Raw genomic sequence first — 223,649 nt, forward strand, 5'->3', positions numbered from 1 at the left:
CCTTCCGCCCTTCGGCTTCCTGCGCAGTCCAAAAACATAACCCACTAACTCCCCTTCGCGCAACCTCAGGGGCGTAGTAGCGCTGTTCCCCAGGGCATCAGACGGTCCAACTGCTCCTGAGAGGTCGCAGCCAACACCGGGAAATCCGCTTCAGCAAGGTCCATTCCAGGCTGAAGACAGGCAGGGTCGGCCGCGAGCCAGTACAAGGGGCACTCCAATTCGGAGAGCACCAACCAAGCCGCAGCCAGATCCCAGATTTTCGGAGTGGCCTCCAAGGCAGCCATGGTCTGCCCCATCGCCACGCTGAGCAAATTCAAACTCGCCACCCCAAGAAGCCGGATCTTCCCGGGGAACGGCTGATCGGGGCGGCGCTGGAGCACGCGGATCGCGCGGCTGCATAAAGACACACAGGCACTGTCAGCGGCAAGGCGGGTCTGGGGTGTCAAGGGCTTGCCATTTCGCCAAGCTCCCTTGCCACGAATCGCCACAATCCGCTGATGAAGGGATGGAATCTCCAGAAAAGCCTCAACCGGACGGCCATCGATGCAACGGGCCACTGAGATGGCCCAGTAAGGAATACCAGCAGCGAAATTGGTGGTGCCATCGAGGGGATCCACCACCCAATAAGCCTCCGTTTTTGGAAGTTGCTTGGAACCTTCCTCACTCAAGACCCCCTCACCTGGGGCTAGGGAAGCCAAGCCGTCAACGATCGCACTGTCACTCCACCGATCACAGGCGGTGATCAGAGTGCCGTCAGGTTTCACATCAGAAACGATGTGGCCGAAATCACGCCGCTGTCGCTCCGCCACCTGATCCAGCAACTGATGAACGCCGGTCAATTGATGGGACGTGAGCAGTTCAGCCACAGATCCCGATCAGCCCTTGGCAGCGGAGGCCATGGCCTGGCAAGCCGGACGATTCGGAGAAGGTTCGATCGGCACCACATAGGCATCGTCCTCAGCTGGCTTAGTGGCTGGGAGGTTCTGAGGCTGACAGGCCTTCACCTGATCAAGACCGGTGCGACGACGCAGCTGGGCAATGCTCTTGTTGTAGGTGTTGATCGCATCGGCATAGCGAACCTCGGCCTGGGTGAGATCCCGCTGGGTATCCACCACTTCCCTTTGGGTGGTCACACCCGCCTGGAAACGCAGGCGAGCCAAACGCAGCGACTCCCTGGCTGACAACACTTCCCGGGAGGTTGTGAAGATGTCCTGATTGGCCGTGCGGAGGTTGTAAAAGCTTTCCTCCACCTGAACGCGGATGCGATCACGGGTGGAGGCGAAGTTGAAGGCACTCTCCTCAGCCCGCTGCTTGTTGCGGCGGTATTCAGCGCGGGCACGCCCGCCGTCAAAGATGTTCCAGGTGGCATTCAGGCCCACCGTGTTGTTGGCATTCCAGCCGTAGTCGTCCATATCCACGGGCGAAATCACGTTGGTTTGGCCCTGGAAGCGAGCCGTGCTGAAGGTATTCACCAGACTGAGCACAGGCTGCACAGCAGCGAGAGCCGCATTGGCATTGCTGTTGTTGATCGAGATATCGAGGATCAGCTGATCAAGTTCCTCGCGGAAGGCATAGGCGGCCACGATGCTCTCCTGCAAAGAGGGTTGCCAGACGCCGATCACCTGCGATGGGCTTGCAGCGGTAGGGGTCACGTCCTGGGGGAGATCCAACAATCCGGCCAGGGATCGGCGGGTCTTGTTTTGGAAGCCGATGCCGTTGGTGAGCACCTGCTGATCTCGGGCAAGCTGAGTTTCAGCCTCCAGCACTTCAAGCTTGGTGGCGACACCAGCCTGAAAGCGGGCGCGGGCGTCTTTCAGGCTCACCAGGGAAGCCCGCACCGACTGCTGACCGATCCGCACCTGCTCATCGGCGCGTTGAAGATCGAAATAGGACTCTGCTGTTTCCAGCCGTCGGTCCCGAAGAGCGATCAGGTAGGCATCACGAGCGCGTTCAAAATTGTCGCGAGCTGCAGCAATCCTTGGCACTCGCTTGGGGTCGATGAGATTCCACTGAACCTGGGCCGCAAAGTTGGCCGTCCACTGGCTGCTGGTGGTGTAAGGAGACGAGGTCGGTACTCCGGTCGAGGGATTGAACGTGGATGAGAAATCAGGATTGCGATATTGATCAGCGGCGAGGTATTGCGGCAAACCGTTAGCAGAGAGATTGACCGTGGGATACCAGAGGGAAATCTCGGCAAGCAGAGCCGACTTGGCTTGCTCCACCTGACTGGCCGCTGCCTTGAGACTGGGGTTGTTGACCTCCATCAGCTGCTCAGATTCCGCAAGGGTCAGAGGACGGAGTTCACGGATCCGCACCTGAGACGGTTTGTCTGGGAGCGCAAGACTTGGAGGCGCCTGCAGGGGGCTTAGCGCTTCAGGGAGCGTGGTAGCAGCAGGGGGCAGGACGGACGGATCGGCTTTCGGACGCGGTCCCTTGAGCTCAATGGCGGTCGGGAGAGTCTTCTGATCAATCAAGGCTCCAGAACTAGCTGCCTCAGAGGCCACAGGAGCCTGAACAGGTGCATCTTGGGCCTGCAGTCCCGCAGGGACAGTCGCGGCCAGAGCACCTGCAATGAGAAGAAAACTGGCAGCAGTCCTGGCCACGACAGATTGCAATCTGCCGGGAGCTTAGGGGCTTTAAGGCTCCTGACCGAGTACTGCGGCCACGATGTCAGCTGCTCCATGCACGATCCGGATCGTGACCGGCAATCGAGCCTGCACCTCGTCCAGGGTCATGTCATCGAGAAACACCGGTGCCCCCTGTCGGAGCATCACCGAGGGCAATAAGAGCTGATCTCCGAGGTCGACCCCCTCAAGACCCACCAGTAGATCCTCTCCAGTGAGCAAGCCCGTCACCACCTGATCCTGTCCCCAGTACGGACTCGGTAGACCGTGGAGAGAAAGCGACACGCCTTCAATGCCATTGAGGCGGTCACGCACGGGTCTCAAGGCGTGGTCGACCAAACGACCCACCACCCAGCTGCTGCGCATCGGCTTTTCACTCCGAGGGGGCAGGGTCTCGGTGGCCTGATCTAAGTCCTCCAAAAAGGCTCGGATGCTTCCGACTCCATTCTCCTGCTGGGGCAGATCCTCGTAGTTGGCCCTTGGCGGGAGGGCACGGCCTGCGATCAAGTACCACTCATCTGAGAGCCAGGCAAACCGACTGCCCAGAGTCTCCTGAAAGTGGCTCTGTAGGGCCTCGACCTGGGTGATGACCTCCTTGGCATGGTCAGGATCGACAGGGACCAGTCCATCGCCGGAAGGCCGAAAGCGAGTCAGGCCCACGGGCACCACAGCGGCCGAAAGCACGGCAGGCCAAGCACCGCTCGCAAACGCAGCAAGGTCTTCCAATGTGCGCTGCAGCGCTGCTCCGTCATTGAGGCCTGGGCAGACCACCACCTGGGCGTGAATCTGCAAATCGCGTTCCGCAAACCAGCGCAGCTGATCCAGCAACAGTGCGGCGCGCGGATTCTCCAGCAACCTGGAGCGCAGGTCTGGATCCGTGGCATGCACGGACACGAACAGGGGAGACAGGCGCTGGGCCTCGATGCGCTGCCAATCCGCCTCGGTGAGGTTCGTGAGGGTGAGATAGGAGCCGTAAAGAAAGCTCAGCCGGTAGTCATCGTCCTTGAGGTAGAGGCTGCTGCGATGCCCAGGCGGCTGCTGATCGATGAAACAGAAGGGGCAGTGGTTATTGCACTGACGCAGTCCATCAAAGAGTGCCTCGGTGAACTGGAGACCAAGGCCGTCATCCGCATCCTTTTCAAGGTCCACCTGATGAATCTCGCCCGCTGCATCCATCACCTCGAGATGGAGCTCTTCCTCCACCACCAGATAGCGGTAATCGATCAGATCCCTCGGTCGGATGCCGTTGATACTGAGCAGTTGGTCTCCTGGTTCAAAACCCAACTCTTCACCGATGGACCCAGGCTCAACGGCGGCCACGACGGCTGGTGCGGGCTGACGCGAGGCCGATTCCGGATCCAGGGCCGCCAGAGCGACGCCGGCGGATGGTTCATTCCACACCGCGATGGAGGCAGCTGATCTCAGTTTGATCCTGAGCCGGCCCACCAGACCAGGAGCAGCACCCCAAAGAGCAAGCGATAGATCACGAAGATCCAGGTGCTGTGCCTTTGGAGGAACTTAAGCAGCCAATCAATGGCCAGCCAAGACACCACGGCGGCCGACACGATGCCCACCAGCAGAGGCAGCACACCCCCGCCGCTCGGCTCGGTGAAGGCACCCTTGAGTTCCACCAGTCCAGCGATCGTGATCGCCGGAATTCCCAGCAGGAAGGAGAAGCGGGCCGCATCCTGCCGTTGCCAGCCATCGAGAAGAGAGGCTGTCAACGTGCTGCCCGAACGCGAAACGCCGGGAATCAACGCCAGCACCTGGGCAAGGCCAACCACCAACCCGTCACGCCCCTCCACCTGAACAAGCTGCTTGATCCGGGGACCAATCCTCTCGGCGAGGGCCAGCAGCAAGGCCATCACAATCGAGACCACGGCAATGGCAGGCACGCTGCGCAGGGGCGATGACTCATAACCAGGCCAGAACAGCTTGATTGCCAGACCTGCGATCAGGATCGGGACCGTTCCCACCGCCATGGCGATACCGAGACGAGCCTCGGGTTCACGCCACTGGCCACGGGAAACAGCTACGGAGATGCCCTTCAGCACGCTCTGAAGGTCCTGACGGAAATAAGCAATCACCGCCACGATGCTTCCAAGCTGAATAACGGCTGTCACCGAGACGCCGGGGTCACCCCAACCAGCCAGGACGGGAACCACCTTGAGGTGAGCAGTGCTGCTGATTGGCAGAAATTCCGTCAGCCCTTGCACCACGCCAAGCACAAAATCCCGCCAGCAGGCTTCGAGCAACCCAGGGGCGGTGGCGACGTCGGTCATGAATCGGTTCGAAGCAGCCGCACGCTATGACCACCAAGCCACCTACGCCAGCGCAGTGGGCGGGGTCGAATCTTCTAAGGTTTCGGGACTTTCTTCACAATCAGGAGTCGTCCGTTGTCCAGCGGCCTGATCAAAGCGGCTGCCCTGGACCCTCCAAGGCTCAATGGCGCCGAGCTGCTGCTTCCGATTCCGAAGGCTGGGGAGGAGGTCATCCTTTCCCGTGGAGCAGCGGCACTTGTCGTGCTGCCCGTTTTTCTTCAGGCCCCCTGGGTGCGCCTCCATCCTTTCAGTGCCGGCCTGTTCAGCTTCCTGCTCCTGGGTGTCGGGATCCTGCTGGGAATGAGAGTTGAGCCAGCGAAAGCCCGCTGGGGTGCTCTGTTGGTTGGTTTCAGTGGAAGCTGGCTCGCGGGAACTCTCTTCTGGGGCTGGCTGCGGGCCCATCCGCTCCTACATCTCCCCATCGAAGCCCTTGCCCTTCCCCTTGCGCTCACAGGTCTGCAAGGGCGTTGGCGCTTGGGTTGCAGTTTTTATTTAGCTTCTTTGGTTGGCACAACACTGACTGACTTGGCGATGGCGCTCACCGGCGTGATGCGCCTCTGGCCAGCAGTGGTTGAGGCACCGATCGAGGAAGCTCAGCCGCTTCTCCAGCAGGCTGCCTTGACCCTGAGCCGCCCAACCTCGCTAGCCATCCTTCTCGCCTTCACGGGCCTGATCCTGCTTATCGCCAGAACCCTCCGCCGCCGTGGACGTCTCTGCCCATCAGGTGATGCCAGCTGGGGAGTGGCCTCTGCCGTTCTGATCACGACCCTGATGATCGACGGCCTGTTCCTTCTGACCGCCCTGATCCAACCGCGCTTCAGTGGACTGATCTGAAACGAACTGCAAAAGCTCACGCCGCAACGGGGGGTTTGTCCGTGACGCACTTGTAAGGTTTGCTCACCGGCGTCGCCGGCAGTCCCGTTCCGATCCCTGACGGAGTGTTCCGATGAAGCGGCTGGTCTCCTGGCTGACTGGTGTGATGCTGATGGCAGGCCTGGTGCTTGGCCTCGTCATGCCCCCAGCCGTGCACGCTGACGACCTTCGCAACGTCGCTGACGAGAAACTGGCCGAGCGAGGTAACAAGGTCGACCTCAACAATTCTTCTGTGCGCCGGTTCCAGCAATTCCCTGGGATGTATCCCACCCTCGCCGGCAAGATCGTGCTCGGCGGTCCTTACGAAAGTGTTGACGATGTGCTCAACCTCGACCTGAGTGATCGTCAGAAGGAACTGTTCGCCAAATATCGCGACAACTTTGTGGTGACTGCTCCCTCGATCGCCTTGAACGAAGGTTTCGACCGCATCAACGATGGTCAGTACCGCTGAGTGCCGATCTTGAGACCGGCTTCGGTCAAACTATGTTGCATCCCGAACCGCCGGTGACCCCGGCGGTTTTTTTGCTGATGCCATGACGCAGCACCAGCCATCGAGCGAACCGATTCCCCCAGGGCCATGGGATGTGATCGTGATCGGTGCAGGAGCTGCCGGTCTGATGACCTGCCTGGAGCTCCCCGAAGGACTGCGCATCCTGCTGCTCAATCGCAACACCAGCAGGCGCTCTTCTAGTCGATGGGCCCAGGGCGGTATTGCCTCCGTGACTCGACCGGAAGACAGTGCCAGCAGTCATGCCAGCGACACACTCATCGCCGGGGCAGGGCTCTGCGACAGGAATGCTGTTGAACTGCTGGTCAATCAGGCCCCCGCTTGCGTCGAAAGGCTTCAGCAACTGGGCATGGCCTTCGATCGCAACAGCAGCGGCAAGCTAGCCACCACCCTTGAGGCAGCCCACAGCCATCACCGGGTGCTGCACGTACAAGACCAGACCGGAAGGGCGCTGGTCGATGTGCTGCGCGAACGCGTCGAACAACGTCATGACCTTCTGCATCGCCGGGGGATCCGCGTGACCCGACTTTGGGTGGAGCACGGTCGCTGCTGCGGAGTTCAAGTGCTCGATGGCCCAAGTCTGCACTGGATCTCAGCCCGGGCTGTGGTGCTCGCCACAGGGGGAGGAGGCCATCTCTATGCGAACACCACCAATCCCCCCCAGGCCTGCGGAGAAGGCGTCGCCCTCGCCTGGCAGGCGGGGGCTGCAGTGGAAGATCTGGAATTCATGCAGTTTCACCCCACGGCTCTGCGCCTTCCAGGCGCCCCCTGTTTCCTGATTTCAGAAGCGGTGCGTGGCGAAGGGGCTGTCCTGCGGGACGACCAAGGGCAAAGCCCCGTCGCAGATCTTGCGGGTGCTGATCTGGCACCGCGCGACCAGGTCAGCCGGGCGCTCGTGCGCTCCATGCGCGACCGGGGCACGGATCACATCGACCTGGACCTCTCACCGATCCCTCGAGAGCGCGCAGTCCAGCGCTTTCCCACCATCCTGGAACGCTGCCGCAGTTTTGGGCTTCAACCTCTGGAGCGGCCGATTCCCGTGGCCCCCGCAGCCCACTATTGGATGGGAGGAGTGGCCACTGATCTCCATGCCTCAACCAACCTTCCTGGTCTCTACGCGGTGGGGGAAGTGGCCTGCACAGGGCTGCATGGTGCCAACCGCCTAGCCAGCAATTCCCTGATGGAATGTCTGGTTTTTGCCCGACAGCTACGAACGATCGACCTTCCAAACGCTCCAGCCAAGGCAATCGTCCATCACCCAGGCACCGATCTCCGGGCAGGCGCACCCCTGCAGAGCCGCAGCCGGATAAGCGCCGAAAAGCTGATGGCAACCATCGACATCTGGCGACTGCGTTGCTGGCAGGTGGCGGGAGTGGACCGGGACAGCCGCGGAATGGCGCATGCTCTGAATCAGGTTCAAGTGACGCTGGACCAACTGGAAGCGGAGCCATCCCTGGAACTGATCAGATCACAGCCTGTGGACGCGCTGCACCGACTGAATGAGGAGAGCCGGCGGGAGCTGAACCTGCTGCTTGACCTTCAGCATCGACTGCGGGCCAGTGCCCTGCTGCTGGAGGCCTGTCTGTTCAGGAAGGAGAGTCGCGGAGGCCATTTCCGTCATGACGCTCCCTGGCCCATGCCCCAGTGGGAATGTCATTCCAGACAACAGCTGGGCCAGGCGATCGGAACCCGACCCGTTGTGCGCTGACTCACGGGAGTGAAGGCGATCGAAATCAGTCGATGCTTGGGCCCTGGTAATTGGAAAGCTTGGCGAGATCCGCCAGTGGCTTCACACCGGAATCGAGCTTTCCATCAATCTCCCAGGTGGGGAAGCCTTCCACGCCTTTTTGCTGGCAGAGCTTGGTCTGACTGTTCTGACCATCCGGGGCACACTCCACGACCTTGAGCTTGGCGGCGGCCTCTTTGCCGAACAACTCCTTTTGCTCATGGCAGTGCGGGCACCAGTAGGCCGAGTACATGACGGCACCGGAAGCGGTGAGATGCTCAGCAAGCTCAATCTTGGCTGGATTGCTCGAGGTGGTGACAGAGGGAGGCGCTCCAGGCCCGGTGACCGCAGCGTCAGGGCGATTGGGGTCGACCACCGAAGCCCAGATCAAGCTGCCCAACAAAACGGCAAGAGCCAGCAACACCCCTCGAAACAGAAGCGGCGCTGGATCATCCCAGCCACCGCCGGCGACCGAAAGAATCAGCAAAGCGATCGAGATCAGTGCCGACAGAACACAGAAGAAGCAGAAGGCCTGGATCTTGAACAGCATCAGGCCCACCAGCACAAGGCTGAACATCGCCATGCCAACGGACACGACGAATAAGCCCCACCAGGTGCGACGAGACAGATTCGCCTTGTTCTCCGCTAACCCAGGCAGCAGAGGCACAATCGCCATCACCAGCACAGCCAAATAAGCAATCAGGCCGGCGAAGGAGAGCGGAATACTGAAGCCATCCCCCTGAAGCAGGGTGCCCCAGGCGCTGTTCAGGACCTTGTCACAGCCATCAGCCCCCAGCGGGCAGCTGAGATCCCCCAGGATTCCCCAGCGCTTGAGAGTGATTGAGCCGGTGTCGATCACCCCAACCGTGGCCAGAACCGCCATGGCGATTCGGACCCATTTCGAACCGGAATCCTGGCGGCGACGACTGGTGAGGCGGGTGGTCGACATCAGCTGCGTCCAGAGCGCGTCAAGTCTGACAGCAACCGCCGGCCAGAACCGTGCTGAACACAAAGGAATAGGGCCGCAACCCTATGGTGAGAGATTGCCGAATCGGTCGGGGCATGAGCAAAGATCCAGGCACTGAGGCTCAGACAACCCGTCGACCGACCGTTGCCTTTGCCCATCTTGGCTGCGAAAAAAACCGGGTCGACACGGAGCACATGCTTGGGCTCCTGGCCCAAGCGGGTTATGGCGTCAGCAGCGATGAAAACGACGCCAGCGTGGTGGTGGTGAACACCTGTAGTTTCATCCAGGACGCCCGTGAGGAATCGGTGCGCACCCTGGTGGGCCTGGCAGAACAGGGAAAGGAGCTGATCATCGCCGGCTGTCTGGCGCAGCATTTTCAGGAGGAACTGCTCGACTCTTTACCGGAAGCAAAAGCGATCGTGGGCACCGGCGATTACCAGCACATTGTTGAGGTGCTGCAGAGGGTGGAAGCCGGGGAGCGAGTGAACCGAGTCAGCCTGACCCCGACCTTCGTGGGTGATGAGCACCTGCCCCGATACCGAACCACCGGCGAGGCCGTGGCTTATCTGAAGGTTGCCGAGGGCTGCGACTACCGCTGCGCGTTCTGCATCATTCCCCATCTTCGAGGCGATCAACGCTCTAGGCCGATCGAATCCATCGTGGCCGAAGCCCATCAGCTCGCAGCCCAGGGTGTGCAGGAGTTGATCCTGATCAGCCAGATCACCACGAACTACGGACTGGACCTCTATGGAAAGCCCCGCCTAGCTGATCTGCTGCGCGCCCTTGGCGAGGTTGAGATCCCCTGGATCCGGGTGCATTACGCCTATCCAACCGGCCTAACCCCCGAGGTGCTCAGTGCTTACCGGGAGGTGCCCAACGTCTTGCCTTATCTGGATCTGCCCCTGCAGCACAGTCACCCCGATGTGCTGCGAGCCATGAACCGTCCTTGGCAGGCAGAGGTGAATGAACGACTGCTGGACCGCATCCGCGAACAGCTCCCCGATGCGGTGCTACGCACCACGCTGATCGTCGGCTTCCCAGGGGAGACCGAGGCCCAGTTCGAGCATCTGGCTCGCTTCCTGGAGAGCCAGCGCTTCGATCATGTGGGCGTGTTCACGTTCTCCCCCGAAGAGGGGACCCCGGCAGCCGCATTGCCTGACCGAGTCCCGGAGAACCTTGCCATCGCCCGCAAGGACAGGCTGATGACCCTTCAGCAACCGATCTCCGCCGCAGCGAATGCCTCTTGGGTGGGTCGCACAGTGGATGTGTTGATCGAGCAGCACAACCCCTCCACTGGCGCCATGATCGGACGGTGCGGACGCTTTGCGCCTGAGGTGGATGGCGAGGTGCTCGTTCAGCCAGGGGAGAACGGTCTGCAGGCCGGTCCTGGCACGATGGTGCCCGTCAAAATCACCGGCTCCGACGTCTATGACCTGAGCGGGCAGATCGTGGGAGCCGCGGCCATGGTGGCGGCCGCCCGCTCCTCATCGTGACCGCCACACGGTTCTCCCAGGCCAGACAGCGCAGCATTTTTCTTGTGGCGTCAGGAATGAGCACCGCAGGGTCCTTCGCAGGGCTCACGGCGAAAGGCTGGATCCTGATGAACGGCACGGAAAATCCGATGCTGCTGGCCCTTCATTTCGCAGCCCTGTCCCTTCCCACCCTGCTGGTGAGTGGGCCGGCGGGCGTGAGGACCGACAGGGTCGGCTGCGAAACAGTGCTCATTCAGGCCCAGTGGGCACTGCTGGCCGCTGGACTGCTAGGCGCTTTGTCGATCCCGCTCCTAGAAGGCACTGCCCAGGTCGGCGCACTGCTGGGCAGCACGCTGCTGGTGGGAATCGCCAGCGCCTACGAGCTCACAGCACGCAACAAATACTGCGCACTGCTGGTGGATGAACCCACCCAACTCGCCCCCTACCTCACCAGCTTTTCCGTGGTCTTCAACGTCGGAAAGCTCGTGGGTCCCCCAATTGGGGGATGGCTGGTGGCCCTCACGGGAGCGGCAACAGCCCTCAGCCTCGATGCCCTCACCTATCTGCTGCCCATTGCCAGCGTGATCTGGCTGCTCAAACCGAATCTCGAACAGGAACAGCGCAGTGGCAATCAAGCACACGCGTCCCTGCTGCATGCCTGGCGCGACTGCGGGCCCATCCTGCGCCATGTGCTGCGCTTCACCGCAGTCATCTGCCTGGTGGGCTTCTTCCACCCCGGCCTGGCACCACTGATCGCCGCCGACACGATCGGACCTGATCCGAGGGACCTTGGCTTGTTCACCAGCGTGCTGGCCGCAGGGAGCATTACCGGCGGCCTAGTGCTGCAGAGAAATAGTCACCGCTTCTGTCAGCGTCCATGCCTGACCTTGGGTTGCTTCGCTCTGATCACGGCCTTGGCCCAGCTGGGAATGGCCAGGGGGGAGACGCGAGGCCTGGTGCTGATGATGGCCTTTCTGATCGGAGCCGGAACAGCCGGGCTTCTGAGCAGCACCAACTTGATCACCCAAGTTGGATCCAAACAGGTGATGCGAGGAAGGATGGCAGGTCTCAGTCAGATCGCCTTCCTTGGGGGCGGAGGACTGAGCGGGATCCTGGCCGCAGCCATCACACTCACCCTCGGTCTCAAGAGCGCATTCGCCATTGCCGGAGGCATTGGCCTTGCGCTGGCCGTCGTTGAAATCAGCCAGCGCGGTCAAACCGTGCTGGACGAGACAACCAAGCTCAGATCAGTTTGATGCCACGCAGCACGCCGCTGATCACTGCAGCGGTAACGAGACCGGCACCGACCAAACCCAGATAGATGACAACGCCCACGACAGACACAGCAAGTCGCAACTATTAGACCAGAAACAGGGACGCCTTCGTGGGCACACCCCCTAAGGTTGACGCAATCCGCGCCAAGGGTCAGCGGCAAGCCTCAGCTCAGCGCCATCAGCCCAAGCACCGTCAAGCCAGCGTCCGCCAGCAAGATCCATGCGCACCCTCTTCATCTATCCCCAGTTCCCCAAGACCTTCTGGAGCTACGAAAAAATCCTCGAGCTCGTCAACCGCAAGGTTCTGCTTCCACCCCTAGGACTGGCGACCGTTGCAGCCCTGCTTCCTCAGGACTGGGAGATGAAGTTGGTTGACCGCAATGTGCGGGAGCTCACCGAAGCGGAATGGAACTGGGCGGAATTGGTGGTGATTTCGGGAATGATCGTCCAGAAGGACGACATGCAGCGACAGATCGCCGAAGCGAAACGGAGAGGCCTCCTGGTTGCCGTTGGTGGCCCCTACGCCAGCTCCACCCCTGATGCACCGGAGATCGCCGACGCGGATTTCAAGGTGCTGGACGAGGGTGAGATCACCCTGCCGATGTTCGTGGAAGCGATTCAACGCGGTGATCGGAGCGGTCGGTTCAGCGCTGAGGGTGACAAACCGGATGTGACCTCGACTCCGATTCCCCGATTCGACCTTCTGGAATTGGATGCCTACGACTCCATGAGCGTGCAGTTCTCCCGTGGCTGTCCGTTCAACTGCGAGTTCTGCGACATCATCGTGCTGTACGGCCGCAAGCCCCGCACCAAAACCCCCGAACAGCTGATCGCCGAGCTACAGCGGCTCTACGACCTGGGCTGGAGACGCTCCATCTTTCTGGTGGACGACAACTTCATCGGCAACAAACGGAACGCCAAGCTGTTGCTCCCTGAAATCAGGCGCTGGCAGGAGGAGCGGGGCTATCCGTTCAGTTTCGCCACCGAGGCCTCCGTCGATCTCGCCGACGACGAGGAGATGATGCAGATGATGCACGACGCCCGTTTTGAGAGCGTTTTTCTCGGGATCGAAACGCCTGACGAGGCGAGCCTAGAAACAGCCCGGAAGGTGCAGAACACGCGCAACCCTCTCGATGCCGCTGTCGACAGGATCACCGCCAACGGCATCCGGGTGATGGCGGGCTTCATCATCGGTTTCGATGGCGAAAAAGATGGAGCCGGTCGCAGGATCGTCGACTTTGTGACCCGCACTGGCATCCCGGCCGCAATGATGGGCATGTTGCAAGCTCTCCCCAACACGGCGCTCTGGTATCGCCTGGAGAAGGAAGGACGCCTCATTCAGGAGAAAGCCGCCGCCAAGGGGGTGAACCAGACGAATCTTCTGAACTTCAAACCAACCCGCCCGATCCGGGACATTGCGAACGAATACGTGGAGGCCTTCTGCGCTCTCTACGAACCCAATGCCTACATGGATCGGGTCTATACCTACTACCTCAAGATGGGGGCACCCCGTTGGAAGGCTGCTGCCAAGCTGCCCACCTGGACGGATCTCCGAGCGCTGTCGATCGTGATCTGGCGCCAGGGAATCAAGCGAAGCACCCGGACCCGCTTCTGGCGCTACATGCTCGGCATGGCCCGCCACAACCCGGCCCTGCTGGAGCAGTTCCTCGTGGTGCTCGCGCACAACGAACATTTCCTGGAATATCGGTCCATCGTGCAGCAGGAGATTCGAGAACAACTCGAATCACTGCCCCCCGAGGAACCCAGCAATCCGCGCGAACTTCAACCGGCCTGATCGACACGCTCTCAGTCCTGCACGTAGGGGCGCCCCTCCAGGAGGCACTGTTCGGCCTTCTGGAGTTCACGGCCTAGATACAGGGCGTGGTCGAGCCTGCTGATAGGAAGGGGCTCATCCCCCTCGCTGAGCTCGATTCCCAGCTGTTTTGCCGTCTTGCCGCGGTACACACGATCAGGGGAGCGGGGTCTACCGCCCCGACAACCCAGCACCTCACCGGTGTCGGGATCCGTCGCACGCCCTCGGTCATCCACATCATTTCGGTAGTGCTCAGCCACCAGCTCTGCAGAGGCAGCATCGACCCGGATCAAGAAATACCCGGCCGGGTCGAGGGCAATGAAACGCTGGGACAATCGATCATCGAGTGCCCGGCCCTCACCCGGATCTCGAGGAGGAGCCACCGGCTCGGATGCGGAGGGGTGGGACGACGCCGAAGAGCTGCTGCTTGCCATCCCGACACCCTACAAATCAGCCGCGGACGCTCCCAACTGAGGAGCTTCTGCCCGGAAGGGCAGTTCAGCATTCACCGCATCAATCTCCTCGACCATGAGGGCATTGGCCTTGGGTAGCCAGGTCCTGATCAAGCGATCCATGCCCTCGTCGTACCAGCGGTGAAGGCTGTGCTGAGGCCTGGCGACGAATCCGCGGCGGCGTTTGTGGCTGCCCCCGGCACCGGGATCAAAGTGCTGCAGCCCCTGCTCCAGAGCCCAGGCGATTGGTGCGTAGTAGCAGACCTCGAAATGCAGGCAGTCGATCTCCTCGTCACTGCCCCAGTAACGGCCCCATAGCTGCTGCTGATCCTGAATACACAGCGACATGGCCACTGGCTCCTGGGGGTCGCCCCGATGGGCACTGAACAGCACCACATGCGGACGCAGGGCTTCGCCCGCAAGGGCATCAAAAAAGGAGGCCTCCAGATATTTGCTTCCCCACATCCCCCAGCGAGCGCAATGCTGCTCGTAGAACCGATGCATGCGTGTCAACAACCCAGGGGTCAGCGTCTCACCCCTGAGGGCCGTCACCTCAAGACCCGCCTCGCGAACGGCCTTGCGTTCCCGTTTGATATTGCGGCGCTGGTTGGCATTGAAGCCCCTCAAGTAATCGTTGAAATCCCGCTGCCCCTCGGCTGACCAGAGACTCTGCTGATTCAGCCAAGTCGCACAGCCCGCCGCCTCGGCGAGGGGCCGCCAAGCGGGATCGACATAGAGAAAATTGCAGCTGAGGATGCCGTTTCGTCGCGCAAAATCATCGATCAGCTCGAACATCAGCGCGGTCAAGACCGCAGGATCCTCCGCAGAATCGATATGGAAGCGATAACCCTCGACAGGGCTGACCGGACTCATGCCCAGAAGTTTGGGGTAGTAGCGAAGCCCCAAATCAGCGGCGAGCCTTGCGAAAGCCTGATCGAAGACGAACTCGCCATAGCTGTGCCCCTTGAGATAGAGAGGCGCGACAGCCACCAGCCTGTCTGCGCCACGCCAGAGGGAGAGATGCAGGGGCTGCCATCCCTGCTCCGGCACGATGCTCCCGGACTCCTCCAGGGCCGTGAGCCACGACCAGCGATAGAAGGGAATGGCCTGCGAGCCGACCAGTTGCACCCAGGCGGCCTCTGGAATCTCGCGAAGGGAGCGGTGCCACCGGGCGGAGAGGGATGCCATCACCGCCAAAGGGCGAAGTCGCAGTGACCCTAACCATGGCGGCGGGCAGGGATCAGAATTCAATCCCGCCCGTGATGCGCCTTGCTCGGTTCATCCCTTCTCCAGCGCCAGATGCCAACAGCGCTACTGAGCATCGCCTGCCTGGCGCTGGCTAGCCCAGCAGCCTCGGCCGGCTGGCTGGCCCCCGTGCTGCAGATGATGCAACCCCGGATTGAATCGCGTTTGACCGATCAATGCCGGCAACTGATCGGCAGGCAAGGGGAAGCACCTCTGGAATCAGAGCTGAGCAAGCTGGCGGAACAGCCCTGCCGCTCGCTCGCCAAGCCAGTGAGCACCTGCCTGATCCGTGAAACCAGTCGCACGGGCCGAGAGCTGGGGGTGATCAGTGAACTGTTGACCGGCAGAGTCGGCGACGATGCCGAAGTGGTGATCAAGCGCTGTCTGGCCTCCCTGCTGGGCCTCCAGGAGAGCAACCTTCGTGACCTCCCCCTTCAGGATCTTCTTCAGCGCTGGCGGCAGTAATGCAACAGCACTTCATCGGCCTCGAGACGATCGCAACGTTCGAGGCACCAAGCGCCTGGTTCCGTGAGCAGGTCAGGCAGCCCCTTGGGACCGGTCGGCAGCCAGTGGTGAGAACCCCCTAGCAGCTTCGGAGTCAGCGTGAGTTGCAACTCATCCACAACATCCTCGGCCAGCAGAGATCCACAAAGCTGAGCACCACCGAGCAGCAGGACGCGCTGGAGCCCCGCTTTGGCTAGGGAGCGGAGTGTCTCCTGCCAGGACTGACCGAGCGTCAGCCGCTGGTCGAACCCTGAGGGCACTGGAGTGGCCACAGGTGGGGTAAGCAACCAACGTTGCAGGGGCTGTCTGAAGAACGGCCATTCACTTGGAAAGCTCTGCTGACGAGACACCACCAGGGCCACCGGCTGCGGAGGCCTGCCGTCCTGAACCCGTTGCGCCTGACGCTCCCCATCGCGAATCAAGCAGGTCGTGCGATGGGCCCGCAGCGTGCCTGCGCCAATCAGGGCGCCATCAGCCCAGGCCAGGGCCTCCTCCAAAGCGCGACGATCCCCTGTTCCACCGAGCTGAGCAGCTCCGCCAGCAGCAGGGGCGAGACGGCCGTCCAGGCTGATGGCGAGCACCAGCCGAAGCGTCGGTGCTTCGGTGAGCTTCAGGAGGCCAACACCGCCTCAAGGGCGGTTGGACTCGCATTCAGCTGAGGCGTCTCCGCATAAACCTCAGCTGCGTTGTTTGGACTTTCCTGCAGGCGCACCTTGTGCAGCACCGCTCCGATGGCCCGGATGGGAGTGGCCAGACGATCGGCAATATGAAGCGCAATGTTCTCCGCCGTGGGAACACAGCTGGCGAAATGGGGCACGTCCTTATTGAGGAAGGTGTGATCGAAAGGCTCGACCACGAGGTCATCCAGAAGGCTCTGAAGCGCCGCTAAGTCACAGACCATCCCGGTCCGTGGGTCGATCGTGCCTCGCACGGTCACGTCAACCAAATAGTTATGGCCATGGCCGTGGGGCCTTGCACACTTCCCGTAGATCCGCTCGTTCTCCTCCTGGGAGAGCTCAGGGCGGGCCAGGCGGTGTGCAGCCGCAAAGTGGGTGCGAAGCGTGAGGAAAGCGTCCATGCCGTGTCCGAGATAGTCGGCCCAGAGGCCTGGTGATTCGTAAAGCCGCAAAGCGACCAGAGGAAGGTGGGGAACAAGACGCGTCCAGATCACGCGGACGAGTGCTTCCGTGGTGGGAAGACAGCCCTCGGGCTTGGAGACGTCGAACTCATCCCAAGCGTCGTTCAGACAGCGAAAGTCCAGGGATCCGGTCACCTCTTCACGGATCGCGTGCTTGACCTCCGAGAGGTTGAGCACCATGCCGTCCGCATCAAGGGGACCCGCCATCGAGACGATGAGTTCGTAGTTATGCCCATGGCCAGGCGCCAGGGCGCAAGCACCGAATCGGGCATTGTTGTCATCGGAACTGAGCTCTGGGAGCCAGTAACGATGCGACGAACTGAAGCAGGCCCGCCGTGTAATCACACAGCGTCGACCCTGACCATGGGGAGCAAGGGCCATTGCGGAAATGTCAGCCATGGCATGCCCAGACCAGGAGGCATCCTAGGGAGTTCCTGTCTTCCACCGTCCGACCCCGCGGTTCCCTCGCCATGACCGAGCCTTCCCCCACAGCTGTTCACCCTCTGAAGACAAGGCTCGGGGGCCGCAACCTCTACCTGGTGGGGATGATGGGCAGCGGCAAGACGAGCAGCGGCAGGCCCCTGGCCCAGGCCCTGGGATACGGATTTGTGGATGCCGATGCAGTGATTGAGCAGTTGGCTGGCCGATCGATTCCACGTCTGTTCAAAGAAGAGGGCGAGGAAGGTTTCCGCGCCCTCGAAGCCCAGGTGCTGCAGGCGATCGGACAACGACACTCCCTGGTGGTGGCCACAGGCGGTGGCGTCGTGACGCGACCAGAGAACTGGGGGGTCCTGCATCAGGGGCTGGTGATCTGGCTCGACCCCGACCGGGAGCAGCTACTGGAGCGTCTGCAGCGGGATCCTGGAGAGCGTCCACTCCTGCAGAACGGGGATCCCGAAGCGAGCCTCGATGCGCTGCTCGCAGCCCGACGCCCGCTCTACGCCGAGGCTGATCTGCATCTACGGATCCAGTCGCAATCACCAGACGCCGTCGCCGCCATGGCACTGGAGGCCATCCCAGGGGTGCTCAGTCCCGTCCAGGGGGCTCCAGGCGCACCGCAAACCACTGGAGTGTGACCCCGGGAGCCACCTCCAGATCACAGGCGGTGTCGAGCAGCCGGATGGCGGCCGCCGCAACGGAACCGGCAGCCTGCAGGTCGGAAGGAAGCGCATCCAGCGCCCGCAAGTGCGCTTCCAGCCATGTCAGGGTGTCGGCAGCGCTGAGCAGTTGCTCCGGGCGACCAGGCTCCAGCACCACGTAGTGATCACAGGCACGAATCAGGGGGTCAGACAAGGTGCAAGGACTGCTGCCACTGATCATCGGACTGCTTCTGCTGAGCGGGGCCGGACCAGCCTGGTCTGCGGACGAGCCCACGCTGGGCCAGCGCCTTCAGCTCTGGCCGGAATGGCAGCTGCCAGCCCCCCTCCCCCGTCCTGGCCGCCACAGTGATCTCGTCTACCCCAGCTGGTTTGAAGGCGAATGGACGGTCAGCAGCATGGCCTTGGACAGGCTGGACGATGACTCCTCGCCCCTGGAACACAAGGCTCGCTTCATCCGCCGGGGGGGTGCTGTGGTCGGCGACAGAGCCTTCAATGCCATTGCCGTTGGCCAGGCAGTTCTCGGATCGACTCTGCTGACAGTCGAGCAACCAGAGCGCGAACCCAACCGTCAACTCGCGAGGCTGCGCGGCGATCGCCTGCTGGAAACCACCGTGATCGGACGACGACAGAGTGATCCGAACCGCAGCGATTTCGTCAGCGAGTTCCTCAGTGACGAACTGGTCCTACAGATCCTCCACGGTCCTGAGGCTCCAAGGATCAGCAGAGTTGAAACCTTGAGCCGTTATCAACCATGCGCCCCAGCGTCCCGCGAACGCATCTGCGCCGATCAATGGCAGGCCCGCTACAGCGGACCCGACACAGGGCTGAATCGCAGCCCTGAATCAGTCCATCGCTACCGGCTCGAACTCACACGACTGCAGGATCGCTCTGCATCAGCTGGGCCTCCAACTGATCCCTCCAACGGAACAAACCTTGGAGGCGGGGATGGTCACTGAGCCCAGCCACACCGCGACCTGCCAAGGCGGCTCCCGAGGAGGAAGGAAAGCGCAACAGTGAGAGCTGAGCGGCAACAGCAAGATCAGCAATCGACAAGCGATCGCCCACGATCCAAGGAGCCTGCTCCAACGCCTGGGCCAACTCGGTCAGGCTGGTCAGCAAAGATGCACGCTCCCCCTGAGCCACGATCTCCCCCACCCCCTGCAGGAGTCCGGTCGGAATCCCTGCAACGGTGCTGCGCAGGGGCTCCGGGAGGTCATCGGGCAGCAGGGCAACCCGAAGCTCCGAATCAATGGTTGCGGCCTGAGCCAAGGCCACCCTGGCGGCGTGGGCCAGGGTGGTATCCGCCCAGTCCTCAATCAGATGAACCTGCGCTGCAGCCCGCGGGTCTTCGGGCCAGAGAGGCGGCTCTGGGGCAAGGGTTTCGAGATAGGCGGCAATGGAACTGGAATCGGCAATCACCGTCTCGTCGTCGACCAGCATTGGCACCTGTCGCTGACCAGAGCGGCGAAAGACGTCGACCTGACCCAAGCCCGGCGTCACCTCCACCTCGCGATAGCTGAGCCCCTTGGCCTGAAGCACCATCCGCACCTTCAGACAAAAGGCAGAATGACGAAATTGATGCAGCTCCAGCACGGTCAACACCCGCCTGCGGCTTCCAGGCTAGCCATCCAGGATCAGTGCTGAGATCGGGAGGATTGAGGAGTGGACTGTGTGCAATCCAAGGGCACCACATGCTGACAAAGCAGTGACGAACTGAGCGCAAATCGTCTTGACAGATCCATATCTTGAAGAGAGAAACCTGCTCCATGGCCCACACCACACTGTTGGAACGCATGATCGATTTCATGCGCAGCATCAGTACGGAAACTCCATCTCCTCTCCAGATGGAAGTGTTCACAGGGCCGCATGGCGGTCGTTATGTGCTGACTGCCGATGGACGCAAGCGTTACCTCAAACGCTCCTGAGCTTCAGGGTCTCGGCGATGATGGGGAGCCGCTTCAGCTGTAGCTCCCGGCCATGAAGGACTTCTTCATCAATGTGACGCGGTATCCCCGCTATCTGATCGCCTTCAGCCTGGGGGTTCTCAACTCGGTTGCGGAGCCCTTGGCCCAGCGGCGCAGCAATCCTGTGACCGCTGTGGCGCTGATTGGCGCCCTGGTGAGCGGCCTCATCAGTGTGGGATTGGTGCTCCGTGCCATGGTGACGCCATCCCCCCTGATCTGAAGAAGGCGATGGCACCGGGACGGCGTGTCGAACGAGTTGCGGCCTTGATCCGACGCGAAACAAGCGAATTACTGATCAACGGCATCCGCGATGAGCGGGTGCATCAGGGCATGGTGAGCATCACCGAAGTGGAGGTCAGCGGAGACCTGCAGCACTGCAAGATCTTCGTGAGCATCTATGGCGATGACAGCCAGAAACAAGAAGTGCTCGCAGGACTGCAGGCTGCCAGCGGCTTCCTGCGTGGTGAACTCGGGCGTCGGTTGCAGATGCGTCGAGCACCTGAGGTGGTGTTCCAGCAGGATCGCGGGATTGAGAAGGGCACCTCCGTGTTGAGCCTGCTCAACCGCCTGGAGGAGGAGCGTCAAGAGCGGGGAGACATCCCCGAAGGCTCCGACGCGGATGATGAGCGGCCATGAGCCCCGAGGCCGAACTGCGACGACAGGTGGCCTCGCTGCTGGTGGTGCGCGGCAGCGGCCATGCTGAAGACCGACAACGCCGCTACCCCCGCTGGGAACTCCCGAATCAGGAGCTGCGTCGTCTGATCGGTGAGGGGATTGGTGGTGTCATTCTGCTCGGCGGCAGCAGCACCGAGCTGCAGCAGCGCTGCCAAACCCTGCAGAGCTGGGCCCGAGAGCCGTTGCTTCTGTGTGCCGATGTGGAGGAAGGGGTCGGCCAACGCTTCGAGGGGAGCACCTGGCTGGTGCCTCCGATGGCCCTCGGCCGACTGCATGCCCGCGATCCCGAACGAGCGATTGCGCTGGCGGAGCGCTACGGACGCTGCACCGGACGTCAGGCCAGACGCTGCGGACTGAACTGGGTGCTCGCTCCGGTTGCTGATGTGAATAACAACCCGGGAAATCCGGTCATCAACGTTCGGGCCTGGGGCGACTCTCCAGACTGTGTGAAGGCCCTCGCCTGTGCCTTCCAGCGGGGACTGGCCAGCACAGGAGTGCTCGGCTGCGCCAAACATTTCCCTGGCCACGGGGACACCGGCGTGGACTCCCACCTGCAGCTGCCGGTGCTGCGCCACGACAAAGCTCGCCTGGAGCGCGTGGAACTGCCCCCTTTTGCGCAGCTGATCCAAACTGGAGTCGACAGCGTGATGACGGCCCACCTCCTGATCCCGGCCCTCGATCCCGAGCTTCCAGCCACCCTCTCCCGGGCAGTACTCACCAATCTGTTGCGAGACGATCTGGGCTTCCAGGGGCTTGTCGTGACCGACGCACTGGTGATGGAGGCGATCAGCAAGCGCTGGGGTGCCGGCGAGGCAGCGCGGCTGGCCTTCGCCGCTGGGGCGGATCTGATCCTGATGCCGGCGGATGCCGATGCCGCCATCGAGGCGATCGTGGCTGCTCTCCAGAGCGGCGTCATCCCCCGGGAGCACCTAGAGACGGCTCTCGCCCGCCGGCAGCAGGCGCTCCAGAAGGTCGCGGCAGCTGCCGCCTCCGGAGCGACGGGCGAGGGGTTTCAAGACGAGCCCCTTGAACTCGATGGGGAGAGGAGCCTGGCTTTGGAGCTGATTCAACTCAGCCTCGAGACCCAGGGACCACTGCCCCTGCCACCTCTCAACGCTGAAGGGATCAACCTGCTGCGAGTCGACACTGTTCTGCCATCGCCCCTGCTGCGAGCCGATGCACCGTCGCTGGCGCTAGCGGAGGCAGCTGGCTATCGAAGCCTGATCTGCCACCCCCAAGGCATCTCGCCATGGCAACCAGGAGCGGACGAGAACCCCCTCGCTCTTGAGCGCCTCGGCGATGGGAATGTGCTGCTGCAACTGTTCCTGCGGGGCAACCCCTTCCGGGGCGAGCGGGATCGAGCCGAACCCTGGAGCGCAGCCCTGCGGCAACTCCAGAAACAGCAGCGACTGGCGGGTCTTGTGGTGTATGGATGCCCATACACCTGGGCCAATCTGCGCAGGGAGCTCGAGCCGCAGATCCCAGCGGTCTATGCCCCAGGACAGATGGCTGAGGCTCAGCAGGCAGCACTTTCGCTGCTGCTGGGATCATCGGAACCGAGCGCCATGGCCGTCGAGGGCTTCACGGACTGAGCAGCAGCCGTAACCTCCCACCAGTTCCGGGCCCGATCCGATGCTCAGTCTTTCGATGATCGTGCGCGATGAAGCGCAGCGTCTGGAGGCCTGCCTGGGATCCGTCAAGGACCTGGTGGACGAGATGGTGGTGGTAGACACGGGCTCCACCGACAACACCATTGCGCTGGCGGAACAAGCGGGTGCGCGGGTGGAGCGCATCGACTGGCCAGGCGACTTCGCCCCAGCCCGCAACGCAGCCCTCGAGCATGTGAAGGGCGACTGGGTGCTGGTGCTGGATGCCGATGAGCAACTGCGCCCAGAAGCCATCCCCCCCCTCAAGGCATTGATGGCCCAGCCGGATGTGCTCGTGGTCAACCTGCTCCGCTACGAGCAGGGGGCAGCCATGGCGCCCTATTCCAGCGTGAGCCGACTGTTTCGCCGACATCCCGACATTGCTTGGAGCCGGCCCTATCACTCCATGATTGACGACAGCGTGCAGGGGATCCTGGAGCGCGAACCCCATTGGCGCATCGTCAACTGCAGTGAGCCGGCCCTGCTGCATGACGGCTACCGCCCTGAGCTGTTGCAAGGGAGTGACAAAGCCGAACGCTTGCGCCAGGCCATGGAAGCCACCCTTGCGGAGCACCCCGACGACCCCTATGCCTGCGCGAAGCTCGGCGCCCTCGAGGTTTCCGAAGGCAACAAGGAGCGGGGCATCAGCCTGCTTCAGCAGGGACTCGCGGCCCTGGAAGCAACCCAGGGAGAACAACGACCTGCCGAGCACTACGAACTGTTGTTGCACCTGGCGATCGCCCAAGCAGAAACGGATCCAGACACGGCCATCCGCACGTACCGCAAGGCGCTGGAGCTGCCGATCGGCACCCGACTGGGCCTGGGCGCTCGCTTGAACCTGGCGGCCCTGCTGCTTCAGCAGGGGGCACTCGAGGAGGCCTTGCAGCTCACTGGCACTGCCACCCAGAGGGCACCGGAGGTGGCCCTTGCTTGGTACAACCTTGGCCTGATGCAACGCCGTAAGGGCGACATCGCCGCATCCCTCCAGGCCTATGAACGGGCCCTGACCCTGAACCCTCAGCATGCGGAAAGCCACCAAAACCTGGCGGTCGCTCGGCTGCTCGGGGGCGACATCGATGGGGCCAGGAGCAGCTTCCGTCTGGCCATTGAGCTGCTGCATCAACAGGCACGCCCACAGGATGCCCAGGCGCTGCGGGCCCAGGTGGAGGGCCTCGTGAAACTGGACGAGGCACGCTGATGAGCAACGCAGCGCAGCCCCTGCTCGGGCGCACCGTCGTGGTCACCAGGGCTCAGGAGCAGCAAGGGGAAGCCAGGAAGCAGCTCGAGCAGCTCGGTGCGGCGGTGCTCGACCTACCGGCTTTGGTGATCGGCCCGCCCGATGAATGGGGGCCGTTGGATGACGCGTTGTCGGAACTGGATGAATTCCATTGGCTGGTGGTCTCCAGTGCCAATGGGGTGAACGCGGTGGAGGAGCGCCTGCAACTGACGGGCCGCAGCCTCAGCCGTCGCCCCGCGAGCCTGAAGATTGCCGCCGTTGGCCGCAAAACTGCAGCGGCCCTGGAGGCGCTTGGCGCTCCCGCGGATTTCGTGCCGCCCACCTTCGTGGCAGACAGCCTGATCGAGCATTTCCCCGTGTCGGGGTGGGGCCTTCGCCTGCTGCTGCCACGCGTGCAGAGCGGCGGTCGCACCGTGCTGGCGGAAGCCTTCGGGGAAGCAGGGGCCAGGGTGGTGGAAGTGGCCGCCTATGAATCACGCTGCCCTGCAGACATGCCGGCTGTCACCGCAGAGGCCCTGAAGAACCAGCAGGTGGATGCGATCACGTTCAGTAGCGGGAAGACCGTGTCGCATACCGCATCCCTGCTAAGCGAATGCTTTGGCGCTGATTGGCAGGCACTCCTGCGGGAGGTGAAGCTGATCTCGATTGGTCCCCAAACCAGCATGCGTTGCCGCGAACTGCTGGGCCGGGTGGATGGCGAAGCCGACCCCCACGACCTGGAGGGGTTGGTGCAATGCTGCGTTCAGGTCATGCAGACGGGCGGCTGAAGCTTGGCACCGACGGCATAGGTGAGACAGCCCCTGCGCAGATCGATCGCCCGCACGCTCCAGTCGGGAGGAAGGAGAGGTGCCGACTCAGCAAAACAACGGCCGCGCGTTCCGACGCAGACGGCACCGGAGCCTGCATCCGTCGTGATCAGCGCCTGGAGCTGACCGCCCACGGCGAGCACCCCCTGCAGGCTGAGGATCGGTGCAGATCCGGAGGTCGCTGGCTCGGCCTGCGCACCTCCAGCCGTTGCAGAAGCGGCAGGGAGGGGAAGGGCCGCGAATGGATCAGGACGGCCGCGCGGCACAGCCGCCTCCACTTGAGCGCTACTGGGCAGAGCCACCAGCCCTGGAGCCTGAAGAGTGGGTGCTGCCGACTCGGCACCCTCAGCTCGTTTCTCCGGAGCAGAAGGCTGAACAGATGGCGCTGGGCTCTGCATGCGCGCAACTGGAGTGCCACAGGCCGCCAACAGGGTGCAGAGCAACAGCTCAGCTCGAAACGGCGTAATCGCTTTCCACCAGGTCACGGAAACGGTCAAGGTTGGCCTGCAACTCGCGGGTGACAATCCCACCCAGGATGGTCGGTTCCATCAGGGGTGCCAAGACTCCAGGCAGCTCATAGGTGACACTCAGCTTCACCACCGTCCGATCATCCGCCTCGGGATAGAAGCGGACGGCCCCCTTGGTGGGCAGCCCGCCTACGGACTCCCAATGCAGCTGCTGTGCTTCCACGCGGGTGGTGATCCGGGCCTTCCACTGAAATCGGAATCCTTGAGCGGCAAGGGTCCAATCGGTGAGATCAGGATCCTCGAGGGTCTTCACTGACTCAATCCAGCGCATCCACCGCGGCATCGCCTCGAGGTCACTCCACACCGCCCAGACGCGGTCCACCGGCGCTTTGACCTCCGTGGTGACGGTGTGTTCGAGCCAACGTCCCATGGTTTAAGCCACTGCCGTGTTGGTGGCCAGTGCCGCAGGTCTGTCGAGAATCGCAGCAGCGGCAAGATGTCCGCTCATCGTCGCCCCCTCCATCGAGTCGATGTAGTCCTGCCGTGTGTAGCTCCCTGCCAGGAAGAAGTTGCTCACGGGTGTGCGCTGCTCAGGGCGGTAGGGCTCCATCCCTGGTGCCTCCCTATAGAGCGACTGGGCCAGCTTCACCACGTTGCTCCAGGTGAGTGTGAGCTCCTTGGCAGAGGGGAACAGAGCGCGCACCTGCGCATCGGTATGGGCGACGATCTCATCCACTGACTTCGGAATCCAGGGATCGCCAGGCGTCAGCACGCACTGCAGCAGTGAGCCCTGGCCCTCTTTGCGGTAGTCCTCTGGACTGGCCAGGGCCAGATCCGCAAAGCAACTGAAATCTGCATCAGCGGTATAGAGCAGGTTGTCGAGTCCAGCAGGCTTCGAGCAATCACGGCGACGCTGGTCCTGACCCTGCTGATCCCCGAGTTCGGTCACCCAGCCGTCGTAGCGGAGCTGGACAGTCGCCACCGGAACGGCCTCCAGCCGGTGGATCGCGTCGAATTGCGGGAACCGACGCCAGTCTTCAGGCAACAGACGCTGAATGCCAGGCACGTCGCATGCGGCCAGATAAGCATCGGCTTCCACATGGATGTCTCCTTCAGGGGTGCCAAGGGTTAGGCCACTCACCTCCGGCTGATCGGCAGCGTTGCAATGCACCTGCTTCACCCGGTGGCGCAGATGCAGCTGCCCCCCACGGGCCTTGATGTAATCCAAGATTGGCCCTGTGAGCCAGCGATGGGGGGATCCTTTGAGCAGATTGAGCTTCGAGGCTTCCGTCTTCGCCGCAAACATCATGAAGATGGTGAGCATGCAGCGCGCAGAGATCGCCTCACAATCGATAAATCCGAGGGCATAGGCAATCGGATTCCACATCCTGCGGATGCTCTCGGGGCTGCCACCGTGGCCGACGAACCAGTCCTGAAAACTGACGGAATCCAGGGCCCGGATCGTCCGCATGGCCCCCTCGTAATCCACCAGCCCCCTCACGATCGGACTGGTGCCCAGGGCAAGGGCATTGCGCAACTTATCGATCCAACTGAGCTGGGGGGTGGTGAAAAAGGCCTTTAAGCCGTTGAAGGGGGCACCAATCGGAAAACGAAAGTCGAGCTCGCGCAGGTCACCACCCAAGTTCACGAACAAGTGGGTGTGATCCTTGGGCAACAGATTCTCGATCGCTCCAACCTTGCGCATGAGCGCAAACAGGTTGGCGTAGTTGAAGAAAAACACATGCAACCCCATCTCGATGTGGTTGCCCTGGTCGTCTTCCCAGCTGCCCACCTTGCCGCCAAAAAATGGCCGCGCCTCATAGAGGTTCACCTCGTGCCCGGCATCCACCAGATCCACGGCGGCGGCCAGACCGGCCAACCCAGCGCCCACGATCGCGACCCGCACCGGCAGCATCCGCCAACAACAGGACGACTCTATGAATCGGCAGGACGCAGCGGGGATCCATACAGTGAGGGCAGGTCTGAACCCATGCCCGTGACCGCATCCCCTCTCAACGCTGCCACGACCAACACGGCTGACGGCAAGGCTGACGGCACGGCGCCCCACACCGGGAAGGACGGCAAGGGGATCCTGATCACAGCCACGGCCATGCAGCAGCTCGCCAAGCTCTGCCGCGAACAGGGAGAGGATCGTGTCCTGCGGGTCGGGGTGCGTTCCGGTGGCTGCAGCGGCATGAGCTACACGATGGATTTCGTGCCGGCGAGCGAGATCGAGGAGGGCGATGAGATCTACGACTACAGCTCCCCAGATGGCGCCAACTTCCAAGTGATCTGTGATCCCAAGAGCCTGCTCTACATCTATGGAATGCAGCTGGATTTCAGTACCGCCCTCATCGGTGGTGGCTTCAACTTCACCAACCCCAATGCCACTCAGACCTGTGGCTGTGGCAGCTCCTTCGCCGTTTGAGTCCGCTGCATGGGAATCTGAGAGCACTGCAGGAACAACCTGAACGGTGAACGCGATCAACGAGGAAAGCCTGTTTGAACAGGCGATGGGCCGTTATCAGAGCGGCGCAGAGGCCTCAGAACTGCTGGATGACTTCATCGCGATCACGAACGCGGCCCCCAGGCAATCGGCAGGCTGGACCTGCCTGGCCTGGCTCCAACTGCTCTGTGATCAGGGGGAAGAAGCCCTGCGTTCGGCCCGCACAGCGGTGAAACTCAACCCCCAAGACCCTCAAGCCAGGATCAACCTTTCTCTCGCCATGCTGGAAACCGAAGCCAAAGGGGTGCGCGATCACATCCAGATGGTGCAACAGGTGCTGGCGATGGCTCCGGAGGTGGGAGACGAGCTCAAAGCCTCGATCGCCGATGGCCTGGCCCGCAAGCCCGGCTGGCCCGCCCTCACCAAGGTGAAGGCCTGGTTGGAGCTCTGAGGTGTCGCGCCTGCTGCTGCTGAGCAATGGCCATGGCGAAGATCTCTCTGGCGCCCTGCTTGGCCTTGCCCTCCAGCAACTCGGCCATCAGGTGGATGCCCTGCCTCTGGTGGGGAACGGCCACCCCTACCGAGAGGCAGGACTGCCACTGATCCTGCGCACCCGAGAATTCAGTACAGGTGGACTGGGCTACACGAGCCTGCGCGGCAGGCTGACGGAACTCGTGCAGGGTCAGGTGCTCCACCTGCTCGGTGGCCTGGTGAGGCTCCTGAAGGTCGCCCATCGCTACGACCTGGTGGTGGTGGTGGGTGATGTGATTCCGGTGATGGCGGCCTGGCTCTGCCGAAGGCCGGTCGCCACCTACCTCGTGGCCTACTCCAGTCACTATGAGGGGGTGCTGCGCCTGCCCTGGCCCTGCGGCAGCTGCCTCTCAGGCCGTCAGTCACGCCTGGTCTTCAGCCGGGACCAACGCAGCGCCGATGATCTGAGCAGGCAGCTGGGACGGCCGGTGCGCTTCCTTGGCAACCCCTTCATGGATCCTGTCCTGCAGCGCCAGGAACCGCTTCCCTCCTGCAGGCGGCGTCTTGGCCTACTCCCAGGAAGCCGGCGCCCGGAATTGGAACAGAACCTCCTGCTGCTGCTTCAAGTGGTGGAGAGGCTGCCGGAGCCGCTGATCAGCAGCGGCGAACTGGCCCTTGACCTGGCCCTGGTCAACAGCTTTCCCGACCCTGAATTGGCCGCGTTGGTGAGCCAACGGGGCTGGCAGATGAACGTCAGCGGACAGCTGGTGCAAGGAGGCCGCAGGATCACCCTGCGGCGCGGCTGTTTCGGTTCCGTCTTGCAGAGCTCAAATCTGCTTCTTTGCATGGCTGGAACCGCCGCAGAGCAGGCGGTGGGCCTGGCCAAACCTGTGCTGCAGCTGGCAGGGCAAGGCCCCCAGTTCACGGCCAGCTTTGCCGAGGCCCAGCGGCGCTTGCTTGGCCCCACCGTCTTCTGCGCTGAGGGTCCCATCGGCAGCCCTGAGACCCTGAGCGCGACAGCGCAGCTCGCTCTAGAGCTACTGGAGCGCAGTGCCTCGGATCCTCAGCTGCAGGAGCAGTGCCGAACCGAAGCCCGCATCCGCCTTGGCACGATTGGCGGCGGCACCAGGATCGCCCAGGCGATCGATGATCAGCTCCACCTCTGCCAAGGCCCCCTTACGACATGAACGCGAATCCGCAGGAACCGCTCTGGAAGCGCTGGCTCGACCGGCTGCTGGTGCTGAATGTGTTTCTCGTTCTTGCAGGCGCGTTCTGGTTTGCAGCGGCCGTTCTGGCAAGCAGTCAGGGGGTTGAACAACCCCTGCGACTGTTTCAGGAACTCTGGGAGCCCTTGTTTACTCCGGCCATCGGCCTGCTGATCAGCGCAGCCCTCATCAGCGGCGGCTGGTCTTGGTGGCAGAGGCGAGGGCCTCGATCAGATCAGGATGGCTGAAGCGGAAGCCCAGTGGCTCAAGCCGCTCGGAACGCACCTGCTGGCCGTCCAACACCACACGAGCCCCATCACCCAGCAGCAGATGGAGCACCGGTCCAGGAACTGGCAGCAGGCTGGGACGCCCCAAACAGCGACCAAGCGTGGAGGCGAACTCCGCCATGCTCACTGGGTTAGGAGCGACGCCATTCACCACCCCTGACCAGGCCGGCGTCTCCAGGGCGGTCTGAATCAGACGACAGAGGTCAGTGCGATGAATCCAGCTCATCCACTGACGGCCGGTGCCGATCGGACCACCGAAGCCAGCCCGGAACACCGGCAGCATCTTGCCCAGTGCTCCGCCATCGCCGGCCAATACGATGCCGATCCGCACCACCACCAGTCTTGTGGCCAAGGGCTTTTGCGCTGCGGCGGCCTCCCAGGCCTGACAGAGCCGACCAAGGACATCATCTCCACCTGCACTGGATTCCACGAAGGAGGCGGTTTCACTGGTGCCGTAAAAACCGACGGCCGAGGCATTCACCAAGACGGAGGGAGGCTGCTCCAGGCCCGCCATCGCCTGCACCAGATGCTCCGTGGTGGCGATGCGGCTATCGAAGAGCCGCTTCAGATGCTCGGGAGTCCAACGTTGCTCGGCAATCGGCTCCCCAGCCAGATTCACAACGCCTTCAGCTGCTACCAACGCTGCATGCAACGCTCCAGCCTTCTCCCAGCTGGATGACTGGGCCGGATCCACCCCCACCCAGGTGACCTCAGCCGCCCCAAGCTCCATCCTGACCGCCTCCGGACGACGGCTGACGACCGTGAGCTCGTGCCCCTGCTGGAGAAGCATGGGGATCAATTCACGGCCCACCAGACCGGTGCAACCGAGCAGCAGCAGGCGCATGGGGCTTGATTGGCGAGGCTCTGAAGGCTAAGGGCCTAGGGACCGCTAACGGGAAGCGTGATCTTCATGCGACGGGCGAGGGGCACTAACGCGAACCCCTGAATGAACAATCCGAACAGAACCACCGCCAGGGCAAGCGGTGGCATCTCGCGTCCCCAGGGCACTCCGGAAGCCCAGGCATCAATCGCTAGAGCAATCGGCACCGCCCCCCGCAAGCCTGCCCAACAGACGAACATTCGCTCAGGAGGGCGAAATGGCGTACGCAGGAGCAGGGCCTGAACGATCACCAGTCGCACCAGCTGCATCACGAGGAAGAGGAGCAATCCCCAACCCGCTGCAAAAACGACATTTTGAGGTTCCACCACAAGGCCCATGCAAAGAAACAGCACGAGCTCGGCCATCTTGGCGAAACTGGCATGGGCCTCCTCAAGGACGGCCTGATCGAGGCTGGGGCCATTGCCGAGCACCAGACCGGCCACATAAGCCGCGAGCAGGGGGCTTCCGCCCATCAACGCCGCACCGCCACTGAGCACCATCAAGAGAGCCAGGCTCACCAGCGGAAGCATCGTGTTGTGGTTCAGGCTGGTGCGACTGCCCAGCAGCTGCACGGTGACGCTGCCGCCAAGAAAGCCCAGCAGGATGCCGAGGAGGAACTGGCGAACCACATCGATCACCAGATCAGCAGCGGCGACCCCCTCGCCACCGGCAAGGGCAAGTGCCACCCCTGCCAGAACAACAGCCATCGGGTCATTGAACCCGGATTCGGTTTCAATCAGATCCATCAAAGGCTGGGGCAGCTGACCCGCCAGGGGGCGGAGCAGTGCCAGCACGGCCGAAGCGTCGGTACTCCCGACCATGGCGCCCACGAACAGGGCCTTGGGCAACAGAGCTGCCATGGAGCCATCGGGGTCAAGGGACCCGAAACCAAGGATCACCAGTGCGATCAGCACTGAGGTCAGGAGAACCCCCAACGTGGCAAGCCTCGCCGCAGGGCGAATCACAGCCCTGACCTCAGCCCAGTTGGTGGTCAGCCCCCCAAAGAACAGCACTAGCACCAGAGCCATCTGAGTGATCTGCGCGGCGTGACTCAGGCTGAGCAGGGAAGCTGTGCCTGAGGAGACTTCCAGCTTGTTGTCGATCAACAGCCCAAGTAGAAGCACCATCAAGATGCCCGGCACTCGGATCCGAGCTGCCAGATCATCGAGAAGCACCGCCACCAGCAGCAAGCCACCGAAAGCAAGCAGATACACCGCCAGTTGATGGGCCAAGCGGGAGACAACGCGACGATCGGATGGTTCTAGCCTGCTTCACAGCACAATTCCCGTGATGGCCGAGACAGCCCCCGCCCTCAAGAAAGGCACCCTGGTGCGGGTCAACCGCCAGGCCTACGCCGGCAGCACCGAAGCTGCAGCCAGCGATCCATTGCCCCCTGCCTACATCTTCGAGGGCCCGGGCGAAATCCTTCTCGTGAAAGGCGACTACGCCCAAGTGCGCTGGCGTCGTCCAGTGCCGGATGTGTGGCTAAAGCTGGATCAGCTCGAAGCCTGCGGCTGAAGCTGCTGCTCAACCTCCTGCACAGCGCGGGGGACCGAGAGAGCGGCAGAGGGCAAGCGCCAGAAGGCCCCAGACAGCACGGCCCCAAGGTCATCCAGAGCCACCAACAACGGCTGGGAGCCATGCCGATGTCGAGCCTCGGCCGCCACTGCGCTCGCCCTCCAAGGGGCCCAATCCGCCAGGAGCACCACAGACCGATAGGCCGCAGGCCAGGGGTTCCCTGGCAGCCGCACCTGAAGAGCGGCAAACTCTCGTTCTGCTTCGCCTGGTCGATTCCCCAGCAGGGCGAGCAGGGCAAGGCTCCAATGGGACTGAACCGCCTGGGGATCGCGTCGGCGTTCTTGCTCCGCCTGTCGACGGACCCGGTCGCGATAGAGCCTATGGCCATCGAGCATGTGCTCCAGAGCTACTGCCTGAAACAGGGGATCCAAGCCGGCAGGCCCTTGCGCCAAGCCCGCAGCAAGCGTGGGAAAACGCTCTTCAAATCCTGGGAGCGGCCGTGATTGAGGCCGCCGCCGCCAGAGGGAATAACTGCCGCCCTGAGGTCTTGGGAAGCGCTCCACCCGCTCGAACAGACCACTGCGGCGCACCGCCTGATCAAGACGTCTGGCGCTCTCGCGAACAGACCCCTGGTCGCCCTCAGCGAGCAGCACCAAGCTGGCGCGATCGAGCACTGGCTGCAGGTCACTGCGACGGCCTCCGAGCTGGCGGCCGACCAGCTGACCGCCGTGGCGCCGGCCGTAGTAGCTCACGTTGTGCTGATTGAGATCAGGGGTACTCGGCACGACGATCAGCGTGGAAGGTGCAGCCTGGGGATCACCTCCACCAGCCCGGCGGACGATGGCCTCCAAAGGGCCCTGCGGCTGCTGGCGCAAACGAGACGCCTGGGCACTCCAGCCAGCCGGAAGGCACGCCAGCAGGCCCGAGACCAGAGCCAACGGCGCCAACCATGGCAACGATCCAGGCCAGCGCGAACGCCACCAGAGTCCCCACTGCCACCAGCCTCGCGTCAGCAGAAGGATCAAGGGAGCCAAGAGCGGTGCGATGTAACGGTCGTCCTTGTTGGGACTGAGGCTTGTGACGATCCACCCCGCCAACAGGGTGACGAGCAGAAACCTCCAGCCCAGGGAGTCATCCCCGTTGGTACGGGTGCGCTGCAACCACCAGAGCAGCAGTCCTCCCAGTCCGACGGCCAGCAGAACGACACCGATCTGCCCAGGCAGAAGCTTGGGATACCAGAGCCATCCCGCCAGGGTCAGCGGGCCTGGATCCCCCTCTCGGGATGCCGACTCCAACACCGCCCGGTTGGTGCCACCGAGGGTGGTGATCCAGTTGTGATGCAACCAGGGCAGCACTCCCGCCAACACCAGGATCAGGCCCGTCAACAGCTGCCAACGGCGACCATGACCGCGACGAAGCGAGCCCCAGGCAACCCAGGCGAGAGCGGGTATCAGCACGAGCAGCGCACTCTGTTTCACCAGCAGCGCCACGGTGCAGGCCAGCGCCGCCGCGATCGCTTGGCTCCAGCGGCCTCCGCGCTGGGGATGCCACCAACAGCTCAGACGCCAGAGCGCCAACACCACCGTGGCACTGAGAGCCATTTCCAACACGTAGTCGCTGCGTAACTCCAGCAGCGCTGGAGCGACAGCCACCAGCAAGCTGGCCAAGAGCGCGAAGCCTCTGGCCTCACGGCGCTCTTGCCGCAACGTCAAGGCCCAGGAGGCGACGCCCAGCAACAACAGGCCGTGCCAAAGGCTGAGGCTCCAGGCCGCTTGAGCCGGGGCATCACCGGCTGCCGCCATCACCGTGCCGTTAACCAGCGATGCCAGGGGCGGAATCTTTGGGGAGAGATCCAGCAGGGCCTGCCAACCCCGCCAACCACCACCGGGGAGCAACCCAAGGGCTCGACCATGCTCAAGGGCACTATTGAGATAGTCGGCTTGATCCCAAGCGGGGAGCCCGCTCTGCAGCATCCACCAAAGCCGGTCGATTCCGGTGGCAAGCAACCAGATCAGCAGGACAAGCGCACGGAACAGCCACGGGCCCATCAGATGATCTCCAGCCGACGGCGCTCCTCTTGCAAACGCTGACGCCGACGTTTCGCCTCTCGCAACATCTCGCGCCCGTCGTGGAGATAGTTATCCACATAACCCATCGTGTAGCGATCCAACTCGTTGAGGGCATCCTCCACCTGAGACAGACAGTGATAGACGCTCAAACCGAAACCACGGGCCGTCGCTGGCGTCGGGAGGGATTGATACAGCGTCTTGACTTTGTCGATGCGCTGGCGACTCTGCTGGAGATAGATGCAGAACGCCTCCATCAGTGTGTCGTCGTACGGGTCGGCGGCTAAAGCACGGAGTTGAGCAGGAAAGGCATTGATGACCTGACCCAACTGCCGATCGATTGGGGCATACACGGTCTGCAGCCACTGCACCAGGGCGTCATCGGCATGGGCCCCCTGGCCGCTGGAGCGGCGGGCCGCCTGGGCAGCCCTGGCATTGCGAGCCCCCCGCCGGCTCGCCTCATCGCTCCCCCCTGCCATGGCCGAAAACGTCCGGTCAAACGAACGACGTTTGTCGGCATCCCCCAGCAGTTCCCAGGCGGCATTCAGAGCCAGAATCCGCTCGGGATCACCTCCAGCATCGGGATGATGCTGTTTCACCAGGCGCCTGTAAGCAGCCTTGATCTCGGCATCACTGGCGGTGCGCCCGACCCCCAGCACGCCATAGGGATCACCACCATGGGCATCAAGCTGGGGGGCACGACTCATAGGTGCCCATCCCGCCGGGCAGGCATCACGGCCGTTGCACTGAACATCGGCGTAGACAAGTAGCGCTCACCGAAACTGGCCAGGATGACCACGATGCGGCGACCAGCCATCTCCTGACGTGCACCGATCCGCAGAGCGGCTGCCACCGCAGCCCCGCTACTGACACCGCTGAGCAAACCCTCCTCCCGGGCGAGACGGCGACCCATCGCCATCGCCTCCTCATCACTGACCGCGAGCACCTCATCAATCAGGTCCTGTTCCAAGACAGGCGGCACAAAGCCAGCACCGATGCCCTGGATCCGGTGGGGGCCTGGCTCACCTCCCGTGAGCACAGGGCTTCCAGCAGGTTCCACCGCCACCACCTGCAGCTGAGGAAGCCGCTCACGCAGCACTCGGGCACAGCCGGTGAGGGTGCCGCCGGTGCCAACGCCAGCCACAAACACATCCAAGGCACCGTCGGTGTCGGCCCAGATCTCCTCCGCGGTAGTGGCGGCATGAACCGCAGGGTTGGCCGGATTGTCAAACTGCTGCAGCAAATAAGCCTCGGGAATCTCCTCCACCAGCTCACGCGCCAAGGCGATCGCCCCCTGCATCCCTTCGCTACCTGGTGTGAGCTGCAACTCTGCGCCGTAGGCCCGGAGCATGGCGCGCCGCTCCGTGCTCATCGTGTCGGGCATGGTGAGGATCAGGCGGTAACCGCGGGCCGCCGCCACCATCGCCAAGGCAATACCTGTGTTACCGCTGGTGGGTTCCACCAGCACCGTGCGGCCAGGATGAATGGTGCCGCTTGCCTCAGCCGCCTGCACCATCGCGCCAGCAATGCGGTCTTTCACCGAAGCCGTGGGGTTGAAGCTCTCCAGCTTGGCGAGGATCTCCGCGTGGCATCCATGGGCAGCAGGGAGCCGATTGAGGCGCACCAGAGGGGTGCGACCCACCAGCGCTGTGATGTCAGGCGCAATCGGCATAGACGGTGGGAGCGGTACTGAACACCAACACTCCACCCATCCAATCAAACCCCCGCAGCAGACGACAGGGCGCTGACTGGAATGCCCTCAAGATGCACAAAAAAGCCCCCGGGGTTCCGGGGGCTGATCGCAAGGCAATGTGAGGAGTGCCTCACGCTTGGCTGTGCAAGAAGTGATGGATCAGAGCCCCGCCAAAGCAGGGCTCCCATCGTCCGTTCTGATTGCGATCAGAACTTGAAGGTGGTCTGGATCAGACCGCCGAAGACGTTGAAGGTACCGTCGTAGCCGTTGCCATCCTGCACCAGATTGCTGGTGTACTGACCCATGGGGCGGGACAGATAGAACACAGCCGGGGTGATGGCGATGTTGTCGGTCACCTGGAAGTTGTAGTAGAGCTCGAAGACATAGTTGCCATCGTAGGGAGTATCACCACCTTCCAGGCCGGTGGCGAAGGTGGGCTGACCGAAGGCGAAGCCCAGGTCGTTGCCCTTCAGGAACACGTCATCCCACTTCAGGCCAGCCATCCAGCTCTGGGATGTGACGGCAGAACCGTCTTTCTTGTTGTCGGTGGTGGTTTGGTTGATGCCCCAGCCCAGGGAGACGGATGGGATGAAACCGGCGTTCTTGGGCTGCCAGTAGGCGTTCAGGGCGTAGCTGTTGGAGCTGCTGCCAGAACGCACGGTGTCACCGTTGGTGTTGGTGTAGGTGCAGGGGTTGTTCCAGTCGCCGTTCTTGGCGAACTCGGTGCCGCGGCGATAGCCGTTGCCGGAGTCGCACTGGCCGTAGCGGTAAGCGAAGGCAAGACCCCACTGAGGGCCGCCGTAACCCAGCTGAGCCAGGAAGCTGGCCTCAGAATTGGAGGTCATAAAACCTCCACTTGCAGAGTTGGAGGTGTTGCCATTCTTGTCATCAGCCACGTAGTTGACCGACACACTGAAGGCGTTGGAGCCCTTCTTAACCTTCTGCTTCCAGTAAGCACCGATCAGCTGACCGGTCTCCTTGTTGTACACACCGCTGGTGCCCATCAGAGCAGTCCAGTCGAGGATCTTGGCGCCACCCTTGTTGTACACAGAGGGCCACAACGCCAGCGACTCGGTGTTACGAGCAATCGCACCGGCAATCACGGTGAACTCTTTGCCGACGGGGAACTTGTAGTACAGACGGTCGAGACCGACAACGTTGTTCTCGGTCACACCATCACCGGAATCAGTCGCGACATCCAGAGCCGTCAGGTTCACACCTTCGCCACCGAAGGCATTCTTTTTCTTGGTGAAATTACCGGCGCGCAGACGGGCGTACAGCTTGTCCTTACCAGTGAAGCTGGTGTTGAAAGCCAGACGCTGGTCGTAGTTAAAGCTGAAGGCGCCGAAAGCTTGGTTGTAAGCGTCGGCTCCGCCAGCTCCCGTCTTTTTAAAGGCAGTGTTGTCCTGGCTATCGCCGCCAGCAGTCGTGGCACCCATGACGAAGGTGGTTTGACCCTTCAGCTTGGTGGTGGTGGAGAACTGGGTCGCTTCCAGCTCACCCACACGAGCCTCGAGACCGTCCACGCGGCCCTTGAGGATGGCGAGTTCCTTCTCGAACTCGGCCATCAGGCGCTTGAGCTCGTCGGTCACTTCAGTGACGCGGTCGAGACAGGCGTTCAGCAGAGCAGCCGCCTCGAAGCGGGTCATGGCGCGGTTGCCGCGGTAAGTGCCGTTGGGGTAACCGGCGACGCAGCCGTAGCGCTCGATCAGATTGTTCAGAGCTTGATAAGCCCAGTCGGTCGGGTAGACGTCAGAGAACTGGGAGATGCTGGTGACCTGCTCGCTAGAAGCGGCGTAGTCAGACACACCGTTGATGTTCAGCTCAGCGGCAGACGCAGCCACAGGAGCCAGAAGGCCCAGGGCAGCAGGTGCCACCAGCAGTTGCTGGAAGAGTTTCATGGAGTTCCTCACACCAATTTGAGGGAAATGGAGCTCGCGGTAGCAGTGCGCACAAAAATGCACGCCAGACCACGAACGAACCGAGCGTACAGAGGACATCTGATCGCCGGCCAGCTGGTCAGTGAAAAATCTGTCTACCAACAAAAAACCCCGGCCAATGGCCGGGGTGCTGATCAGCTCCGCTTTTGCGCAAGCTGATGGATCGATCCGAACGATCAGAACTTGAAGGTGGTCTTCACAAGACCGCCGAACTGATTGAAGGTCTCGCCCTGGGTGGCCGCACCAAGAGGACGGCTCAGGTAGAAGATCGCAGGAGTGACCGAGATGTTGTCGGTGACCTGGAACATGTACCACCATTCCCAGGCGTACTGGCCGTCGCGGACCAGGGTGTCCTCAGCTTGCGAGGCTGTTCCCAGGCCTGTTCCGCTGCCGGAGAGGTCCAGGGCGGTCACGAAGCCCTGCTGACCCACAGCCATACCGGCCGCGTTGCCCTTCAGGAACACATCGGCCCACTGCAGACCCACATACCAGGACTGGGTCGTAGCTGAGTCGAACTCATAACCGGAGAGCGTTTTGCCATCAGCACCACTGGTGGAGTTCAGACCCCAACCAAGAGAAACGGAGGGAACCCAACCGGAGTTCTCGGGAGTCCACCAGGCGCTGATACCCACGGAATTGGTGTTGCCGAGGGTTCCCACCTGAGTGGCCAGGGGCGTTGCCGTTCCCTGGTACATGTTGCCCTTGTTCAGAGAGCTGTAGTTGTAGGCAGCTGCCAGGCCCCAGCTGTCCTTGGCATAGGCGATCTGAACGGTTCCAGTGCCTGAGGCAGAATCCGTTGCGATGCCACCCGCGGTGGAATTACTGGTATTGCCGTTGGCCGACACGTAGTTAGCACTGACGCTGAAGGCATCTTTCTGCCACCAGATGCCAGCACCGGAACCGAGGTTCAGATTGTAGGCACCAGGAGCACCGGCATAGGTGAAGAAGTCGAGAACGGTGTCAGTCGGGTAAGCGCTCGGCCACACCGCCAACATGTCGTCCTGACGGACAACACCACCAGCGGTGACGGTGAAATCACTGCCGAGGGGGAACTGATAGAAGAGTCGATCGATCGAAATGCCATTACGCCCGGTCGGCTCTTCAAAGGCTGCTTCCATGCCAGAGGCGGTGGTGTAAGTACCACCGAAGGGGCTAGCAATACCAGTGGAAGCGTTAAAGCCGAAGGCGCTGTTCTGGAAGTTGCCTGTGCGCAGGCGAGCTTTCAGCAGATCCTTACCGGTGAAGCTGGTGAGCAGTTCCAGTTGCTGGTCATAGTTGAAGACAGCAGCGCCAAGGTTTTGATTGGCGGTGTTGGCCATCTTTTGGTTCTCAGGGATTCCGAAGAACGGTGAGAAGGGGCTGGAGTCGCCCGCGGTGCCGATACCAAACTGACCAACCACAGTGGCGTCACCGCCGAAGCTATTGGCACCGATCACGAAGGTGGTCTTGCCCTTCAGCTTGGTGGTGGTGGAGAACTGGGTCGCTTCCAGCTCACCCACACGAGCCTCGAGACCGTCCACGCGGCCCTTGAGGATGGCGAGTTCCTTCTCGAACTCGGCCATCAGGCGCTTGAGCTCGTCGGTCACTTCAGTGACGCGGTCGAGACAGGCGTTCAGCAGAGCAGCCGCCTCGAAGCGGGTCATGGCGCGGTTGCCGCGGTAAGTGCCGTTGGGGTAACCGGCGACGCAGCCGTAGCGCTCGATCAGATTGTTCAGAGCTTGATAAGCCCAGTCGGTCGGGTAGACGTCAGAGAACTGGGAGATGCTGGTGACCTGCTCGCTAGAAGCGGCGTAGTCAGACACACCGTTGATGTTCAGCTCAGCGGCAGACGCAGCCACAGGAGCCAGAAGGCCCAGGGCAGCAGGTGCCACCAGCAGTTGCTGGAAGAGTTTCATGGAGTTCCTCACACAGGAAAAGCGCAGTGCGCCAATCAATAAGGTCGTTCTTTACCTGCCAATAACCAACCTGACCTGTGCCAGCTTGCACAACGACTGGTAACAGCCGTAACTAAAACAAGGGAAAAGCGTTATTGCTGTTACCAAATTCCCGCCCCGCGGCAACACTCCAGAATCGGTGTTAACTCCGCCCAGGGACCTGTCCGTGCGTTCAGACCAGCGCTCGCCGAGAACGTTCATGGGCTTTTCGCGCGAAGCGCTGATCGCTGCTCTTCTCTTTTGGGTCATCGGCCTTGGGCTTCAAGCCTGGCGCTCCCACGTGCTGTTGGCCAGCTACGACCAGGGAATCTTCCAACAGGTGCTCTGGAACAGCCTCCGGGGCCATCCCTTCGAAAGCACCCTTTCCTCACAGCTCTCCACCAACGTGATCCATGGCGGCGAAGCGCCAGCTCTTGGCTATGCCCGCCTCGGACAACACTTCACCCCCACACTCCTGCTCTGGGCCCCCCTGCTGGCACTGATTGGCGCTGCAGCTCTACCCCTGGTTCAGGTGACGCTAATCGCCGCTGCCGGTCTGCTGCTGCACAGGCTCGCCAGCAGCGGCCTCCCCATCCGCACCGCCAACTGGATCACTTACGGCTTTTTCTGCGGCAATGCCCTAGTGGGACCAACTCTGGGGAATTTCACTGATCTCTGCCAGCTTCCCTTCGCGGTGTTCGCACTGATGCTCGGCCTGCTCGAGCGACGGTCCTGGCTGATCCTCACGGCGGCGCTGCTGATCCCACTGATCCGGGAAGACACCGGCATCCTCCTGGTGGCCGTAGGGCTCTGGATGCTGCTGCGAGAAAGGGTCCGCTGGCCACTGGCCATTGCGCTCATCGCCTGGGGCGGCGGCTGGATGCTGCTGGTGACCAGTCAGATCATGCCCCTGTTTTCCGACGACAACAGCAAGCGCTTCATGGTCGAGAACTTTGGCCAATACCTCACGGCAGACAAAGCCGATGGGGCGAGCAGCCTGAGCATGGTGCGACAGGCCCTCGGTCAGCCTTTGACCCTTCTCAAGGAGCTGATCGACCCTCCTGGGCAGACGATTCTTTATCTCCTCGGCCACGCCCTCCCCTTTTTGTTTGTGCCCCTGATCAGCCTCGATGCCTGGGTGTTAGCGGGGCCGAGCCTGCTTGGGCTTTTCCTAGCCCAGGGCAGCAACGACCCTCTGTCGATCACGATCCGCTACACACTCCTTGTGGTGCCGGGATTCAGCCTGGGCACGGTGTTCTGGTGGCAGCGCAGGTCCGTCGCCCCACCCGGCCCGCGGACGCGCCTGGCCTGGGGAGCAGCTCTTGCCCTCTCGCTCGTGCTCACCATCAGCAGCAATCCCCATCGCAGCCTGTCCTTTCTGATCCCCGACAGCGTTCAGCCTTGGGTGTACAGCACTCCGCTGGCGCAATGGCGACACGGACAAGCAGCCAGGGAGGTCTTGAGCATGATCCCGGCGGATGCAAGCGTGAGCGCCAACACCAATCTGGTGCCCCTGCTAGCACGCAGGGAAGTTGCGGTGCGTTACCCCTACAACACCAGCTATATCGACAGACATCAAGTGGAGCGCTCCGTTGACTGGATCGCCATCGATCTCGACTGGCTAGAGCGCTACGCGGTTGCCTTCCGGGGGGACTGGAAAGCTCTTCAACGCATCCGAGAAGACCTGCCCCAGCAACTCGACACCTTCAAAGTGCAAGCCCTCAAGGATGGTGTTGTTGTGCTGCAACGCGATGGAGCCATCCAATCAAACCTGCATAAAGCCGTGAGTGATCGTCTCCAAAGGCCCTTACCGAGAGATCCCCGCAACCGGTGATGCCTTTCTAAAACGATGCCCCCGACCGGAAGACCGGCCGGGGGCTCTCGCCGGGTCCGCTCTGTCGCGGAACCGATTGATCAGTCAGAAGGTGCCGTCAGTCGGCGTTCTCCGCGATCAGCAGACCCTGAATCAAAGAACTGGGAATCATGGACACCTCCTCCTGAATGGATTGATGAACGCCGGTGTTGCTTTCGAAGCCAACATCGCCTCGGAAGGTCGAGGATGGCCTCACATCACTGCGATCTTGACGTTTGAACCATAACGGAACTGGTGTCGTTCCGGGACGCAGGGCTGCCTTCACACCGCTCTTGCTGTGGACCCTCACCCTGCTGCTCTGGCTTCCCTGGCTTGGGAATCTGCCCCTCCGAGACTGGGATGAGGGCCTGGTGGCCACTGTGGCCCGATCCACTTGGCATCAAGTGGTTGAAGGACATCATCCTCTTGATGGATTGATTGCCTACAAGTGGGGTGGGGCGTACCTCAACAAACCACCGGGCTTGCATTGGCTGATCGGCGGGGCTGTCGACAACTTCGGAGAGGCCGACTGGGTGGTGCGACTGGTGCCATGCCTGCTCTCAAGCCTCGCCGTGCCCCTGATCTACTGGCTGCGCTGCGGCCTGAATCCGACACCTGCAACCCCGGACGCACGCCGCCAGCGAGATCGCCGAGCCCTGATGGCGGCGCTGATCCTGATGACCCTGCTGCCGATGGCGCGCCACGGTCGGCTGGCGATGCTGGATGGCACCCTCGTGAGTTGCTCCCTGCTGCTATGGAGCGGCTGGGTCACCAGCAGAACAACCCATTGGCATGCCCTGCTGGCGGGGCTGGGAGGCAGCGGCATTCTGCTGCTCAAGCCGCCGGCGCTGCTGGGATTTCTCCTGATCGCGCTGGCGATCAGCCTCTGGGAACGGTGGCCCTGGCGCACCCCGGCACTCAGCTGGTTCGGCCTTGGTCTGCTGCCAGGGATCGGATGGCATGGCTGGCATCTGCACCAGCGGGGTGCCGATGCTCTGGTGATGTGGGGCGGCCAGGGTCTGGGACGGATCACCGAGGTGGTAGGAGAGAACCAAGGCGCCTGGGTGATGCCGATCACCGAAGTGCTCGAGGGTGGCTGGCCCTGGTTGCTGCTGCTGCCCACCGGATTGGCATGGGCCTGGCGCCACCGGCAGCAGAGCAGCGGTCGCTGGGAACTGGGACTGCTGATCGGCAGTGCCGCCGTTGTGCTCCCCCTGCGCACCCAGCTGCCTTGGTACAGCCATCTTCTCTGGCCTCCGATCGCCCTGCTCTGCGGCGAGGGCCTGGCCCAGCTGCTGCAGACGGGCAAGCCACGCTGGCTGAGCTGGGGGTTCCAACTTCTCGGTGTAGTCAGCCTTGTGCTGGCTGGGTTGACCAGCTTGTTTGCTGCAACCAACCAGCTGCCGATCGCCGCCCTCCTGCTTGCCGGGCTCGGGCTGCTGATCGGTGGCACTGGCCTGCGCGGCACCTCACTCCGCTCGCGTCATCGCGGCCTGGTGGCCGTGCTGGTGGGCTGGGGGCTGGCCCTGCTGATGCTCTGGCAGAGCCAGCTCTGGCTCTGGGAGCTGAACGAAAGCTGGGACCCCAGGCCCATCGCTGGTCTGATCCGCCAGCTCCCCGAGGATGCCGTGGTCATTCTCAAAGGCCCAACCCGACCTTCGCTGGGCTGGTATGCCGGCCAGGAATTGCTTCATTCCAACGACACAGACGCCAATGAGCACTGGCGGGTGAGTCGGCAGCAGGAACATGAGTGCGAGAAGGTCAGCGCCGCTCAGGAGAGAGACTGGGCCCTCTGGCATTGCCCCGCAACACCTTGAAAAGCCACAGCCATGAACCAACCACCGCCGTATCGCGCTCCGGCGCCGCCTCCCGCCGCGCTCTGGCTCTGGTCTGTGCTGCTCGGCCTGCTCGCCTGGGGAGCTTCAGCCCTGCGCCACTGGCTGCTGCAAAGCAACGCCTACGACCTCGGCCTTTTTGATCAATGGGCCTGGCTGATCGGCACAGGGCACGCCCCAATCTCGTCGATGGAAGACGTGCATGTGCTGGCCGACCACGGCGCCTGGCTGCTCTATGCCGCCGGCGCCGCCTATGCCCTGCTGCCCTCGGTTCATTGGCTGCTGGCCAGCCAGGCCCTGGCGTTGGGGCTGACGGCGGTGCCGATCTGGATGCTCGCGAATCAGGCAGCATTGTCGCGGCAACGCTGCTGGCTCGCCTGCGGCCTCTGGTGGCTGCAGCCGGTGGTATTCAACGCCAGCTTGTTTGATATGCATCCGGAAACCTGGGTGATGCCGGCCTTTGCCCTCGCCCTCTGGGCGGAACGCGCTGAACGGCCCCGACTCTGGCTGGCGCTGCTGCTGCTAATGCTGGGCGCTCGCGATGGCCTAGTGCTGATCACGGCGGGGATGGCGCTAGACCTGGCCTGGCGCCGGCGCTGGCGGTGGAGTGCGAGCGCGGCAGCACTGTCAGGCCTCTGGTTGCTGATGTTGAGCCGCTGGCTGTACCCCCTGCTTCGCGATGGCGAGGGGCCAAAAGCAACCAAAAACTTTGCTTACTTAACCGATTCGTTGGGGAATGTGCTGCAGAGCATCGACTGGAGCGGCGGAGCCCTCTATCTGCTGCTGCTGACTTTGCCCTGTCTCTGGCTCTGGCGACGGCGCTCCCTGCCCACCCTGCTGATCGCCGTGCCGCTGTTGCTCACTAACCTGCTGTCGGCATCGCCCAGTTACCGCACCCTGATCCACCACTACAGCCTTCCCCTCGCGGTGGTGGCGGTGGTGGCCGCCATCGATGGCCTCAAGTCCAGGAAAGCCGAAGCGTCCCACCCCTTTCCCTGGGCCCTTACCTGGGCCGTGATCTGCTGGTTGGCGCTGGCCAAACCCTGGTTTTTCACCGGTCCTTACCTGGAACGGCTCAACGTTTTGCAGGACGCCCGAGCGGCAATCGCGCAAGTGAAAGCCGACGATGCCGTGTTGACCACCAGCTACCTGGTGCCGCACGTCAGCCAGCGCCGCCGGATCGCCTTCCCAAGAGCCTCCCTCAACCGTGAGCTCAACGACCAAGCCTGGACGGTGCTGCTGCTGAACCCGACCGACCCTGGCTGGGGCTCCACAAGAAAGGTGCAACAACGGCTGATCGATCAGGCTGGCCTCGATGCATGGCGCTGCCGGGATTGGCCCTCGGGCCTGACCCTCTGCAGATCATCGGAACCTGAGCACGCTGAACAACTCCATGACCACGCTTCAGACCTCACCCCCCCGCACAGCTGAGTCTGCGAAGCGGCGCGTACGTCTGGCTGCAGCACTGTTCCTACTGATCGGATGCGCGTTGCAGTGGTGGCGAATGCAGACCCTCACAGCGTCCATGGACCAGGGCATCTTGATGCAAGTGCTCTGGAACGGCCTGCGGGGGCACCCCTTCGAGAGCACGCTCTCGTCACAGCTGTCCACCAACGTGATCCACAGCAGTGAGCTGCCCGCCCTCGGTTACCACCGGCTCGGGCAGCACTTCACCCCAATCCTGGCGTTGTGGATTCCGCTGGTGGGGCTGCTAGGCAAATGGGCCCTGCCGATGCTGCAGGTGGTGCTGATCACCGCAGCTGGGCTGGTGCTGCACCGGTTGGCGCAACGGCAGCTCAAGCCCGACCTGGCGGCCATGGTCACGATCGCGTTCTACGGCGCCAATGCAGTGATCGCGCCCTGCATGCTCAGCAACTTCACCGATCTCAGTCAGCTGCCGTTATGTGTATTTCTGCTGCTCCTGGGGCTGGAGCGCCAGCAGCGCTGGCTCATATGGGCAGCCGCTCTGGCCATTCCCCTGATTCGGGAGGACACCGGCGTTGTACTGATGGGAATTGGGATCTGGCTGGGTCTGCGCCGTAGGGGGCGCTGGCCGATGGCGGTGACATTGATTCTGTTCGGTGGCGGATGGGTAGCCCTGTCCACCAACGTTCTGATGCCGTTGTTCAGCGCAGACAACGCCCAGCGGTTCATGGTGGAAAACTTCGGGCAATACCTCGAAGGCCGTGACCAGGCCAGCAGCCTGGAGGTGCTTGGGCAGGTGCTGCGCCAGCCCCTGGTTCTGCTGCGCGAAGTGGTGTCACCACCGGGCAACACCATCACCTACTTACTGGCCCAGGGCCTACCGCTGATCCTGGTGCCCTTCATCTCGATCGACAGCTGGCTGCTGATGGGGCTTCCCCTGCTGGGGTTGCTCCTGGCTCAGGGCTTTAACAATCCGCTTTCTATCAGCATCCGTTACACCTATCTGGTGGTGCCGGGGCTGTTTGCTGGAGCCGTGCTCTGGTGGCGTAGCCGTCAGGCGCTTTTCGAATCTCGCCGCCTCCGACGGATCTGGGCTGGAGCCATCGCCCTGTCCTGTTTCTTCACCGTGACGGCCAATCCCAACCAAAGCCTGTCCTGGATGATTCCAGACAGCATCCAACCTTGGATCTACCGGGATCCAATAGCCCAGTTTCGCCATGGGCAAAGAGCCCTTGCGCTGATCCAGACCATCCCAGACAGCAGCAGTGTTGCGGCCACCACAGGCCTGATCCCTCACTTGGCCAATCGAGAGGTGCTGATCCGCTTTCCTTACCACAACCGTTATCAGAATCGGGTCGGCCAACAAGTTCAGGTGGAGTGGGTTGCGGCTGATCTCCACAACCAATACCTGTTTCAGACGTTTCGCAAACAGCGCAACGGACTGAAGCGCAATCTCCGAAAGCTCAATGAGCTTTCAGAACAGGGGTATGGCGTTGTTGCCTTCGAAGACAACGTTGTTCTGTTGCAACGCCAGAACCAAGGGAATTCATCAGCACAAAGGGATTTCGAACAGTTCTCTCAATCGCTGAATCCCTGACATTGATAAGCCAAAAAAAGCCTCCCCTTTCGGGGAGACTTTCTGAAAGACAACGTGCTTTGAATCAGAGAGCGTTGCCGCGGGGCAGAACCTCTTCAGGGAAGACGAAGTTTTCGTGCGGCTGGTCAGCCGGTGCCATCCAGGCACGCAGACCTTCATTGAGAAGGATGTTCTTGGTGTAGAAGGTCTCGAATTCGGGATCTTCTGCAGCGCGGATCTCCTGCGACACGAAGTCGTAGGCGCGCAGGTTGAGGGCCAGGCCGATGATGCCGATGGAGCTGGTCCACAGGCCCATCACAGGCACAAACAGCATGAAGAAGTGCAGCCAGCGCTTGTTGGAGAAAGCGATCCCGAAGATCTGGCTCCAGAAGCGGTTGGCAGTGACCATCGAATAGGTCTCTTCTTCCTGGGTCGGTTCGAACGCCTTGAAGGTGTTCGACTGCTCGCCGTCCTCAAACAGGGTGTTCTCCACGGTGGCGCCGTGGATGGCACAGAGCAGAGCACCGCCGAGGATGCCAGCCACGCCCATCATGTGGAAGGGGTTCAGGGTCCAGTTGTGGAAGCCCTGAAGGAAGAGCAGGAAGCGGAAGATCGCTGCCACACCGAAGGAGGGAGCGAAGAACCAGCTGCTCTGGCCGAGGGGGTACATCAGGAAGACGCTGACGAACACCGCAATCGGGCCGGAGAAGGCGATGGCGTTGTAAGGGCGGATGCCAACGAGACGAGCGATCTCGAACTGACGGAGCATGAAGCCGATCAGCGCGAAGGCACCGTGGAGAGCCACGAAGGCCCAAAGGCCGCCGAGCTGACACCAGCGCACGAAGTCACCCTGGGCCTCAGGGCCCCAGAGCAGCAGGAGGCTGTGACCCATCGCATCAGCGGGGGTGGACACAGCAGCGGTGAGGAAGTTGCAACCTTCCAGGTACGAGGAGGCGATGCCGTGGGTGTACCAGGAGGTGACAAAGGTGGTGCCGGTGAGCCAACCACCGATGGCCAGATAGGCCGTGGGGAAGAGCAGGATGCCGGACCAGCCGACAAAAACGAAGCGGTCGCGCTTGAGCCAGTCATCGAGGACGTCGAACCATCCCCGCTGTGGCGCGCGTCCTACAGCGATCGTCATGAGGAGAGCTTCATGAAGCTTTACGAAGCGAGCCTAGGGGGCGCAGCGGTTTTTGTGGGCCGAACCCAGAGGGCGTCGTTCACAGATGAGTAGAAATGCCCACGCGTCCGGGCGAGCGCCTGATTCGCAAGAATGCGATCACTAAGTTTCTGCCGCCGTGTACGTCGTTGAACTGGCCCTCCGAATGAGCCCGATGCCGGTCTCGGTGCAGCGCAAGGAGCACGGCGATGCCGAAACCCTCTATCAACAGATCCGACAAAGCCTGGAGCAGGGGCAACCGAGAATGCTCGAACTGACCTGCGAGAAAGTGGAAGGCAAGCGCATCAGCGTGCTGATCAGCGACGTCCTGGCCGTGCAGATCTATGAGAAGGCTGCTGCCACCGGTGGCAGCAAGCGTCCAGGCTTCGCCTTTGATGGCTGAGCCCGGAGGGCTGAAGCTCGAGAGGGTCAGTTTCGGCTGGCCCTGCGGTAGCAAGGCTCTGGATCACTGCAATCTCAACCTGCCAGGCCCCGGCCTTTGGATGCTTGTGGGCAGCAATGGCAGCGGCAAGAGCACGCTGTTCCGACTGATTGCAGGCCTCATCCATCCCCAGCAGGGCACGCTGGTCAACCGGCTGCGCCCGGCCCTGGTTTTCCAGAATCCAGACCATCAGCTGTTACTTCCCAGCTGCGGCAGCGAACTGCGCCTCAGTCTCCCCGAGTCCCTTGCCCCTGAGCAGCGCCAGCAGCGCGTCAACCAAGTGCTTGAGCAAGTCGGGCTGGCCGGGATGGCCTCGAGGCCGATCCACACCCTCAGCGGCGGCCAGAAGCAACGGCTAGCGATTGCGGGCGCCCTGGCCAGCGAAGCCAGCCTTTTGCTGCTTGATGAGCCCACGGCCCTCCTAGACCCGGCCAGCCAGCAAACGGTGTTGGCGACAGTGCAGCAGCTGTGCCATCGCTCCACCAACCCCCTAACCGCCCTCTGGGTGACGCATCGCCTTGACGAACTGGACCACGCCGATGGAGCCGCACGGATGGAGAAAGGCCGAATCGGAGCCTGGTGCCCGGGGCCGCAACTACGCCGCAAACTTCAACCTCTTGCCGGCCGGCGGGGCTGAGAGGTAGGTTCTTCGGGTCCCATTCCTCGGTAGCTCAGCGGTAGAGCGGTCGACTGTTAATCGATTGGTCGCAGGTTCGAATCCCGCCCGGGGAGCTTCAATTCACAAAACCGCAGTTTCACGCTGCGGTTTTTTTATGGCCGCCGCCGCCGCCGATTTTCCTCTCAAACCGGAAAATCCCGTTACAAACGCCGTGAAATTTGGAAGACTTCCTGAAGAGGGAAGGGGATTGTCGCCCAGGCAACCGCGAAAAAACCTTGACAGCACTGGATATCTAGCCATTTCACACCAATAGGGAGGTTCGACGACAAGGCCTGCAACCCCCTACAAATCTTGGGAGAATCCGCACAGAGATTGTTTCAACTCCTGCTATTCCCCTCGCCTGAGTACCGATGAAGCCCTGCATCCTGCTGATCGAAGACGACAGGGACATGCGCGAGCTGGTGGGTGGCCACCTGGAGCACAGCGGCTTTGACGTGCAACGCGCCGAGGACGGCATCAAAGGCCAGGCCCTCGCCCTGCAGTACACCCCCGACTTGATCCTCCTGGATCTGATGCTCCCGAAGGTCGATGGTCTCACTCTCTGCCAAAGGCTGCGCCGAGATGAGCGCACAGCTGGCATCCCGATCCTGATGCTCACCGCCCTAGGCGGCACCAAAGACAAGGTCAGCGGTTTCAATTCCGGTGCAGACGACTACCTGACCAAGCCCTTTGACCTCGAAGAACTGCAGGTGCGAATCAAAGCGCTGCTGCGTCGAAGCGACCGGGCACCCGTGGGCACTGGATCCCATCAAGAAATTCTTAGTTACGGTCCGCTCACCTTGGTGCCGGAGCGTTTCGAAGCGATTTGGTTCGACACTCCGGTGCGTCTCACCCACCTCGAATTCGAGCTTCTGCACTGCCTGCTTCAGCGCCATGGCCAAACCGTGGCCCCCTCGCTGATTCTCAAAGAAGTCTGGGGCTACGAGCCCGATGACGACATCGAGACGATCCGGGTGCACGTGCGTCACCTGCGCACGAAACTCGAACCCGATCCCCGCAAGCCCCGCTTCATCAAAACCGTCTACGGCGCTGGTTACTGCCTCGAGTTACCGACTGGGGCCCAGCTCGACGACCTCGGCGACGTGCTCTCCCAGGCGCGGCAAGAGCGCGACCAACTCGATCAGTCCAAACGCGCCAGCGCCTGATCGCTTCAGGCCCCGTCCACCAAAAGATCCAACAGCGCCACCTCCCAGGCCAACCGGGGTTGCACAAAAGCGAGCAGATGCTGGCGCAGTCGCTGCAACCGCTGCAGCTCCCTTTCGCAGTGCTGCTGGCGCCAACGATGTTGCTCCCACCAGCTCAACAGCCACAGTTGCTGCTCTCCACTCAACGACTCGCTGAGATCCCGGGCGAGGGCGAGGGCTTCCGCTGGAGTTTGAGGAGGCTGCTCCAAGCGGGTACGCAGTTCTTCAGGCAGGGCCTGCCATTGGCTCTCATGCTGGAGTAAGGCGCCAGGTGATCCCGCTGCGAGCGCCAACAGATCTGGTTCCTGCAACGCAGCGCTGCCCCGATGCGGCCCATCCCCTTCCAGCCCTTGCAAGACCGTTCGCATGTCGTCACTGCCCAGACGGATGAAACGGATCTGCTGGCAACGGGAGCGGATCGTGCTCAAGAGGCGCTCAGGAGCCGACGACAGCAGGATGAGCAGTCCATGCCCCGGTTCCTCCAGGGTTTTGAGCAGAGCATTCGCCGCCGACTCCGCCATAGCCTCCGGCTCCTCGATCACCACCAGCCCGCGACGGGCTTCCAGAGGCTGGCGGGCCAGAAAGCGACTGACCGCACGAATCTGCTCCAAGCGTAACTGGGGCGGCGTGCGCCGACTCACACCCGCCTCTTCCGCCTCGGAACGGGGCACCAAACGACCCTGGTGGGAGTAAGTCGGCTCAACCCAGAGCAGATCGGGATGATTGCGGGCTTCCAGCCGACGACGCTGGCGCTGATCGCTCCGGCCATCGGCCAGGACCCCCTCTAAAAAACGCAGCGCCGCCAGTTTCCGGCCGACCCCTTCCGGTCCACTAAAGAGATAAGCCGGAGCCACGCGATCACGCTCGAGAGCGGCCTGGAGCAGGGCCACGGCTAAGGGCTGCCCCACCAGGTCGCTGAACAGCGATGGCGTCTGCTGGAGCGCGACCATCAGAGCCAAGCCCTCGCCTGATCGCGGAGGGTCGATTCCAAATCAAGGCTGACCTGAGCTGCAGGTTGGCTGGCATCGATCGTGACCCATCCCTGCGCGACCGCCTCAGCAGCAAATCCGGCGGCCACCCGTTCCAAAAAAGCGCCTCCAGCGGCCTCCATGCGATCGTCCTGACGCTCGCCACGGCGCTGCAAGCTGATCGCTACCGGCAGTGACAGCCAGAGGGTGAGATCGGCGGTCAGCCCACCGGTGGCGATGGTGGCCAACTGACGGATCAGATCCTGATCCAACTGCCTGCCATACCCCTGATAAGCCAGGGTCGAGCCGGTGAATCGATCGCTGAGCACCCAGTCGCCTCGATCCAACGCCGGTTGGATGCACTGGGCCACGTGCTGAGCCCGATCAGCGGCGTAAAGAAGCAATTCGGCCAGCGGCTGTGGCTCACACGCCTCCGGCGGATGCAACAACAGTTCGCGCAGAGCTCGCCCCAAGGCTGTTCCCCCTGGCTCCCGGGTCTGCACAAGCTGGGCACCAGGGGGCATCAGTCCACTGGTGGGAAGCCAGGCGGCAAGGTGCTGCCACTGGGTTGTTTTGCCGCATCCATCGATGCCCTCGAGCACAAGCAGTCGCCCACGGGTGCTGGTCATGGCAAACGAAGGCTGAGGGCATTCAGCACCACAGTGATCGAACTCAAGGCCATCAGCAGAGCCGCGAGGGGGGGAGAGAGCAGGATGCCGAAACCCGGCAGCAAGACCCCAGCGGCCACGGGCAACACGATCAGGTTGTAACCAAAGGCCCAGCCAAGGTTCTGACGGATTTTGGTCATGGTGCGACGCGCCAAAGCCAGTGCCTCGGGAATCGCTTCGAGCCGATCACCCAGCAACACCAGATCAGCCGTGTCCTGAGCGATCTGAGTTCCCGTACCAATGGCAATGCCCAGATCTGCCGCAGCCAGCGCCGGGGCGTCATTGATGCCATCGCCGACCATCGCCACCGCCCCCAGGGCACGCAGCTGCTCAAGGTGCTGCAATTTCTGCTCAGGCAGCAGCTGCCAACCGAGCTGATCGGATTGGAAGCCAAGCTGATGACCAAGCCGTTCCACCGCTCCGCGACGATCTCCGCTGAGCATCGCCAGCTTGAGCCCCTGATCCCGCAGGCGCCCCAGGGCGAGCAGCGCATCCTGGCGGGGGCGATCATCGATCCCAACCAAGCCCAGGGGTTCCTGATCCAGAGCCACCGCGACCACCGACTGGCCCGCCTGCATCGCCTGATCCAGAGCCCCCTGCATCCGCTCCGACCAGCCAACCCCTTCAGCCTGCAGCCATTCCGGAGCACCAACCCGCAGCACACCACTGACCCCTTCGAGTTCCCCCAAGACCCCCGCACCGGAGATGGTGCGGCTGGAGTTAGCCGCCAGCAAGGACAGCTGACGACGCTGGGCCTCCTGCAGCAGCGCATGGGCCAGAGGATGACGGCTGGACTGCTCAAGGCTTGCGGCGAGCTGGAGCGTCCGGGATGGATCCTCACAGGCGAGCACCGATGCCACCAACGGGCGGCCGAGGGTGAGCGTGCCGGTCTTGTCAAACACCAGCTGCTGGAGAGAGGCCGCGAGCTCGATCACATCCCCTCCCCGAAACAGCCAGCCCTGCCGCGCGGCTAAGCCTGAGGAGACGGTGATCACCGTGGGGGTGGCGAGACCGAGGGCGCAGGGGCAAGCGACGACAAGCACGGCGATGGTGAGCTGAAGCGCCAAACCCAAGGGCGTTTCAGCGCCCGCCCCCAGGGGTGCATGGGCGCCATGGCTATGCACAGCACTGGCCTCGGTCATCAAGGCCATCGGCATGGCGAGCACCTGGGGCCAGAGGCGTGCTCCCAGCTGCCACCAGAACAGGAAGGTCAAGAGAGCCAGGGCGACGACGCCGTAGCAGAACCAGCCCGCCACCCGATCCGCCAGACCCTGGATCGGGGCTTTGCGCGCCTGCGCCTGTTCCACCAGCGCAATGATCCGAGCGAGGGCCGTTTCGGCGCCAACCCGACGGACCTCCAGCACCAACGTGGCCTCCAGATTGAGGCATCCGGAAGCGAGCTCACAACCAGGGGTCGCCTCAAGGGGCAGAGGCTCACCGGTGAGGCTGGAGACATCCACGGCCGAGTGACCCTCCAGCACGACACCATCGACAGGGATGCGATCCCCGGCGAGCAGTTGCACCCGCTCACCCGGACGCAGGTCAGCAACGGGAACCTCCCGAACGGCACCGTCCTCCATCAGCAGGCGGGCCCCTGCGGGCTGCAGAGCCGCCAGTTGCCTCAGAGCCCGTCCGGTCCGCAGGCGTGCTCTCTCCTCGAGGAAGCGTCCCAACAAGACGAATCCCAGGAGCATCACCGGCTCGTTAAAGAAACAGGGCCAGCCAACCTGAGGCCAAACCAGTGCCACGGCACTGGCGAGATAGGCACTGCCCACCCCAAGACCCACCAGCGTGTCCATGCTGGGGGCGCCTGCACGGGCAGCACCCCAACCGCTCACAAGGATCGAGCGTCCGGGACCGAACACAGCCACCGTGGCTAGTGCGGCATGAAAAGGCAGGGCACCGAGCAGGGGCAAGGGCAGCTGTCCACCCTCCGCCAGATGCCCCAGCACTGACAGCAGCAACAAAATCAACGCCACCATCAGCTGACGCCACTGGCGCCACCAACCCCAAGTCCGTTCAGGGTCCTGCTCCGCAGGGCCTGGAAGGGTCTGAGATCGGGAGCGCGCCGGAAAACCACGGGTCTCCAGGGCGGCCAGCACCGACTCGAGCCCCCCTTCATCCTCCCTGAGGCGCACCCAGGCACTGCGGGTTACCAGGTTGACACTGGCCTCCTCCACGGCGGGCTGGTCAAGCAGGGTGCGCTCCACAGCTCGCACACAGCCACCGCACTTCATGCCCTCCACATCCAGGACCAGCGCAGTCGTCACAGCAGAAGGACGAGACGGATTCACGGCGACTCTTGGCTTGGTTGCAGGCTAGGCAGGACCGATTCCGGTCAGGATGGTGACACTTTCCTGCCCGCCGTGCCCCGCAGCAACCGCAACGACAACTTCATCGACAAGAGTTTCACGGTCATGGCCGATCTGATCGTGAAGCTGTTGCCGATCAATGCTCGGGCCAAAGAGGCCTACGTGTATTACCGCGATGGGCTTTCCGCTCAAAACGATGGGGATTACGCCGAAGCTCTGGAGAACTACGAGGAGAGTCTGAAGCTTGAGGAGAACCCGATCGACCGGGGCGAAACCCTCAAGAACATGGCGATCATCTACATGAGCAACGGCGAGGAGGATCGGGCGCTGGAGACCTATCAGAAGGCTCTGGATGAAAACCCCAAACAACCCTCCTGCCTCAAGAACATGGGGTTGATCTACGAAAAACGTGGACGCATGGCGGAGGAAGAGGGCCGGCGCGATGAAGCCGATGGCTGGTTTGACCGCGCCGCGGACGTTTGGACCCAGGCGGTTCGCCTCAATCCCGGTGGCTATCTCGACATCGAAAACTGGCTGAAATCGAGCGGCCGAAGCAACGTCGACGTGTATTTCTGATCCAGTTCCTCAGGCGTTCAAGCCCGATCGTCTGCCGGATCGACACCGAGGGCCATGACGAGGGCCTCGGTGATCCGTGCTGCCTCGAGCAGCTCCAGATCAAGCGCTGAAGCCAAGCGCCCGAGGCCACTGCCCCTTGGCACAACAGCCCGGCGGAATCCGAGGCGGACCGCTTCTTGAAGGCGTAGTTCCAGCTGGCTCACGGGGCGCAATTGCCCTCCCAACCCCAGCTCGCCCAGCAGCACAGTGCCGTCCGGCAGGGTTAAGTCGCGATAGCTGGCGACCACCGCTGCAGCCACCCCCAGATCCGCCGCCGGCTCTTCCACCTCAAGCCCGCCTGCCACAGCGAGATAGCAGTCGTAGCGCGAGAGAGGCAGGCCCATGTGCTTCTCAAGAACCGCCAGGATCTGATGCAGTCGATTCACAGCAATGCCCGTGGCGGTCCGCCTTGGACTCGAATAACTGGTCGTGCTCACAAGGGCCTGCAAATCGACCACGAGCGGGCGCGTTCCTTCACAGGCCACGATCGTGGACACACCACTGGCTTGATCCCCACTCAGAAATAGAGCGCTGGGATTGCCCACCTCCGCCAGGCCCTGGCCACGCATCTCGAAGACACCGAGTTCATGGGTGGCCCCGAAGCGATTCTTCACGGCCCGCAGCAAGCGATGGCTCGCAAAACGATCCCCTTCAAAGGTGAGCACGGCGTCCACCAAGTGCTCAAGCACCTTGGGACCAGCAAGCACCCCTTCCTTGGTGACGTGACCCACCAGCAACAGCGCAGTGTTCTGACGTTTCGCAAGCCGTTGCAGGGCAGCGGCGCACTCCCGCACCTGGGCCACCGACCCTGGGGCGCTGGACAGATCGGCGTCATGGAGGGCCTGGATGCTGTCAATGATCGCCACCTCCGGCTGCAGAGCCTCCAGCTCCTCCAGCACCAGTTCCAGGTCCGTCTCCGCGAGCAGCTGAAGCTCAGCACTCTTGTCCTGACTTGCTCCCTCCTGGCTTGATGCTTCCTGAAGGCGCTGCCAGCGCAACCTCACTTGAGCCGCAGACTCCTCGGCACTGACATAAAGCACCGAGCGCCGACCCGCCATCCAGGCCGCGCTTTGAAGCAGCAGGGTGCTTTTACCAATGCCGGGATCTCCACCCACCAGCACCAACGATCCCGGCACAAGTCCCCCGCCAAGCACGCGGTCCAGCTCCCCATAACCGCTAGCGAGGCGCTGAAGCGGTTGATCGCCCAGCTCTGCAATCGCTTTCGAGAGGCGGGCCGATGGAGCGGTGGACGGATCCGCACCGGCCCGGCGACGTCGACCATCCTCCCGGGGGGCCGCCTGCTCGACCAACGAATTCCAGCTGCCGCAGCTGTTGCAACGGCCAAAGAACTGACGAGTCTGGGCGCCACAGCTCTGGCAAACGAAGAGGGAAACCGGCCTGGGCACGTCGAATGATGAAGAAACTTGGCGCTGAGTGAATGATGGGCACCCTCATCCACTTATGTGTGACGAGATCTTGTAAAGGCTGCTGGCCTTATGACAGCCACCGGTTCTGGGAAGGAAACCATCCTCGTCGTCGATGACGAGGCAAGCATCCGGCGGATCCTCGAGACCCGCCTCTCAATGATCGGCTACAACGTCGTGACGGCCTGCGATGGCAACGAGGCACTGGAGTGCTTCCGCGATTGCGAGCCAGATCTGGTGGTGCTCGACGTGATGATGCCGAAGCTGGATGGCTATGGCGTCTGCCAGGAGCTGCGCAAGGAATCCGACGTTCCGATCGTGATGCTCACGGCCCTGGGAGATGTGGCCGACCGGATCACAGGCCTTGAGCTCGGTGCTGACGACTACGTGGTCAAGCCGTTCAGCCCCAAGGAACTGGAGGCTCGGATCCGCTGCGTTCTGCGCCGGGTTGACAAGGACCAGGTGGCCGGCATCCCCAACTCCGGCGTCATTCAGGTGGCTGATCTGCGCATCGACACCAACAAGCGACAGGTGTTTCGCGCTGATGAGCGGATCCGCCTCACCGGGATGGAGTTCAGCCTTCTGGAGCTCCTGGTGAGTCGCTCCGGCGAACCCTTCAGCCGAGGAGAAATTCTCAAGGACGTGTGGGGCTACACCCCTGAGCGACATGTCGATACTCGGGTGGTGGATGTTCATATCTCCCGGCTTCGCTCCAAACTGGAAGACGATCCGGCAAATCCCGAGCTGATCCTTACGGCCCGGGGAACCGGCTATCTGTTCCAGCGCATCGTCGATTCAGTTGCCTCCGAAGGACCCTGACTCCGCCGCGACTCCGTCGCCCCGGACCAAACCACGTCGTTCTCGTGCCGTTCGTCGGCTCGTGATCTGGTATCGACGCAACGCAGCGGTGACCAGCCTCGTGGACACCGCTACCACCTCGGCCAGCGCCGCCGGTACCGCCGCGGGCAACGTGGCTGGATCCGTCGGATCCATGGCCGGCAGCATGCTGCAGCCTTTGGTCTTCGATCCTCTGCGCCGGCTGCAAGGTGGTGGTGAGGGTTCCGATCAAACGATTGACGACCGCGATCGGCTCTGGGTGGCCGTTGACGGCATGGGTGGTGACCACGCACCAGGCCCGATCCTCGAAGGATGCCTCGAGGCGATCGAGCGGCTCCCCCTCCGCATTCGTTTCGTCGGAGAAACCGATCGGGTGCTGCAAGCTGCTGCTGCCATGGAGCTCAGCAGCGCCCTGGAGAGGGCCATCGCGGCAGGCACGCTCGAACTGGTGCCCAGCGGGGCCTCCATCGGCATGGATGACGAGGCCACAGCCGTGCGTCGCAAACGCGACGCCAGCATCAACGTGGCCATGGATCTGGTGAAAAAAGGTGAGGCCCTAGCCGTGTACTCGGCAGGAAATTCAGGCGCGGTGATGGCCTCCGCGATCTTCAGACTGGGTCGCCTCGCCGGCATCGACCGACCCGCCATCGGAGCCCTGTTCCCCACCAAGGATCCCGGCCAGCCGGTGCTGGTGCTGGATGTGGGGGCGAACATGGATTGCAAGCCTGCCTATCTGCATCAATTCGCCCTCTTGGGCAACATCTACAGCCGCGATGTGCTGCAAGTGAGCAGCCCTCGCATTGGACTTCTGAACATCGGCGAAGAGGAGTGCAAGGGAAACGAGCTCTCCCTGCGCACCCATGAACTGCTGAGCAAGGAAACCCGCCTGAACTTCGCCGGCAACTGCGAAGGCCGCGATGTGCTGTCCGGAGAATTTGATGTGGTGGTCTGCGATGGCTTTACGGGCAACGTGCTGCTCAAATTCCTGGAATCGGTCGGCAGCGTGCTTTTGGATGTCTTGCGAGCCGAGCTGCCGCGAGGACGCCGGGGCAAGGTGGGATCGGCCTTCCTGCGCAGCAACCTCAGGCGCATCAAGAAACGACTCGACCATGCCGAACACGGGGGCGCCCTGCTCCTGGGGGTCAATGGCATCTGTGTCATCGGTCATGGCAGCAGCCGTGCCCTCTCAGTGCTCAGCGCCCTACGCCTCGCGCATTCGGCGGCCAGTCACGGCGTCATGGACGATCTGAACGCGCTGGGCGAGAGTCAGGCCATGATCGAGGCCTGAAACACCTGGACTGTGGTTGACTGACGCCGAATCTGCGGCCGACTGTCTTGACTGGATCACCTCCACTCTCCGGTGCAACCGGTGGCGTGGCCCTGGTGGCCAGCGGCAGTGCCCGTGGTGCCCAACAGATCAGCAACTCCCAGCTGGGCCAACGGGTTGACACCAGCGACGAATGGATTCGCACCCGCACTGGGATTGGCAACCGCTGCATTTGCGGCCCCGATCAGAGCCTTGCTGACCTGAGCCATCAGGCCGGCACGCAGGCCCTCTCGATGGCGGGATGGGACGCCGACAGCCTCGACCTGGTGCTGCTGGCCACATCCACCCCCGATGACCTGTTCGGCACAGCACCGAAGGTGCAGGCCCTGCTCGGAGCCCGCAACGCTGTTGCCTTCGATCTCACAGCTGCCTGCAGCGGCTTTCTGTTCGCATTGGTCACCGCTGCACAATTTCTGCGCACAGGTGCCATGCGCAGGGTCCTGGTCATCGGCGCTGACCAGCTCAGCCGCTGGGTCGATTGGGACGACCGGCGCACCTGCGTTTTGTTTGGAGACGGGGCCGGTGCGGTCGCGCTTGAGGCCACGAGCGCCGACCGGGATGGACTGGTGGGTTTCGCGCTTCGAAGCGATGGTGCCAGGGGAAACTGCCTGAATCTCGCCCAGCACAACGAGCGTCAGACGCTGGTGGACAGCGCCTCGCACCAGGTCGGTGGGTATCAGCCGATCAGCATGAACGGCCAGGAGGTCTACAAATTCGCGGTCCGCGAAGTGCCAGCCATCCTCAAGCAGCTCCTCGAGGCGACTGACACCGCTCCAGAGACCCTCGACTGGCTGCTCCTTCACCAGGCCAACCAGCGGATCCTCGATGCCGTTGCCGATCGTTTCAACCTTCCCCACGCGAAGGTCCTCAGCAACCTGGCCCACTACGGCAACACCTCCGCCGCCACGATCCCACTGATGCTGGATGAAGCCGTCCGTGACGGGCGTGTACAGCCTGGCCACCGCATTGCAAGCAGCGGATTCGGAGCCGGTCTTAGCTGGGGGGCTGCGCTGTTCCACTGGCAAGGCCCCTCGTAGGCTCGCCGCACTGCTGCTCGCGAGTGATGTCGATCGCCTGGGTGTTTCCTGGTCAAGGGTCTCAGAAACTAGGCATGGCCGATCCGGTGCTCGCTCTTCCCGGAGCAGAGGAACGTTTCGCGCTGGCCGAAAAGATCCTGGGCAGGAATCTGCTGGCCATCTGCCAGGGGGACACAGACATTGCCGGTGATCCAAGCGACCTGAATGACACTCGCAATACCCAGCCAGCTCTCTTTGTCGTGGAGACGCTGCTCATCGATGAGCTGCGGCGGCAGGGTCGGGAACCGGCGCTGGTGGCCGGCCATAGCCTCGGAGAACTGGTAGCGCTCTATGCCGCAGACGTCTTTGATGCCGCAACCGGCCTGGAGCTGATGCAACGCCGCTCCACCCTGATGGCCGCAGCAGGTGGTGGCGCAATGACGGCCGTGATCGGCTTCGATCGCAGTCAGCTGGACGAACTGGTGGCGGCCCATGAGGCCGTGGTCATTGCCAATGACAACAGCGCTGCCCAGGTCGTGATCTCAGGGACGCCCGATGCTGTGAAAAGCGTCAGCGAGCAACTCACCTGCAAACGGGCGATTCCGCTGCCGGTTTCAGGAGCCTTCCACTCCCCGTTCATGGCCGAGGCCGCCGAAGCCTTCGCCACCCATCTCGATGCCATCGCTTTTGAGGATGCGCGCTTCCCGGTCTTGAGCAACACCGACCCAAGCCCCAGTTGTGATGCAGCTGTCCTGAAGCAGCGCCTCCGGAACCAGATGACCCATGGGGTTCGTTGGCGGGAAACGATGGACGCAATGGTGTCAGCCGGCGTTGACACCCTCGTGGAGATCGGCCCAGGCAATGTTTTGGGTGGTCTGGCGAAGCGCTCCATGGAGGGCATCAGCATCAGCCAGCTGGCCAGCGCCGCTGACCTTGGACTCTGAGCGCAGATCCAGCACCAGGATTCAAAACCTTGACCTCCTCTCTCACCCCTTCTGACGCTGGCGCCCTCCCGGCGCTACTAAGCCCCAAGCCCAGCCTCACCTACAGATTGGTGAGCAATCTTCTGGTGTTTCCAGTCTTCCGGGGCTTGTTCCGCGGACGCACGGAGGGGAACCATCACGTTCCGATGCAGGGTCCCGTTGTGGTGGTCGCCAACCATGGCTCCCATCTCGACCCCCCTCTGCTCGGGCACGCGCTTGGACGCCCCGTGGCCTTCATGGCCAAGGCGGAACTCTTTGCGATTCCGCTGCTGGGACCCATCATTCGAGCCTGTGGCGCCTACCCCGTCAAACGAGGTGCCAGTGACCGCGAAGCGATCCGCACCGCCACGGCTCGCCTCGACGAGGGATGGGCTACAGGCGTGTTCCTCGATGGCACACGCCAGCGAGACGGCCGGGTCAACCAGCCGATGCCAGGGGCGGCCTTGCTGGCGGCCCGCAGCGGCGCCCCCTTGCTACCCGTCGCCATCATCAACAGTCACAGGGCCCTGGGCCCTGGACAGAACCGCTTCAGGCCGGTCCCGATCGTGCTGCGCATCGGAGCTCCGATCCCCGCACCAGCCAGCCGGCGCAAACCGGATCTGGAGGCCACCACCCTCGAGCTGCAGCGCCGGATCAACGCACTCCTTGATCAGGGTTGCTGAGCAGCCGCCCGAGATGATCACGGGCCCAGGGCTTGAGGTCTTGTCCCGTGAGCACCCAGGCCAGGGCTCTGAGACCATCCCCAAACGTTTTGCTGAAGCCCTCCTGCTGACAGTGGGGAGAGCAGGCCACCGGCACTCCCGTGAGACGAATGCCCCGGCTACCCGCCACCAGGGCACCCACGGCCATGGCCCGAGGCAGATGGTCCTCACTTGTGACCAAAAGGAGATGCTGCACCCCCTCTCGCTTCAACTCATCCACCAGCGACGTGAAATTGCCGAGAGTGTCTTCCGCCCGATAGTCGAGGCGTACACGCCCAGCCGAGAGGCCCTCCCGGTGCATGAGCCAATGGGCATACTCCGGATTACTACCGCCGCTCACGAGCAGGGGCAGCTGCAACCTCCTGGCTAGCTGCAAGCCCGCCCTTTCACGGTCGACATCTCCTCCCAGCACAAGGATTCGCTGGGGGGGAGTGCGGGTGAACCAGGCCTGCCGGAAAGGCCGCAGTGGCCAGGCGGCGGCGGCACCCATCAGTGCCGCCAGCAGAAGCATGACTCCACGACGACCGTTCACCGTCAGACCACCCCCACCGGTGACGTGGGATAAACGGGCAGCACCGTGCTCCAGGCAGCGGGACGTTGCAGACGATGGGCGTGGTGGCAGAGATCGAGCAGATGACCCACGTCCGCTTCCACCTGCTCCTCCATCACGAGGGCCGGAGTTGGTTGCAGCTCATCGGCCAAGAGTGCTGGAGGCTCCAGCTCCTCAGCCCCTAGTTGACCTGGGTTCAGGCGATAGCAACCAGCGACCCGGCCGCGGCGGGGCAGGGTCTGCACGATCCAGAACGGAGAGGTCGGGTCCAGAGAAGGCGCAGCGGCGGCTAGCCGGGGTGCCATCAAGGCAAAACTGCTGACACCGTCAAGGGCGCAATCCAGCTGCTGGGCCAGGGTGCGGGCCATCACCACGGTGAGTCGCGTGCCAGTGAAGCCACCGGGGCCGATAGCCACCGCCAACCTGGCAATGTCATCCCACTGATCGCTGGGCAAAAGACGCTGCACAGCCTCGATCAGCTCATTGGTCAGGCCCCGTCCACAGGGGAGAACCAACTGCTGCCTGGAGTGTTGGGGATTCTCGAGATCTAGAACCGCCACACCCAGGGCAGGGGTAGAGCTGTGCAGTGCCAGGAGCCAGCGGGTCATGAGGGGAGCTTCGCACCCGGCCTCAGGCGCTGCCAACGGCCTGGATCCGCATCAAAACTGTCGCAGGCGCGCACATCCCACTCCACACCGACCTCACCACCCTCGAGTTCCAGAACACTCACATGAATGCGAGGGGCATCCGGCTTCCAATCTGGAGCAGCAGTCAGGTGTGGAACACCATGCTGGCGTTCCACCGCGTGATAGGCCTTACAGCGATCCACCCAGCGGCAATCCACACAGATGCACATGGCTCACGACGCCGCTGAGGCCTCCATTCTGGAGCTAGAGCCCGAGCAGCAGGCCCGTGAGGTTTGGCGCAGACTCACCCCAGAACGCTGGCCTGTATCCCCAAAGGATCTCCCTGCGGGTTCAGCCCTTGTCGGGGGCTCGATCCGAGATGCCCTAATCGGACGCCAACGTCGAGCGCCGGATCTTGATCTGGTGGTCCCGGAGGGGGCCCTCAAGCTGACGCAACGACTGGCTCGCGACTATGGAGGGGCCTGTGTCGTACTGGATGAAGCGCGAGATATGGCCCGCCTGGTGCTGGGCGGCTGGACCCTCGATCTGGCCCGTCGAGATGGCGATGACCTGGAAACGGACCTCGGGCGCCGCGATTTCCGCCTGAATGCAATCGCACTGGTGTTGGGGGATGCACCGATGCTGCTCGATCCCACCGACGGCATCGCCGACCTTCGCTGCTCGCGGCTTCAAGCCGTGCAGGAGCAAAACCTGATCGACGACCCCCTGCGCCTACTTCGGGCCCTGCGCCTGATCGCAGAGCTGCCCCTGACGATCGAAGCGGAAACACGCGTGATGCTGCATCGACATCGGCATCGGTTGCCCCTCGCAGCTCCTGAACGAATCCAGGCCGAGCTCACGCGTCTCGTGGAAAGCCCGGGTGCTGCTCTCGCCCTGCAGGAGCTGAAGGCCCTGGACCTGCTGGCCCCCTGGCAGGAACTCCCGGCACCGGGGTTCGGAGGTGTTCTTGCGGGAGCCGATCCGGAGACCACAGCGAGCTGCCTAACCACCCAGGAACGAGACCAGGCCCTACCCCTTCTCCGGCTGACGACCTGCCTGAGCGACGAAGGCCTGCAAGCTCTGCGCTTCAGCCGTCGCCAGCAACAACGCTGCGCAAGGCTGCGCCAGTGGCTGCACCGCGATGACGGCAAAGCCTTCGGTTCACTGCCAGAAGCGGAGCGCCTGACACTGCATCGCACGCTCGAGGATGACCTTCCTGCCCTGATCCTGACTCTTCCGCTCCCTGAGCGAGAGGAATGGCTGCAACGCTGGCGGAACGACGACGATCCGCTCTTTCACCCCCGCCCCCCCGTGGATGGACGCACCCTTCAAGAGAGCCTCTCCATCCCCCAGGGACCCAGGCTGGGGGAACTGCTGCAGCACCTCAGCCTGGAGAGGGCCTTCGGACGCCTCCATCACCGTGAGGAGGCTCTGGAGGCAGCACGGCTCTGGCTCTCTGGGCGCTGTGGTTGACTGGCCCTGCAACGATGAACCCGATCGGACTGACCGGATCTTCAGCTTTTTCCCTCCCTTCATGAGCGTTCGCCTTTACGTCGGCAACCTGCCGCAGGACTTTGATACCAAGGAGCTGGAATCCCAGCTCACCAGCGTTGGGGAGGGGATTCGCTTCAAGGCGGTGCTTGACCGTGAAACTGGCGCCTGCCGTGGCTTCGGCTTTGCCAATGTCAACGATGACAAGGTCGCCGATGCACTAATCGAACAGTTCAACGGCAAGGAATTCGGCGGCAACGCCCTGCGGGTGGAGCGTTCAGAGCGCCGTGATAACAACGCTGGCGCAGCCGGTGGCCGTCGTGGTGGCCGCGACCAGGGTCATGCACCCGGTTCAGCCCACAAGGCAGTGAACAAGGTGGTCCACAGCGATGCCAAGGCCGAGGAAGCTCCGGATCCCCGCTGGGCGGGTGAACTGTCCAAATTGAAGGACCTGCTCGCCAATCAAAAAACAGCCGTCTGAGGCGATTCACACCTTGCCCTGAGGTCCAAATCAATGGACTCTCAGGGCCACAAGTCACAGCAACCAGCCGATCAAGGCAACAGGGCAGCGATAGCGATCACGCCAATAAAGATGCCTAGAAACATGAATCCCATCTTCGTCATATTGGATTCATGGTCATCGATGCCATCGGCGACAGCATCATCAAGATCCGAGCGGAACTGATCGAATGCCTGCTGCTTTTCTGATTCTGAGACGTTTTTAGTCATCGCATTTCGTTAGTGGTGGGATCAGGCGCGGTGGAAGAACCAATACGAGGCCCCAGCCAATACAAACAGAAGAATAATCGGAACAGCTATAGCCATCATGCCGTTATGACTTTTAAGGACACGGCCTTCATGGGCGACCACAGCGTCACGAATGCTTTCCCTCATCTCCTCGCGCAGCCGGGCCAGGTCAGAATCCAGGGTTGAGTCGTCGAATAATTTTTTCAAACGCTCATAAGAACCCTTCCCAAGCACAAGGCTTTTTTCTGGCTTGACGTAAAGGATTTCAAGCAACTCTTCCTTCGGAATTCTGATCAGCTGCACAGAAGTAGCAGCACGGGCATTCGACGTCCGCGTTCGACCGTCAATGACCTCCACTTCACCAAACACGTGGCCTGGACCATGGGTCTCATCGACACCTTCTCCTGTCTCTGGGTAGAGCGTCGTCAGCTCAACACGTCCTGACTTGACCACATAAACAGAATCGCCAGGCTCATCCTGTCTGTAAACGTAGTCACCTTCTTGAGCACTAAGCCGATCCACAACTCTGAATCAACAGATTGGAGCGATCGTATCGCGGCTTCGTTTAATCTGCTGCAACAATGACAGCGTCCTGACAGCACTCAGCATGCCTAGCCCGTCAGGACCGAAGAGTCGCATCAAACCCATCGCCCTTGCGGCACTTGTTGCGGGACTGGGAGTTCTCGGCTGGACCGCACTGAAGCCCAAGCCAGCACCCGAGGTGCAGCGCCCTCTCAAGCGTGAGGTCACGGCCCTTGGTCGGCTCATGCCAGACGGTGGGCTCGTGCCCCTCTCCCCTCCATCGGGAACCGCCGGTGGAAACGAAGTGGTTGAACGATGGTTTGTCGGGGAGGGGGATCCAATCCGTAAGGGGCAGACCCTGGCGCGCCTGAGCAGCTACGACGAGCTGGCTGCCGCCGTGACCCGTGCCCAATCAAAACTCAGTGCCACCAGCGCCCTGCTCCCCTTCCTGGAGATCAGCCAGACCCGGGGAAAAGAACTCTTTGCTGGGGGCGCCATCTCCGAGGAGGAGCTAGCCAAGACCACCGCCAGCATTCTCGAGAAACGTGCTGACATTCAGGCCGCTAGCGCCGACCTTTCGCAAGCCCGTAGTCAACTCAGAAGCGCCGAGATCACCTCACCCCTCGACGGTCGACTGATCAGGATCTACAGCTGGCCAGGGATGAAATCCACCGACGAAGGCCTTGCTTTGATCGGTCGTACAGAAACGATGCAGGTCTGGGCCCAGGTCTTTCAGACCGACATCAACCGTCTGCGCATCGGCCAAGGAGCCACGATCCAGGCAGAGACCGGCGGCTTCCAAGGCAACCTGCGCGCCAAGCTCAGCGCCATCATCGGCAAGGTCTCCGACCGTGACCTCTTCGCGATCGCGTCCAACAACGATGTCAATGCTCGTGTGGTGTTGGTGAAACTCGACCTTGAACCTGCGCGGCAAACGGAACTGGAACGACTCAGCGGACTGAATGTCACCGTCCGTTTTGATCCATGAGTCGCTGGAATCGCCTCTGGGGTCGACTCAGCCTCAACGACCTGCCCCTGGCCTGGTTGCAGCTCAAGCGTCAGCCGGTTCGCTACTTGGTGGCGGTCACCGGAATTGGCTTCGCAGCGCTGCTGATGTACATGCAGCTGGGGTTTCAATCAGGTCTGCTGACCAGCGCCACCACCTTCTACGAGGCCTTAGAAACTGATCTTGTGCTGATTAGCCCCGCAACGGTAGACAGCGGCAACTTCCAGCAATTCCCCCAGTCACTGCTCTATCAAGCACTGGGAGTCAAAGGAATCGAGAAAACGATCCCTCTTTATGTAGCCAATATCAGCGCCCAGAAACTTGGCGGCGTGAAGCCCACCAGCTTGCGTGTGATCGGTTACGACCCAGACGAGCGTGTGCTCAATGTACCGGCCATCAATGCCCAGAGCGATTTGCTCAAGACACCCAATTTCGTTTTGTTTGACACGTTGGGCAATCCAGCCAAGACAGGCCCCGTGCCGCAAACCTTTGACAAGGATGGCCCACTGGATCTGATCCTCTCCGATTTCACAAAATCCTTCCGGATCATGGGCCTGTTTCGACTTGGCTCCACCTTTGCCGCTGACAGCAACTTGATCAGCAGTGATGCGACTGCCATCCAGCTGGCATTTCGACAGATTAACCTCGGCGAGATCTCACTCGGCTTGATACGACTGGATGGCACGGTTGATTCTCTTCGCGTGCAGAAAGACCTTCAGAGAATGTATGGCGCACAGGTTCAGGTGCTGACCAAGCCTCAACTCATTCAGCAGGAGCGGGATTACTGGAACAACGTGTCTTCTTTTGGGGTCATTTTTGGCTTTGGCACAATCATGGGCCTGTTGGTTGGCGGCGTGGTGGTTTACCAGGTTCTCTACACCGATGTGAGCGATCACCTACAGGAATATGCAACCTTGAAAGCGATGGGCTTTTCCAACGGTTTCATCCTCGTGATCGTCATTCAGGAAGCACTATTGCTTGGGGTTTCTGCATTCATCCCCGCCACCCTCATCAGTGCAGGGATGTACGCATTCCTGACAGCCGTCTCTGGGATCCGGATTGATATGACGACTGACAAAACTGTGCTGGTAGGCACGCTCACACTCTCGGTCTGCGCCGCCGCTTCGGCGATTGCCATCCGGAGACTGCGCGATGCTGACCCAGCCTCAGTCTTCTGAGCGGCCCTCCATGACTCGCTCCCCATCCACCGATGTGATTGTGGCCCGCTCGCTTTGCCACAGTTATGGCAGCGGTGAACTGCGCACCCAAATCCTCCACGGACTGGATTTCCAAGTCCGCTCTGGTGAAGTCACCTTGCTTGTTGGCCCATCTGGAAGCGGCAAAAGCACCCTGCTGACCTTGATCGGAGCCCTTCGCTCTGTGGAGGAGGGATCGCTGGAGGTGCTCGGTCGCCAGCTGCACGGCGCCAGTGAACGGGAACTCATGCAGGTACGCCGCCGCATCGGGTTCATCTTCCAGAGCCACAACCTGGTGGCGTCTCTCACCGTTCTGCAGAACGTGCAGTTGCTCCTGCAGCTGGCAGAACCAGACCCAGCGCGCCGCCTTCAACGCGCTGAGGCCCTGCTGGATGCGGTGGGCCTCAGCGAACGCCTCCACCATTACCCGGATGAACTCTCAGGTGGCCAGCGTCAACGTGTCGCGATTGCCCGGGCGCTCGCTCCTGAACCGGACCTCGTGCTGGCAGACGAACCGACCGCCTCCCTCGACAGCCGATCTGGGCAGGACGTGGTGGAGTTACTCGGAGACCTCTGCCGGCGCCGAGGTAGCGCTGTGCTGCTGGTCACCCATGACCTGCGCCTGCTCAAGGATGCTGATCGGATCTGGGGCATCGAGGATGGACGCATCCAGCCCTGGGAAGAGGCGGAAGCCAACCAGAAACTCACCCATTGATTGCGATGCAAGCTGCCCCTCTCCCCGCCGCCAGCTTCCCTGAGGCCTGGGTCCACACATGGACCTGGAATTCGCAGGACATCAGTTTTGCATCACCGAGTTTGAGAACCGGCAAAGACGTGGTGCTGCTGATCCACGGTTTCGGAGCCTGCAAAGAACACTGGCGCTTCAACTTGGGTGTGCTGAACGAACGGTTCGAGGCGATCGCGATTGATCTGATCGGATTCGGAATGAGCGCGAAACCGAACTCCCGACTGGCGGACGAACCAGCTAGCGAAGGCTCTCTCCTCTACTGCATTGACACCTGGGCCAGCCAGATCTGTGACTTCATCGCCGCCACGATCGACGCCCCTGTGCACCTGGTTGGGAATTCGATCGGGGGGGTGGTGGCCTTGGCCGCAGCCAGGCGTCTGGAACAAAGCGGTCATCCAGCCCGCAGTGTGGTGCTGATCGACTGTGCACAGCGAGCGATCGACGACAAGCGGGTGGCCGAACAGCCCCTCACTCGAAGCTTCGGACGCCCCCTCCTGAAGACACTGGTGAAACAACGCTGGCTGACCACAGCCTTGTTTCGCTCCCTGGCCCGGCCTGGTGTCATCAAGGCCGTTCTGCGACAGGCTTATCCCAGCGGCGCCAACGTTGACGACTCGTTGGTGCAGCGCCTGCAGGCCGGAGCCGACGCCTCAGGGGCCACAGAATCGTTTCGGGGATTCATCAATCTCTTCAACGATCGATTAGCACCGGAGCTTCTGGCGGAGCTGAGCACTCCAGTGCGATTGATCTGGGGACAGGCGGATCCCTGGGAGCCCGTCGCTGAGGCACGCCGTTGGAGCCAGATGGACTGCGTTCAAGAGCTGGTCGAGCTGGAGTCGCTTGGACACTGCCCCCATGACGAAGCTCCAGAGCAGGTCAATCCTTTACTTCTGAAGATGCTGACGGCAGCTGCTGATGACTCGGCGCCTGCAGTGAATGGTGGGGGCAGCACGTCATGAAGAAGCAATCGCTGATCGTTCTTTGTTTGGTGGTTGCAGTGGATGCCGCCAGCTTTGGCTTGCTGCTTCCTGTGGTGCCCTTTTTCGTGCATCAGCTGACCGGGACCTTCAATCCCGTGGCAGTCACCAGCGTGACCGCCACCTATTCCGGCCTGCAATTTCTTGGTGCGCCTCTGATCGGTCGCCTGTCAGACCGTTACGGCCGTCGCCAGGTGCTCACGATCACTGTGGCAGTCAGTGCCCTAGCCCTGCTCGGTTCAGCCCTCGCCAAGTCGCTGGTTGTTCTTCTGCTGTTCCAGGCCCTGAACGGGGCCTCCTCTGGCGTGTTTGCGATTGCCCAGGCCGTCGTAGCCGACTCCGTGGATGATCCTGATCAACGCACGATTCATTTTGGTGCAATCGGCGCGGCTCTGGGGCTGGGATTCATCTTCGGCCCTGGGATCGGCGGGGCTCTCGGGGCCATCGATCCCCGTCTCCCCTTCGCCGTCGCTGCGGCGTTCTGCATGCTCAATGTGCTGCTCATCCGGTTGAGACTTCCCGACTCCAGGCCCTCCCAGTCGAGTGCGGCAGCGGTGCCGGCCAAGGCCGAAGGTTCTTTGCTATGGAACCCCGGGCAAGGAGAGCTGCGACGCCTGCTTTCCGTGTATTTCCTCTTTTATCTGGGATTCAGTGCATTCACAGGCATTTTCGTTCTTGCCGCCAAGGATCGCTTCGATTGGGGCCCCCAACCGGCCTCCTGGATCCTGATGTATGTCGGTGTGGTGGCCGCAGTGGTGCAGGGCGGCCTGCTGCCACGTCTGCTGAAAAAATTTCGCGCCGATCGCCTGTCCCTCGCAGGTCTCACCATGGTTGCTGCCGCGATGTTGGCGGTCTCGGCCATCGAACGGGGCGGTGAGCTCTACCTGACCCAGCTGCTGTTCGCCTCCGGGGTTGGGCTCAGCACCCCAGGGCTGCGTTCAGCGATGTCACAGTGCGTTCCGGACGATCAGCAGGGTGTGCTTGGAGGGTTGACCCAGTCCGTGGTGAGCCTGACATCCTTGCTAGGCCCGCTGCTTGCAGGCCAAACCTATGCACTGACCGGTTACGCCCTGAGCTTCCAGATTCAGGCCATCCTGGTGTTCGCAGCTGTAGCCCTACTCGGCCTCAGCCCGCTACGCCGACAACCGATTCAGGCGGTGAACACCCCATCGGCGTAACCGATGAGTTCGAGCTGATGACCATCAGGATCACTGATGAAGAGGGCCCGGCAGCGGGGGCCGTAGTCGAAACCGGTCACCGCTTCGCCAAGGTTGCGCAAATAGCTCTCCACTTCAGCAAGAGCTCCATAACTCACTCGAAAAGCCACATGGCGCATGGCAATCGAGTTGTGGTCTGGAACGCCTGAGGGATCAGCACTGTCAGCAGGGAAAAGATTCAGATAGTTGCCAGGAGAGACCCGAAGCAGAAACGGTGGTCCCTGCTGGAGGCCTTCCATGCGGGCTTCAGCGAAGCCGAGAACGCGCTGATACCAGGCCATGGAAAGCTCTGGATCACGCACGGTAAGAGCCACGTGATCGAGGGCCTCAATCGGGAGAGACGGTCGCTGCATGTCAGCCATCACAACACTGAACAAACGTTGATGGGAAGTCTCACACCAACAGGCCCTCGCTGCGTTTGCTTCGAAGGATCTTGCGCAGGCTGAGGGTGGAAACATCACTACCAAGCAACAGATCAGCCCGTCCGTCGAGATCGGGAACTAGGGGCGTAAGGGTTTCAACCATGCGCTGATCTTCGGCCATGAAACGATCAACACGGCCCCGGGCATTGGAATCGGCCAGTGGTGTGCGCAGGAACGAACGGTAATGACGCCAAAGATTGAGCGTCACCCCTGGCGAGACGGGCACGTGGGCTGTCATCAGTGAAATGCGGAAATCACCGAACACCACACGCACCAATGAAACGTTGGCCAGCCAGAGCTGGATGTGCTGCACACCAGCATCGGAAGCCTGATCGGCTTCACCGTCCTGGCCAAGGTTGAACCATGCCCGAAGGCCACGGCCCTGATCAGCCCGGTAATGACGATCGCGCGGGGCGAGCACACGTTCATAGACGGAGTCATCACGAGCCCACTGCTCTTCTGGCATCAACTGATCGGGAGCCATCGCCCCGAAACTGCCGCTATGGACAAAAGGCGCATGGGTGAGATCCATAAACGCCTCCAGCACCCGCAGCCAGTTGGCCTGCCAATGGACGGAGCCCTCGAGGATCCGCCAGCCGGAATCATCGTTTGACGGGAGGGGGCCTACATCCGGCAACGACGGCAACGCATCCAGCTCCGTAGGGGCTTCAGGGTTGCGATCCCACCAGACCCAGACCAGTCCGCAGGACTCACGGCAGGGCAGCGTGCGAACGCGTGCACGATGGGGAATCGTTCCATCCGCTGCATTGGCCGGAATCGCAACACAAGCCCCATCAGCGCCAAAACACCATCCGTGATATCCGCAGGCGAGCCCCTTTGGAGTGACCTTCCCCGCGCTCAGGGATGCTCCTTTATGAGGACAACGGTCATGCGCGGCAACAACGGAGCCGTCATCCAGTCGCCAGAGAGCCAACTGCACACCATGAAGCTGAACCGGATGAGGCGTATCCGAGCTCACCGCTGATGCCAGGGCTACGGCGTACCAACTGTTCAACAACTGCATGATTTCAGATGGCGTAGGGATGTTCAGGAGCCAAGGTGGGTTTTCCAGTGGTCCCCAGAGGAGGAGCTACGGAACCAGCCACGCTCATCGAGAACATGGAGAAGAGTAAGCGCGTCTTGAGAGTCAAGTTGCAACCCCCATTCCTCAGCAAGAAAACAGCAAAGCTGATCGTCACTCAGACCACGACGCAAACCCAACTTCAGCAATCGACGCAATGATGGCGGCTCGAGAGCCACCATCAGCGACATCGTGAGGGGCTTCTGAGGTAAAGACTGGGGATCAAAACCAAGCATCAACCCATCAGGTCATCAATCAGGGACTGAGTCAAGGATCTGACCTGTTCCGTCCAGGGATGGTTAGGAAAGCTGAGCACTGCCAAGCCAGAACTGGCCAGCGTGAGCAGATCTTCACTAAGCGGCAACAAAGCAGCCAGAGGGACTCCATAGGTCGATGCAACCTTCTCTCGCGTAGAGGCAGGATCAAAATGATCGGGGAACTTATTCATGACGAGACGTATGTCCGCAGCGTCCAGACGCTGAGCGACTTCAATTGCAACAGCAGTACCCAAATAATCCTGCGTATCGGGACGCATGACCATCAGCAAGGAATCAGCAATCGCAGTCGAAAGAAGCGTTTCTTCATTGATACCCGGATGGGTGTCAACAATCACACAATCGAGCTTAAGTTCATCAGCCAGTGAAAACATCGCATCATTAAGCTTCTCGACTTCATACCCTTCACGAAGCAAGCGTGCAATGCGATCACTTTGCATCGATCCAGGCAGAAGATAGATCGCGCCATGGGCATGACGAACAGGATCAGGCGTCACTTCATGGGCACAACGACGAATCGGTGCATCCGATTGAAGGAAATCATTGAGGACGAGATCGTCTGCTGCAGCCTCATAGCCAAACAGAACATGCACTCCGGGAGAGGCAAGATCAGTGTCGAACACTGCAACCCGCTTACCAGCTAAACCAAGACAAGTCGCCAGATTCGCCGAGAGATTGGACTTACCAGTACCACCTCGGAATGAATGGACAGCAATGATGTGACTCATAACAAGCTCCAGCGTCAGCGGTATTCAAAAGCAGGCACGACACTCATCTGAAAACAGATGAGATGTTGACTTGAGAGAGGGGATTACCGACCTGTTGCATGAGATCAGGATCAGCAGCGAAGCTAAGCCCGCTGGAACGCGAGAGGTTGACCAAAGCAAGGTTGTAATCAGAGAGCTGGGTGATGTAGGAGCCAACAGCCTGGGTGAGGTCCTGCTGAGACTGAACCACATCAGTAATCGTGCCGTATCCAGCGCGAAAACGCATCGACTGCAATTTAAGCGAGTCAGAAGCAGCCCGCACCCGTTTTGAAGCCGCCAACACAGCTTCTCGTCCTTGCTGAGCGCGAGAAAAATATTCACGAACTTCGGCAATCACTGAATTAATCGTCTGATTAACCTTGGCAGCAGCGGCGCGCGCCCGACTCTTAGAGGCTTCGGCCTCCATGCGGGCCCGACCTCCATCAAAACCGGTGAAGGTGACCTGCAAGAGAGACTGGGCGTTCCAAAGATCACTACGAGCAGACTCAATGATCCATGGTGGGCCAAGATTGTTATATCCCAGCCCCTTGGTCCAATACAGCGAATTAACCAACTCGATGGTTGGACGATAAATGGCGAGGTCAATCTGAACCTGCGACTCATTTTGCTGGACAATCGCCAGCTGCTTCTCAATCACCTTGCGGTAACCAAGAGCTGACTGAACCGTTGCATCAAGAGATGCACTCCAAGCTCCCAGTGGCTTCAGAGGGGTGGACGGAGAAACCCCCTTCTGCAGCGGCGCATTCAATAATTCAACTAATTTCGCCTCATCGATCAGAGCATCTTGCTTTGCATTGACAAGATTGACTTGATCAGAACGCAACACAGTCAACTGCTTTGCGATATCAAGGTCTGAAGCGACACCCAAGCGCTTACGCGCTTGCGCAAGGCTCAGAAGGAATTGATCATTATCTACTAACTGCTGGCTTGTTTTGATCCCCGCGATCGAAGCCTGGAGACGAACAAATGCCTCCTGAGTCCTGAGAGCATTATCACGACGGGAGATAATGTAATCGCTCGAAGACTCGCGAACTATATACTTATTTTTCCAAATCTGAGGGCCACGCTCAGGGTCATAAAGCTTCCAATTGATGTCAAGGGTTGAAACCCCCTGCCAATAACTACTCGTAAAGGAACGATCAAAAAGATAGGAGGGCAATACGGCCGCTGAGTCACCGCCCCCATAAATCGATTGGTCAATACCCGATGTAGCTCCCGCGTAGTTGTAAAAAGCATTCTCGCCATACCAACCGAAATTCAAGTTGGCATCGACAGTCGGCCACCAGGTGGCATAGGCACTCCCGAGCTGATTCTGACTTGCAATAAGCCTCTGATAGTTCTCGCGGATCGTCGGATTACGCTCCTCGGCCAACCGAACAGCTGTCTCCATATCGAGGTTGGCAAGCACCGCCTCGGGCAGATCGGGAAACGACTCAATCGGCAGAGGCATACCCGCCGGCCAACCTGCTCCAAGCGCTTGAACCTTCTCAGCAGGGGGGAGGGTTTCAGGAGCCAAAGCGGAGTTTGCCTCATCAGCCAGAGCTCCACGATCAACAAAGGCACACTCGGCTATAAGCGATATCAGCAGCGGCAGATAGAAGCAACGCCTGAACACAAATGTCATCATCGTGACTGCGCCAGAAGGAAGGAAAAAGGCAGATCCATCAACTTTTTCATTCGTGGCACATACGCCCGATTGCGAAAGACATCATATCGATTACGCTCAATTGAATTCAGGATCCCTCGATACAAACGCAAGGATGTCCAAACAGGCCAACGCGCGTCAGCGGATAAAAAGCGAACACCCTCTTCCGAACGCCGAAACCAATCACGCGCACGTTGAATCTGGAAACGCATGAGAGCCACCCAGTTTTCATTCACAACTCCAGACATCAAGTCAGATTCACTGTAAGCAAATCGATGAAGATCTTCCTGGGGAAGGTAGATACGACCACGCTGCCGGTCTTCGCCGACATCTCGCAAAATATTCGTCAGTTGATTCGCTATACCCAGGGCCACTGCCGACTCAGTGGTATCACAGTCTTGCGTCCATGGAGCCGACGTATAGCTGGGGTCAATTCCCATGACACGCTGAGACATAACGCCAACCGTCCCAGCCACTCGATAACAATAAAGCTTGAGGTCTGAGAAATCCTTATATCGGGTCTGATTAAGATCCATACGCATGCCCTCAATCATGTCTAAATAAGGCTGCATGGGTTGGTCAAAGCGATGAATCGTGTCGTTCATGACAAGATCCAGATCGCTTTGAACAGAACCAGAAAATAAGGCACGGGTCTTCTCTTCCCAAAGATCAAGCTCTTCATTCAATTCCTCGCGAGGGCGCTTTAAAGCGTCCGGGCTATCCATGATTTCATCCGTACGTCGACACCACACGTAGATCGCCCAAATTGCGCGACGCTTCTCTGGTGGCATCAAAAGAGTGCCTAGGTAAAAGGTTTTCGCCCACTCTGCCGTTTCGGCGCGGCAAGCCTCATAGGCCGCTTCCAGGTTGTCCTGCACCGATACGGCCCCAATGGCGCAACCATCGTCGCAGATCATCGCACGCATCAGCCTCCTCCTTGCTTCAGAGATCGCCGTCGCCTCATCGCGGCAGCACGCTCAGATAGTGAGGTGAAACTGGGGTCCGAGGTAATTGACTTCACTTGAGCACCAACAACCTTCTTATTAAGCTCTAGTTCAAGGTCCTGAAGAGTTTCACCGATAGCGCGACGCTGCTGAACCAACGCCAAAGTCATACGTTCCATTGCCTTAACAAGAGAGTTCCTCTCGTCATCACTGGCATCATTGACCTGAATCCCCTCAAGCCTGCTCCGAGCCTCTGCCAGTTCACGATCCAAGGTGCGCTGGCTAGCCTGAAAGCGATCAATCAGCTTGAGATTCTGATCAATCCAACTCTTTCTCTCCAGGCTGATACCAATCCGTGCACGCAACATCGTCAAATTGCAAGGTTTGGGCAAGTAATCAATTGCCCCATTCTCAATGCAACCAATGACAGTCTCAAGATCTTCAACGCCAGAAACCATAATCACGGGGATTAAGGAAAGACTCTGATCCTGATTGATATGCCAAAGCGTGGTCGGTCCATCCATAACCGGCATCTGCACATCAAGGAGCACAAGGTCATAGCGGCTTTCACGCAACAGCCTCAATGCCTCCTCACCATCTGAGGCCGACAAGGCAATATGACCATCACGAATCAAAACAGAAACAAGAAGATCGCGATTGTTAGCCTCATCATCAACGACAAGAATGCGTCCGTGTTGCCGAGTTGATGCCGGATGACTACGCTTGGGGATCTCCGGTCGAACGCCTTTAAGTGGAGAGGGCAGAGATCGCGGGGAGCCTTGCTGATCCGTAGCTTCCTGCTCATTCAGAGACGATTGATCAGCAAGTCTGGAGCGAATCATGTCGAGCAGCTGTGAGGCAGCAGCACGAATTTTTAGAAGATCATCTCCATCAATGGATTCACCTTCGAGAAGCTCTTCGCTTAAAAGCTCGCTGTAGCCAATAATCTGATTGATCGGATTATACAAATCATGGCGCAATGACTTGAGTTCCTGCGATCCATCGTCAAGAGAAGACATCTCAACCATGATCTCCAATTAAACCGCTAATTGCTTTCAACAATTGGGGGAAGTCAATTGGTTTGGTCTGGTAGTCGTTACAGCCAGCGGCAAGGCAGCGTTCTCTGTCACTATCCATTGCATGTGCAGTCAACGCGATCACGGGGATAGAAAGCGTCTGTTCATCCTGACGAATCAAACGAGTCGCTTCTAAGCCATCCATACCAGGTAGGCTGACATCCATCAAAATCAGATCGGGTTTTTGTTCCTTCGCCTGAGATACAGCCTCTTCTCCATCGACGGCAAATACAAGCTCATAGCCCTTACGCAGAAGCCGTCTCGACAACATATCGCGATTCATCTCGTTGTCTTCGACCAGAAGAATCTTGCTCATGCGTTTTTCTTCTGGTTGGTTGGCAACAATTCCTTTATTTTCTCATAAAAATCCAAGCTTGTCGACTCAGTAGCAGACACTACAGTCGTAAAGCGGCCCGCCAATCGAGAGTGCTGATTGGGCGAAAGTGGCTCCGATGCAATCACGAGAATAGGAATCTGACTGGCCAAGGGATTACGGTGCAATTGTTCAACGAATTCAATTCCATCCATACATTCAATCGACAAATCAAGAATAATAACCGCCGGTCGCTTAACTTCTAACGTGGAGAAAATCGTTGGCTGATTATGCAAATGCAAAACATCCAAGCCAGCAGGTGCGAGCGCTTCGTCAATCATCTTGGCAATATCAGGTGAATCCTCAACAACAAAGACGCTTTGTTGTTGAGCAACAGATCCATCAAGTGCTCGCTCAAGCAGAGACGACAGGAGCGACCAGTCAATTGGCTTGACAAGACAGAATGAAACTTTTTCAGACAATGTGAGTTGACAGCCATCCTCGTCCTTACTGATCAGGATGACAGGAATGTGAGACAATAAAGGGTCATTCTGGATCTCAATCAATACCTGAAGATCCTGCTCGCCCGACATATCCAAGTCAAGGGCAATGATGTCTGGTGACCAGATACGCGCGCTCTGCAAACCTTCGGAGATGGTCTTTGCAGCGATAACAGCATAACCAGAGCGACTGAGATGCCTCTCTAGCAAATCACGGTAACCAGCATCATCATCAATAACAAGAATGCGGCCAAGTGGTGCGATTGAGGGGTAAACAATGTGATGATCATGCTTGGCTTCGCTCTTATCGCCAGGATCATCACCAACCTCAGTTGAGGGCTTAACGTAACGAGGAACTTTAATCGTAAAAATACTGCCAATACCTTCAGCACTATTGACAACAATATCGCCACCCATCAGACGGCAGAACTTACGGCTGATCGCCAAACCCAAGCCTGTACCGCCATATTTTCTGGATGTCCCAACGTCGGCCTGGGAAAACTCCTGAAAGAGCTTTGCTATCTGAGAATTGTTCATACCAATACCCGAGTCACGCACTCGCACAATCAAATATTCGACATCACTGACCACCTGCATCGCGCAATGCACACTCACAACACCATGGTCAGTAAATTTGCAAGCGTTACTAATTAGGTTAAGAAGAACTTGCTTGAGCTTTTGAACATCAACCTCGGCTTCCGCATCATTCGCTGCCTCGGAAAAACTAAACTTGATTTTATTTTGATTAACAGCAGCAAGGGGCTCGGCGGTTCCGATTACATCAGAGACCAGGCCTGTAAAATTAACTTTCTCGCAATACACACTCATCTTGCCGGCCTCAATCTTGGACAGGTCGAGAAGGCTGTTGATCAAGCCAAGAAGATGCTTGCTGGAAGATAGAATTTTCTTGAGATCCTCAACTGACTCATCCTGACCAAGGTCTTCATGCTCCTCGATTAGCATTTCGCTGTAGCCAATGATTGCATTCATCGGCGTACGTAATTCATGGCTCATATTGGCCAGGAATTCACTCTTGGCACGATTAGCATCTTCTGCTTGTTCTCTCGCCAGATCACCCTCAGCAAGGGCACGGGCCAAACGCTGACTGAAATACCAAGACAAAAGAACAACAGCAAAACCCGTCAACAATTGAAGGCTCAGCACTCCGATCGACAAGCGCATCGCTAAGGCATAGGCCGCTGCAGGAGAGCTAATTGAGGCAACTTTCATCCCCCATGGTTTATAGGGAACAGTATTCACAACAAAACCAGGAACAATCTGAGAACTAGCTTGTTGCTCAGAATTAATCATTCGCCTCTTGAGGCCGTTCATGACATCAGCACTCAGACGCGTCGGCAAATCTTTTGACGAATAGATAAGCCCTCCTCTTTCACCAAGAATCATGAGGTAAGAACCCAACGGCAAGTTAGCTTCTTGAACTGATTCGCGAATCGTTTCGGCAACAGAATTAATATCGTAACCTGCGTAAAAAGCCCCAACAACCTCTCCCGACTCAGAAACAATCGGAACGTAGTAAGCATAATAAACTTTCCCCAATATGTTTGTCGGCCCCTCATATTGCTTACCGGACAGCAAAACTGGAAGCACCGGCCCCTTGGGATCGAGCACTGTGCCCACAGCCCTGTCTCCCTGTTCCGTTCGAATGCTTGTGGCGATCCGCACGAGGCGATTGCCATCCCGCACAAAGATCGTGATCGATGCATCTAAGGATTGAGAGATGTGGTCAACCACCGGCTGCATCGAAGCAGCTGCCGTCTGACCGAAGCGCAGGACCGGCACGGTGGTGGAGCTCACACTGCTTGCCACTCTCACGCGAGCTGATTGATCAAGACTGACCTGGCCCTTGCCATTGGTGTCGCTGCGCAACAAGTCCAAGGCCTTGCTTAACCATCCACTCAGCAAGCCATCAACAATCCCGAACTTCTCGAGCACCTGCTCCACTTCATTTTCGAGCTGCGCCTTTGAAAAGGTCTCAATGACCGATCGCAGGCGCCAAGTCGTGAAGGCACTGGCACCCAGCAACAGAGCAGCAATCAACGACAGCCACGGCACAATCGTCCAGGAACGAGACAGCTCTGGTCGGCTGCCTTTGGAACGAAGCCCGGGCAGTCGGAGCTTCATCAGCGACAGACCGCCTGAGCGCAGAGCTTGCCACTGAGAACAGCACCCTCCATCGAAGCAAGGTACCGCTGCATCGTGTAATCACCTGCCAAAAAGAAGTTTTTGATCGGGGTGCTCTGGTCAGGGCGAAGCTGCTGACAACCTGGAGTGGTCTTGTAAACCGAAAGCGGGGTTTTCACCACTTTGTACTTGCGCAACTGAGCAGGGTGATCACCACCAAAGTGCATTGGGAAAAGTTTTTTCAGTTCACCCATCGTGGCCTCGATGATCTCCTCATCAGGCCTGCCGATCCAGTCTTTTGCAGGAGCGAACACCAGCTCAAGCATTGATTGATCGGGGTCCTCATATTCGCGACAGGTGATGCTCATATCGGCATACACACTGAGCAGAGGGGAGCGGCTAAACAGCAAATGATCAATATCGGTCAGCTTGCGATCGAACCACAGATGCAGGTTGATCACAGGAACCCCACGCAAGCCATCCAGCTTGCGAAACACCTCCATCTGTTTCCAGGGCTCAGGCAGCAGCAGCTTGAAGGGATCCACCGGCAAGGCACTCACATAGGCGTCCGCCTTGATCTCGCGTCCCTCCTGGCCATTGATGCCACCGATCCGAAAACCGGCAACACGTCCGTCGGGCTCGAGCTGGATCTCTCTCAGTGGACTGTTGAGATGCACCTCTCCGCCACAAGCTTCGATGTGATCAACGATCGGCTGGCAGAGACGCTCCGGAGGCGCCCCATCAAGAAACGCCATTTGAGAGCCGTTCTTCTCCTGCAGAAAACGATTCAGGGCCGTGAGCACCACGGTGGCAGAGATTTCGTCGGGATCAATGAAGTTCAACGCCTTGCTCATGGCGATGAACACCTCGTCGTTCACCCGCTCCGGAATGTTGTGCAGTCGCAGCCACTCAGTCCAGGAATATTTGTCACACTCTTCGACGTAGCCCTGACCCCGCAACATCGCTGGCACCAGACCCAGCCCGAAGCTGATCTTCTCGGGCCAGGTGAGCATGTCGTTGTTGCCAAGAATCGCCGCTACACCATTGATCGGGGCCGGAAGATCCGGGAAGTCAAAGCGGCTGTAGGTGCCAGGCTCCTCCGGCTGATTGAAGATCATTGAGTGGCTCTTCCACTGCAAACGGTCTTCAATCCCGAGCTCTTTGAAGAGCTGAAGCATGTTCGGGTAAGCGCCGAAAAAGATGTGGAGTCCGGTCTCGTACCAGTCACCGTCCTCGTCCTTCCAGGCCGCGACCTTGCCGCCGAGCACGTCCCTGGCCTCAAGCACGACGGGGGTATGCCCGGCGTCGGCCAGATACTTGGCACAGGACAGACCGGCAAGACCAGCTCCTGCAATGGCGACGCGCATGACGTGTTCCAAATCGTGAAGCCAACCTTAAAAGGCCTGCTTCCCCATGCGCTTCCTAAAGTCGTTGTCACAAGCCCCCGGAGTTCCTGAGGACTCCTCCCACGTCATGGCCGAGACCCTGCTGAAGTGCACCACCCGCCACGTGCGGCTGTTCACCGCCCGGGTGGAAAACAACAACCTTGTTCCGGCTGACGACCAGCTCACCCTCGACCTTGATCCCGACAACGAATTTCTCTGGAATGAGGCTGCCGTGGCGACCGTGCAGCAGCGCTTCCGTGCGCTCGTGGATCACCAAGCTGGCCAGGAGCTGAGTGATTACAGCCTGCGCCGCATCGGCACCGAGCTTGAGGGCTGCATCCGTGAATTACTTCAGGCTGGATCCTTGAGCTACAACCCGGACTGCCGAGTCCTCAACTACTCCATGGGGCTACCCAGAACCCCTGAACTTCTGTGAGTCGCTCCCCCTACGACCGGCGGTATGACGATCGCCGTTATGACGACCGGCGCTACGAGCAGCGACGAGCAGGAGGGCCTGCGGGTCCTGGTCCCAGTGGTGGTCCTGGTGGTGGAGGTTTGAAATTGAACGGTGCCTCCGCCGCCGTGCTCGCCGGTGTGCTCGTGATCGGTATCGGCATCGGCAGCGCCGTGACCAGCACGACCCAGGGAGACCAAGGCAATATCGCTAGCAGCCAACAGCTCGACATGGCTGTTCCTGACCCGGAATTCTGCCGGCAGTGGGGAGCGAGTGCTTACGTCATGGACGTGGAGATGTACACAACCATGAACCCTGTGAGCAGCTTCGTGACCCAGCCATCACTCCAGGCGGGTTGCGTGATCCGGCGAGAAAACTGGGCCGTTCTTCGCAAGGAGGGGGCGATCACCCCAGCCCAGGAACGGGACTGCAAACAGCGCATGAACACCTTTGCCTACATCGGATCGGTTCGCGACAAACCCGTTGTGCGTTGCGTCTATCAAACCGACGTGAGCGAAAACAAATTCATCACCAAGGGGGTCGCCGATGACACCGTTGGCATCACTCCTGAAGCAGGTCAGTTCTGAGCCGCTGCGATCAACCCTGGGAAGGGGCCTGGGGATCTTCGTCGACCAGAGGTTCCACCTTGGCAGCTCCCTGGGTGGCAGCTCCCTGGGGTGATCTCGACTGGCGTAAGGGGCTGTCAGGGCTTGCGAACACAGGCAGGACGTCGCGACGGAAGGCCTCAGAGGCCCTTGAGCAGTAACGGGCGGGATGACTGATCAGCTTGAGCTGTCTGCGCACCTGGAGATCAACCACCGAAGGCCGATGCAGGGTGCCGGCATTCAGCTCCCTCTCGATCGAGACCACCGGTAGGAATGCAGCGCCAAGACCAGACTGCACGGCGTTCTTGATGGCTTCGAGGGAATTGAGCTCCATCTCAATCCGCAGTCTCTGGACATCAAGGCCCGAGCGAGCGAGCAACTGATCCACCATCTTCCGCGTGGTGGACTGAGCATCTAAACAGACAAAGCCCAGCCTGTAGAGGTCCTCCTTGCTGAGCTCCAGCAAACGGGCGAGGGGGTGCTTGACAGGCAAAACAAGGGCCAGCTCGTCGTTGGCATAAGGCACCACCTGGAGCAGATCGTTGAGCTCGGCTGGAAGTTCACCGCCGATGATCGCCAGATCGATCTGGCCATTGGCCACACTCCAGCCGGTGCGTCGAGTGCTGTGAACATGCAACTGCACCGCCACATCAGGATACTTCTGCCGAAACAGCCCGATCATGCGGGGCATCAGATACGTGCCGGTGGTCTGACTAGCTCCAACCACCAGTGATCCGCCCTTGAGGTTGTGGAGGTCATCGAGGGCACGACACGCCTCATGGCACTGGCTCAGGATCCGATCGCAGTAGCCCAGCAGCAGATGTCCGGCTTCAGTGAGCTGGGCCTTGCGACCTCCACGATCGAAAAGCGAGACCTCGAGCTGCTTTTCAAGGTTCTGAATCTGAAGGCTGACGGCAGGCTGGGTGACAAACAGGCTGTCGGCCGCCTTCTTAAAACTGCCCTCGCTGACGATGGCTCGCAGGATCCGCAGCTGGTCGAGGGTGAACGGGAGATCAGCCATGGGGGCCTGCCAGCTGGGCAGGAACGATCAAAAAACTGTAGTGGGGCCGGCAGCCGCCAGAATCGCGCTTCGCCGCAATCGCCAGCGTGCTCCCCAGTGACCCGAGCAGTCCCCATCACACCAGCCTGGTGATGCTGATGCTGCTGTTGCTCTTCGCTGTTATTCACAGCGGCGGAGCTGCCCTGCGCAGCCGCGCAGAGGCCCGGATCGGTGCCCGGGCCTGGCGGCTGATCTTCGCGGCGCTGAGCATTCCCTCCGCAGTGGTGGTGATCGGGTATTTCCTGGCGCATCGCTACGACGGAGTACGCCTCTGGAATCTCCAAGGGGTGCCTGGTCTGGTGCCCTTGATCTGGGGCCTCACGGCAATCAGCTTTCTGTTTCTCTACCCAGCCACCTACAACCTGCTGGAAATCCCGGCGGTGCTGAAGCCCCAAGTGCGCCTCTACGCAACAGGGATTATCCGGATCAGCCGCCACCCTCAGGCCGTGGGGCAGATCCTCTGGTGCTTCAGTCATGCCCTCTGGATCGGCAGCAGCTTCATGTTGGTGACCTGCGCCGGCCTGATCGGTCATCACCTCTTTGCCGTGTGGCACGGCGATCGCCGTCTGCAAGAACGCTTCGGCGCCGCCTTTGACACCTTGCGGGACAGCACATCTGTGATTCCCTTCGTGGCGATCTTTGATGGACGCCAACAGCTGGCATGGCGGGAGCTTCTACGCCCTGCCCAGCTAGGGATCGTCATCGCCGTGGGCCTGTTCTGGTGGGCCCACCACTGGATCCCGGTCGGCACCACCGTCTTTCTTCACTCACGGCTGGAGAGTCTGCTGAGCTGAGCTGCCTACACTCACCAGCAGCCTGACTCGCGCGGATGCATTCGGCAGCTGATTACGCCTGGTTGATCCCAGTGCTCCCTCTGCTCGGCGCAGTCCTCACAGGCTTAGGCCTGATCAGTTTCAACCGCACGATCAATCGGCTGCGAAAGCCAGTGGCCATCCTGCTGCTGAGCTGTGTGGGTGCTGCAGCCGTCATCAGTTACGCGGTGCTCTTCGAGCAACTTGCAGGGGCACCGGCAGTCGAACATCTGTTCGTCTGGGCCAGCGCCGGAAGCTTCAATCTGCCGATGGGCTACGTGGTCGACCCCCTCGGGGCCGTGATGCTGGCCCTGGTGACCACGATCGCCCTTCTGGTGCTGATCTACTCCCATGGCTATATGGCCCACGACAAGGGCTATGTGCGCTTTTTCACGTATCTCGCCCTGTTCAGCAGCTCCATGCTTGGCCTGGTGCTGAGCCCCAATCTTCTCGAGATCTACGTGTTCTGGGAGCTGGTGGGCATGTGTTCCTACCTACTCGTGGGCTTCTGGTACGACCGGGATGGTGCCGCCCATGCAGCCCAGAAGGCCTTTGTCGTGAACAGGGTTGGTGATTTCGGATTGCTCCTTGGAATCCTTGGTCTGTTCTGGGCCACGGGAAGCTTTGATTTCCAGGGGATTGCTGATGGCCTCAGTGCTGCCATCAGCAATGGCACGGTTCCAGGCTGGGCTGCCTTGGCTCTCTGTCTGTTCGTGTTCATGGGTCCGATGGCCAAGTCGGCCCAGTTCCCCCTCCACGTTTGGCTACCCGATGCCATGGAGGGTCCAACACCGATCTCCGCCCTGATTCACGCCGCAACGATGGTGGCGGCAGGCGTGTTTCTGGTCGCCCGACTGGAGCCTCTCTATGCCCAGTTCCCAAGCGTTGGTTTGGTGATCGCCGTTGTGGGAACCATCACCTGTTTCCTTGGCGCCTCCATCGCCCTCACTCAGATGGACCTCAAGAAAGGGCTCGCCTACAGCACCGTGTCTCAGCTGGGGTACATGATGCTGGCCATGGGTTGTGGGGCCCCGGTGGCTGGCATGTTCCACCTGGTGACCCATGCCTTCTTCAAGGCGATGTTGTTCCTGGGGTCAGGCTCCGTCATCCATGCCATGGAGGATGTGGTGGGCCATGAGCCCGTGCTAGCGCAGGACATGCGCCTGATGGGAGGACTGCGCAAAAAGATGCCGATCACAGCCATCACCTTCTTGATTGGCTGCATTGCCATCAGCGGTATTCCGCCGTTGGCCGGCTTCTGGAGCAAAGACGAAATCCTCGGCCAGGCGTTCAACAGCTATCCGGTTCTTTGGGCCGTCGGCTTTCTGACCGCCGGCATGACCGCCTTCTACATGTTCAGGCTTTACTTCCTGACCTTCGAAGGCGACTTCAGGGGCCATGACAAGAGCCTCCAGCACGCGTTGATGGAGGCTGCCGGCAAATCCGCCGATGAAGATCATGACCATCACGCCGGCAGCCTCCATGAGTCCCCCTGGTCCATGACCCTGCCTCTGGCCGTGCTTGCGGTGCCTTCTGTGCTGATCGGTCTCTTGGGCACCCCCTGGAACAGTCGCTTTGCCGGTCTGCTCAACCCTGAAGAAGCTGCCGAGATGGCCGAGCACTTCAGCTGGTCAGAGTTTTTACCCCTCGCCGGAGCCTCCGTCGCGATCTCCCTCACAGGCATCACCATTGCCGTGCTGGCCTATGCCCTGCATCGCCTCGATCTAGGTCAGCTGGTGGCGGCTCGCTTCCCGGCTATCAACGCCTTCCTCGCAAATAAGTGGTACCTCGATGCGATCAACGAGAAACTGTTTGTGCGTGGCAGCCGCAAACTTGCCCGCGAGGTGCTTGAGGTGGATGCCAAGGTTGTCGACGGTGTGGTCAACCTCACGGGCCTCCTGACCCTGGGCAGCGGTGAGGGACTCAAATACTTTGAGACGGGCCGAGCCCAGTTCTATGCCCTGATCGTGTTCGGGGGCGTGATTGGCCTGGTGGTGCTCTTCGGAGTGCTGGGGGGCCCGATCGGCTAGGGCTGCCTGACCGGCTCTGTGTGTGTCAACGCCTATCGAGTGGCTGCGCTTCTGCGCAGGATTTCTACACTCCAGCCAATGCTGTGAAAAGGCCGGGCCGTGTTGGAGTTTGCCGTCAGTCCCCCTTTTGACCCCACATCACCCCTCACGCCTGAATTGCTTGAGGCAGGGGTGCCCTGGCTGAGTCTCTCGATCTTGTTCCCAATCGTTGGAGCTCTGATCGTCCCCTTCATCCCTGATCAAGGGGAAGGGAAACAGGTGCGCTGGTTTGCTCTCGGCGTCGCCCTGATCACGTTTTTGATCACGGGAGCTGCCTACCTGAATGGCTACGACCCCAGCGTCAGTGGCCTGCAGCTCTCTGAACGGGTGAGCTGGCTACCTGATCTGGGCCTGACTTGGGCCGTAGGAGCCGACGGGCTTTCGATGCCCCTGATTCTGCTCACCAGCTTCATCACAGCGCTGGCCGTTCTTGCAGCCTGGCCTGTGACCTTCAAGCCGAAGCTCTTCTTTTTCCTGATTCTGGCCATGGACGGCGGACAGATCGCTGTCTTCGCCGTCCAAGACATGCTGCTCTTCTTCCTGGCTTGGGAACTGGAGCTCATTCCCGTTTACCTGTTACTGGCGATCTGGGGAGGCAAGAAGCGTCAATATGCAGCCACCAAATTCATCCTCTACACAGCGGGAAGCTCTCTGTTCATCCTGCTGGCAGCCCTGGCGATGGGCTTTTTCGGCGGAGGCACCCCCAACTTTGAATACAGCGTGCTGGCTCAGAAGGGCTTCGGGACAGGCTTTCAGCTGCTCTGCTACGCCGGTCTGTTGATCGCCTTCGGCGTGAAGCTCCCGATCGTGCCACTCCACACCTGGCTGCCGGATGCCCATGGCGAAGCCACAGCCCCTGTGCACATGCTGCTGGCAGGGATTCTGCTCAAGATGGGCGGCTATGCCCTCATGCGCTTCAACGCTGAGATGCTGCCCGAAGCCCATGCCCAATTCGCACCCCTTCTGGTGGTGCTCGGCGTGGTGAACATCATCTACGCCGCCTTGACCTCCTTTGCCCAGAGGAATCTCAAGCGCAAGATCGCCTACAGCTCAATCAGCCACATGGGTTTCGTGCTGATTGGCATTGGCAGCTTCAGTGCTTTAGGCACGAGCGGAGCCATGCTGCAGATGATCAGCCATGGACTGATCGGAGCCAGCCTCTTCTTCTTGGTGGGAGCCACCTATGACCGCACCCACACGCTCCAGCTCGATGAAATGGGAGGCGTGGGCCAGAAGATGCGCATCATGTTTGCGCTCTGGACCGTCTGCTCCCTCGCCTCTCTCGCCCTACCTGGCATGAGTGGTTTCGTGAGCGAACTGATGGTCTTCGCAGGATTCGCCACCGATGAGGCTTACAGCCTGACCTTCAGGATCGTGATTGATGGCCTGGCGGCTGTGGGCGTGATCCTCACCCCCATCTACCTGCTCTCCATGCTCCGCGAAATCTTTTTCGGCAAGGAGAACACTCAACTGGCCGCTAACACGAATCTGGTCGATGCCGAACCGCGGGAGGTTTACATCATTGGCTGTCTGCTGGTGCCGATCATCGGCATCGGCCTCTATCCACGGCTGATGACGGACAGCTACCGCAGTTCGATTGAAGCCCTGGTCAACAGAGACGTGGTGGCAATGGAACGGATCAAACAACCCACCGCCTCGATGCTGCGTAGCGTGTCCCTTGCACCAGCGCTTCTTCGAGCACCCACCCTGCCCGAGGCGTAACAATCTTCGTCTGTTCGCCAGGCGAGTGAAACAGCCGCCTCCATCACCCGTAATTTTCTGGGGTCTAGCCAGCGAGCCATGCGCCAGGTCAATTTCACCCTGATCTTTGCTTTTGGCTTGGCCATGGTGTTCTTCACCCTGGAGAACACAGCGGCCACCACCGTGCATCTGCTGCCGGGACTCCAGTACACACTGCCCCTGGCAGCCCTGCTGCTGGTGTTCGCGGGCATCGGGGCTGTGTCCGCGTGGTTCTTCGCCGCCTGGAGCGGGATGCTCAACAACGTGGAGCAGTTCAGCCGGGAGGGGGAGCTAGAGGCACAACAGGTCCGGATCAAGGATCTGGAAAGTGACCTCAATCGCTACCGAGCCACCGTGGAAACCCAGCTGGGCCTGCTTCCCGCGGCCGGAGGAACCGGGCCCGATCACAGCGCTGAGCCCAGTGATCATGTGGACGTGCAGGCCAGCTGAGGCCTGGCGTCTTGAACACCCACTCGATACGTTGTGGGCAGCGATGCAACATCCTTGTCGGAGGCCGGGCTAATCCGCAATCGAGAGGGTGGAGCTCGCCTGGCGATCCGCCTTCTCCAGGATGCGGCCCAACGGGGTGATCTAGACCCCTGGGATGTTGATGTGATCGCCGTGGTCGACGGCTTTCTTGACCAGCTCCGCCAACGGATCAGTGTGCCCAGGCAGATAGCCGAAACGCTGCGACAGCGAGGAGGAAGCTACGAACAGGACCTAGCGGACAGCAGCGAGGCCTTCCTGGCGGCAGCGGTGCTCGTGGGGCTGAAAGCCGAAGTCCTTGAAGCCCAGACCTTTCCCCCTGAACCTGTACTCGAGGACTGTTGCGACCCTGAATTCGGAGATCAGGGGTGGCTCAACCCTGACTTTGATCTACCGCGGCGCCCTGAGCGGCATCTGGAGCGACGGCCTGTTGCCCCACCGCCACTGCGCCGGCCGGTGACCTTAGGGGAGCTGATCGAGCAACTGGAGGCGATCGCCGAGCAGCTTGAATCCGATGAGCTGGAACTCAAGCGGCGTCAGCGCCAGAAGCGCTTCAGCCGAAGGGAAGCGATTGCCCAGGTGGCCGCCCTGGCCCATCGGGAAAAACTGCCAGAAACCACCGCAGCCCTGGGTGTGTTTCTGAACAGTTGGGACGCCGCTCTCCACTGGACCGACTTTGATGCGCTGGTCAGCCGATGGGGTGAAGTGGCTGCCCAGGACCTGGATACCGATCGAGTCGGTGTCTTCTGGGCTTTGCTGTTCCTCTCCTCCCAGGGCCAGGTGGAGCTGGAACAGGAGGGCCATCTGCATGCTCCTCTCAAGCTGAAACGCCTGTTAGCACCAGGGACGATGGCTCAGCTCCCCCTCACCAGCCTCGAGGTGCCAGCTGTCGTGCCGGCTGGAGCATCGTTGGTGGCCTGAGCGGCCCCTTATGTTGACCTATCCAAACTGAGGCCTTGAGACGTCGATGAAGGCGATGATCCTGGCGGCCGGCAAGGGGACGCGGGTCCAGCCGATCACGCACGTGATCCCCAAGCCGATGATTCCGATCCTGCAGAAGCCGGTCATGGAGTTTCTGCTGGAGCTTCTCAAGGAGCATGGCTTCAATGAGGTGATGGTGAATGTCTCCCACCTCGCTGAGGAGATCGAAAACTATTTCCGTGACGGCCAGCGCTTCGGTGTCGAGATTGCCTACAGCTTCGAGGGTCGAATCGAAGACGGTGAGCTGATCGGTGATGCCCTCGGATCAGCCGGCGGACTCAAGAAGATCCAGGACTTCCAGACCTTTTTCGATGACACCTTTGTGGTGCTCTGCGGCGATGCCCTGATCGATCTTGATCTCAGTGAGGCCGTGCGTCGTCACCGGGAGAAGGGTGCGATCGCCAGCCTGGTCACCAAACGGGTTCCACGGGATCAGGTGAGCAGCTACGGCGTCGTGGTGACCGACGAGCAAGACCGCATCAGTGCCTTCCAGGAGAAGCCGCGCGTCGAGGAGGCGCTGAGCGACACAATCAATACCGGCATCTACATCTTCGAACCGGCCATCTTCGAACACATCCCTTCCGGGCAACCCTTCGATATCGGCTCGGATCTCTTCCCGAAGCTGGTGGAACTTGGTTCACCTTTCTACGCCTTGCCCATGGACTTCGAATGGGTCGACATCGGCAAGGTGCCCGATTACTGGCAAGCCATTCGCAGTGTTCTCCAGGGCGACGTGCGCCAGGTGGGCATTCCAGGCAAGGAAGTTCGCCCCGGCGTCTATGCCGGCCTCAACGTGGCTGCCAACTGGGACAAGATCAATGTGCAAGGCCCGGTCTATGTGGGTGGCATGACCAAGATCGAAGACGGCGCCACGATTCTCGGGCCCTCGATGATCGGTCCCAGCTGTCACATCTGCGAAGGGGCCGTGATCGACAACTCGATCATCTTTGATTATTCCCGGATCGGACAGGGGGTTCAGCTGGTCGAGAAGCTCGTGTTCGGCCGCTACTGCGTTGGCAAAAACGGCGACCACTTCGACCTGCAGGAAGCAGCCCTTGACTGGTTAATCACCGATGCCAGACGGCAGGACCTGGTGGAACCCTCTCCGCAGCAGAAGGCCATGGCAGAGCTCTTGGGCACGGATCTCACCCCGGCAGCGAGCTAATCCCAGCGCATTCAAGAATCTCCGGGATTCGCTGCTCTGCCTTGACGGCCATCAGATGGACCCCCTGGGCGATGCCCAGGTAGCGGTGCACCTGCTCTGCGGCGATCTTGACCCCCTCAGCAGCGGGATCCTGGGCCTGAGCAAGCCGTTCGATCAAGGACTCGGGGATGCAGGCCCCAGGCACCATGCGATTGATGAATTGGGCATTCCGGGCGGATTTGAGCAGGAAGACACCAGCAAGAACCGGCAACTCCAGGGGATCCGCCAGCTCACGGCAAAAGCGTTCCAGCGCCTCTGGATCCATCACCATCTGGGTCTGAACAAATGCTGCTCCTGCCATCCGCTTCCGTTCCAGGCGACGGGCGAGACCACTCCAACTGGCTGAATGGGGATCAGCCGCGGCTCCTGCAAACAAAGCGGTGGGGCCATCGGCAAGGGCACCCTCGACAGGATCTTCACCGCGGTTGAACGCTGAAACCTGCTGCAACAAGCGCACCGCTTCCAACTCATTCACAGGGCGGGCAGCGGACTGATCCCCGGCCCGAACGGGATCCCCCGTCAGGCAGAGAAGATTGCGGATCCCCAGGGCATGGGCACCGAGAAGATCCGCCTGCAGAGCGATGCGATTGCGATCACGACAGGCGATCTGCAGTACTGGCTCATGCCCCGCATCCAACAGCAAGCGACAGAGCGCCAGGCTGCTCATCCGCATCACAGCCCGACTGCCATCCGTGACGTTGATGGCATGGACACGATCACGGAGCCGCTCGGCCATGGCCAGGGCATGGCTGGGATCCCCACCTCGAGGAGGCATCACCTCCGCCGTGAGAGCAGGACCACCTCCTTGAGCCAGGATGCGCTGCAGCGCGCTCGTCAAATCCGATCACCATTCACCGGGCCACTATGGGGGATCAAGCACCCTGCCCGCACCTAGGATGGAATGAACGGCGTGGGAAACGGTCACCATGGCCAACGGCAGCGTTCCCGATCCCCTGACGATCGATCTATCGACCAGGGAAGTCGAAATCGTGGAGCTTGTCGCCGAGGGACTGACCAATCAAGAGATCGCAGAGCGACTCACGATCAGCAAGCGCACCGTGGACAATCACGTCAGCAATGTCTTCACCAAGACCGGCGCCAAGAACAGAGTGGCCCTACTGAACTGGGCAATGGATCATGGCAAGATCTGCCGCGATGGCTTCAACTGCTGCTCCCTGTCGGACGGCGAGCCCGGCGCGACCTGAGCGGAGATCCGATCGCTCTGGGAATCGACAGCAAGGAACAGCTGGCCAAAGAGAGCTCAAACAGGGCCGCGTAGTCCTCGCAGGCCTCCCTGCTCACGCCCATGAAACGGAGGATGCCATCGCTGTCGTAAAGGCCATACATGGCGACCCCCCAGAAGATCCCGTTGCTGAGTGAACCGACGAAGCCGGAGACCCATCAGCAGAATCTAAAGCAAATCGAAAGACTCTTTCCACTCCCGGGGCCAACGGGACAAGGGGCAATGGGCTAAGGCGGCATTGCTCCAGCGGTCATCACCCGTAATTTCGCGCCCACACCACTCCGGCACCCGGATCGGCACATCGGCTGCGGGAAGCTCCACCTCAGCCAGCACTAAAGGAGCGTTGTCAGCCTCAAACACATCCACCACCCAGTCACCGCCTGGACAATCGAGGCTGAAGCGGGTCTTGGTGAGCCGCTGGGGGGCGAGCTGCCAGAGCGCCTCTCCGTCCTCCACCGGAATGTCGTATTCGAATTCATGACGGGCGAAACCTGCCGCCGGTGCCTTCAGCGTCAGCCAGGCCCTGTCGGCAAGCCCTGGTTGCTCCCCCCTGAGCCGCAGGCGAACGGTGAAACCCTCCCGGGAACCAGCGAGATAGCCCTGACGCAGGGGCTGAGGCGGACCAGCGAGGGTTCGCCAGCCCTCAGCAGTCACCAAAAAACGCCGTTCAATCTCCAGAGCCATGACCGTGAATCGATAGGGGCCTCGTCAGTTGGGGGACGGAGCGCTGTCCACCAAACTGCCGGCCCAGTGAAGCTTGTAGGCCAGGGTGCGGTAGTAGGAGGGGCGCTGCTCCAGCTGCACCATCAAGGCATGGTGGGGAGCCCGCTGAATCACGCAGCACTCACCAGGTTCCAGCACCGTGCCACTGGCACCGTCCTTCCAGAGCTTCACCTGACGGCTTCCATCACCCAGGGGCCAGATCACAAGCCTGGAACGCGGTGGCACCACGACGGGGCGACTCGAAAGGCTCATGGGGCAAATCGGGCTGACGATGATGGCATCGATGCCGGGATGAAGGATTGGCCCTCCCGTCGCCATCGCGTAGCCAGTGGAGCCGGTCGGGGTGGCCAGGATCAGACCATCGCCGCGGATCTGATCGACCACCTCCCCATCGATCTCCAGTTCGAGGGTGCAGGTGGGAGCGATTTCATCGCGATAGGGGCGGAGATACAGATCGTTCAGCGCCCAGTGAACCTCTGGCGAATCACCACCATTGGACTGATCACGCCCGGATGACGTGCCCACGGGGCAATTGAGATCAGGGCGACGATTGATCGTGGCCTGCAGCATCATGCGACGCTCCATGGCAAAACGATCTTCCAGAAGCCGCTGCCAGAGCTCCTGACCACCCAGCAGGCTGGCCTCGTGGGTGAGGAAGCCGAGATGACCGCCCACGTTGAAGCAGAGGATCGGCACATTCAGCACCGCCAGGTGGCGGGCTGCACCCAACACAGTGCCGTCACCACCAAGCACCACGGCTAAATCCGGCAGCTCAGGCTCGGACGCCAGCAAACCCGGAAATGGATCTGCACTCAGACCACTCATGGCCAGGCTGACCTTGGCCCCCAGTGACTCCAGGTCAGCGGCACACTTGCGTGCTTCACGCAAGGCAATGGGGCTATCAGCCCGATAGATCAACCAGACCCGATCGAGGCGCATGAAACAGTGGCGCCGGGGTCACCAGCGCAGAAGGTTGAAACGTTCCATATCCACTGTGACCCTGTTCCGATAAAGCGACAGCAAGATCGCCAGACCGACGGCAGCTTCCGCCGCTGCCACCGTGATCACAAACACCGCAAACACCTGACCGCGAATCAGATCGCCATCCACATAGGACGAGAAGGCCATCAGGTTGATGTTGACTGCGTTGAGCATCAGCTCAATGCTCATCAGCACCCGAACGGCATTGCGGCTATTGATCAGGCCCCAAACACCAGTGCAGAACAGAACAGCTGCCAGCAGCAGAAAGGCCTCGAGGGGAACGGAACCGCTGAGCAGATCAGACATGGGAGGGAGTAAGAAAAAACGGTGCGACCGGAACAGTGATCAACGCAATCAGGAGGGGCCCTGATCGACCAGAAGTGGTGTCCGCGCCTTTTCGATCAGGCCTTGATCGGCCTCCTCGCCCGTGCCGAGATCCGTGGCCTGAACATCCCGACGTGCGAGCACAATCGCTCCAATCATCGCCATGAGAAGGAGAACGGAGGCGAGCTCAAAGGGCAGTAAATAGTCGGTGAAGAGATGCTCACCGATCCGCTCAGTGGCTGCTTCGCCAATGGCCGCCGGGCCAGGAGTTGCCCATGGGGTGGTGACCACCACACGAACCAGCAAGGCAAAAAGGCCGGCACAGACCCCACCTGAGAGCAGGCGCCGCGTTGACAACCCTGGAACTGGAGCGAGGTCTTCCCGTTTGTTCACGAGCATGATCGCGAACAGGATCAGCACGTTCACAGCACCCACGTAAACAAGCACCTGGGCTGCCGCCACAAAGCTTGCATTGAGAAGGAGATAGAGGCCGGCGACCGCCAGAAACACCCCGCCGAGCAGAAACGCGGAGTACACGATGTTGCTCAGCAACACCACACCGAGGGCGCCAAGCACCACCACGGCCCCAAGAACAACAAAGCAAATCAGCTGGGTGGATGCCGCGATCGTCATTCGGCGCTCTCCTCCTTCGCGGGGGCAGACCCTGAGGATTCTCCCCCATCCCCTGCTCCTGAACCAGGATTGCTGGAGAGAGAAGCCAGGATCTGCTCAGGGAGCTGACCGGCTCGGGGTTGATCGGCAGGCACTCCGTGGGGATCCATGGCACCGGCAGGGAGATACCCCAGCTCTCGCAGGGGCTGAACGGAAGGATCGGTGGTGACGCTGGTGGGCAGGCGTCCGAGGGCCACGTTGTCGAAATTCAGGCTGTGACGATCAAAAGCGGCGAGCTCGTACTCCTCCGTCATCGACAGGCAGTTGGTGGGGCAGTACTCCACGCAGTTGCCACAGAAAATGCAAACCCCGAAATCGATCGAGTAGTTGCGCAGCTCTTTCTTCTTGGTCTCCTTGTTCATCACCCAGTCAACAACTGGGAGATTGATCGGACAGACCCGCACACACACCTCACAGGCGATGCACTTATCGAACTCGTAATGGATGCGGCCGCGGTAACGCTCCGACGGGATCAATTTCTCGTAGGGGTACTGGACCGTGACCGGTCTCCGCTTCATGTGGTCAAAAGTGACCGCCAAGCCCTGGGTGAGATTGCGGGCTGCATCCACCGCATCCCGGGTGTACTCGCCAACCTGCTTGAGAAATCCGAACATGGCCAGGGTGCCGTCAGAGGGTCATGATGCCGCGTCCAGCGGCGTGTTGTCTGGGGTGAGAGAACGGCTCAACCACCGAAAGCGACGGGGAACGCCAGCTTGAGAGCAGCCGTGACCAGGAGATTCACCAGGGAAAGTGGGAGCAGGAACTTCCAGCCCAGGTCGAGCAGCTGGTCAATGCGCACCCGCGGAGTGGTCCAGCGCAGGAGAATGGCCAGGAACACAAGCAGATAGGCCTTGAGCACGGTCATGACGATGCCCACCGTGCCGGTGATCACTTGGACCAAAGGAGCATCAACCGACTGGCCGAGCCAGCCAGCCAGCCATTCGACCGGAATCGGGAAACCCCAACCACCCAGGTAGAGCACCGAAACCAACAGGGCCGAGAGCACCAGATTGATGTAGCTGCCCAGATAGAAGAGGGCAAATTTCATGCCCGCATATTCGGTCTGGTAGCCGGCCACCAGCTCTTCTTCGGCCTCCGGAAGGTCGAAGGGAAGACGCTCGCATTCCGCAAGGGCACAGATCCAGAAGATCAGAAAGCCAACGGGCTGACGCCAAACATTCCAGCTCAGAAGACCAGCTCCTGTCTGCTGGTCAACAATGTCGATGGTGCTGAGTGAGTTGCTCATCATCACCACCGCCAACACCGCCAGGGCGAGGGGAATCTCGTAGCTAATCGACTGAGCAGCGGCCCTCAGACCACCAAGCAGGGAATATTTGTTGTTGGACGCGTAGCCGCTCATCAGCAAACCGATCGGCTGCACGCTGCTCAAGGAGATCCAGAGAAAGATGCCGATGCCCACATTGCTGATCAGCAGGTTCTGACCAAAGGGCACGATCAACCAAGAGAGAATGACCGGAACCACCACCAGCACAGGGCCAAGGGTGAAAAGCAGCCCATCGGCTCGGGCGGGAATGATGTCTTCCTTGACGAGAAGCTTCAGACCATCAGCAAGGGGCTGAAGCACGCCGAGGGCTCCGGCGTACTCAGGACCGATCCGTTGCTGGACGGCGGCGGAGATCTTGCGCTCGAGCCACACGGTCACCAGCACGCCCACCACTGCAGCCACCAACACCAGCAGCATCGGCAGCGGCAACCAGAGCAGATGGGCGGCCTGCGGAGACAGGCCCAGCCCCTGGAGTGTCTGACTGAAGCTGACCTCCAGATCCAGGCCCGGGCTCACCAGGGCCGGCGCAGTGGTGGCGAGAGGGATCACCATGTTCATGGGTGAGATGCCAGCAACTTAGGCGCCCGCAGCCGGAACACGACCTTCAGCGGGAAGCCACTGGCGCAGCGGCTGGCCCGTATAGATCTGCGAGGGACGGAAAATCCTGTTGGCGCCAAGCTGCTCGCGCCAGTGAGCGAGCCAACCGGCCACGCGGGCAATCGCAAAGACCGGCGTGAACAGATCGCGAGGAATCCCAAGCTTGCGGTAGACGAGCCCGGAATAGAAATCGACATTCGGATAAATCCCCTTGGGGCCGAGACGGCTCTCTGCAGCCGCCTCCAGCGCACGCGCCACGTTGTAGAGCTCATCGTGACCGAATCGCGCAAACATCTCCTCCGCCAGCCCTTGAAGGATCACAGCGCGGGGATCCTTGACCCGGTATTCGCGGTGTCCAAATCCCATCACCTTGCGCTTCTTGGCAATGGCCGCGTCGAGATAGGTCGCCGCCTGATCGGGCGTTCCGATCTCCTCGAGCATGGCGAGCACATCTTCGTTCGCTCCCCCATGGAGGGGACCGGCCAGTGTGCCGACGGCCGAGGCCACCACGGCATAGGGGTCAGTGAGAGTGCTGGCCGTCACCCGAGCGCTGAAGGTGCTGGCGTTGAGGCTGTGCTCGGCGTGGAGCATCAGGCAGCGGTCAAAGATCCGTGCTGCAAGCGGGTCCGGCTCCCGTTCAGTGAGCATGTAGAGAAAGTTCGCCGAGTAAGCGAGGTCATCCCGGGGCTGGATCGGATCCTGGCCCTTCCGGATGAGCTGGAAGGCGGCCACCATCGTGGGAATCTTGGCGATCAGACGCACCACCGCGTCGTAGATGTATTGCGGGTCATCGATGGCCCGACGTGAATAAAACAACCCCAGAGAGGCGGCACTGCTCTGCAGCGCATCCATCGGGTGGCCACTGGCGGGGAAGCACTTCATCATGTCGCGCACACGGAAGCTGACGCGCCGGTGCATCTGCACCTCTTCCTCGAAGTCGCGCAACTGCTGAGTGGTTGGCAACTCTCCCCAGATCAGGAGGTAGGTGGTTTCCAAGAACGTGCTCTTCACCGCCAACTCCTCGAGGGCGTATCCCCGATAGGAGAGGCGACCGCGCTGACCATCGATATCGCAGATGGCCGACTGGGTGGCAGGCACACCCTCCAGGCCTGGACGGAACACGATGCCCGTCTTGTCGTGACGGATCTCCTCAGCCTGGTTGTGTGCCACCTCCACTCCGCTGCTGAAGGCAACCTAAACCGAGCGGGGGAGAAGAAACCGTGGCCTCAGTAACGCCTCCAGCTGGGCTCCGGACCTGGCGTCAGCCAGCCCCGCCGGGATATGGAGATGGCAGAACCCGGCCTTACGCAAGCGAATGCTTTGATCTGGAGCACCGAGAAGCCTTGCTGCAAAGGCACTGAGATCAGGCTCATGACCAACGAGGAGGCAGCGGCCCTCCAGGCTTGGCAGCAGGGCATCGCAATCACCTCCAGGCATCAATCTCGACTCCAGCTGCAGCTCTGAAGCGAGACCAACCTGAAGAGCCAGCTCCGCTGTCTCCCGGGCCCGTCGAAAAGGGCTGCTGAGCAGGCGATCAGCAGTGAAACCCAGACTTCGCAGTCTGCGCACCACCGCCAGGGTGCGCAGACGCCCTGACGGGGTCAGGGCCCGTTCAGGATCATCCCGACCCGCAACGCGCTCCTCGGCAATGCCGTGACGGAGGAGGAATAGATCAAGCGAAGCTGAGCCGGGCACGGAAGCGCAGGGTGTCGCTGGCTTCAGCCTGATCAGTTGCCGCTGGAATGTCAGCGGAAACAGCCTCTCCTGCGGAAACAGCCTCTCCTGCAGAAACAGCCTCTCCTGCGGAAACAGCCATGGCCATGCCATGAACAGCCGGCAACAGGGAGCGACCGGCCACGGCCTGAAGAAGCGTCCAGGGGCGCCACTGCTGCAGTTGCTCCCGAGCCCCCTGCTCAGCTAGGGCAAGTTGCTGCAACGAGGCCCCGGCGGCGGCAAGCGCCTCCAACTGATCGAGGCGTGGTTCAAGGGCTTTCTGATCTCTCCGCTGATGCAGAGCCTCGAGAGCGTTGCTCCACCACGCGACTCCGGCTTCCGACTCCAGGGCGACGGCGAGCTGGGCCTCGAGTGCCTCTTTGCCATGGCTGCGCTGCCGCTGAAGTTGCGTCCAGACGTTCAGGGATGCGGACTCACCAGGCAGGTTTGAACGAACCAGTCCCTTCTGCTTCAGCTGCGCATCCACGGCCTGATCATCGGGGCGACCATCGCGACTGCCTAGAAGCCAGCCATCGTTCAGATGCTCCCAGAGCAATGGGCCCTCATCGAGTTCGGCAATCACCTCCAGTGCGGGGGAACCGATCCGCTCCAGACGGCTGCGGAGGATGGGGCCCAGCCATTGGTCCAGAGGATCACTGACGTCGCTTTTGAGTAACTGGGCTGGTTTCTCCAGCAACGCCAAGGCATCCGCAGGCCCCCCTGAGGCCCTCAGCAGGGGAGCCGAAAGCTCCGCTGCCCCGAAACGCCGGATGACTGACGAGCGGAAACGCAAACGGCCCTCCAACTGCAAATCGGCACGCTCGGGAACCAAGGCCGCCACCAGGCCCTCAAGATCCTTTCGCTGGGACAGTGCCGCAGGGAAACCAAGCCAGGTTTCCATGGCCGCCGGACTGGCCGTCAACAAGGCGACACCATGGCCCAGCTGCCGCAGCTGTCGGCTGAGCTCCTGATCACCGAGCTGATGGAGTTCATCAAGCTGGGATCCATCAAGGGCCTGCTCCAGCACCCCACGACCTGAGGCCAGAAGGAGCAGGTCATCGTCAATCAGTGCCGTGGCCAGGGGCTGTGGATCACGTCCCAGCAAGGCCCCGCGACCGCTGATCACGCCAATACCTCGGTAACGGCTGATCTGGAGATCCGTGCCAGCCAGGCTGCGGGTCTGCCAAAAGCGCTGCAGAAAGCGCCGGGCACCATCGTCATCGCGGCTGGCCAGGGCCAGCACCCATCCCATCGCCCCTTCAGCACCAGCCGGTTCCAGCAGCGCCAGGCTCACCTGAGGGCCGAGCCAATCCGCCAATTCAGAGGTGTAATCAAGTCCTGCCAAGGCGAAGGCGCCATCACGAAGCTGCTCCATCCCCTCGCGAGCGGATCGCCGCTGGCGTGTAGGGGCCACCGCTTGGGCATAGGCCGGAAGCCGCCCCGGATCCACCAACCAATGCAGGCTCAGGGCCGACTGCCTGGGCACAAAGCGCGCCGCTCGAGGCAGCTCAAGGGGCTGCTCGGCCAAGCGCAGCGGACTCTGCTGCACCATCGACCACCACAAGGCTGCAGCGGCTCCCAACAGGAGCACAACCGCAAGGACAACAGCGAGCAGAAAAGAGCGGGCCTTCATGGGCCGGCAACGGGGCACCTCCCGTCATCTTTATCCATCCAGCGTCCGATGCCAGGGGCTTGCAGAATCAAACAATGAGCAACGACATCGAAACCGGGGCTCCGAAGCCCCTCACGGCCAGCGATCTCCATCACTGGCTCCAGGAGGCCTCACCCCCCCTACTGGTGGATGTGCGGGAACACAGCGAACTGGCCATCGCCCCCTTCCCAAGTCCGGTGCTCCATCTGCCCCTGAGCGAATCAGAGCAATGGATGGCGGAGCTCGAGACCAAGCTCGCAGGAGTGGAGGCCCTTGTGGTGATCTGCCATGCCGGCGTCCGCAGCTGGCACTTCGGCTGCTGGCTTCTGTCCAGAGATCCCCACCGCTCCGTCTGGAACCTGAGCGGTGGGATCGATGCCTGGAGTGTGACCGTGGACCCGAGGGTCCCTCGATACTGATCACCCCTGGCTGCTCCCTCCTGCTGAGGGGTTCATGACAGAACCGGCGGGGTGACCGCTCAGCCCCCGTACGATCGCAACGTTGAGCAAGAACCCTTGGAGACCCTCCCCAACCGACAACAGGAGGTTCTCCGGGCGACGGTCCATCACTACGTCGATACGATCGAGCCGGTCGGCAGCAGGACGCTCGTTCAGCGCTTCGGACTCAAAGCCAGCTCAGCCACGGTTCGCTCAGCGATGGGAGCACTAGAGCAGCGCGGGCTCCTGACACAGCCGCACACCTCGGCGGGCCGCGTGCCCAGCCCCAGTGGCTATCGCCATTACGTGGACTGCTTACTGCCGAAACCCGGTGTCGCGGCGCAGCATCTCGAACAGGAGCTCACCCAGCTGAGCCTCCGCTGGGCAGCCCTCGATGATCTGCTTCTTCAGATGGCACGTCGGCTGACCGACTTCACCGGCCTGATGAGCCTGATCACGAGACCGACGCGAGCGGAGCCAACCCTTCAGGCGGTGCGACTGGTGCGCAGCGGAGACAGGTTGCTGGTGATGCTGGTGGAAAACAGCAATCAAGCGAGCCACCTCAACCTGCGTCTCCCCCATGGAGCAGCCGATCAACTGGAGGCGATGGAGCACTGGACCAGCCATCAGCTGGAACAGCACGGTGACGGCAGCCTGGATTGGAACAGCTTGCCGCTTCAACTCCAACCCTGCGGACGAGCCCTGCAGGACGCCATCAACAGCCATCAACGCCTGCGACGCCCTGCAGCAAGTGGCGCCCTTGTGCATGGGGTCTCTCGTCTGATCGCCCAACCGGAATTCAACGACAGCAGCCTGGTGCGTCCGCTGCTCGAATTAATCGACCAACGACCGGCAGCCGTCGTGCCTGGCGATCATCAAGCTCCCCAGGGGGTCTGGATCGGGCACGAACATCCGGAGGCGGCCCTCCAATCTTTCTCGGTGGTTCAAGCCAGCTATCGGACTGGAGCCGACGGGATAGGCCAGGTGGCGCTAGTGGGCCCGATGCGTATGGCCTATGCGACCGCCAGAGCTGCAGCCCGTTCGGTCGCCAGAGCCTTAGAACGCTTGCTCAGCTGAGGGCAGGCCTCAGCCTCCCAGGGCTTTGCCCAGCTTTTCGGCCACCGTATTCACATCCTTATCGCCGCGGCCGCTGCAGTTGAGCACCACTTCCGTTCCATCCGGCAAGGTCGGGCAGAGCTGTTCCAACCAGGCGAAGGCATGGGCGGTTTCCAGCGCAGGGATGATGCCCTCGAGCTGACTGACCAGCTGCAGCGCCGTCAGGGCCTCCGCATCGGTGACAGCACCGTATTCAGCACGCCCGATCTCGCGCAGGTAGCTGTGCTCGGGGCCCACACCGGGGTAATCGAGACCGGCGCTGATGGAGTGGGCTTCCTGCACCTGCCCCTCGCTGTCCTGCAGCAGCAGGCTCATGGCCCCGTGCAGCACACCCACCCGTCCTTCGGTGATGGTGGCCGCATGCCGCCCTGTGGCCACGCCATCACCAGCAGCCTCCACACCAACCAAGCGCACGCCTTTGTCCTGAACAAAGGGGTGGAACAGCCCCATGGCATTCGAGCCGCCACCCACACAAGCCACCAGAACATCTGGCAAGCGACCGAAGGCCTCATGACATTGGCGCTTGGCTTCCTCGCCAATCACGGCGTGGAAATCGCGCACCAACATTGGGTAAGGGTGGGGTCCAGCCACCGAACCGAGGATGTAATGGGTGCTCTCCACGTTGGTGACCCAATCTCGAATGGCTTCGCTGGTGGCGTCCTTAAGCGTTGCGGTACCAGCCGTCACCGGTTGCACGGTTGCGCCGAGGAGCCGCATGCGGAACACATTGAGCGCCTGACGTCGCATGTCTTCAGCACCCATATAGACAACGCACTCCAGGCCGAAACGGGCACAAACCGTTGCCGTTGCCACCCCGTGCTGACCGGCACCCGTCTCTGCGATCACCCGTTTTTTGCCCATACGCAGCGCTAGCAGGGCTTGGCCCAAAGCGTTGTTGATCTTGTGAGCACCGGTGTGATTCAGGTCTTCCCGCTTGAGCCAAATCCTGGGACCACCATCGGCGCGGCGGTAATGGGCCGTCAGCCGTTCGGCCTCATACAACGGAGTCGCCCGCCCCACGTAATTGCGTAACAGCCGGTCTAATTCGGCAGTGAACGCCGGATCCCTCCAGGCCTCAGCAGCGGCGGCCTCCAGTTCCGCCAGAGCCGGCATCAACGTTTCAGGCACGTACTGACCGCCATACCGCCCGAAGCGTCCGCGATCGGTGGGCCTAGCGCTGACGGCCAGATCCGCATCGGTGGGCTGAGAAGGCAGAGTGCTGGTCACAGAGCAACCGACCGCGTCTGCGGCCGCTGAAGCGTGGGATCAGCGTAAGCAGGCGGACACACGATGCCGCGAGTCGCCGAAAGACGGCTCGCTCGACGGCTCACTGTCTGGCGCGGAAACGGCAGGATGGATGAGATCGCGGAATCGCAATGCCGAAGGGTGGCTGGCAGGAATTCAGCAGCACCGAGAGCCTTCAACGCCCCACCGGCCCAACGGCCGCACCGACCCCGAAGGCTGAGCAGATGGTGCGGGTGCAGCCCACCCGCGGCGGTCGGGGCGGCAAAACCGTCACGGTGATTCGTGGTCTTGAACTGGATGCCACCGGCTTCAAGGCTCTGCTCAAAAAACTCAAGGGCCGGATCGGCAGTGGCGGCACAGCGAAAGATGGCGTGGTGGAACTACAGGGGGATCAGGTGGACGTGGTCCTCGAGCTGCTCAGCCAAGAGGGTTACCGGCCGAAACGCGCCGGCGGCTGACGCCGCTGAGGGAGCACTAACGGGCTGATGGAGAATGGCGAGCCAACCGGATCTGCCTGCCGCCCATGTCTGCCTCGCCTACCTATGGCCAGCTCACCAACCAGGGCGCATCCACCAACATCGCTTGGCACCACGCCTCCGTGGATCGAGCAGCCCGTGCCGAACAGCGCGGACATCGCAGTGCAATCCTCTGGTTCACCGGTCTGAGCGGTGCCGGGAAGAGCACCTTGGCCAATGCGGTGAATCAGGCCCTGTTCGAACGGGGGCTGGCCACCTACGTGCTGGATGGTGACAACATCCGCCATGGCCTCTGCAAGGACCTCGGCTTTTCTGATGCGGACCGCGAGGAGAACATCCGCCGCATTGGCGAAGTGGCCAAGTTGTTCCTCGATGCGGGTGTGGTGGTGCTCACCGCCTTCGTTTCACCCTTCCGGGCCGATCGCGACAAGGCCCGCGCCCTGGTGGAGGACGGCGACTTCATTGAAATCTTCTGCGCCGCCGATCTGACGATCTGCGAGCAGCGGGACACCAAAGGGTTGTATGCCAAGGCCCGTGCTGGAGAAATCAAGGAATTCACAGGCATTTCCAGCCCCTATGAGGCGCCCGAACAGCCAGAGCTGAAGGTCGACACCGGCAGCAGCGACCTGGAGGCCTGCGTCGAGCAGGTGGTGACTCATCTGATCAGCCTGGGCGTGATTCCGGCGAAGTCCTGAGCCCCACCCAGGCATCGAGAAGAGTCTTGAAGCAGCTGGCCACTGGAACGGCCAGCAGCAGCCCCAGCAATTCACCCAGCCCCAGCAGATCGCCAGCTCTGGCACCCAACGGCAGGGCGATCAGCAACCAGGCGGGCTGCAAACCAACGATGCTTCCCATCAGACGGGGTTGGATGACCTGATCCACGATCTGACCGACACCGATAGCCGCGGCCAGGATCTCCAAACCGGTGCGGGGGTCCTGCACCGCCAGTAGTGCACTCACGGCAACGATGGTGAGGGCGCTGGCATAGGGAATCAGGGTCGTCAGGCCAATCAAAACGGCAAAGAGCACGCCGTAGGGAATGGACAGCAACGTGAAGACAAGGATCTGCCCGGCACTGAGGATGAGTGCCAGCAGCACCTGGCCGCCGAAATAACCACGAAAGGTGCGCGTGATCGTGCTAATCACCAGGGCACGCCACTGCTCAGGCAACCAGCGAGCGAGCCCGGCGGTGATCGCATCGCCCCCAAGCAGAAAGAACACGGCCAGCACCAGAACGATCACCGTGTTGATCGTGGTGCCGAGCGTCGCCCCGAGAATTCCCAGCAAGCGCTGACTGAACTGACTCGCAACCCGACTGACACGCGTCAGCAGATCGCTGCTCAGATCACCGAACTCACTGGGCAACCCACGCGAGGCGGCCCAATCCTGCAAACCGCTGATCCAGGCTTCCGCCTGCACCAACCAGCTGGGCAGGGCATTGATCAGCTGCGCCAGCTGATCAATCAACCTGGGAACCAGGGTGACCCCAGCGAGACCAAGGGCTCCGACGGTGACCAGGGTGACCAGCAGGATCGCCAACCATCGGGGCAGACCGCGGCGACTGAGCCAGCGACAGGGAATATCCAGCAGAAAGGCAATCAGAGCCGACGTGAGAAACAGCCCCGGAAATGGCGCCAGAGGCAGCAGTAACTGCCTCAGAACGTAGAGATTGAGGGTCAGCAGCGGCAGAGCAAGACCCCATCGCAACCAGCTCGGCCAAGCCATGAGAGAACGCACCTGCGGCCATTGTGTGGGGATCGGCCAAGCGCTGACTGCTTGAGTCAGCGGCCCGCCATCCCTTCCAGGTATCGGCTCGATCCGATCGCCTGAAGCCGGGCATCCTTGCCGGTGACCATGTCGTGCAGTTCCTGGCGATAGGTGGCCAGTCGCTCCGCCAGGGCTTCGTCGGCGGTGGCAAGAATTTGAGCCGCTAACAAGCCGGCGTTGAGCCCCCCTCCGATCGCCACCGTGGCCACCGGAATCCCTCCTGGCATCTGCACGATCGAATGCAAGGAATCCACCCCGGAGAGCGCCCGGCTCTGCACCGGCACGCCGATCACAGGGAGGGTTGTGAGCGCGGCGACCATCCCGGGCAGATGGGCCGCACCACCAGCACCGGCCACGATCACCTTGAGGCCATGGTCTCGAGCCTGCTGCGCGAACGTCACCATCTCCAAAGGTGTGCGATGGGCGGAGAGCACACGCACCTCAACCGCCACTCCCAACTGCTCCAACGCCTCAACGGCTGGCTGCAGGGTGGGCAGATCGGAATCACTACCCATGATCACCGCCACCTGGGGTGCGACTGAAGGCATGGTGCTGGCGCAAGAAAGCGAGACTGTCATCGTCCCGCACGAACCGCTGGCAGTCACCTGGCATGGATCGGATCACCAACGTGCGTTTGCCTCAGCGACCGGGCCGTGATGACCGGCCTGGCCTGTGGTGGCTTGAGTTAGATGACGACAGGCTCATCCTCGACCTTGGCCGAATGCCGGAACGAGGCGCCATGGAGGGCCAGAACTGGCGAGGCGACTGGCTGAGTCCGATGGGGATCGACCTTCAGATCAACGGCGGACTTGGCCTGGCATTCCCAGAACTCACCGAGAAAGACCTTCCCAGACTGCTCCAATTACTGGATCAGCTCTGGTTGGACGGGGTGGAAGCGATTGCTCCGACCCTGGTGACCTGTGGCATTGAACCGCTACGCGAGGCCCTATCGGTGCTTCGGACGGCGAGGAACGAGGAACACCCCAACCGCTGCAGGCTTCTGGGAGCCCATCTCGAAGGCCCCTTCCTGGCCGAGGCGCGCCGAGGCGCCCATCCCCTTGAGCATCTCTGCAAGCCCAGCCTGGAGGCCCTTGAACGCAGGATCAAAGGCTTCGAGCATGAGATCGCCTTGGTCACCCTGGCCCCGGAGCTCAAGGGAGCGGAGCCGGTCATCGAGCGGCTCCGCTCCCTTGGCATCACCGTGGCGCTGGGGCATAGCGCCGCCAACGCCAAGGAGGCGACGGCGGCCTATGCGCTTGGGGTCGGGATGCTGACCCACAGTTTCAATGCCATGCCAGGACTGCATCACCGTGCGCCGGGCCCCCTGGGTGCGGCCTGTCGTCAGGGCGGCATTGCTCTGGGGCTGATCGCCGACGGGGTGCATGTGGACCCGACGATGACCGTGCTTCTGCAACGGCTTGCCGGAGATCAGCTGGTGCTGGTGAGCGATGCCCTGGCGCCCTATGGCCTCGCCGATGGCCAGCATCGATGGGATGAACGGGTGCTGCTGGTGGAGAACGGCACCTGCCGGCTCGAAGACGGCACCCTGGCTGGCGTCACCCTCCCCCTGCTGGAAGGGGCCCGCAGACTCGCCCGCTGGAGCGGAGATCCCGATGGGGCGATCTGGGCCGCAACCCGTGCTCCCCGCGAGGTCCTGGAAGCACCGGAAGCGTGGGACACGCTTCTGCTTCATCACCCCCTCCAGGCTTGTCTGCGCTGGAGCCTGCAGGGGGATGGGGACCTGCACTGGCAACACGCTGCTTAGGATCCCGCCGACCCATCCACTCCTCCCCATGGCTCCCGTGCAACGCCTGAATGACACCCAGGCCGAGAAGCAGGAGGTGAAGGGCTACTTCGAAACCACAGGCTTTGATCGCTGGAACCGCATCTACAGCGAATCGGACGATGTGAACAAGGTGCAGCGCAACATCCGCATCGGTCACCAGAAAACCGTCGACGAGGTGCTCAGCTGGATCCAAGAGAGCGGAGACCTGCAGGACGAGAGCTTCTGCGATGCCGGCTGTGGGGTGGGCAGCCTCAGCTTGCCTCTGGCAGCACTGGGGGCGGGCTCGATCAGCGCTAGTGACATCTCCGAGGCGATGGCCAAGGAAGCAGAACGCCGCGCTCGCGAAGCCGGGCTCGACATGGGAAGGCTTCAGTTCAGTGCGAGTGATCTAGAAAGCATCAGCGGCTCCTTTCACACCGTCTGCTGCCTGGATGTCTTCATCCATTACCCGCAGCCTGCTGCAGAAGAGATGGTGAAACACCTCTGCGGCCTCGCCGAGCAGCGGTTAATCGTGAGCTTTGCGCCCTACACGCCCCTGCTGGCGCTACTCAAAGGGATTGGCCAACTGTTTCCAGGCCCCAGCAAAACCACCCGCGCGTACACCCTCAAAGAGGACGGCATCGTGCGCGCAGCTGCGGCCTGCGGCTTCCAACCCGTGCGCCGGAGTCTCAACAAGGCACCGTTCTATTTCTCAAGGCTGATCGAGTTCCGCAGAGCCTGAGCTCACACCCAGGCGGTAGGTGCTTCAAAGGCCAGCACGCCCAAAGCGCTCGCCAACTCAAGCTTCCAGGCGTGCAAGAAGTAACCGCCATCACCAGGTGTGGCATCAGCGGAGATCCGCCGTTCCAGGCGATAGAGCGGATCTCCCAGCAGCGGACTCCCGATCTGAGCCAGATGGATGCGGATCTGATGAGGTCGCCCCGTGCTGATCGTGACCTCGAGCAGATCTCCTTTGGCCTGGCGATCGAGCAAGCGCAGCTGGGAGTGGGCCGAGAGCCGCTTGCGGACCGGCTCATCCACCCAAGGGAGCGGCCCCCAAATCCAGCCCAAGAGCGGATGCTCACGCTCCACTACGTCGGTATCAACCTCCAGGGTCTGGCCCAACTCAAGACCTTCCACCCGTCGGGCCCAAGCCTGGTAAGTCTTGCGGCAGCTGCCTTCGGGCCTGAATTGCCTGGAGAGCGCTGCCCGTGTGGCGGGTTCACGGGCACAGACCTGCAAGCCCGAGGTGAATCGCCCCAGTCGGTGCACTGGCTTGGGCACCAGGGCCTCTCCCCGTTCCCGGCTGCGTTGCACCAGCTGATGGCTGAGGGTGTGGAGCAGGAAGCCTCCACCTGGCATCACCGGAAGCCCCGAGGGTTTATTGATCACCAGCAGATCACCGTTGTCATGGATGGTGTTCCACTGTTCGGGGACAGCGGGCTCGCGCCAAGGCGGCCGCCGCCACTCAATCCGGTCTCCGTTGGCGACCACTGCATCAGCCCAAAGCACCTGGCCATTGAGGCTGAGCTCCCCAAGCTGGAGGCGCTCCAGCCAAAGCGAAACAGGCGAATGGCGATAGCGAGCCGAGAGCACTGCGCTGAGAAGCTGCCCGGACTGATCAACACCAACCCGGTCGCGATAGATCCAGCCTTGATTCAGGGCCGCCTCCCGCCAGCCGACCGGCGCGGGTCTGATCAATCGACCAGGCGATGCTGCAAAGCGAAGCGGACCAGCTCCGTGCGACTGGAAGTGCCGGTTTTGATAAACAGCCGGCTGACGTATTTCTCGACGTTGCGGATCGAGGTTTCCAGCTGACGGGCAATCTCCTTGTTCATGAGCCCTTCGGCCACGAGCTGCAGCACGCTGGCCTCCCGCGGGGTGAAGCTCAGCTCCGGAGCCTCGGCCGCCGCTGCGGCATCGGCAGCAGAGCCGGTGAGCATCGAGCGGATCTCGTTGATCTGACGGGCCATCTGGCCCACATCCGCATCGGCGAACCGCGCCGCTTCAGTCAGCAGGCGATCCTGACGGCGCACCACATTGCGAACCCGCGCAACGAGCTCATCGGGGTCGAAGGGCTTGGGAATGTAATCGTCAACGCCGGCCAAGTATCCCTGGGTGCGATCCGCCGTCATGCCCTTGGCGGTGAGGAAAATCACGGGTGTGCCCCCTAGGCGTTCGTCCTCCCGCATGCGACGCAGCAGGCCGTAGCCATCACAGCGGGGCATCATCACGTCGCTGATCACGAGATCGGGGAGCAGCTGCTGGGCCTTGCTGAAGCCCTCCTCACCATCCACTGCCGTGGTCACGTCGAACCCCTCGTCCTCCAGGTAGGCCTGCACAGCAGTGCGCAAACCCGGCTCATCGTCCACCAACAGCAGACGTGGGACCGGCTGGTCGACATCAGCCGCCGGTGCTGGGTCCTGATCGGCTGGACGGGAAGTCGTCATGGCCCGGGATCGATCTGGCGGAAATCTAGAAGCGTCAGGGCGATGGGACACGCAGGGTCTCGATCGTCTCGACCAGGAGGCCGCTATAGCCAAGCTCCCGAGCCTTGGTCGACAACGTGGCAGGGTCCTGACCCGCCTGGGAAGGTACACAGGCCGCCCACCACACCAAATGGTTCTCCCGATTAGCGGCTGTGATCGGGCCGCCGGGATTGAGCCTGCGGATGTAGATCGCGTCCTTGTCACGGGTCACCCTCAACGGGGATGTCCTGCCGCAGTTCACCGATTCGGTAGGAACCACGAGATTGTCGGGATATTCCTTCCAGAGCTTGTAGCGACGCAGATCCGGATCACTGGCATCGCCCTTGATGGCGTAGATCGCCAGGGTGTAGGTGCCACCACCAATCGATTGGGTTTCGAGGACGGTCATGTCGGATGGCCGCATGCGCTTCATCTGCTCCAGCAGCTCCTCCCGCTCGATCGCGCGTGCTGGCAGGGTGGTGATCGCCGCAAGTGATGCGGTCAAGCCCAGACTGAGGACGCTGAGGAAGGCACGCATTCAAAGCAGGAGCAAACGTCTCACCATGCTGCCAAGCCCAACGAGAAGCCAGCCGATTTGTCTCGACCACCAGGCCACCACACCCTGCGCATCGGAGGTGGTGGAAGCGATGGCTCCCTGGTGGACAGAACAATGGGGCAATCCCTCGAGTCGGCAGCACCGGCTCGGCCTCACAGCCTCTGCGGCTGTGGCAGAAGCCCGCGATCGACTCGCTCGGATACTCGCTGTAGAGAGCGAGCGGGTGATCTTCACCAGTGGTGCCACGGAAGCCAACAACCTCGCTCTCCTGGGTCATGCCCGGGGCAGGGCGCGCCAACGGGGCGGCCCTGGGCATCTGATCAGCGTGTGCACAGAGCACCATGCGGTGCTGGATCCCTTGCAGCAGCTCACAGAGGAGGGCTTCCGGCTCACCCTGCTCCAGCCAGGTCCTGATGGGCTGGTGTCTCCGGAAGAGCTGAAAGCGGCAATCCGCGATGACACCCTGCTGGTGAGTGTGATGGCGGCCAACAACGAGATCGGCGTGCTCCAACCTCTCGCTGACCTGTCACGCCTTTGTCGGGAGCATGGCATCAGCCTGCACAGCGATGCGGCCCAGGCTTTCGGAAACCTGCCCTTCGAACCGGATGCGCTCGGCGTCGACCTGGTCAGCCTGAGCGCCCACAAGATCTATGGCCCCAAAGGGATTGGGGCCCTGGTGCTGCGGCCTGAGCTAGCGATCCAACCCCTGATGTTTGGCGGTGGCCAAGAACGGGGGCTACGCCCTGGCACCCTTCCTGTGCCACTCATCGTTGGCTTCGCACGGGCGGCGGAACTAGCGATCAGCGATCGATCGGAACGGAGACAGCGGCTCCGGCTTCTTCGCGATCGGCTTTGGAGAGGTCTGCAAGCAGCGGTGCCTGACCTGCTCTGCAATGGCTCGATGGAGCACCGGCTGGATCACAACCTGAACATCACGATCCCTGGCGTGAGCGGGAGCCGCCTCCATCAGGAACTGCGTCGCCTGGTCACCTGCAGCAGCGGCTCGGCCTGCAGCCGGGGCACCCCATCCCACGTCCTGCTGGCCTTAGGACGCAGCCGCAAGGAGGCGGAGGCCTCCCTGCGCCTCAGCCTCGGACGCCAGACCAGCAGCGAAGACATCGATCGAGCGATCGCCGCCATCAGCACAGTCACCCAGACATTGCGCTCAAGCTCGGGTATCGGAAACCCCTGAAAAAATCGGTCAAAGCGGCTACCTTCCGGCCAGAACCGCCCCATCCAGGTCATGACCGACACGCCCAGCAGCAGCAGGCTGCATGTTCTGAAAGCCGTTGAAGACGGCTGGAATGCCTTCACCAAGGCACCCTGGCCTTTCATTCTCTACACCCTGCTGGTGGGTGTGCTCTCGCTGATCTTTCAAGCGATCGGCAATGCAGCCACCGGCGGCGGCAGCAACACAACTCTCGGCATCGGTGGCGTGATCCTCACGATTGTTGCAGTGGTGGGCTCCTGGATCGTGAGCCTCTGGGGTGTCACCGGCATGGTGCGCGGCTCCTGGATCGCCCTGGATGGACGCAAACCCGCCTTCGCAGAGTTCACCCGTTGGGATGGCGCCGCAGCCTCCCGACTGTTCGTGCGCTGGATCGCCCTGACCATTGTGTTCCTGGTGATCGCCATCATCTGCGGCCTGGTGGGCTTTGGCCTGGCTCAGCTCAATCAGGTCCTGATCTGGATTCCAGCCGTCGTGGCTCTGATCCTGTTCATCTATCTGAGCGTTAATCAGAAATTCCTGCCCTACGTCGCCCTGCTCGAGCAACGCGGCCCGTTTGACACCGTTCAGCGCGGTCGTGATGTGGTCGATCCCTCTTGGTGGTGGGTGGTTCTTCTGCTGATTGTGGATGCCGTCATCATCATCATTGGCGCTCTGCTGTGTGGCGTGGGCCTGCTCGTGGCCGCTCCGGTGGTGGCCTGCATTACCACTGCGGCCTACCGCCAACTGTTCGGCAACGAAGACCAGACCGGCCTGCTCAACGGGAACTGAGCAAAAGAAAGCCAACAACACCAAGAAAGGCCAGCACCACCTGCGCCACTCGGCTCACCAGGAGTCCGGCGACAACCGCAAGACCCACAACCGCCCCTCTCCGCAGGGCCTCAAGCCACCCCAGCATCCGGGGTGGCTTTTTTGTCGCCAGGGTTTCCACCATTGCGGCCCCCAACCAGGGGCCAAACAGCACGCCCAAGAGCGGTCCACCCACGGGCAAAGCCGGAAGTAGTCCGAAGAAACCGAACAGCAGACCTGCCCCCGCTCCGAGGACTGCCCAGCGACTGGCTTGAAGTCGGGCCGAAGCCAGACCCAGTGCCAGCACATCGGCACAAAGTCCGAGGCCGAACACGGCAAGAGCAAAAACCACAGAAGGCCAGGCCTGATCCCAACCCACCGCAAGCCACCAGATGCCTGCCCCGAGCGGCAACCAGATCAGCCCTGGCAAGAGAGGGAGCAAGGTTCCAGGGATCGACAGCAAGTGAACCATCAGGGCCAGCCACCAGAGACCATCACCCCCTGGCGCAGCGTCCATCAAGGCACGAGCGCGGCATCCCGGCGCCTGGCGATTCGCAGTTTGGCGCTGCGACTGCGGGGGTTCTGCTCCTGCTCCTCTTCTGAGGCAACCAGGGGGCGACGGGTGATGCGTTGCAAGCGCTCATCCTGAAGAAACGCCGTTTTCACGCGCCGATCTTCAAGCGAATGGAAGCTGATGATCGCCAGCAGCCCTCCGGGCTCAAGCCAGTCAGGAGCCTGCGCCAACAAGCGATCCAGCACCCCCAATTCATCGTTGACCGCAATCCTCAGCGCCTGAAACGTGCGCGTGGCTGGGTGAATGCGTCCTTTACGGGCCTTCGGGGGGTAACAACCAGCAACGGCATAGGCCAGAGAGGCCGTGCCGTCATAAGGACCCTGGGAGACCAGATCCGCCTTGATCCGCCTCGCGATCCGGCGGGAGAGACGCTCCTCGCCGTAGGCGTAGATGAGATCGGCCAATTCGGCTTCCGGCAGGCGTTCGATCAGCTCAGCTGCCGTTTCCCCACCGCCCTCCGGATTCATCCGCATATCGAGGGGACCATCGAGGCGAAAGCTGAAGCCCCGCTCCGCCACATCAAGCTGTGGGCTGCTTACGCCCAGATCGGCCAGCACCAGCGAGACCGGCTCCGTTGGCTCGTAATCAGCGAAGTTGGTCGCCACGATGGTGACCCGATCAGACATCGGTGCCAACCGCTGGGCAGCGGCGGCCCTGGCGGTGGGGTCTTGGTCCAGACCGATCAATCGCAGGCCGGGGTAACGCTCCAAGAGGAGCGCACTGTGGCCTCCCCCCCCCAAGGTGCAATCGAGAAGAACGCCCTGGAGGCCCAGGCCGCCAGGCTCCTCGACCAGCGCCTGCAAGAGCGGGTCAGCCAGCACAGGGACGTGCATGAACACCTGAGTGGAGCCGGGGGACTGATCGGGCATGGGTCCTTCCTAAGATCCCGTCACGATCGTTTTGCCACGGCCCATGACGCAGCTGGAAACGCGCACGGAGCCGATGGTGGTCAACTTCGGCCCCCATCACCCCTCGATGCACGGGGTGTTGCGGCTAGTGGTGACCCTGGACGGTGAAGACGTGGTGGATTGCGAGCCGGTCATCGGCTACCTCCATCGCGGCATGGAGAAAATCGCCGAGAACCGCACGAACGTGATGTTCGTGCCCTACGTGAGCCGCATGGACTACGCGGCAGGCATGTTCTATGAGGCAATCGTGGTCAACGCCCCGGAACGGCTTGCCAACATCCCGGTTCCGAAGCGCGCCAGCTACATCCGTGTTCTGATGCTGGAACTGAACCGGATCGCCAACCACCTGCTCTGGCTTGGCCCCTTTCTTGCTGACGTGGGTGCCCAGACCCCGTTTTTCTACATCTTCCGTGAACGGGAGATGATCTACGACCTCTGGGAGGCAGCCACCGGACAGCGCCTGATCAACAACAACTATTTCCGCATCGGCGGTGTGGCCGCAGACCTGCCCTGGGGATGGTTGGAGAAGTGCCGCGATTTCTGCGACTGGTTCGGCCCGAAGATCGACGAATACGAGAAGTTGATCACCAACAACCCGATTTTCCGCCGCCGGATTGAGGGCCTGGGAACCATTGGCAAGGAAGAGGCCATCAACTGGTCTCTGTCAGGACCGATGCTGCGCGCCTCAGGCGTGCCCTGGGACCTGCGCAAGGTGGATCACTACGAGTGCTACGACGATTTCGACTGGGATGTGGCTTGGGAGAAGGAGGGTGACTGCTTCGCGCGCTACCGCGTGCGCGTCGAGGAGATGCGCCAGTCGCTGAAGATCCTCCGTCAGGCCTGCGACATGATCCCCGGTGGGCCGACCGAAAACCTGGAAGCCAAGCGCATGGCCGAGGGCAAGGGCAGCGACTTCGCAGGCTTTGACTATCAGTACGTGGCGAAGAAGGTGGCGCCCACCTTCAAGATCCCGGAAGGGGAGCTCTACACCCGACTGGAATCAGGCAAAGGAGAGATTGGTGTGTTCATCCAGGGCAACAACGACGTGACCCCCTGGCGCTTCAAGATCCGCGCCGCCGACAGCAACAACCTGCAGATCCTTCCTCACATCCTGAAGGGGCACAAGGTGGCCGACATCATGGCGATTCTCGGCTCCATCGACGTGATCATGGGATCCGTTGATCGCTGACTCCTCCAGCTGGTTAACACTGTCGAGAACGGTGCGCTTCGGCGACACCGATGCAGCCGGCGTGATGCATTTCCATCAGCTGTTGCGCTGGTGCCATGAATCCTGGGAGGAGAGCCTGGAGTGTTACGGCACTAAAGCTGGTGAGGTCTTTCCTGGCTGCCGCGGCCAGGAGCATTGGCCTGAGATCGCACTGCCAGTGGTGCACTGCAGCGCCGACTTCCTGCGGCCGGTGCACGGGGGTGATCATCTCCAGGTTCTGGTTGCCCCGCAGCGGCTCGATCCAGGGAGCTTTGAGGTGCGCTATCGCTTCCAGCTGGATCACCAGGATGTAGCCCGTGGCTTGATTCGTCAGCTAGCGATCAGCAGCACGTCCCGCCGGCGTTGCGCCCTACCAGAAGCGATTGATCGCTGGCTGGAAGCATCGGCCCTTGGAAGCATCAGCGGCCTCTGAATGCCCAAACCCAAAGCAGTGCAACCACCTGGAGTGGGGCCAAACTGAGCAGCACCCCCAAGGGGTGAAAACCAGCCAGAGACTGGGAAGCAAACAGCACACAACTGAGTGCCGCCGCCGGCACAAAGAGTGCGACCGAACGCTGATGCCCCGTGAAACCAGGTTCCATTAGAACCATTGCTTCTGAGCATCGATATAAAGCTCGCGGAATTCCTCCGGAGTTTTCGTGAGATAGATGATTCCCTCGATCAGTCCGATCACTCCCATCACAAACGAGGCGACACCACAGGTCACCACGCCACCGGCAAGACTCACCACCAACATGATGATCCCGGCGTTATTAAAACCGAGCACAAATTTGTGCACGCCGAAGGAACCAAGAAAGACGCCCAGCAAACCCGCCGCAAGCTTCCTGTTACTAATTTCGGTGTCAGAAAGGGTGGTCATCGCGCGGCCTGATCTGCTCCGCTTTTAGCGACCGAAGCCAGGCCTGCCAACGCGCCCGCTCCCATTTGCCCGCAGCCGTCGGCTCAAGTTCGTCGCATCCATGCCAGGCGATTGGACGCTCCGCAGGCAGCCAATCAGACACAAGGGCTTTCAATCCCCCAAGTCGTCTCGCCGCAAGCTCAGGATTCCCATCAGCCCCCCTCCAGCGCACCAGGGCCACCAGCCGTTCACCCCACTCCCGATCCGCCACAGCCAACAGCAGCACCGCTTCAAGTGGCAGGGACGCTGAGCGAGCTGCAACCATCAATCGCGCCTCAAGCTGCGCGGGGAACACCGTGACCCCCCCGGAGTGAATCGCGCCATCCAGGCGGCCCAAGATGCGCAGCTGAGCCAATCCTCCACCCTGCACCAGCTGCGCCGCATCACCGGAGCGCCACCAGCCCTGAGCATCCGCCAACGCCTCCAGGGAGCCATCTTCAAGGAGCCTGGCCAGCGCAAGACGCTGGCTGCGCACCGCCAGCGCTCCATCGGCATCCACGCGCAACTCCACGTCCTCCAGCGGGGCGCCGCATCCCTCCTCTCCTGCAAGGAATGCCTGAGGGGCCTGAGCCGTCACCATGGCCGCCGTCTCCGTGGCCCCGTAGCAAGGGGCCAAGGGGAGCTGAAGGTCCCGGGCCCTAGCGGCAAGGTCGGCCGGCAGAAAAGCTCCTCCCACCCAAATCAACGTCATGGCCTGGAGCCATTCGACGCCGGCCGGCTCAGCCATCAGGCGCACCAGCTGGGTGGGCACTAGCGACAACAACATGGGCCGAGCGCACCAGTCCGCCCTGGCCCGACTCCAAGCCAGCAAGGAGGAGGGCTCCTTCATCAGAGTGGGAGCCAACCAGGCATGGGCCGCACCCCACTGGCGGGCCCGCCACCAGGGCATCAGACCGCTCACGTGCTGAATCGGCAGCGGATTCCAGACCAGCGCCTCGGAGGGCTCAACTCCGAGGCGTTGCAGCCAAAGCCCTGTGGCCCTGGCGGATTGGTCAAGATGCGCCGCGGGTTGCAGGCAGAGCTGCCTTCCCCCGGTGCTGCCTCCGCTGGCCAGCACCAGCCCAGGGCCCGCAGGCAGCGTTGGCACCACGATTGGCCACTGGCGAGCAGCTGACTGCGAGCGTGCGGCAGCGGCCTGCAGACGCACCCAACGGCCCTCTGCGAGATCCAACGCCAATTGGCCCGCTGCAGCAGCAGGTGCCGAAGGATCGCAGTGCAGCACCCTCCAATCGCTCATGACGCCCCTGCAGCGGCATCCCACACCTCTTGAGGATCCGCACTGAACAGCGGGCCCTCAGGGCACCAACCCGGCGCCAATCCTGGGGCCGTGGGCGTCGGCCCCTGCATTTGCAGCGCTGCCAAAAGGGCCAGCCAGCGCATGCCGATCCCCGTTTCAAACGCCGTGCTCAGCATCAAGCGAGGCTCTCCGGCGCGCAACCGGGCCAGCAGCGAGCGGGGGTCACCCTCGAGAAGTGGCCGCCGCACCTGCCAGCCAGGCCAGCACTGACGCCAAGCCGGATGGGCCAACAAGGACTCATCAAGCGCCACCGGCAAGCGTTCCGCCAGCTCCAGGTGTCCCTGGAGATCATCCGTCGCCAGGGGCTGCTCCAACCAGTCAAGGCGTGGCTCCCCTTCCAGGGCCCTCACCCAGCGATCGGCATTGGAACGGTCCCAGCCGCCGTTGGCATCCAAGCGCAGGCGAGCGCCGCTGGGCAGACGCTCCAAAAGCAGGCCGAGCAACAACCACTCCTGCTCCGGATCACTGGCCGCCACCTTCCATTTGACGGTGGGCGGCCGGTCGGGAGCGGCCTCCGCCAAAAGCCGATCAAGGGCCGCTGGCATGGCTGCACCGGCGGGCAGCAACCGGGCAGAGGACGGCGCCGGAAGCCAGGGCTGTCGTTCCCCATCGTCCGAACGGCCCACCAGGCCATCGAGCTCCCCGAGAGCCGCACCGAGAGCGAAGGCCACAGGAGCGGGAGCCCTCAGCAGCAGGGTTTCAAGTGATGCTCGCGTGCACTCGATGCCCTCAGGCTGGTGCCAGCGCGCCATCAGCTCCTCACAGGCGCGCCTCTCGGCTGGATCGAGAGGCGCCACCTCCCCCCAGCCCAGCCGTGCGGACGAACGCTGCTCCAGACGCAGCAGCCATCCCGATCGCTGCTGCCAGCGGCCATGGGCCGTCTGAAGCGGCTCGCGTAGGGCAAAGGCATAGGGCCTGAGCTGGAGCCGCATCACCATCGGCTCAGGCCAGGGGTCCGAATCCAAGCCAAGGCCCGAGCGCGAGACCCACACTCAAACCCAAACCATTCAGCGCCTGAAAGCGGAGGGCTAGGAATTTGCTGCCCACAACCCGATCAGGAGTGTGATGGTGCTCCCTCAACAGTCGAATCAGAGCGGCACCCGCGGGGAGAGCCAGCCCGCTCAACAGGGCTGTCAGAGGCCAGTCCCCCTGCAGGATCGGCACCCACTCCAACGCCAGGGTTCCGGCCACGAACCAAGGCACCAGGGCCGCAGCCCGCGCCGTTCCCAGCCGCACCACCGGCGAACGCTTGCCATGGGCGGCATCCTCGTCAGTCTGATGAAAGTGCGAGCAGAACAGCACCAGGGTCGTGGCCAGGGCAGGGCCCGCTCCTAAGCGAAGGGCGACGGTCCAGGGCACCCCGAAAGCGAGCGCTGCAGGCTCGGCGGACGGAGCCAGCACCAGCAGGGCTGCCGCCGTGGCGAAGGGACCGAACGCCAACCAGCAGAGCGGTTCCCCGAGGCCCAGGTAGCCGAGCCGGAAGGGCGGCCCTTGATACAGATAGCCGAGGCCACAGCTCACCAGCACCAGGGACAACACCGCAAGACTGCTGTGCAGGGCGACCACCAGCATCAGCAGTAGACCCAACAGCAGGGCGAGATTGGCCAGGCGGCGTACCGGTCGGCGCCGCCCCAGCAGGGCCACCACGGAATGGGGCTTGCCGTTGGTGTCAACGCCAGTTTCAGCATCGAACAGATCGTTGCTGAGGTTTTCCCAGAGCAGGAGCAGCACCGCTGCCACCAGAAAACCAAGGGCCTGGCTCCAACGCACGGGCTGGCCTGCGGCCAGACGCCAACCTGCCGCCAACACCACGGGCATCACGGCCACGGAATACATCGGCCACTTGATCGCGGCCTTCCAAAGCCGACGCCGCTCGGCCACCGGGGCGTGAAGGGATGCAACAGCCTGACGATCTGGCATGGACTCGGCCCCTGAACCCCGCATGAAGGCCCATACATTTGAGCAGCATCACCCACCCATGCCGCCGGATGACGGCTGAGTCCAACACCAGCCCTGCCGAGATCCGCTTCAGCGAGCTGCTGGACCGGGCCATGCATGTCTGGCGACAGCGGCAGGGAGAAGAGGGAGTCTTCAGCCTGGCCCTGCCCCTGGTGGGACTGGACCCCCTCACCCAGCTCCCCCTGCTGGAGTCCCCCGACCCCTTCCGCTTCCTCTGGGATGGGGCACCAGGTCTGAGTCTGGCGGCAGCTGGGCGCTGCCATCACCTGGATCTCGCAGGACCAAGACGTTTCGAGCTAGCCCAACGCTTTAGCGACGCAACCCTGGCCCGGGTGCTGGATGGCAACCCGGAGGCTCCTGCCCAGGCTCGCTCCCGCATCTTGCTGGCCTTCTCCTTCTTTGAGCAGAGTGGCGAACAGCAACCAGCTGGTGGCACCCCGTCGGTTCAAGCCGTACTGCCCCGCTGGCAGCTGAGCTGCCATGGCCGACAGGGATGGCTGCGCCTGCATGGCGTCGTCAACCAAAGCAGCGATGTGCGTTCGCTGGCGGAAACGCTCTGGTTGATGGCTGAACGGCTGCAGCAGAACCCAAGTGGCCAGAGGAAACCAGGGATCTCGACCGTCAGCGGCACCACGATTCCAGGAGCCTGGGAGCAGCGTTATGCGCCGACCCTGCGCCGAGGCATCGAGCTGGTCAACGACGGGGAGCTGCACAAATTGGTGTTGGCGGTGCGCCAGTCGATCCAACTTGAGGCCCCACTCGACCCTCTGCCATTGCTGGATCGGCTGCGTCAGCAACAGGCGGGGAGCTGTCGCTTCCTCTGGCAACGCCACAGGGATGACAGCTTTTTCGGGGCTTCACCGGAACGTCTGCTCAGTCTGCGCAACGGCCAGCTACGCAGCGATGCTTTAGCCGGAACCGCCGGTCGCAACGAACAGGCCATCAGCCTGCTCCGCTCCGATAAAGACCGACGGGAGCATGAACTGGTGGTGCAGGCCATCACCGAACATCTGCGCGCCCAGGGATTGCAGCCGCGCCGCCCCCGTCGTCCCCAGCTGGCACGCCATGGCCAGCTGGTGCATCTCCACACCCCGATCACCGCCGCGGCCCCCGACCAGCAACCGCTCACCCTCGCCGGTGCTCTGCATCCAACACCAGCCGTAGCCGGGCTGCCACGCCGGGAGGCGATGACCTGGCTGCGCAGCCTGGAACCATTCGAACGCGGGGGGTACGCCGCACCGATCGGCTGGATCGACAGCGCCGGAGATGCGGAGCTACGGGTGGCGATCCGCTGCGGCCATGCCCGAGGCCGCCAATTGGATCTCACAGCCGGAGCAGGCCTGGTGCGCGGTTCGGTGGCCGAACGCGAATTGCAGGAAGTGGGACTCAAGCTCACGGTGCTGGCGGATCAGCTTGAGCTGCGCCCCCAGCTTCACTGCACCTGAGCCTGAAGCCGCTCGATCACCTGGTCAGCCAGGGGCCGCTGCATCAGACGCTCCACCTCACGGATGCCAGTCGGACTCGTGACATTGATCTCACTGAGCATGCCGCCGATCACATCAATCCCCACGAAGAACAAGCCTTCGGCCCGCAAGGCGGGGGCAAGGGCTTCGCAGATGAGCTGTTCTCGTTCCGTCAGCTCAGTCGCTTCTGGATGACCGCCCACTGCAAGGTTGCTGCGGAATTCCCCTTGCTTCGGCCGCCGGTTCACCGCCCCGAGCGGTTCACCGTCCACCAGCAGGATCCTCTTGTCACCAGCGCTGACCTCGGGCAAGAAGCGTTGGGCCATCACAGGCAGCCGCTCCTGTTCAGTGACCAGTTCGAGCAGAGCACCGAGCCCCGGAGCATCGGCACTGACCCGAATCACACCGAGGCCGGCACGCCCCCCGAGGGGCTTGAGCACGATGTCCCCCTGCTCGCGCGCGAACGCTTCCAGCTCCTGAACGCGACCAGCCACCAGGGTCGGGGCCATCCAGCGACTGAAACGCAGGGCGCCGAGCTTTTCGTTCCAAGCGCGCAGCGAGGAGGGCCGGTTAAGAACGCGAACGCCGGCCCGCTCCGCCACTTCCAAAAGATGCGTGGCATAGAGATAAGCCTCATCCACGGGCGGATCCTTCCGCATCCAGATCACGTGAAAGCGACTCAGGGGCAGACGCTGCCCTTCGCCGATCGTGATCCAGGGTTCCGGCTGCACGGGCGCGGCCACAGCAAAGGGCTCATCGGCCAGAGCGATCAGATCAGAAGGGGTGCACGCCCAGAGTTCGTGACCTGCCCTCGCCGCAGCCTCCATGAGGGCGGCGGTGGAGTCTTTGGCTGGATTGATGCGCTGGAGTGGATCCAGCACGAACAAGTGACGCATGGCGAGCAGCCTCAGGCGTCACCAGCGAGCAGAGCATCAAGCTCCCCGGCCCGTTCAAGGGCATGGAGGTCGTCACAACCACCGATGTGTCGATCGGCGATAAAGATCTGGGGCACACTCCGACGACCATCGCCGCGGGCGGCCATGGCATCACGACCCGGCTCATCACCATCCACAGCATGTTCGGTGTAAGCCACCCCCTTGCGATCCAGGAGCTGCTTGGCCCGGATGCAGTAAGGGCAGGTGCGCCAGGTGTAAATCTCAACCGAAGCCATGGGGAAACACGCCGAGCTTTTGGATCCTATGCAGAACGACCTCGCTGATAGGTTCAACCCATTGGATCAGCTGGCAACCGTTGCTCGACCTCACCGACTTCAAGCGCGACCTTTCTGAGCTCACCGACCGCCTGGGCCATGCCCAGGACTGTCTTTGACGTTCCTGCCCTCAAAGCCAGACAGCAGGACCTCGAACAGCTCGCCGCCCAACCGGACTTCTGGGACGACCAACAGAACGCCCAGAAGCAGATGCGCCGCCTCGATGAGGTGAAGGCCCAACTCGAGCAACTCGGCCAATGGAGAAGTGCCGTCGATGACGCCCAGGCCACCCTGGAGCTCTACGACCTGGAACCTGACGACGAGATGCTCAGCGAAGCCCAGCAGGGGCTCACCACGCTGCGCAACGACCTGGACCGCTGGGAGCTGGAACGCCTGCTCAGTGGTGAGTACGACAAGGAAGGTGCCGTGCTTTCCATCAATGCCGGAGCCGGCGGCACCGATGCCCAGGACTGGGCATTGATGCTGATGCGCATGTACACGCGCTGGGCCGAAGACCACGGGATGAAGGTGAGCGTCGACGAACTCAGCGAAGGTGAAGAAGCAGGCATCAAGAGCTGCACGATCGAGATCGAGGGCCGCTACGCCTACGGCTATCTACGCAATGAAAAAGGCACCCACCGCCTGGTTCGCATCTCACCGTTCAACGCCAACGACAAGCGCCAGACCAGCTTTGCCGGTGTGGAGGTGATGCCAAAGATTGAAGAGGAGGTCAAGCTCGACATCCCCGAGAAGGACCTGGAGATCACCACCAGCCGCTCCGGTGGTGCCGGTGGTCAGAACGTGAACAAGGTGGAGACGGCTGTGCGCATCCTGCACATCCCCACCGGCTTGTTTGTGCGCTGCACGCAGGAACGCTCCCAGCTGCAAAACAAGGAGAAGGCGATGGCACTGCTGATGGCCAAGCTGCTGGTGATCGCTCAGGAACAGCGGGCTGCAGAGATCGCCGACATCCGCGGCGACATCGTTGAGGCGGCCTGGGGCAACCAGATCCGCAACTACGTGTTCCACCCCTATCAAATGGTGAAAGATCTCCGCACCCAGCACGAAACCACCGATGTGCAAGGGGTGATGGACGGTGATCTCGATCCCTTCATTCAGGCTCTGCTGCGCCAGGGTGTGGACAGCCCAGGCCGTGAAGAGGACAGCTGAGCGATGAACACCAATCCGGCGCCAAACGACCCCGCCCCCATGGATCCCACGACCAGCGAGGGGGCGCCGACACCACCACCCAGTTTCGTGAAACTGGCCATGCGCAACATGGTGCGCAAAGGTCGCCAGAGCCTGTTCCACTTCGGGTTGACGGCCTTCGGCTTCATCGGCTTCATCCTGGTGGTCGCCTGGCTTGGGCGACCGACCCTGCCGCAATGAGCCCAACTGCGGATCCAGTGATCAGCATCGACCTCGCCTTCCAGGCCGCACCCTCTGACCTGATGGACGCCGAAGCCGATGCTCAGCTCCAGGAACGGCTCAACACCCAAGACGCTTGGGAGCTGGACTTGATCACCTGGCTCACAGCCATGCGCAGCGACGCGAGCCTGGTCTGCCCAGAGACCGTACGGACCGCAAGCGAGTTCAGCCTTGGTCTGCAGTTCTGCGATGACCCAACAATTGCCGCCCTCAACGGACAGTGGCGTCAGAAGCCCCAACCCACCGATGTGCTCTCCTTCCCTGCTCTGGAGGGGGATCCGCCGATCGGGGCCGATGCCTGCCTGGAACTCGGAGACATCATCGTGTCGGTACCGACCGCTCAACGGCAGGCTGACGAGCATGGCCATGACCTGCTGCACGAACTGCGCTGGCTCGTGAGCCATGGGTTTTTGCATCTGCTGGGCTGGGACCATCCCGACGATGCTCAGCTCAACGCCATGCTCCAGTGCCAGGAGCGTCTGCTAGCCATCAACGGTAAGGTTCAGTCCCAGGGTGAGATCAGCTGAATCAACAGATGGGATCACTGCTGCACTCCGAAGATGACCGCTCATTGACCGACGAGCTCAGCCACGCCAGCAGCCACGCTGCCGCCAGCCACAGGGCCGCGCGGCGCGGGGCCTGGCGCATCGCCGGTGACCTGCCCGCGAGCTTCCGCTACGCAGCTCAGGGCCTGGGCTACGGCTTCGTCAGCCAAAGGAACTTCCGAATCCATGTGGTGATCGGGGCGGTGGTGTTCAGTCTTGGCCTCTGGCTGCAACTGCCCACCATCCAGCTGGCCGTACTCGTGCTCACGGTGGCGGCGGTGCTGGTGCTGGAACTGCTCAACACTGCGATTGAAGCAGTGGTGGATCTGGCGATCGGTCGCCGCTTTCATCCCTTGGCAAGAATCGCCAAGGATTGCGCAGCCGCCGCCGTGCTCGTGGCAGCGATCAGCTCCCTGCTCATCGCCTTGCTGCTGCTCCTCCCTCCCTTGCTGGAGCGCCTTCACGGATAATCGCCCCCATGCTCCTGGTCATCGACAACTACGACAGCTTCACCTTCAACCTGGTGCAGTACTTCGGTGAGCTCGCCGACCAGCACCCGCTGGCTGCGGATCTGCGGGTGGAGCGCAATGACGCCCTGAGCCTGGACGAGATTCGCAGCCTCAATCCCGACGCGATCCTGCTCTCCCCAGGGCCTGGGGACCCAGACCAGTCGGGAGTCTGCCTGGAGGTCCTGCGCGAACTTTCGCCAACGGTGCCGACCCTGGGAGTGTGTCTCGGCCATCAGGCCCTGGCCCAGGTGTATGGAGGTCGCGTGGTGCGGGCAGCGGAGCTGATGCACGGCAAGACTTCACCGGTGCTGCATCAGGGTGATGGCGTGTTCGCAGGCTTGCCCCAGCCGCTCACCGCCACGCGATACCACAGTCTGATCGCTGACCGCGAGACCCTACCCGCGTGCCTGGAGGTGACGGCCTGGCTGGAAGACGGCACGATCATGGGCCTGCAGCATCGGGACTTTCCCCACCTCCAGGGCGTGCAATTTCATCCCGAGAGCGTGCTCACCGAAGCCGGGCACCAGCTCCTGGCCAACTTTCTGAAGTTGGCGGAGGGTGGCGCCCACCACTGCTAGCTTCCAGCTTCCATCGGACTCCGACTCCGCCCATGCTTGTCCGCCCGCTGGCCTCGGCCCTGATTGCAGCAGCACTGCCCGCAGCGGCACTGGTTGGAGCAGCACAGCCCGGAGCGGCGATCGCTGGTGGCGTCACAATCACCAGCTATGGCCACAGCGCCCTGCTGATCAATGGTGGCGGCCAATCGGTGCTCGTGAACCCCTTCAAGGCCGTGGGCTGCGCCAAGGGCCTTCGGGAACCGAGGGTCAACGCCACGGTGATCCTGGCCAGCTCAGAACTGGCCGACGAGGGTGCCCGCATCGCAGGGGGCACCTTCCTCTCCAAGCCTGGTTCCTACAGGGTCGGCGGCTTGAAGCTTGAAGGCTTCGCCGCACCCCATGACCGGGTCGGCGGACGACGCTTCGGCCAGTCCACCCTCTGGCGCTGGCAACAGGGAGGATTGAGCTTCGCCCATCTGGGGGGCACCGCGGCTCAGCTCAGTGGTGAAGACAAGGTGCTGCTGGGTCGCCCGGATGTGCTGATCATCGGTGTCGGTGGCGGCGCCAAGGTCTACAACGCTGCGGAGGCCGCCAAGGTGGTGAAGGAGCTCAATCCCCGTCGGGTGATCCCCGTGCAGTACGTGAGCGGATCCACCCCTGCGGGCTGCGACCAAAGCGGGATCCAGCCCTTCCTTGATGCCATGGCCGGTACGGAGGTGCGTCGTGTTGGCACCACCCTCTCGGTTCCCACCGGCCTCGGCGATGGCACCGTCATCGATGTGATGCGCTAGTGCGTCAGCAGCAGGTCGGCGAGCCGCTGGCGGTCCGCCCCTTGCAGCAGCGCCAACAGCACCAGCACCCTCGCTTTCTGGGGGCTCAAATCTTCCGCTGGAAGCAAACCGAGCAGCTCATCATCCGACCGCGCCGGCACCCGACCCCGGCCGGTGCGTGACGTGCGAACGAGCAGCGGAACCTCCTGGCACCTCCCCTGCGGCAGGCACTTGCGCTCCAACGCCAGCCGCTCGAAACAAGAGAGCTGTCCCGCCCCGGTTCCCGCAAAGACCAAAGCATCGACACCCGCGTCGATCAAGGCCTCAATCAGTCGCGTCGACGGCTGCACGTAGCCATACAGGATCTCCACCAGCGGCCAGCATTCAGGGTCCGGCATGGCCGCGAACGAGGACCGATCAACCACCAGCCCGGAATCGGTGGTGTGGCGATGGCTAGGTGTGCGGGTGAAGCGCACGCCATCACCATCGACCGTGCCAAGGCGCCCGTGACCGGGGGAGCGAAAGGCTGCGACCCCGGAGCAGGCGACCTTCGTCACCTCGCGGGCACCATGAATCTCCCCATCCATCACCACGAGAACCCCACGACCAACAGCCTGGGGATGCACGGCCACTTGAAGGGCCTGCAACAGGTTGAGGGGACCATCCGCACTCAACGCTGTGGAGGGTCGCATGGCTCCCACCAGCACCACGGGCCTGGCATGACCGAGTGCGAGATGCAACCAGTAGGCGGTTTCCTCAAGGGTGTTGGTGCCATGGGTAATGACCACACCGCTGAGGCCGGGATCCTGACGGAAGGCTGCATCGATCCGCCGCAGCAGCTGCAGCCAGAGCCGATGGCTCATATCAGCGCTGTCGATGTTGGCGAGCTGTTCCACCTCCAGATCGGCCACGCAGCCGGCATCCGGCAACGCTGCGAGCAACTGCTCACCATCGAGCACCCCGGCGTTGTAATCCTCCAGGGCAAGGCGCGACTCAGCGGTGCCGGCGATGGTGCCACCCGTGCAAAGCACCAACAGACGGGGGAGGGACTGGGAGGGCCGCTCGCTCATCAGCAATCAGTCTTCAGGGACGGGGGCCTGGAGCGGCCAAGGAGACATACACCTCCCAAAAGTGCTGCATCTGCTCGGTGGTGCCGATGCTGACCCGCAGAGAACCGTCGATCTGGGGCTTACCCGCCATCGATCGCACGAGGATCCCCGCCGCGCGCAACTCCGCCTCCACCTCCGCAACGGCCCGCTGCGGCCAGATCAAGAGATAGTTCCCTCCGGCTGCGTGGAAAGAAACACCAGATCGTGTCAACTCCGAGACGATCCAGTCACGGGCCCGTGTCACCTCGGCCACATAGGCATCGGTATAAGGCTGGTCCCGAAGGGCCGCGAAAGCAGCGGTCACCGCCACGCTGTTCACGTCGTAGGGACCAGTGACCCGACTGACGCGATCCACCACAGCGGCGTGACCGATCGCAAAACCGATGCGCAGGCCTGCCAGACCCGCCGTCTTGGCCAGGGAGCGCAACACCAGCAGATTGGGAGTAGCGGCGAAATCGGCGCTCGGCAACACACTGTCGCCGGTGAATGCCTCATAGAGCTCATCCACCACCACCAACGTGTCGGGGGCAGCAGCCGCCAGCGCCAGCACCTGACCCGCCTCGAGACGGGTGCCCGTGGGGTTATTCGGATTGCAGAGCATCAGAATCCGCGGCTTCCGGCCTAGGGCCGAACGGATGGCATCCAGCGGAAAGACGAACCCAGGCATGCCATGGGGGATCGCCTCGATCGTCATCCCCTGCATGGCAGCGCAAGGGGCGTAGTAACCGAAAGTGGGACTCGTGGTGAGCAGCGTGTCACCGGAGGCGCCATAGGCATGGATGACGGCATGGATCGCCGCATCCACCCCGTTGAAGAGGCCGATCTGATCAACGGTCAGCGGGACACACAAACCCGAAGACGAGGCCGCCAGATTGGCCATCAAGGCCTCCCGCAGTCCGTCGTACTCGGGATAGATGGCGATGTGATCGGCGGGAATGGCCCGGATCGCCTCCAGCACCTTCGGGCTAGGACCAACCGTGTTCTCATTGAAGTCGAGTCTCAACAAACCCCGCCGACCTTCAAGAGGAGCGCTGTAAGCCTTCAGTCGCTCCACGTCGAGACGCGCTGCAGGACCCTCTTGCCGTTGCTGCCTGGCCATCGAGGTGTCGCTCACATCCGCTCCAGGGTGGCAATGCCCAACAGTCCTAGGCCGCACTTCAACGTATCGGCCGTGAGCCTGCACAGGGCCAACCGGGAACTGAGTGTGGCCCCTTCGGCCTTGAGCACCGGCACCTGGTCGTAAAAACGGTTGAACACCTGGCTGAGCTCAAACAGATAGCTGCAGAGACGATTGGGCAGCAACTCCTCCTCCACCTCGGCGATCACAGCATCAAATTTCAGCAACTCCCTCACCAGAGCCCACTCCTGGGGCTCGCTGAAGCTCAAGCTGCCCGCCTCTGAGGCGGCGGAGGCTTCCAGATCACCACCCTTGCGGGCAATCCCCGCGATGCGCACCACCGCGTAGAGCAAATAGGGCGCCGTGTTGCCTTGGAGGGCGAGCATCCGATCAAAGCTGAACTGATAGTTGGTGATTCGGTTCTGGCTGAGATCGGCGTATTTCACCGCCGCTAGTCCCACCGTGGTGGCCACATGCTGGATGAACGCCTCGTCCTCGCTGCGGCCCTCGTCCTCGAGGCGGCGACGCAGGTCCGCTTCCGCTCGCTCGACGGCTTCATCAAGAAGATCGCGCAGGCGGACCGTGTCGCCAGCCCTGGTCTTGAGCTTCTTGCCATCGTCGCCCTGCACCAACCCAAAGGGCACATGTTCCAGACGTCCGTTCTCGGGGATCCAACCCGCACGACGGGCCACCTGAAACACACCCGCGAAGTGATTGGCCTGGCCCGCATCCGTCACATAAATCACGCGGCGAGCACCATCACCATCCGGCACTGCTGCGTAGCGATAGCGAATCGCCGCCAGGTCGGTGGTGGCGTAATTGAAGCCCCCATCACTCTTCTGCACGATCACTGGCAGCGGTTTGCCGTCCTTGCCGCTCACGCCCTCCAGAAACACGCATTGGGCTCCGTCATCGGTCACCAGGAGCTCCGCCTCTTGCAGGCCTTCAAGCACAGCCGGCAGATACGGGTTGTAGAAGGACTCACCCCTCTCGCTCAAGCGGATGTCGAGTCGGTCGTAAATCTTCTGGAATTCACGACGGGACTGATCGCAAAGCAGTCCCCAAGCTTTTAGCGATACCGGGTCACCGCCCTGCAGTTTCACCACCTCCTCGCGGGAGGTGATCTGAAACGCCTCATCGTCATCAAAACGCTTCTTGGCCTCGCGATAGAAGGCCACCAGGTCGCCGAGGTCCACCGCATCAGCGGTCTCCAGAGCGGCAGGCGCCACCTGCTTGAGATGGGTGATCAGCATCCCGAACTGAGTGCCCCAGTCGCCCACATGGTTGAGACGCAGCACCGGATGGCCACGGAACTCGAGCACCCGCGCCAACGAGTCGCCAATGATCGTGGAGCGCAAATGGCCCACATGCATCTCCTTGGCAATGTTGGGGCTAGAAAAATCCACCACCACCGGTGCCGAGTTCTCCACCGGCGGAACGCCCAGGCGGGGATCTCCGAGCCGGGTGACCACCTCCGACGCCAGCCGCTCAGGGCGAAGGGTGAGATTGATGAACCCAGGGCCCGCAATTTGGGGCTCCAAGCAGAGATCGGTGAAACCGGGGTTTGCCTGGAGCTGCTCCACGATCGCGGTGGCGATCTGCCGCGGCGCCTGCTTCAGGGGTTTCGCCAGGGGCAGGGCACCGTTGGCCTGAAAGTCACCGAACTCCGGCTTGCTGGCCGGGGCCAGCTGGGGGTCGAGCGGCCGCCCGTCCTCACGCGCTTGTGCTGCCGCTGCTGGAAACGCCCGTTCCATTGCTTCGCGCAGCTGGGTCTCCAGGGTGTGGGCGATGCGCAGCATGGAAGGGGAATGGGGCAGGGCCTGGCTCTGATCATCCCCCGGCGGGGGTGAAACGCATGCTCAGATCCAGCCAGCTGCTGCGCGTCACGGGTGCACTGGTGGAGATGAGATCAAGACCGCTGGCCGCATAGGCCGCAAGCGCATCCGGCTGGATCCCTGAGGCCTCCAGCACCACCGGTGCCGCGCCGGGGCGAGCACGCGCCTCGTCCCGCAGTCGAGGCACCAACGCCTTCAGCTCCTCCGGGCTGAACTCATCCAGCAGCACCCCATCGGCGCCGGCCCGCACGGCCGCGATCGCTTCCACCTCGGTTTCCGCTTCCACAATCACAGGCGCCGGCCAGGGGGCCGAGGCGCGCACAACCGCCATCGCCGCCTCCACCCCCCCAGCCCAAGCCAGGTGGTTTTCCTTGAGCATCGCTGCATCGTCTAAACCCATGCGGTGGTTCAAACCACCGCCGCAACGCACGGCGTATTTCTCCAAAACCCGCAGCCCTGGCGTGGTTTTGCGGGTATCCGCCAACTGCACACCTGAGCCCTTCAGCTGGGCGACCAGCGCTGCGGTGGCCGTGGCAATCCCGGAGAGGCGCATGGCCAGGTTCAGGGCCGTGCGCTCCATCGCCACCAGCGCCTGGGCCTCAGCGTCCAGTTCGAGCACACGTTGCCCAGGCTTGACCAGCTCTCCCTCGTCCACCAGCAGCCGCACCCGCGCCGCAGGGTCGAGAAGGCACAGCAATGGCTCCACCAGCACGCCACCGCAGAAACGCCCCTCAGCCTTGGCGACCCAGTGAGCAGCGCCATGGCACCCGTGAAGTGCGGGAGCTGTGAGATCGCCGCGGCCAAGGTCCTCCATCAGCCAGGCCTCCAGCTGCGCGCGTAGCTGCGGGGTGATCAACAAAGGAGCCACCATCAGAGCCAACTGGTGCCAGAGGCTTCCAGGGCTTCGATCGAGGGCCAGGCCCCCCAGCCAAATAGGAGCTGGTTCAGACGGTCCATCAAGGCCGGGGTCTCCTGAAGAGCCTGACGGGCGGCCCATTCGGCCTCTTGCACCTGGTCATCGGAAAGGTTGAGAGCCTCCAGCAGGCGTCGGTAAGCGACCCGCTCAGCGGCGTTGATGGCACTGTCATCCTCTGGCCCCTGACTGCTGCACGCCATCTGATAGGCGAGAGACACCATCTCGATGCGCACATCCTTGTCCTGGAGCTGGCCGACCCAGGCCTCCAGATCCGAGGCCTGCTCAGCCTGCAAAGCCGCCAGCGCATCCTCGGGATCCACCTGCGGCAACAGGCGGGCCGACAGCTTGCCCAGCAGCGCCCTCTCTTCCGGAGCCACCTCCCCATCCACACTCGCCACCCAACACAACAACTTCAACTGAGCCTGTTGCGCGGGGTTGAGGCCAGCCAGGGGATCAGTCACCGGACACACCGAGCGAGAGGCCTTCATTCTGGGAGCCCAGCGGCCCTCACTTGCCGATGCAGAACCGGGAAAAGATCCGATCCAGCACTGATTCGGTGAGCTCCTCCCCGGTGATTTCACCAAGACTGTGAATTGCCTGACGCAAATCGATCGTCCAGAAGTCCCAGGGCAGCCCTTCGGTCGCCACCTGCTCACTGCGGGCCAGGGCATCGGCGGCCTCCTGAGCCAGATCCGCCTGGCGTTGGTTCAGGGAGAGGAGCAGGGAGCCGTCTGTCAGGGCTCCACAACGCTCCAACATGGCCTGCACCAACTCAGCCTCCCCAGCTCCGGTGCTGGCACTGAGACGGATGTCGGCAGCAGAGCCAGGCAGCCGCGCCGGGGTGTCCGTGCCAGCAAGATCCACTTTGTTGCCCACCAGCAGATGGGGCACAGCGGCGGGGATGCGTTGCCGCAGCGCCTCATCCTCGGGCGTCCAGCCCGCGCTCAAGTCAAAGAGGAGCAGCACCAGATCAGCACTGGCCAGGGCGTCATGACTCCGGGCGATGCCAAGCTGCTCCACCGCATCGCTCGTCGCCCGGATGCCAGCGGTATCGAGCAAGGTGATCGGCACCCCCTCCAGCACGATCTCGCTCTCCAACAGATCACGGGTGGTGCCGGGTAGGTCGGTCACGATCGCCCGCTCCCGACGGCTAAGCCGATTCAGCAAAGAGCTCTTGCCCACATTCGGACGTCCCACCAGGGCCACCCGCAGGCCACTGCGCAGGGCCGCGCCCCGTTCAGCATCCGCCACCAGAGTGCGTAGATCCCTTTGCACCGCCTGCAGCTCATGCAGTAAGGCCGCACTATCGAGCGGGGGCAGATCCTCCTCGAAATCCACGCGCGCTTCCAGCTCACTGAGCTGATCCAGAAGTCGTTCACGCAGGGGCGTGATCCGTTGCTGAATCCCGCCGTCTACGCCGGCCATCGCCAGCTGCGCTGCCCGCTGACTGCGCGCCGCCACCAGATCACTGATCGCTTCAGCGCGGGTCAGATCCAGGCGACCGTTCAGCACCGCGCGCTGGCTGAACTCTCCCGGCAGAGCCCGGCGCACCCCGGGCTGTTCCAACACCCTGGCCAGAACACGCTGTATGGCGATCACACCCCCGTGGCAATGGATCTCCACCACGTCTTCGGCGGTGAAACTGCGCGGCGCCAGCATCAAGAGCAGGAGCACCTCATCAATCCGCTCCTCGCCGTCAGCGGCGAGCACGTGGCCGTAAAGCACCCGATGGCTCTCCCAGGGCTGGTGGCCGGGAATGCGAGTCACGGCGCGCACAGCCGCCTGAGCCTGGGGCCCCGAGAGGCGGATCACCGCGATGCCACCCTGCCCCGGGGCCACAGCCGTCGCGACGGCTGCAATGGTGTGCGGACCAGAGCTGCTCTCAGACATTGGCGCGTTGGGCCGATTTCAGCTCTCTCCTCTCTACGATCGCAAGCCACACCCTTCTCCGCAGGCGACGGACTGCACCCATGGCCCGGATGCTCCTGAAGGATGTGCAATCCAGAGTTCGACGGGCGATGACCTGGATCTGGGACCAGGAAGGCACGCCAGGACAGCGGGCGCGTGGTGTGAGCGCTGGCGTCTTCTGCGGCTGCTTTCCCTTCTTCGGGCTGCAGATCATCCTCAGTGTGGGTATGGCGTCCCTGCTGCGGGGCAACCATCTTCTGGCCGCCGCTGCCACCTTGATCAGCAACCCCTTCACCTACGTGCCCCTCTACTGGTTCAACTACCAGGTGGGTGATGCGCTCATTGGGAACGGTCAAGGTCCTGCCCTGAACAGCATCAGTCGCAGCACGCTTTGGGAGCAGGGCTGGGGGTTCAGCTCCCGCCTACTTCTTGGTTCAGCCGTGGTGGCCACAATCCTCGGCGCCGTGCTCGGACTGGCGGCCTACGCCCTCTTTCACGCCCGAGAGTCAGTGAAAATGCCGAACGGCAGTAACGGCTCACACAGCTGAACACACCCATCGCAAGATGGTCATGCCAGCTATGGCTCAGGGGCGAACGCCACGGGCGAGGAACACACCCACAAAAGCCCAGGCCCTGGGATCATCCACTAGGGCATCAGCAGCCTCCAACGTGGCGCGAGCCGCTTCAAGTTCCTCTCCTTCGAGCAACAGGCGTTTGAATCCGAGCGTGATATCGAGAAACGCCCGCATCCCGAGCTGTCTTGACGTCACCGTCTCCACATGCACGTCGACCGGGTCGTAGCCGCTCTCCTCCAGCAGGCGACCAAGCTGGCGGCCGATCTGGCGATTACCACCACGCCGTTCCTGGGCACGAGCCGCATGCGTCGTGAAGGTCGCGAAGCCCTCCGGTTCGGGGACCAACGTCAACCAGCTGTCGTCGATATCAAAAATGCACAGCACACCACCGGGCTTCAGCAGAGCTCGAATCGCTTCCAGAGCCTGCAACGGCTTTTCAAGGTGCTGGAACAGCAGCCGGGCATAGATGAAATCAAACTGCCCCTGCTCGAGGGGAGGGGCATAGACATCACCCTGTAAAAAACGAATCGACGCCAACCCCGCGGTCGCCGCTTCTTCGCGGGCGGCGGCGAGCAACTCACCGTTCAGATCCATGGCCGTGACCCGCGAATTGGGATGGGCCTGGGCGATCAATCGGCTGATCACCCCAGGGCCGCAGGCCAGATCGAGCACAACCTGGCCATCCGCCAACCCCATCCTCTCGAGCAGCTGCAGTTCGAGCTGGGCCGAGCGCTGAGCCTGAAGCTGAAGCCGCTCGAGTTCACCGCTCTCGTCACCGAGGGCGGTGAAGTCATAGGAGCCGGCGGCGTTGGGAGTAGTCGTCATCAGGGGCATCCCAGCTGAGCTGAAGTAGGCGTTCCGTCGTGCTGGAAAGGCGTTCCGACAGCACCAGCGCCAGGTTACGCAACACAAGCGCCATCGCATCCGGTTGGGTGCGCAGCGCTTTGTTCAGAAAGGCCTGAGTGAGCACCAACACCCGCATGTCCGTGGCCGCCACCACATCAGCACTGCGCTGCCTTCGGCCAAGGAAGCCCATCTCTCCGAACACATCACCGGGCTTGAGCACAGCAAGCCCAAACCGTTGCCCCTGATGCTGCCGACTCACCTCGGCAAAGCCCTCCATCACCACGAACAGGTCCTGCCGAGACTCGCCCTCCGAAACGATGCGATCTCCAGCGGCGCACTGCAACACGGTGCCGGTTTTCAGCAGACGACGGGACTGCTCATCGCTCAACTCCTGGAGAAGCGGTAGACCCTGGCCCGGCTGACGCAGGGCATCGCCAGCCAGCTCCCAGAATTGATCTGGATCCACCAGGCGATGGTTCAGTCCCCAATAACTCTGAGACTGTTGATCGAGCCAAATCCCATCGGCCTCTGCATCGACGCATTGGGCAAGCGCCGGATGGCGCATCAGGGGAGAACGACTACGGCGCAGATGATCGCGATCGCGGAGGGCCAGCAACATCGGCACCTGATACCCCACACCAGGCCAGGCGATGCCGGCACAGAAACGGCGATACCCCAGCTGCTCATACAGCTCGATCAATCCGGGATGGGCGTGACAGAGATCAAAACGGATGCCCTGCTCGAGGGCATCGGCAAAGCAACGGTTGAACAACAAACCAAGGGAGCCACCACCGCGCCAGTCGGCGCGGAGCATCAGCCTGGAGGTGTATGACAGCGCAGCGAGGGGTGCCTGCTCAAGCAGAAAGTCCAGTGCAATCGGGCGCAAAGCTTCCCGGGCCGACGCCATAGCTTCAAGGCGATTGAAGCGAAGCGTGCCGACCAGAGCACCTTCACCATCGCGGAGAACATAGAGGCTGGCACTGGCATCAAACCGATCCATGAGCTCGCGGCGGTCATGGTTGGCATCCGGTGGAGACTTGCCCATCTCCTCCACATACACCGCGTAACGAAAGCGAAAAACCTCCTGACGCTCGGCCTCCGAAATGGCGAGCGAAACGCTGGTGTGCTGATCGGTCAAGGCCCTATCTCCTGGCGATCAGCTCTGCCCGGTCCGGGCGATATCGAGCACATCCGCCATGGAGCGGATCTGATCCATGGTGCGCTGCAACAGGTCAGCACTGGCCAGCTCTACTCGCAAGTCGATACGGGCCGGTTTGCCGTAGGCCGTTTTCACACGAGCATCACTGACGTTGATCGATCCATCAGACAGGCGCATCAGGATGTCTTTCAGGATGCCAACCCGATCGATCACCTCGATGCGCAATTGCACGGGGAAACGCTGACCATTGCGGGCATTCGCCGGGTTCCAGCGCACAGGCAATCGCCGTTCGCTGGGAATTGCCTCCACGTTGGAGCACTCTCGCCTGTGAATGGTGATCCCATGGTTGCCAAGGGCCACCGTTCCCAGGATCGCTTCACCGGGGAGCGGGCTGCAGCAACCACCCAGACGGTAATCAAGACCCTCGACTCCGAGGATCGGGACGGCATCGCCGTGGTCATGGCGAGCCGGCGCTGATTCCGCCTGTTCCACCAGCTTGCGGGCCACATCCTCATTGCTGAGGGGCTGGATCTCCGCCGCGGATTGGAGACGAATTTCCTCCCGGAGCCTGTTGAGCACCTGATGAAGGGTGACGGCACCGAAACCGAGGGCCGCAAGCAAGTCGTCGGTGCTGTTCAGATTGCACCGCTCGGCGACACGGGTCATCGCCTCGCTATTGAGCAAGGCATCGAAACCGCTCCGCCCCAGCTCACGCTCCAACAGCTCCTTGCCGCGCTGAATCGTTTCATTGCGATGGCTGCGCTTGTACCACTGGCGGATGCGATTTCGCGCCGTTGGCGTGGCCACGAAATTGAGCCAATCGAGGCTGGGGTGTGCGGTTTTACTGGTGAGAATGTTGACGAAATCACCGTTCTGCAACGGTGTTGAGAGAGGGCAGAGGCGATCGTTGATCCTCACGCCATGGCAGTGATTACCCACCTCGGAGTGAATCCGGAACGCGAAGTCCACCGCCGTGGATCCCTTGCGCAGGCCAACCACATCGCCCTTGGGAGTGAACACGAAGACCTCTTCGTCGAAGAGATCTTCCTTGATCGACGCCAGGTAGTCGTTGTGATCATCGGCGCCCCCCTCCTGCTGCCAGTCGACCAGCTGCCGCAGCCAGTTGAACCGTTCGGTATCCCCGCCTGCCGCCGGTGACCCCCCCTCTTTGTATTTCCAGTGGGCCGCAATTCCGAACTCCGACACCTGGTGCATCTCCAGAGTGCGGATCTGCACCTCGATCGGCCGATGCCGGCCGATCACCGCTGTGTGCAGCGACTGATAGCCGTTGGGCTTAGGAAGGCCGATGTAGTCCTTGAAGCGTCCGGGGATCGGCCGAAAGGTGTCGTGCACCACGGCCAGGGCCCGATAGCAGCTCTCCACATTGGGCGTGATGATGCGCAGAGCGGCCACGTCGTAGATCTCGTGGAATGCCTTCTGCTGCCGCTGCATCTTGCTCCAGATGCCATAGAGGTGTTTCGGTCTACCACTCACCTCACAGCTCCCAAGGCCCACAGCCGCCAGACGATCGCTGAGCAATTGCACAGTCACCCCGAGGCGTTCCTCACGCTCACTGCGCTTGGTGGCCACCTGCTGCTGGATCTCCCGGAAGGCTTCCGGCTCCAGCAACTTGAAGGCCAGGTCTTCCAGTTCCCATTTGAAGCGACCGATGCCAAGACGATTGGCCAAGGGGGCATAGATCTCCCGGGTTTCCCGGGCAATGCGCTGACGCTTCTCCTCCTTGAGCGACCCGAGGGTGCGCATGTTGTGAAGACGATCCGCCAGCTTCACCAGCACCACGCGGATATCGCTGGCCATCGCCAAGAACATCTTGCGCAGGTTCTCCGCCTGAGCTTCGGTGCGGTTAGTGAAGTGAAGTCCTCCCAGCTTGGTGACGCCCTCCACCAGCTCACGCACCTCGGCACCGAAATGATTTTCGAGCTGAGCGGGAGTCAGATCGGTGTCTTCCACCACGTCATGGAGGAAGCCGGCGGCGATCACTGGCGCACTGGCACCGATATCGCGCAGCAAGTCGGCCACGGCCACCGGGTGCACGATGTAGGGGTCGCCGCTGGCGCGGAACTGACCCTGATGCAACTGGAACGCGAAATCAAACGCTGCCGCCAGAAGCGCTTCGGGGTCGGTCGGGCAGCTGTATCCCTCGCCAGGGGGCACATGGGTGAGGCACTCCCGCAGCCAGTCGGGCAGATCGATGCCGTAATCCTCGATCGTGCGGATCGGATGCACCCTTGGCACAGGCTGGTCGCACCCCTCTGCTGCACTGACCGCATCGGTCTGTGTCGGTTCCGGCGCAGAGGTGACGTTCAGCATCCGACCCGGCAGGGTCAATCCATGGTATTGAGTCGGGTGCCCCTGTGCTGCCATTGATGTCCAGCGGTTCTGGGTTGGTGCTGGAGCTCAAGCAGTTGAGGCTGCGCTACCCGAGCAGTAATCGCTGGACCCTGGATGGGCTGGACCTTGAGCTGGAGCCGGGGGAGCGCCTCGCCCTGGTGGGCCCCTCCGGCTGCGGGAAAAGCACCGTGGCCAGAGCTGTACTCCAGCTGCTGCCGGCCGGAAGCCAGTGCCTCGGCGGCCTGAAATTGCAGGGTCAGGACCCCAGAACGCTGGGCCGCTCAGCACTCCGGCAGCTACGTGGCGAAGCGGTGGGCCTGGTCTTTCAGGACCCGATGACCCGCCTCAATCCGTTGATGACGGTGGGGAATCACCTCCTCGACACCCTCAGAGCCCACAGGCCGGCCACTCCATCCACGAAACGGCGCAACCGGGCCGAACAGCTGCTGGAAGCGGTGGGCATCGGAGCCGAGCGCTTCGGCGCCTACCCCCATGAATTCAGCGGTGGCATGCGCCAGCGCCTGGCGATCGCTCTGGCCATGGCCCTTGATCCGCCGCTGGTCATTGCCGATGAACCCACCACCAGCCTGGATGTGGCCGTGGCGAACCAGGTGATGGGCGCTCTGCAGACGCTCTGTGCAGAGCGGGGAAGCGCCTTGCTGCTGATCAGCCACGACCTGGCGATGGCCAACAGGTGGTGCGAACGGATGGCCGTGCTCGATCAGGGGCGGGTGGCGGAGCTCAACAGCAGCCTCACCGTGCTGACAGAGCCCCGGTCCGACGTGGGCCAGCGCTTGGTGGCGGCAGCACGCCAACGGGAGGGAGGTCAGACCCCGGCGGCTCCAGAGAGCCGACTGCTGCTCCGCGTGGAGAACCTGCGCTGCTGGCACAACCTGGGGGGGCCACCCTGGGCACCCACGTGGCTCAAGGCGGTGGATGGGGTGAGCTTTGCGCTGCAGGCGGGGGAATCCCTCGGGGTGGTCGGCGGCTCGGGCTGTGGCAAGAGCACGCTCTGCCGCGCCCTCATGGGCCTGAACCCGATTCGGGGCGGGCAGGTGTGGCTCAACGGGCAGGAGCTGTTGCGCCTGCGCGGCCCCCAGGAGCAACTGGCGAGGCGTTCGATCCAGATGGTATTCCAAGACCCCTTGGCCTGCCTGAATCCGGCCATGCGCGTGGTCGATGCCATCGCTGATCCGCTGCTCATCCACGGCTTAGCGAAACCGGCAGCCGCACGGGAACGGGCCCGGGAGCTGCTGGAACTGGTGGGCCTGACTCCGGCCGAAGAGTTTCAGAACCGTCGGCCCCGGCAGCTCTCCGGCGGCCAGCAACAGCGGGTGGCCATCGCCCGGGCCCTCGCCCTCGACCCACGGGTGCTGATCTGCGATGAGAGCGTGAGCATGCTCGATGCCGAGATCCAGGCTGAAGTGCTCATGCTGCTGCGCGGTCTCCAGGCCCGCCTTGGAGTCGCGATGCTGTTCATCACCCACGACCTCTCCGTGGCCAGTGGGTTCTGCCACCGGGTGATCGTGCTCGACAAGGGGAAGATCGTGGAGGAAGGCCGCGGTGATCAGGTGCTGCAAGCACCGGAAGCGGCAATCACCCGAAAGCTGGTGGCGGCGTGTCCCCGCCTACCCGCCGTCTGAGCACCGCCAGAAGCTTCTGCATCACAGCCGGCAACGGCGCCTCAAACAGCATCCGCTCCCGCGTGATCGGATGGTCGAGGCCGAGTTGAAAGGCGTGCAACGCCTGCCCCGGAAGCTCGATCGGCAATTTTCGGCAGCGGCTGTAGGTGGGGTCCCCCACCACCGGATGGTTCATGTGAGCGCAGTGCACCCGGATCTGGTGGGTGCGGCCGGTGTCGAGCTTGAACCGCAATAGCGAGTAATCACCAAGCCGCTCCTGCAAGCTCCAGTGGGTGCAGGCATAACGCCCGCTCTCTCCGCTCACCACCGCATATTTCTTGCGATCCGCTGGATGGCGACCGATGGCGCCAACGATCGTGCCGGAATCTCCCTGGGGCACCCCATGCACCACCGCGAGGTACTCCCGAGACGCGATCCGTTTCTGGATCTGCACCTGAAGCTTCACTAACGCCTCCTGGGATTTGGCGATCACGATGCAACCTGTGGTGTCCTTGTCGAGCCGATGCACGATGCCCGGCCTGAGCTTGCCGCTGATCCCAGGTAGATCGGGGCAGTGGTGAAGCAAACCATTCACCAGCGTGCCGTCTTTGTTACCCGGTGCCGGATGCACCGTGAGCCCCGCCGGCTTGTTGATCACGATCAGGTGCTCGTCTTCAAAGAGCACATCGAGATCCATCGGTTCCGGCTTCAGGTAAGGCAGCGGTTCCGGCGGTGGCATCCACAGCTGCACCTCATCGCCCTGGCGCAGGGGCGTTTTGGCCTTGCCGGTCTTGCCGTTCACCCGCACAAAGCCAGCGTCAATGAACTTCTGAATCCGGGCCCGGCTCTGCTCGGATCGCTGGCTCACCAACCAGCGATCCAGACGCATCGGCAGGGGCTTGGGATAGGTGAGCGACACCAGCTCCCCCTCCCCTTCGCCGAAGGCCTGAGTGAAGACCTCCTCTGGCAGCGGTGGCCTCAAACCGGCAACTCCAGGGCAATGCTGCCAAGGGCCGACTTGCGGAAGTCATCCATCAGGCGCTGGCTCATTCGCGCCGTGTCGGCCGAGGTATGACGCTCTGCAGCGGCCTGCATCCAGAGGGCGGGATCAGCCGTGTCCCCAGCCAGAGGGATGCCGTAACGCGACTCCAGCAGTGGCAGAGACACCCCGGAGCCCTGGCGCTGCTCCAGCGCCGCCAGCAGACGCAAAAACGCTTGCGCGACGAGTTCACCGTCATAGGCGGCCTGACCAATGTCATCACAGAGAGCCAGGTGCAGAGCCGCTCGCTGGTCATCCAGCCGCGGCGGCAGCACGCCGGGGGCATCCAGCAGATCCAAGTCCTGCCCTAAACGCACCCAACGCAGGGTGCGGGTGACTCCAGCACGGCGGGCGCTGGCGACCACCTTCTGCTTCACCAGACGATTGATCAGCGCCGATTTCCCCACATTCGGGAAGCCGAGCGTGAGGGCCCGCACCGGGCGAGGACGCATTCCCCTGTTGCGGCGTCGTTCATTGAGCTGGTCGCCGGCGCGGATCGCTGCCTGCTGCAGCTGTTTCACACCCGTTCCGGCTTTGGCATCACACCAGACCGTGCTCTGCCCCTGTCCCTTGAACCACTGCTGCCAGGCCTCGCGCGCCTCAGCGGTGACCATGTCGCGTCGATTGATCACCAGCAGGTGCTGCTTGCCCGTGATCCAGCGATTGAGGTGAGGGTGGCCGGTGGCCAGAGGGATCCGGGCATCGCGCACCTCGATCACCAGATCCACCTTGTCGAGATTGCGCTTGAGCTGCTGCTCCGCCTTGGCGATATGGCCCGGGTACCACTGAATCGGGGGGGAACTCACGGCACGACCAACACAGGGCAAGGGGCGAGCTGAATCACCCGTGCCGCAGTGCTTTCGGTGTCTGTGTCCAGATTCACGCCGCGGGTGCCCATCACGATCACATCCACATTCAACTCGTCGGCCACATCACAGATCACAAAGGCCGGCTTGCCCTCCCGCTCGATCACCTCGCAATCGAGGCCTGCATCCGCAAAACGTTGGCGGGCCTGCTCGAGCAGCATGGCAACAGCCGCAGGGGCATGCATCTCTGGTCGCTCAGGCTGCACCACAGACAGCACGATCAGGCGACTGCCATGGCTCTGGGCCAGTTCCAGGGCCTTGCCGGCGGTTTCGATCGCCTGGCGGCTCTGATCGATCGGAAACAGAACGGTGCTGAACATAACGGCCATCCCGACACAGACCTTTCAGGCCAGTCCTAGCGAGTGCTGCGGAACTCGGGTTAATCTCACCCCGTTTTCTTACCGCACGACACAACCCCATGGCGAAGCGTTCCCTGGCCAGCCTCTCCGGCACCGACCTCAGCGGCAAACGCGTGCTTGTGCGGGTTGACTTCAACGTGCCTCTCAACGATGCCGGCGCCATCACCGATGACACCCGCATCCGCGCTGCCCTGCCCACCATCAACGATCTGATCGGCAAGGGCGCCAAGGTGATCCTTTCCGCTCACTTCGGCCGTCCGAAGGGCCAGGTGAACGATGCCATGCGTCTGACACCCGTGGCCGCACGCCTGAGCGAGCTGCTGGGCAAGCCTGTGGTCAAGACCGAGAGCTGCATCGGCCCCGACGCCGAAGCCAAGGTGGGCGCCATGGGCAATGGCGATGTTGTGCTGCTGGAGAACGTGCGTTTCTTCGCTGAAGAAGAGAAGAACGAAGCCGGTTTCGCCGAATCCCTGGCTGGCCTGGCCGATGTGTATGTGAACGACGCCTTCGGCGCCGCCCACCGGGCTCACGCCTCCACCGAGGGTGTGACCAAGTTCCTGAAGCCTTCCGTCGCCGGCTTCCTGATGGAGAAGGAGCTCCAATACCTGCAGGGTGCCGTGGATGAGCCCAAGCGCCCCCTCGCTGCCATCGTCGGTGGCTCCAAGGTGAGCTCCAAGATCGGCGTGCTCGAAGCCCTGATCGACAAGTGCGACAAGGTGCTGATCGGCGGCGGCATGATCTTCACCTTCTACAAGGCCCGCGGCCTCGCAGTGGGCAAGAGCCTCGTGGAAGACGACAAGTTGGAGCTTGCCAAGGAGCTGGAGGCCAAGGCCGCTGCCAAGGGCGTGCAGCTGCTGCTGCCCACCGATGTGGTGCTGGCGGATAACTTCGCTCCCGATGCCAACAGCCAGGTGACTGCGATCGACGCCATCCCCGACGGTTGGATGGGCCTCGACATCGGCCCCAATTCGATCAAGGTGTTCCAGGAGGCCCTGGCCGACTGCCAGACCGTGATCTGGAATGGCCCCATGGGCGTGTTCGAGTTCGACAAGTTCGCCGCTGGCACTAACGCCATTGCCACGACCCTGGCCGAACTGAGCGGCAAAGGCTGCTGCACGATCATCGGCGGCGGTGACTCCGTGGCCGCAGTGGAAAAGGCCGGCCTGGCCGAGAAGATGTCCCACATCTCCACCGGCGGTGGCGCCAGCCTCGAGCTGCTGGAAGGCAAGGTGCTGCCCGGCGTCGCCGCCCTCGACGAGGCTGCTTGAGCCAATGAGCTGCTTGAGCTGACAAGCTGCTTGATCAAACAGCAGGAGCTTCAGCTCCCCCGCGGGCCGTTCCACCAGGAGCGGCCTTTTTGCTGACGCTGCTCAGTCCGGAGCCAGCCCTGGTGATCAGGGCGCAGCGGCAGGCCCAGACGGCGACGTTCCGCATTCATCACCTGTCGGCCCTGCGCATGAAGCACCCGACGGGCCTGGCGCTGGTTCTGCTGGCAACGGCCGAAGGCCTCGGGCGTGCGCGCCTGCTCCAGACAGCGCCGCTGCGAACGCAACAGGGCCAGGCGTTGGTCGTAACTGCGCAGCTCCCAGTCGCGGCGGGTCTGGAACAACTGCTGTTTCTGGCTGTCGGTGAGCCCCTTGACGTTCTGTTCGTGGATCGACCAGCGACGCCCCGGTTCTGGGTCAGCCAAGGCCAGACCTGGTTGCAGGGCAGCGACCGTGAGGGCCGCACAGGCCATCCGCTGAGCCTGCTGCCAACGCGTCGTGAAAGCCATGGGATCCATCCGAAAGAGGACCCGCTCATGCTGCGCCGATCGGCAGGGCAGGATCTGACCGGAACGGCAGCCAACGATGACTGAATCTGACCTGCAGGCCCCGGCCCCTATCGCCTGCATCGGCCTGGGGGCCCTGGGGCTGCCGATGGCCATCAACCTTCGGCGCGCGGGCTACGAACTGCACGTGCATACCCGGAGCCGAACCCCCGAGAGCGATCCCGCCCTTCAAGGCGCTCCAGGTGCAGACACCCCCGCCGAAACGGTGCAGGGCTGCAGAGCCCTGCTGCTCTGCGTAAGCGATGACGCCGCTGTGGAAGCCGTGCTCTGGGGGGAGCACGGTGCTGGGCCGGCCCTGACGACCGGCAGCCTGGTGATCGACTGCTCCACCATCAGCCCGGCCACATCCCAGGCCATGGCGCAACGCCTGGCGATGCGCGGTGTGCGCTACCTCGATGCTCCGGTCACCGGCGGCACGGAAGGAGCGAAAGCCGGCACACTCACCGTGCTCTGTGGCGGCAGCGCCGCCGATCTGAAACGAGCCCTGCCAGTCTTGGAGGCGATCGGCGGCTCCATTCACCATTTCGGTGCCGTCGGCAGCGGCCAACAGGTGAAAGCGGTGAACCAGGTGCTGGTGGCCGGCAGCTATGCCGCCGTAGCTGAGGCGATCGCCCTGGGACAGCACCTGCAGCTGCCGATGGAGCAGGTGGTAAACGCCCTGCAACACGGGGCGGCTGGATCGTGGGCTCTGCAGCACCGCTCCGGGGCGATGCTCGCCGACACCTACCCACTGGGCTTCAAGCTGGCTCTGCACCACAAGGATCTTTCGATTGCCCTGGAGGCCGCCCAGGCGACCGGCCTGGAACTGCCGATCACGGCAGCCGTGCGCGCCCAGGAAGCTGAACTGATCGACAACGGACTTGGCGATGCGGATGTATCCGCGCTGCGCCGCGCCCTACCCAGAAATACAAACACGAAAGAAGCACGAAGCCGTCACGAAAAAGAGACGCTCAAGTAACAAAATCGTGCCTGAAGGGGTTCAGAGCTGGCTGCGGTCGTTCACCACCCGCACCCGCTTGGTCACGGTGATCACCCCCTCCGGATGCACCACCAGGGCGGCCCAGGTCTGAGAACCGGGCTGGAAAGGAGCCTGCACGGATTTGAACAGACCACCACCGCCCAGGGGCTCGAGCTGGATGTCCGGACTCTGCTGCTCGGCCACCTGCGTCGGGGTCAAACCGATCAGACCACCGGCGAGCAAAGCGTCACCGAGGGGCTGATCCAGCACCACATCCACGTCGTAACGACTGCCGGTTAGCACCGCATCGGGGATCAGGAGGCTGACGGGCAGGGGCTTGCTGGCACTGGTGAGCACCGACTCCTCCTGAAGGATCTCCTGGCCGGTGATCAAGCCCCCCTGGGTACTAACGGCCAGTTGCTGGCTGGCCTTGAGCGTGTAACGCAAGCCATCTTTTTCGCGGGTGCCGCTCACGGCCACGCTCAACGTCGGGCGACCATCAGCCAGGGGCTGCCCTGCCCGCAAGCTCCAGCGGGCATCAGGGAACTCAGCAGCGAAACGCCGATAGCGACGGCCAATGACCCCCTGCTGCTCCGGCGCCAAGAGGGCATCAAGCCCGTTCTGCTGCGGAGCATTCAGGGCCTGCTGCAAACGCTGCACCAAACCAGATGCTGGGCTTGCAGGCTGAGTGGTGCCTGCCGCCAGGGCGGAGCCACTGGCCAACAACAGGGCCGAGAGGGCGGTGAGAGCGGGTCGGAACACGCGGCTGATCCTCGTCGGCACTGCCTTTAAGTTAAGGCGCCTTTTGATCGCCGCCCGCTGCCATGTCTCGGCTTCTGATCGCCGCCAGCGGCACCGGCGGTCATCTGTTTCCCGCCCTGGCCGTTGCCGAAGCCCTGCCGGACAGCTGGCAGGTGCGCTGGCTGGGGGTGCCCGATCGGCTCGAAACCACCCTGGTGCCGGAGCGCTATGGACTGGAGACCGTACGGGCGGGCGGCCTACAGGGACGGGGGCTGCGCAAACTGCTGCAACTGGTGCAGCTGCTGGCCGCCAGTGGCGCCGTTCGGCGCCTGATCCGCCGCCAGCGAATCCGCGTGGTTTTCACCACCGGGGGCTACATCGCCGCACCTGCGATCCTTGCGGCCCGCTGGTGTGGGGTGCCGGTGGTGCTGCACGAATCCAATGCGATCCCCGGCCGGGTCACTCGGCTGCTCGGACGCTTCTGCACCCAGGTGGCCGTCGGTCTGCCTGCGGCAGCTGAGCGCATTCCGGGCTGCCGGGCCCTCGTCACCGGCACACCGGTACGCAAGGAGTTTCTCTCCCGCCAGACCTTGCCGGACTGGGTCCCCCAAGGTCCTGGCCCGCTCCTGGTGGTGATGGGCGGCAGCCAAGGAGCCGTAGGCCTGAATCGCATGGTGAGGGCGGTGCTCCCAAGGTTGCTGACGGCAGGGTGCCGCGTGGTGCACCTGAGCGGCAGCAGCGATCCGGAATCGGGAAGCCTCCAGCACCCCTCCCTGGTGGAACAGCCCTTCAGCGATGCAATCCCCGCGTTGCTGCAACATGCCGATCTGGTGATCAGCAGGGCCGGCGCCGGAAGCCTGAGCGAACTTGCGGTGTGCCACTCCCCCACGGTGCTCGTGCCCTTTCCCCAGGCAGCAGACCAGCACCAAGATGCCAATGCGGCCTGCGCCGCTGCCCTCGGCGGGGCCGTGATCGTGCATCAGCACGAGCCGGAGCATCACGCCCTAGCCGACTGCCTCTGGCGGCTGCTTGGACCACGCCTGCGGGGCTGTGATCCCGCCGTTGACCCCCTGATCAAGCTTGCTGAGGGGATGGAACGGCTGGAGGTGCGCGATGCCGAGCAGCGACTGGTGGAGGTGTTGATGAGGCAGCTGCGTTGACAGCAGGCTGGTTGCTGCGGTGCTCAGATCAAAGGCTGAAGCGCGAGCTGATCACGCAACGCCCGCACAATCCGGCGGTTTCCGCGTCGATCCTGCAGGCCAATCCGTAACCAACGCTCCCCTAGACCTGCAAACGAACGACAGTCGCGCAACAGCACACCGCGACGCGCCAGGCCTTCCCGCAGCGCCAGCAACGACGCAGCACCCTCAACCAGGACGTAGTTGGCATGGGAAGGACGAGGGTCCAGGCCGGGCAGGCATCGGAGCTGCCCGTGCAGCCAGGCACCCTCACAGCTCACCCAGCGCTGCACGCGCTGCTGCCAACGGCTGAGCCCCGAGGGATCGGCCATCACAGCGGACCCAGCGGCCAAGGCAAGACCATTCACTGGCCAGGGATCACGCCAGGCACTCCAACGCTGCAGCCGCTCCGGCGCAGCAATCGCATAACCCAGGCGCAATCCCGCCACCGCGAACAGCTTGGTGAGGCTGCGGATCACCACCAGGTTGGGGTAATCCGCCACAAGCGGTATCAAGGTCTGCTGTTCGCCGTTGGGCACCAAGGGCAGAAAAGCTTCATCGCAGATCACCAGGCGATAACGAGCCAGAAGCGGCTCCAGGGACGCGCGGCTCCAGAGCTGACCTGTGGGGTTGTGGGGGTTGGTGATCCAGACAACGGATGCATTCGCCAGCGAGTCCGGTGCGTATGGCCAAGGATGGGGATCGCTCTGATCAGGCCAGGCGAGCGGTAGCGACACAGACACACTGCCGGCGTCCCAGCAACGCAGGGCTCGGGCGTAATCAGCGAAACCCGGCTGGGGCAGAGCACTGAGCCCGAGCGCGGCCGCATCACGGGCCACCCAGGTGAAGAGCTCAGCAGCACCGTTACCTGGCAACACCTGCTCTGGTGGGACGCCATGCCAGGCAGCGATCGCTTCACGAAGGGCGGTTTGACGGCGATCGGGATAGTCACGCAGGGCACTGCTGCGCATGGCCTCAGCAAGGGCCTGTCGCAGTCGGCGGGGTGGAGAAAACGGCACCAGTGAGGCGCTGGCGTCAAGAACCCGCCCTGGATTCAGCCCAAACCGCTGCGCCTCCTGGATCAGGTTGCCGCCATGGGGAGGTGGTCCGCTGCTCACACCAGACGCCAGCTGCTTTCGCTCCATCCTGCCCATGACAGAACGGTCGACGCCGACGGACAGCCCCGATACAACCCAGGAGTCCCTCCCTTCTCTTCTGTGATGAAGCTGGATCGCGGCTGGCTGCTAGGAATCTGGATCGGCACAGCCGTTGCAGGAGCTCCCGGGGTGATTGCAGGTGACAGCGAAGCTCTGCTGAAACTGCTGCAGACCCGGCAATGCCCCAACTGCCGCCTCGCGGATGCTGATCTAGTGCACGCCGACCTCAGGGACGCCGACCTGCAAGGCGCCCGGCTGCAACGCGCCAATCTGGGCCAGGCACGTCTCGATGGTGCTGATCTCAGCGGCGCTGACCTGAGCTTCACCAGCCTGCGCGGCGCCTCATTACGGGGCGCCAATCTTGAAGGGGCAAGGCTGTATGGCACCGATCTACGCGATGCCGATCTCGCCGGAGCGAGGCTGGGCGCCAATGCGCTGGAAGAGGCCCACTGGCAGGGGGCGAAAACCATCACCACCGAAGCTCGCAGCCACGCGGCACTGCACAACGCGGGGGTGAATGCCGCTCTTGCAGGGCGCTGGCCTCAGGCCGAGGAGCTATTCAACGAGGCGATCGCCCGTCAACCGGACGAAGCCCTGAGCTGGGTGGCACGGGGAATCAGCCGAAGCGAACAGGCCAAGGATGAGCTTGCGGCCAGGGACTTCCTCTATGCAGGAACACTGTTTCAACAAGCCGGCAACCCTGCCATTGCAGAACAACTCCAGAAAGCAGCCGTTGCCGTGCAGAAACGCAGAACTGAGAGGACCGATCAACCATCCGGCAACGGCTGGGGAGGTCAAATCCTGAGCGGCATGGCGGGGGCCGCTCAGGTGCTCGCCCCACTGGCCATGAAAGCCCTAATCCCTCTGGGACTTGGGCTCTAGGCACTCAGACCTTTCCGTTCCGCTCAGGAGCCACTAAGAACCTGCCTCGCAGCGGGCAGGCTGGGCTTGTACCCGTAGCCATAGGTACCACCCAATTCATCATCAATGATGCGAGGGGTGACCAAGATAACCAGCTCATTTTTTCTGCGATTACCTCCGGAACTTCGGAAGAACTGCCCAATCAACGGCATATCTCCGAGAATCGGCCACTTGGTGACTGTTTGCACATCCTCATCCGAAATCACACCAGTAAGAATCAAAGTCTGACCGTCGCGCACACGGATCTTTCCAGTATCCAGAGACCGACTATTAATGACATTGATCGATCCACAGTTGGCAACTTGCTCAGGCCTACCGACCGCAGCAGAGATCTCCGGAGACAAAGCGAATGTAATGAATCCATTATCATCAATTCTGTCAACCCTCGCTCCAAACGTCAGCCCGGCATTACTGAAGACAGGCTGACAGAAATTATTGCCATTGATGTCCTGCTTGACCTCATAGGAAGTCACTAACTGCGTCCCCACAGACACAAGGGCTTCATTGGAACGCTCGCGGCCAACCTTGCCATCAGATGAGATCTTCGCAGAATCCGAGCCTTGAGCGGATTCATCTCCCTCCTGAATAATCAGCGTTGGACTGGCCAACACCTTAGTGGATGAAGACTGAATCTGAGCAACGAGGAAATCAAAGAACTGATTGGTGGGGTACTGGAAGCGAGTTGGAGACTCATAAGTAATTTCTCCGTCTCGAGTCTCTGTGACTCCTGGTTGCAAAGGATTTTGATAGGTACCAAAACTTGGACGGTAGGGCCCACCGATGGTCGTCGAAGACCCTGGCAGCGGATAAGCGGCCTGCGGCTTATCAATAAATCCTTTTTCTTCATTAATCACGCCAGTGCCTGGCACCGGCGTTGTGCCTTCCTGGGCTGTGTATGTACCAGGCAATCCCCCTTGCGCACTCCCAGGCGGCTTATAGGCGCCGAAATTGGCCAACAGCTTTCCCTGATCACTCACGATGAATGCATTTCCAGACCGGAAGGCGAAGCTGTTATTGATCTGAGAATCATTAGTCAGTGAAATATCAAGGATCCGCACGTTTAAAGCGACCTGACGCTGACGCAGATCGATCTGCTTGAGGTAGCCCTCAGCGACAGCAACAAGCTGTGAGTCCCCCACCATCGTGACCGTCTGCAAACGGGAATCCGTTGTCACAACAAGGCCCAGAAGCGGTCCAGAGGAAGCGCCAAAACTCTCACTATTGAGCGTGGTGGTCTTGGTCTGAGAGGTCTGAGTGCTGAGCTGAGCTGTATTTGCAGCGGACGGTTCCCCCGAGGTGGTGGTCTTCGTATTCGTGAGGTTGTAAGTGGCGCCAAGATTTCCCAGATATTTGGCTGCTGATTCAGCTGTCACTTGATTCAGTCGCACTACTTTTGACATCTGGGGGCCAAATGTCTTGGACGCAGCGCTGCTGCCAACCAACAATGTGCGGCCGTCCAGTTTTCCCTGTAAGCCAGAAGCCAGCAGAACGCCATTGAGAGCTCGGGCATAACTCTCCCCCTGAAAAGCCATCGAGACCGGTCGACCGCCAGCGATTCCGGCCCCAGCCGTCCCGGAACTCGCAGGAGCGCCCCCTTCCTCCCCCACATACACGAATCCATACCCCCCCAGACGAGCCAAGGCCATGAGGGCATCTTTGGCGGGGGCATTGTTGAGGGTCAGCGTCACCGGCGGACCGCTCACATTCACGAAACTGCGGTTCTGCAGCACCATCGTGCCCACCGCCATGTCCCCCAGTGGCGGTGCCACGGCACGAGGACGAAGGGGCGGCGCATAGCGGGGCTGAGGCACCCGACCGGGGGTGTTGAGATCGAATCGGCCGCTCTGCAACTGCGGCGTGCCAAGGCCGTTGAAAGTGAGAACCAGATTGCGGCCATCGGCACTGACCACCGGATCCTGCACAGCCTGACCAGGAAGACGCCTGACCAGGAGCTCGAACTGATCGCCCGAGCCGCTCAGGCTCACCGTTTCAATGCCCAGCTCGGGCAATGAGAGCCGCTGCCCACCCGAATCGAGCGCCCGACTCCCCTGAGTGCGCAGACGCCCTTCCCAGCTCGAGCCGTTCTGGCGCTGCTGCAGGACAGGCTGAGCGCCGACCCCCTCAATCACCACATCAAGGGCATCGCTGCGGCGCTGCAGGGTCAACCTCAGGACCTGGCCCTGGGCAAGCGCAGCCGAACGTCCTTGCTGTAAACCAAATCCGGAGAGATCCGCGGCTGCCCCCCCGAGCACCAACGCCAAAGCCATTGGCGTCAGACATCTCGAGGCACCCATGCGCAGAATCGCTATCGAAGATGGCCGGATGGTATCGAGCGCATCCAGCTGGAGCCAGCCTCAAAGTTCAGGCGGGCGGACGTCCATCAGCGCTGCCCCCGAGCGAAGAATCAGGTGCGGCTTCCGGCCGCTGGTCATAAAAACTGAGCCGCAACTTCAACTGGGTGAGCACCGGAGCAGAGGCCGTTGCCTTCTTGGCATCAGAGCGCTCCACCTCCACACCACGGATCTCCAGATCGCTGGACTGCACCAGCAATTCCAGCGCCTCCATTCGACGCAGAAACGCTTGAACCGCCTGATACGAACCCCGCAGCTGCAGCAGCACGCTGGTGGCCTCGTAGCCCCGGGCGGCGAGCGGATCCTTGGGGGCCTTGGCCGCGCCTGTGTCCTTGCCGTTGGCAGCTTTCGTCTTAGCCGGCTTCCCCTTGCCGGCCTCGAGAGCGGCCGGCGGAACCGGTTCGTAAAGCTCGATCGTCACACCGGTGGCCATAGCAATCCGGCTGAGCTGGGCCAGGAAAGTCTGAATCTGGCCCTTGCCGGCCAGCAGCTTCACCAGCAATGCCTGCTGCTCCTGCATGGAGCGTTCCTGCTCCTCCGTCTTGGCCAGCTGCCCCTCCAACAGTGGCAAGCTCGCCTGCTTCGCCTCCAGCTCCCCGAGGCGCCTTTGCTGGACATTCAGCCGCTGCCAACGGGGCCAGCCATCCAGCGCCAGCAAACCGAGAGCCACCAGCCCCCCCAGCACAATCGGCGCCCCCAGCAGCAGACGCTCCCGGCTGATGCGTCTGCTCCAGGTGGGTTGAGTCGAGCTGAGGTTGGTCACAGCGCCACCCCTGCCTGTTGCAGCAAGCGATAGCGGGCCGCCAGGCCATCAGCGCCGAGCGCCTCGAGCTCCGCCAGGGACGGCCGGGCCGCCGGGTCCAGGGTCCAGCGGAGCGAGAACGTCAGCGCTGCCGGCCGCTCCTTGTCGGCGTCGGGGCGCGTGATCTTGACCACCTCGACCCCATCGGCTGCGCTCATCGGAAGAGCTGCCAGAGCCAGCACCAACGCATTGATGCGCTCCAACGGCCCTGGGGCCATGGCGGCGGCCACCTCCCCTGAGATCTGGATCGCGTCCCCCTGCACCCGCACCGACTGCAGTTGCACGCCCCCAGGGGTCACCCGGCGCAGTTGCTCCAGCAGGGCCGATCCGGAACGCACCGCCACCAGCTGTTCCGCAAGACGGGTGTTGTCCTTGCGCAGCGCCGCTGTGCGGGCGCGCATCCGGCGCAGTCGACTCTCTGCCGCAGTCACCCGTGCTTCCACCGGCAGCAATGCCGCCAAGGCACGGGCCTGCTCAGCCTCACGCCACCCCATCGCTCCCAGCAGCAGCAGCGTCAACAGCAGCACACCTCCACCGACCAGCGATCCCCGCAGCAGCAGCGGCCGGGTCGGCAGCTCGCCGGCCTCAGCACCCGCCAGGCCAAGCTCCTGGCGCCGTTCCTGCAGCAGGTCGATGGATGACGCCGCCGCGGTGATCGGGGCCTGGTCTGGCAATGCCAGTGCCAGCAACGATGGCTGCCCCTCCCCTTCAGCCATTGGGCACCAGGCCAGCTGCTGCTGCCGGGCCTCCTGGGGGGCAGTGATCCACCAGCGAGCGGGCTGCGTCGAGGCTCCCCCCTGGTGCTGCCAGGCCGCCAACAGCTGCTGCACCTGACGCTCCAGCTCAGCCCCAGCAGGCAAGTAACGATCGAGCTCCGGCAGGCCATGGCGCAGGAGCAGCAACCGCCAGCCGCGGCCCTGCTGCAGAAGCCAGACCAGATCCCCGCCAGCCTCCCCTAACCGGACCACCAGTTGCCGACGGGCGGCCGCCAGCAACCAATCCACCTGTTGCAGGCGCAGATCAGCCACCTCGATCACCGCCACCCAGGCCTGCAGCAGCATCCGCTCGGTACCCACCAGCACCTGCTCGCCTCCGGCTGCCTCCGGAGACTCCAGCGCGAGGTAGGCCTCTGCAAGAGGAAAAGGCCAGCCGAGCTCGGGCTGAAGCGCGCGCAGATCATCACTGCTGCCAAGGCACCCAGCAGCAGGCGGCACCAAGAGGCGCCACTGGCCTGCCTCCAGGGGCAGCATCAGGTGCAGATCCACAACTGTGGGGGGCAGGCCGCTCTCCAGCAGCAGATCAGCGATGAACTCCGCCAGAGCCTCCCGTTGCAGCGGCAGGCCATCTCGACAGATGTCCGCCGGCAAGTTGGCCGCTCGATGGCACCAGGCATCCTGCTGCCACCACATCAATTCCAACTGATCCGAAGCTGGTGCCAGCCACACCGCCTGGCGCGCCATCAGCGCCCGCCATCCGGCCTGGGCCCGCTCCAAAGCGGGAACGCGCTCGATCAGTGCTCCCAGCTCCAAGATCCGAGGAGGCCTTTAACGGCACGGTATCGACTAAATCCAGGGCACGCCGCTGCCGACCGCCTCACGGAGATGCCGGAAGCCATGACGATCCAGCTGCTGCAGGAGGCCCTCCAAAATGCGTGGCACCAGATCAGGACCCTCAAAAATCCAACCGGTGTAGAGCTGCACTAGAGAAGCCCCGGCCGTGATCCGCGCCCAGGCCGCCTCTGGGGAATCGATGCCACCCACCCCGATCAGGGGCAGAGCAGGCCCGGCGGTGGCCCGCAGGCGCCGCATCACCTCCAGAGCACGATGGCGCAGGGGCGCACCGCTGAGGCCTCCGGCCTCCTCCGCCAGGCTGCGTCCAGTCTGGGGAAGCAAGCGCTGCTCCAGGCCGAGACGGTCCAGGCTGGTGTTCACGGCGATCACCCCCGCCAGTCCTTCCTCGTAAGCAAGGCGTGCGATGCCATCAATCGCATCGTCTTCGAGGTCTGGGGCGATCTTGACCAGCAAGGGTGGACAGGCCGGCAAGCGACGCAGGCGCTCCACCAGCCGACGCAGCTGCACCGAATCCTGGAGCTCCCGTAAGCCAGGAGTGTTCGGTGAACTCACGTTGATCACCGCATAGTCAGCCAAGGGGGCCAGCAGCTCCAGCGAGGAGGCGTAGTCATCGGGAGCAAGCTCGAGGGGGGTGACCTTCGATTTGCCCAGATTGATGCCGAGCACCGCCGGACGCTGACCTGGTGCCGCCAGGGCCTGGCGCTCCAAGGTGCGGAGCATCGCCTCCGCCCCATCGTTATTGAAACCCATCCGGTTGAGAGCAGCCCGTTCCGCCGCTAGCCGGAACAACCGCGGGCGGGGATTACCGGGCTGGCGATGCCAAGTGACCGTGCCCACCTCCGCAAATCCAAACCCGAAGCGATCCCAGAGCCCAGCGGCCACACCGTTTTTATCGAACCCGGCCGCCAGGCCCACCGGATTGGCGAAGCGACAGCCAAACAGCACCTGCTCCAGGCGCAGATCGCGCCGTTGCAGTTCGGCCGCAACCCCCTGCAGCACGGTGGAGACCCCTGGCCAGTTGCGACGCAAACTGGCTTGCCCAAGAGCCAGCAGCGCCGATCGGCTCAACTGCTCCGCATCCACGCCCTCATCGCGGGCAAGCAAGGGACCCAACCAACGTTGGTAGAAGCCTCCCGTAGAGAACGGCTCGGCCATTGGCCCCCTTAGTTCTGTTCTGATCCTGCCTCGGCACGTTGCAAGCGCCAGAGGCGCCCCTCCTCGAGGGGCTCCACCCACCAGTCGCGCCATCGCCAGGGACCATCCCGATCCTGGAGTCGGGCCAGGGGCTGCTCCACCAGCTGGGCCAGCTCCACCGCTGTGAGGCCATAGCCGCCCTGGGCGAGACGATCAGCAAGCTCCAGGCGACTGAGCAGTCGCTGCAATGAGGCTGGGGCCGGGGCCTCCTCCAAGGCCGCTGGGGCAGAAGCACCTGCAGTAGGAGCTGGTCCCGACGCGCCGAGCACAGGACGCTCTCCTCGGGAGAAGGCCACGGCGATCTGATCCACGCGGTCGTTATCGGGGTCGCCGCTGTGCCCTTTCACGTAGGCCAGGGGCACATCCGGCAGCCGGGCGCGATCCAGGGCCTGCCAGAGATCCTGATTGAGCACGGGTTTACCAGCAGCGGTCTTCCAGCCCTTGCGTTTCCAGCCGGCCATCCAAGAGCCAAGCCCATCAATCAGATATTTGCTGTCGGTGCGCAAGCGCAGATCAGGGTGGCGGGGCAACTCCTTGAGCCGCTCCAGCACAGCCAGAGCCGCCTGCAACTCCATCCGATTGTTCGTGGTGGCCGGATCTGAACCGCCGAATTCCTCCACACTGCCGTCCTCAAAGCGCAACAGCGCTCCCCAGCCCCCCGGGCCGGGGTTCCCGCTGCAGGCCCCATCGGTGGCCGCTGCCACCACCCGGCCGCGAGCGTCGCGATCGGCCTTGTCAGCCATTGGTTTCGATGCAAAAGGTTCGGTACAACACGGATTGCGTTCCCACCCAGGAGTTCCCCGCCATGCCGCGAACCTACCCCGGAAGCCTGGTGGCCGGACTGCTGCTCAGCCTGAGTGGATTGCCGCTGCTAGCGGCGGGACTCTTCGACAGCCAGCCCCTCAATCAGGAGCGCTTTGCCGTACTGGCGCAGGCGGTGGGACGCAACAGCTGGAAACTGCTAGTGCTGGAACAGATCCAGAAACGCCCTCTCTGCTGGGAAGAGCGCCGCGACGGTCTGGTGAACCCATCCCTGAATGACTTCGATTTCTCGGGGATCTGCAGCCGCTACCTCGACAGCAACGGCTACTCCCTGAGGGCCGGTGGCGAAGACATGGACAAACGCTTCCGACTGCGGATTGAGGACGATCGCAATGGCTTGGTGCTGTTGGCCATCGACCCGGATCGGGGGGGGCCGATTCCAGTGGCACGCGCCAGCCGCTACCGCCGCGATCGCAATGCCTTTGTGAAACTGAACCTTGAACCTGGCTGGGCTCTAGAGCGACGGGCCTACCAGGGGCGCACCCTCAGCCACGTGTATTTCGCCAATCCCTCACCCACGAACCGACTTCTGGCCCTGGCAGGGGAGAGCGACACAACCGGTGGCTTCCACAGACTGGGCCAACCTTCGGCGCCTGAGGCGCCGAGAATCAGCAGCCTGGCCGGACGTGGCCCGGTTCGCCTGGAGGTGATTCCTTACAGGCCTTGAGCGGATCCAATCGCCGCAGCTTGCAATCAGACAGTTGAAAGAGCGCACGATCACAGCAGCGCAGCATCCTTCTCCGAATTAACTTCGCTGAGTGTGAGGAGTGCCGAGCGCCTCTTCAGGGTCGAAACAAGGACAGACTCCTGTAATGCGTTCCACTCAAAGCTCCGCCTTCGGCGGGGCTTTTTTTTGCCCTTGATTCAGTCATCAAAAAGCCGGCCCCAAGGGACCGGCTGTGAAAACGACAGGGGGGAAGACCCCCTTGCGATCACTTGAGGGTGACCTTGCCGCCGGCCTCTTCGATGGCCTTCTTGAGGGCTTCAGCTTCATCCTTGGACACACCTTCTTTGATGGCCTTAGGAGCAGCTTCAACCATGGCCTTCGCGTCGCCAAGGCCGAGGCCAGTGGCTTCACGGACAGCCTTGAGGACCTTGATCTTGGCGGAAGCATCGAAGCTTTCCAGCACAACATCAAATTCGGTCTTCTCTTCGGCGGCTTCACCACCGCCACCGGCGGCAGCGCCAGGAGCGGCCATCACCACACCAGCAGATGCGGCAGCGGACACACCGAAGGCCTCTTCGATCTGCTTGACAAGCTCGGAAGCTTCAAGCAGCGAAAGAGTTTTCAGCGATTCGAGAATTTCGTCGGTTTTTGCAGACATGGGTGGGAATCAGCAACAGATCAAAAAAACAGTCGGGTCGAAGACGATCAGCTGTCGCCGGATTCGGCGTGCTGCTTGAGCGCCCGAGCAAGACCGGAGGGAACCTCGTTGATGCCAACAGCCACCTTGGTGGCCACAGCATTGATCGCACCGGCGATCTGGGCCATGAGCACCTCCTTGGAGGGGAGGTCACCGATGGCTTTGATCTCGTCCGTGGACAGGAGCTTGCCTTCGAAGAGGCCGCCCTTGGTCTCGGATTTCTTGGTCTCCTTCTGGAAGGCCTGAACGGCCTTTACAGCACCACCGACATCGCCCTTAACCAGAACGAAGGCATTGGTGCCGCTCAGAAGAGCGTCGAGATTTGACCAGGCACTGTCACCATCAATGGCACGACGCATCAAGGTGTTTTTGGTCACCTTGCATACACCGTTGCTGGCCTGCAGACGGGTCCGCAGATCAGACATCTCCTTGATGGAAAGACCCTGGTAATCCAGGACCAGTGCCATTTCGGACTCACCGAGGAGCTGCTTGAGCTCTTCGACGATCTGTTGCTTGCTCTCCAGCGTGCGGCCCATAGGAATTGGATCGGATCGAGGGGAACAAGCTGGGCACGCGGCCGATCAACACTTCCGAAGAAGCGGAGGCCGCGTGTCGATCCAATCCCCGAGGGGACAAAAAACCGTCGCGTCTGCCTCGGCAGGATTTACGAATCGCTCGAATGCTCGTTAAGAACGATCGAGTGGTTCACCCGCTGTCTATGGCCGGGCGCGTGCCCGTCTGGCTTTCGCCAGCTCAACAATTTACATCAACGAGGGGGCTTACCCCTCCTGCTTGATGTCCTGGAGAGCGGAATAGTCCACCTGCACCGAGGGGCCCATGGTGGAGGTCACATACAAGCTCTTCCAGTAACGGCCCTTGGCACCACTGGGCTTGTTGCGATCAATGGTCTCCTGAAGCGTCTTGAGGTTCTCCAGCAGAGCATCGGCCGTGAAGCTTGCTTTACCGAAACGCACATGCACGATGCCGGTGCGATCGGCACGGAACTCGAGTTTGCCGGCCTTGAATTCCTTGATGGCACCTGCAAGGTCAGTCGTCACAGTGCCGGCCTTGGGGTTAGGCATCAGGCCACGGGGGCCAAGCACGCGACCGAGTTTCGCCACCTTGGGCATCATGTCGGGGGTGGCGATCAGGAGATCGAAGTTCATCTCGCCCTTGGCGATGGAATCAACGAGATCGTCATCACCAGCAAGCTCAGCGCCAGCAGCCTTGGCTTCGGCGACCTTTTCACCGCGGGTCACCACTGCAATACGCACGGTCTGACCGGTGCCATTCGGCAGCGCGACGGTGGTGCGCAGCTGCTGATCGGTGTACTTGGGATCGATGCCGAGGCGCACATGGGCCTCCATCGTTTCGTCGAATTTGGCGGTGGCGTTCTCCTTGATCAGCTGAATCGCTTCAAGGGGTTCATAGGCCCGGTCCTCGATCTTCGTGACGAGGCTGGCCAGACGCTTGGAAAGTTTTGGCATGACAGGGATGGGGTGCAGGCGACCAATCGGTCTCCCCCGGTAATGGGAACAGTGAAGCTTGAGGTGCGGAGTTGAGCAGCGCGTCAGTCGCTGATGGCGACGCCCATGTTGCGGGCGGTGCCTTCGATGATGCGCATGGCCGACTCAACGCTGGTGCAGTTGAGGTCAGGCAGCTTGGTCTTCGCAATCTCCTCGAGCTGGGCACGGCTGATGGAGCCAACGCTGCCCTTGGCGGACTGACCGGAACCCTTGTCGATTCCAGCGGCCTTAGTGATCAACACAGACGCCGGAGGCGTCTTGGTGATGAAGGTGAAACTGCGGTCCTCGAAGACCGAAATCTCCACCGGAATCACATAACCGGCCTTGTCCTGAGTGCGGGCGTTGTACTCCTTGCAGAACGCCATGATGTTGACCCCGTGCTGACCGAGGGCAGGACCCACCGGCGGTGCAGGGTTGGCTTTGCCGGCCTGAAGGGCCAGCTTGATCACAGCTACGACTTTCTTGGCCATCGGCTACAGGAGTTGGACATCTGCGGATCACCTGGCCCTCGGGACAGATGCGGCGGAGTAGCGAACCACCCCTCAGGCCGCCCTCCGCAGGGAGACGGCCGCCGCTGATCAGTTCTGCTTGCTCACCTGAGAGAACTCGAGCTCGACCGGGGTTTCCCGGCCAAAGATCGACAGCAGAGCCTTGAGCTTGCTGCGCTCCCCTGCCACTTCGATCACCTCACCCTGGAAGTCTTTGAACGGACCGGCGGTCACCAGGATTTGGTCACCCTCGGTGAGATCGACCTTGACGACGGTCTTCTTCTCAGCCGCCCGCTTGAAGATGCGGTCGACCTCCTGACGGCTAAGGGGCCGGGGCTTGATGTGGCCGCGAGCCTTACCGGTGGCACGCCGATCTTCTGCACCCACGAAATTGATGACGTTTGGGGTGCTGCGGACCGCCATCATCGTGTCCTCGTCCAGCACCATGCGCACCAGCACGTAGCCAGGGAAAACTTTCTCCTCGGTGGACTGACGGCTGCCGTCCTTCTTCACCTTCACCGCAGGGGTTTCGGGAATTTCAATCTCAAGGATGCGAGAGCTGACGCCGAGGGTGACAGCGCGCTGTTCCAGCGTTGCTTTCACCTTCTTTTCACAGCTCGAGGCCACCTGAACCGCGTACCACCGGGCCACGCTGGTGCGAGCCGCGGCCGAAGCCGTCCCCTCTTCACCCTCATTCGGTGCTGGCAGATCCAGCACCTCGGAGGTATCAGCTGTGAGGTCGACGTCAGACACGGGCGAAGGAGGAGGAGGGAAAACGACGGGGGCAATCAAGGGTCCGACAACGGAACCGACGACGCCTCAACGGAACACCTGAGAAGCAGCCCAGCCGTAAAAACGACTGAGTGCAGCGATGGCCGCAGCAGACAGACTGACCATCAAAATCACAGCGATCGATTCGCTGAAGAGCTGCTGACGACTCGGCCAGACCACCAGCTTGAGCTCCTCAAACGCGGCCGCCAGAAAGCCACCCTTTCGCCCCTCATCAGAGGGAGCTTGGGGCTGGCTCGCGGTGGTGTCCTCGGAAGTGGGGGTGGTCACGGATCGGGGGCCGGAGCTGACACCGGTGCTGTCAGCACCTGCCGGCAAACAGACACCTTACCGGATGCCTGATCGGCTCAGGTTTGAGGTTCGAAGCGGAACGGGTCCAATGCCGTCGCGCCGGGAGCGACCTTCACCGCCTTGGCACCGCGGAAGCGATCCTCCAAAAGTTCCGTAGCCAGAGGATTTTCCAACTGTCGCCGCAGCACCCGGCGCAGGGGCCGCGCTCCGTACTCCGGTTCAAAGCCCTGCTCCGCCAGGGCTCGCACAACGGCTGGGTCAACGCGCAGCTCCAGGTCCTGCTCCCGAATCAGTTGGTCCAGCTCAGCGAGCTGTAGATGCACGATCCGCTCAAGATCGTCGATCGCCAGGGGCCGGAAGCGGATCACCTCATCAATCCGGTTGAGGAATTCCGGCCTGAACTGGCGCGACAGGGCCTCATCCACCTGGGCGGCGAGAGCCTGGTCGAGCGCCGCGACATCGGCCTCCGGCTGCTGCCCCTGACGGGCCCGATCCAGAATGGCGCGACTGGCCAGGTTGCTGGTCATGACCACCACCGTGTGGCGAAAATCGACGGTGCGCCCCTGGGAATCCGTGAGACGCCCGTCATCCAGCACCTGCAGCAGGACGTTGAAGACATCGGGGTGCGCCTTCTCCACCTCATCGAGCAGTAAGAGCGCGTAGGGGCGCCGACGGACGGCCTCGGTGAGCTGACCACCTTCCTCATAGCCCACATAGCCGGGAGGAGCTCCAAGCAGGCGGGCCACTGCGTTGCGCTCCATGAATTCACTCATATCAAGGCGCACCAGCGACTCCTCCTCGTCAAAGAGCAGGGCTGCCAAGGCCTTAGCGAGCTCGGTCTTGCCCACCCCTGTGGGTCCGAGGAAGAGAAAGGACCCCACTGGGCGACGCGGGTCCTTCATGCCGGCCCGGGCGCGTCGGATCGCCGCTGCCACCGCCTGCACCGCTTCGGGCTGACCAATCACACGCTGGGCGAGGTGGTTCTCAAGCTCCAGCAGCTTCTGGCGCTCGCCCGCCAGCAGGCGCTGGACAGGGATCCCGGTCCAGCGGGCCACCACATCAGCGATGTCAGCAGCCTCCACCTGCTCCCTCAGCAGAGCCCTGCCCTCCGCCTGAGCCGAAATCAGCACCTGCTCCAGATCGCGGCGGCGCTGCTGCACGCGATGGAGCTGGTCGTATTCCAAACGGGCGGCTTCCTCGAGATCAGCGTTCCGCTCGGCTTCGGCGATGGCATGGCGCAGATCCTCATCGTCCTGCAGGAGCTGACGCAGCTCCGCCAATTGATCCCGCTCCGCCTGCCAACGCTGACGCAGATCCTCCAGACGAGACGCAGCCTCCAGACGGGATCGCTGCAGCTGAACTCGCTCAGCCTCCGGTGCCTGCTCAGCCGACAACAGCGCCAGCTCCACCCGGCGCAGCTCCGACTCGGCATCCTCCACCACCTGAGGCTTGGAGGTCACATCCATTTTGAGCTGGGCGGCCGCCTCATCAATGAGGTCGATGGCTTTATCCGGCAGACAGCGATCACTGATGTAGCGATCCGCCAAACGGGCCGCCGCCGTGAGTGCTTCATCGGTGATCGTCACGCCATGGTGCAGCTCATAGCGCTCCTTCAGGCCGCGCAGAATCTCGATGCTGAGCTCGATCGAAGGCTCAAGGATCGGCACCTGCTGAAAGCGTCGACTCAAGGCCGGATCCTTCTCCACCGTGCGCCGATAGTCCTCCGTCGTGGTGGCAGCAATACAACGCAGATCACCCCGGGCGAGGGCTGGTTTGAGCAAACTGCCTGCGTCGGCACTGGAGCGGTCGCTGCTGACCACCGTGTGCAGTTCATCGATGAACAGCACCACTCCCGCCTCGGGATCACTGACCTCCGCCAACACCGAGCGCAAGCGCTCCTCAAACTGGCCGCGGAACTTGGCACCCGCAATCAAGGCGCCCACATCCAGGGCGACCAGCCGCAGACCCAACAGCGAGTCGGGCACCTCACCGGCAACGATCCGCTGGGCCAGCAGTTCAGCAATCGCGGTCTTGCCCACCCCAGGAGCACCAATCAGCACCGGATTGTTCTTGCCCCGTCGGGACAGGACCTTGATCAAGCGCCGGATCTCCCCATCGCGACCGATCACCGGATCCAACTGACCGGCCTCCGCCGCCGCCGTCAGATCCCGTCCATAGAGCTCCAATGCTGAGGGTTCAGCGGGCAGCTCAGATGCCGGGGGCTCAGCAATCGACTCCATCGGCACCTGGCGAGGTGCCGCGGACTGTGGTGGTGCAATCGGCGGTTGAGGAACAACGGACTGTTGTTGAAAAGCAGACGGTTTCTGTGCCGCCGAAGCTTGTCGTTCAGCCGATGACCTTGGCTGAGCAGAACGCTCAGCGGAGACGGTGGGGACCACCGCCGACCCTGGCGACCAACGACGTAGCTCCGACTCGAGGCGATCGGCCGGGAGGCCTGCACTGTCGAAGAGGTCAGCCCCGATGCGTGGATCACGTCCGATCGCGATCAGCAGATGGGAGAGCTCGATCTGGCGGGATCCCCAGAGGGCGCGAGAGCGGTCCGCCGCCTCCAAGAGCTCCTCGAGATCTTCTCCAATAAAGAGATCGTCTCCCCGAGCCATGGGTTGGTCGGCGAGGAAGGCCTCCAGTCGATCCATCAGCCCCGGGACATCGAGCGGCAAGGCCCGCACCGTCTCCATGAAGCGACGGTCGCTGAACAACACCTGGAGCAAATGCTCCACATCCAACTCGGCATGGCGCCAACGGCGGGCCAGATCCTGCCCAGCCAGCAGCAGATCCCAGGCCTCGTCGCTGAAGCGATCGGGCTCCATGGTGAGGCTGGCCGGTGGATCTGTGGCGGAACGCATCTCGGAAGTCATCGTCACCCTTTTGGCGTTAGGCAGTTGCGTTAGGCAGTGGCGTTAGGCAATGGCGTGAAGGAGTGGCGTTAAGCAGCCGCCTTGGAGGAGAGCTCGATCAGCTCCACCTTGTATCCATCGGGATCCTCCACAAAGGCGATCACCGTGCTGCCGTGCTTCATCGGACCGGGTTCACGCACCACCCGTCCCCCTTTGCCAGCGATGGCCGCGCAGGTGGCCCGGATGTCCTCCACCCCGAGGGCGATATGGCCATAAGCGTCACCGAGCTCGTAATGATCGGTATCCCAGTTGTGCGTCAGCTCGAGCACCGTGTGCTCACTCTCATCGCCGTAACCCACAAACGCCAGGGTGAAACGGCCCGAGGGGTACTCCTTGCGACGCAGAAGACGCATTCCCAGCACCTCGGTGTAGAAGCTCAAGGAGCGCTCCAGATCCCCTACCCGGAGCATGGTGTGCAACATGCGCATCTGCGTCAATCCCCGGGTCTCTCCAAGCATGGTGCCAAAGCACACAAAGGAGGGTCAGGGGGCGACCCATAGGATCCTCGGAACTTTGAACGACGGCACGTGTTCGATTCCCTCGACCTCGTCATTGACACCATCGTTGCCAGGGAGGTGCTCGATTCCCGCGGCAACCCCACCGTGGAAGCGGAAGTGCTGCTCGAGGGAGGCGCCAGCGGTCGGGCGATCGTTCCCAGTGGCGCCAGCACCGGCGCCCACGAGGCCCATGAACTGCGTGATGGCGGCAGCCGCTACATGGGCAAGGGTGTCACCCAGGCGGTGGACCACATCGAGGATCGGATCGCGCCCGCTCTCTGCGGACTGTCTGCCCTCGACCAGGCGAGCATCGATGCAGCCATGCTCGAACTCGACGGCAGCGCCAACAAATCCAACCTGGGCGCCAACGCCATCCTGGCGGTGAGCATGGCCACGGCCCGTGCAGCTGCCAACGGCGTGGGGCTTCCGCTCTACCGCTACCTGGGCGGACCGATGGCCACCCTGCTGCCGGTGCCCCTGATGAACGTGATCAACGGCGGCGCCCATGCGACCAACAGCCTTGATTTCCAAGAATTCATGCTGGTGCCCCACGGTGCTCCCAGCTTCCGCGAAGCCCTGCGCATGGGCACTGAGGTGTTCCATACCCTCAAGGGCCTGCTCAAGGACCGTGGCCTGAGCACCTCCGTGGGCGATGAAGGCGGCTTCGCCCCTGATCTGGGCAACACCGAAGCGGGCGAAATCCTGGTGGAAGCCATTGAGAAAGCCGGCTACAAGCCCGGTGAGGAAATCGCGCTTGCCCTCGACGTGGCCAGCACAGAGTTCTTCGCCGATGGCCGTTACGCCTTTGGCGGCGGCAGCTACACCAGTGCCGAGATGGTCGATCAACTCGAGCAGCTGGTGAATCGCTTCCCGATCGTTTCGATCGAGGACGGACTGGCGGAAGATGATTGGGAGGGCTGGAAGCACCTGACTGAACGCCTGGGCAACCGTGTGCAGCTCGTGGGTGATGACCTGTTCGTGACCAACAGCCAGCGCCTTCAGCAAGGCATCGATGCCAGCACAGCGAATTCGATCCTGATCAAGGTGAATCAGATCGGCACCCTGACCGAAACCCTGCAGGCGATCGATCTCGCGGGCCGCAGCGGTTACACCAGCGTGATCAGCCACCGCAGCGGTGAAACCGAAGACACCACCATTGCTGATCTCTCCGTCGCCACCCGCGCCGGTCAGATCAAAACCGGCTCCTTGAGCCGCAGCGAACGGGTCGCCAAATACAACCAGCTGCTCCGCATTGAAGATGAGCTTGGTAGCCAAGCCGTTTATGCCGGTGCCGTTGGCCAAGGTCCCCGCGGCCGGGGCTGAGGCTCAGGGACCGTTCTGGCCAAGCTGCTCAATCCGTCCATCCCGACGGAGCTTGAGTTGCAGCTTGAGCCAGCCCATGCCTACAGGAACTCCTGCCGCCACAGGCAGCAGGGCCCACAAAGGCCGAGGTCCCGCACCCAGCAGCGCAGCTGCCAGGGCCAACGAGCCCAACAGCACGGATTGTCCGACCGCGTGTTGTGCCGTCACCATGCGCCGGAACTGACGGTCGGATTCGCCCATCCGGATCTGCAGTTGCAAATCCCCTTGCTCAAGGCGCTCCAGGCTCTCGTCAAGCCGGCGGGGGATCCCTGCAGCGCGGCTGCTCAGCGCTCCCACCTGTCGGCCCAGTTCATTAAAGAGATCGTTGGGTCCGGATCCGCTGGAAGCCATCAAGGGAAGGAGGTAGGGCTTGGCAATCGCCACCAGGCTAAATGCGGGATCGAGGCTGCGTCCGACGCCTTCGAACGTGGAGAGGGCCCGCATCACAAAAATCAATTCCACCGGCAGCCGGAAGGGCTGGCCATACACCAGCTCGTAGAGATCTCCCGAAAGCTTGTCGATCACATTGGCGCTGAATGGAGGCGTGAGCGCCTCCTGCAACATCAACCGCACCAGACGCCTAACCGGCCCGATGTCCACATCACGGGCGATCACCCCGGCGGCCTGCATCTCACTGACCAGAGCCGCCGCATCCCTTGAGGCCGCCGCACGAACCATGGCACCCAGCCGCCGACGTAGGCCATCGGAGAGCAGCCCCATCATCCCGAAGTCGTAATAGATCAGGGCGCCGTCACTGGCGACAGCGAGGTTGCCGGGATGGGGATCGGCATGGAAGAAGCCAAAGCGCACCAGTTGCTGCAGATAACTGGCCGCTCCGATTTCAGCCACAGACGAAGGCTCGATCCCTGCGGCAACAAGGGCAGGGCGATCATTGACCTTGATTCCCGGCAAATAATCCAGGCAAAGCACCCGACGGCTGCTCAGCTCCCAGATCACCCCGGGCACCCGGATGCGTGGCTCATCGAGAAACTGCTGCCGGAAGCGGGCGGCATGCTGAGCCTCCAAGCGGAAGTCCAGTTCCCGCAACAACACTCTTCTGCATTCCTGGGCGATCGCGACCCAATCGCGGCCCCGGCCCCAACTGGGATGCCGCTGCAGAACGGCAGCCACCTGCTGCATCACCTCCAGATCAAGGCGAAACAGGCGTTCGAGCCCCGGGCGCTGAATTTTCAGCACCACCTGCCGACCGCTTCGCAGGCTGGCGCGATGCACCTGGGCCAAGGAGGCAGCTCCGAGGGGCTGCTGATCCAGATCGATGATCTCGGCGCAACGGGCTCCGAGCTCGTCCTCCAGCACCGCCTGGGCCCGGTCAAACGAAAAGGCAGGCACCCGGTCCTGAAGATCAGCCAATTCGGACACCCAACCCGCTGGAAGCACATCGGGCCGGGCCGAAAGCAGCTGACCGAGCTTGATGAAGGCCGAGCCAAGGGCGAGCAGTTCAGCCGTCAGCCAGCGGGCACGTTGCTGCTGACGGGCCTGACGCCGTTCGGCGTTGCAACCGCCGGGATAGGTCCAGGCGCAACCATCCCACCAGAGCAGAACGATGAGCGTGAGCACTGCACGCCAGATGCGCAAGGCACGCAGCACACTGCGCAGGGGCATAGGAAGCGCCGGAGCCCCCATCAGGGTGTCTCCTCCATCAAGCGACTGAGCTCCGCAACCCGCGCACGGAGGCCATCAATCTGCTGCTGGGGATCCACATCCCCAACGGGGCCTGCGGGCTGTGCGGGGTCAGACGGCTCCTTCTCATCGGCATCCAGTCGTTCCGCTTCCGCCCGCACCTCGTCTTGAAAAAGATCCCATTCTCTGCGCAGCCGCTCAGGTGCGTCCTGGGCGATCACGGCCACTTCAGCGGCCGCCTCCGCCAAACCATGGCCGAGGCGAGCGGCCAGGCGGTGCATGGTGGCTCTGATCAGGGCATCAGGAGAGGGCATGACCTCGACAGAGCTGATGCTGAAACTGTGGCAGATTCCCGGCGGAAAGCGCGATCCCCAACCAGCGGCCTAGGGGGTCGGGGGAGCGACCGGCGCCGCCGGGAAGGGAGCGAGAGGAGCGGGCGACGCTGGTTGGGCCTGAGCCGGGGCGGGTTCAGCCACAGCTCGCGCTGGCTCAGGCTTGGGCAGCACAGGCGCGGGAACCACCGGAGTGGGCTCCGCCCAGACCGGCTCAGGCAGCGCCTGCTCTGGCAGCGGGCCAAGGGCAGCCTGCTGCTCTGCATTGCGCTTGGCTTCAGCAGCAAGGCGCTCCGCCTCCAGGGCAGCTTTCTCGGCTTCGCGCTGGCGAGCCAACTCCGCCTCTTTGGCTGCCACATCAGCAGTCAATGCCTGCTGATCGTCACCGTGGAGTCTCCGCAGATCCTCAAGCGTCTGTCCAGGGAATGGCTGCGCTGCGAACCCCTCACGTTGAGGCTGCTGCAAAGCACCCTGCATCACGATGATGCGTTGGGTGATGCCGTAGCCCAGGGCAAAACAAGCGCCTGCCACGAGCGGACCCACCCAGAAGCGGGGTCGCGTCGGCCGCTCAGGTGCAGCCTGGGACGTGGACTCCTTGGCCAAGGGGAAAGCGTCCAATTCACAGGTCCATCCTGGCAGCCGCGACTGGGATCAAGTGGTGTAGTCGGCGTTGATGCGACCGTGTTTAGATTTTTGAGTGGTGGAGCGGGGTTTAGGGGAAGGGCAAGGCGTTAGCATACCGTTAGCAACGGCACCGACCGACCGAAAACCCAGTCACAACGGACCAACCGTTAGCAAACCGTTAGCGGCGCAACAGATTTAATGACTTCCAGCAGCAACAAGTTTGTATTAGACAGGAAGGATATTCCTGGAGACAGGAATGCTTATGTCTACAGAGATGCGAACAGAGGAGGAAGATGGTGCCTATACTTTTACGACAAAGAAACAACTAGGAGGCATAGATTTGTACTAAAAGACGGGAATGGTAAACATCCACCTCCAAAGACAGAAGCGCAAGAAGAGGCTTGGGTACTTGGGATAAGCCGTTTTGTAGAACTCAAAGGCAAGAGCGACAGAGGAGAAGCGATAGCGTCGCTCACCTTTGGCGATATGATAAACAAGTTTCTACTAAAGGAAAAACGCAGAATCAGCGAAACTCCTCATGGTGGAATAACAAAAACAAGGTATCGCTTATTAGAAAGTCAATCCAGGTGGTTAAGAGAGTACCTGGGGAATGACGAGAGGCAAGTTCACAGAATCAGAAGAAATGAATTCTTAAACTACGAGACCTGGAGAAAAGAAAGAGCGAAAGAACTAGGCAAACCAACACCGAAGCAAAGTACTATCAACCAGGAACTCTCCACACTCCGTCGGTGCTTCCAGGAAGTAGCGATTACCAATGGCTTCTTAACAAGAGATAGTACGCCAGAAATCCCCAACATTAGACTTCCCAAAGACAAGAAGCATAGAAGAGACGATTTAACAGACAAAGAATGGGAACAACTAGAGAAATGTGCTCGGTACTACTGGGCAAAAGGGAATACCCGATTAATTGACGCCGAAGGTTCTATAGAAAAAGACAGTTCAGGTCAGTACAAAGTGAAAGCAAATATCAGTCATCCAGGTTCCCAAAGGGCAAAGACACAACTTCTTCACAGAGAAATGATTTACTGGGCGATGCGGATTTCTATGGATACTGGTATCCGTATAGGGTCCTTAAAGAAACTAAAGTGGAGAGACATTAGCGAGAACACAACGATACCCAAAGAAGAGCGGAAAATATGGGTTGCAGTTGATGTTCCAGCAGAGAGCACAAAAACTGGAAGGTCTTACAGAGTTTCAGCACCGATAGCAAGGCACCTACAAAATCTCCGCAAAACCACAAAGTTCCTCAAACCGAACGACTTCCTCTTTACCAACCAGAAACTAGGACAACCCTTCAGCGACAGAATATGGAAAGACAGTTTATGCGAAATGCTTGTGGAAGCAGGACTGGCGGAATGGGCGGAGGACGACAGCAACAATCTACGAAAAATCAGCATTCACACAGGGAAAAACCTTACTTGGTACAGTTTCAGGCATACTTATATCACTATGAACTTGAGAAGAGGTGTTCCCGTGGCGATTGTAGCCGCAAACACCGATACAAGTCTAAAGTACATAGAAGAACACTATTTCCACTATCGCGCCGATGAATCAACAGAAATCCTTGGCAAAGGCAGAAAGTTAAAAGGTGCTATGACCGAATTAAAATGGGTAGACCAAACAATTAGCAACTAGTTCTTCTTCTAAAGGCTTCAACTCTACAGGTTGTTCCACAGTACTTTCGCGTGGTGCGAACAGCGGTAAATGGTTTGCCGCAATAAGCACACGACATTTTTTTAATTTGAGAATGTGGTTTATTGATTACGCAAGGAATACCTACATCACCCATTACAGACAGAAACTTGTGAAAGTTGCCGCCTGCGTAGACAAGAGCGAAGGGGAAACTGGACATTTCCCCTATCGGTTTGTAGTCGGCATCCAGGAAAGACAACTTCCGTTCCAACAAAATAAATCCCTCTGCCTGTTCCCGCAGCAGAAGGCGTGAGGATTTGTTCGTCAAGGCCATTACTGGTAACAGCACCACTGCTTCTGTAACAGTGCTACTAGCGAAGTAGAGGGAAAGGTGTCGGATCCAATCCTTGCTATTACTGAATGGTGGGTTGAGGAACACCCGTCCCTTCCAGGGTTGCTCTAAACCATTGTCTTCCTTGGTGAAATGGTGTGAGGCTTGTACTCGTCGTTGTGGGTCCGCACAGGGGTCAAGGTCAATTCCACCCAGGGCAGAAACCACAAGGTCAAGCACCCAACCTGGTGTGTACCTCTCGTCCGTTACGGAGGTTGCCGCCGTGTTGGCGTGGTTGGTGACCCGAGACCAGGCGGAAGCAGACACCACTAGCGTTGGGTTTGGCGTTGGTGAAATGGTACGGAGACTGCCACCAGGTGCAAGAGCAGAAACGGTTCAGCACCAACCGATATAGGTCGGTGCTGGCGAATCAGAGCGAGAACAGCGTTACCAAAACCGTACGGTTACGAACAGAGCAGGAACGGGACGGTTCAACTTGGTTTGAGGTGTTCCCAAAACACTGTTCGGTTGGTAGTATTTCCGTAACACCCGTTTTGGAAACAAGTGGTCGCTCGGTCAATTGGCTATGCTCGTGTAAGCACCTCACACCAGTCAGTAGACGCCCAGGTATCGCTGCTGAAGGCAGAAGGGTGTTCTGTGGTCTTCCACGAGGTCGTAAGCACCCGTATCAAGGAAGGAGACAGACCTCAACTCCAATCCGCCTTAAACGCCCTTGTGGAGGGTGATGAACTAGTCGTGGCGAAACTGGACCGACTAGGGCGGGACCAGCGTTCCGTTATCAACCGCCTCCACGACCTCCAGGAGCGAGGCATCCACATCCGAACACTGGACGGACTGGTTAATACCCGTGGTCTTGGAAAGTTTGCACCGATACTGATTGGTCTTCTTTCTGGCCTTGCTGAAGTGGAAAGGTCCCTCATACAAGAAAGGACCTTGGAGAGTATTCAACACCGCAGAGAAACGGGTGGGAATCTAGGTGGACGACCAAAAACCAATCAGGCCAAAGAGAAACTAGTTCTTCGCTTGCGTGAAGAAGGATGCTCCTATCGATCCATCAGAGAACAAACAGGAATAGGTCTCTCTACGATCAGAAGGATTTTAGTTGAGAATCTTAAGTGATAGCAGAATTTACCAAGTCAAAACCACTTGATTTTCTGCCGTTGGACAATACGACTCAATTAGTGCGCGATTGGCGACCAAACTAAATCGGTGAACCAATAGCACCAACAGCATATCCCAACTGCTTAATTTCATTATCCACTCTGGTTGCCCAATCGGCAATAATACGCCAAGTCTTTGCATCCGCCTCTTTTTTAAGTCTGTTAGCACGACCGCTCATAATGCAGATGTTACCAGGGCAATAACCAAGTTCAGGGATAATTCTATCAATACTTGCACCAAACTCCTTAAATCCCTTGCCTGTACCCTTTGTGTTGTGATCAATAGGGATTCCAAGAACGGGGCACTTATCTGGAATGACAATATCTTGAGGTAATAGAGTATGAGGTATCATCGCCTTTCTTGCTCTTGACCTAGAGTTCTGCCAGAGTTTATACTGTTTAGTTGCTATAAGTCCAGACATATTCCTTTTGCTTCCAGGAGGTGGAGTCTCAAAAGGAGGCAGTCTACGCAACTTTTCATAGAGACCTGTAGTTCTAATTCGGTCCTCTTCCTTTGCAAGCCAATCTGCAATAGCACGCATCTCCGCAGGCGTCGCATCCGACTTAAGTCTATTTGCCATCATAGAAGTGACAAACACTTGCCCCCTTAGATAACCCTTGTCTGGATAGAACTTGTCCAAGGAAGGAGCATTCTCTCTATTAATATCCATTTCTTCGTTAATCTCAATGCCAAGAATTGGACAGAATTTGGGAATGACTATTTCTTCGGGAGACAAATCAAAACCATATCCGCCTTGCGAGGCTCTACTACTTGCCCTACTCCATATTTGGTATTCCCAAGACTTTGCACCTCTTGAGGCCATTCCGTGAATCGTATGCAGTTCTCTAGATATTTCTGCTCTTCTACAACCACAAGATTTTATGGACCCTTTGAGTAATTGGTCTGGTCGTGCCAGATGATTCGTGCCGCAATCGCACTTACACTCACATAACCATCTGTAGCGAAGAACTCCTTTGTGGTCTTTGAGGTGAACACCAGTTTTTTTGTCAACTTCCTTTGTCTTTACCCACCCCTTAACAATCGTGCCCGTGAATCTCTGTCCAAGTGTCACTCCTGAATGCAAATGAGTATTCGCACAATATCTCTTCTTGCCATTCTTGTGCAGATTTTTGATTTCGTGCCTATTGACAATGAATTCAGTATTGCAAATACCACATTCCATTCGCCAGGTCACAAGAGACTGTCCTGGGCGTCCAGGTCTTGGTTTGGATTCGCCGAGTCCAAGAAATCTTGACCCAGCAATAACCTGCCCGATTCCAGGAACAACGACAAGTTGCTCACTCGACAAATCGCTCACTCCAGGAAATCCAAACCTTAAAGTATGGAGTTGATACTAGACTATCCTGCGACCACTATTCTTAATAGGCAACCAATCTTCGTAGTAGTTACTCTTTCTTCCTTCTCTAAGCCATTCCTTTAGGAGTTCATCTCCACCGTAGTGATTGATGAGTTGATGCAAGTTAAGTCCACCAGCACTTCCATTGGTATGACTGGGAAGAGAGCATTTGCCAGTGTTAGGACACAGGAGCATATATGTTGTTCCCTTCCGTCCCAAACCCATTATTGCTCCAGGACAACCACAAGCAGGGCATTTAACTCTATAAGCATCCATACCATTTGCCTGGCGGTACTTCTTACCACCAAGCTTTAAAACCATATCCATAAAGTAACGAGATTGAACACCCAGACCTGGATACTCCATAAAACCTGGACTAGAACCAGAAGCAGTCATATAATTCTTGCGATTGTTACCATATTGTAACATTAAAGGAGTATTTTAGCAAGAAGTTGTATAGATATAGTGTGAATGATTTTGGGGACCTTTGAGACCCTTAAGGACAATCAAAAGCACTCAAGGAACAGCGAGACAAGAATAAATAGAATTAAAAGTGATTTATAAATATGGTTTGATGAGCAATGCAAGGCAGCAAGCCATAAGAACTTAATAATCCAGCAATTATTCTAGTAAGTATTTAAGGAGGATATTATGACTACACTAACCAAGAACCCTAAACAGATTAAGAGAACAGTTTCCTACGGGAGCAATGAAGCAATTAAATTAAACAAGATGGAAATGATGCTAATGGAGCACTATGGTTATGATTTTAGTCAGTTACACAAGGTCCTCATTAGAGAGCGATACAATCAGGTGAGTTTATGAATCAGAGAATAGAACTACTCACAAAGCAACTTGATTTTTTATACGAGAAACTGGATCAGATTACAGAAGGGGTTAGTCAGCAACAAGTAGAATACTTGCTGACTAGAATTGATACCCAGAAAAGGATGATACTAGAAGAAGAAGTTAATATGACTTTTAGGATTTTGGAGGAACAATGAAGAGTATTCGCGTAGAAAACCTAGTATGGGAGATGCTTTTGGAGATTTCCAAGAAGCGTCGGTCAAAACCAGAAGTCCTCATCAAGGAACTCATAGAGGAGCAGTACAGGAAAAAATGAAAAGCAAGAAGGAAAATAGAGTACCCAAGCATTTAGTGCCTAATAATCCGCAAGCAGACAAACAACTTACGGGTGGTAGCGACTGGGACAGCAAAGTAATAGAACGAGAAAAGAAAAGGACCTTATACGATGGTTGGTATAAGACATACAAAGGTCATTACAAGCAGAATGACGAGAAAGGAGAACCAAGAAAGACCGAATATCTCACCATTGCTCCATCAGCACTCAAAAAGCAGAAGGAGTGGGATGCAAGGCAAAGGCTTAAAAAGAAGAATGCTGTCCCCACAAGGAAGGATGGGTCAAAAGTGTTTGAAGAATTCATGGCAGAAGCGAATAGAGTTCGCCCCTCTAGTTCAACCACAAGAATGGCGAAAGAGAAGATTGAGGATTGGGAAAACGCATACAGAGCAGCACAAGTACTAGATCAAACTACCTGGATAGTACTAATGAAAGATTTAGTCACTAACCTCATATAAAATGCTTGGGTCCCTTGAACCTACAGAGGCAACCAAAAACGAGAGAACTAGAAGGTTCGTTACTCACAAAAAAATCCCGCCAGATTTTTAGGTGATTTATAGAGTTCACTGTGGTATGAGCCACTGAGATTGCTTACTACAGGTGAAAATCCACATTGAGTTCCAGGACCAATTCGGTAACTGGCGGAATACGACACAGTACAACCAACCAAGTGCGTACAGAACCGCACAACAGCGTGCAAAGACCACGGGTAAGCGTCACCGCCTTGTGAACGAGCAAGGCACGGTAATGGACCTTCTCACGCACTAGACGACCACTAGCGTTGGGTTTGGCGTTGCTGGACTGGCGGTGCTGGTTGGCAAGGAGTACCTTCACCACCATCCCATATAGGTCGGTGTGACGAGTACGCCCAAGGGGCACAGAAGTCGTGCTCGGGGTCGGTTTGCTGAAGAGGCAAAACCGCCTGCAAAGCCAGTTCTGGTGTACCTGCCTGAACCGTTGCTGGAACGGTTGGACGAGTACGGACGGCAGAACGGCACAGGAAGAGGCAGGAGCATCACCAAACTCCTTGAGGACCTCCTACCAAGTCCTGCGCCACCAGAACCGCCTACAAGGGCGCAGAAGGACCTTCTACACCTGGAACTAGTGAAGAGGTCCAATCCCCTGTACCAGCAGTTCCGTTCACGGCACTACATACCCGATCGTGGACTGGTAGGGCAGCAACTTCAATACTTGGTCTTTTATGGAGGCGAGGTAGTCGGAGTTATTGGTGGTGCTAGTGCTGTCTTCACCAGTCAAGTTAGAGACGAGTACTGGGGGTTCGCCAAAGACAAGGAAACGAAAACCAGACAACTCAACAGCATTATCAACAACAACATCTTTCGCCTGGAGTACCCAGCACCGAATCTAGCTACAATGGCACTTTCAAGGTGGAGAAAGCAGATCCAAAGGGATTGGGAAGAACTCTATGGAGTTCAGGTCGCAGGTTTTGAGACATTTGTGGTGGAAGAGAGGTTGTGGAATGGGAAGACCAGAAACGGTGCTTGTTACCGTGCAGATAACTGGGAACTCCTTGGTATCACAAAAGGATATGGCGATACGAATGTGAGGGGCAGAGAGCACAAGAACAAAACACTCAAAGCTAAGAAACTGATTTACTGTCGCAGAATTGAGGGACGGGAACTCTGTTCCTCATATACGACCTCCTGGAATGACCCAGAAAGACAAAAGGAACTCAATCAAAAACGATTGGCGATGTTCGCCGACCCCTTGGACCTGCTACTAAAAACAGTTAGACAAGATTTAGAAGTGCACGATTGAGAAGAGGTCGCACACGCTCTGGTTTGAGCGTCTGTTTTGTCTTCTTATAATTGTCCCAGTTAGCGTAAGTAGGCAACTGTGTTTTGCCAATCACATACTGGATATATGATGGATCAAAGACTTCTCCATCAATATCAATCCAAAAGTGCTTAACAGGTCCCTTTGCATTACGACGACCAGTAGGACCATCCTTACGGCGAAGTTTAACCCACTTATCAAACTCTTCACCAGACAGGGGCGAGAGCATCTCTATCAAATGATAGAGAGCGAGGGTGGATGTATAGCACAAGTCCAAATAAGGATTAGGTTTTGGGTTCTTGTGTCGCTGAACCTTATGGTACAGACACTTGGGATTAGAACACCTATCCTTTCCACCACACTCATTCGCTAACTCAACCATAGAGCCACGAACAATAGTCATCAAATCCTCTGCAAGAGAAGTGAGGATAATTTTGCTAGACACATTCAAAAATCGTATGAACAACCTGTTCGTTTACACGCTGGGTTTATAGACGGTCAGGGTTTCGTCTTGGGTGGTGGGGCAGGTGCCCCTCTATGACTAGGACACTTTAGGTGGCCCACAACTTGTTGCTAACTCAAAAAGGTTTGCTTTCCCCTTAACTCTGTAGACCATTCAAGCAGAAAACTATGTGCGTATCAAGCGTTAGCAAACCGTTAGCACTAATCCCAGGGTCCCCAGAATGATTGGTGTAACAGGGTTCTACCGCTAGGTAGTGTAATCGGCGTTAATGCGCACGTATTGATCCGAGAGGTCACATCCCCAGGCACGGCCACTGCAGGAGCCATCACCCAGCTCCAATCGGATCAAGACGCTGTCGTCCTGGAGATAGGCCCCTGCAGCCCGCTGCCTCAGATAGCTCGAAGCGGCATCCCGGTCAAAGGGAAGGGGCCGCCCTGCAGCCATCAGCTGATAGGGCCCCAGCCATAGAGCCACCGCTTCGGGGTCAAAGTCCACACCGGAACGACCGGCAGCCGCCACGATCCGTCCCCAGTTGGGGTCGCGCCCATGCACGGCTGTTTTCACAAGCGATGAGCCACAGACCGTGCGGGCGATCAGAAGGGCCTCTGCTTCCGTTGCCGCACCCTCGACCAGCACATCGATCAAGCAGGTCGCACCCTCTCCATCACGGGCGATGGCGCGGGCCAGATGCTGTGCCACCAGGGTCACGCCTTCCTCAAGAGCCTCAAGATCGGCGGGAGCCAGCGGCTCTCCAGCCGCAAAGGCAAGGAAAGTGTCATTGGTGCTGGTGTCTCCATCCACCGTGATCGCATTGAAGGAGCGATCTACCGCTCGCTTCACCATGGCCTGCCAGACCTCAGCCGGCACGCCGGCATCACAGGTGAGATAGCCGAGCATGGTGGCCATATCGGGATGGATCATCCCGGAGCCCTTGGCCATGCCGCCGATCCGCACGCGACGGCCGCCGAGGTCCGCCTCAAGGGCGATCTGCTTATCAATTAAGTCGGTCGTCAGGATCGCGGTGGCGGCTGCAGCCCCGCCCTCAGAGCTGAGCGCGTCGACCAGGGGATCCAAGCCCGCCAGCAGGGTGTCCATCGGGATCGGCACACCGATCACGCCGGTCGAACAAATCAGCACCTCGTCAGCATCCAGGCCCAAACGATCAGCCAGCGCCTGCGTAGCCCTCTGGCTATCAATCAAGCCGCGATCGCCGGTGCAGGCATTCGCCTGGCCTGAATTGGTGAGCACGGCCCTGGCCCGACCCGAGCTCGCTGCCAACCGCTGCGCGCAAAGATCCACGCAGGCGGCACGCACCACGGAGGTGGTGAAGGTGCCGGCGCAAACAGCGCCTTCCGGGGCCAGTAACAAGGAGAGATCAGGCTTACCGGAGGCCTTCAGTCCTGCGGTGATGCCAGCCGCTTCAAACCCCTGAGGCGCGGTGATGCCCCCCACCAGGGGAGACCAAGAGATCGATGAGCCGCTGGTAGCCGCAAGCACGGGCGCACGCGAGACACTGGATCCATCCTCGCCCCGCGCCATGCTCAGCCAACGCCGGATTGGCCTCACCGGAGGGATTGCCAGCGGCAAGAGCAGTGTTGGTCGCTGGCTGGCGCAACAGGACATTCCAGTGCTGGATGCCGATCAAATCGCCCGTGACGCCCTAGTCACTGGAAGCGAGGGTGCCAAACGGGTGCTGGAACACTTCGGAGATCGGGTGCTGGCGAGCGGTTCGACCATGGTGGAAGGGCGCATCGATCGCGCGGCCCTGGGCCGGATCGTGTTCAGCGACCCAGACGAGCGGCGTTGGCTCGAGCGGCTGGTCCACCCCCTCGTCCGCGATCACTTCGATGGGGAGCTAGTAAGGCTCGAGCAGGAGCCAATCGTGGTGCTGATGATTCCGCTGCTGTTTGAAGCAGGCCTGGAGAGCCTCTGCACAGAAATCTGGGTTGTGTCCTGCTCAGAACAACAGCAACAAGAGCGACTGATGGCCCGAGATGCGCTGACGGCCGAGGAAGCCCGGCTCAGGATCGCCGCTCAGCTGCCCCTCGCCAGCAAATGCGCCAGAGCAGACCTGGTGATTGACAACGGTGACCGGCCAGAAGCGTGGATTGCGCTGGTCGAATCACAGCTCTGAGATCCAGCTCTGATCAGAAAAAGCAAGGAAGGATCGACTGTGCCGCAGTCGATCTCAGCGCCTGTGATCAAGCTCACAGGCCAGTGAGACCGGCATCAACAGGCGGCACGGCAATCGCAGAGAGCTTGGGTTCATCGGCAGCAAATGGCTCTGCTGCATCGCTCTTCACTCCCATGCTCCGCTCGCTCTCCCTCCTCTCCGCCGTCGCTCTCAGCTCCACCGCTCTGGTGATCGCCCACGGTCCCAAAACCGATCCCATGCCCATGACCTACGACTGCTTTGATCGCGGCGCCAGCACCACCGTGAGCTCAGGAGTGATTCAAGCTCCGTCTCAGGTTCTTGCGCCAATGCTCTCAGCATGGGCTGAGATCGGCGAAGCCTCCCCGTCTTTTTGCATGAAAGCATCGGTACCGCAAACCACTGGAGCGATCGACGTCGTTGTTCCCTTGGGCTGATGCCCCTCATCCCACCCAATCCGCCCCCGCCAACGCGGGGGCTTTTTCATGCCATTTCCTCAGCGGGCATCCCCAGAGCCCCTGCAGCGCAACTGATCTCGTCCTCTGTGACCAAGCTCACAGCCCCCTGAGACCGCGATCATCAACCCGTCGGTCGTTTGCAGAGATCTTGGGTTCATCGGGGACACACAGCCGCCCCCACTCCTCCCCTCTCCTCACCCTCACTGCAAACCATGACCCGCTCCCTTTCCCTCCTCTCTGCCCTCGCTCTCGGCTCCACCGCCCTGGTCATCGCCCACGGTCCCAAAGCCGATGCCATGGCCATCGCCTTCGACTGCTTCGATCGCACCACCAGTCAGCTCGTTGCCCGCAGTGCGGTGGACATGACCAGCCCCGCCGTGAGCTGCCTGCCCGTTCCCGGCACCACCACACCCGCCCAAACCTCACCTTCACCAACCAGCCCAGATCCCGTGATCGAGATCGGCGCAGGCCAGGCGGATTTCACGGGCGACGGAGCTGTCGAGCCAGGTGTTAGCGATCCAGCAGTCACCCCTGCACCCGAGATGAGCACCGGCGATCAACTGGGCTCTGCCGTCGGCCAACACCTCGGCAAATTGCTTGGGCAGGGCATCGCCGATCTTTTTCGCTGAACAGCACGTCACTTCACAACAAACATTTTTCAAACAACTGTCAAAACCAACACACTGACTAATTTCCAAACATCAACCCAAAGAAAACACCATGTCTCTCCTCAACCAAGCCCGTACAGCAACCAGCGCCATCACGGCCACCGCACTGATTGCCACTGCAAGCCTTCAAACTCCCTCAGCCTCCGCCAACAACGGAGTGAACTGCGAAAACGGACGCTCCCTCGGCCAGTTTGTCATCAAGTCTAAGTTGAATGACCGCTATGTGAGCGGCGGCCATCACAACGATGCCCTGAAAGCCAAACTCCGTGACCAACCAGCCCCCGGAAGCGAAGGCGTCTTCGAACTCTTTGATGTCAGCAACCTGCCTGGCGCCGTCAGAAACACATTTGCCCTGCGCAGCGTGAAAAACCCCAATGAGTGGTGGCGCGTGAAAAACAACGATGAAACCGTGCTACTCGGCTCCTACCAATGCAAGTCAGACCGGGAAAGTACCACTTTCGTAGCAACAGGACTAGGCGGACGGATGGCACTGCAATCCCGCAAAAATGACAAGTGGCTGAAGGTCAACAATGACGACAGATTGAAGGCCTCCGTCGACAATCCCAACGGGCGCGATAAATCCATCTTTTTATTTAGCCAAGTGAACCAAGTACCGGGCCCAGCAGAACTCCAGCCCAATCCAGAACCCTCTCCCCAACCCGAGCAGCCCGTCAACCTCAACGGCTGGTGGCGCGGCAATGACAACAGGCTCTTTAACATCAGCGTGAATGGCAGCAATGTCACCATCAAGGGCTTCCAAAGCTCAGGACAACCGCTGAACATCTCCACTGGGATTGTGAATGGTGCCCTGATCAGTGGAAACTGGAACAACTACTGTTATGGAGCACGGGGTTCCTTTGCATTCAGCCTCCGCAACGGAGCACTTGTCAAAGTCGGTGGCAACCTGTCAACCCAAACCCTGGTTCGCATCAACACCCCCGCCAACGTCAATCTCTCAGCCCAACCGAGCTGCGGCACACCCCAACCACCTCAAGACCAGGCACCCCCGAACCTGAATGGCTGGTGGAAAGGTAACAACAAAGGTGTCTATTCCGCTCAGCGCAGCGGCAACAACTTCCAGATGAAAGGCTTCCTCAATGGCAAACCCTTCAACCTGATCACCGGCACCATCCAGGGAAACATCATCAATGCGTCCTGGAAGAACTACTGCAACAACAGCACCGGCAGCCTCAAGCTGCGCATCGAACGCAATCGACTCGTCAAAGTCGGCGGCAACCCTGGCTTCAACACCTCCTGGACACCCACACAAAAACCCGCATCCATCAGCAGCCGACCCGACTGCAATCCACAACCTCAGGTCAACCTCAATGGCTGGCTCAAAGGCAACAACAAAGGTGTCTATTCCGCTCAGCGCAGCGGCAACAACTTCCAGATGAAAGGCTTCCTCAATGGCAAACCCTTCAACCTGATCACCGGCACCATCCAGGGAAACATCATCAATGCGTCCTGGAAGAACTACTGCAACAACAGCACCGGCAGCCTCAAGCTGCGCATCGAACGCAATCGACTCGTCAAAGTCGGCGGCAACCCTGGCTTCAACACCTCCTGGACACCCACACAAAAACCCGCATCCATCAGCAGCCGACCCAACTGCTGAGCGCCGCCCACACCGCACGCTGACAACAACGGCCACCGAACCTGCGCCCCGCCCATGGCGGGGCTTTCCCATCGCCAGGGATTGTCCATCAGAATTCAAGGTATGAACCACCTGCTCCACCTGAGCGCCATCGGCTTGAGCGCCTTCAGCCTGGCCGCCGCCAGCATCAGCTGCGACAACGCTGCCCAAGCACAGGCGATCACGTTCCGCTGTTATGACCGTACATCAGGAGCTCTTGTCGCTGTCAGCGCAATCGACCTGAGCTCATCACAAGTGAGCTGCATGCCGGCTGCCGAGTCGGAGGGGTTGCCAAATCCAGATCCAGGCGAAGCTCCAGCACCGAGCAACGCTTCAATCCCTGACAGCAGCCCAAACGATCCCCTCGCCGCACGACGCAGCATCAACCTGGCTCGCGACACAGCAATCCGGCTCAACGGTGGGCTCAGCGTCTACAGACCCGCCAGTTGCATGTTCGCCGGCGCCGCAGGCAATCCCTGCCTCAGCCGTGAAAATGACGACTTCGTCTTCAACATCCCTGGAGGGCCACCGGGTTGGGAGCAGAGCGGTGAAGCCCCCAGCATTCAGACGATTTTGAAAATCGCCGCCGATGGCCGCTCGGTGCTGAACGAGCTGTACAACGGCCCTCCGCAAACCAACTGAGACGGGGCTTTAGCCCCCCTTCAGTTTCTGAGTGAGGATCTGATTCGCCAGCTTCGGATCAGCCTTTCCGCCGGTCTTCTTCATCAGCTGGCCAACAAAGAAACCCTGCAGCTTGTTCTTACCGCCGCGGAAGGCTTCCACCTCCTCAGGGTGAGCAGCCAGGAGCTCTTCGACGATGGCGGTGATCGCGGCCGGGTCGCTGATCATGCCCAGGCCTCGCTCATCGACGATCTTGGCCGGTGAGCCACCCTGCTCGAGCAACTCAGGAAGGATTTCCTTGGCGATCTTGCCGCTGATCTTGCCGCCATCGATCAGTTTCACCATCTCCGCCAGCTGCTCCGCGCGGAAAGGCAAGTCCCCGTAGCTGAGACGGTTGCTGTTCACATAAGCGGCGATATCGCCAGTGATCCAATTGGCAGCAAGCTTGGCGTCAGCACCTGCAGCCACCACAGCCTCGAAATAATCCGCCATCGGACGTTCGTCGGTGAGCACCCGGGCGTCGTACTGCGACAGACCAAGGGTCTCCGCATAGCGATGGCGCTTAGCCGCGGGCAGCTCCGGCAGTTCGGCACGCCAGGCTTCGCGCTGATCCACGCTCACCTCGATCGGCCCAAGATCAGGATCGGGGAAGTAGCGGTAATCACTGGCTCCCTCCTTACCGCGCATGCTCTTCGTGAGCTGCTTGCCCTCATCCCAGAGTCGGGTCTCCTGCACCACGGGTTCGCCGGTTTCATAGGCCTTGATCTGGCGCTGAATTTCGTAGTCACAGGCCTTCTGAATCGCCGAGAAGGAGTTCATGTTCTTGATCTCCACCTTGGTGCCAAAGGGGGCATCAGGCCCCTGGCGCACGGAGATATTGACGTCACAGCGCAGGGAACCCTCCTGCATGTTTCCATCGCTCACGCCTAAATAGCGCATGATCCGGCGGATCTCAGAGGCATATTCAGCAGCCTCGCGACCGGTGCGCAGATCGGGCTTACTGACGATCTCAGCGAGCGCAACCCCAGCGCGGTTGTAATCCACAAGGGAGTGGGTGGAACCCGCCAGTCGATCGCTGCCGGCATGCACCAGCTTGCCCGCGTCCTCCTCCATGTGCAGACGCTCGATACCGATGCGTTTGAGATAGGTGTCTTTGCCTTTTTCTGCCACTTCCACCTCGATCCAGCCGTCCTCAGCGATCGGTTCGTCGTACTGAGAGATCTGGTAGTTCTTCGGCAGATCGGGATAGAAATACTGCTTGCGATCGAACTTGCAGTGCTCCGCGATGTTGAGGTTGAGGGCCATCGCCGCCTTCACCGCATACTCGAGCACCTTCTGATTCAGCACAGGCAAGGTGCCGGGCAAGCCGCACACCACCGGGTCGATGTGGGTGTTGGGGTCATCACCGAAGGCCGTGGAGGCGCTGGTGAAGATCTTGCTCTCGGTGCCCAGCTGCACATGGGTCTCCAGACCGATCACGGCTTCCCAGTTGCCCGTGCCCGCGCCGTTCGCTGCCATCCGCCCAGATCCCTGCTAGCCGGCCAATCCTATGGAACGACGTCGTTAAGGTCGGGTGTCTGAACCACAAGGGGGCAATGGCCGACGATCCCGTCGTGATCCTGGGAGGGGGACTGATGGGGCTGGCGGTGGCCCATCAGCTGGCCCGCCGCGGCCAGCAGGTGACCGTGCTGAGCCGCCGCCGCAGCGAAGCGGCTGGATTCGTGGCCGCCGGCATGCTGGCCCCCCATGCCGAGGGCCTGAGCGGCACCCAGCTGCGTTTCGGGCAGATCAGCCTGGAGCGGGCCCCAGGGTGGGTCGCCCAGATCGAGGCCGACAGCGGCCTGCCCTGCGGCCTGCGCTCCAGCGGCATCGTGGTGCCGTTCCGAGATGCAACGGAACGGGACCACTACCCCACCGCAGCCTGGGGGCAGGCCCTGAACCGCACCCAGCTCGAGCGGGAGCTACCGGGCCTGGCCCCGCAATGGAGCACAGGACTGCTCTTTGCTCAGGACGGCCAGATTGACAATCGCCGCCTGCTGATGCGGGCCCTCGAAAGCGCCTGCGCCGACCGCGGCGTGCGCTTCCAGGAGGGCTTAGAGGTCCTGGCCCTCGAACAGGACGGCAAACACCTGCAAGGAGCACGAGTCCGTAACGCAGAAGGAACGGAATACACACTGAATTGTTCAACAGCCGTGCTCTGCAGTGGCGCCTGGAGCGCCCGACTGCTCTCCGCCCTCCCGGTGTTTCCCGTGAAAGGGCAAATGCTGTCCCTCCAGGCCCCTCGGGGCGCCCTCAAGCGGGTGATCTTCGGCCCCGGCACTTACCTGGTGCCCCGCGAGGACGGACTGGTGGTGGTCGGCGCCACCTCCGAACCCGAAGCCGGCTTTGAGGAAGGTCTCACCCCCCAGGGACAGCGGACCCTGCAGGACGGCATCGCCTCCCTGCTGCCGCAAGCCATGGACTGGCCACCGATGGAACGCTGGTGGGGATTCCGACCCTGCACCCCCGACGAGGGCCCTCTGCTGGGGGCAAGCCCGATCACGGGGCTCTGGCTGGCCTGCGGCCATCACCGCAATGGGGTGCTGATGGCGGGCCTGACCGCAGAGCTGGTGGCGGATGCGATGCAACAGGAATCCCCCAGCCAGCTCAATGGTGAGCTGCTGGGGGACTTTCGCTGGGACCGGTTTGAAGCCGGGGCTCTCAGCAAGAACCCTGACTGATCGGAAGGATCAGCCCTCGGTGCGCCAGCCCTGATCCGAAGGGGTCCAGTCGCTCAGCTCGGAAGCCTGGAACCAGAGACCGATCTCGAACTGGGCCGTTTCCGGGGCATCGGATCCGTGGATCACATTGCGACCGATATTGATCGCCAAATCACCGCGGATGGTGCCGGGCTCGGCCTCCAGGGGCTTGGTCGCACCAATCAGCTTGCGAGCGCTAGCGATCACACCGTCACCCTCCCAGACCATCGCCACCACAGGGCCGGACGTGATGAACTCGACCAGGCCGGCGAAGAAGGGGCGCTCCTTATGCACTCCGTAGTGCTGCTCTGCCAGCTCCCGGCTGGGGGTGAGCTGCTTGAGCCCCACCAGCTTGAAACCCTTGCGCTCGAAACGGCCAAGGATCTCGCCAACGAGACCACGCTGGACGCCATCGGGCTTGATGGCAATGAAGGTGCGTTCGGCAGCCATGAGTAGGAGAAAAACCGCGGTCATCGTCCGTGGCCGACGGCCCGCTTGGCAAGCAAGCCTGCTGCCCAAAGCTGAAGCTCGTGACCGAGCTGCCTAGATTCCGAGTCTCAAACTGTGGCGGAAGCATCGATGCTCAGTGCTCCCTCTGGCACCGACGGCACCTGGACTGCCCAGGCAGGCGCCAGTGTCTATGGGCTCGATCGCTGGGGGGATCCCTACTTCTCCACGAATGCCAGGGGGCATGTGTCTGTGCAACCCAGGGGGGATCGCGGCGGCAGCATCGACCTGGTGGATCTCGTCACGGGCATGCGGGACCGCGATTTGGCTCTCCCCCTCCTGATCCGCTTCGATGACATTCTTGAAGACCGCCTGGAGCGACTCCACGCCGCCTTTGACCGCGCCATCGCCCACTACGGGTACAGAGGTCGTTATCAGGGGGTGTTTCCGGTCAAATGCAACCAACAACGCCATGTGGTGGAGCAGCTCGTCGAGAGCGGCCAACGCTGGCATTTCGGCCTAGAGGCCGGCAGCAAGGCCGAACTGCTGATCGCACTCTCACTTCTCGAAGACCCGGACGCTCTGCTGATCTGCAACGGCTACAAAGATCAGCGCTACATCGAAACCGCCATCCTGGCGAGACGCCTCGGTCGTCAACCCGTGGTGGTGATTGAACAGCCCGAAGAGGTCAATCGCATCATCAAAGCCAGTCGTGATTTGGGTGCAGCGCCCCTGATCGGAATCCGGGCTCGGCTGTCCACTCGCAGCACGGGACGTTGGGGGAGTTCCGTCGGCGATCGCGCCAAATTCGGGTTGTCCATCCCAGAACTACTGGACACCGTTCGAGCGCTTGAGGAGGCCGACCTACTCAGCGAACTACGACTACTCCACTTTCATATCGGCAGTCAGATCAATGACATTGCCGTTTTGAAGGATGCCCTGCAAGAAGCTGGGCAGATCTATGTGGAGCTCCATCGTCTGGGTGCTCCGATGGGCTACTTAGATGTAGGCGGTGGACTAGGTATCGACTACGACGGGAGTCGCAGTGCCACTGCTGCCTCCACGAACTATTCCCTTCAGAACTACGCCAATGATGTAGTGGCGACAGTGCGGGAATGCTGCGAACCCTGCAACGTGCCTGTGCCGACCCTCGTCAGCGAAAGCGGACGAGCTCTGGCCAGCCATTTCAGTGTGCTGGTCTTCGATGTTCTCGGAGCGGGCACAGCTCCTGATCACGCGCCATCCGCTTCTGAAGATGACCCGCTGATTGTGCGCAACCTTCAGGAGACCCTCAACAACATCAACCAAAGCAACCTGCAGGAAGCCTGGAATGATGCGCTCAAATTTAAGGACGATGCACTCAGCGCCTTCCGGCTGGGCTATCTCAATCTTCCCGATCGAGCCCGGGCCGAACAGCTCGCATGGGCTTGCGCCCGCAAGATCGCATCGCTCATCCCCCCGGAACACTGCCCTGAGGATCTGCGCAACCTCAAGGCCAGCCTGGCCACCACTTATTACGCCAATTTCTCTGTTTTCCGGTCCGCCCCAGACACCTGGGCCATCGATCAACTCTTCCCGGTGATGCCGATTCATCGCCTGGACGAAGAACCAGATCAACTCGGCAACATTGCTGACCTCACCTGCGATTCCGATGGGAAGCTCGCCCGCTTCATTCATGATGGCAAGAGCAAAGCACTGCTCGAGCTCCACCAGCCCAAACCTGGCGAGCCCTACCTGGTTGGCCTCTTTCTCGCCGGTGCCTACCAGGAAGTGATGGGCAATCTGCACAATCTCTTCGGCAGCACCAACGCGGTGCACATCCGACTGGCCCCAGGTGGTGGCTACCGGGTTGACCATGTCGTGCAAGGAGACACAAACGCCGATGTGCTCCAGGCGATGGAACACAATCCCGAGCTAATGCTCGAACGTCTTCGCTTGGCCAGCGAACAGGCCATCAGTGATGGGCGACTCTCCGTTAGCGATGCCCGTCGTCTCATGAGCCACGTGACCACCAGTCTTCGCCAAACCACCTATCTGCAGGAATGAGCCTCAACCCTCTAACAGGCCCCGTTTGATCAGAGGCTGGGCATCGACAAGGCGCAACTGTCCGTCCTCTTCAACGACGGTGCCTCGACTCCTCAACTTGCTCAGCGTCCTCGACGCCGTTTCGCGAGCCAATCCCGCAACAAGCGCGATTTCTTTCTGCGCCAAGGGCGGAATCAAAGCCAGGGGATCTTTCGATCCAGAGGATTTCCGAGATAAGTAGGCCAATGAATCGAGCAACCGTGTTGTGGCGTCGGCACTCTGCAGAGCGAAGCGCTGATTCAGATCCCGCAGTCGACTGGCCTCCAATCGAGCGAGGGCAAGGGCGAAGGGGGCTTGCTGTGTGAGGAGTACCGCAAACGGAGCCGCGCGCATCTTGACCAAGCGCAGTGGTGTGAGGGCCACCACATCAGCAGATCGAGAGGCCCCATCGAGGGCAGCCATTTCCCCAAAGACATCACCCTGACCCAGGAGCGACATGATCACTTCATCGCCATCAGCGGTGTAAGAGCGCACCTTGGCCAGGCCAGAACGAATCAAAAACAGCGACTCACCCCAGTCCTGCTCCATCACGATCACCTGATCGATCTGATGACTGGTCTCCCGATGACGATCCAGCAAAAGATCCAGCTGATCGTCAGCAAGATCGGCGAAGAGGGCCATAGCCCGCAGATCGTCTCTTGTCAGCGCTGTCATGGTTCAGAGGCAGGCGATCAACCCCACCCAGATCAACTTGCAAAAAAGATGCAGACACTGATCGGTGGCGAGGGAGAAGCGAAGGCGAACCTTCAGCCAATCGATGATCGCGTGCACGAACATCTCAGCCAACCCGAGCAGAGGAATGCCGGTGATCAAGGCCACTGCGAGGCCGTGAGTGGAGGCATGGGCACCCAGCCACCAGCGCCAGTTCAGAGTGTCATCCAGGCCGGGCGTCTTCTCCCGTGCCATGCGATCGCTTTGCAACACGAAATCGCACACGAAATGGGCCAGCACCAGAAGAATCAGGAGATCGAGCAACGAGATCACGACGACCGACATCAGATCGTGACGCTAAGGCAGTTGGCACGGACGATTTCAACTCGAGTCGCCAGCATGGAATCAGTGGTCCGCTCCGGCGCCATGGAGGGCGACGACCTTCAGCTCAGGCACGTGAGGGAACGCCTCCGGCTTCTTTTTGACACCCACCTACGCGAACTTCAGTACGACACCCTGAAGCCTGAGGTAGGGGAGGTGGTGATCCATGAGGGCGCTGAAGCTGAACGAGTCCTTCTGGTGGTGAGCGGAGAGCTCACCGTTGAGATGCAGGACGGCTCCGGCAGGCCTCGTGTACTGGCAACGGTCGGGAGCGACGAACTCCTTGGTGAAATGGCCCTGATTGGCGATTACCGCCACAGCGCTTCGGTGAGAGTGAGCCATGGCCCAGCCGAACTGCTCTCCGTAAGAGCCGATGACCTGCTTCAGGCCTCCCTTTATGACAGCGAGCTCGTGATGCAACTCCTGGCCCTGAGCAGTGCTCGCTGCCGGCGGGCGAACGGCCAGCTCTCCTTAATGCTTGAAGCACTCGACGCATTGGCTCAGAGAGATCGCCCCACGCTGTCCCGTTGCTGCAAGACGCTTTCATCTGCAGCAGACCGAGCCCTGAATCGGGCTGCCGATCTGCTCGAAGGATTAGTGCAAGACCCTTGGGCATCATGACCATGCGATTGGGATGGATCCGCCGCCATGCCGCCTTGCTCATGCTTGGCAGCACGATTGCAATCGTGGCGGGGCTGAACGCCACCGCTCTCAATCAGCTCAATCTTCGCTTCGCAGGCTTAGTGCAGGAATGGCGCGGAAAGCGAACAGCTCCAGACCAGGTCGTGATCGTGGCGATCGATGATTTCAGCCTTCAACAGGCCGATAACGCAGATCTGAGCACCGATCCATTACTGAAAAGCCTCACCCAATGGCCTTGGCCTCGACAGGTGCATGGCAGGGTTTTGGAACGATTGTTTGAGGCCGGTGCTGATGTTGTGGGCTTCGATGTTCTGTTCGAAGCACCCAGTAGTCATGGGCCAGAGGACGATCAAGTGTTTGCAGATGCACTGAATCGGCATCAACAGCACGTGGTTTTAGGCACTCAGGTGCTGACCACCCGTGGCCCTGTGGCGGGAGTGTCGTTACTGGACATTGCCCCCTCCCTGAGCAAAATGTCACCCGTCGTGCATCGTGGCCTGCTGAACGGCGAACCCGACCCTGACGGGGTGATCAGACGGCGCCCCGGTGATGCCGTGATTTCCCTACGACAGCGACTAGGACCCTCGGTACCAGATGGACTCGCCAACGCAGTTTTAAAACGGCTGGGTGGCGACGTTGATGTGAAAACCAGCGACTCCATCTTGCTGGATCCCTATGGACCTCCTCGCACGATCAAAACGATCTCCATCTGGGAACTTCTGGAACCCAAGGCCTTTGAGAGTTTGAAGGCATCAAAGCTCCTGAAGGGAGCCTTAGTTCTTGTCGGACCGACCGCAGCTGTATTTCAGGACCTACATCCGGCGGTGTTCTCTGGAGCTGAGGGGATGCCTGGTGTCGAGCTGCATGCCACCGAACTCGCCAATCGCCTCGAGGGCCGATCGCTGCGATGGATCTCAGCCCCTACCGGATGGAATTGGCTGATTGCTGCCGTCGTGATCGCAGCTGGGCTGATCGCGGGTCGCTGGGATCGACCACTCCCAAGAATCGGCTTCCTGCTCGGATCGGCGGGGCTCTTATTAGCGATCAGTGCGTCTTTGGTGGCATGGGCAGGGATCCTGCTGCCGATGGTGGGACTAGCCGCAGGCCTTGGGATCACCGGCATCGTGAGCGGAGGAGAGGCGACCGTGCGTCTGCAATGGCAACGTCGTCGACTACGCCGCACGTTGGGGCGCTATCTCTCGCCTGCAGTGGCTGCAGAAATCGCGGATCAGCCAGAGGAGGCAGATGGTCTTCTTGGAGGTCGCTTAATGGATGTCGTCGTGCTGATGAGTGATATCAGGGGATTTACAGCGTTTACACAGACCATGACCGAGCAGGGACGCGTCAAGGATTTGGTCGAACGCCTGAATCGTTATTTCGGTGAAGTGGTTGATGCCGTCCATGCCCAGGAGGGCACGGTGGACAAATTCATCGGCGATGCTGTCCTGGCTGTGTTCGGAGCCCCTCTGCAGAACGACGCGGAAACGAACGTTTTGGCAGCGATACGCACTGCCCTCTCCCTTCAGAAACGACTCCAAGCTCTAAATCAGGATTGGATTGCAGATGGCCAACCTCCCTGGGAGCAGGTGGTCGTTCTGAGCTACGGCTGGGTGGTCAGCGGCAACATCGGCAGCAACCACCGAATGGACTACACCGTGATCGGTGATGCAGTCAACACCGCGAGCCGACTGGAAGCCATCGCCAAGCGTTGCAATGCATCGATCGTGATGAGCGAAGCCGTCGCCAAGAAGCTCCCTAGCCACCTAACGCTGAAGGACTTGGGGCAGCACGCAATCCGTGGCCAGGGAGTGCAAAGTGTGTTCGCACTGCGAACTGACACTGATACCAGCGATCTTTGACCCACCAATGACTATGAGGGATCGATTGATCGATGGAAAGGCCAGTGTTCAGGAAGTTGCTTCTCATGGCCTTCGCTGCAGCTCTGGCCATCCCCGAAGCAAGCGCAGCCCCATTCAATAGCGCCAGGATCCGGCGCATCATCGATGGTCGAGAGGTCTTCATCGACAAGCGTGAAGCCGCGGTCAACCAGACCGCTGACCGGGGGCAAGAACTAAGTACAGGCCGGAGCCGGGCCGAGGTTCTGTTTGACCGACGAGCCCTCGGATTCCTGGGAAATAACAGCCTGATCCGACTCGGCGAGGATTGCTTCCGACTCGATCGCGGTCAGGTCTTGATCAACGGACCTCAGAACAGCTGCCTCGGAAGCAAAGTTCTTGGCATTCGTGGAACGACATACGTTCTGAGCGTGCGCGAAGACGGTGGCTATGACTTAGCAGTTTTGAGCGGTGAAGCCTCCGTTTCCGACGAAGAACAGGGGCAGCAGAGCGACGAAAAACAGCCAGATATTCTCTCGCTCTACCCAACACTGAATCCAGTGATTGGGATCGGCTCGAGTGCCTGGGGAAGCAACGCTTCTGGAGAAACACTGGGTGAAGCCGCGGGCCTCATTCTGGGAGATGCCTCCTTCTTTCTCCCCCTCAGCCAAAGCATGGGAAGCAGCCTGCTTTACAGCTACTCAACAGGAAACACCAATTTTGACGGCGCATGGGGAGCCAGCACAGAGTTGGGATACAAGTGGTTCAATCCCAACGACCGCAGCATCAGCTCTCTGCTGATCGGATATGACGGCTGGGACATCTCAGGCTGCTTCCACTCTCAGCTTGCCGTGGGCGGGCTATGGCAGAGAGGACGGTGGCAGCTGGGTGCCACTGGTGGTGTCCCCTTGGATGGGTGCCTCAACAATCTGGGATATGCCATCGGTCAGCTGGGAATTCCCATTGCCGATGTCGGCGATCAATCAATCACCCTGTCTCTTTCTCCATATCTCCTTCGTGGTATCGGGGACTCATACGGAGGTGGACGCCTCGGGATCACTGTTCCCGTCAGCAACCAACTGACCGTATCTGCTTATGGGCAGTACGACGATCTTCTGGATACCGTGATTGGCGGGCAGATCAACTACCGCTTCGCCACGAACGGTGGTTTTGTTAGGGACCCCAACCTTTCCCAGCAGGGGCCTGCTTCGCCTTTACCTTGGCAGGCCAGGGAATTCATGACCGATAGGCCGATGCAAGTGGCCCTCGGTCGAAGCGGCACAAACAAACCGAGCATGCCCGGCTCATCACCCTCCACGCTCGGAACTCTGACGAGCCAGGCGCAATCACAATCCGTGGTGAGACTTCAAGCAGGAGAAGAAGCAACCTTCAGCAAGGAAGGCATGTTGCTCAGTCAAACAAAAATGAGCAGGGAACGCTTCTCCCAGCTCGTGATCGAGACCATGAGCGGACAGAACCTGCTACCGGAAAGTCATGTCATCAACCTTGTCTACGAAAGGCTTTATGGACTCCCCGGACGCGAGCTACTAGGAATTCTTGGATCCGACTGGTTAATCGCTGCTAGGACGCCCTATCCCCGGTTGCGGGGTGCCAACAACTTAGTGGTTCCTTCCGACAAACTCCCCAAACAACAGGCGCAGGCTGAACGCGAAGAAGACAAAGAAAATGAGAAAGGTGATGACAAAGAAGCGCAAGATCAAGAGAGTCAAACCGAAGCTGATAAGCCTGAATCGAAGCCTGAGCCCGAAGCGAAACCAGAACCCGAGCCTGAACCTGAACCAATCCTTCTGACCTACGTATGTCGAGCGTTCAGTGGAAACCCTGATTTCTCCTATTACACCGGAGGAGTGATCGGGGGCAACTTGTCACAAGCAACGCGCTTCCAGACCAAATCATCCTCCGATGCCTCCTGTTCAGGCCGAGGTGCCGGTTCCGATGGTGAAGAGACAACTGTTCCGCAATTCCTCTGAATCAACCAACCAATGACCGAATGACTTGAGTCGATTCAGAATGAACTGACAAGCCCTTCGCCAATGCGTATCAAACTTCAGGAACGCCTTCAGAGCCTGAAACTTTTGGCGGGCCTGGCATCCTTCCTGAAAAATCCAGGTTCTTTGGAAAGTGTCTTCGCCGTTGGCAACAGCGTCAAAGACGGCCCACTCGGCAAACAAATGATGCGCCATCTGCTGGAAGCCCCCCGTTTCAACGAACTTGTAGAGGAACGCTGGCGCCCGCAGCCGATCGATCTGAACGTTCTGAAGACCCTGCCTGAGGGCAGCCTCGGTCGCATCTACGCCGACCAGCTGATCAGCCAGGGAATCACCCCCGACAGCTTGATCGATCCATCCCCAGTGACCACCGCGCAGGATTACGTGGTGCACCGACTCAAAGAAACCCACGACATCGTGCACGTCCTGACTGGCTTCGGGATCGATGGGGCCAGTGAACTGGGGCTCCAGGGGTTCAACCTTGCGCAAAATCGCTCACCCCTTGCCGTGATGCTGATCTTCGGCGGGATGCTTTCAGCCCTTCAGAACGACGAACCTCTCGCCCCGATGCTGCGAGCCTTGGCGCGGGGCTTTCAGATGGGACTTGATGCGGAGCTGGTCATTGCTCGAAAACTCGAAGATGGTTGGGATCGGCCCCTGAGCGACTGGCGAAGAGAACTGAAACTTCCCGTCGAGTCCGAGCCCTAACCAAGACGCTGGGGAGCAATGAGCTCTACAGCGCCAACAGGGTTGAGCCATGGACTCATGACAACGCTGCATGCAGCTCCTCCCGGGCCGCGGCCAGCGCTCCATCCAGTGCAGCACCATCGCGGCCTCCAGCCTGGGCCAGGTTGGGGCGACCGCCGCCGCCACCGCCGCAGAGCTTGGCGATGCCACCAATGAACTTGCCAGCCTGGAGCTTGGCGGCAATCACCCCCTTACCAAAGGCTGCCACCAGGATCACCTTGCCTTGATCAGCTGGATCCGGCAGGCCTCCAAGCACCACGGCAGCCCCATCGCCGAGCTGATCGGCCAGGCTCTGGGCCGCCCCCTGCAGGCCGGCACCGTCCACACCATCCAAGCGTTCCACCAGCAGCTGGAAGCCAGCCAAGGCCGTGGCCTTGCCTGCCAGTGCCGCCGACTTGGCCACGGCCAACTCCGCCTGAGCCGCTGACAGCGCCTTCCCCGTGGCCTTGAGTTCCTCCTGTAGCGCCATCACCCGTTCCACGATCTCGCCGGGCTGCGCCTTGAAGCGATCGCCCAGTTGCTTCACCACCTGATCACGCTCATTGAGATAGGCGAGCACGGCCGGACCAGCCACCGCCTCAATGCGGCGAATTCCAGCCGCCACACCGCTCTCACTCACGATCTTGAACAAACCGATCTCAGCGGTATTGGCCACATGGGTCCCTCCGCAGAGCTCCATCGACACCCCCGGGACATCGACGACGCGCACGACATCGGCGTACTTCTCGCCGAACATCGCCACGGCACCGGCGGCCTTGGCTTTCTCGATCGCCATCTCCTGCACCTCAAGCCGGTGGGCCTCGCTGATCCAGCCATTGATCAAGGTCTCGATCTGCTCGAGCTCCGCCCCTGACACCGCCCGAGGGCAGTGGAAATCGAAACGCAAGCGCTCGAAATCCACCAGGGATCCAGCCTGGCCAATTCCGGGATCCACCACCTGCTTCAGCGCAGCCTGCAACAGATGCGTGGCCGTGTGATTGGCCTGGGCACGACGCCGACAGGCGCGATCCACCTGACCGTGCACCACAGCACCAACGCTGAGGCTGCCGCGCTCCACACGGCCGCTGTGCACGAACACACTGCGGTTCCGCGACACAGCGTCGATCGCCACGATCAGTCCGTTGCCGTCGGCGCCGTCTCCGGCCAGTACGCCACGGTCTCCCACCTGGCCGCCGCCCTCGCCATAGAAGGGCGTGGTGTCGAGCACCACCTGCACCGCATCACCGGCCACAGCGGTTTGGGCGGGCTCGCCGTTCACCACCAGCGCCTGCACGCTGCTGCTGTGTTCCAACAGCTCATAGCCCCGGAAGCTTGTGGCATCGAGTTCAGCCGCCACCTGATCGATCGCATCCTGAAGGGTGAGATCGATGCTCACCGCTGCCGCCTTGGCCCGCTGACGCTGGGCCTCCATCGCCGCCTCGAACCCCTCAAGATCCACCCTGAGGCCATGCTCCTCGGCAATCTCCTCGGTGAGTTCGAGTGGAAAGCCATAGGTGTCGTAGAGCTCGAAGGCCTGCTCGCCTGAGATCTGCTTGGGCTTAGCCACAAGCACATCCGCCAGCAGCTTTTCGCCGCGCTCGAGGGTTTCAAGAAAGCGGGCTTCCTCGCGCTGAAGTTCGGCAAGGATCACCTCCTTGCGGTCAAGCAACTGGGGATGCACCGCCTGCATCAAAGCAATCGACGCCTCACCCATCGCCGTCAGGAAAGGCTTGTCGATCCCCAGGAGGCGTCCATGCCGGACCACCCGGCGCAGCAGGCGACGCAGGATGTAGCCGCGGCCAAGGTTGCTGGCGGTCACGCCATCGCAGATGAGCTGAGTCACGGCTCGGCTGTGGTCACCGATCACTTTCAGGCTCGTCTTGCCCTTGTCATCCAGGGCCTTGTAATCAACTCCTGCAAGAGCAGCCGCCGTTTCGATCAGCGGATAGATGAGGTCGGTCTCGTAGTTGTTGGGCACCCCCTGGAGGATCTGGGCCATCCGCTCGAGGCCCATGCCGGTATCGATGTTGCGGTTGGCGAGCGGGGTGAGGGTGCCCTCCGCATCGCGGTTGTACTGCATGAACACCAAGTTGTAGAACTCGATGAACCGGGAGTCGTCTTCGAGATCGATTCCCTCATCACCAAGTTCGGGCTTGAAGTCGAAATAGATCTCCGAACAGGGGCCACAGGGGCCGGTGGGCCCAGAAGCCCAGAAGTTGTCGGCCTCATCCATGCGAATGATCCGCTTGGGGTTGACCCCCACCACGTCACGCCAGATCACCTCGGCTTCGTCGTCCTCACGGAACACACTCACCACGAGATTCTTCGGATCCAATCCGAACACCCCGGTGCTCAGCTCCCAGGCCCACTCAATCGCCTGCTGCTTGAAATAGTCCCCGAACGAGAAATTACCGAGCATCTCGAAGAAGGTGTGGTGCCGCGCCGTGCGACCCACGTTTTCGATGTCATTGGTGCGAATGCACTTCTGTGAACTGGTCGCACAGGGTGCCGGCCGCTCCTGCTGGCCGAGGAAGACCGGCTTGAACGGCAACATGCCGGCGATCGTGAGCAACACCGTGGGGTCCTCTGGCACCAGGGAGGCACTCGCCATGCGCGCATGCCCCCGCTGCTCAAAGAAGCTGAGGAAGGCCTCGCGAATCTGCGCACCGCTGCGGGGACGTGCTTCCTGCGGACGCGACGATCGTGCAACAGCCATGGCGGTTTCGAGCTTGAGGAGCAGGGCCAGCAGCCATGATCGCCCCTGAGCCGCCACTCACCTTGGCCGCCCCACCCACCTCCACCAAGGCACCGGACCCGGACAGCCGTGCTCAGCTGCGGCTGCGCTCCATGGGCTGGGCGCTGCTCGCGGGACTCTGTGCCGGGTTGATCGGCCTACCCCTCGGGGTGGAACAGGCCGTCCGCGCCACCGGCTGCGGGCTCTTCTATGGACTGCTGGCCTTCCATCTCGAACGGGTGGACCCGGAGGATTCACACCTGCAGGCCGGGCTTGTTGGCGCGATCTGCGGTGTGCGCAGCCTCGGGATGGCCCTGCCCTCTCCGATGGGGGGTCTGGACGCCCTGGCATCATTAGGAGAGGAACTCCTTCTGGCGTGGTTGCCGTTGATCGGCAGCGCACTCCTGCTCCACGGCACCCATCGCATGTTGTCTGCGTCGCGGCCATGAGCCTGCTGCACGCCACCTGGCTCCCTGCCATCCGCACTCCGACCAGCTCTGGGCGACCGGCCCTGCTGGTGTGGGCAGACACGTGGCGTGTTGCTGAGCCTGCCGGTCCAGGCCTCACGCCAGCGCTTCACCCCTTCACCCTGAGCCCCGATGATCTGCGGGCCTGGCTGACCGAACGCGACCTCCTCCCCGAAGGAATCATCGACGCGACCGCCTGCCTCACGCTGCCGAGCCGCAGTCTGAAGCGCCGCAAAAAACGATCAGACAGCAACGACAGCGAGGAGAACGACGGCTGGACAGGGCTCCCCCTCCAAGCGGGTGAGCCGATTCCCAAGCAGACCGAATGGTGGCCCTGGCAAGTGCAGGGCCTGGCGATCGAACCCGGTGCAGCCACCAGCTGGCTTGCACGCCTCCCCCTCTCGGGTCGCCACCCCGACCTGGCCGATGAACTGCGCTGGTGGAGCCACATCCAGCGCTGGGCCCTGAGCCTGATCGCCCGTGGACGCTGGATTCCACAGGTGGAGCAGAGCAAAGGCGAGGGCTACCCCCATCGGGCCCGCTGGGTGCCGCTGCTCAATCGTGAGGACGATCGCAGACGCTTGGAGGATCTGGCCTCCCGCCTGCCCCTGGTGGCCACCTGCGCCCTGCCCTGGCGGGAGCCGGCCGGCCGGCGCAGCAATCGCACGACCCGGCTCAGGCCAGAAGCCATGCGAGCCGCCAACCCGGTGGCCTGCTGTCGCCCCCGCAGCGGTCGCTTACGCGTGGCGACCCTCCTGGAAGACCTTGTGGATGCCCAGTTGCGGATGGGCTTCACACCCCAAAGCGAGGGGCTCGATCCCCTCCTTTCCGCCTGGCAGGACGCCCTCGGATCTGACTCCGGCGTGATCACCCTGGGCGATGAGGAAGCAGAACGCCTGGCGACCGCCAGTCACCACTGGCGAGAAGGAGTGGCCGGCAATGTGGCCGCTGCCCGCGCCTGCCTGGAGCTGGAAACTCCAGCGGAAGGCGAGGACCTTTGGACCCTGCGGTTCGCCCTGCAGGCGGAGGCCGATCCCACCCTGAAGGTGCCCGCAGGGGTGGCCTGGGCCGCCGGTCCCAAGGGGCTGCAGTTGGGTGAGATCGCTGTCGACCACCCTGGCGAACTGCTGCTGGAGGGGATGGGACGGGCGCTCACGGTGTTCACGCCGATCGAACGCGGGCTCGACAGCGCCACCCCGGAAACGATGCAAATCACGCCGGCTGAGGCCTTCGTGCTGGTGCGCACCGCCGCCCGCCAGCTTCGTGATGTCGGCGTCGGTGTCGACCTGCCCCCCAGCCTGTCCGGCGGCCTGGCCAGTCGTCTTGGCCTGGCAATCCAGGCGGAACTGCCCGAGCGCTCCCGCGGCTTCACCCTCGGTGAAAACCTCGACTGGAGTTGGGAACTGATGATCGGCGGTGTGACGCTGACGCTGCGCGAACTGGAACGACTGGCGGGCAAGCGCAGCCCTCTGGTGAATCACAAGGGGGCCTGGATTGAACTTCGCCCCAACGACCTCAAGAACGCCGAGCGTTTTTTCGCCGCCAAACCCGATCTCAGCCTCGACGATGCCCTGCGCCTGACTGCCACAGAAGGCGACACGCTGATGCGCATGCCTGTGCACCGCCTGGAAGCCGGCCCACGACTGCAGGCGGTGCTGGAGCAATACCACCAGCAGAAGGCCCCCGACCCGCTGCCCGCTCCCGAGGGCTTCTGCGGTCAGCTGCGCCCTTACCAGGAGCGCGGCCTTGGCTGGCTCGCCTTCCTGCATCGCTTTGACCAAGGCGCCTGTCTGGCCGATGACATGGGCCTGGGCAAGACGATCCAGTTGCTCGCCTTCCTCCAACACCTGAAGGCTGAGCAGGAGCTGAAACGACCGGTGCTGTTGGTGGCTCCCACCTCGGTGCTGACCAACTGGAAACGGGAGGCGGCCGCCTTCACCCCGGAACTGCAGGTCAAGGAGCACTACGGCCCTCGACGCCCGTCCACCCCCGCAGCGCTGAAGAAAGACCTCAAAGGTGTGGATCTCGTGCTCACCAGCTATGGCCTGCTGCAGCGGGACAGTGAACTGCTGGAGAGCATGGACTGGCAGGGAATGGTGATCGATGAAGCACAGGCGATCAAGAACCCCAGTGCCAAGCAGAGCCAGGCGGCCCGGGACCTGGCCCGCCCGGGACGCAGTAGCCGTTTCCGGATCGCCCTGACGGGCACACCGGTGGAGAACCGAGTGAGCGAACTCTGGGCCCTGATGGACTTTCTCAATCCCAGGGTCCTCGGGGAGGAGGACTTCTTCCGCCAGCGCTACCGGATGCCGATTGAGCGCTACGGCGACATGTCGTCGCTTCGGGATCTGAAGTCCCGCGTGGGGCCCTTCATCCTCAGGCGCCTGAAAACAGACAAAGCCATCATCTCCGACCTACCGGAGAAGGTGGAACTGAGCGAGTGGGTGGGGCTCAGCAAGGAGCAGAAGTCGCTCTATGCCAAAACCGTGGAGGACACCCTCGATGCGATCGCCCGTGCCCCCCGCGGCCAGCGCCATGGTCAGGTGCTGGGCCTGCTCACCAGGCTGAAGCAAATTTGCAACCATCCGGCTCTGGCTCTCAAGGAAGAGAGCGCCAGCGAGGATTTCCTGCAACGTTCCGTGAAGCTTCAGCGGCTCGAAGAGATCCTCGAGGAGGTGATCGAAGCCGGCGACCGTGCCCTGCTCTTCACCCAATTCGCTGAATGGGGTCACCTGCTGCAGGGTTACCTCCAGCGTCGCTGGCGCAGCGAGGTGCCCTTCCTGAGCGGCAGCACCAGCAAGGGTGAACGCCAGGCAATGGTCGATCGCTTCCAGGAAGACCCGCGTGGGCCTCAGCTGTTCCTGCTGTCACTCAAGGCCGGTGGTGTGGGCCTCAACCTCACCCGTGCCAGCCATGTCTTCCATATCGACCGCTGGTGGAACCCAGCGGTTGAAAACCAGGCCACTGACCGTGCTTACCGGATTGGCCAGACCAACCGGGTGATGGTGCACAAGTTCATCACCAGCGGCTCAGTGGAAGAGAAGATCGACCGGATGATCCGCGAGAAATCCAGACTGGCTGAAGACATCATCGGCTCAGGCGAAGATTGGCTTGGTGGCCTTGATATGGGCCAGCTCAAGGAATTGGTGAGCCTCGAGGACAACTGAGGACAACGCATGACCATCACCCCCACCGGTAACGGCATCAACACCTCCCTGGGCGATGAAGGCCTGGGGCAGCAGCCCTGGTGGGTCGAACAGTGGATGGAGCTGATCAACTCCTACCGCTTCAAGAAACGCTTGGAGCGGGCCTGGGCCTACGCCCGAGAAGGGCATGTGACCTCAATCCGCTTCGAGGGGCGACGGGTGCATGCCCGCGTGCAAGGCACCGGTGAAGACCCTTACAAAGTGAAGCTCTGGCTCGATGTGCTTAGCGACGAAGACTGGGGCTACGTGCTTGAGGCCCTGACCCAGAAGGCGCGTTGGTCAGCCCAGTTGCTGGCAGGAATCATGCCATCGGACATCGAACGGGCTTTCGCAGCCAGCGGCAGGCGTCTGTTCCCCTTCAAACTTCAAGAGGTGCGCAGCGAGTGCAGCTGCCCTGACAAGGCCAACCCCTGCAAGCACATCAGCGCTGTGTACTTCCTGATGGGGGAGCGCTTCAGCGAAGACCCCTTCGTGCTCTTCCAACTGCGGGGGAGAACCCGGGCCAAGCTTCTGGAAGACCTGGCGGAACAGCGGCGTGAAGCCCTCGAGGCCATCGCCCAGGACGAGGAGGCGTCCCCCTCTGCAACCAGCGACACCCCCACGACCCTGACCCCACCCCATCCAGCCGTCCTGGATCCCACCCTCTGGTGGCGCTATGACGCTGCACTGGATGGAGACCTGGTGGTGATCACCCCGGCCATGGAGGGCGACACCGGCCTCGATGCGGCTGGCGAGCTTCCTCTGGCTGAGGAACCGCGATTTCCCGATGCCAAACAGCAGTTTCTTGCCCATCTGAGGGAGCAGGGTCAAACCCTGGCCCAGCAAGCGATGCTGGCGGCCATGGCCACCGGTGGCTGAGCAGACCTCCCAAGAGCACAACAGTGCCAAAGAGCGAGCCCTGCCCCTTGAGGAGGCTCCTTGGCTGAGCCTGGAGAAACGCGGTCTCGTCAACATCCTGTTGCTCTCCCATCAACGGGCCTTCGGCACTCCGCTGCTGGCCGGCGACCGCACGGGCAGCTCGCGCCGCCTCGCCTGCCAGGAGCTGTTTGCCGTCGACATGGCTGTACTGGCCCATGACGATGCTGCGCTCGACTCCAACGAAGGGCCCCGCCTCACCTATGCCAATGCCGCCGCCCTCAGGCTCTGGCGGCATACCTGGCCCACCATGATCGGGATGCCCTCCAGGCTCACCGCCCCCGCAAACGCCCGCCGAGAAAGGGCCCAGGCTCTGCAGACCGCCCAACGTCGGGATGCTTACCAGGGCTATCGCGGCATTCGCATCGATCGCGAGGGGCGGCGGTTCATGATCAACAACGCCAGCATCTGGACGCTCTGGGATGAGGAGGGGCGTGCCTGTGGGCAAGCCGCTGCCTTCTCAGATTGGTGGTGGCTCTAAGGGCTGCCACTAACCCTGTTCGGTTCTTGCGACATTCCAGGTGTGACAACCGAATCAGGTCGTCCAGACCGAACCAAAGAGGGCGGTTCTCCGGCTGTTTGTTCTCAATCGAGCCACGCAGATTAGCGCTGTGGGTGACAACCAACACCCCAGAACTCCCCCCTTTTGGAGGACCTTTCATGATCACCCTTCGCCAATCCCCCTTCGACCTTTTTGAGCGCCTGGAGCAGCAACTGGCCCAGGCCGAGCGCGTTCCCGCCGCCGAGATCCGCGACCACGCTGATGCCTATGTCATCCGCGTGGAGCTACCGGGTGTCGAGCGCAACACGATCGACGTGCAGGCCACCGATCGCAGCGTGAGCGTGAGCGCTGAGCGCCAGTGCCCTGGCGAAGACAAGGCCGATGACACCGCCCTGTTGAGCGAGTTTCGCTACGGGACATGGAGCCGCAGCTTTCGCTTTCCCCAAGGCATCGACCGCGAGCAGCTGCGCGCCAGCTATCGCGATGGCGTGCTTGAGATCCGGGCCGGCAAGGCCCAGACCCGCACGTCCGTGACCGTCGCCCTGGAGGACTGACCGGGAGACAGCTGCTGAGGAGAGGAACGGAGTCCTGGCCCCTGCCGAATCGGCAGGGGCCTTTTTCTTGCGTCGCGCTAACGGCCCAGACCGAGCAAGTCGTAGCCAATGAAAACCAGCGAAAACAGAACGAAAAACGCGAGGCCGATCCAACAGAGCCCCCGCATCAAGGGGCCATAGCGATGCTCCGCCGGCACGAGGGAACTGTTCATGGTGTCCATCGCCATCCAGGCGAACAAAGGAGCCGTGATGAAGCTGCCTGCCATCGCACCGAACACGAAATCCTTCACACCGACACCTCCACTGGCGGCCAACAGCAGGGCCCCAACAGAAGCGAGGAAATGGAGCAGAACCCAGAGAGCCAAGCGCCGGCGCTGGGGCCCTGGTGCAGCGTCACCCCGATCCTTGCCCTGCAGGAGTCCCTGAATCGCCGAAATACTGCGGGGATAGGCATCCAGACAGGTGAGGGTGGTGCTGAACATCGCGGAAAAGGCCGCTGGCACGATCACCCAGGCCGCCCAGCCACCCATCGCCTCGGTGTAAAGGCGAATCAGCTTTTGGGCAAAGGAGACACCACTGCCCGAGAGCATGCCGTCGCCGGTGCCATACATCGTGTAGGCCCCCAGGATCACGAAAAACACAGCCGTGATCACCGTCACCCCATAGCCAAGGTTGAAGTCGAATTCCGCCTCGGCCCTGGTCGCTGTGTGCTGGCTATCGCGGGCGCGGGAGAACATCCAAAGAGAGGGCCAGACACACATCTCCACGGGCCCTGGCATCCAGCCCATCAGGGGGATGAGGAATCCCAGATTGGCGAGGGTCCATGGGCTGGGATCCGAACGCGTCCAGCTGGCCGCCACATCAGCCACGGGTCCTCGCAGCAACAGGCTGAGGGCGGCAACACCGGTGAGCAGGGTGAGCAGAGCCACCAGCAGCTTGGAGATCCGGTCGAGCGCCCGATAGTGACCCACGAGCAGAAGCAGGGCACTGATGACGAGCACAGCGATCGCAAGGCCGTAGGGATCGAGCGTTTGAAGGAGCGGAACATTCGTGAGCAAGACCCCCGCCACGAAGCTGACCGCAGCAATCGTGAGCGTCCCCGTCACCAGGCTGACGATCAGATAAAGCGGCAGATAAGCGCGACTGCGGGCCTGAAACCCCTCGAGCAGCGACTGGCCCGTGACGGCGGTGAAACGACTGCCCACCAACAGGAAGGGGTACTTGAGCAGATTGGTGAGAAGGATCAAACCCAGCAGGGCAAAACCGAAGCGGGCGCCCGCTGTGGTGGATGACATCAGATGGGAGCCGCCGATGCAGGCACCCGCCAGAAGGATTCCAGGGCCCAGGCTCTGGCGCAGGCCACTCCAGCCCCGCCCAACGCTTGTGGTCATAACGGCCAGTCGCACTTCGGGTCATCCTCGACCCCAGCCCGTCACCCGCAGCCCGTCACAAGAGAGCCTGTAACGCCTGAGCGCTCGGCAGGGCTGGACACCTGAGAGTGTTTCTAGAGTCAGGCACCGCCGCGCAATGACGTCATGGCAGTTGCCACCGGCCGACTCAGCCTGCAGTGTGAGGCGATCGCTGCTGACACCACAACGATCCGTTCCCTCGACTGGGATCGGAGCCGTTTCGATATCGAATTCGGCCTGCGCAACGGCACCACTTACAACGCCTTCCTGGTGCGCGGGGAACGCACCGCCCTGATCGACAGCAGCCACGCCAAATTCCGCGAGACCTGGCTGCCACTGCTCCGGGAGCAGATCGATCCGAAAGCGATCGATGTGTTGATCGTGAGCCATACCGAACCGGACCATTCAGGGCTCATTGGCGACCTACTCGAACTGAATCCCGAGATCGAGATCGTGGCCTCGAAGGTGGCCATTCAGTTTCTCGAAAACCAGGTGCACCGACCCTTCCGCTCCAGGGCAGTGAAAAGCGGAGACTGCCTGGATCTCGGCATCAATCCCGACACGGGCACGGAGCATCGCTTCGAATTCCTCAGCGCCCCCAACCTGCACTGGCCGGACACGATCTTCTCCTTTGATCACGGCACCGGCATCCTCTACACCTGTGATGCCTTCGGGTTGCACTACTGCTCCGAAGAGCTCTTCGATGTTGACCCAGGAGCGATCGCACCGGATTTCCGTTTTTATTACGACTGCCTGATGGGACCCAATGCCCGCAGTGTGCTGCAGGCCCTCAAGCGCATGGATGGTCTGCCGGCGATCAACACGGTCGCCGTCGGCCATGGACCGCTGCTTCGCCACCACCTGGATCACTGGATTGAGGACTATCGAGAGTGGAGCGGGCAGCGCAGCAAGGGAGAGACCTATGCGGCCGTCTGCTATCTCAGCCAATACGGCTTCTGCGACCGCCTCAGCCAGGCGATCGCCCGGGGCATCGGCAAGGCGGAAGCGCAGGTCCAGCTCGTGGATCTGCGGGCGACGGATGCCCAGGAACTCTCCGCCTTGATCGGCGAGGCTCAGGCGGTGGTGGTTCCGACCTGGCCGGCAGAACCCGACAGCGAATTGCAGGCCTCCATTGGGACCCTGCTGGCCGCCCTGCACAGCAAGCAATGGGTTGGCGTCTATGACGCCTTCGGCGGCAACGATGCCCCGATCGATTCGGTGGCATCCCAGCTACGAGCTCAAGAGCAGAAGGAAGCCTTCGCACCCTTGCGAATCCGCGCGCTTCCCACCGGCCAGGACTATCAGCGCTGCGAAGAAGCCGGCACCGACCTCGGTCAGCTGCTCACCCGTGACAAGACGATCGCGGCCATGAAGAGTCTGGATGGAGATCTCGACAAGGCTCTAGGCCGACTGAGCGGCGGACTTTATGTGGTGACGGCAAGCCAGGGTGAAGGAGAGAGCCTGCGCCGCAGCGCCATGGTGGCCAGCTGGGTGAGTCAAGCCAGCTTCACGCCGCCGGGCCTCACGATCGCCGTGGCCCGTGACAGGGCGATCGAGGCGCTGATGCAGGTGGGTGATCGCTTTGTGCTCAATGTGCTGCGGGAAAGCAATCACCAGCCCTTACTCCGCCATTTCCTCAAACGATTCCCGCCGGGTGCCGATCGCTTCGCCGGCGTGAACGTGCTCGAGGGCGTTGCCGATGGCGGCCCGGTGCTTGGTGATGCGCTGGCCTATCTGGGTTGCCGTGTGGAGCAGCGCATGGAGGGCCCCGACCACTGGATCATTTATGCGGTGGTGGAACAGGGCAACGTGGCGGACGCCGATGCCCGCACCGCAGTGCACCACCGCAAAGTTGGGAACCACTATTGATGGCCACCGCGATGACCGACAGCGAGAGAGCTGGAGAGCGGCGGGTTGTTCTGCTGCCGATCGCCGAAGGACTGCAAAGCCTGCGGGGCCTGAGCCCCCAGCGCCTGCGCTTTGAGCTGGAATACGCCCTGGAACGGGGCAGCACCGCGAACAGCTTCCTGTTCGATGCTGGCGTCGATGCCAGCGGACAGGCGCGCCCTGCCCTGCTGGTTCATCCTCCAGGTGCGGCCTACGCCGATGTGTTCTTGCCTGCACTGGCCAGGAGCCTGCCCAGTGACACCCAGACGCTGCAAGTGGTGGTCGGGCACGTGAACCCCAACCGAGTGGCACTGCTGCGCAGCTTGGCGGAAACCTATGGCGGACTTGAGCTCATCAGCTCCAACCCTGGAGCCAAGTTGCTGACGGAGCTCTGGAACCAACGCAAACCGCTACCGCAAGGGGAGCCTGACCTGCGACCACCGCTTCCGGAGCTCCCACCGATTCAGGTGATCCGTCAGGAGACAAGCCTGCCCCTGAGCCACGGCCATCAACTGCAGCTGCTGCCCGCCCCTAGCCCCCGTTGGCCTGGCGGGCTACTGGCCTTTGAAGAAAGCAGTGGCCTACTGATGAGCGACAAATTCTTCGCCGCTCACATCTGCACGGAGGCTTGGGCCGAAGCAAGCCGCACGGAGACAGAAGAGGAGCGCCGCCACTTCTATGACTGCCTGATGGCACCAATGGCAGCCCAAGTGGACTCCCTCGTGGAACGACTGGAGCAGCTCGACATCCGCACGATCGCCCCAGGCCATGGGCCGGCCATCGACGCCAGCTGGCGCAGTTTGCTCAGCGACTACCGCCGCTGGGGGGAAAGCCAGCAGGGCTCAACCCTGAATGTGCTGCTGCTCTTCGCCAGCGCCTATGGCAACACCGCAGCGATTGCCGACGCCTTGGCCCGCGGAGTCGGGCGCACGGGCGTGCGCGTCAACAGCCTCAACTGCGAGTTCACCCCCGCCGATGAATTGGTGGCGGCCATCCGTGCAGCAGACGCAATCCTGATCGGCTCCCCCACCCTGGGGGGCCATGCACCCACCCCAATCGTCTCCGCCCTCGGCACCGTGCTGGCAGAAGGTGACCGCAGCAAGCCTGTCGGCGTTTTCGGAAGCTTCGGCTGGAGCGGGGAAGCCCTCGACCTTCTGGAAACCAAGCTGCGCGATGGAGGCTTCAGTTTCGGGTTCGAACCGATCCGGATCAAATTCAGCCCCGATGCAGCCACCGTGCGCACCCTGGAGGAAACAGGCACCCGCTTTGCCCGCCAGCTCCAGCAGGAGCGCCGCAAACAGCAACGGCGCAGCGCCGGTGGCCTCAGCGAAAGCCGCAGTGATCCCTCGGTGCTGGCCCTAGGTCGCGTGGTGGGCTCTCTCTGTGTGCTGACCGCCCGCAAAGGGAACGGCGACAGCGCCCAGAGCGGAGCGATGGTGGCCAGCTGGGTTAGCCAGGCCAGCTTCACGCCTCCGGGAGTCACGGTGGCCGTGGCCAAGGATCGCGCCGTTGAAGCCCTATTGCACAAGGGAGATCGCTTCGCTTTGAACGTGCTGGCGGAGGGAAGGGAGAGCGGCCCCATGAAGCAGTTCCTGCAGCCGTTTGAACCGGGGGCGGACCGCCTGGCCGGCCTCGAACTAGAGAGCAGCCCCGGCGACCAGCCCTTGCTGCCAGAAGCCCTGGCCTGGCTGGAAGGGGACGTGAAGCAACGGATGGAATGTGGCGATCACTGGCTGATCTATGCGGAGGTGAAGCACGGGGGCATCCTTGACAGCGAGGGGGTGACGGCCGTTCATCAGCGACGAAGTGGCGCCAATTACTGAGAAACGCTGAAAACTGAACGACACTCGCAGCAGACCCAGCAATCGAGCCCTAACTCATACTCGTTATGAGTATGAGTTAGGGTGCACTCAGTTGCGCTCCGCCCACGCATCCATGGATCTGAACAACGCCGCCACCCACGCCAATCTCGAGGCCGCCTTCGGCGGCGAGAGCATGGCCAACCGCAAATATCTCTTCTTCGCCGACGTGGCCAAAAAGCTCGGCAAGACCGAACTGGCCAAACTCTTTCGCGACACTGCCGCCCAGGAAACCGAGCACGCCTTCGCTCACTTCCGCCTGCTCCACCCTGAGCTGGTGATCAACGATCCGGCCAGCCTCAGTGAAGACGCCAAACAGGCGATGCTGGCCCGCTGCCTGGAACTGGCCATCGAGGGTGAAACCTACGAGTACACCACCATGTACCCCGAGTTCGCCGCCCAAGCCCGCAGCGATCGCGATGGCGGCGCCGAGGCGGAATTCAACGAGCAGATCAACGAGTCCAAGGAACACGCCGGCATCTTCCGCACCGCCGCCAAGAATTTCGGCCTGCTCGCACCGATCGAGCAGCATCACGCTGAGCGCTACGGCGTCGCCCTCGAAGCGCTGCAAGGCAAGGGAGAGGCCGGAGAGGCCGATGAGCCGGTCGCCGGCCTATGGATCTGCAAGGTGTGCTCGATGATCTACGACCCCGCCCAGGGCGACCCCGACTCCGGGATTGCTCCAGGCACGCCGTTTGAAGCGATTCCAGACGACTGGACCTGCCCGATCTGCGGCGCCCGCAAAGCCAGCTTTGTGCCCTACCGGGAGGCGGAATTGAAATCCGCTTGACGCTCCCCCCAGGCGTGCAAGGAATTCAGCACTGGCAAAAGCTCATTCCCAAGGTCCGTCAGCGCGTACTCCACGCGCGGCGGCACCTCGGGATGGATCGTCCGATGCACCACACCATCGGCCTCTAAATCGCGAAGCTGAGCCGTCAACACTTTCTGACTCACACCATTCAGTGCCCGCTGCAAATCAGAAAAGCGCTGGATGCCATCCACTAATTCACGAAGGATGAGCAACTTCCAGCGCCCCTGAATCACTTTCAAGGCCAACTCGGCCTTGCAATTGCTGTGATCGTGTCCAGCGCGGAACCCCCCGTCATCAGCCATGGGTTACCTCGAGGTCACCGAACCACTTTGCGGTGCGTCCTTGTGCAATGGCAAGTCATCAGCTGACCATCAAGAAGCCAAAGCACCCCCCCCATGCCTCAAGCGAGCAACCAGCCAACCGTCCTTGCATTGGACGCAGGAACCCACGCGCTGTGCACCTGTGGGCTCAGCCAAAACGGCGCCTTCTGCGATGGCAGCCATCAAGGCACTGACAAGACTCCGCACATCCTGAAACTCGACACCGCCAAAACAATCGTCAGTTGCTCCTGTGGCAGCAGCAGCACCATGCCGTTCTGCGATGGCAGTCACAGTCAAATCGGCAACACGCAAAGCACACCCTGGTGGAAGTTCTGGGCATGAACAACGCTCCCGACACAGGCCTACTGGTGATCACCGCCAGCAACGGCGAAAACCTCAAGCTGGCGGATCGGTTCGCAACGCACGCCAAAGCCTTGGGACAAAACGCCGAGGTGCTGGATCTCACCAGGATCGACCTGCCTCTCTTCACCCCCAGAGCCCAAGACTGCGGCACTCCAGCGGCGGTCGCTCCTCTGCAAGAGCAGCTCATGAACGCAGCACGCTGGGTGATCTGCGCACCGGAATACAACGGCTCGATCCCGCCCTCGCTAACGAACGCGATCGCATGGCTCTCGGTGCAGGGCGAAGACTTCCGCGACCTTTTCAACGGGCGACCCATTGCGATCGCCACCTTCTCCGGTGGTGGTGGCATGGAGCTGCTGCTGTCACTGCGGATTCAACTCACCCATCTGGGCGCCCAAGTGGTGGGCCGCCAGCTGCTCAGCAACTACGCCAACCCCCCCAAGGACGAGAGCATCACTGATCTGCTGAAGCGTCTTCTGCAAATGACACCACTTGCACTCTGAGCCGAGCCATGCCCGCACCTCTTTCCACCAACAATCCCGGCTTCGTCATCCGCCCAGCCGCAGAACGCTTCCACAGCAGCCATGACTGGCTCGACTCCTGGCACAGCTTCTCCTTTGCAGGCCACCACCATCCCGACTGGATGGGCTTCGGCCCCCTGCGGGTGATCAACGACGACCTGATCGCCGCCGGACGGGGCTTCGGGATGCATCCCCATCGCGACATGGAGATCATCACCGTGATGATCGAAGGCCAGATCAACCATCGCGACTCCATGGGCAACAGCGGCGTGATCCGCGCCGGTGAAGTGCAACGCATGAGCGCTGGCACCGGCATCGTGCACAGCGAAATCAACGAAGGCGACACGCCCTGTCGGCTCTTACAAATCTGGATCGAACCGACCAGTGCAGGCCTACAACCGGCCTATGAGCAACGGCAGATCCCTGCGAGCAACGGCTGGAGCCCAGTGCTGAACCCCGATGCGAGCGAAGGAGCCATGGCCATCGCCCGCCCTGTACGGCTCTGGCGGGGGCAGATCGAAGCCGGAACCATGCTTCCCTGGCCAAGGCAGCTCAGCGGTTCCGCCTGGCTGCAAATCATCGACGGACAACTGTTGCTGGACGCAGCCCATGCCTCAGCCCCCAATGCTCTAGGGCGTGGGGACGGCCTGGGCTTCCCTGGCGACACCCCTCCAGGAGCAGCACTCAAGGCGATCACCAAGAGCGACGCGCTTCTCTTTGAACTGCTGCACTAGGCCCCTCCACCCGGGCGACGGGGTCACGCCACATGTGGGGGCTCGAGCAAAATCTGCAGTCGCGCAGGATACAAATTCGGGTCGCGCCCATGACAATTACTTAAACCACAAGGCTTTTCGGCACTGGCGATCGAGACCAAGTCAGCCATTGGTAACTCAGCCTTAATGCGATCCCGAAGACTTTGGGAATTTGCCTGGCACGCCACATCTGGCGGCCTGAAATGGCTCTGAATCCAAGATTTCCCTCAGAGATGGGACCCGAACAAGAGCTTCAGCCCGCGGTGCGTTATCGCGGATTTCTTTTGTTGGCGCAAAGCAATCACAGCTGGCTCGTGAGGCCGGAGCGCAGTCCGATGACCCTTCTGCCATTCCGCACGCCCACCTGCTCGCTGGAGGACGTGAAGGCACTGGTGGACTGGCGCTTGTCTCAGGAAAGCAGCCTGATCGGAGCTGCTTGATCAGACCTGCTTGACTCGTCAGCTCTGACTAGGTCTGTCGAGTCAAGCAGCCTGGGGAGGAGGCGTGGGAGAGCCAAGGGGCTGGAACGGAAGCACCAACGTCGCCCAGTGCTCAGGGCGAACGGGGCGTTCCCGCCGAGCCTGACGCACACCGAAAGGCACCCTCACCACATTGGTCCCTTCCACCCGGAGAGTGTGACCTCGCTCCAGGGCAGATTCCAGACAAGCAGGAAGTTCTGGCTCCTGTGGCTTGAGCGTTGTCTTGGAATTATTTTCGCTGGCCATGTCCCCCCGACAAGGTTTGCTGTTGCCGGCCAGTGTGGAGAAAGCTCCGACACGGCGGTAGAAACCGAACAAAACTTTTTCGATTTCGGTGAAAATTTAGCCTGTCACCTGGGGATCGGCCAGCTCCTCGACCGTCGGACAGGTGCAAACCAGATTCCGATCACCGAAGGCATTGTCGATTCGGGCTACGTGGGGCCAAAACTTGTTCTCGCATTGACCAGGCATCGGATAAGCCGCCAACGTGCGGCTGTAGGGGCGATCCCAGCTGTCCGCGGTCACCGCAGCGAGGGTGTGAGGAGCTCGTTTCAGTGGATTATTCAGTGGGTCGCTCTGACCCAAAGCAATCGCATCAGCTTCCGCTCGGATCGCAATCATGGCGTCACAAAAACGATCCAATTCAGAAAGACTTTCACTTTCGGTGGGCTCAACCATCACCGTTCCCGCCACTGGCCAGCTCACCGTTGGTGCATGGAATCCGTAATCCATTAAGCGCTTGGCAATGTCATCCACCTCAAGACCAGCCGATCGCTTGAGATCCCGCAGATCAAGGATGCATTCATGGGCCACCAGACCCTGCTCCCCCCGGAACAGCACGGGGTAATGCGAGGCGAGGCGGTGGGCCAGATAGTTGGCCGACAGCAGGGCAACGGCTGAGGCCTGGCGCAGGCCCTGCGCACCCATCATCCGCAAATACATCCAGCTGATCGGCAGGATGCCCGCACTACCCCAAGGAGCAGCTGACACGGCCGAGATCGCTTGCTCGCCGCCGCAGGGCACCAGGGGGTGTCCAGGAAGGAACGGCAACAGATGGGAGGCCGCAGCGATCGGCCCGACCCCTGGCCCACCACCGCCATGGGGAATGCAGAAGGTCTTATGGAGGTTCAGGTGGCAGACATCGGCCCCATAGGCCCCTGGACGACAAAGCCCCACTTGGGCATTGAGGTTGGCCCCATCGAGATACACCTGGCCGCCGTGCTGATGGACCAGCGCGCAGATCTCCCTGATCCGCGTTTCGAAAACCCCATGGGTTGAGGGATAGGTGACCATCAGGGCCGCCAGTGAATCGCTGTGCTCCTGCGCTTTGAGACGCAGATCCTCCACATCCACGTTTCCCTGGTCATCGCAGCCCACAGGCACAACCCTCAGGCCAGCCATCACGGCACTGGCTGGGTTGGTGCCATGGGCACTGGTGGGGATCAGACAGACATCGCGATGCTGCTCCCCCCGTGAGCGGTGCCAAGCCCGGATCACCAGCAACCCCGCATATTCACCCTGAGAGCCCGCATTGGGCTGCAGGGACACCCCTGCAAAACCGGTGAGCGCCGCCAGCCAACCCTCAAGATCGTCGACAAGGCGCTGGAGGCCATGGCATTGATCCTTAGGAGCAAAGGGATGCAAGGCGGCGAAGGCTCGCCAGCTCACGGGAGAGAGTTCCGCGGCGGCATTGAGCTTCATCGTGCAGCTGCCCAGCGGAATCATGCTGTGCACCAGCGAGAGATCGCGGCTCACGAGCCGCTGGATGTAACGCAGAAGCTCGGTTTCACTGCGATTCCGATGGAACACCGGCTGGCGCAGCCAAGGTTCACATCGCAGGGGCAGCCCCGCCAGGCCGGTGTGAACGTCCAGGCTCCCTGGATCGGGAAGAGCCAAGAGCGGCTCCTGTCCAGCCGCCTTCGCCAGCAGCGCCAGCAACACAGCCAGCTCCTCAACGGTGCTGAGTTCATCCAGGCTGATGCCAAATCCCGTCGCCTGAGCCGGTGCTGCCCCATCCGGAAGCACCCGCAGATTGAAGCCTTGGTCTGCCGCGAGCGCATGCACCGCCGGGGCTTGGGGCGAGAACACATCAAGGCCATCGAAACGGGGGGCCTTCGGCAGTTCGTAGCCCAGCTCCCGCAGCCCTTGCTCCAGCATCATGCGCAGTCGCACAAGGCGCTGAGCGAGGGCTTCCAGCCCCTCAGGACCGTGATGAATGGCATAGAAGGAAGCCATCACCGCCAAGAGCACCTGAGCCGTGCAGATATTGCTGGTGGCCTTGTCACGGCGGATGTGCTGCTCGCGAGTCTGCAGCGCTAAACGCAAGGCCGGCCGGCCGTCGACATCGACGGATCGCCCCACGATGCGACCGGGTACCTGACGTTTGTAAAGGTCGCGGGTGGCGAAGAATGCAGCATGGGGACCACCGGCCGCCATCGGCACCCCAAAACGCTGAGCGCTACCGACGGCGATGTCGGCACCGAGATCACCGACCGGCGCAAGAAGCACCTGGGCCAATGGATCAATCGCGACCGTGACCAAAACGCCATGGGCATGGGCCTGAGCGATCAGATCAGAGGGATCCCAAAGCCGTCCGCAACGACCGGGGAGCTGCAGCAGAACCCCAAACACCTCAGCGTCCCAGTGGAAGGCTTCCGGCTCCAGCACCTCCACCGAGATCCCGAGGGGTTGGGCCCGGGTTTGCAGCACGGCCAGGGTCTGAGGAAGCACAGCGGCATCCACGAGAAAGCGGCGCGCCTCCGACCGCTTGCAGACCGCCATGCTGAGGGCCATCGCTTCCGCGCAGGCCGTTCCCTCATCGAGCAGTGAGGCATTGGCAATCGGCAGACCTGTGAGCTCACTGATCAGGGTCTGGAAATTGAGGAGTGCCTCCAATCGACCCTGGGCGATCTCGGCTTGGTAGGGGGTATAGGCCGTGTACCAGGCGGGATTTTCCAGCACGTGACGCTGGATCAGCGCTGGGGTGACCGTGTCGTGATAGCCGAGACCGATCAACGAACGCCGCAGTTGATTCGCGTCGGCGATCTCCCGCAACTCAGCAAGTGCTGCCGCTTCTCCCACACCAGCGGGCATCGCTGCCTGCGGTGCCGTTTCATCGAGGATGTCCGAAGGGACGACCGCCTGCACAAAGGCGTCGAGGGAGGAGTACCCCAGAGCCTGCAGCATGGCCCGCTGCTGCGCTGGATCCGGCCCCAGATGCCGCTCCACAAAGGGGGAGAGCTCCGTCTGAACCGGCTCGGAGGCGGGGCCTGCGCTGCGCTGGTCCAGGAGGGTCACGGCACGCAGGCGTTCAGGCTTGCGACTGTAGGCAAGTCCTCAGGCAGTCGCCGCTGCTGGGACTCGGTCATGCCTTGGAACGCCTTCAGCAGTTAGCTGGCCGCGACCTTGGTGGCGTAGGTGCTGGCATCCATCAGCTCGGCCAGCTGGGTGGGATCGGAAGGGCGGATCACCAGCAGCCATCCCTCTCCGTGGGGATCGTTCTGCAATTCCTCCGGGCTGGCGAGCACAGCCTCGTTGCGCTGCACCACCTCACCGCTGATTGGTGCATACATGTCTTCCACCGCCTTCACCGACTCGACAGAGCCAAAGCCATTGCCCCGATTGAGCACCACGCCCACATCGGGCAGATCCACAAACACGATGTCACCCAGCTGATCGACGGCGAAGGCACTCAGACCAACCCGCACAAGCTCCCCGTCGGCGTGGGCGTACTCGTGACTGTCGGCGTAGCGGAACTGCTGAGGGAAGTCGAAGGCCATCGGGCCGGTGGTAGGCGAAAACCTCACCCAGTGTGGGGTAGATCCACCAGTCCTGCCGTTTGCAGGGCAGCGAGCGCCCGGATCAGGGCGAGCTCGATGTGACTGCGGTGGGTGCCGCCCTGCACATAGAGGTTGTAAGGAGGGCGCAGGGGTGCATCGGCCGAGAACTCGCTGGTGCTGCCATCGATGAAAGTGCCACCGGCCATCACCAGATCACTGGCGTAACCAGGCATCGCAGCAGGAACAGGATCCAGATAGGAACCGACCGGCGAACAGGACTGAAAGGCCCTGCACACGACCTTGAGCGCTTCGGGATCGCCCAGCTGCACAGCCTGAATCAGATCGCTACGGGGTGCCTGCGCTGCCGGCTGCACCGCATACCCCAATGCTGCAAAGGTGCCAGCCACCAGATCTGCACCGATCAAGGCCTCGGCCACCATCTGCGGCGCCAGAAACAGACCCTGCAGCACCAAGCGATGCAAGTCAAAACCGGTCCCCCCCTCGCTACCGATGCCAGGGGCAGTGAGCCGACAGCAGGCCTGTTCGACCAGATCAGCGCGCCCGGCCACATATCCCCCGGTGGGCGCGATGGTGCCGCCAAGATTCTTGATCAATGAGCCAGCGATCAGATCCGCGCCGACCTCGGATGGCTCCCGCTCCTCCACCAACTCGCCGTAGCAGTTGTCAACAAAACAGATGCAATCGGGCTGACGGGCGTGAATGTGCTGGCAAACCGCTTCGATCTCAGCGATGGAAAGAGACGGTCTCCAGCTGTAGCCACAGCTGCGCTGAATCAAGATCAAGCGCGTGGGCTGCTCCAAGGCTTCGTCCAGTGCCTGGAGGTCGACCGAGCCGTCGGCCTTGAGATCCCGCTCGTCGTAACGCACACCGAACTCCGCCAGGGAGCCTTGGCCTGCACCGCGCAAGCCGATCACCTCTTCAAGGGTGTCGTAGGGCCGTCCGGTGATGGCCAGCATGCGATCACCCGGGCGAAGCACTCCAAACAGAGCTGCCGCGATGGCATGGGTGCCGCTCACGAACTGAAGACGCACCGCAGCCTTGTCTGCCCCCAACACCCTGGCGAAGACTCGATCCAGCACCTCGCGACCCTGATCTCCATGGCCGTAGCCCGTGAGCGAGGCGAAGTGCTGGGTGCCGACCCGCTCAGCAGCAAACGCAGCGAGGACCTTTTCAAGACGGCTTGCCACCCCCGCCGTCCGCGCAGCAGCGGAGGCCGACTGCTGCTCCCGCACGGCCTGAACCACGGCCCTGGCCTGCGCCTCAGCCCGGTCTCCACTGGGAGAGGCCGCGGACATGGCCGTGGAAGTGGCAGTGGAAGCGGCGAAAGACGAATCCATGAAACGGTGTCGCTCGCTGCATCATGCAGCGCTCTCCTACATTCTCTTCTCCAGCCGAACGCCTTCCAGCTCCGGGCTTACCGAAGTCAAAGGCGCACCGGTTCGTGGAGTACTCCTTGGTTACAACTGCACCGGCCCCTGTCGCCACCGACCGAGAGCTGCGCATGCGCGCTGCGGTCATGTCCCCGCGTCAGCCCCTGCCTCGCCGGCAACGACGCATCAAGTGGGGCACCACAAGCTTCATGCTCGTGATGCACGTTCTGGCCACCGTGGCCCTGCTGCCGCGGTTCTGGAGCTGGCAAGGAGTGGCAGCCCTAGCGGTTCTTTACTGGGCCACGGTTCTCGGCGTCACCCTTGGACTCCATCGCCTGGTAGCCCACCGCAGCCTGGAGGTTCCCCGCTGGCTCGAGAGGGTCCTGATGGTGATGGGCACCCTGGCCTGCCAGAGCGGACCGATCGACTGGGTCGCTCTGCACCGCCACCACCACAAGTTCTCTGACCAACCCAACGACCATCACGACGCTGGTCGTGGCCTCTGGTGGAGCCACAGCGAATGGATGCTCCATGAAATCCCCGCCCTTGAGCACAAGGAGCGCTTCGCAGGCGACCTCTTGAGCGATCGCTTCTACGTGTGGCTGGATCGCTGGTTCCTGTTACTCCAGATTCCCCTGGGACTCGGCCTGTACTGGTACGGCAACGCAGCGCAAGTGCATGGTGGCGGCCTGGGCCTGGTCCTCTGGGCCATCCCCCTACGCCTGGTGCTCGTCTACCACGTGACCTGGCTGGTGAACTCGGCCACCCATGCCTTTGGCTATCGCAATTTCGACTGCCCCGACCTTTCACGCAACTGTTGGTGGGTGGCGATCCTGTCCTTCGGAGAGGGCTGGCACAACAACCATCACGCTCACCCTGCAAGCGCACGTCATGGCTTGCGCTGGTTTGAGTTCGACATCACCTGGCAGCACATCCGGCTGCTGCGGCGCCTGGGGCTGACCCGTCGCATTCGCCAGGCGCGTTACGTGCCCTGAGTTCCGGCAGTCATCCCCTTGGCCTTCTGCCGCAATTCGGCGAGGAATCCCTCGGCTCCAGAGCGACTCGATCCGCCGAGGGCTTGATGGGTGGCATGCAAGTCCAGAAGCTCCCCATCGAGCTCCTCGGCGCTGTAGTCCCGCAGACCGGCCATCACTTCAGCGAAACGCTCCCGCCGCTGACTCTTACTGGCTGGATAAGCAGCCATCACCTGATCGCGGCACTGCCGCCAGGACTGGCCGCCACAAAGGTGTTCAGCCAATGCCGCACTGAGCGACGCCCCCTCATCGGCTTCAATCCGCCAATCAAACCCGGGCGGCAACGGCGCCAAGCCCACGAAGATCTCGAGAAGATCCCCAGCTCCCAGGGCCTCACCCCGGGCATTGCGAAGGGGTTCAGCACCAGCGGCCAGCACCTCCAAAAGCTCGGGGTGCACCTCACCAAGACGCGCTCGGATTGATTCCAAGCCGGCATGGAGAACTGCATTGGCCTGCCCTAAGGCGAGGAACACCTCAGGACCGGGAGACGCGAGCTTGCCGTTGCGCAGGTTGGAGATCTGGGAGTTATGCACACGGCCGAGATCCAGGGTTTCGGCGAGGGCGGGCAACACCTTGTGCGACCAGCCATTGCGTTCATGCCAGACGTGCACGAGATGGGCCATGGCCCAACGGCCCTCGGTGAGGCGCTCCCGGTAACCCTTGGTCACAGAATCAGCCTGGATATTGAGCTCAGCCACTTGATACGGATCCTTATCGCCTATAGTTTATCGATAGTTACCGGATCGAGCCATGGTTTCAAGCGTGATCACAGCACCATCGCCACCCAGCAGGCCGACAGACTCGCACAGGGCCCTGGAGCGGGCTCAAGCGCTGCACCAACCCCGCCAAGGCGAAACCTATGTGCCCCTGGATCACGGACGGCGCTGGGGAACCATCGGCTTCATGATCGCGATCCATGTGCTGGCTGTGGTCGCCTTGCTGCCGAGCTTCTGGAGCTGGCAGGCCGTCACCAGCCTGCTGGTTCTCTACTGGGTCACCGCCTGCCTGGGGGTGACGATCGGGTATCACCGCCTGCTCTCGCATCGATCCTTCCAGGTGCCCCACTGGCTCGAGCGCTTCTTCGCCACCTGCGGCGCGCTGAGCTGCCAGCACGGACCCATCGACTGGGTGGGTCTTCATCGGCATCACCACAAGTTCTCTGATACGGATGCAGATCACCACAACAGCCACCGCGGATTCTGGTGGAGCCACATGGGCTGGATGTTCGAACCCATTCCAGCCATGCAGGCCGTCCCGCGCCTGAGCGGCGATCTGGCCAGCGATCCCTACTACCGCTGGCTCAACAACAATTTCCTGCTGCTGCAGTTGCCCCTTGCGGGACTGCTCTTCTGGATCGGCACCGTCACTGGCGCAGGCGGCTGGGCACTCGTGCTCTGGGGCATCCCCCTACGCCTCGTGCTCGTCTATCACGTCACCTGGCTGGTGAATTCGGCCACCCACTGCTGGGGCCAGGTGGTGTACGAAAGCGGCGATGCCTCCCGCAACAACAAGTGGGTCGCAGCCCTCACCTTCGGCGAAGGCTGGCACAACAACCATCACGCTTTCCCCCATTCCGCCCGCCATGGGCTTCAGCCCGGTCAGATCGACCTCACCTGGGAGCACATTCGTCTGATGCGGGCGCTGGGACTGGCCAGCAAAGTGCGCCTACCCGTCGCATCGTAAAATTCTCGATCGCTCCATCGTCGTCGTCAGGAAGCATCCCCATGGCCAAGCGCGTACAAGTCGTTCTGAATGAGGACGTTCTCAGCCTCGGCCGGGATGGTGATCTGGTTGAGGTGGCTCCGGGCTACGCCCGCAACTTCCTGCTCCCCTTCGGCAAAGCCGTTCCCGTCACGCCTGCCGTGATGAAGCAGGTGGAGCACCGCCGGGCCAAGGAGGCCGAGCGCCAGGCCGCCCTCAAGCAAGAGGCCCTGGCCTTCCGCACCGCCCTCGACACCATTGGCCGCTTCACCGTCAAGAAGCAGACCGGTGACGACGACGTTCTCTTCGGCACCGTCACCAATGGCGATGTGGCCGAGGTGATCGAGGAAGCCACCAAGAAGGAAGTCGACCGGCGCGACATCACCGTGCCCGACATCCACCGCACCGGCTCTTACAAGGTCAGCGTCAAGCTGCACAGTGAAGTCACTGCTGAAATTAATCTGGAAGTGGTCAGCTACTGATCCCTCAACCCACGGGTTTCTTCCGTCACAACCCACTCTGGCGCCTGCCCAAGGGTGCGCCAGAGTGGGTTTTCGCTTGCAGCCAACGACTCCATGGTGACCGTCCCCTTCAGCGATCAGGGCGGCGAGGCCGCTGAGGGGGGACGCCGGGGTTTCGGTCAGGGCCGCCGCCGAGATGAGCCCAATTTCGAAGCCTTACCGGACTCGATTCCCCCTCAGAACCTGGAGGCGGAAGAGGCGGTGCTGGGCGGCATCCTGCTGGACCCCGATGCCATTGGCCGCGTCGCCGATGTGCTCCAGCCGGAAGCCTTCTACCTCAATGCCCACCGGGAGATCTTCCGCACCGCGGTGATGCTCCACAGCCAGGGCAAACCCACCGACCTCACGGCCATGACCGCCTGGCTGGCCGATACAGGTGCCTTGGAGAAAGTGGGAGGAAGCAACCGGCTTGTGGAGCTGGTGGAACGGGTGGCCTCCACCGCCTCGATCGAGCAGGTGGCCCGCCTGGTGATGGACAAATTCCTGCGCCGGCAGCTGATCCGCTCCGGCAACGAGGTGATCCAACTGGGCTTTGATCAGAGCCTGCCGATGGAGCAGGTTCTCGACAAGGCCGAGCAGACGATCTTCGCCATCAGCCAGGAGAAACCCACCAAAGGCCTCACTCCCACGGCTGAGATTCTCACCAGCACCTTCAACGAGATCGAGAGCCGCTCGCTCGGCACCTCTGTGGCGGGCATCCCGGTGAACTTCTACGACCTGGATGCGATGACCCAGGGCCTGCAACGCAGCGACCTGATCATCGTGGCGGGCCGGCCAGCCATGGGCAAAACCTCGATCGTGCTCAACCTGGCCAAGAACGTGGCTCAACTGCACAACCTGCCGGTGTGCGTGTTCTCCCTGGAGATGAGCAAAGAGCAGCTCACCTACAGGCTGCTGTCGATGGAAGTGGGCATCGAAGCCGGGCGCCTGCGCACCGGCAGGCTGCAGCAGGAGGAATGGCCCTTGCTGGGCCAGGGCATCAACACCCTTGGCCAGCTGCCGATCTTCATCGACGACAAACCCAACTCTGGAGTGCTGGAAATGCGCTCCCTCTGCCGGCGCCTGATGGCCGAACAGGGCAAGGAGCTCGGCCTGATCGTGATCGACTACCTGCAGCTGATGGAGGGCTCCACCCCAGACAACCGGGTGCAGGAGCTGTCGCGAATCACCCGGGGCCTCAAAGGCATGGCCCGAGAATTGAACGTGCCGGTGATCGCCCTCTCCCAGCTCAGCCGTGGCGTGGAATCCCGCACCAACAAGCGCCCGATGCTGAGCGACCTTCGCGAATCGGGCTCCATCGAGCAGGACGCCGACCTGGTGCTGATGATCTACCGCGACGAGTACTACAACCCGGAAACTCCTGATCGAGGCATCACCGAAGTGATCGTGACCAAGCACCGCAACGGACCCGTGGGCACGGTGAAGCTGCTGTTTGAGCCACAGTTCACGCGCTTCCGCAACCTGGCGGCCTGAGTCGTTTCCGATACTGGTGGGATGACACCCAGTCCAACCCCCACTGAAGTCTTCGACGTGATCGTCGTGGGGGGTGGCCATGCCGGCTGTGAAGCCGCCATCACCGCCGCCCGGCTGGGCCTGAACACCGCCCTGTTCAGCCTCAATCTCGATCGCATCGCCTGGCAGCCCTGCAATCCGGCCGTCGGCGGCCCCGCCAAAAGCCAGCTGGTGCATGAAGTGGATGCCCTCGGTGGAGTGATCGGCCGCCTCGCCGACGCCACCGCCATCCAGAAACGGATCCTCAATGCCAGCCGCGGCCCTGCAGTGTGGGCCCTGCGTGCCCAGACCGACAAACGCCAGTACTCACGCCAGATGCTGCAGCTGCTGCAGCACACCCCCAACCTGGCCCTGCGTGAGGCGATGGTCACAGGGCTGGAAATCGAAGGCGATCCCGCAGGTGGTGGTGAAGGGTGGGATCCCAGCCAAGGCCCAGCCGCACGGATCACAGGCGTACGCACCTATTTCGGCAGCATCTACGGCGCCAAGGCCGTCGTGCTCACCGCCGGCACCTTCCTGGGGGGGCGCATCTGGGTGGGCCATCAATCGATGGCGGCAGGCCGTGCCGGCGAGCAGGCCGCCGAAGGCCTCACCGAAGCTCTGCAACAGCTTGGATTCCATACCGACCGTCTCAAAACCGGCACCCCGGCGCGGGTCGACCGGCGCAGCATTGCCCTCGATCAACTCGAGGAGCAACCCAGCGACGCTGCGGACCGGTTCTTCTCGTTTGACCCCGCCGCATGGAGCAGCGGTGAACAGATGAGCTGCCACATCACACGCACCACGGCAGCAACCCATCAACTGATCAAGGACAACCTGCATCTCACCGCCATCTACGGCGGCGTGATCGACAGCAAGGGGCCGCGCTACTGCCCCTCAATCGAGGACAAGATCGTGCGCTTCGCCGATAAAGACAGCCACCAGATCTTCCTCGAACCGGAAGGGCGCGACACGCCCGAGATCTACGTGCAGGGCTTCTCCACCGGCCTGCCCGAACCGATCCAATTGCAACTGCTGCGCAGCCTGCCTGGCCTGGAACAAGCCGTGATGCTGCGGCCGGCCTACTCCGTGGATTACGACTACCTGCCCGCCACGCAACTGTTGCCATCGCTGGAAACCAAACGCGTGCAAGGGCTCTTCAGCGCCGGCCAGCTCAACGGCACCACCGGCTACGAGGAAGCCGCGGCCCAGGGACTGGTGGCCGGCCTCAATGCCGCCCGCCGCATCCGCGGCCAGGAGCCGGTGCATTTCCCCAGAGAAGGCAGCTACATCGGCACGATGATCGACGATCTGGTGAGCAAGGATCTGCGCGAGCCCTACCGGGTGCTCACCAGCCGCAGTGAATACCGGTTGGTGCTGCGGGGCGATAACGCCGACCGCCGGCTGACGCCACAGGGCCGTGAGCTCGGCTTGATCGATGACCGTCGCTGGCGCTTATTTGAAGACAAACTCCAGGCGATGGAGGCCGAAAAGCAGCGGCTGGAAACCGTGCGCCTCAAGGTGAGCGATCCGGTGGCCCCTGCGGTCGAAGCAGAGACCGGTGCGCCAATTAAGGGCTCCATCACCCTGGCGGATCTCCTGCGTCGCCCGGGCATGCATGCCGCCGATCTGGTACGCCACGGCCTGGCCGATGCCGACCTCCCCCTGCCGGTGCGCGAAGGCGCCGAGATCGACATCAAATACAGCGGCTATCTGCAGCGCCAACAGCAGCAGATCGATCAGGTGAAGCGCCAGGGCCAGCGCAAATTGCCTGCCACCATCGACTACACCAACATCAGCACCCTCTCCCGGGAGGCGCGCGAAAAGCTCACGGCCGTTCGCCCGTTCACCCTGGGGCAGGCCAGCCAGATCCCCGGGGTCAGCCAGGCCGACCTCACCGCTCTCTTGGTGTGGCTGGAGCTCCAGCAACGGCGTCGCCAACCCGGCGAGTCAGAGCTCGCCCCCCTGGGCCAAGCTCGATAGCGTTGCAGCAGACAACGGTCTGCGGTGCCACCACGCCTTTCCACATCCCGGGCCTACTGGAACCTGCGCGCAGAGCAGGTGATGGATCGGGTTTTTAGTGATGGCGAACAACGGCTTGAAGCCGTCACTGTGCAGGTGGAACCGGCCTCAGCGCCTGCCGCCCCCCGAGCCACTGCAGCTGCACCAGAGCGTCAGCCTCGAACCCTCCGCTGGATGCTGGCGTTGATTGGCATGCCAGCCCTGATCAGCATGGCCATGAGCATCTGGCTGGCGCGCAACTGGCAGGCCTCCCAACGGGCCCTCAGCCGCGAGCGTGACCTCCAGCTGATCGAACGGGTGCGCCGCCTGCCCCCTCCAGAACCTGCCAAAACCACAGACAACTCAGCCGCAACAGCCCCGTCAGCCCCCCAAACCAGCGACAGCGAGATCCGCCTCCCCGCGAGTCTTGAACCGGTGATGGTGCCCTTGCCTGCCATCCCCCTAATCGATGGGGCATCAGCGAACAGCGCCGGATCAGAAGCGCCGGTGAATGCTCCAACCCCTCAAGCGCCTGCTGGGTCTGACCCCCTACTGGTGGGAGTCGTTCATGCCGGTGGAGGCAAGGGCTCGGCGATCTTCCGCCTCGATCAGCTCTCCCTCTCCGCCAGCCCGGGGGAGATGATCGGCAACAGCGGATGGCGGCTTCACTCGGTTGAAGCGCAAGGAGCGGTCATCGAGCGCCAGGGGCAGCAGCGCCAGCTCTCGGTGGGAGGCGCCTTCTGAACGACGTTCCCTCAGCCCTCTTCCCTTCACCCGAGCCTCTCTGGCAAGCCGCAAGCGCCTCGGTGATCGGTGCCGAAAGCCCTTGGTCACTGCCAGGCCCCTGGAGGCTGATGCTGCTGGGGGATGGCAGCCCCACCCGACACCTGCGGCTGCTCACTGGCCATCCCGTGGCCGTGCGCCTGATCGCCATGGAAGCCGACAGCACCATGGAAGGAGCACCTCGAGAGGTGCGGGAACTGGACCATCCGCTCCTGCGCCGGCAGGTCTGGTTGGAGTGCGGCGGAATCACGCTGGCTTGGGCAGAAAGCTGGTGGAACCAAACGGAAGCGGAACAGCATCTGCAAGACAGGAATCTGCCGATCTGGCTGAGCCTGACCCAGGGCCGTTCGGAACTATTCCGGGAGGTGGATGGCCTGGCGCTTGTTCAGAGCCATTGGCTTGAGGAAGGCTTCCAGGCCACTGGTCCGTTTTGGAGTCGTCACTACCGCTTCTTCCGTCAGGGGCGGGAGTTGACCGTGATCCGGGAGGTGTTCAGCCCCCGATTGGAGGACTGGCTGGGCCCAGCTCCTCGACAAGCGCTTCACCTCCCGTCATGAAGGAATCACTCGGATTGTCCCGTTTTCCCCTTGACAACTTGCCATTCAATGTGCTGTCCCCATGATGGCTGCACTGGAACTCCACTCCAATGGCAAACCACTCCTGGCTGAGCCTTACTGAGCTGGGGCAGCTGTTCGGCATCTCAACCCGCCACTGTGAACGTGCCCTCGATCAGGCCGGCTGGCTGGACCGCCATGGCAGGCCGACCCCAGCGGCGCTCGACGCCGGTGCGGCCTCCGTTCAAGGATCGCAATGCCACCCGCGCGGCAGTCGCTGGAATGCAGACATCTGCCGCACCCTGCTCGAAACCCGGGGCTACAGGCCCATCAGCCGCGACGACCAGGTCAAGCAATGGGTGGCCCTGCTGGAGGCGATGAGCGAAGGCTCCCCATCCATCGCCGCCACGGCTGACCAGATGGCAGAGGATCTTCCCTCCGATCTGGTGGAGGACGTCAACGCTGGCCTGAGTCGCCTGGGCTGCCGGTTTCAGGCCAGCCGCAAAGCTTCCGCCTGCTGACGGGCCTTCTCCAACTGCTCCCGCAGGCGTTCCTCATCCGCATGGCTGAGGCTGGTCTGAATCAGACGGGCATGGGGGGCATGGCGGCGTAACTTCTCGATCACGCGATCCGCGGTCACCTCGCGCACAAGCAGGGCCAGAGCCGCCGTTCCCTTGGGAAGGGTCTCCCCAAGATCGCGCAGGAACTGGTCATTGATCCCCATGTCACTGAGGGCACCGGAAGCCGCACCGGCACTGGCACCGACCGCCAAACCGAGCAAGGGATTGGCGAACAACAGCCCCACAAGCACCCCCCAGAAACTGCCGCCGAGAGCACCCGCTGCCGTGAGGTTGATCGCCTGACGCAGGTGCACATGCCCGTCCTGCCCATGCTCAAGCACCACGGCATCCTCCAGGGCAATCAGGTGCTCCTGCTGAAAACCCACCAGTTCCTGACGGACCTCCTCGGCCTCCTCCAGCTTGGGGAAGCCCACCACCACGAGATTGCTCATCAGTCCACAGTCGGATAATTCGAGGCTAGGAACGGTTCGGCGTTCTCAACCGTCCCGACGACGACTGGAGCGGGGCAGAGAGCGGCGCACAGGAGACTCCGCTGCAGCAGAACCTGGACGTCGCACCGGAACGCCCTCAGGAACAGCGGCGGATTCCGTTGCAACGCCTCGCTTCCAGCGCTCCACCCGGAATTCACTTTCATCCGGCCACTCATCGTCGGGCGCCGATGGCTCCCGCGCCTGAACTGCAGGAGGAATCAAAGGTGGCTGCCGGCGAGAGATCGCCTCGAGGGGCCGCTTGCGGCCGTTGGATCGCAAAGGCTGTGCAGATCGCAGGGGCTGTGCAGATCGAAAAGGCTGTGCAGCCGGTTCCCGCCAGCTGTCTCCGCCATCGTCCTCCTCATCCAGGAGCCAGTCGATCTTGTCGCCCACCCAACGCCCAACCGCATCCAGGCTGTCCGCAGCAGTCCGGCCTGAACGGGAGCCAGGGCGTCGCCCTGGGCGCGTCCCAGCAACACCATCCACCAGCTGGCGGCCCGTTTCCAGCCACTGATCCAAGCGTTGCGCCTGTTGCCGTCGTCCATCCATCCCCTGACGTTACCGACGCCGTCGTCGCAGCCAACGCTCCCGGCGCCATCCCACCAGAGCAATGGCGATGCCAGAGCACTGAAGCACCAGCAGAAACAGATCGATTTCAGCCATCCGCCCCAGGGCCTTGATCAACGACAGAGCAGGTGTCTTGACCGTCATACGGCTGAAACTGCAAGACACAGCTGGCATGCCATCGCCCCCCATGGTGGCGATCACAACAGGAGCGACAGGCGGCCTGGGCCAGACGGCGGCGGTAGGGAGAGCGATGCCCACAGCGGGGGCAGACTGCCAGCCAACGCGGGGCTGTCACAGGCACCGGAAAGCGGTGACGCACGCTCACCACAAATCGATCCTGGGCGCGGTTGATCTGCTCCATCCGCGCCCGGAACTGAGGTCCATGCCCCTCCGACGACCCCAGCACCAGATCCACCCAGGCGTGAATCATTTCGTGGCAGAGGGTGCTTTCCGTCGCCAGGCGTGGCAAGGGGTCGAGCAGAGGACGGGAGAGCACGATTTCACGACCATGGGGCGGGGCGACCTGGGGGCCACGGCGATAGAGCCCGGCCGTACGCCGCATACGGCCGTCACTCCAACGCACCGCAAGCAAGGGCTGCTGTCCGCGCACGAGGCTGCCCTCGAAATGCTCTCGGTTCAAGCGATGAAACAGGGGGAGCAGCGGCTCCAGGGCCATGGGAAGGGTCCGGTGTGCGTCCAGCAGGTGGTCGACGGCGCCAGTCTGCACACCTTCGGCAACGGCCTGCACAACCGTCAGTCAGACTCTTGGCGCATCATCGTGGCCGCGGATGGATCTGGCTCTGGTTCGGGAACTCGGAAGCAAGGCCCTGCTGGCCGGTGCCGGAGCACTGCTCCTCTATTGGACGATCACCGCCGTCAAGCTCGTGCTGAGCGCCCGCGGCATCAACCCCCTGATCAAGCAGTTCTTCACCCAGGTGGCAGCAGGACGCATCGACGCCGCCTACCTGCTCACCACCAAGAGCTACCGCCAGCACGTGAATCGCCAGCAATTCATCCGCTTCCTGGCCGGTCTCAAGCTCAATCGCTTCCGCAACCTCAAATCCGGTCGCCCAAGGATGCAAGAGGGCAACATCATCCTCACCGTGAAGCTGCTGGCTGAAAACAAAGAGGAAATGCCGCTCGACTTCACCTTCACCAAGGTGGAGGAGAGCTGGAAGATCGACCGGATCACCCCGGTGAACGCCTGACGCCTCCCCCGTCATGACAGCCCCATCCCGGGAACGGGCCAGCGAACTGCGTGCTCTGCTCAACCGGGCTGCCCACGCCTATTACGTGCTGGATGCTCCGGTCATGGAGGATCCGGTCTATGACCGTCTCTACCGTGAACTGGCGGATCTGGAGGCTGCCGATCCTGAGCTGATCAGCGCCGACAGCCCGACCCAAAGAGTCGGAGGTTCCCCAGCTGAGGGATTCACGAGCGTGCGCCATCGCATCGGCCTGCTCAGCCTCGACAACGCCTTCAACATCGAGGAGCTCCAGGCCTGGCATGGCCGACTGCTGCGGGCTCTCGATCGGGAGCCGAACCAAGGCGAGCCTCTGCCAGCCCTGGCGATGGTGGGCGAGCTGAAGATTGACGGCAATGCCCTCGCGCTCAGCTATGAGCACGGCGTGCTGGTGCGAGCCGCCACCCGCGGCGATGGCGAACAGGGGGAGGAGATCACCGCCAATGTGCGCACCATCGCGTCCGTGCCCCTGCGTCTGCAACTGGAACAGCCCCCCGCATGGCTGGAGGTGCGGGGCGAAGCGTTCATTCCCGATGGCACCTTTGATGCCATCAACCGTGAGCGACAGCAGCGGGGCGAAGCCCTATTTGCCAACCCCCGAAACGCCTGCGCCGGGACCCTGCGCCAGCTCGATCCAAAGGTGGTGGCCGCCCGCAGACTTGATTTCTTCGCTTACACCCTCCACCTACCGGGAGGCTGGCAGGGCCATGGGAGCGACCCGCCACTGCCTGCCACGCAGTGGGAGTCATTGCAGTGGTTAAAAGCCGCCGGCTTCAAGGTCAATCCGAATGCCGAGCTACTCCCCGACTTGGCGGCGGTTGAGACGTTCTTCGCTGCCTGGGACAGCCAACGCCACGACCTCGATTACGCCACCGACGGGGTCGTGGTGAAGCTCAACGACCTTCGCATGCAGGACGCCGCCGGCTTCACCCAGAAGGCACCCCGCTGGGCCATCGCCCTGAAATACGCCGCAGAGGAAGCACCCAGCAAGTTGCTGAGGATTACCTGCCAGGTGGGACGCACTGGGGTGGTGACACCCGTGGCCGAATTCGAACCCGTGCC

General features: G+C 61.6%; 231 protein-coding genes and 1 tRNA gene (1 of these 232 running past the window's edge). 112 read left to right on the top strand and 120 right to left on the bottom strand.

Annotation, left to right across the window (positions count from 1 at the left end):
• Window positions 1–65: 65 nt before the first annotated feature.
• Genes CWE17_RS02630 through CWE17_RS02645 form a run of 4 tightly spaced genes read right to left on the bottom strand, consistent with a single transcriptional unit; the run spans window position 66 to window position 4,906 of the window.
• Window positions 66–866 (bottom strand): inositol monophosphatase family protein, encoded by an 801-nt coding sequence (locus CWE17_RS02630; protein ID WP_131454834.1) that lies wholly within the window; start codon window positions 864–866, stop codon window positions 66–68.
• Between the two features lie 9 nt (window positions 867–875).
• On the bottom strand, window positions 876–2,603 hold the full coding sequence (locus CWE17_RS02635) for a TolC family protein (RefSeq protein WP_131454835.1): 1,728 nt from the start codon (window positions 2,601–2,603) through the stop codon (window positions 876–878).
• A 33-nt stretch (window positions 2,604–2,636) separates the two neighbouring features.
• Entirely contained in the window at window positions 2,637–4,025 is a 1,389-nt protein-coding gene (locus CWE17_RS02640; RefSeq protein WP_131454836.1) for a TIGR03279 family radical SAM protein, read from the bottom strand.
• A 20-nt stretch (window positions 4,026–4,045) separates the two neighbouring features.
• Window positions 4,046–4,906, bottom strand: a complete 861-nt coding sequence (locus CWE17_RS02645) for an undecaprenyl-diphosphate phosphatase (protein ID WP_131454837.1) — start codon at window positions 4,904–4,906, stop codon at window positions 4,046–4,048.
• Between the two features lie 114 nt (window positions 4,907–5,020).
• Between CWE17_RS02645 and CWE17_RS02650 the strand changes: the two genes are divergently transcribed.
• The 3 genes from CWE17_RS02650 (at window position 5,021) to nadB (ending at window position 8,034) form a co-directional block, all read left to right on the top strand.
• Window positions 5,021–5,779, top strand: a complete 759-nt coding sequence (locus tag CWE17_RS02650) for a DUF3120 domain-containing protein (RefSeq protein WP_131454838.1) — start codon at window positions 5,021–5,023, stop codon at window positions 5,777–5,779.
• A gap of 112 nt (window positions 5,780–5,891) precedes the next feature.
• Window positions 5,892–6,269, top strand: a complete 378-nt coding sequence (gene psbU, locus CWE17_RS02655; RefSeq protein WP_131454839.1) for a photosystem II complex extrinsic protein PsbU — start codon at window positions 5,892–5,894, stop codon at window positions 6,267–6,269.
• 82 nt (window positions 6,270–6,351) lie between these two features.
• A complete protein-coding gene (gene nadB / locus CWE17_RS02660) occupies window positions 6,352–8,034 on the top strand; it encodes an L-aspartate oxidase (RefSeq protein WP_131454840.1) in 1,683 nt (560 codons plus the stop codon).
• 25 nt (window positions 8,035–8,059) lie between these two features.
• Here nadB and CWE17_RS02665 read toward each other — a convergent pair whose 3' ends face one another.
• Complete coding sequence (locus CWE17_RS02665) at window positions 8,060–9,001, bottom strand: vitamin K epoxide reductase family protein (RefSeq protein ID WP_131454841.1); 942 nt, start codon at window positions 8,999–9,001, stop codon at window positions 8,060–8,062.
• 113 nt (window positions 9,002–9,114) lie between these two features.
• On the opposite strand from CWE17_RS02665, the gene rimO reads away from it, so the two are divergent.
• Both rimO and CWE17_RS02675 read left to right on the top strand, forming a co-directional pair.
• On the top strand, window positions 9,115–10,512 hold the full coding sequence (rimO, locus tag CWE17_RS02670) for a 30S ribosomal protein S12 methylthiotransferase RimO (RefSeq protein WP_131454842.1): 1,398 nt from the start codon (window positions 9,115–9,117) through the stop codon (window positions 10,510–10,512).
• Window positions 10,509–11,747 carry an MFS transporter gene (locus CWE17_RS02675; RefSeq protein ID WP_255417760.1) on the top strand — a complete coding sequence of 413 codons (1,239 nt, stop codon included), beginning with the start codon at window positions 10,509–10,511 and terminating at the stop codon, window positions 11,745–11,747. Before rimO ends, CWE17_RS02675 begins: the two co-directional genes overlap by 4 nt.
• Here the strand turns inward: CWE17_RS02675 and CWE17_RS02680 are convergent.
• Window positions 11,734–11,826, bottom strand: coding sequence for a hypothetical protein (locus CWE17_RS02680; RefSeq protein WP_038023572.1), 93 nt, complete (start codon window positions 11,824–11,826; stop codon window positions 11,734–11,736). The two genes, CWE17_RS02675 and CWE17_RS02680, sit on opposite strands and share 14 nt — an antisense overlap.
• Before the next feature lie 159 nt (window positions 11,827–11,985).
• Between CWE17_RS02680 and CWE17_RS02685 the strand changes: the two genes are divergently transcribed.
• Entirely contained in the window at window positions 11,986–13,560 is a 1,575-nt protein-coding gene (locus tag CWE17_RS02685) for a B12-binding domain-containing radical SAM protein (RefSeq protein WP_131454843.1), read from the top strand.
• An 11-nt stretch (window positions 13,561–13,571) separates the two neighbouring features.
• Here CWE17_RS02685 and CWE17_RS02690 read toward each other — a convergent pair whose 3' ends face one another.
• Together CWE17_RS02690 and CWE17_RS02695 are read right to left on the bottom strand one after the other, a co-directional pair.
• A complete protein-coding gene (locus CWE17_RS02690) occupies window positions 13,572–14,012 on the bottom strand; it encodes a DUF4346 domain-containing protein (RefSeq protein ID WP_131454844.1) in 441 nt (146 codons plus the stop codon).
• A gap of 9 nt (window positions 14,013–14,021) precedes the next feature.
• Complete coding sequence (locus CWE17_RS02695) at window positions 14,022–15,218, bottom strand: GNAT family N-acetyltransferase (RefSeq protein WP_131454845.1); 1,197 nt, start codon at window positions 15,216–15,218, stop codon at window positions 14,022–14,024.
• An 81-nt stretch (window positions 15,219–15,299) separates the two neighbouring features.
• On the opposite strand from CWE17_RS02695, the gene CWE17_RS02700 reads away from it, so the two are divergent.
• A complete protein-coding gene (locus tag CWE17_RS02700; RefSeq protein WP_240789219.1) occupies window positions 15,300–15,740 on the top strand; it encodes a hypothetical protein in 441 nt (146 codons plus the stop codon).
• Here the strand turns inward: CWE17_RS02700 and CWE17_RS02705 are convergent.
• Window positions 15,722–16,393 carry a dihydrofolate reductase family protein gene (locus CWE17_RS02705; RefSeq protein ID WP_255417762.1) on the bottom strand — a complete coding sequence of 224 codons (672 nt, stop codon included), beginning with the start codon at window positions 16,391–16,393 and terminating at the stop codon, window positions 15,722–15,724. The genes CWE17_RS02700 and CWE17_RS02705 overlap by 19 nt on opposite strands.
• Entirely contained in the window at window positions 16,390–17,316 is a 927-nt protein-coding gene (locus tag CWE17_RS02710) for a 6-carboxytetrahydropterin synthase (protein ID WP_206338345.1), read from the bottom strand. The genes CWE17_RS02705 and CWE17_RS02710 overlap by 4 nt, the downstream gene beginning before the upstream one ends.
• Before the next feature lie 71 nt (window positions 17,317–17,387).
• On the opposite strand from CWE17_RS02710, the gene CWE17_RS02715 reads away from it, so the two are divergent.
• Window positions 17,388–17,993 carry a shikimate kinase gene (locus CWE17_RS02715; protein WP_131454847.1) on the top strand — a complete coding sequence of 202 codons (606 nt, stop codon included), beginning with the start codon at window positions 17,388–17,390 and terminating at the stop codon, window positions 17,991–17,993.
• Here CWE17_RS02715 and CWE17_RS02720 read toward each other — a convergent pair.
• Window positions 17,944–18,210, bottom strand: a complete 267-nt coding sequence (locus CWE17_RS02720; protein ID WP_131454848.1) for a chlororespiratory reduction protein 7 — start codon at window positions 18,208–18,210, stop codon at window positions 17,944–17,946. The genes CWE17_RS02715 and CWE17_RS02720 overlap by 50 nt on opposite strands.
• 1 nt (window position 18,211) lies before the next feature.
• Here CWE17_RS02720 and CWE17_RS02725 point away from each other — a divergent pair, with 1 nt between their 5' ends.
• Window positions 18,212–18,973, top strand: a complete 762-nt coding sequence (locus CWE17_RS02725; RefSeq protein WP_131454849.1) for a DUF6816 family protein — start codon at window positions 18,212–18,214, stop codon at window positions 18,971–18,973.
• Here CWE17_RS02725 and CWE17_RS02730 read toward each other — a convergent pair.
• Window positions 18,885–19,610: a glutathione S-transferase family protein gene (locus CWE17_RS02730; RefSeq protein WP_131455193.1), complete on the bottom strand. Its 726-nt coding sequence runs from the start codon at window positions 19,608–19,610 to the stop codon at window positions 18,885–18,887. The two genes, CWE17_RS02725 and CWE17_RS02730, sit on opposite strands and share 89 nt — an antisense overlap.
• A 173-nt stretch (window positions 19,611–19,783) precedes the next feature.
• Between CWE17_RS02730 and CWE17_RS12065 the strand changes: the two genes are divergently transcribed.
• The 6 genes from CWE17_RS12065 to CWE17_RS02755 are packed head-to-tail and all read left to right on the top strand — an operon-like array spanning window position 19,784 to window position 24,306.
• A complete protein-coding gene (locus tag CWE17_RS12065; RefSeq protein WP_161971404.1) occupies window positions 19,784–19,942 on the top strand; it encodes a hypothetical protein in 159 nt (52 codons plus the stop codon).
• Between the two features lie 52 nt (window positions 19,943–19,994).
• The gene (locus CWE17_RS02735; RefSeq protein ID WP_131454850.1) at window positions 19,995–20,201 is read left to right on the top strand and encodes a DUF751 family protein; all 207 of its coding nucleotides are present in this window, start codon (window positions 19,995–19,997) and stop codon (window positions 20,199–20,201) included.
• An 8-nt stretch (window positions 20,202–20,209) separates the two neighbouring features.
• Complete coding sequence (gene rbfA / locus CWE17_RS02740) at window positions 20,210–20,617, top strand: 30S ribosome-binding factor RbfA (RefSeq protein ID WP_131454851.1); 408 nt, start codon at window positions 20,210–20,212, stop codon at window positions 20,615–20,617.
• The gene (locus CWE17_RS02745; RefSeq protein WP_131454852.1) at window positions 20,614–22,248 is read left to right on the top strand and encodes a glycoside hydrolase family 3 N-terminal domain-containing protein; all 1,635 of its coding nucleotides are present in this window, start codon (window positions 20,614–20,616) and stop codon (window positions 22,246–22,248) included. The genes rbfA and CWE17_RS02745 overlap by 4 nt, the downstream gene beginning before the upstream one ends.
• 40 nt (window positions 22,249–22,288) lie before the next feature.
• A complete protein-coding gene (locus tag CWE17_RS02750; protein ID WP_131454853.1) occupies window positions 22,289–23,500 on the top strand; it encodes a glycosyltransferase in 1,212 nt (403 codons plus the stop codon).
• Complete coding sequence (locus CWE17_RS02755) at window positions 23,500–24,306, top strand: uroporphyrinogen-III synthase (RefSeq protein ID WP_131454854.1); 807 nt, start codon at window positions 23,500–23,502, stop codon at window positions 24,304–24,306. The genes CWE17_RS02750 and CWE17_RS02755 overlap by 1 nt, the downstream gene beginning before the upstream one ends.
• Here CWE17_RS02755 and CWE17_RS02760 read toward each other — a convergent pair.
• The 3 genes from CWE17_RS02760 to zds are packed head-to-tail and all read right to left on the bottom strand — an operon-like array spanning window position 24,282 to window position 26,718.
• Window positions 24,282–24,842, bottom strand: a complete 561-nt coding sequence (locus CWE17_RS02760) for a hypothetical protein (protein ID WP_161971405.1) — start codon at window positions 24,840–24,842, stop codon at window positions 24,282–24,284. The two genes, CWE17_RS02755 and CWE17_RS02760, sit on opposite strands and share 25 nt — an antisense overlap.
• Complete coding sequence (locus CWE17_RS02765; RefSeq protein ID WP_131454856.1) at window positions 24,793–25,242, bottom strand: SRPBCC family protein; 450 nt, start codon at window positions 25,240–25,242, stop codon at window positions 24,793–24,795. The genes CWE17_RS02760 and CWE17_RS02765 overlap by 50 nt, the downstream gene beginning before the upstream one ends.
• A 3-nt stretch (window positions 25,243–25,245) precedes the next feature.
• Window positions 25,246–26,718, bottom strand: a complete 1,473-nt coding sequence (zds, locus tag CWE17_RS02770) for a 9,9'-di-cis-zeta-carotene desaturase (protein ID WP_131455194.1) — start codon at window positions 26,716–26,718, stop codon at window positions 25,246–25,248.
• 84 nt (window positions 26,719–26,802) lie between these two features.
• On the opposite strand from zds, the gene CWE17_RS02775 reads away from it, so the two are divergent.
• From CWE17_RS02775 to CWE17_RS02790, 4 genes are all read left to right on the top strand, one after another.
• On the top strand, window positions 26,803–27,240 hold the full coding sequence (locus tag CWE17_RS02775; RefSeq protein WP_131454857.1) for an iron-sulfur cluster assembly accessory protein: 438 nt from the start codon (window positions 26,803–26,805) through the stop codon (window positions 27,238–27,240).
• A gap of 85 nt (window positions 27,241–27,325) precedes the next feature.
• Window positions 27,326–27,709 (top strand): hypothetical protein, encoded by a 384-nt coding sequence (locus CWE17_RS02780; RefSeq protein WP_131455195.1) that lies wholly within the window; start codon window positions 27,326–27,328, stop codon window positions 27,707–27,709.
• Between the two features lies 1 nt (window position 27,710).
• Window positions 27,711–28,916 (top strand): lipid-A-disaccharide synthase-related protein, encoded by a 1,206-nt coding sequence (locus tag CWE17_RS02785; RefSeq protein ID WP_131454858.1) that lies wholly within the window; start codon window positions 27,711–27,713, stop codon window positions 28,914–28,916.
• Complete coding sequence (locus CWE17_RS02790) at window positions 28,913–29,182, top strand: hypothetical protein (RefSeq protein WP_131454859.1); 270 nt, start codon at window positions 28,913–28,915, stop codon at window positions 29,180–29,182. The genes CWE17_RS02785 and CWE17_RS02790 overlap by 4 nt, the downstream gene beginning before the upstream one ends.
• Here the strand turns inward: CWE17_RS02790 and CWE17_RS02795 are convergent.
• Entirely contained in the window at window positions 29,124–30,065 is a 942-nt protein-coding gene (locus CWE17_RS02795; RefSeq protein WP_131454860.1) for a TIGR01777 family oxidoreductase, read from the bottom strand. The genes CWE17_RS02790 and CWE17_RS02795 overlap by 59 nt on opposite strands.
• 35 nt (window positions 30,066–30,100) lie before the next feature.
• Window positions 30,101–31,333: a cation:proton antiporter gene (locus tag CWE17_RS02800; protein ID WP_131454861.1), complete on the bottom strand. Its 1,233-nt coding sequence runs from the start codon at window positions 31,331–31,333 to the stop codon at window positions 30,101–30,103.
• Window positions 31,334–31,391: 58 nt separating this feature from the next.
• Between CWE17_RS02800 and ndhO the strand changes: the two genes are divergently transcribed.
• Window positions 31,392–31,619 carry an NAD(P)H-quinone oxidoreductase subunit O gene (ndhO, locus tag CWE17_RS02805; RefSeq protein WP_131454862.1) on the top strand — a complete coding sequence of 76 codons (228 nt, stop codon included), beginning with the start codon at window positions 31,392–31,394 and terminating at the stop codon, window positions 31,617–31,619.
• Here the strand turns inward: ndhO and CWE17_RS02810 are convergent.
• From CWE17_RS02810 to CWE17_RS02830, 5 genes are all read right to left on the bottom strand, one after another.
• Window positions 31,598–33,667, bottom strand: coding sequence for a glycosyltransferase family 39 protein (locus CWE17_RS02810; protein WP_131454863.1), 2,070 nt, complete (start codon window positions 33,665–33,667; stop codon window positions 31,598–31,600). The two genes, ndhO and CWE17_RS02810, sit on opposite strands and share 22 nt — an antisense overlap.
• Window positions 33,667–34,392 (bottom strand): DnaJ domain-containing protein, encoded by a 726-nt coding sequence (locus CWE17_RS02815; RefSeq protein ID WP_131454864.1) that lies wholly within the window; start codon window positions 34,390–34,392, stop codon window positions 33,667–33,669. The genes CWE17_RS02810 and CWE17_RS02815 overlap by 1 nt, the downstream gene beginning before the upstream one ends.
• Complete coding sequence (gene cysK, locus CWE17_RS02820; RefSeq protein ID WP_131454865.1) at window positions 34,389–35,357, bottom strand: cysteine synthase A; 969 nt, start codon at window positions 35,355–35,357, stop codon at window positions 34,389–34,391. The genes CWE17_RS02815 and cysK overlap by 4 nt, the downstream gene beginning before the upstream one ends.
• Before the next feature lie 227 nt (window positions 35,358–35,584).
• Window positions 35,585–37,279, bottom strand: coding sequence for an iron uptake porin (locus tag CWE17_RS02825; protein ID WP_131454866.1), 1,695 nt, complete (start codon window positions 37,277–37,279; stop codon window positions 35,585–35,587).
• A gap of 215 nt (window positions 37,280–37,494) precedes the next feature.
• On the bottom strand, window positions 37,495–39,213 hold the full coding sequence (locus tag CWE17_RS02830) for an iron uptake porin (RefSeq protein ID WP_131454867.1): 1,719 nt from the start codon (window positions 39,211–39,213) through the stop codon (window positions 37,495–37,497).
• 238 nt (window positions 39,214–39,451) lie between these two features.
• Here CWE17_RS02830 and CWE17_RS02835 point away from each other — a divergent pair, with 238 nt between their 5' ends.
• The gene (locus CWE17_RS02835; RefSeq protein WP_131454868.1) at window positions 39,452–41,065 is read left to right on the top strand and encodes a DUF2079 domain-containing protein; all 1,614 of its coding nucleotides are present in this window, start codon (window positions 39,452–39,454) and stop codon (window positions 41,063–41,065) included.
• 97 nt (window positions 41,066–41,162) lie between these two features.
• On the opposite strand, the gene CWE17_RS12195 is transcribed toward CWE17_RS02835, so the two are convergent.
• Complete coding sequence (locus CWE17_RS12195; RefSeq protein WP_164498735.1) at window positions 41,163–41,300, bottom strand: hypothetical protein; 138 nt, start codon at window positions 41,298–41,300, stop codon at window positions 41,163–41,165.
• Window positions 41,301–41,319: 19 nt separating this feature from the next.
• Here CWE17_RS12195 and CWE17_RS02840 point away from each other — a divergent pair, with 19 nt between their 5' ends.
• From CWE17_RS02840 to CWE17_RS02850, 3 genes are read left to right on the top strand one after another with little or no spacing between them, the layout of a single operon-like run.
• Window positions 41,320–42,900: a glycosyltransferase family 39 protein gene (locus CWE17_RS02840; protein WP_131454869.1), complete on the top strand. Its 1,581-nt coding sequence runs from the start codon at window positions 41,320–41,322 to the stop codon at window positions 42,898–42,900.
• A gap of 12 nt (window positions 42,901–42,912) precedes the next feature.
• Entirely contained in the window at window positions 42,913–44,349 is a 1,437-nt protein-coding gene (locus CWE17_RS02845) for a DUF2079 domain-containing protein (RefSeq protein ID WP_164498736.1), read from the top strand.
• Window positions 44,312–45,940, top strand: coding sequence for a DUF2079 domain-containing protein (locus CWE17_RS02850; protein WP_131454870.1), 1,629 nt, complete (start codon window positions 44,312–44,314; stop codon window positions 45,938–45,940). The genes CWE17_RS02845 and CWE17_RS02850 overlap by 38 nt, the downstream gene beginning before the upstream one ends.
• A 64-nt stretch (window positions 45,941–46,004) precedes the next feature.
• On the opposite strand, the gene psbD is transcribed toward CWE17_RS02850, so the two are convergent.
• On the bottom strand, window positions 46,005–47,060 hold the full coding sequence (gene psbD, locus CWE17_RS02855; RefSeq protein ID WP_007100314.1) for a photosystem II D2 protein (photosystem q(a) protein): 1,056 nt from the start codon (window positions 47,058–47,060) through the stop codon (window positions 46,005–46,007).
• A 157-nt stretch (window positions 47,061–47,217) separates the two neighbouring features.
• Between psbD and CWE17_RS02860 the strand changes: the two genes are divergently transcribed.
• The 4 genes from CWE17_RS02860 to CWE17_RS02875 all read left to right on the top strand — a co-directional run bounded on the left by CWE17_RS02860 (window position 47,218) and on the right by CWE17_RS02875 (window position 49,344).
• On the top strand, window positions 47,218–47,481 hold the full coding sequence (locus CWE17_RS02860) for a hypothetical protein (protein ID WP_131454871.1): 264 nt from the start codon (window positions 47,218–47,220) through the stop codon (window positions 47,479–47,481).
• Entirely contained in the window at window positions 47,474–48,157 is a 684-nt protein-coding gene (locus tag CWE17_RS02865) for an ABC transporter ATP-binding protein (RefSeq protein WP_131454872.1), read from the top strand. Before CWE17_RS02860 ends, CWE17_RS02865 begins: the two co-directional genes overlap by 8 nt.
• 23 nt (window positions 48,158–48,180) lie before the next feature.
• Window positions 48,181–48,252 (top strand) — tRNA-Asn (locus CWE17_RS02870).
• A gap of 297 nt (window positions 48,253–48,549) precedes the next feature.
• A complete protein-coding gene (locus CWE17_RS02875; protein WP_131454873.1) occupies window positions 48,550–49,344 on the top strand; it encodes a response regulator transcription factor in 795 nt (264 codons plus the stop codon).
• Between the two features lie 5 nt (window positions 49,345–49,349).
• Here the strand turns inward: CWE17_RS02875 and CWE17_RS02880 are convergent, their stop codons facing one another.
• From CWE17_RS02880 to CWE17_RS02890, 3 genes are read right to left on the bottom strand one after another with little or no spacing between them, the layout of a single operon-like run.
• Window positions 49,350–50,333, bottom strand: a complete 984-nt coding sequence (locus CWE17_RS02880) for a DNA polymerase III subunit delta' (protein ID WP_131455197.1) — start codon at window positions 50,331–50,333, stop codon at window positions 49,350–49,352.
• Complete coding sequence (gene tmk, locus CWE17_RS02885) at window positions 50,333–50,980, bottom strand: dTMP kinase (protein WP_131454874.1); 648 nt, start codon at window positions 50,978–50,980, stop codon at window positions 50,333–50,335. The genes CWE17_RS02880 and tmk overlap by 1 nt, the downstream gene beginning before the upstream one ends.
• Window positions 50,977–53,313 carry a cation-translocating P-type ATPase gene (locus CWE17_RS02890; protein ID WP_255417761.1) on the bottom strand — a complete coding sequence of 779 codons (2,337 nt, stop codon included), beginning with the start codon at window positions 53,311–53,313 and terminating at the stop codon, window positions 50,977–50,979. The genes tmk and CWE17_RS02890 overlap by 4 nt, the downstream gene beginning before the upstream one ends.
• Before the next feature lie 72 nt (window positions 53,314–53,385).
• Here CWE17_RS02890 and CWE17_RS02895 point away from each other — a divergent pair, with 72 nt between their 5' ends.
• Complete coding sequence (locus CWE17_RS02895) at window positions 53,386–53,907, top strand: photosystem I assembly protein Ycf3 (RefSeq protein WP_131454875.1); 522 nt, start codon at window positions 53,386–53,388, stop codon at window positions 53,905–53,907.
• A gap of 17 nt (window positions 53,908–53,924) precedes the next feature.
• Here the strand turns inward: CWE17_RS02895 and radA are convergent, their stop codons facing one another.
• On the bottom strand, window positions 53,925–55,352 hold the full coding sequence (radA, locus tag CWE17_RS02900; RefSeq protein ID WP_131454876.1) for a DNA repair protein RadA: 1,428 nt from the start codon (window positions 55,350–55,352) through the stop codon (window positions 53,925–53,927).
• 90 nt (window positions 55,353–55,442) lie between these two features.
• On the opposite strand from radA, the gene rpaB reads away from it, so the two are divergent.
• The 5 genes from rpaB to CWE17_RS02925 are packed head-to-tail and all read left to right on the top strand — an operon-like array spanning window position 55,443 to window position 60,195.
• Window positions 55,443–56,189 (top strand): response regulator transcription factor RpaB, encoded by a 747-nt coding sequence (gene rpaB / locus CWE17_RS02905; RefSeq protein ID WP_131454877.1) that lies wholly within the window; start codon window positions 55,443–55,445, stop codon window positions 56,187–56,189.
• Entirely contained in the window at window positions 56,170–57,495 is a 1,326-nt protein-coding gene (gene plsX / locus CWE17_RS02910) for a phosphate acyltransferase PlsX (RefSeq protein ID WP_131454878.1), read from the top strand. Before rpaB ends, plsX begins: the two co-directional genes overlap by 20 nt.
• A 47-nt stretch (window positions 57,496–57,542) precedes the next feature.
• A complete protein-coding gene (locus tag CWE17_RS02915) occupies window positions 57,543–58,571 on the top strand; it encodes a beta-ketoacyl-ACP synthase III (RefSeq protein ID WP_131454879.1) in 1,029 nt (342 codons plus the stop codon).
• Between the two features lie 26 nt (window positions 58,572–58,597).
• Window positions 58,598–59,494 carry an ACP S-malonyltransferase gene (fabD, locus tag CWE17_RS02920; RefSeq protein ID WP_131454880.1) on the top strand — a complete coding sequence of 299 codons (897 nt, stop codon included), beginning with the start codon at window positions 58,598–58,600 and terminating at the stop codon, window positions 59,492–59,494.
• A 29-nt stretch (window positions 59,495–59,523) separates the two neighbouring features.
• Window positions 59,524–60,195 carry a 1-acyl-sn-glycerol-3-phosphate acyltransferase gene (locus CWE17_RS02925; RefSeq protein WP_131454881.1) on the top strand — a complete coding sequence of 224 codons (672 nt, stop codon included), beginning with the start codon at window positions 59,524–59,526 and terminating at the stop codon, window positions 60,193–60,195.
• On the opposite strand, the gene CWE17_RS02930 is transcribed toward CWE17_RS02925, so the two are convergent.
• From CWE17_RS02930 to CWE17_RS02940, 3 genes are read right to left on the bottom strand one after another with little or no spacing between them, the layout of a single operon-like run.
• Complete coding sequence (locus CWE17_RS02930; protein WP_131455199.1) at window positions 60,167–60,745, bottom strand: YdcF family protein; 579 nt, start codon at window positions 60,743–60,745, stop codon at window positions 60,167–60,169. The genes CWE17_RS02925 and CWE17_RS02930 overlap by 29 nt on opposite strands.
• A 23-nt stretch (window positions 60,746–60,768) precedes the next feature.
• Window positions 60,769–61,392: a tRNA (adenosine(37)-N6)-threonylcarbamoyltransferase complex dimerization subunit type 1 TsaB gene (gene tsaB, locus CWE17_RS02935; protein ID WP_131454882.1), complete on the bottom strand. Its 624-nt coding sequence runs from the start codon at window positions 61,390–61,392 to the stop codon at window positions 60,769–60,771.
• Complete coding sequence (locus CWE17_RS02940; protein ID WP_131454883.1) at window positions 61,389–61,640, bottom strand: Ycf34 family protein; 252 nt, start codon at window positions 61,638–61,640, stop codon at window positions 61,389–61,391. Before CWE17_RS02940 ends, tsaB begins: the two co-directional genes overlap by 4 nt.
• Between CWE17_RS02940 and CWE17_RS02945 the strand changes: the two genes are divergently transcribed.
• A complete protein-coding gene (locus CWE17_RS02945) occupies window positions 61,639–62,883 on the top strand; it encodes a CCA tRNA nucleotidyltransferase (RefSeq protein WP_131454884.1) in 1,245 nt (414 codons plus the stop codon). The two genes, CWE17_RS02940 and CWE17_RS02945, sit on opposite strands and share 2 nt — an antisense overlap.
• 61 nt (window positions 62,884–62,944) lie before the next feature.
• Window positions 62,945–63,382 (top strand): RNA-binding protein, encoded by a 438-nt coding sequence (locus tag CWE17_RS02950; RefSeq protein ID WP_131454885.1) that lies wholly within the window; start codon window positions 62,945–62,947, stop codon window positions 63,380–63,382.
• A 71-nt stretch (window positions 63,383–63,453) separates the two neighbouring features.
• Here the strand turns inward: CWE17_RS02950 and CWE17_RS12200 are convergent, their stop codons facing one another.
• Together CWE17_RS12200 and CWE17_RS02955 are read right to left on the bottom strand one after the other, a co-directional pair.
• Entirely contained in the window at window positions 63,454–63,630 is a 177-nt protein-coding gene (locus CWE17_RS12200) for a hypothetical protein (RefSeq protein WP_164498737.1), read from the bottom strand.
• A 21-nt stretch (window positions 63,631–63,651) separates the two neighbouring features.
• Window positions 63,652–64,170 (bottom strand): cyclic nucleotide-binding domain-containing protein, encoded by a 519-nt coding sequence (locus CWE17_RS02955; RefSeq protein WP_131454886.1) that lies wholly within the window; start codon window positions 64,168–64,170, stop codon window positions 63,652–63,654.
• An 85-nt stretch (window positions 64,171–64,255) separates the two neighbouring features.
• Between CWE17_RS02955 and CWE17_RS02960 the strand changes: the two genes are divergently transcribed.
• Genes CWE17_RS02960 through CWE17_RS02980 form a run of 5 tightly spaced genes read left to right on the top strand, consistent with a single transcriptional unit; the run spans window position 64,256 to window position 69,275 of the window.
• A complete protein-coding gene (locus CWE17_RS02960) occupies window positions 64,256–65,158 on the top strand; it encodes an HlyD family efflux transporter periplasmic adaptor subunit (RefSeq protein ID WP_131454887.1) in 903 nt (300 codons plus the stop codon).
• Window positions 65,155–66,354, top strand: coding sequence for an ABC transporter permease DevC (gene devC, locus CWE17_RS02965; RefSeq protein WP_131454888.1), 1,200 nt, complete (start codon window positions 65,155–65,157; stop codon window positions 66,352–66,354). The genes CWE17_RS02960 and devC overlap by 4 nt, the downstream gene beginning before the upstream one ends.
• A gap of 10 nt (window positions 66,355–66,364) precedes the next feature.
• On the top strand, window positions 66,365–67,087 hold the full coding sequence (locus CWE17_RS02970) for an ATP-binding cassette domain-containing protein (RefSeq protein ID WP_131454889.1): 723 nt from the start codon (window positions 66,365–66,367) through the stop codon (window positions 67,085–67,087).
• Between the two features lie 5 nt (window positions 67,088–67,092).
• The gene (locus CWE17_RS02975; RefSeq protein WP_131454890.1) at window positions 67,093–68,079 is read left to right on the top strand and encodes an alpha/beta fold hydrolase; all 987 of its coding nucleotides are present in this window, start codon (window positions 67,093–67,095) and stop codon (window positions 68,077–68,079) included.
• Window positions 68,076–69,275, top strand: coding sequence for an MFS transporter (locus CWE17_RS02980; RefSeq protein ID WP_131454891.1), 1,200 nt, complete (start codon window positions 68,076–68,078; stop codon window positions 69,273–69,275). The genes CWE17_RS02975 and CWE17_RS02980 overlap by 4 nt, the downstream gene beginning before the upstream one ends.
• On the opposite strand, the gene CWE17_RS02985 is transcribed toward CWE17_RS02980, so the two are convergent.
• The 10 genes from CWE17_RS02985 to pds are packed head-to-tail and all read right to left on the bottom strand — an operon-like array spanning window position 69,248 to window position 79,846.
• The gene (locus CWE17_RS02985; protein WP_161971406.1) at window positions 69,248–69,676 is read right to left on the bottom strand and encodes a VOC family protein; all 429 of its coding nucleotides are present in this window, start codon (window positions 69,674–69,676) and stop codon (window positions 69,248–69,250) included. The two genes, CWE17_RS02980 and CWE17_RS02985, sit on opposite strands and share 28 nt — an antisense overlap.
• Before the next feature lie 31 nt (window positions 69,677–69,707).
• Window positions 69,708–70,760 carry an aromatic ring-hydroxylating dioxygenase subunit alpha gene (locus tag CWE17_RS02990; RefSeq protein WP_131454893.1) on the bottom strand — a complete coding sequence of 351 codons (1,053 nt, stop codon included), beginning with the start codon at window positions 70,758–70,760 and terminating at the stop codon, window positions 69,708–69,710.
• Between the two features lie 23 nt (window positions 70,761–70,783).
• Window positions 70,784–71,053: a hypothetical protein gene (locus tag CWE17_RS02995; RefSeq protein ID WP_131454894.1), complete on the bottom strand. Its 270-nt coding sequence runs from the start codon at window positions 71,051–71,053 to the stop codon at window positions 70,784–70,786.
• The gene (locus tag CWE17_RS03000; protein ID WP_131454895.1) at window positions 71,053–71,820 is read right to left on the bottom strand and encodes a MinD/ParA family protein; all 768 of its coding nucleotides are present in this window, start codon (window positions 71,818–71,820) and stop codon (window positions 71,053–71,055) included. Before CWE17_RS03000 ends, CWE17_RS02995 begins: the two co-directional genes overlap by 1 nt.
• Before the next feature lie 43 nt (window positions 71,821–71,863).
• Window positions 71,864–73,483, bottom strand: a complete 1,620-nt coding sequence (locus CWE17_RS03005) for a TolC family protein (protein ID WP_161971407.1) — start codon at window positions 73,481–73,483, stop codon at window positions 71,864–71,866.
• A complete protein-coding gene (locus CWE17_RS03010) occupies window positions 73,483–74,430 on the bottom strand; it encodes a phytoene synthase (protein ID WP_236629481.1) in 948 nt (315 codons plus the stop codon). The genes CWE17_RS03005 and CWE17_RS03010 overlap by 1 nt, the downstream gene beginning before the upstream one ends.
• Window positions 74,430–75,476 carry a PleD family two-component system response regulator gene (locus CWE17_RS03015; RefSeq protein WP_131454897.1) on the bottom strand — a complete coding sequence of 349 codons (1,047 nt, stop codon included), beginning with the start codon at window positions 75,474–75,476 and terminating at the stop codon, window positions 74,430–74,432. Before CWE17_RS03015 ends, CWE17_RS03010 begins: the two co-directional genes overlap by 1 nt.
• Complete coding sequence (locus CWE17_RS03020) at window positions 75,469–75,840, bottom strand: response regulator (RefSeq protein WP_131454898.1); 372 nt, start codon at window positions 75,838–75,840, stop codon at window positions 75,469–75,471. Before CWE17_RS03020 ends, CWE17_RS03015 begins: the two co-directional genes overlap by 8 nt.
• Window positions 75,837–78,479, bottom strand: a complete 2,643-nt coding sequence (locus CWE17_RS03025) for a Cache 3/Cache 2 fusion domain-containing protein (RefSeq protein WP_131454899.1) — start codon at window positions 78,477–78,479, stop codon at window positions 75,837–75,839. The genes CWE17_RS03020 and CWE17_RS03025 overlap by 4 nt, the downstream gene beginning before the upstream one ends.
• Window positions 78,479–79,846, bottom strand: coding sequence for a 15-cis-phytoene desaturase (pds, locus tag CWE17_RS03030; RefSeq protein ID WP_131454900.1), 1,368 nt, complete (start codon window positions 79,844–79,846; stop codon window positions 78,479–78,481). The genes CWE17_RS03025 and pds overlap by 1 nt, the downstream gene beginning before the upstream one ends.
• Window positions 79,847–79,952: 106 nt before the next feature.
• On the opposite strand from pds, the gene CWE17_RS03035 reads away from it, so the two are divergent.
• Window positions 79,953–80,300 (top strand): NAD(P)H-quinone oxidoreductase subunit M, encoded by a 348-nt coding sequence (locus CWE17_RS03035; RefSeq protein WP_131454901.1) that lies wholly within the window; start codon window positions 79,953–79,955, stop codon window positions 80,298–80,300.
• A complete protein-coding gene (locus tag CWE17_RS03040; protein ID WP_131454902.1) occupies window positions 80,297–80,905 on the top strand; it encodes a DUF3172 domain-containing protein in 609 nt (202 codons plus the stop codon). The genes CWE17_RS03035 and CWE17_RS03040 overlap by 4 nt, the downstream gene beginning before the upstream one ends.
• 10 nt (window positions 80,906–80,915) lie before the next feature.
• Here CWE17_RS03040 and CWE17_RS03045 read toward each other — a convergent pair whose 3' ends face one another.
• Window positions 80,916–81,944 (bottom strand): LysR family transcriptional regulator, encoded by a 1,029-nt coding sequence (locus CWE17_RS03045; RefSeq protein WP_131454903.1) that lies wholly within the window; start codon window positions 81,942–81,944, stop codon window positions 80,916–80,918.
• 131 nt (window positions 81,945–82,075) lie between these two features.
• Here CWE17_RS03045 and CWE17_RS03050 point away from each other — a divergent pair, with 131 nt between their 5' ends.
• From CWE17_RS03050 to CWE17_RS03075, 6 genes are all read left to right on the top strand, one after another.
• Complete coding sequence (locus CWE17_RS03050) at window positions 82,076–82,777, top strand: NnrU family protein (protein WP_131455201.1); 702 nt, start codon at window positions 82,076–82,078, stop codon at window positions 82,775–82,777.
• Between the two features lie 35 nt (window positions 82,778–82,812).
• Window positions 82,813–84,825: an NAD(P)H-quinone oxidoreductase subunit 5 gene (locus CWE17_RS03055; RefSeq protein WP_131454904.1), complete on the top strand. Its 2,013-nt coding sequence runs from the start codon at window positions 82,813–82,815 to the stop codon at window positions 84,823–84,825.
• Between the two features lie 99 nt (window positions 84,826–84,924).
• Window positions 84,925–86,586: an NAD(P)H-quinone oxidoreductase subunit 4 gene (locus CWE17_RS03060; RefSeq protein WP_131454905.1), complete on the top strand. Its 1,662-nt coding sequence runs from the start codon at window positions 84,925–84,927 to the stop codon at window positions 86,584–86,586.
• 78 nt (window positions 86,587–86,664) lie between these two features.
• A complete protein-coding gene (locus tag CWE17_RS03065; protein ID WP_131454906.1) occupies window positions 86,665–87,054 on the top strand; it encodes a LapA family protein in 390 nt (129 codons plus the stop codon).
• A gap of 54 nt (window positions 87,055–87,108) precedes the next feature.
• Window positions 87,109–88,011: a segregation/condensation protein A gene (locus CWE17_RS03070; RefSeq protein WP_131454907.1), complete on the top strand. Its 903-nt coding sequence runs from the start codon at window positions 87,109–87,111 to the stop codon at window positions 88,009–88,011.
• A 46-nt stretch (window positions 88,012–88,057) separates the two neighbouring features.
• Window positions 88,058–89,236, top strand: coding sequence for an NDP-sugar synthase (locus CWE17_RS03075; RefSeq protein WP_131454908.1), 1,179 nt, complete (start codon window positions 88,058–88,060; stop codon window positions 89,234–89,236).
• Here the strand turns inward: CWE17_RS03075 and CWE17_RS03080 are convergent.
• Window positions 89,217–90,113 (bottom strand): methylenetetrahydrofolate reductase, encoded by an 897-nt coding sequence (locus tag CWE17_RS03080; RefSeq protein WP_131454909.1) that lies wholly within the window; start codon window positions 90,111–90,113, stop codon window positions 89,217–89,219. The genes CWE17_RS03075 and CWE17_RS03080 overlap by 20 nt on opposite strands.
• A gap of 88 nt (window positions 90,114–90,201) precedes the next feature.
• On the opposite strand from CWE17_RS03080, the gene CWE17_RS03085 reads away from it, so the two are divergent.
• Window positions 90,202–90,480 carry a response regulator transcription factor gene (locus tag CWE17_RS03085; RefSeq protein ID WP_131454910.1) on the top strand — a complete coding sequence of 93 codons (279 nt, stop codon included), beginning with the start codon at window positions 90,202–90,204 and terminating at the stop codon, window positions 90,478–90,480.
• Between the two features lie 206 nt (window positions 90,481–90,686).
• On the opposite strand, the gene CWE17_RS03095 is transcribed toward CWE17_RS03085, so the two are convergent.
• The 9 genes from CWE17_RS03095 to CWE17_RS03135 form a co-directional block, all read right to left on the bottom strand.
• Window positions 90,687–91,202, bottom strand: a complete 516-nt coding sequence (locus CWE17_RS03095; RefSeq protein ID WP_131454912.1) for a CYTH domain-containing protein — start codon at window positions 91,200–91,202, stop codon at window positions 90,687–90,689.
• A 24-nt stretch (window positions 91,203–91,226) separates the two neighbouring features.
• Complete coding sequence (locus tag CWE17_RS03100) at window positions 91,227–92,180, bottom strand: NAD(+) kinase (protein WP_131454913.1); 954 nt, start codon at window positions 92,178–92,180, stop codon at window positions 91,227–91,229.
• An 18-nt stretch (window positions 92,181–92,198) separates the two neighbouring features.
• Window positions 92,199–92,528, bottom strand: coding sequence for an NADH-quinone oxidoreductase subunit NuoK (gene nuoK, locus CWE17_RS03105; protein WP_131454914.1), 330 nt, complete (start codon window positions 92,526–92,528; stop codon window positions 92,199–92,201).
• 48 nt (window positions 92,529–92,576) lie between these two features.
• Entirely contained in the window at window positions 92,577–93,179 is a 603-nt protein-coding gene (locus tag CWE17_RS03110) for an NADH-quinone oxidoreductase subunit J (RefSeq protein ID WP_131454915.1), read from the bottom strand.
• Window positions 93,176–93,832: an NAD(P)H-quinone oxidoreductase subunit I gene (ndhI, locus tag CWE17_RS03115; protein ID WP_131454916.1), complete on the bottom strand. Its 657-nt coding sequence runs from the start codon at window positions 93,830–93,832 to the stop codon at window positions 93,176–93,178. The genes CWE17_RS03110 and ndhI overlap by 4 nt, the downstream gene beginning before the upstream one ends.
• A gap of 68 nt (window positions 93,833–93,900) precedes the next feature.
• Window positions 93,901–95,019: an NADH-quinone oxidoreductase subunit NuoH gene (gene nuoH / locus CWE17_RS03120; protein ID WP_185190823.1), complete on the bottom strand. Its 1,119-nt coding sequence runs from the start codon at window positions 95,017–95,019 to the stop codon at window positions 93,901–93,903.
• Window positions 95,020–95,079: 60 nt separating this feature from the next.
• Window positions 95,080–96,270, bottom strand: a complete 1,191-nt coding sequence (locus tag CWE17_RS03125) for a citrate synthase (protein WP_131454918.1) — start codon at window positions 96,268–96,270, stop codon at window positions 95,080–95,082.
• Between the two features lie 24 nt (window positions 96,271–96,294).
• Window positions 96,295–96,795: a histidine phosphatase family protein gene (locus CWE17_RS03130; RefSeq protein WP_131454919.1), complete on the bottom strand. Its 501-nt coding sequence runs from the start codon at window positions 96,793–96,795 to the stop codon at window positions 96,295–96,297.
• Window positions 96,773–98,446 (bottom strand): DUF3352 domain-containing protein, encoded by a 1,674-nt coding sequence (locus tag CWE17_RS03135; protein ID WP_131454920.1) that lies wholly within the window; start codon window positions 98,444–98,446, stop codon window positions 96,773–96,775. Before CWE17_RS03135 ends, CWE17_RS03130 begins: the two co-directional genes overlap by 23 nt.
• Before the next feature lie 74 nt (window positions 98,447–98,520).
• Here CWE17_RS03135 and CWE17_RS03140 point away from each other — a divergent pair, with 74 nt between their 5' ends.
• Together CWE17_RS03140 and CWE17_RS03145 are read left to right on the top strand one after the other, a co-directional pair.
• Window positions 98,521–98,883 carry a rhodanese-like domain-containing protein gene (locus tag CWE17_RS03140; RefSeq protein WP_131454921.1) on the top strand — a complete coding sequence of 121 codons (363 nt, stop codon included), beginning with the start codon at window positions 98,521–98,523 and terminating at the stop codon, window positions 98,881–98,883.
• A gap of 96 nt (window positions 98,884–98,979) precedes the next feature.
• Window positions 98,980–99,978, top strand: a complete 999-nt coding sequence (locus tag CWE17_RS03145) for a heat-inducible transcriptional repressor HrcA (protein WP_131454922.1) — start codon at window positions 98,980–98,982, stop codon at window positions 99,976–99,978.
• Between the two features lie 9 nt (window positions 99,979–99,987).
• Here CWE17_RS03145 and trpB read toward each other — a convergent pair whose 3' ends face one another.
• Window positions 99,988–101,244: a tryptophan synthase subunit beta gene (trpB, locus tag CWE17_RS03150; RefSeq protein WP_131454923.1), complete on the bottom strand. Its 1,257-nt coding sequence runs from the start codon at window positions 101,242–101,244 to the stop codon at window positions 99,988–99,990.
• A 149-nt stretch (window positions 101,245–101,393) separates the two neighbouring features.
• Between trpB and CWE17_RS03155 the strand changes: the two genes are divergently transcribed.
• Together CWE17_RS03155 and cysC are read left to right on the top strand one after the other, a co-directional pair.
• The gene (locus tag CWE17_RS03155) at window positions 101,394–101,720 is read left to right on the top strand and encodes a translation initiation factor (protein WP_131454924.1); all 327 of its coding nucleotides are present in this window, start codon (window positions 101,394–101,396) and stop codon (window positions 101,718–101,720) included.
• 65 nt (window positions 101,721–101,785) lie between these two features.
• Window positions 101,786–102,433 (top strand): adenylyl-sulfate kinase, encoded by a 648-nt coding sequence (gene cysC, locus CWE17_RS03160; RefSeq protein ID WP_131454925.1) that lies wholly within the window; start codon window positions 101,786–101,788, stop codon window positions 102,431–102,433.
• Here the strand turns inward: cysC and CWE17_RS03165 are convergent.
• On the bottom strand, window positions 102,402–103,463 hold the full coding sequence (locus CWE17_RS03165) for an AI-2E family transporter (protein WP_131454926.1): 1,062 nt from the start codon (window positions 103,461–103,463) through the stop codon (window positions 102,402–102,404). The two genes, cysC and CWE17_RS03165, sit on opposite strands and share 32 nt — an antisense overlap.
• 56 nt (window positions 103,464–103,519) lie before the next feature.
• Window positions 103,520–104,053, bottom strand: coding sequence for a 5-(carboxyamino)imidazole ribonucleotide mutase (gene purE, locus CWE17_RS03170; RefSeq protein ID WP_240789222.1), 534 nt, complete (start codon window positions 104,051–104,053; stop codon window positions 103,520–103,522).
• A gap of 62 nt (window positions 104,054–104,115) precedes the next feature.
• On the opposite strand from purE, the gene CWE17_RS03175 reads away from it, so the two are divergent.
• Complete coding sequence (locus CWE17_RS03175) at window positions 104,116–105,270, top strand: N-acetylglucosamine-6-phosphate deacetylase (RefSeq protein WP_131454927.1); 1,155 nt, start codon at window positions 104,116–104,118, stop codon at window positions 105,268–105,270.
• A gap of 28 nt (window positions 105,271–105,298) precedes the next feature.
• On the top strand, window positions 105,299–106,012 hold the full coding sequence (gene bchM, locus CWE17_RS03180) for a magnesium protoporphyrin IX methyltransferase (RefSeq protein WP_131454928.1): 714 nt from the start codon (window positions 105,299–105,301) through the stop codon (window positions 106,010–106,012).
• Between the two features lie 2 nt (window positions 106,013–106,014).
• Here the strand turns inward: bchM and CWE17_RS03185 are convergent, their stop codons facing one another.
• The 3 genes from CWE17_RS03185 to CWE17_RS03195 are packed head-to-tail and all read right to left on the bottom strand — an operon-like array spanning window position 106,015 to window position 108,276.
• Entirely contained in the window at window positions 106,015–106,971 is a 957-nt protein-coding gene (locus CWE17_RS03185; RefSeq protein ID WP_240789223.1) for an RNA pseudouridine synthase, read from the bottom strand.
• Window positions 106,968–107,720, bottom strand: a complete 753-nt coding sequence (locus tag CWE17_RS03190; protein ID WP_240789224.1) for a response regulator transcription factor — start codon at window positions 107,718–107,720, stop codon at window positions 106,968–106,970. The genes CWE17_RS03185 and CWE17_RS03190 overlap by 4 nt, the downstream gene beginning before the upstream one ends.
• A gap of 34 nt (window positions 107,721–107,754) precedes the next feature.
• Window positions 107,755–108,276, bottom strand: coding sequence for a hypothetical protein (locus tag CWE17_RS03195; protein ID WP_131454929.1), 522 nt, complete (start codon window positions 108,274–108,276; stop codon window positions 107,755–107,757).
• A 25-nt stretch (window positions 108,277–108,301) separates the two neighbouring features.
• On the opposite strand from CWE17_RS03195, the gene CWE17_RS03200 reads away from it, so the two are divergent.
• Together CWE17_RS03200 and CWE17_RS03205 are read left to right on the top strand one after the other, a co-directional pair.
• A complete protein-coding gene (locus CWE17_RS03200) occupies window positions 108,302–109,486 on the top strand; it encodes a cysteine desulfurase family protein (RefSeq protein WP_131454930.1) in 1,185 nt (394 codons plus the stop codon).
• Between the two features lie 51 nt (window positions 109,487–109,537).
• Window positions 109,538–110,293 (top strand): hypothetical protein, encoded by a 756-nt coding sequence (locus CWE17_RS03205; protein WP_131454931.1) that lies wholly within the window; start codon window positions 109,538–109,540, stop codon window positions 110,291–110,293.
• Here the strand turns inward: CWE17_RS03205 and CWE17_RS03210 are convergent.
• Window positions 110,280–110,828 (bottom strand): DUF456 family protein, encoded by a 549-nt coding sequence (locus CWE17_RS03210; protein ID WP_131454932.1) that lies wholly within the window; start codon window positions 110,826–110,828, stop codon window positions 110,280–110,282. The genes CWE17_RS03205 and CWE17_RS03210 overlap by 14 nt on opposite strands.
• Window positions 110,828–111,754: a 16S rRNA (cytosine(1402)-N(4))-methyltransferase RsmH gene (gene rsmH, locus CWE17_RS03215; protein WP_131454933.1), complete on the bottom strand. Its 927-nt coding sequence runs from the start codon at window positions 111,752–111,754 to the stop codon at window positions 110,828–110,830. The genes CWE17_RS03210 and rsmH overlap by 1 nt, the downstream gene beginning before the upstream one ends.
• Before the next feature lie 43 nt (window positions 111,755–111,797).
• On the opposite strand from rsmH, the gene CWE17_RS03220 reads away from it, so the two are divergent.
• Both CWE17_RS03220 and CWE17_RS03225 read left to right on the top strand, forming a co-directional pair.
• The gene (locus CWE17_RS03220; protein WP_131454934.1) at window positions 111,798–112,982 is read left to right on the top strand and encodes an NAD(P)H-quinone oxidoreductase subunit H; all 1,185 of its coding nucleotides are present in this window, start codon (window positions 111,798–111,800) and stop codon (window positions 112,980–112,982) included.
• Window positions 112,972–113,433, top strand: coding sequence for a thioesterase family protein (locus CWE17_RS03225; protein ID WP_131454935.1), 462 nt, complete (start codon window positions 112,972–112,974; stop codon window positions 113,431–113,433). The genes CWE17_RS03220 and CWE17_RS03225 overlap by 11 nt, the downstream gene beginning before the upstream one ends.
• A gap of 168 nt (window positions 113,434–113,601) precedes the next feature.
• On the opposite strand, the gene CWE17_RS03230 is transcribed toward CWE17_RS03225, so the two are convergent.
• The 4 genes from CWE17_RS03230 to menA are packed head-to-tail and all read right to left on the bottom strand — an operon-like array spanning window position 113,602 to window position 117,136.
• Complete coding sequence (locus CWE17_RS03230; protein ID WP_131454936.1) at window positions 113,602–113,880, bottom strand: TM2 domain-containing protein; 279 nt, start codon at window positions 113,878–113,880, stop codon at window positions 113,602–113,604.
• Window positions 113,864–115,156 carry an AMP-binding protein gene (locus CWE17_RS03235; protein WP_131454937.1) on the bottom strand — a complete coding sequence of 431 codons (1,293 nt, stop codon included), beginning with the start codon at window positions 115,154–115,156 and terminating at the stop codon, window positions 113,864–113,866. Before CWE17_RS03235 ends, CWE17_RS03230 begins: the two co-directional genes overlap by 17 nt.
• Window positions 115,153–116,154, bottom strand: a complete 1,002-nt coding sequence (locus CWE17_RS03240) for an o-succinylbenzoate synthase (RefSeq protein ID WP_131454938.1) — start codon at window positions 116,152–116,154, stop codon at window positions 115,153–115,155. Before CWE17_RS03240 ends, CWE17_RS03235 begins: the two co-directional genes overlap by 4 nt.
• 4 nt (window positions 116,155–116,158) lie before the next feature.
• Window positions 116,159–117,136, bottom strand: coding sequence for a 2-carboxy-1,4-naphthoquinone phytyltransferase (menA, locus tag CWE17_RS03245; RefSeq protein ID WP_131454939.1), 978 nt, complete (start codon window positions 117,134–117,136; stop codon window positions 116,159–116,161).
• Between the two features lie 68 nt (window positions 117,137–117,204).
• On the opposite strand from menA, the gene CWE17_RS03250 reads away from it, so the two are divergent.
• On the top strand, window positions 117,205–118,620 hold the full coding sequence (locus CWE17_RS03250) for an isochorismate synthase MenF (protein ID WP_131454940.1): 1,416 nt from the start codon (window positions 117,205–117,207) through the stop codon (window positions 118,618–118,620).
• Here the strand turns inward: CWE17_RS03250 and gshB are convergent.
• Window positions 118,608–119,534 (bottom strand): glutathione synthase, encoded by a 927-nt coding sequence (gshB, locus tag CWE17_RS03255; protein WP_131454941.1) that lies wholly within the window; start codon window positions 119,532–119,534, stop codon window positions 118,608–118,610. The genes CWE17_RS03250 and gshB overlap by 13 nt on opposite strands.
• Before the next feature lie 11 nt (window positions 119,535–119,545).
• Window positions 119,546–119,809, bottom strand: a complete 264-nt coding sequence (grxC, locus tag CWE17_RS03260) for a glutaredoxin 3 (protein WP_131454942.1) — start codon at window positions 119,807–119,809, stop codon at window positions 119,546–119,548.
• A gap of 80 nt (window positions 119,810–119,889) precedes the next feature.
• Here grxC and prfB point away from each other — a divergent pair.
• The 6 genes from prfB to CWE17_RS03290 all read left to right on the top strand — a co-directional run bounded on the left by prfB (window position 119,890) and on the right by CWE17_RS03290 (window position 123,678).
• Window positions 119,890–121,018 (top strand): peptide chain release factor 2 gene (prfB, locus tag CWE17_RS03265; RefSeq protein WP_131454943.1). Its coding sequence is split into 2 segments (ribosomal slippage): window positions 119,890–119,964 and window positions 119,966–121,018, totalling 1,128 coding nucleotides; the frame shifts between segments, so codons are not numbered across the junction.
• 39 nt (window positions 121,019–121,057) lie between these two features.
• Window positions 121,058–121,237 carry a DUF3285 domain-containing protein gene (locus CWE17_RS03270; RefSeq protein WP_131455205.1) on the top strand — a complete coding sequence of 60 codons (180 nt, stop codon included), beginning with the start codon at window positions 121,058–121,060 and terminating at the stop codon, window positions 121,235–121,237.
• The gene (gene ybeY, locus CWE17_RS03275; RefSeq protein WP_240789225.1) at window positions 121,234–121,803 is read left to right on the top strand and encodes an rRNA maturation RNase YbeY; all 570 of its coding nucleotides are present in this window, start codon (window positions 121,234–121,236) and stop codon (window positions 121,801–121,803) included. Before CWE17_RS03270 ends, ybeY begins: the two co-directional genes overlap by 4 nt.
• Window positions 121,804–121,811: 8 nt before the next feature.
• Window positions 121,812–122,291 (top strand): diacylglycerol kinase family protein, encoded by a 480-nt coding sequence (locus tag CWE17_RS03280; protein ID WP_131454944.1) that lies wholly within the window; start codon window positions 121,812–121,814, stop codon window positions 122,289–122,291.
• Window positions 122,292–122,299: 8 nt separating this feature from the next.
• Window positions 122,300–122,908, top strand: coding sequence for an aminodeoxychorismate/anthranilate synthase component II (locus tag CWE17_RS03285; RefSeq protein WP_131454945.1), 609 nt, complete (start codon window positions 122,300–122,302; stop codon window positions 122,906–122,908).
• 32 nt (window positions 122,909–122,940) lie between these two features.
• The gene (locus CWE17_RS03290; protein WP_131454946.1) at window positions 122,941–123,678 is read left to right on the top strand and encodes an MBL fold metallo-hydrolase; all 738 of its coding nucleotides are present in this window, start codon (window positions 122,941–122,943) and stop codon (window positions 123,676–123,678) included.
• Here CWE17_RS03290 and CWE17_RS03295 read toward each other — a convergent pair.
• The 6 genes from CWE17_RS03295 to mnmE are packed head-to-tail and all read right to left on the bottom strand — an operon-like array spanning window position 123,675 to window position 130,524.
• Complete coding sequence (locus CWE17_RS03295; RefSeq protein WP_131454947.1) at window positions 123,675–124,727, bottom strand: asparaginase; 1,053 nt, start codon at window positions 124,725–124,727, stop codon at window positions 123,675–123,677. The two genes, CWE17_RS03290 and CWE17_RS03295, sit on opposite strands and share 4 nt — an antisense overlap.
• 13 nt (window positions 124,728–124,740) lie before the next feature.
• Window positions 124,741–125,865: a histidinol-phosphate transaminase gene (locus CWE17_RS03300; protein WP_131455207.1), complete on the bottom strand. Its 1,125-nt coding sequence runs from the start codon at window positions 125,863–125,865 to the stop codon at window positions 124,741–124,743.
• Window positions 125,866–125,876: 11 nt separating this feature from the next.
• The gene (argS, locus tag CWE17_RS03305) at window positions 125,877–127,682 is read right to left on the bottom strand and encodes an arginine--tRNA ligase (RefSeq protein ID WP_131454948.1); all 1,806 of its coding nucleotides are present in this window, start codon (window positions 127,680–127,682) and stop codon (window positions 125,877–125,879) included.
• 31 nt (window positions 127,683–127,713) lie between these two features.
• Window positions 127,714–128,589, bottom strand: coding sequence for a carboxylating nicotinate-nucleotide diphosphorylase (nadC, locus tag CWE17_RS03310; protein WP_131455208.1), 876 nt, complete (start codon window positions 128,587–128,589; stop codon window positions 127,714–127,716).
• Window positions 128,589–129,095: a TerB family tellurite resistance protein gene (locus CWE17_RS03315; protein WP_236629485.1), complete on the bottom strand. Its 507-nt coding sequence runs from the start codon at window positions 129,093–129,095 to the stop codon at window positions 128,589–128,591. The genes nadC and CWE17_RS03315 overlap by 1 nt, the downstream gene beginning before the upstream one ends.
• 46 nt (window positions 129,096–129,141) lie before the next feature.
• Window positions 129,142–130,524 (bottom strand): tRNA uridine-5-carboxymethylaminomethyl(34) synthesis GTPase MnmE, encoded by a 1,383-nt coding sequence (gene mnmE, locus CWE17_RS03320; RefSeq protein ID WP_131454950.1) that lies wholly within the window; start codon window positions 130,522–130,524, stop codon window positions 129,142–129,144.
• An 80-nt stretch (window positions 130,525–130,604) separates the two neighbouring features.
• Between mnmE and CWE17_RS03325 the strand changes: the two genes are divergently transcribed.
• Window positions 130,605–131,090, top strand: a complete 486-nt coding sequence (locus CWE17_RS03325) for a DUF2062 domain-containing protein (RefSeq protein WP_131454951.1) — start codon at window positions 130,605–130,607, stop codon at window positions 131,088–131,090.
• 36 nt (window positions 131,091–131,126) lie between these two features.
• Here CWE17_RS03325 and CWE17_RS03330 read toward each other — a convergent pair whose 3' ends face one another.
• From CWE17_RS03330 to CWE17_RS03340, 3 genes are read right to left on the bottom strand one after another with little or no spacing between them, the layout of a single operon-like run.
• Window positions 131,127–131,942, bottom strand: coding sequence for a class I SAM-dependent methyltransferase (locus CWE17_RS03330; RefSeq protein ID WP_131454952.1), 816 nt, complete (start codon window positions 131,940–131,942; stop codon window positions 131,127–131,129).
• Window positions 131,908–133,101, bottom strand: coding sequence for a cyclic nucleotide-binding domain-containing protein (locus tag CWE17_RS03335; protein WP_131454953.1), 1,194 nt, complete (start codon window positions 133,099–133,101; stop codon window positions 131,908–131,910). Before CWE17_RS03335 ends, CWE17_RS03330 begins: the two co-directional genes overlap by 35 nt.
• Before the next feature lie 18 nt (window positions 133,102–133,119).
• Complete coding sequence (locus tag CWE17_RS03340) at window positions 133,120–135,453, bottom strand: bifunctional (p)ppGpp synthetase/guanosine-3',5'-bis(diphosphate) 3'-pyrophosphohydrolase (RefSeq protein ID WP_131454954.1); 2,334 nt, start codon at window positions 135,451–135,453, stop codon at window positions 133,120–133,122.
• Window positions 135,454–135,509: 56 nt separating this feature from the next.
• Here CWE17_RS03340 and CWE17_RS03345 point away from each other — a divergent pair, with 56 nt between their 5' ends.
• Window positions 135,510–137,117: an ABC transporter ATP-binding protein gene (locus tag CWE17_RS03345; RefSeq protein ID WP_131454955.1), complete on the top strand. Its 1,608-nt coding sequence runs from the start codon at window positions 135,510–135,512 to the stop codon at window positions 137,115–137,117.
• Here the strand turns inward: CWE17_RS03345 and CWE17_RS03350 are convergent.
• The 3 genes from CWE17_RS03350 to CWE17_RS03360 are packed head-to-tail and all read right to left on the bottom strand — an operon-like array spanning window position 137,071 to window position 139,321.
• Window positions 137,071–138,078: an RluA family pseudouridine synthase gene (locus CWE17_RS03350; protein ID WP_131454956.1), complete on the bottom strand. Its 1,008-nt coding sequence runs from the start codon at window positions 138,076–138,078 to the stop codon at window positions 137,071–137,073. The genes CWE17_RS03345 and CWE17_RS03350 overlap by 47 nt on opposite strands.
• Complete coding sequence (ylqF, locus tag CWE17_RS03355; protein ID WP_131454957.1) at window positions 138,075–138,941, bottom strand: ribosome biogenesis GTPase YlqF; 867 nt, start codon at window positions 138,939–138,941, stop codon at window positions 138,075–138,077. The genes CWE17_RS03350 and ylqF overlap by 4 nt, the downstream gene beginning before the upstream one ends.
• The gene (locus tag CWE17_RS03360) at window positions 138,938–139,321 is read right to left on the bottom strand and encodes a universal stress protein (protein WP_131455209.1); all 384 of its coding nucleotides are present in this window, start codon (window positions 139,319–139,321) and stop codon (window positions 138,938–138,940) included. The genes ylqF and CWE17_RS03360 overlap by 4 nt, the downstream gene beginning before the upstream one ends.
• 98 nt (window positions 139,322–139,419) lie before the next feature.
• Here CWE17_RS03360 and pgk point away from each other — a divergent pair, with 98 nt between their 5' ends.
• Entirely contained in the window at window positions 139,420–140,628 is a 1,209-nt protein-coding gene (gene pgk / locus CWE17_RS03365) for a phosphoglycerate kinase (protein ID WP_131454958.1), read from the top strand.
• 50 nt (window positions 140,629–140,678) lie between these two features.
• On the opposite strand, the gene CWE17_RS03370 is transcribed toward pgk, so the two are convergent.
• Window positions 140,679–141,134 (bottom strand): hypothetical protein, encoded by a 456-nt coding sequence (locus tag CWE17_RS03370; protein WP_131454959.1) that lies wholly within the window; start codon window positions 141,132–141,134, stop codon window positions 140,679–140,681.
• A gap of 76 nt (window positions 141,135–141,210) precedes the next feature.
• Here CWE17_RS03370 and CWE17_RS03375 point away from each other — a divergent pair, with 76 nt between their 5' ends.
• Complete coding sequence (locus tag CWE17_RS03375; protein WP_131454960.1) at window positions 141,211–142,149, top strand: NAD(P)-dependent oxidoreductase; 939 nt, start codon at window positions 141,211–141,213, stop codon at window positions 142,147–142,149.
• 21 nt (window positions 142,150–142,170) lie between these two features.
• Here the strand turns inward: CWE17_RS03375 and CWE17_RS03380 are convergent, their stop codons facing one another.
• On the bottom strand, window positions 142,171–142,911 hold the full coding sequence (locus tag CWE17_RS03380; RefSeq protein WP_131454961.1) for a hypothetical protein: 741 nt from the start codon (window positions 142,909–142,911) through the stop codon (window positions 142,171–142,173).
• A 62-nt stretch (window positions 142,912–142,973) separates the two neighbouring features.
• Here CWE17_RS03380 and CWE17_RS03385 point away from each other — a divergent pair, with 62 nt between their 5' ends.
• Window positions 142,974–144,050, top strand: a complete 1,077-nt coding sequence (locus tag CWE17_RS03385; protein ID WP_131454962.1) for a glycosyltransferase — start codon at window positions 142,974–142,976, stop codon at window positions 144,048–144,050.
• A 23-nt stretch (window positions 144,051–144,073) separates the two neighbouring features.
• Here the strand turns inward: CWE17_RS03385 and CWE17_RS03390 are convergent, their stop codons facing one another.
• Entirely contained in the window at window positions 144,074–145,186 is a 1,113-nt protein-coding gene (locus tag CWE17_RS03390) for a histidinol-phosphate transaminase (protein ID WP_131454963.1), read from the bottom strand.
• A gap of 102 nt (window positions 145,187–145,288) precedes the next feature.
• On the opposite strand from CWE17_RS03390, the gene CWE17_RS03395 reads away from it, so the two are divergent.
• A complete protein-coding gene (locus tag CWE17_RS03395) occupies window positions 145,289–146,107 on the top strand; it encodes a pentapeptide repeat-containing protein (protein ID WP_131455210.1) in 819 nt (272 codons plus the stop codon).
• Between the two features lie 23 nt (window positions 146,108–146,130).
• Here CWE17_RS03395 and CWE17_RS03400 read toward each other — a convergent pair whose 3' ends face one another.
• The 5 genes from CWE17_RS03400 to CWE17_RS03420 form a co-directional block, all read right to left on the bottom strand.
• On the bottom strand, window positions 146,131–148,440 hold the full coding sequence (locus CWE17_RS03400) for a type II secretion system protein GspD (RefSeq protein ID WP_131454964.1): 2,310 nt from the start codon (window positions 148,438–148,440) through the stop codon (window positions 146,131–146,133).
• Between the two features lie 67 nt (window positions 148,441–148,507).
• A complete protein-coding gene (locus tag CWE17_RS03405; protein ID WP_131454965.1) occupies window positions 148,508–149,260 on the bottom strand; it encodes a hypothetical protein in 753 nt (250 codons plus the stop codon).
• Window positions 149,257–150,828 (bottom strand): PilN domain-containing protein, encoded by a 1,572-nt coding sequence (locus CWE17_RS12355; protein ID WP_240789226.1) that lies wholly within the window; start codon window positions 150,826–150,828, stop codon window positions 149,257–149,259. The genes CWE17_RS03405 and CWE17_RS12355 overlap by 4 nt, the downstream gene beginning before the upstream one ends.
• 33 nt (window positions 150,829–150,861) lie before the next feature.
• Window positions 150,862–152,025, bottom strand: coding sequence for a quinone-dependent dihydroorotate dehydrogenase (locus CWE17_RS03415; RefSeq protein ID WP_131454966.1), 1,164 nt, complete (start codon window positions 152,023–152,025; stop codon window positions 150,862–150,864).
• 8 nt (window positions 152,026–152,033) lie between these two features.
• Complete coding sequence (locus tag CWE17_RS03420; RefSeq protein WP_131454967.1) at window positions 152,034–152,807, bottom strand: ribonuclease H; 774 nt, start codon at window positions 152,805–152,807, stop codon at window positions 152,034–152,036.
• Window positions 152,808–152,869: 62 nt separating this feature from the next.
• On the opposite strand from CWE17_RS03420, the gene CWE17_RS03425 reads away from it, so the two are divergent.
• Window positions 152,870–153,553 (top strand): DUF3747 domain-containing protein, encoded by a 684-nt coding sequence (locus tag CWE17_RS03425; RefSeq protein WP_131455212.1) that lies wholly within the window; start codon window positions 152,870–152,872, stop codon window positions 153,551–153,553.
• 265 nt (window positions 153,554–153,818) lie between these two features.
• On the opposite strand, the gene rplL is transcribed toward CWE17_RS03425, so the two are convergent.
• The 8 genes from rplL to gloA all read right to left on the bottom strand — a co-directional run bounded on the left by rplL (window position 153,819) and on the right by gloA (window position 160,690).
• The gene (gene rplL, locus CWE17_RS03430; RefSeq protein WP_131454968.1) at window positions 153,819–154,211 is read right to left on the bottom strand and encodes a 50S ribosomal protein L7/L12; all 393 of its coding nucleotides are present in this window, start codon (window positions 154,209–154,211) and stop codon (window positions 153,819–153,821) included.
• 47 nt (window positions 154,212–154,258) lie between these two features.
• On the bottom strand, window positions 154,259–154,786 hold the full coding sequence (gene rplJ, locus CWE17_RS03435) for a 50S ribosomal protein L10 (protein ID WP_131454969.1): 528 nt from the start codon (window positions 154,784–154,786) through the stop codon (window positions 154,259–154,261).
• 243 nt (window positions 154,787–155,029) lie between these two features.
• Window positions 155,030–155,737: a 50S ribosomal protein L1 gene (rplA, locus tag CWE17_RS03440; RefSeq protein WP_131454970.1), complete on the bottom strand. Its 708-nt coding sequence runs from the start codon at window positions 155,735–155,737 to the stop codon at window positions 155,030–155,032.
• Window positions 155,738–155,820: 83 nt separating this feature from the next.
• Complete coding sequence (gene rplK, locus CWE17_RS03445; RefSeq protein WP_131454971.1) at window positions 155,821–156,246, bottom strand: 50S ribosomal protein L11; 426 nt, start codon at window positions 156,244–156,246, stop codon at window positions 155,821–155,823.
• Window positions 156,247–156,354: 108 nt separating this feature from the next.
• Window positions 156,355–157,017: a transcription termination/antitermination protein NusG gene (nusG, locus tag CWE17_RS03450; RefSeq protein ID WP_131454972.1), complete on the bottom strand. Its 663-nt coding sequence runs from the start codon at window positions 157,015–157,017 to the stop codon at window positions 156,355–156,357.
• Window positions 157,018–157,083: 66 nt separating this feature from the next.
• The gene (secE, locus tag CWE17_RS03455; RefSeq protein ID WP_131454973.1) at window positions 157,084–157,323 is read right to left on the bottom strand and encodes a preprotein translocase subunit SecE; all 240 of its coding nucleotides are present in this window, start codon (window positions 157,321–157,323) and stop codon (window positions 157,084–157,086) included.
• A gap of 77 nt (window positions 157,324–157,400) precedes the next feature.
• A complete protein-coding gene (locus CWE17_RS03460; protein WP_131454974.1) occupies window positions 157,401–160,223 on the bottom strand; it encodes an ATP-dependent Clp protease ATP-binding subunit in 2,823 nt (940 codons plus the stop codon).
• Between the two features lie 68 nt (window positions 160,224–160,291).
• Window positions 160,292–160,690: a lactoylglutathione lyase gene (gene gloA / locus CWE17_RS03465; RefSeq protein WP_131454975.1), complete on the bottom strand. Its 399-nt coding sequence runs from the start codon at window positions 160,688–160,690 to the stop codon at window positions 160,292–160,294.
• Between the two features lie 99 nt (window positions 160,691–160,789).
• Here gloA and eno point away from each other — a divergent pair, with 99 nt between their 5' ends.
• Complete coding sequence (eno, locus tag CWE17_RS03470) at window positions 160,790–162,082, top strand: phosphopyruvate hydratase (protein ID WP_131454976.1); 1,293 nt, start codon at window positions 160,790–160,792, stop codon at window positions 162,080–162,082.
• 3 nt (window positions 162,083–162,085) lie between these two features.
• Here the strand turns inward: eno and CWE17_RS03475 are convergent, their stop codons facing one another.
• The 3 genes from CWE17_RS03475 to CWE17_RS03485 all read right to left on the bottom strand — a co-directional run bounded on the left by CWE17_RS03475 (window position 162,086) and on the right by CWE17_RS03485 (window position 164,697).
• The gene (locus CWE17_RS03475; RefSeq protein WP_370318265.1) at window positions 162,086–163,744 is read right to left on the bottom strand and encodes an ABC1 kinase family protein; all 1,659 of its coding nucleotides are present in this window, start codon (window positions 163,742–163,744) and stop codon (window positions 162,086–162,088) included.
• A gap of 20 nt (window positions 163,745–163,764) precedes the next feature.
• Window positions 163,765–164,076 carry a hypothetical protein gene (locus CWE17_RS03480; RefSeq protein WP_131454978.1) on the bottom strand — a complete coding sequence of 104 codons (312 nt, stop codon included), beginning with the start codon at window positions 164,074–164,076 and terminating at the stop codon, window positions 163,765–163,767.
• Between the two features lie 69 nt (window positions 164,077–164,145).
• Window positions 164,146–164,697 (bottom strand): hypothetical protein, encoded by a 552-nt coding sequence (locus CWE17_RS03485; RefSeq protein ID WP_131454979.1) that lies wholly within the window; start codon window positions 164,695–164,697, stop codon window positions 164,146–164,148.
• A 219-nt stretch (window positions 164,698–164,916) separates the two neighbouring features.
• Between CWE17_RS03485 and CWE17_RS03490 the strand changes: the two genes are divergently transcribed.
• The gene (locus CWE17_RS03490; protein ID WP_131454980.1) at window positions 164,917–166,374 is read left to right on the top strand and encodes a site-specific integrase; all 1,458 of its coding nucleotides are present in this window, start codon (window positions 164,917–164,919) and stop codon (window positions 166,372–166,374) included.
• Here the strand turns inward: CWE17_RS03490 and CWE17_RS03495 are convergent.
• Window positions 166,364–167,029 (bottom strand): DNA N-6-adenine-methyltransferase, encoded by a 666-nt coding sequence (locus tag CWE17_RS03495; RefSeq protein ID WP_161971408.1) that lies wholly within the window; start codon window positions 167,027–167,029, stop codon window positions 166,364–166,366. The genes CWE17_RS03490 and CWE17_RS03495 overlap by 11 nt on opposite strands.
• 237 nt (window positions 167,030–167,266) lie before the next feature.
• Between CWE17_RS03495 and CWE17_RS03500 the strand changes: the two genes are divergently transcribed.
• Window positions 167,267–167,842 (top strand): recombinase family protein, encoded by a 576-nt coding sequence (locus CWE17_RS03500; protein WP_131454982.1) that lies wholly within the window; start codon window positions 167,267–167,269, stop codon window positions 167,840–167,842.
• Window positions 167,843–167,924: 82 nt separating this feature from the next.
• Here the strand turns inward: CWE17_RS03500 and CWE17_RS03505 are convergent, their stop codons facing one another.
• The gene (locus tag CWE17_RS03505) at window positions 167,925–169,202 is read right to left on the bottom strand and encodes a hypothetical protein (protein WP_131454983.1); all 1,278 of its coding nucleotides are present in this window, start codon (window positions 169,200–169,202) and stop codon (window positions 167,925–167,927) included.
• Between the two features lie 36 nt (window positions 169,203–169,238).
• Window positions 169,239–169,637, bottom strand: coding sequence for a hypothetical protein (locus tag CWE17_RS03510; RefSeq protein WP_131454984.1), 399 nt, complete (start codon window positions 169,635–169,637; stop codon window positions 169,239–169,241).
• Window positions 169,638–170,270: 633 nt separating this feature from the next.
• Here CWE17_RS03510 and CWE17_RS03515 point away from each other — a divergent pair.
• Window positions 170,271–170,840, top strand: coding sequence for a hypothetical protein (locus tag CWE17_RS03515; protein ID WP_131454985.1), 570 nt, complete (start codon window positions 170,271–170,273; stop codon window positions 170,838–170,840).
• A 511-nt stretch (window positions 170,841–171,351) separates the two neighbouring features.
• A complete protein-coding gene (locus CWE17_RS03520; RefSeq protein ID WP_161971409.1) occupies window positions 171,352–172,161 on the top strand; it encodes a Druantia anti-phage system protein DruA in 810 nt (269 codons plus the stop codon).
• Here CWE17_RS03520 and CWE17_RS03525 read toward each other — a convergent pair.
• A complete protein-coding gene (locus tag CWE17_RS03525; protein WP_131454987.1) occupies window positions 172,133–172,408 on the bottom strand; it encodes a hypothetical protein in 276 nt (91 codons plus the stop codon). The two genes, CWE17_RS03520 and CWE17_RS03525, sit on opposite strands and share 29 nt — an antisense overlap.
• 480 nt (window positions 172,409–172,888) lie before the next feature.
• A complete protein-coding gene (gene argJ / locus CWE17_RS03530) occupies window positions 172,889–174,181 on the bottom strand; it encodes a bifunctional glutamate N-acetyltransferase/amino-acid acetyltransferase ArgJ (RefSeq protein ID WP_131454988.1) in 1,293 nt (430 codons plus the stop codon).
• Here argJ and coaE point away from each other — a divergent pair.
• The 5 genes from coaE to CWE17_RS03555 all read left to right on the top strand — a co-directional run bounded on the left by coaE (window position 174,180) and on the right by CWE17_RS03555 (window position 178,198).
• Window positions 174,180–174,776 (top strand): dephospho-CoA kinase, encoded by a 597-nt coding sequence (gene coaE, locus CWE17_RS03535; RefSeq protein ID WP_131454989.1) that lies wholly within the window; start codon window positions 174,180–174,182, stop codon window positions 174,774–174,776. The two genes, argJ and coaE, sit on opposite strands and share 2 nt — an antisense overlap.
• Window positions 174,777–174,949: 173 nt before the next feature.
• Window positions 174,950–175,231 carry a hypothetical protein gene (locus CWE17_RS03540; protein ID WP_131454990.1) on the top strand — a complete coding sequence of 94 codons (282 nt, stop codon included), beginning with the start codon at window positions 174,950–174,952 and terminating at the stop codon, window positions 175,229–175,231.
• A 233-nt stretch (window positions 175,232–175,464) separates the two neighbouring features.
• Entirely contained in the window at window positions 175,465–175,881 is a 417-nt protein-coding gene (locus CWE17_RS03545; RefSeq protein ID WP_131454991.1) for a hypothetical protein, read from the top strand.
• A 91-nt stretch (window positions 175,882–175,972) separates the two neighbouring features.
• Window positions 175,973–177,538 carry a hypothetical protein gene (locus tag CWE17_RS12305; protein WP_206338347.1) on the top strand — a complete coding sequence of 522 codons (1,566 nt, stop codon included), beginning with the start codon at window positions 175,973–175,975 and terminating at the stop codon, window positions 177,536–177,538.
• Window positions 177,539–177,640: 102 nt separating this feature from the next.
• Window positions 177,641–178,198 carry a hypothetical protein gene (locus tag CWE17_RS03555; protein ID WP_240789227.1) on the top strand — a complete coding sequence of 186 codons (558 nt, stop codon included), beginning with the start codon at window positions 177,641–177,643 and terminating at the stop codon, window positions 178,196–178,198.
• A gap of 9 nt (window positions 178,199–178,207) precedes the next feature.
• Here the strand turns inward: CWE17_RS03555 and gatB are convergent, their stop codons facing one another.
• The gene (gene gatB / locus CWE17_RS03560; RefSeq protein ID WP_131454992.1) at window positions 178,208–179,695 is read right to left on the bottom strand and encodes an Asp-tRNA(Asn)/Glu-tRNA(Gln) amidotransferase subunit GatB; all 1,488 of its coding nucleotides are present in this window, start codon (window positions 179,693–179,695) and stop codon (window positions 178,208–178,210) included.
• A 77-nt stretch (window positions 179,696–179,772) separates the two neighbouring features.
• Between gatB and thiO the strand changes: the two genes are divergently transcribed.
• A complete protein-coding gene (thiO, locus tag CWE17_RS03565; protein ID WP_131454993.1) occupies window positions 179,773–180,897 on the top strand; it encodes a glycine oxidase ThiO in 1,125 nt (374 codons plus the stop codon).
• Between the two features lie 9 nt (window positions 180,898–180,906).
• Here thiO and ndk read toward each other — a convergent pair whose 3' ends face one another.
• Entirely contained in the window at window positions 180,907–181,365 is a 459-nt protein-coding gene (ndk, locus tag CWE17_RS03570; protein ID WP_131454994.1) for a nucleoside-diphosphate kinase, read from the bottom strand.
• 129 nt (window positions 181,366–181,494) lie between these two features.
• Between ndk and speA the strand changes: the two genes are divergently transcribed.
• On the top strand, window positions 181,495–183,408 hold the full coding sequence (gene speA / locus CWE17_RS03575) for a biosynthetic arginine decarboxylase (protein WP_131454995.1): 1,914 nt from the start codon (window positions 181,495–181,497) through the stop codon (window positions 183,406–183,408).
• A 3-nt stretch (window positions 183,409–183,411) separates the two neighbouring features.
• Here the strand turns inward: speA and CWE17_RS03580 are convergent, their stop codons facing one another.
• Window positions 183,412–184,101: a Crp/Fnr family transcriptional regulator gene (locus CWE17_RS03580; protein ID WP_131454996.1), complete on the bottom strand. Its 690-nt coding sequence runs from the start codon at window positions 184,099–184,101 to the stop codon at window positions 183,412–183,414.
• Between the two features lie 3 nt (window positions 184,102–184,104).
• The gene (locus tag CWE17_RS03585) at window positions 184,105–184,431 is read right to left on the bottom strand and encodes a DUF3307 domain-containing protein (protein WP_370318266.1); all 327 of its coding nucleotides are present in this window, start codon (window positions 184,429–184,431) and stop codon (window positions 184,105–184,107) included.
• A gap of 66 nt (window positions 184,432–184,497) precedes the next feature.
• On the opposite strand from CWE17_RS03585, the gene CWE17_RS03590 reads away from it, so the two are divergent.
• Entirely contained in the window at window positions 184,498–185,100 is a 603-nt protein-coding gene (locus CWE17_RS03590; RefSeq protein ID WP_161971410.1) for a cyclic nucleotide-binding domain-containing protein, read from the top strand.
• Window positions 185,097–186,980 carry a CHASE2 domain-containing protein gene (locus tag CWE17_RS03595; protein ID WP_240789228.1) on the top strand — a complete coding sequence of 628 codons (1,884 nt, stop codon included), beginning with the start codon at window positions 185,097–185,099 and terminating at the stop codon, window positions 186,978–186,980. Before CWE17_RS03590 ends, CWE17_RS03595 begins: the two co-directional genes overlap by 4 nt.
• An 11-nt stretch (window positions 186,981–186,991) precedes the next feature.
• On the opposite strand, the gene CWE17_RS12360 is transcribed toward CWE17_RS03595, so the two are convergent.
• Window positions 186,992–187,189, bottom strand: coding sequence for a hypothetical protein (locus CWE17_RS12360; RefSeq protein ID WP_240789229.1), 198 nt, complete (start codon window positions 187,187–187,189; stop codon window positions 186,992–186,994).
• Window positions 187,190–187,312: 123 nt separating this feature from the next.
• On the opposite strand from CWE17_RS12360, the gene CWE17_RS03600 reads away from it, so the two are divergent.
• Window positions 187,313–188,947: a hypothetical protein gene (locus CWE17_RS03600; RefSeq protein ID WP_240789230.1), complete on the top strand. Its 1,635-nt coding sequence runs from the start codon at window positions 187,313–187,315 to the stop codon at window positions 188,945–188,947.
• A 63-nt stretch (window positions 188,948–189,010) separates the two neighbouring features.
• Window positions 189,011–189,673 (top strand): Coq4 family protein, encoded by a 663-nt coding sequence (locus CWE17_RS03605; RefSeq protein ID WP_131454999.1) that lies wholly within the window; start codon window positions 189,011–189,013, stop codon window positions 189,671–189,673.
• Window positions 189,674–189,728: 55 nt separating this feature from the next.
• Here the strand turns inward: CWE17_RS03605 and alaS are convergent, their stop codons facing one another.
• Entirely contained in the window at window positions 189,729–192,407 is a 2,679-nt protein-coding gene (alaS, locus tag CWE17_RS03610) for an alanine--tRNA ligase (RefSeq protein WP_131455000.1), read from the bottom strand.
• Window positions 192,408–192,442: 35 nt separating this feature from the next.
• Here alaS and CWE17_RS03615 point away from each other — a divergent pair, with 35 nt between their 5' ends.
• The 5 genes from CWE17_RS03615 (at window position 192,443) to CWE17_RS03635 (ending at window position 198,069) form a co-directional block, all read left to right on the top strand.
• Complete coding sequence (locus CWE17_RS03615; RefSeq protein WP_131455001.1) at window positions 192,443–192,874, top strand: hypothetical protein; 432 nt, start codon at window positions 192,443–192,445, stop codon at window positions 192,872–192,874.
• Window positions 192,871–196,059, top strand: a complete 3,189-nt coding sequence (locus CWE17_RS03620) for a DEAD/DEAH box helicase (RefSeq protein ID WP_131455002.1) — start codon at window positions 192,871–192,873, stop codon at window positions 196,057–196,059. The genes CWE17_RS03615 and CWE17_RS03620 overlap by 4 nt, the downstream gene beginning before the upstream one ends.
• A 9-nt stretch (window positions 196,060–196,068) precedes the next feature.
• On the top strand, window positions 196,069–196,956 hold the full coding sequence (locus CWE17_RS03625; RefSeq protein ID WP_131455003.1) for an SWIM zinc finger family protein: 888 nt from the start codon (window positions 196,069–196,071) through the stop codon (window positions 196,954–196,956).
• Window positions 196,949–197,494, top strand: a complete 546-nt coding sequence (locus CWE17_RS03630; protein ID WP_240789231.1) for an MEKHLA domain-containing protein — start codon at window positions 196,949–196,951, stop codon at window positions 197,492–197,494. Before CWE17_RS03625 ends, CWE17_RS03630 begins: the two co-directional genes overlap by 8 nt.
• A gap of 179 nt (window positions 197,495–197,673) precedes the next feature.
• Window positions 197,674–198,069 (top strand): Hsp20/alpha crystallin family protein, encoded by a 396-nt coding sequence (locus tag CWE17_RS03635; RefSeq protein ID WP_131455004.1) that lies wholly within the window; start codon window positions 197,674–197,676, stop codon window positions 198,067–198,069.
• Window positions 198,070–198,146: 77 nt separating this feature from the next.
• On the opposite strand, the gene CWE17_RS03640 is transcribed toward CWE17_RS03635, so the two are convergent.
• Entirely contained in the window at window positions 198,147–199,460 is a 1,314-nt protein-coding gene (locus CWE17_RS03640; protein WP_131455005.1) for an NRAMP family divalent metal transporter, read from the bottom strand.
• Between the two features lie 144 nt (window positions 199,461–199,604).
• Here CWE17_RS03640 and CWE17_RS03645 point away from each other — a divergent pair, with 144 nt between their 5' ends.
• From CWE17_RS03645 to CWE17_RS12465, 3 genes are all read left to right on the top strand, one after another.
• Window positions 199,605–201,347, top strand: coding sequence for a diflavin flavoprotein (locus CWE17_RS03645; RefSeq protein WP_131455006.1), 1,743 nt, complete (start codon window positions 199,605–199,607; stop codon window positions 201,345–201,347).
• Complete coding sequence (locus CWE17_RS03650; RefSeq protein WP_131455007.1) at window positions 201,347–203,188, top strand: diflavin flavoprotein; 1,842 nt, start codon at window positions 201,347–201,349, stop codon at window positions 203,186–203,188. The genes CWE17_RS03645 and CWE17_RS03650 overlap by 1 nt, the downstream gene beginning before the upstream one ends.
• A 112-nt stretch (window positions 203,189–203,300) precedes the next feature.
• Window positions 203,301–204,014: a rubrerythrin family protein gene (locus tag CWE17_RS12465; protein WP_131455008.1), complete on the top strand. Its 714-nt coding sequence runs from the start codon at window positions 203,301–203,303 to the stop codon at window positions 204,012–204,014.
• Here the strand turns inward: CWE17_RS12465 and CWE17_RS03660 are convergent.
• Entirely contained in the window at window positions 203,984–204,337 is a 354-nt protein-coding gene (locus CWE17_RS03660; protein ID WP_131455009.1) for a helix-turn-helix domain-containing protein, read from the bottom strand. The genes CWE17_RS12465 and CWE17_RS03660 overlap by 31 nt on opposite strands.
• Before the next feature lie 93 nt (window positions 204,338–204,430).
• Here CWE17_RS03660 and CWE17_RS03665 point away from each other — a divergent pair, with 93 nt between their 5' ends.
• The 4 genes from CWE17_RS03665 (at window position 204,431) to CWE17_RS03680 (ending at window position 206,431) form a co-directional block, all read left to right on the top strand.
• Window positions 204,431–204,697 (top strand): CDGSH iron-sulfur domain-containing protein, encoded by a 267-nt coding sequence (locus CWE17_RS03665; RefSeq protein WP_131455010.1) that lies wholly within the window; start codon window positions 204,431–204,433, stop codon window positions 204,695–204,697.
• On the top strand, window positions 204,694–205,221 hold the full coding sequence (locus CWE17_RS03670; protein WP_131455011.1) for an NADPH-dependent FMN reductase: 528 nt from the start codon (window positions 204,694–204,696) through the stop codon (window positions 205,219–205,221). The genes CWE17_RS03665 and CWE17_RS03670 overlap by 4 nt, the downstream gene beginning before the upstream one ends.
• Before the next feature lie 8 nt (window positions 205,222–205,229).
• Window positions 205,230–205,973, top strand: a complete 744-nt coding sequence (locus CWE17_RS03675; RefSeq protein ID WP_131455012.1) for a pirin-like bicupin family protein — start codon at window positions 205,230–205,232, stop codon at window positions 205,971–205,973.
• Window positions 205,974–206,224: 251 nt separating this feature from the next.
• A complete protein-coding gene (locus CWE17_RS03680; RefSeq protein WP_131455013.1) occupies window positions 206,225–206,431 on the top strand; it encodes a hypothetical protein in 207 nt (68 codons plus the stop codon).
• 42 nt (window positions 206,432–206,473) lie between these two features.
• Here CWE17_RS03680 and CWE17_RS03685 read toward each other — a convergent pair whose 3' ends face one another.
• The 4 genes from CWE17_RS03685 to CWE17_RS03700 form a co-directional block, all read right to left on the bottom strand.
• Entirely contained in the window at window positions 206,474–206,716 is a 243-nt protein-coding gene (locus CWE17_RS03685) for a hypothetical protein (RefSeq protein ID WP_131455014.1), read from the bottom strand.
• A 96-nt stretch (window positions 206,717–206,812) separates the two neighbouring features.
• Window positions 206,813–209,767, bottom strand: a complete 2,955-nt coding sequence (gene gcvP / locus CWE17_RS03690) for an aminomethyl-transferring glycine dehydrogenase (protein WP_131455015.1) — start codon at window positions 209,765–209,767, stop codon at window positions 206,813–206,815.
• A 92-nt stretch (window positions 209,768–209,859) separates the two neighbouring features.
• Window positions 209,860–210,249: a glycine cleavage system protein GcvH gene (gene gcvH, locus CWE17_RS03695; RefSeq protein ID WP_131455016.1), complete on the bottom strand. Its 390-nt coding sequence runs from the start codon at window positions 210,247–210,249 to the stop codon at window positions 209,860–209,862.
• A gap of 23 nt (window positions 210,250–210,272) precedes the next feature.
• A complete protein-coding gene (locus tag CWE17_RS03700) occupies window positions 210,273–211,565 on the bottom strand; it encodes an aminotransferase class I/II-fold pyridoxal phosphate-dependent enzyme (RefSeq protein WP_131455217.1) in 1,293 nt (430 codons plus the stop codon).
• A 206-nt stretch (window positions 211,566–211,771) separates the two neighbouring features.
• Between CWE17_RS03700 and CWE17_RS03705 the strand changes: the two genes are divergently transcribed.
• On the top strand, window positions 211,772–212,635 hold the full coding sequence (locus tag CWE17_RS03705) for an acyl-CoA desaturase (protein WP_370318268.1): 864 nt from the start codon (window positions 211,772–211,774) through the stop codon (window positions 212,633–212,635).
• On the opposite strand, the gene CWE17_RS03710 is transcribed toward CWE17_RS03705, so the two are convergent.
• Window positions 212,623–213,297, bottom strand: coding sequence for a hypothetical protein (locus CWE17_RS03710; RefSeq protein ID WP_370318269.1), 675 nt, complete (start codon window positions 213,295–213,297; stop codon window positions 212,623–212,625). The genes CWE17_RS03705 and CWE17_RS03710 overlap by 13 nt on opposite strands.
• Window positions 213,298–213,424: 127 nt before the next feature.
• On the opposite strand from CWE17_RS03710, the gene CWE17_RS03715 reads away from it, so the two are divergent.
• The 7 genes from CWE17_RS03715 (at window position 213,425) to CWE17_RS03745 (ending at window position 220,246) form a co-directional block, all read left to right on the top strand.
• The gene (locus tag CWE17_RS03715) at window positions 213,425–214,357 is read left to right on the top strand and encodes a fatty acid desaturase (protein WP_131455018.1); all 933 of its coding nucleotides are present in this window, start codon (window positions 213,425–213,427) and stop codon (window positions 214,355–214,357) included.
• Between the two features lie 41 nt (window positions 214,358–214,398).
• Window positions 214,399–214,857 (top strand): 50S ribosomal protein L9, encoded by a 459-nt coding sequence (rplI, locus tag CWE17_RS03720; protein WP_131455019.1) that lies wholly within the window; start codon window positions 214,399–214,401, stop codon window positions 214,855–214,857.
• A 93-nt stretch (window positions 214,858–214,950) separates the two neighbouring features.
• On the top strand, window positions 214,951–216,369 hold the full coding sequence (dnaB, locus tag CWE17_RS03725; protein WP_131455020.1) for a replicative DNA helicase: 1,419 nt from the start codon (window positions 214,951–214,953) through the stop codon (window positions 216,367–216,369).
• Window positions 216,370–216,390: 21 nt separating this feature from the next.
• A complete protein-coding gene (mnmG, locus tag CWE17_RS03730; RefSeq protein WP_131455021.1) occupies window positions 216,391–218,370 on the top strand; it encodes a tRNA uridine-5-carboxymethylaminomethyl(34) synthesis enzyme MnmG in 1,980 nt (659 codons plus the stop codon).
• A 24-nt stretch (window positions 218,371–218,394) separates the two neighbouring features.
• Window positions 218,395–219,132, top strand: coding sequence for a hypothetical protein (locus tag CWE17_RS03735; RefSeq protein ID WP_131455022.1), 738 nt, complete (start codon window positions 218,395–218,397; stop codon window positions 219,130–219,132).
• Complete coding sequence (locus tag CWE17_RS03740) at window positions 219,129–219,728, top strand: chorismate lyase (protein WP_206338353.1); 600 nt, start codon at window positions 219,129–219,131, stop codon at window positions 219,726–219,728. Before CWE17_RS03735 ends, CWE17_RS03740 begins: the two co-directional genes overlap by 4 nt.
• An 89-nt stretch (window positions 219,729–219,817) precedes the next feature.
• Entirely contained in the window at window positions 219,818–220,246 is a 429-nt protein-coding gene (locus CWE17_RS03745; protein WP_131455024.1) for a hypothetical protein, read from the top strand.
• Here the strand turns inward: CWE17_RS03745 and CWE17_RS03750 are convergent.
• From CWE17_RS03750 to CWE17_RS03760, 3 genes are all read right to left on the bottom strand, one after another.
• Complete coding sequence (locus CWE17_RS03750; RefSeq protein ID WP_131455025.1) at window positions 220,216–220,737, bottom strand: DUF1269 domain-containing protein; 522 nt, start codon at window positions 220,735–220,737, stop codon at window positions 220,216–220,218. The two genes, CWE17_RS03745 and CWE17_RS03750, sit on opposite strands and share 31 nt — an antisense overlap.
• A gap of 45 nt (window positions 220,738–220,782) precedes the next feature.
• Window positions 220,783–221,325: an RNA helicase gene (locus CWE17_RS03755; RefSeq protein WP_131455026.1), complete on the bottom strand. Its 543-nt coding sequence runs from the start codon at window positions 221,323–221,325 to the stop codon at window positions 220,783–220,785.
• A 106-nt stretch (window positions 221,326–221,431) separates the two neighbouring features.
• Entirely contained in the window at window positions 221,432–222,019 is a 588-nt protein-coding gene (locus tag CWE17_RS03760; RefSeq protein ID WP_131455219.1) for a SprT family zinc-dependent metalloprotease, read from the bottom strand.
• Window positions 222,020–222,131: 112 nt separating this feature from the next.
• Between CWE17_RS03760 and CWE17_RS03765 the strand changes: the two genes are divergently transcribed.
• Together CWE17_RS03765 and ligA are read left to right on the top strand one after the other, a co-directional pair.
• On the top strand, window positions 222,132–222,551 hold the full coding sequence (locus CWE17_RS03765) for a hypothetical protein (protein ID WP_131455027.1): 420 nt from the start codon (window positions 222,132–222,134) through the stop codon (window positions 222,549–222,551).
• A gap of 13 nt (window positions 222,552–222,564) precedes the next feature.
• Window positions 222,565–223,649: the 5' portion of an NAD-dependent DNA ligase LigA gene (gene ligA, locus CWE17_RS03770; protein WP_131455028.1), read on the top strand. Its footprint extends 1,042 nt past the window's final position; 1,085 of the gene's 2,127 nt are visible here — the first part of the coding sequence; the start codon lies at window positions 222,565–222,567; the stop codon falls past the right edge of the window.

It is taken from the genome of Synechococcus sp. BS56D (assembly GCF_004332405.1).
Classification (GTDB): Bacteria; Cyanobacteriota; Cyanobacteriia; order PCC-6307; family Cyanobiaceae; genus Synechococcus_C.

What these genes read in the sequence shown, in the direction of transcription:
- CWE17_RS02835 (WP_131454868.1), top strand. Translation starts at nt 39,452, where the DNA reads ATGGGCTTTTCGCGCGAAGCGCTGATCGCTGCTCTTCTCTTTTGGGTC.
- CWE17_RS03290 (WP_131454946.1), top strand. Translation starts at nt 122,941, where the DNA reads ATGCTTGTCCGCCCGCTGGCCTCGGCCCTGATTGCAGCAGCACTGCCC.
- coaE (WP_131454989.1), top strand. Translation starts at nt 174,180, where the DNA reads ATGCTCAGCCAACGCCGGATTGGCCTCACCGGAGGGATTGCCAGCGGC.
- CWE17_RS03420 (WP_131454967.1), bottom strand. Translation starts at nt 152,807, where the DNA reads ATGGCTGACAAGGCCGATCGCGACGCTCGCGGCCGGGTGGTGGCAGCG.
- CWE17_RS03270 (WP_131455205.1), top strand. Translation starts at nt 121,058, where the DNA reads ATGGATCCCACGACCAGCGAGGGGGCGCCGACACCACCACCCAGTTTC.
- CWE17_RS03540 (WP_131454990.1), top strand. Translation starts at nt 174,950, where the DNA reads ATGCTCCGCTCGCTCTCCCTCCTCTCCGCCGTCGCTCTCAGCTCCACC.
- CWE17_RS02875 (WP_131454873.1), top strand. Translation starts at nt 48,550, where the DNA reads ATGAAGCCCTGCATCCTGCTGATCGAAGACGACAGGGACATGCGCGAG.
- CWE17_RS02790 (WP_131454859.1), top strand. Translation starts at nt 28,913, where the DNA reads ATGAACGCGAATCCGCAGGAACCGCTCTGGAAGCGCTGGCTCGACCGG.
- nadB (WP_131454840.1), top strand. Translation starts at nt 6,352, where the DNA reads ATGACGCAGCACCAGCCATCGAGCGAACCGATTCCCCCAGGGCCATGG.
- CWE17_RS02810 (WP_131454863.1), bottom strand. Translation starts at nt 33,667, where the DNA reads ATGGGCCCGTGGCTGTTCCGTGCGCTTGTCCTGCTGATCTGGTTGCTT.
- CWE17_RS03280 (WP_131454944.1), top strand. Translation starts at nt 121,812, where the DNA reads ATGGGATCACTGCTGCACTCCGAAGATGACCGCTCATTGACCGACGAG.
- CWE17_RS03020 (WP_131454898.1), bottom strand. Translation starts at nt 75,840, where the DNA reads ATGAGCAAGATTCTTCTGGTCGAAGACAACGAGATGAATCGCGATATG.
- CWE17_RS03710 (WP_370318269.1), bottom strand. Translation starts at nt 213,297, where the DNA reads ATGGCCCATCTCGTGCACGTCTGGCATGAACGCAATGGCTGGTCGCAC.
- CWE17_RS03415 (WP_131454966.1), bottom strand. Translation starts at nt 152,025, where the DNA reads ATGGCCGAGCCGTTCTCTACGGGAGGCTTCTACCAACGTTGGTTGGGT.
- psbD (WP_007100314.1), bottom strand. Translation starts at nt 47,060, where the DNA reads ATGACGATCGCTGTAGGACGCGCGCCACAGCGGGGATGGTTCGACGTC.
- ndhI (WP_131454916.1), bottom strand. Translation starts at nt 93,832, where the DNA reads ATGTTCGGATTTCTCAAGCAGGTTGGCGAGTACACCCGGGATGCGGTG.
- CWE17_RS03325 (WP_131454951.1), top strand. Translation starts at nt 130,605, where the DNA reads ATGGCCCGGATGCTCCTGAAGGATGTGCAATCCAGAGTTCGACGGGCG.
- CWE17_RS03625 (WP_131455003.1), top strand. Translation starts at nt 196,069, where the DNA reads ATGACCATCACCCCCACCGGTAACGGCATCAACACCTCCCTGGGCGAT.
- CWE17_RS03680 (WP_131455013.1), top strand. Translation starts at nt 206,225, where the DNA reads ATGGGACCCGAACAAGAGCTTCAGCCCGCGGTGCGTTATCGCGGATTT.
- CWE17_RS03705 (WP_370318268.1), top strand. Translation starts at nt 211,772, where the DNA reads ATGCGCGCTGCGGTCATGTCCCCGCGTCAGCCCCTGCCTCGCCGGCAA.
- CWE17_RS03340 (WP_131454954.1), bottom strand. Translation starts at nt 135,453, where the DNA reads ATGCTGAACGTCACCTCTGCGCCGGAACCGACACAGACCGATGCGGTC.
- CWE17_RS03545 (WP_131454991.1), top strand. Translation starts at nt 175,465, where the DNA reads ATGACCCGCTCCCTTTCCCTCCTCTCTGCCCTCGCTCTCGGCTCCACC.
- CWE17_RS02980 (WP_131454891.1), top strand. Translation starts at nt 68,076, where the DNA reads ATGAAGAAGCAATCGCTGATCGTTCTTTGTTTGGTGGTTGCAGTGGAT.
- thiO (WP_131454993.1), top strand. Translation starts at nt 179,773, where the DNA reads ATGGCCGACGATCCCGTCGTGATCCTGGGAGGGGGACTGATGGGGCTG.
- CWE17_RS03670 (WP_131455011.1), top strand. Translation starts at nt 204,694, where the DNA reads ATGAACAACGCTCCCGACACAGGCCTACTGGTGATCACCGCCAGCAAC.
- gshB (WP_131454941.1), bottom strand. Translation starts at nt 119,534, where the DNA reads ATGCGTCACTTGTTCGTGCTGGATCCACTCCAGCGCATCAATCCAGCC.
- CWE17_RS03425 (WP_131455212.1), top strand. Translation starts at nt 152,870, where the DNA reads ATGCCGCGAACCTACCCCGGAAGCCTGGTGGCCGGACTGCTGCTCAGC.
- CWE17_RS03345 (WP_131454955.1), top strand. Translation starts at nt 135,510, where the DNA reads ATGTCCAGCGGTTCTGGGTTGGTGCTGGAGCTCAAGCAGTTGAGGCTG.
- CWE17_RS03475 (WP_370318265.1), bottom strand. Translation starts at nt 163,744, where the DNA reads ATGCCCCTGCGCAGTGTGCTGCGTGCCTTGCGCATCTGGCGTGCAGTG.
- CWE17_RS03165 (WP_131454926.1), bottom strand. Translation starts at nt 103,463, where the DNA reads ATGGCTTGGCCGAGCTGGTTGCGATGGGGTCTTGCTCTGCCGCTGCTG.
- alaS (WP_131455000.1), bottom strand. Translation starts at nt 192,407, where the DNA reads ATGGCTGTTGCACGATCGTCGCGTCCGCAGGAAGCACGTCCCCGCAGC.
- devC (WP_131454888.1), top strand. Translation starts at nt 65,155, where the DNA reads ATGAGTCGCTGGAATCGCCTCTGGGGTCGACTCAGCCTCAACGACCTG.
- gloA (WP_131454975.1), bottom strand. Translation starts at nt 160,690, where the DNA reads ATGCGCATGTTGCACACCATGCTCCGGGTAGGGGATCTGGAGCGCTCC.
- CWE17_RS03460 (WP_131454974.1), bottom strand. Translation starts at nt 160,223, where the DNA reads ATGACTTCCGAGATGCGTTCCGCCACAGATCCACCGGCCAGCCTCACC.
- CWE17_RS12305 (WP_206338347.1), top strand. Translation starts at nt 175,973, where the DNA reads ATGTCTCTCCTCAACCAAGCCCGTACAGCAACCAGCGCCATCACGGCC.
- ndhO (WP_131454862.1), top strand. Translation starts at nt 31,392, where the DNA reads ATGGCCGAGACAGCCCCCGCCCTCAAGAAAGGCACCCTGGTGCGGGTC.
- CWE17_RS03555 (WP_240789227.1), top strand. Translation starts at nt 177,641, where the DNA reads ATGAACCACCTGCTCCACCTGAGCGCCATCGGCTTGAGCGCCTTCAGC.
- CWE17_RS02830 (WP_131454867.1), bottom strand. Translation starts at nt 39,213, where the DNA reads ATGAAACTCTTCCAGCAACTGCTGGTGGCACCTGCTGCCCTGGGCCTT.
- CWE17_RS03295 (WP_131454947.1), bottom strand. Translation starts at nt 124,727, where the DNA reads ATGAGCGAGCGGCCCTCCCAGTCCCTCCCCCGTCTGTTGGTGCTTTGC.
- CWE17_RS03635 (WP_131455004.1), top strand. Translation starts at nt 197,674, where the DNA reads ATGATCACCCTTCGCCAATCCCCCTTCGACCTTTTTGAGCGCCTGGAG.
- CWE17_RS03065 (WP_131454906.1), top strand. Translation starts at nt 86,665, where the DNA reads ATGCGCCAGGTCAATTTCACCCTGATCTTTGCTTTTGGCTTGGCCATG.
- rbfA (WP_131454851.1), top strand. Translation starts at nt 20,210, where the DNA reads ATGGCACCGGGACGGCGTGTCGAACGAGTTGCGGCCTTGATCCGACGC.
- bchM (WP_131454928.1), top strand. Translation starts at nt 105,299, where the DNA reads ATGGCTCCCGTGCAACGCCTGAATGACACCCAGGCCGAGAAGCAGGAG.
- CWE17_RS03675 (WP_131455012.1), top strand. Translation starts at nt 205,230, where the DNA reads ATGCCCGCACCTCTTTCCACCAACAATCCCGGCTTCGTCATCCGCCCA.
- CWE17_RS03615 (WP_131455001.1), top strand. Translation starts at nt 192,443, where the DNA reads ATGATCGCCCCTGAGCCGCCACTCACCTTGGCCGCCCCACCCACCTCC.
- tsaB (WP_131454882.1), bottom strand. Translation starts at nt 61,392, where the DNA reads ATGACCCGCTGGCTCCTGGCACTGCACAGCTCTACCCCTGCCCTGGGT.
- CWE17_RS02745 (WP_131454852.1), top strand. Translation starts at nt 20,614, where the DNA reads ATGAGCCCCGAGGCCGAACTGCGACGACAGGTGGCCTCGCTGCTGGTG.
- CWE17_RS03200 (WP_131454930.1), top strand. Translation starts at nt 108,302, where the DNA reads ATGCTGCCAAGCCCAACGAGAAGCCAGCCGATTTGTCTCGACCACCAG.
- CWE17_RS03400 (WP_131454964.1), bottom strand. Translation starts at nt 148,440, where the DNA reads ATGGGTGCCTCGAGATGTCTGACGCCAATGGCTTTGGCGTTGGTGCTC.
- CWE17_RS02735 (WP_131454850.1), top strand. Translation starts at nt 19,995, where the DNA reads ATGAAGGACTTCTTCATCAATGTGACGCGGTATCCCCGCTATCTGATC.
- nadC (WP_131455208.1), bottom strand. Translation starts at nt 128,589, where the DNA reads ATGGTGGCTCCTTTGTTGATCACCCCGCAGCTACGCGCGCAGCTGGAG.
- CWE17_RS02815 (WP_131454864.1), bottom strand. Translation starts at nt 34,392, where the DNA reads ATGAGTCGTGCCCCCCAGCTTGATGCCCATGGTGGTGATCCCTATGGC.
- CWE17_RS12465 (WP_131455008.1), top strand. Translation starts at nt 203,301, where the DNA reads ATGGATCTGAACAACGCCGCCACCCACGCCAATCTCGAGGCCGCCTTC.
- CWE17_RS03045 (WP_131454903.1), bottom strand. Translation starts at nt 81,944, where the DNA reads ATGGCTGATCTCCCGTTCACCCTCGACCAGCTGCGGATCCTGCGAGCC.
- CWE17_RS02930 (WP_131455199.1), bottom strand. Translation starts at nt 60,745, where the DNA reads ATGCTTCTGCTGGCGGCACTGATGGGTGCCGCCGCCGCCTGGCCACTG.
- CWE17_RS03510 (WP_131454984.1), bottom strand. Translation starts at nt 169,637, where the DNA reads ATGACTGCTTCTGGTTCTAGTCCAGGTTTTATGGAGTATCCAGGTCTG.
- CWE17_RS03250 (WP_131454940.1), top strand. Translation starts at nt 117,205, where the DNA reads ATGACGGCTGAGTCCAACACCAGCCCTGCCGAGATCCGCTTCAGCGAG.
- CWE17_RS03660 (WP_131455009.1), bottom strand. Translation starts at nt 204,337, where the DNA reads ATGGCTGATGACGGGGGGTTCCGCGCTGGACACGATCACAGCAATTGC.
- CWE17_RS03580 (WP_131454996.1), bottom strand. Translation starts at nt 184,101, where the DNA reads ATGACAGCGCTGACAAGAGACGATCTGCGGGCTATGGCCCTCTTCGCC.
- CWE17_RS03085 (WP_131454910.1), top strand. Translation starts at nt 90,202, where the DNA reads ATGGCCAACGGCAGCGTTCCCGATCCCCTGACGATCGATCTATCGACC.
- CWE17_RS03750 (WP_131455025.1), bottom strand. Translation starts at nt 220,737, where the DNA reads ATGAGCAATCTCGTGGTGGTGGGCTTCCCCAAGCTGGAGGAGGCCGAG.
- CWE17_RS03640 (WP_131455005.1), bottom strand. Translation starts at nt 199,460, where the DNA reads ATGACCACAAGCGTTGGGCGGGGCTGGAGTGGCCTGCGCCAGAGCCTG.
- fabD (WP_131454880.1), top strand. Translation starts at nt 58,598, where the DNA reads ATGTCGATCGCCTGGGTGTTTCCTGGTCAAGGGTCTCAGAAACTAGGC.
- CWE17_RS02750 (WP_131454853.1), top strand. Translation starts at nt 22,289, where the DNA reads ATGCTCAGTCTTTCGATGATCGTGCGCGATGAAGCGCAGCGTCTGGAG.
- CWE17_RS02995 (WP_131454894.1), bottom strand. Translation starts at nt 71,053, where the DNA reads ATGCTTGGTTTTGATCCCCAGTCTTTACCTCAGAAGCCCCTCACGATG.
- CWE17_RS03100 (WP_131454913.1), bottom strand. Translation starts at nt 92,180, where the DNA reads ATGCGCCTCGATCGGGTCTGGTTGATCTATCGGGCTGATAGCCCCATT.
- CWE17_RS03210 (WP_131454932.1), bottom strand. Translation starts at nt 110,828, where the DNA reads ATGGACGCTGCGCCAGGGGGTGATGGTCTCTGGTGGCTGGCCCTGATG.
- psbU (WP_131454839.1), top strand. Translation starts at nt 5,892, where the DNA reads ATGAAGCGGCTGGTCTCCTGGCTGACTGGTGTGATGCTGATGGCAGGC.
- CWE17_RS03285 (WP_131454945.1), top strand. Translation starts at nt 122,300, where the DNA reads ATGCTCCTGGTCATCGACAACTACGACAGCTTCACCTTCAACCTGGTG.
- rplK (WP_131454971.1), bottom strand. Translation starts at nt 156,246, where the DNA reads ATGGCCAAGAAAGTCGTAGCTGTGATCAAGCTGGCCCTTCAGGCCGGC.
- rpaB (WP_131454877.1), top strand. Translation starts at nt 55,443, where the DNA reads ATGACAGCCACCGGTTCTGGGAAGGAAACCATCCTCGTCGTCGATGAC.
- cysC (WP_131454925.1), top strand. Translation starts at nt 101,786, where the DNA reads ATGTCTGCCTCGCCTACCTATGGCCAGCTCACCAACCAGGGCGCATCC.
- CWE17_RS03765 (WP_131455027.1), top strand. Translation starts at nt 222,132, where the DNA reads ATGGATCTGGCTCTGGTTCGGGAACTCGGAAGCAAGGCCCTGCTGGCC.
- CWE17_RS03230 (WP_131454936.1), bottom strand. Translation starts at nt 113,880, where the DNA reads ATGACCACCCTTTCTGACACCGAAATTAGTAACAGGAAGCTTGCGGCG.
- CWE17_RS02880 (WP_131455197.1), bottom strand. Translation starts at nt 50,333, where the DNA reads ATGGTCGCGCTCCAGCAGACGCCATCGCTGTTCAGCGACCTGGTGGGG.
- CWE17_RS02940 (WP_131454883.1), bottom strand. Translation starts at nt 61,640, where the DNA reads ATGTGCATCTGTGTGGATTGCCGCTGGGTGGATCGCTGTAAGGCCTAT.
- CWE17_RS03665 (WP_131455010.1), top strand. Translation starts at nt 204,431, where the DNA reads ATGCCTCAAGCGAGCAACCAGCCAACCGTCCTTGCATTGGACGCAGGA.
- CWE17_RS03300 (WP_131455207.1), bottom strand. Translation starts at nt 125,865, where the DNA reads ATGGCCAGGCAGCAACGGCAAGAGGGTCCTGCAGCGCGTCTCGACGTG.
- pds (WP_131454900.1), bottom strand. Translation starts at nt 79,846, where the DNA reads ATGCGCGTCGCCATTGCAGGAGCTGGTCTTGCCGGTCTGTCCTGTGCC.
- CWE17_RS03525 (WP_131454987.1), bottom strand. Translation starts at nt 172,408, where the DNA reads ATGCTCTCGCCCCTGTCTGGTGAAGAGTTTGATAAGTGGGTTAAACTT.
- CWE17_RS03140 (WP_131454921.1), top strand. Translation starts at nt 98,521, where the DNA reads ATGAGCAACGACATCGAAACCGGGGCTCCGAAGCCCCTCACGGCCAGC.
- CWE17_RS03645 (WP_131455006.1), top strand. Translation starts at nt 199,605, where the DNA reads ATGGCAGTTGCCACCGGCCGACTCAGCCTGCAGTGTGAGGCGATCGCT.
- CWE17_RS03385 (WP_131454962.1), top strand. Translation starts at nt 142,974, where the DNA reads ATGTCTCGGCTTCTGATCGCCGCCAGCGGCACCGGCGGTCATCTGTTT.
- argJ (WP_131454988.1), bottom strand. Translation starts at nt 174,181, where the DNA reads ATGGCGCGGGGCGAGGATGGATCCAGTGTCTCGCGTGCGCCCGTGCTT.
- CWE17_RS02845 (WP_164498736.1), top strand. Translation starts at nt 42,913, where the DNA reads ATGAACCAACCACCGCCGTATCGCGCTCCGGCGCCGCCTCCCGCCGCG.
- CWE17_RS03135 (WP_131454920.1), bottom strand. Translation starts at nt 98,446, where the DNA reads ATGAAGGCCCGCTCTTTTCTGCTCGCTGTTGTCCTTGCGGTTGTGCTC.
- CWE17_RS02665 (WP_131454841.1), bottom strand. Translation starts at nt 9,001, where the DNA reads ATGTCGACCACCCGCCTCACCAGTCGTCGCCGCCAGGATTCCGGTTCG.
- grxC (WP_131454942.1), bottom strand. Translation starts at nt 119,809, where the DNA reads ATGGCTTCGGTTGAGATTTACACCTGGCGCACCTGCCCTTACTGCATC.
- CWE17_RS02710 (WP_206338345.1), bottom strand. Translation starts at nt 17,316, where the DNA reads ATGGCTGACATTTCCGCAATGGCCCTTGCTCCCCATGGTCAGGGTCGA.
- CWE17_RS03025 (WP_131454899.1), bottom strand. Translation starts at nt 78,479, where the DNA reads ATGAAGCTCCGACTGCCCGGGCTTCGTTCCAAAGGCAGCCGACCAGAG.
- CWE17_RS03760 (WP_131455219.1), bottom strand. Translation starts at nt 222,019, where the DNA reads ATGGCCCTGGAGCCGCTGCTCCCCCTGTTTCATCGCTTGAACCGAGAG.
- CWE17_RS03395 (WP_131455210.1), top strand. Translation starts at nt 145,289, where the DNA reads ATGAAGCTGGATCGCGGCTGGCTGCTAGGAATCTGGATCGGCACAGCC.
- rimO (WP_131454842.1), top strand. Translation starts at nt 9,115, where the DNA reads ATGAGCAAAGATCCAGGCACTGAGGCTCAGACAACCCGTCGACCGACC.
- CWE17_RS03195 (WP_131454929.1), bottom strand. Translation starts at nt 108,276, where the DNA reads ATGCGTGCCTTCCTCAGCGTCCTCAGTCTGGGCTTGACCGCATCACTT.
- rplL (WP_131454968.1), bottom strand. Translation starts at nt 154,211, where the DNA reads ATGTCTGCAAAAACCGACGAAATTCTCGAATCGCTGAAAACTCTTTCG.
- CWE17_RS03715 (WP_131455018.1), top strand. Translation starts at nt 213,425, where the DNA reads ATGGTTTCAAGCGTGATCACAGCACCATCGCCACCCAGCAGGCCGACA.
- CWE17_RS03490 (WP_131454980.1), top strand. Translation starts at nt 164,917, where the DNA reads ATGACTTCCAGCAGCAACAAGTTTGTATTAGACAGGAAGGATATTCCT.
- CWE17_RS03595 (WP_240789228.1), top strand. Translation starts at nt 185,097, where the DNA reads ATGACCATGCGATTGGGATGGATCCGCCGCCATGCCGCCTTGCTCATG.
- CWE17_RS02825 (WP_131454866.1), bottom strand. Translation starts at nt 37,279, where the DNA reads ATGAAACTCTTCCAGCAACTGCTGGTGGCACCTGCTGCCCTGGGCCTT.
- CWE17_RS02775 (WP_131454857.1), top strand. Translation starts at nt 26,803, where the DNA reads ATGCCCGTGACCGCATCCCCTCTCAACGCTGCCACGACCAACACGGCT.
- CWE17_RS02990 (WP_131454893.1), bottom strand. Translation starts at nt 70,760, where the DNA reads ATGCAGTTGTTGAACAGTTGGTACGCCGTAGCCCTGGCATCAGCGGTG.
- mnmE (WP_131454950.1), bottom strand. Translation starts at nt 130,524, where the DNA reads ATGTCTGAGAGCAGCTCTGGTCCGCACACCATTGCAGCCGTCGCGACG.
- CWE17_RS12200 (WP_164498737.1), bottom strand. Translation starts at nt 63,630, where the DNA reads ATGACTAAAAACGTCTCAGAATCAGAAAAGCAGCAGGCATTCGATCAG.
- CWE17_RS03685 (WP_131455014.1), bottom strand. Translation starts at nt 206,716, where the DNA reads ATGGCCAGCGAAAATAATTCCAAGACAACGCTCAAGCCACAGGAGCCA.
- CWE17_RS03480 (WP_131454978.1), bottom strand. Translation starts at nt 164,076, where the DNA reads ATGCCCTCTCCTGATGCCCTGATCAGAGCCACCATGCACCGCCTGGCC.
- pgk (WP_131454958.1), top strand. Translation starts at nt 139,420, where the DNA reads ATGGCGAAGCGTTCCCTGGCCAGCCTCTCCGGCACCGACCTCAGCGGC.
- CWE17_RS02780 (WP_131455195.1), top strand. Translation starts at nt 27,326, where the DNA reads ATGGGCCGTTATCAGAGCGGCGCAGAGGCCTCAGAACTGCTGGATGAC.
- argS (WP_131454948.1), bottom strand. Translation starts at nt 127,682, where the DNA reads ATGCTGCGCATCGCCCACACCCTGGAGACCCAGCTGCGCGAAGCAATG.
- rplJ (WP_131454969.1), bottom strand. Translation starts at nt 154,786, where the DNA reads ATGGGCCGCACGCTGGAGAGCAAGCAACAGATCGTCGAAGAGCTCAAG.
- CWE17_RS03375 (WP_131454960.1), top strand. Translation starts at nt 141,211, where the DNA reads ATGACTGAATCTGACCTGCAGGCCCCGGCCCCTATCGCCTGCATCGGC.
- CWE17_RS03035 (WP_131454901.1), top strand. Translation starts at nt 79,953, where the DNA reads ATGGCCGAGACCCTGCTGAAGTGCACCACCCGCCACGTGCGGCTGTTC.
- CWE17_RS03755 (WP_131455026.1), bottom strand. Translation starts at nt 221,325, where the DNA reads ATGGATGGACGACGGCAACAGGCGCAACGCTTGGATCAGTGGCTGGAA.
- CWE17_RS03235 (WP_131454937.1), bottom strand. Translation starts at nt 115,156, where the DNA reads ATGAGCGATTGGAGGGTGCTGCACTGCGATCCTTCGGCACCTGCTGCT.
- CWE17_RS03745 (WP_131455024.1), top strand. Translation starts at nt 219,818, where the DNA reads ATGGCAAACCACTCCTGGCTGAGCCTTACTGAGCTGGGGCAGCTGTTC.
- CWE17_RS02645 (WP_131454837.1), bottom strand. Translation starts at nt 4,906, where the DNA reads ATGACCGACGTCGCCACCGCCCCTGGGTTGCTCGAAGCCTGCTGGCGG.
- CWE17_RS02690 (WP_131454844.1), bottom strand. Translation starts at nt 14,012, where the DNA reads ATGGCAAGCAGCAGCTCTTCGGCGTCGTCCCACCCCTCCGCATCCGAG.
- dnaB (WP_131455020.1), top strand. Translation starts at nt 214,951, where the DNA reads ATGGTGACCGTCCCCTTCAGCGATCAGGGCGGCGAGGCCGCTGAGGGG.
- CWE17_RS02695 (WP_131454845.1), bottom strand. Translation starts at nt 15,218, where the DNA reads ATGGCATCCCTCTCCGCCCGGTGGCACCGCTCCCTTCGCGAGATTCCA.
- CWE17_RS02755 (WP_131454854.1), top strand. Translation starts at nt 23,500, where the DNA reads ATGAGCAACGCAGCGCAGCCCCTGCTCGGGCGCACCGTCGTGGTCACC.
- CWE17_RS03010 (WP_236629481.1), bottom strand. Translation starts at nt 74,430, where the DNA reads ATGCGTGCGATGATCTGCGACGATGGTTGCGCCATTGGGGCCGTATCG.
- CWE17_RS02765 (WP_131454856.1), bottom strand. Translation starts at nt 25,242, where the DNA reads ATGGGACGTTGGCTCGAACACACCGTCACCACGGAGGTCAAAGCGCCG.
- CWE17_RS02950 (WP_131454885.1), top strand. Translation starts at nt 62,945, where the DNA reads ATGAGCGTTCGCCTTTACGTCGGCAACCTGCCGCAGGACTTTGATACC.
- CWE17_RS03190 (WP_240789224.1), bottom strand. Translation starts at nt 107,720, where the DNA reads ATGACGACTTCCCGTCCAGCCGATCAGGACCCAGCACCGGCGGCTGAT.
- CWE17_RS02960 (WP_131454887.1), top strand. Translation starts at nt 64,256, where the DNA reads ATGCCTAGCCCGTCAGGACCGAAGAGTCGCATCAAACCCATCGCCCTT.
- CWE17_RS03095 (WP_131454912.1), bottom strand. Translation starts at nt 91,202, where the DNA reads ATGGCTCTGGAGATTGAACGGCGTTTTTTGGTGACTGCTGAGGGCTGG.
- CWE17_RS03000 (WP_131454895.1), bottom strand. Translation starts at nt 71,820, where the DNA reads ATGAGTCACATCATTGCTGTCCATTCATTCCGAGGTGGTACTGGTAAG.
- CWE17_RS03515 (WP_131454985.1), top strand. Translation starts at nt 170,271, where the DNA reads ATGGGAGATGCTTTTGGAGATTTCCAAGAAGCGTCGGTCAAAACCAGA.
- CWE17_RS02975 (WP_131454890.1), top strand. Translation starts at nt 67,093, where the DNA reads ATGCAAGCTGCCCCTCTCCCCGCCGCCAGCTTCCCTGAGGCCTGGGTC.
- rplA (WP_131454970.1), bottom strand. Translation starts at nt 155,737, where the DNA reads ATGCCAAAACTTTCCAAGCGTCTGGCCAGCCTCGTCACGAAGATCGAG.
- CWE17_RS02795 (WP_131454860.1), bottom strand. Translation starts at nt 30,065, where the DNA reads ATGCGCCTGCTGCTGCTCGGTTGCACCGGTCTGGTGGGCCGTGAATTG.
- CWE17_RS02850 (WP_131454870.1), top strand. Translation starts at nt 44,312, where the DNA reads ATGACCACGCTTCAGACCTCACCCCCCCGCACAGCTGAGTCTGCGAAG.
- nuoK (WP_131454914.1), bottom strand. Translation starts at nt 92,528, where the DNA reads ATGTCTGATCTGCTCAGCGGTTCCGTTCCCCTCGAGGCCTTTCTGCTG.
- CWE17_RS03005 (WP_161971407.1), bottom strand. Translation starts at nt 73,483, where the DNA reads ATGACATTTGTGTTCAGGCGTTGCTTCTATCTGCCGCTGCTGATATCG.
- ndk (WP_131454994.1), bottom strand. Translation starts at nt 181,365, where the DNA reads ATGGCTGCCGAACGCACCTTCATTGCCATCAAGCCCGATGGCGTCCAG.
- CWE17_RS02685 (WP_131454843.1), top strand. Translation starts at nt 11,986, where the DNA reads ATGCGCACCCTCTTCATCTATCCCCAGTTCCCCAAGACCTTCTGGAGC.
- CWE17_RS03590 (WP_161971410.1), top strand. Translation starts at nt 184,498, where the DNA reads ATGGAATCAGTGGTCCGCTCCGGCGCCATGGAGGGCGACGACCTTCAG.
- CWE17_RS03370 (WP_131454959.1), bottom strand. Translation starts at nt 141,134, where the DNA reads ATGGCTTTCACGACGCGTTGGCAGCAGGCTCAGCGGATGGCCTGTGCG.
- cysK (WP_131454865.1), bottom strand. Translation starts at nt 35,357, where the DNA reads ATGCCGATTGCGCCTGACATCACAGCGCTGGTGGGTCGCACCCCTCTG.
- rsmH (WP_131454933.1), bottom strand. Translation starts at nt 111,754, where the DNA reads ATGCCCGATCAGTCCCCCGGCTCCACTCAGGTGTTCATGCACGTCCCT.
- CWE17_RS03175 (WP_131454927.1), top strand. Translation starts at nt 104,116, where the DNA reads ATGGATCGGATCACCAACGTGCGTTTGCCTCAGCGACCGGGCCGTGAT.
- CWE17_RS03330 (WP_131454952.1), bottom strand. Translation starts at nt 131,942, where the DNA reads ATGACGACTACTCCCAACGCCGCCGGCTCCTATGACTTCACCGCCCTC.
- CWE17_RS03700 (WP_131455217.1), bottom strand. Translation starts at nt 211,565, where the DNA reads ATGTCCGCGGCCTCTCCCAGTGGAGACCGGGCTGAGGCGCAGGCCAGG.
- ybeY (WP_240789225.1), top strand. Translation starts at nt 121,234, where the DNA reads ATGAGCCCAACTGCGGATCCAGTGATCAGCATCGACCTCGCCTTCCAG.
- purE (WP_240789222.1), bottom strand. Translation starts at nt 104,053, where the DNA reads ATGCCTTCAGTCGCACCCCAGGTGGCGGTGATCATGGGTAGTGATTCC.
- tmk (WP_131454874.1), bottom strand. Translation starts at nt 50,980, where the DNA reads ATGACCAGCACCCGTGGGCGACTGCTTGTGCTCGAGGGCATCGATGGA.
- CWE17_RS02970 (WP_131454889.1), top strand. Translation starts at nt 66,365, where the DNA reads ATGACTCGCTCCCCATCCACCGATGTGATTGTGGCCCGCTCGCTTTGC.
- CWE17_RS03015 (WP_131454897.1), bottom strand. Translation starts at nt 75,476, where the DNA reads ATGGTTGAGATGTCTTCTCTTGACGATGGATCGCAGGAACTCAAGTCA.
- CWE17_RS03650 (WP_131455007.1), top strand. Translation starts at nt 201,347, where the DNA reads ATGGCCACCGCGATGACCGACAGCGAGAGAGCTGGAGAGCGGCGGGTT.
- CWE17_RS02865 (WP_131454872.1), top strand. Translation starts at nt 47,474, where the DNA reads ATGGCTGAGCCCGGAGGGCTGAAGCTCGAGAGGGTCAGTTTCGGCTGG.
- gcvH (WP_131455016.1), bottom strand. Translation starts at nt 210,249, where the DNA reads ATGGCCTTCGACTTCCCTCAGCAGTTCCGCTACGCCGACAGTCACGAG.
- CWE17_RS03055 (WP_131454904.1), top strand. Translation starts at nt 82,813, where the DNA reads ATGCATTCGGCAGCTGATTACGCCTGGTTGATCCCAGTGCTCCCTCTG.
- CWE17_RS03155 (WP_131454924.1), top strand. Translation starts at nt 101,394, where the DNA reads ATGCCGAAGGGTGGCTGGCAGGAATTCAGCAGCACCGAGAGCCTTCAA.
- CWE17_RS03240 (WP_131454938.1), bottom strand. Translation starts at nt 116,154, where the DNA reads ATGGTGATGCGGCTCCAGCTCAGGCCCTATGCCTTTGCCCTACGCGAG.
- gatB (WP_131454992.1), bottom strand. Translation starts at nt 179,695, where the DNA reads ATGGCAGCGAACGGCGCGGGCACGGGCAACTGGGAAGCCGTGATCGGT.
- speA (WP_131454995.1), top strand. Translation starts at nt 181,495, where the DNA reads ATGCTCAGTGCTCCCTCTGGCACCGACGGCACCTGGACTGCCCAGGCA.
- CWE17_RS02945 (WP_131454884.1), top strand. Translation starts at nt 61,639, where the DNA reads ATGGCTCACGACGCCGCTGAGGCCTCCATTCTGGAGCTAGAGCCCGAG.
- mnmG (WP_131455021.1), top strand. Translation starts at nt 216,391, where the DNA reads ATGACACCCAGTCCAACCCCCACTGAAGTCTTCGACGTGATCGTCGTG.
- CWE17_RS03220 (WP_131454934.1), top strand. Translation starts at nt 111,798, where the DNA reads ATGACGCAGCTGGAAACGCGCACGGAGCCGATGGTGGTCAACTTCGGC.
- CWE17_RS03205 (WP_131454931.1), top strand. Translation starts at nt 109,538, where the DNA reads ATGACCGACACGCCCAGCAGCAGCAGGCTGCATGTTCTGAAAGCCGTT.
- CWE17_RS03620 (WP_131455002.1), top strand. Translation starts at nt 192,871, where the DNA reads ATGAGCCTGCTGCACGCCACCTGGCTCCCTGCCATCCGCACTCCGACC.
- rplI (WP_131455019.1), top strand. Translation starts at nt 214,399, where the DNA reads ATGGCCAAGCGCGTACAAGTCGTTCTGAATGAGGACGTTCTCAGCCTC.
- menA (WP_131454939.1), bottom strand. Translation starts at nt 117,136, where the DNA reads ATGCCAGATCGTCAGGCTGTTGCATCCCTTCACGCCCCGGTGGCCGAG.
- CWE17_RS03050 (WP_131455201.1), top strand. Translation starts at nt 82,076, where the DNA reads ATGCTGATGCTGCTGTTGCTCTTCGCTGTTATTCACAGCGGCGGAGCT.
- CWE17_RS03110 (WP_131454915.1), bottom strand. Translation starts at nt 93,179, where the DNA reads ATGACGATCGCGGCATCCACCCAGCTGATTTGCTTTGTTGTTCTTGGG.
- CWE17_RS02985 (WP_161971406.1), bottom strand. Translation starts at nt 69,676, where the DNA reads ATGGCTGACATGCAGCGACCGTCTCTCCCGATTGAGGCCCTCGATCAC.
- CWE17_RS02715 (WP_131454847.1), top strand. Translation starts at nt 17,388, where the DNA reads ATGACCGAGCCTTCCCCCACAGCTGTTCACCCTCTGAAGACAAGGCTC.
- CWE17_RS03075 (WP_131454908.1), top strand. Translation starts at nt 88,058, where the DNA reads ATGAAGGCGATGATCCTGGCGGCCGGCAAGGGGACGCGGGTCCAGCCG.
- CWE17_RS03360 (WP_131455209.1), bottom strand. Translation starts at nt 139,321, where the DNA reads ATGTTCAGCACCGTTCTGTTTCCGATCGATCAGAGCCGCCAGGCGATC.
- CWE17_RS03605 (WP_131454999.1), top strand. Translation starts at nt 189,011, where the DNA reads ATGCGTATCAAACTTCAGGAACGCCTTCAGAGCCTGAAACTTTTGGCG.
- CWE17_RS12065 (WP_161971404.1), top strand. Translation starts at nt 19,784, where the DNA reads ATGGCCCACACCACACTGTTGGAACGCATGATCGATTTCATGCGCAGC.